Below are 226,798 nucleotides of genomic sequence, written 5' to 3'. Positions count from 1 at the left end.
TGGACCGAGCACGGCGACGTGCCGCACCTGCTCGCGTTCGGGCTGATCGTGCACGTCTACGGCATCGCCCTGATCGCCTGCGGCGGCATGGTGCAAGCCATGATCGCCGGCGTGGACTACGCGGCGCCGGTGCTGGACATTCAGAAGCAGCTGGCGCGGCTGCGCAAGTTCTATGTGCGTACCGGCATGGTCGTGGGACTGTCCTGGTGGCTGTTCTGGATGCCGTTCATGGCGGCGCTGTTCATGAGCCTGTTCGGCGCCGACATGTACCGCAACGCGCCGTCGGTGTTCGTCATCGGCTCGGCGATCGGCGTGGCCGGCCTGCTGGCGACCTGGTGGTTCCATCGCTGGTCGCGCCACCCCAGCCGGCCGCGCCTGGCCCGGGCGATGGAGGACAGCGTCACCGGGCGCAGCCTGCGCCGCGCCCAGGCCATCGCCGACGAGATCGCGCGCTTCGAGCAGGACTGAAATCGCGAACGGCCGGCGCATGGGCCGGCCGCGTCGCCACGAATTTCGATGCCAACGCGCCGCCTAGGCGGCGCCATTCCCCCAGCGGCCGGCTCAACCGGCCGCTTTTTTCGCGCGCCGCGCCTCGCGCTTGAGCGGACCGCCGACCGGGCAGATCTCGAACGCGAACTGGGTCAGGGTGTTGACCAGGTTGTCGGGCACCAGCTTGTAGACCACGAACTGGCCGCGCCGCTCGCTGGAGATCAGGCCGGCGTTGACCAGCACCGACAGATGCCGCGAAACCGCCGGCGCGCTCATGTTGAAGCGTGCGGCGATGTCGCCGGCCGGCAGCTCCTGCTCGGACAGGTAGGCCAGGATCTGCCGCCGGGGCGTCGACGCCAGCGCTTCGAAAATCTTGTCCTGTTTCATGGCGAGGCTTTCATAACGGGGCGCTCATGGCGCAGCTGGCACGGCTGCGACGGTGACGGCCCGCGGGGGCCGGGACGCGGACGGACCGCGCACGAACATCATAGCCTTCCGCGCCGTGCGGGTATGAGCGTGGGCGTAACCGCCCGCCAGCGACGGCCGCGCGCCGCACACGCGCGAGCCGCGGCGGGTTGCGGGAACCCGTCGCGGCCCGGTTTCGCGGCGTCGCGAGGCGTCGCAAGCGGACCTCAGCCGCGGCCCGGCAGCGGCGGCGGCGCACCGCGCGCGGCGGCCTCGGCGACCCGCTCTTCGTAGCGCAGGTCGTTCATCCAACCCGAGACCACGCGGCCGTAGCGGGAAATCATCATCATGTTGAAGAAGTGCATCGCGCCCAGCATCAGCACCGACACGCCGATCTTGCTGCCGATGTGGGCGATCGGGTTGTTGAGCAGGGCGTCGGCGTTCCAGCCGTCCAGGCGGATCGCGATCACGCCGATGTTGATCAGATAGAAGCCGACCACGAGCAGGTGATTGGTGGACTTGGCCAGGGTCTCGTTCTGGCCGAAGCACATCACCAGGAATACCTCGCCGTTGCGCGACAGGGTGCGCGCCACCCAGATCGTCATCGCGACGGAAATGGCCAGGTAGGCGAGCAGGCCTAGCTGGGTCAGAAGGGCTTCGTCGATCATGGTCGTCTTCCTCTATGGTTTAGTCATTTGCTTATTTAACTAAAATGCTAAATCAATGACGAACGAAGTCAAGCGCCGTTCGTCGGCGCGTGTCGAGAGGCAGGAGGTGAGAGTTGGCCCTGGGCCTTTACGGCGGGGCGGCGCTGGCCGGAGCGATCACGGCGACAACGCGGAAACAGGCGGGGCGCCGCGATCGCGACGCCCCGCCGTCGAAGCGGATCAGGCGCGGGCGCGCTTCGGGAAACCGACCATGCGCTTGAGGTCTTCGTCCCACAGCTTCAACTGCGCGCACTTCAGGCTGGACCACAGGGTCAGCTTGGGCGCCGACTGCAGCAAGGGGCTGGACTCGTAGGCCTCGCGCAGGCGGTAGTTCGGGATGCGGCTGGCGAGATGGTGGATGTGGTGGTAACCGATGTTGCCGGTGAACCAGTGCACCACGCGCGGCAGGTCGTAGAACGAGCTGCCGGCGATCGCGGCCTCATGCGAGTTCCATTCGTCCTTGCGCGTCCAGTAAGCATCCTCGAAGGTGTGCTGGACGTAGAACAGCCACACGCCGATGGCGCCGGCGATCAGCACCACCGGCAAGTGCACCATCAGCACCGTGTGCCAGCCGATCGCGAAGCCCATCGCGACGAAGGCGACGATCAGCATCAGGTTGTTGAGCAGCACGCTGGCCCATTCCTTCTTCCAGGTGAAGGGAAGATCGAACGGGAAACGGTGCTTGAGCACGAACTGGTAGACCGGGCCGATGCCCAGCAGCACCGGCGTGCTGCGGTAGAAGCGGTAGCTCATGCGGCCCAGCCAGGAGCGGGCACGGTACTCGGCGACGGTCAGGGTTTCGATGTCGCCCATTTCGCGGCGATCGAGATTGCCCGAGGTGCCGTGGTGCACGGCGTGGGTCTTCTTCCAATAGCCGTAAGGGAACAGCGTCACCAGACCCAGGCAGCGGCCGACGGTGTCGTTGGCGCGGCTGCTGGCGAAGAAGGAGCCGTGTCCGCAGTCGTGCTGGATGATGAAGATGCGCACGTACAGTCCGGCCGCCGGCAGCGACAGCAGCAGCGTCCAGCCGTAGCCCCATTGCGCGACCACGCTCCAGGCCATGAGGGTCCACAGTGCCGCGAACGGCAACAGGGTGTTGATCAACTGCCACACCGCCCGTCCCAGGTGCGGCTTGGCGAAGCGCGCGCACAATTGGCGCAGGTTGGTTACGGCAGCGTGCGATTCGTCGGCGCTCAAGCGGGTTCTCCTGGGGAAGACCCATTGTCGGCGGCGCCCGATGTCCTAGCAATGACGTTCGTTGGCGTATGGTTGTGATCGCCATTCAGATTCGCGGCGCCGGTCCCCGGACCGCTACCCTGTGCGGCATGTCCGCCTGGCACGTCTACCTCATCGAATGCCGCGACGGCAGCGTCTACACCGGCATCGCCGTGGACGTGCACCGCCGCTACGCCCAGCACGCCGCCGGCAAAGGCGCGCGCTACACCCGCTCGCACCCGCCGTTAAGGCTGCTGGCGAGCTTCGCATACCCCGACCGCTCGGCCGCCCTGCGCGCCGAATACGCGATCAAACAACTTCCGCCCGACCGCAAGCGAGCGCTAGTGGCAGGCGGTCAGACGCCACCCGGCTGAACGACTCCCGTGCCGTTGCCGTTGCCCCTGAGTTTGCTCCGGCATTCAAGTCCATAGAACCGAAGCCACAAGAACAACCGTAGACCCGAAGGGCGGCGCGCAGGACGCGCGCCGTTTTTCGATAGGACAGGGATGTCCTATCGAAAAATCCCCGCGCCAGAACCGAAGCCACACGGGAGCTCCTGGCTCAGACCCTTCTCTTTGGTTACTTTCTCTTGGGCTAGCAAGAGAAAGTGACCCGCATGCGCAGCAGGCGGAAGCCTTTGACCTTCGGTCAGAAACAGCGAAGACAACAGCGAGAGCAAATCCTCCCCAACCCTCCTTTTCCAAAGGAGGGAGCTAAAAGCGCAACGCCGGGATCTGGAGGCCATCGGAACCGAATAGGCTCGATAGCCGGGATTCGCGATCGCGGCTCACGCCGCTCCTACAGAGAGCGCCGGCAAGAGAAAGTGACCCGCATGCGCAGCAGGCGGAAGCCTTTGACCTTCGGTCAGAAGAAGCAGCGCAAGAACAAAAGCAAATCCTCCCCAACCCTCCTTTGTCAAAGGAGGGAGCTAAAAGCACAGCATCGGTTTCTGGAGGCAATCAGAACCGCAGAGACGCGACAATCGGGATTCGCGGTCGCGGCTTACGACCGAAGGAAATCCCTGTGGGACACCGCTCCTACAGGGAAACATCGGAGACGAGCGAGTTATGCATGCAGCCGACAGCTAAACCAGAAAGCAGCAACCGCTACCCGCCCCCATTCGGCACCAACACGATCTTCCCCGCCCGCTCCCCCGCCGACGCCGCCGCCACCGCCTGCTTGATCTCGTCGATCCCGTACGTCGCCTGCACCCGCGCCCGCAACTTGCCCTGCCCAATCAACCCCGCCAACTCCCCGAACAAGGCCACCCGCCGCTCCGGCGGCGCCGCGCGGAACCAACGCGCCAACCAGAACCCGCGCAGGGCCACATCGCGGAATACCAGCGACGCCGGCGACACCGCACAGGGCTCGCCGCTCATCGCACCGTAGTTGACCAGCACCCCGCCCTCGCACAGCGACTGCGCCAGGCGCTCGGTCGCCAAACCGCCGACCGCGTCCACGCCCAACCGGATCTTGGCGCCGCCGGTCGCCTCGCGCACACGCTTGCCCAGATCGTCGCCATCCACCAGCACCACGTCGGCCCCCAGCGCCAGCACATCGTCGCGCGCCGACTCGCGCCGCACCACGTTGACCGTCTTCAACCCGCGCAAGGCCGCCAACTGCACCAGATAACCGCCGACCGCGGAGTTGGCCGCGTTCTGAATCACCCACTCGCCCGGCTGCAAATCGACGAATTCCGACAGCAGCAGCCGCGCGGTCGGCGGATTGACCGTGATCATCGACAACTGCACCGGATCGGCGTCGTCCGGCAGCGGCAGCAGCGTGCGCGCGTCGGCGATCAGATGGGTGGACCAGGTGCCGCCGCTGATCGGCAACAGCACCGTGCGGCCGAGCGCGGGCGCCGATACGCCTTCGGCCAGCGCCAGCACGCGTCCCACGCCCTCGTTGCCGCCCACCGCGGGCAGCGGCGGCAGCAGGCCGTACTGACCGGTCAAGGTGAGCAGGTCGGACGGATTGATCGGCGCGGCCAGCACTTCTACCAACACCTGGCCCGGGCCGAGCGCGGGCAGCTCGCACTCCACCGTCTCGATCACGTCCTGCGGCACCGGACCGCGCGTGGCGTACCTGGCCTGCTTCATGGCTTGCTCCCGGCGATCGCCCGTTGCCGGGCCTGGACGCACACGTTACCGCGTAGGCGCGCAGGGGTGCGGCTTGCGCCCAGGCGCCGGCGCTGCGACGCTGCGCATCGTTCTCCCGCCGCCATTGCCATGTCCCCCATCGAATTCGAACTCGACCGCGACCACGTCGAACTCAACCAGCTGCTGAAACTGGTCGGCCTGGCCCACAGCGGCGGCACCGGCAAGGCCATCGTCGCCAGCGGCGCGGTCACGGTCGACGGCCAGGTCGAGCTGCGCAAGACCTGCAAGATCCACGCCGGCCAGGTGGTACGCGCGCAGGGCGTCGAGATCCGGGTGGTCGCGCCACGCTGAGCGTGCCAGGCGGCACCCTACAGGCCCAGCTTTCTGCGCAGCGACGCACGATGCGGGTATCCGCTTAAACCATTCCATGCTTCGCGACATCCGACTTCACTCGATCAAAATCGTTGAGGGGCGGGGTGATGAGGCTAGGTATTGTTGGCGTGATGAAGGGCATGGGGGCGTGCTTGACTCTGGCCACCGGTGCTGCGTGGGCTGAGGGGCCCGAGCAATCGGCTGCGCAGCTGGTCGAGTTCGAATGCGGCGCGATCAAGTCGACCTACTACGACCCGAAAGCGGGCGAGCGCTTATGCAAGGTGCTCCAGTCATCGTTACGCTCGGGAGAGCTTGCGGCTCTGCCGGAGCGCGACAGGCTGAAGCGCGTCACCGCGTTGTTGCGCGAAAAGACCGGGGATCGCCATTTCTACATCGGCTTGCTGACCGCCGAAGGCAAGCCTGCCGCGACCAGGCCGGAAGGCAAACCGGAATTCAAACCTAACTGGAACGGTGGTTTCACCCAGATCCGCGTGCTGGAAGGAAACATCGGCTATATCAAGTGGGATCGCAGCCTGGCCGACGACGGAGATTTGGAGAAGATCGTCAATGGCTTGAAATTCGTGCATGGCGTGGACGCGCTGATCTTCGACATCACCGAAAACCCCGGCGGCGATGGTAGGAGCAGCGGCTTCGTGAACCGGCACCTGTTCGAAAGCGACGACTACCAGAACCTGCTGGTGAAAAGGTGCAGGGGCGAGACGCAGTGGAAGCAGAGCGAGGTGCCGTACAACCACGCGCCCGGTGCGAAGTTCCATGACACGCCGGTATACGTGATGGTTTCGGGCAAGACGGGCTCGGCGGCGGAGTATTTCGCCCTGATCCTGCAGCAGATGAAGCGAGCGACCATTTTGGGAAAGACCACGGCCGGCGCAGGCAACCCGGTCGTCCAGGTCAAGACCGACAAATACTTCGCCTACATTCCGATCTGCCAGATCACGACCAAAGATGGTGTGTCGATCGAAGGCAAAGGCGTGGTGCCGGACGTGCCGTTGCAGTCGGACGATTGGCTCGAGGAAACGCGACGCTACATTCTGGATCGACGCAAGACCGAATGAGGCGCGCCGCGCTCAGGCGATCGGCAAGTCCTCGTCGGCGCGGCACAGCGCATCGTGCAGCTGGCGCAGCCCATCGGCCTTGGGGTCGGCCACGCCGGAGCCGAAGGTCGCCACATAGCGGCAGGACGCATAGCCCAACGCGGCGCGGGCGTACTCGGACAGCCAGACCTGGCGCTGCGGCAACTGCGCGTGTTCCGGCGACCACGCCGCCACCGGCGGCACGATCTTGCGCTTCACGCCGACCCGCCAGGGCTTGGGGCTCACGCGAGCGCGGAAGCAGTTCTGCACCGCGCACATGGTCGCGTACAGCGGATCGGCGCCGAGCGCGCGGAAGCTTTCCTGCACCTCCGGTTCGCGCGGGCCGAAACGCCGATGCAGGGCCAGCAGGCGGAAGCCCGCCGGCGTGCGGTACAGGCGCAGCAGCCATTCCGGCCGCGCGGCCACGAAGGCGTCTATGCGCAGCCGCGCGCGCGCCTCGGGCCCGCCGTTGGCCGCGTGCTGGCGCTTGCGCAGCCAGCCGAGCACGACGATCGCCACGATGAAGCCGGCGAACAGCGCGCCGATGCCGACGCCGACCGAACGTTGCCACAGACCCAATGCGATCGCGGCGACGAACACCGCGGCGACGGCGCCTCGCGACAGGCCTTCTTTGGACACCTCGTCGAAATCGACGTCGGCGAACCACACGTCCGGGGTATTGAGGCAGAGCGCGCCATAGCTGTTGCGCGTGATCACCGCATCGTCGTGGCGCTCGACGATCTCCTCGCGGATCGGCAGGCCGTGGGCGCCGCCGTAGCCGACCTTGCGCTCCTGCCGCGGCAGGTGCTCGCCGGCCACGATGCGGTCGAAGGCTTCGCGCACGCGCGCGTCGGCATGCGCCTGCGCGTCGGCCGGGCTGAGGTCGGACCAGCCGAAACGGCGCACCGTGATCTGGCCGCGGTGCTTACGTTGCTGCAGGCGCGCTTCGGCCCAATAGGCTGGAACGATCATCGGTAGTCGTTGTCCCCCGGTTCGGTCGCCGATTCTAGCCGCGGCCCGGGCGGGACGTGGGCGCGGGTGCCGGGCCGGGCCTTGGACGGCACTTGCCGTCCATACCCAGCCCGCTTCCGACGTGCCGACCCGGCCGAATCGGCGTCCGGCCCGCACTTCGCGGCCTGAATCCGACGCCGGTCACGTTATTATCCGCAACGAGTCGCCAGCGCCGACGGTCCGCCGTCGCCGCTATTCGCTTGGGGACCGACCGCCGCACGATGGCCCGCCATCGCACCGGCGGCCGGACAGGACGAACCGACTCCACCGGGTGCCGGCACCGTTGCCGGCTTTTTCGTTAGTCGTTGAAGGAATAACCGCACAATGAAGACCGCACACAGGGGAATCTCGCTCGGCGGCGTATCGCTGCTGGCTTGCGCGCTGGGCCTGGGCCTGGCGCTGACCGCCACCCCCGCATCGGCGCAGCGCAAGAGCGCGCAGGAACAGCGCGCAGAAAAGACCGCGCAGATTCCGACCTGCAGCAAGAGCCTGGGCACGATCTCGGTCATCGAACCCGAGGATTCGGTCAACTGGTGGAGCGGCCAGCAGTTGCCCGCGCCCAGCAAGCTGATCAAGGTGTTCGTGAACAAGTCGCGCTGCTTCACCCTGGTCGATCGCGGCGCCGGCATGGACATGGCCATGCGCGAACGCGAACTGGCCTCCAGCGGCCAACTGCGCAACCGCTCCAACATCGGCAAGGGCCAGATCAAGGCCGCCGACTATGTGCTGGTGCCGGACCTGATCGCGCAGAACAACGACGCCGGCGGCAACGCCATCGGCGGCCTGCTCGGCGGACTGATCGGCGGCAAGGCCGGCGCGGTCGCGGGCAACCTGAACTTCCGCAAGAAGACCGCCGACGTGGTCCTGACCCTGACCGACGTGCGCTCGTCCGAGCAGGTCGCGATGGCCGAAGGCCACGCCAAGAAGACCGACATCGGCTTCGGCGCCAGCGGCGCGCTGTTCGGCAGCAGCGGCCTGGGCGGCGCCGGCGTGTCCGGCTACGCCAACACCGAACTGGGCCAGGTCATCACCCTGGCGTATCTGCAGGCCTACACCGATCTGGTCGGCGAACTCGGCGGCGTGTCCGGCAATGCCTCGGCGTCCAACGCCCAGCAGGCCGTGACCGTGATCAAGCCCGGCCGCCTGTACACCGACGCCAGCGGCAAGGGCAAGGTGGTGCGCTCGCTGGACGTCGGCATGATGCTCTACCCCACCGGCAACAAGCAGGGCGCCATGTGGGAAGTCGAGGACGAGATGGGCAACAAGGGCTGGGTGACTTCGCTGGCGCTGGAGCTGTCGAAGTAAGCCATCGCACCGTTGCGATGCCGCATCACGAAAGGCCGCCGCAAGGCGGCCTTTCGCTTTTGCGCCGTCTCCCAACCCGTCATTCCGGCGAACGCCGGAATGACGGGAATGGATCAATTCGGCTATCGCACTCAACGCTCCGGCCAATACCACGCCGGCGCATCCAGCAATCCCTGGCCCACCAAGGTGCTGCGGCTCATCGATTTCTCCAGCCGCAGCGTATTGCAGTCCGGCACCTGCTCCAGCGCCGCGATCAGCCGCGTCGCGTGCGAGACCACCCAGACCTGGGTGCGGCGCGCCGCGTGCGCGATCAGGCGCGCCAACGCCGGCAGCAGGTCCGGATGCAAGCTGGTCTCGGGCTCGTTGAGCACCATCAGCGGCGGCGGCCGCGGCGTGTGCAGGGCCGCGATCCACAGCAGGTAGCGCAGCGTGCCGTCGGACAGCTCCGCCGCCGACAGCGGCCGCAGCAGTCCGTGCTGGCTGAACTGCAGACTGAAACGTCCGCCGTCGTTGATCACGTCGACGCGCGCGCCCGGAAACGCATCGGCCACCGCCGCGTCCAGCGCCTGCGGGTCGCCGATTTCGACGATGGTCTGCCAGGCCGCGGCCAGGTCGCGGCCGTCGTGGCTGAGCACGGGCGTGCGCGTGCCCAACTGCGGCCATCGCGCCGGCGACTCGCCGTCGGCGCGGAAGTGATCGTAGAAGCGCCAGCCGCGAATGGTCTCGCGCAGGTTCAGCACCTCCGGCGCGCCGACCGGGTCGGCGATCTGCGCGTACATGCTTTCGTAAGCGTTGAGACGGTCGGACACCACCCGCCAGCCGCGGCCGTCGCGCACCCGCACCATCGCGCCGCGGCGGTCGACCAGCAGGTTCGACGGCCGCAGGAAGGGGCCGCTCCAGATCGCTTCGCGCTTGATTTCCGGATCCAGCGCGAACGCCGACAGCGACGGCACCGGCAGCCCCAGATCGATCGCATAGCCGAAGGCCTCGCCGGCGAAGCCCAGGCGCAGCGACACCGCGCCCTGGCGCGGTCCGCCCTGCACCGGCACCTCGCCGCGCTGCATGCGCGCGGACAACTGCTCCGGCCCGGCCCACAGCGTCGATCCCAGCCCGCCCTCGCGCGCCAGCGCCGGCACCACCCCGCCCTGCGCGGTTTCGGCCATCAGGCGCAGCGCGCGATACAGATTGGACTTGCCGCTGCCGTTGGCACCGGTGACCAGGTTCAAGCGCCCCATCGGCACGACCAGTTCGTGCAGGGAACGGTAATGGGCGATCGCGAGCGTGGTCAGCATGGGCCTGGGGTACCGAGTCGGGGGGCAGCCCGCCCATTGCAAACGATGCGCATCCCACCACCTGAGACGGCCCTTGCGGCGAGGTTTCATGCGGCTTTGCACCGGCCCGGGGCATGCTCGGCGGACCGGCCGCCGCGGCGGCGCCCCCGCAGACACGGAGGATCTATGAGCTACGTCGATGGTTTCGTCCTGGCGGTACCGCGCAAGAACTTGGCCGCCTACCGTCGCATGGCGCGTAAGTCCGGTCAGGTCTGGCGCGACCACGGCGCGCTGGCCTACGTCGAATGCGTGGGCGACGACGTCAAACCCGGCAAGGTCACCTCCTTCCCGCAGGCCGTGAAGCTAAAGGCCGACGAAGTCGTGGTGTTCTCCTGGGCGGTCTACAAATCGCGCGCGCACCGCGACAAGGTGCTGGAGAAGGTCATGAAAGACCCGCGCCTGGGCGACACGATGGACCCGAAGAAGCTGCCCTTCGACGGCATGCGCATGTTCTGGGGCGGCTTCAAACCGATCGTGGAGCTGTAGGCGCCGCGCCATCGTCGGCGCGCCCTCGCCGCTTTACCCTGCCCGGCCGGACTGAAACAATCCGGCGCATCCGCTATGCCGTCGGGGAGGACGGATGCGCTCGAATTCCAGTCTGTTGCTGGCGCTGCTGCTGGCGCCCGGCCTGTCGTCCTGCGGCGAGCCCGCCGCGCCCACCGCGTCCGGCGACGACGCCGGCGCGCGCGTGGCGTTCGCCGACCCCTCCGCCACCCGCGTCAGCGTGGAACGCGGCCCGCTGCCGCCGCGCTACACCGGCGGCCTGCCGACCTCGGCCGCCGACATGAAGGGCTGGTGGGAGGACAACCGCCGCTTCCCGCCGATCATGCATGCGCTGGACGGCATCGTCAGCGGCGATGCCGGCTGGATGGCGCGGTTGCGGCGCAGCGCTGAGCAGGTGCCCGCCGCCGAGGCCGCGGCGTGGGTCGGGGCCTGGCAGGACCGCCTGGCCTACCGCACGGTGACGCCCGCCTTCTGCCAGTCCGTGCGCGCGATCGCCGCCGAGCCCGATTCCACCCTGCGGCGCGCGCTGATGCCGGTCTTCGCCAAGGACTGCGCCGAAGCCGCCGATGCCGCGGCCGTGCTGCGTGCCGACACGCCCGATGCCGCGGTGCTGGCCTATTACTCCGAGCGCGAGTCGCGCCCAGGCCCGCGCCCCGCGTTCGACCCGCGCCTGGAACGCGTCGCGCGTGCGGCGATGCTGGGCGACGACGAGGGCGATGCGCGCGCGGCCGCGTTCGTGCTGGCCGAACTGCGCCAGCCCGAAGCCACCGCCGCGCTGGAACGCCTGCATGCGCAGATCCGCGACCCGGCGCGCGCCGACGAGGTCGCGATGGCGTTCGCGCATTCCGACAGCCGTACCGGGATGACCCAGCTCAATCTGGCCTGCGCGCGCCGCACCGACGATCCGATCTGCACCTCGCTGCGCAAACCGCGCGCCGCGGTCGAGGCGGACGATTCGGACCAGACGAAGCCGGACGCCGCCAAGGTGCGCGCACGCATCGAACAACTGCAGACCATGGGCTTCAGCCGCGTCGGCGAGGTCGATCCCAGCCAGGTCGAACGTCTCGACGCGGAGGCGGTGCTGATGTCGGCCGGCTACGCGCATTGGTTCGATGTCGAGACCGGCCAGTTCCCGAACGCGCACGACAGCCTGCTGCGCGAATTGGCCGCGCTGGTACGGCCGTCGCTGAACGGCGTGGTGTTCGAGGAAGTCGCGCCCGAGGACGATGAAGGCCCGTACCAGTTGGTCGCTTACGCCGACGGCATGATCTACCGCACGCGCGCCGAGAATCAGGGCGACTGGTACGACGTCGATGCGGTGCTGCGCCTGCTCGACGCGCTGCTGCAGGCGCGCAAGTCGCAGGACCGTTTCCTGGCGCTGGAGACCGGCGACCAGACCCTGATCGTGGTCGGCGGCCCGCGCGACGCGATCGACGCGGCGCTGGCGCAGAAGCTGCTGACGCCGGGCGACCCCGCCGAAGCCGAACGCGCGGGCAAGGCGTTCGAAGCGCAGGTGCTGGAGACGCTGAAGGCGAAGGTGCCGTAGCGCGCGCGACGCGGGCGCCACCCAGGGCGAAGCGGCAAAACGAAACGGCCCGCATCCGCAGGCCGTTTCGCATTCCTCATCGCAACCGAATCGGGCGCGACCGACTCAGACCTGCACCGTCTTCCAACGCCCGCGCTTGAACAGCCACAGGGTGAACAGGCCCACCGAGGTTTCGGACACGAACACCGCCCAGAACACGCCGGTGTGCTGCCAGCCCAGGCCGATCGCCAGCGCGTACGACAGCGGAATCTGGATCAGCCAGAAGAACACCACGTTGATCTTGGTCGGGGTCATGGTGTCGCCGGCGCCGTTGAAGGCCTGCACGGTGACCATCCACCAGCCGTAGATGAAGAACGAGTACGACAGGATGCGCAGCCATTGCGCGCCGACCTCGATGACCTTGGCATCCTCGGTGAAGAAGCCGATCAGCTGGTTCGGGAAGGCGAAGAACAGCACCGACACCACCACCAGATAGGCCATGTTGTACCAGCCGATCTGCCACACCGAGGCCTCGGCGCGCTCGGGCTGCTGCGCGCCCAGGTTCTGGCCCACCAGGGTGGCGGCGGCGTTGGACATGCCCCAGGCCGGCATCATGGTGAACATCATGATGCGGATCGCGATGGTGGCGCCCGCCACCGCCTCGCTGCCGATGCTGGCCAGGATGCGCATCAGGAAGATCCACGAGGTCATCGCCACGATCATCTGTCCGACCCCGCCCAGCGAGGTGCGCACGATATGCCACAGCACCGCGCCCTGCCAGCGCAGCTGCGCGGCGGCCACGTGGATGTGCTTGCCGCCGCGGAACAGCACCCACAGCTGGAACAGCACGCCCACGCCGCGGCCGATGTTGGTGGCGATGGCCGCGCCCTCGATGCCCAGCGCCGGCACCGGCCCCAGGCCGAAGATCAGCAACGGGCACAGCAGGATGTTCAGGCCGTTGGACAGCCACAGCACGCGCATCGCGATGGCGGCGTCGCCGGCGCCGCGGAAGATCGCGTTGATCACGAACAGCAGCATGATCACCGCGTTGCCGCCCAGCATCCATTGGGTGTAGCGGTAGCCGTGCTCGATGCTCCAGGCGTCGGCGCCCATCAGCCGCAACAGATCCTGGGCGTAGACGATGCCGACGATCGCCGGCAGCACCGACACCAGCAGGGCGATGAAGATCGCCTGCGCCGCGCTCACCGCCGCCTCCTCGCGCCGGCCCTCGCCGATGCGCCGCGCGATCACCGCGGTGACCGCCATCGCCAGGCCCATCGCCACGGCGTACAGCAGGAACAGATAGCTTTCGGTCAGGCCCACCGTCGCCACCGCGGACGGACCGAGCTTGGCGACGAAGAAGATGTCGACCACCGCGAAGGTGGATTCCAGCACCAGCTCCAGCACCATCGGCACCGCCAGCAGGAACACGGCGCGGCGCAGCGGGATCTTGGTGTAGTCGGCGTTGGTGCCGCGTACGGCCTCGCGGATCTCGCTCCACAGCGAGCCGCTCGGGACATGGGGGGCGACGTCGCTGCCGGCGTCGGGGGAACTCGGGGTTTGTTGGCTCATCAGGACCTATCCGTGCGCGGGTGGATGCGGGGCACGACGGTGGCCGTCGTACCCGATTCATAGGGTCGACGAACCAGAAACGCCGAAATCGACACGCCCCGAACAATCCGGTGCTTATGGTGCGCTGGCCACCGGACGCGTCCGCGCACCCTGCCATGATTCCGTCTCAAGGCCTGGGACAGTGTTGAATCTCATTAACCGATGATCCGGCTTCAAGCGCTGCCCGCTATCGCAACCGGTGGTGAACCCCGCGACCGGGCGTGTCGATCCGGTCCGCGCCGGTTCGTCGCACCCATGAGGACTGTCCCTCTACCCAGGAGATCAGCATGACCGGCACCGTCCGTTTGCACCGCGTTTTCACCGCCCCGGCCGAGCGCGTGTACCGCGCGTTCCTAGACGCCGCGGCCCTCTCCAAATGGCTGCCGCCCGACGGCTTCACCTGCACCGTGCACGAGCTGGACGCACGCGTGGGCGGCCGCTACCGCATGAGCTTCGCCAACTTCTCCAGCGACCAGAGCCACGCCTTCGGCGGCACCTACCTGGAGCTGGTCCCCGGCGAGCGCATCGTCCACGACGACCGCTTCGACGACCCCAACCTGCCGGGCACCATGATCACCACCATCACCCTGCGCACCGTGTCCTGCGGCACCGAGCTGCAGGTGGTGCAGGAAGGCATTCCCGATGCGATCCCGCCCGAGCAGTGCTACCTGGGCTGGCAGGAATCGCTGACCCTGCTGGAGCGTCTGGTCGAACCGACCATACCGGGCTGATCGCACGGCAATCCGAAAAAACGAACGGCGGCCCGGAACACCGGGCCGCCGTCGGGCGTCGCGCGATCTCGCGGCCGCTCAGAGCATCGGCAGCTTCAGCCCCTGCTCCTTCGCGCACTGCTGGGCGATCTCGTAACCGGCGTCGGCATGGCGCATCACGCCGGTGCCGGGATCGTTCCACAGCACGCGCGCGATGCGCTTGTCCGCTTCCTCGCTGCCGTCGCAGACGATGACCACGCCGGAGTGCTGCGAATAGCTCATGCCCACGCCGCCGCCGTGGTGCAGCGAAACCCAGGTCGCGCCGCCGGCCACATTGAGCATGGCGTTGAGCAGGGGCCAGTCGCTGACCGCGTCGCTGCCGTCGCGCATGGCTTCGGTCTCGCGATTGGGCGAGGCCACCGAGCCGCTGTCGAGGTGGTCGCGGCCGATCACCACCGGCGCCTTGAGCTCCCCGTTGCGCACCATTTCGTTGAACGCCAGGCCCAGCTTGTGGCGCAGGCCCAGGCCGACCCAGCAGATGCGCGCCGGCAGGCCCTGGAAGCTGATGCGCTCCTTGGCCATGTCCAGCCAGCGGTGCAGGTGGGCGTCGTCGGCGATGATTTCCTTGACCTTGGCGTCGGTCTTGTAGATGTCCTCCGGATCGCCGCTGAGCGCGACCCAGCGGAACGGGCCGACGCCGCGGCAGAACAGCGGACGCACGTAGGCCGGCACGAAACCCGGGAAATCGAAGGCGTTTTCGCAGCCCACGTCCTGCGCCATCTGACGGATGTTGTTGCCGTAGTCGAAGGTCGGGATGCCCTGCCGCTGGAACGCCAGCATGGCCTCCACGTGCACGCGCATCGAGCGCTTGGCGGCGTCGCGCACGCCTTCGGGATCGGTCTTCTGCGCCGCCAGCCACTGCTCGACGCTCCAGCCGATCGGCAGATAGCCGTGGACCGGATCGTGGGCGCTGGTCTGGTCGGTGACCGCGTCCGGACGCACGCCGCGGCGCACCAGTTCCGGCAGCACTTCGGCGGCGTTGCCCAGCAGCGCGATCGAACGCGCCTCGCCGGCGGCCGTGTACTTGGCGATGCGCGCCAGCGCGTCGTCCAGGTCGCTGGCCTGCTCGTCTACGTAACGGGTGCGCAGGCGCATGTCGATGCTGCTCTGCTTGCATTCGATGTTCAGCGAGCAGGCGCCGGCCAACGACGCGGCCAACGGCTGCGCGCCGCCCATGCCGCCCAGGCCGGCGGTCAGGATCCATCGCCCTGTCAGGCTACCGCCGTAGTGCTGGCGGCCCATCTCGACGAAGGTTTCGTAGGTGCCCTGGACGATGCCCTGCGAGCCGATGTAGATCCAGCTGCCGGCGGTCATCTGGCCGTACATCATCAAGCCCTTCTTATCGAGCTCGTTGAAGTGTTCCCAGGTCGCCCAATGCGGGACCAGGTTGGAATTGGCCAGTAGCACGCGCGGCGCGTCGGCATGGGTGGGGAACACGCCGACCGGCTTGCCCGACTGGATCAGCAGGGTCTCGTTGTCTTCCAGTTCGCGCAGCGACTTGAGGATCGCGTCGAACGACGGCCAGTCGCGTGCGGCGCGGCCGATGCCGCCGTAGACCACCAGTTCGGCCGGGTTCTCGGCGACTTCAGGGTCCAGGTTGTTCTGGATCATGCGGTAGGCGGCTTCGCTCAGCCACGATTTGCAGGTCTTGTCGCTGCCGCGCGGGGCGCGGATGACGCGGTCGGGATCGTGGCGGCTGGCTGCGGACATGGCGGTTTCCGGCGTTCGTGGAAGGGGATGGGTTCGAACTGAAATTATCGCGCCCGGTTCCGAGGGGCCGCCAGCGCGAGCGCGCCATCGTGGGGCCTCGCGAGCGCGGTTTTCGATGGAATTGGCGCTGCCCAGGGCAAAATGTATACGCTGTACACATGAACCCGCCCGCCACCGCCGAACGCATCCTGCGCGCCGCACGCGTCTTGTTCGAACGCGAGGGCGTGGCCGCGGTCAGCATGCGTCGCGTGGCCGAGGCGGTGGGCATCACCCCGATGGCGATCTACCGCCACTTCCCCAATCGCGACGCGCTGCTCAAGCGCATCAGCGACGACAGTTTCCAGGAGATCGCCCATCACTGGAGCGCGCGCAAGGACGGCGGCGACGTGATCGCGCGCCTGCTGGCGATACAACGCATTTACCTGGACTACGCGCTCGCCCATCCGCACCTGTTCGATCATGCCTTTTCGATCCGGCGCGAGGACGCACGGCGCTATCCCGAGGACTTCCGCGCACGCCGCTCGCCGACCTTGAACGTGGCCGCCGACGTGGTGCTGGAAGCGCAACAGGCCGGGCTGTTGCGCGCGGGCGATCCCTGGGATCTCGCGATGACGCTGTGGGCGCAATCGCATGGCCTGATTTCCTTGTATCGCGCGGGTCGCTTCAGTTACGACGAGCGCGAGTTCCGCGCCTTCTACGAGGCGTCGTTGGCGCGAGTGTTGGACGGGTTGCGGGTTTGAACGTCGTCGTGGGCGGTACGCTGCGAGCCGCTTGGCGTCGCGGCGCGGAGATCACGGTCGCGGCTTGCGCCGCTCCTAATCAAGGTCTGCCGTTGCCGCAGCGCTCGCGGCTTACTGTGGGAGCGGCGTGAGCCGCGACCACGTCGACTTGAACCACAGCGACGACCAAGCCGACGGCGCACCAACGAAAACGCCCGGCCAAAGCCGGGCGTTCGGAGCTGCATCGCACTAACGACCTCAGCGTATCGACGGATCCAGCCGACGCAGCGCCTCGCCGATATCGGTCTGCCCGGTGCGCTCGATGTCGTCGCGGCTGTAGACGCGGCCGTTGCCGGCCACACAGCCCTTGCGGCCCGACTTGTCGGTCGTGGAGCGGTCGCGGATATGCGTACCGGTGTGGCGCACGCAATTGCGCTGCGAATCGGCATTAGCCTGCGCATCGGCCTGCGCCTGCGGCGTGGCGGCGGTTTCGCTACGCGCCTGCGCCGACACGTCGGCCTGTGCGGACACGGCCGTCTGCGCCGAGGCCGCGAACGCGCTGACCGCGAGCAGGCTGGCGAGCAATACACGTTTCATGGGAACACCTCGGAATGAGTAGGGAATCGACGGATCGCGATCCGCCGTCCATCCACGATACGCCTCCCCGCCGCGCCGGCACGTCGCCGCGCGGTCCGCGTTTAGGGATTCGTCAGCCTGAATTCCGGGCAACGCGTGGGCCGGGCCGCGCGGAACGCCATGGCCTCGGCCTCGGTCGCCGGCTTGGGCTCGACGCCGTCGTCGAACAGCACCCGCCAGACCCCGTCGCGGTCGCGGTGCCAGACCGAATGGAAGGCGCCGATCCTGTAGCGCTGCTTGGCGTCCGGGGCCGGATCCTCGAATAGCGAAGGCCCGCTGGACCAGGCCACGTCGGCGACGCCGCCGATGGTGACGCGGGTCGGATACCACTCCAGCCGCACGACCTTGCCCTCGATAATGCGGGTCCAAGCCTTGGCGATGGCCTCGCGACCGCGCGTAGGCAATGCGCGGCTGGCGCCGAACGCGGCGCCGGGCTGCAGATGCGAGGCGAACGCGGCCGCATCGTGATCGGCGACCGATCGCGCGAAGCTGAGTTCGCGCGCCCACACCTGGCATTCCTTAGCGGTCAGCGGTGGCGGCGGCGCGATCGGAGGCGGCGGCGGCGACTCCTGGGTCGCGGCCCAGGCCGGCGCCAGGATCGCGATGGACAGCGCCGCGGCGGCGCAGCGGGCGGCGGTACGGCGCATGGCGACTCTCCGGGCAAAGGGCGCGAACACTATCGGCACAGGCCCGGCGCGCCGCCAGCGACGGAAGTCATGGCGACGTCTGGACGTAATCCGCTGCCGCTATGATCCGGCCATGCGCTCCTATTTTTCGGCGGCCGCGACCGCCCTGCTCGCCCTCGTCCTCACCGCCTGCGCCATCCGCGCGCCCAAACCCGCCGCCCCCGCAGAACCGGCGCCGGTGCTGCTGATCTCGATCGACGGCTACCGCAACGATTACTTCGAGCGCGGCACCTCGCCCAATCTCGCGCGCATCGCGCGCGACGGCGTGCGCGCGGCGTGGATGAATCCGTCCTACCCGTCGCTGACCTTCCCCAATCACTACAGCATCGTCACCGGCCTGCGCCCGGACCACCACGGCATCGTCCACAACAGCATGTGGGAGGACGGGCTGGGCGACTTCCGCGTCGCCGACCGCAAGGCCGTCGGCGACATGCGCTGGTGGGGCGGCGAGCCGATCTGGGTCGGCGCAGAGAAGGCGGGACTGCGCAGCGCCACCTTGTTCTGGCCCGGCAGCGAGGCGCCGGTGCAGGGCCTGCGGCCGACGCGCTGGCGCTTGTTCGACGAGAAAGTCCCGGCCGACGCGCGCGTGGACGAAGTGCTGGGCTGGCTGGGCGAGCCCGCAGCGACGCGACCGCGCGTGATCACCCTGTACTTCGACGCGCTGGACAAGGCCGGCCACGAGCACGGACCGGACTCGGCCGAGGCCGCGCAGGCCATCGCCGGCATCGACGCCGCGATCGGCCGCCTGCTCGACGGCCTGGCCGCGCGCGATCAACTGGAACGTGTGAACCTGATCGTGGTGTCCGACCACGGCATGGCCACCGTGGCCCCGGGACACGCGATCGCGGTCGAGGACATGGTGTCGATGGAGGAAGCCACCGTGGTCTCGATCGGCCAGTCGATCGGCATCGCGCCCAAGCCCGGCTTCGAGGCGGCGGTCGAGAAAAAGCTGTTGGGCCGTCATGCGCAATACGACTGCTGGCGCAAGGGCGAGCTGCCGCAGCGCTGGCATTACGGCCGCCATCCGCGCGTACCGCCGATCGTGTGCCAGATGCACGAGGGTTGGGACGCGATCCAGCGCTCGTCGCTGGCCAAGCGTCCGAACGCGGACCGCGGCTCGCACGGCTACGATCCGGCGCTGCCGTCGATGCGCGCGATCTTCTTCGCGCGCGGCCCCGCGTTCCGGCGCGGCGCCCGCATCGATGCGTTCGACAACGTCGACGTGTACCCGCTACTGGCGCGTCTGGTCGGTATCGAGCCGGCGCGCAACGACGGCGACATCGCGCCGCTGCTGCCGGCGCTGCGCGACGCCGGCCCGCGGCGTTAACGGACCTCGATCTTCCAGGACACGCTGCGCACCGGCGGCACGTCCTTCTCCCAGGCGCGCCGGTAGTCCATGCGCAATTCGCCCTGGCCCGCGGCGACGGCGCGGAAACGCCAGGTCTGGGTGCCGCCGCCACCGACCGCGCCGGGATGGGACAAGGCCATCGAGGGTTCGCCGGCTTGTTCTATCGTGCCGGCCGCGGCGGCCGTGTCGACGATCCAGCCGTAACCGGTGCTGGGGTTCGCTTCCACGTTCACCACCAGCACGTCGCCGACGCTCGCCATCACCGGCGCGGCGCTGTCGGCGGCGGTCAGCACGCGTTCGGCGGAAGCGGCCGGCGCGCCCGCGCTGGTGCAGGCGGCCAGGCTCGATGCGAGCATGCAGCCCGCAAACCAATGACGAAGATTCATGACGCGGCTCCCTGCGAGGTCGGTGGCGGAGAGTATGCGCCGCGGCCGCCGCGTGCGGCGCGGCCTGGGCCACGTCCATGTCCGAATCCGGCGAGTCCGCGGCCGGCGTCGGTGCTAGCCTGGGTTCCATGCCGACCTTCCCCGCTCCCGTGGCCCAAGACAGCCTGCCGCACTGGCGGGTCTGCGAGCAGGCGCGCCTGAGCCGCGACCCGCGCTTCGACGGCCTGTTCTTCACTGCCGTCACCAGCACCCGCATCTATTGCCGCCCGGTCTGTCCCGCGCCCGCGGCCAAGCGCGAGAACGTCCTGTATTACGGCAACGCCGCGGCCGCCGAAGCGGCCGGCTTCCGCCCCTGCCTGCGCTGCCGCCCGGAGCTGTCGCCCAGCGACGGCGCCTGGCGGCGCGGCGACGCCGCGGTGGCGCGTGCGCTCAAGCTGATCGACCAGGGCCTGCTCGCCGAACACCCGTTATCGGCGCTGGCCGAGCGCGTCGGTCTGGGCGAACGCCAGCTGCGCCGCTTGTTCGTGGAGCGGCTGGGCGCGGCGCCGATCGGCGTGCACGGCACGCGCCGCTTGCTGTTCGCCAAGCAGTTGCTGACCGAGACCGCGTTGCCGATCACCGAGGTGGCGATGGCCGCCGGTTTCGGCAGCCTGCGCCGCTTCAACACCACCTTCCGCGAGGCTTACCGCATGGCGCCGCGCGACCTGCGCCGGCGCCCGAACGAAAACGCGAACGGCGGCGACCAGACCCTGACCCTGCGCCTGGGTTACCGGCCGCCGTACGACTTCGCCACCATGCTGGACTTCCTGCGCGGACGCGCCCTGCCCGGCGTGGAAAGCGTCGACGCGCACAGCTACGCACGCGTGATCGGCCCGATCGAACGCCCGGGCTGGCTGCGCGTGAGCGCCTGGCCGGGCGGCGAGCACGCGCTGAAGCTGGAACTGCACGGGCCGGCGCCGTCGCGCTTGCTGGAGATCATCAACCGCCTGCGCCGCATGTTCGATCTCGACGCCGATCCCAACGCGATCGCCGACGCGCTGTCGGTGGACCCGCGCCTGCGCCCCTTGCTGAAGCAGCGCCCCGGCCTGCGCCTGCCCAGCGGCTGGGACGGTTTCGAAATCGCGGTGCGCGCGATCCTGGGCCAACAGGTCAGCGTGGCCGCCGCGCGCACCCTGGCCGCGCGTCTGGCGCAGCGCTTCGGCCAAGCCCTGCCGCATCCGTTCGCGCCGGGGCTGGAACATCTGTTCCCGACGCCGGATGCGCTGGTCGATGCCGACCTCAGCCAGATCGGCCTCACCCGCGCGCGCGCCGACACCGTACGCACGGTCGCGCGCGCCCTGCTCGACGGCCGCGTCGACAGCGGCGTGGGCTTCGGCGCCGAACGCACGCTGGACGATTTCGCCGCGCGCTGGGTGGCCCTGCCCGGCATCGGCCCGTGGACCGCCAACTACATCGCCATGCGCGCGCTGGGCCATCCCGATGCGTTCCCGGCCGACGATCTGGTGCTGCAGAAAGCCGTGCCCACCGACGGCAGCCGCATGACCGCCAAGGCCCTGACCGCGCGCGCCGAGGCCTGGCGCCCGTGGCGCGCGTATGCGGTGATCCATCTGTGGCGCGATTCGATGGGCGCGGCCAAGCCCGCGGCCGCGGCGGCCACGACCAAGCCGCGTGTGCGCACTACCCCGCGTGTGCGCACCAGCGAGCTGCGCAGCGACGCGGAATGAACCGCAACGGATTCGCAGTCGCACGGCATCACGGCAATACCGGTCGGCAAGAACAGGAACTGCGCATGAGCCAACACATCCGACTCAAGGACGGCGCCATCACCTACCAACGCATCGACAGCCCGGTGGGCAGTCTGCTGTTGGCCAGCGGCGACGACGGCTTGCGACTGATCGAATTCGAAGCGCCCTGGCACCCGGTCGTGGTCGACCGCCACTGGCGCGAAGGCGACGACGCGGTGCTGTCGAGCACGCGTACGCAACTACAGGAATATTTCGCCGGCGCCCGACGCGAGTTCGACCTGCCGCTGGCGCCGCACGGCACCGCGTTCCAGATGCAGTGCTGGCGCACCCTGGCGTTGATTCCCTGGGGCCAGACCTGGAGCTACGGCCAGATGGCGCGGCACATGGGCCAGGCCAGCGCGATGCGCGCGGTCGGCGCCGCCAACGGCCGCAATCCGCTGCCGATCGTGCTGCCCTGCCACCGCGTGATCGGTGCCGACGGCAGCCTGACCGGCTTCGGCGGTGGCCTGCCGACCAAGCGTTTTCTGTTGGAACTGGAAGGCGCGCTGGCCCCGGCGAACGATTTGTTCGGCTGACCAAAGCAACCACCCCGCTTTTACCTCCCCCTTTGAAAAAGGGGGATTGAGGGGGATTTGCTTTTAGAGCCTCTGGAGCAAAAGCGCCCCCCCTAGCCTCCCTTTTTCAAAGGGAGAACTGCACCGCCGCGATCGCAGCGCTCAGGCGCTTTCCATCAGCTGGCGCATCGCGCTGCGATACGCCGCCGCGACCGCATCGCGATCGCGATGACGCCCATCGGCGACGACGCGGCGGCCGCCGACCCAGGTTTCGCGCACCGCCGGCCGATTGCCCGCGAACATCCAGCGGTCCAGCGCATCCTCGTCGCGCACGCCGGCGAACACCGGCGCGTCCTCGTCCAGCACCAGCGCGTCGGCGTATTCGCCGACCGCGAGCGTGCCGATCGCATGCCCGGTGGAATCCGCCGCGCTGGCGGCGACGCCGCGCATCAGCGTGTCGCCGACGCTGGGCAGCTCGGTGCTCACGGCGATGTTGCGCCGGCGCGTGATCAGGCGCTGGCCGTATTCCAGCCAGCGCAGCTCCTCGATCGGCGACACCGAGATATGCGAATCCGAACCCACGCCCCAGCGCCCGCCCGCATCCAGGTACTCGCGCAGCGGGAACAGGCCGTCGCCGAGATTGGCCTCGGTGGTGGTGCAGATCGCGACCGTCGCACCGCTGCGCGCGATCGCGCGGACTTCTTCGTCGTCCAGGTGCGTGGCGTGGACCAGGGTCCAGCGTTCGTCGACCTGGGCGTGGTCGTACAGCCAGCGCACCGGCCGCGCCTTGCGAATCGCCAGGCAATCCTCGACCTCGGCGGTCTGCTCGGCGATGTGGATGTGCACGCGGCTGTCGGCCGGCAACGCGGCCAGCGTCTGCGCCATCGCCTGCGGCGGCACCGCGCGCAGACTGTGCAGCGAGCAACCGATGCGCAGGCCGTGGCCGGCGTCGCCGCGCAGACGCTGCAACAGGTCCAGATAGTCTTCGACCTCGTGCCCGAAGCGGCGCTGGCGCTCGCTCAAGGGGCGCTCGTCGAAACCACCGGTCATGTACAGCACCGGCAGCAAGGTCATGCGGATGCCGGTGTCGCTAGCGGCCGCGATCAGCGCGCGCGACATCGCGGCCGGATCGTCGTAACGGCGGCCGCCGGGCGCGTGGTGCAGATAATGGAATTCGCAGACCGTGGTGTAGCCGGCTTCCAGCATCTCCACATACAGCTGCGAGGCCACCGCGTACAAGGTCTCCGGCGTAAAACCGGCGGCGAAGCGGTACATGGTCTCGCGCCAGGTCCAGAAGCTGTCGCGCGGATCGGTCTGGCGCTCGGCCATGCCCGCCATCGCGCGCTGGAACGCGTGCGAATGCAGGTTGGCGATGCCGGGCACCAGGCGCTGCGCGCTGCCGCTGGGTGGGGCGCCGTCGATAGCCAGGATGCGGCCGTCGCCGTCGATGCGCAGTCCGCTGTCGTGGCGCCAGCCGGCGGGGGTCCAAAGCGTGGTCGCGTCGAGGGTTTCCATGCTTCGGATTCTACAGGCCCGCTCCGCGCGCGCACCCGCGTACGCAGGCGTCTGGCGCATGCGCGCCGCATCGGCGCAGTCGCACCGGCCCGCGCGTTCGCGCACACGCCGGCCTCGCCGCGCCTCCGCTAGAATCGCGACATGAGCCACTCCACCCCCACCGCCGCGCCCGGCGACGCCCTGCAGCCGCAGGATCTGCCGCTGGACGGCCTGATCGTCGGCGTCAGTCTGGCGACGCTGGATGCGGACAACGGCTACGGCGAGATCCTCGATGCGGCGCTGGGTTGGCGCGACGGCGTGCTGCGCTATGTCGGCCCGCGCGCGGACCTGCCCGGCGACCCGGCCGCGCTGGCGGCGCAGGTGATCGTCGCCGACGGCTGGATCACCCCGGGCCTGGTCGATTGCCACACCCACCTGGTGTTCGCCGGCGATCGCGCGCGCGAGTTCGAACTGCGCCTGCAGGGCGCCAGCTACGAAGAGATCGCGCGCAACGGCGGCGGCATCGTCTCCACCGTGCGCGCCACCCGCGCCGCCGACGAGGACGAACTGCTGCGGCTGTCGCTGCCGCGCGCGCAGGCGCTGATCGCCGACGGCGCGACCACGCTGGAGATCAAATCCGGCTACGGCCTGGACCACGACAACGAGCGCAAGATGCTGCGCGTCGCGCGCCGCATCGGCGAGGTGCTGGGCGTGGGCGTGCGCACCACGTATCTGGGCGCGCACGCCTTGCCGCCGGAATACGCCGGCCGCGCCGACGACTACATCGCCGCAGTCTGCGGCTGGATGCGTCCGCTGCACGAGGAAGGCCTGATCGACGCGGTCGACGCGTTCTGCGAGGGCATCGGTTTCAGCGCGGCCCAGACCCGCCGCGTATTCGAAACCGCGCGCGCGCTGGGGCTGCCGGTCAAGCTGCATGCCGACCAGCTCAGCGACCTGGGCGGCGCCGCGCTGGCAGCCGAGTTTTCCGGCCTGTCCGCCGACCATGTCGAGTACACCTCACAGGCCAGCGTGGCGGCGATGGCCGAGCACGGCACGGTCGCGGTGCTGCTGCCGGGCGCATTCCATGTACTGCGCGAAACCCGCCTGCCGCCGCTGGACGCGTTCCGCGAACACGGCGTGGCGATGGCCGTGGCCACCGACTGCAACCCCGGCACCTCGCCGTTGCAGTCGCTGCGCCAGGCCATGCAGCTGGCCTGCACGCACTTCCGCCTGACACCGCTGGAAGCGCTGCGCGGCGCGACCGTGCACGCCGCGCGCGCGCTGGGCTGCGACGACCGCGGCGTGCTGCGCGTGGGCATGCGCGCCGACTTCGTGCGCTGGCGCATCGGCCACCCGTCGGAGCTGTGCTACTGGCTGGGCGGCGCGCTCGCGGGCGACGTCTATGCCGGCGGACGGCGCCTGGCCGGCGGTACCGCCTGAAGGATCGCATCCATTCTTCCACCGTCCGAGGTTTCCGCATGCGCTCATTGCTCGCCGCCGCCTGTACCCTGGCCCTGTTCGCAAGCGCGGCGCACGCCGACGAACCGCTGAGCGCGTCGCAGAAGCTCGCGCGCGCGGCGACCATCGTCGACACCCACATCGACGCGCCGACCGAACTGCTCAAGCATTGGAACGACCTGGGCCTGGACTCGCCCAAGGTCGAGTTCGATTACCCGCGCGCACGCCAGGGCGGCCTGGACGTGGCTTTCATGTCGATCTACACCTCGCCCGAACAGGACGCGGCCAACACCGCCTGGCAGGTCGCGAGCATGCAGATCGATGCGGTCGAGGCGCTGGTGGGACGGCATCCGGACAAGTTCGCGATCCTGCGTTCGCCCGACGACTACGCGCGCCTGATCGACGGCGGCCGCGTGCTGCTGGCGATCGGCATGGAGAACGGCGCGCCGATCGGCGACGACCTCGCGCGCCTCAAGCAATTCCATACCCGCGGCGTGCGCTACATCACCCTCGCCCACAGCCACAGCAACCGCATCGCCGACGGCTCCTACAGCCTGGAGCGGCCGTGGAAGGGCGTGAGCCCGTTCGGGCTGAAGGTGATCGCCGAAATGAACCGCCTGGGCATCATGGTCGATGTCTCGCACCTCAGCGACGACGCCACCCGCGCCGCGCTCGCGGCCAGCCGCGCCCCGGTGATCGCCAGCCATTCCGGCCTGCGCCATTTCACCCCCGACTTCGAACGCAACCTCAGCGACGAACTGGCGCTGGCGATCGCCAAGAAGGGCGGCGTGGTCCAGATCACCTTCGGCAACGGTTTCGTCGATCCGGCGACCGCGGCCGACACCACGGCCTACTTCCGCGCCCGTCCCGAATTCGACCGCGCCCAGGCCGCGGCCGCCGCGCGCGGCGAGAAGCCCAAGACCGCCGAGGACTTCGACAAGGAATGGGAGCGCACGCATCCGCCGCGCGCGGTCAAGATCGACGCGGTGCTGGATCAGATCGACTACGCGGTGAAGCTGATCGGCGTCGACCACGTCGGCATCGGCTCCGACTTCGACGGCGTCGGCGGCGCCCTGCCCGCGGGCCTGCGCAACGTCGGGGACTACCCGAACCTGATCGCGGGCCTGCAGGCGCGCGGCCACAGCGACGCGGATATCCGCAAGATCCTGGGCGAGAACCTGCTGCGGGTGTGGCGCGAGGTGGAGCAGGTGGCGGCAGCGAAGTAGCGCGGCGGGCGGCCCTCACCCCAACCCTCTCCCGCAAGCGGGAGAGGGAGCGCATACGCAAGAGCTCGATTGGCGTGGGCAGGCACAGATTCGCTAACCCTTGCCCTTGCCCTTGCCCTTGCCCTTGCCCTTGCCCTTGCCCTTGCCCTTGCCCTTGCCCTTGCCGTTGCCGTTGCCGTTGCCGTTGCCGTTGCCGTTGCCGTTGCCGTTGAGTTTGCTCCGGCATTGAAGTCCATTGATCCGAAGCCACACGACCATCCCCAGACCCGAAGGGCGGCGCGCAGGACGCGCGCCGTTTTTCGATAAGACAGGGATGTCTTATCGAAAAATCCCGGCGCAAGAACCGAAACCACACGGGAGCTCTGGGCTCAGACCCTTCTCTTTGGTTACTTTCTCTTGGGTCAGCAAGAGAAAGTGACCCGCATGCGCAGCAGGCGGAAGCCTTTGACCTTCGGTCAGAAGCAGCAGAGCAACAGCAAAAGCAAATCCTCCCCAACCCGCCCGGCCAACAGGCACAGCCTGTTGTCGTTCACCCGTGCACGAACCTGCGGTTCGTAAACGCACGGCCTCACCCTTTGTTAAAGGAGGGAGCTAAAGGCGCGACGCCGGAGCTTGAGCGCCATCGGAGCCGGATAGGCGCAATAGCCGGGATTCGCGGTCGCGGCTCACGCCGCTCCTACAGGGGCTGCCCAGGACCCCCGGTCCTCGCACCATCGCGCCTTCTCCAAAAACAAAAAACCCCGCCGAAGCGGGGTTTTTCGTACAGCGTCGCGAGCGACGCTTACTCCTTGGCGGCAGCCTTCTTGGCCACGACCTTCTTGGCGACCGGCGCCTTCGCAGCCGGCGCCTTCGCGGTCTTCTTCGCGGCCGGCGCGGCGGCGGTGCCGGCGGCCTTGGTCACGGCCTTGCGGGCGTTGCCGTAGCTGGAGTTGTAGCGCTTGCCCTTGGCGGTCTTGCGGTCGCCTTTACCCATGGTCGTGCTCCTGAATTAGCGTTAATGCGGTATGCGGTCGCGCGCCGGACGGGCGCGGTCGACGTAACGATCGGGCCCGCGCGTCGCGCGCGAGGCTGCGAAGCCTAGCACAAGCGGCTATCGGGAGCCCGGCCGGGCGCTCAGTGCGCGCAGCTGGCGTCGTGGACGTGGCCGTGATTGAGCCGCAGGTTGGCCAGATGGGCCAGTCCGACCAGGGTGCCGCCCAGGGTCATCACGATCGCGTGCGGCACCACCGAATGGTGCAGGGGCGCGTACAGCACGCCCAGCCACAGCACCAGCAGGCCCGGCGCCAACAGCGACAGCGCGCGCACGGCGTGGTGGCGGCGGTAGCCCCAGATCACGCTGAACAAGCCCAGCAGGGTCGCGAAGGCCACGAAGATCAGCTCGAAGCTGTCGTCGAACCAGACCGTCACGCCCAGCGCCGGCAGGGTCGCGATCAGCAGCGGCAGTAGCGCGCAATGGACGGCGCACAGCAGCGAGCCGGTGGCGCCGATGCGGTCGAGAAGGCTGCGCTTTTGTAGGGGAGGCATGAATCGGGTCTGTGACTTTTGGGGGTACCGCGATCTGTTTTGAAATACTATAACATTTCCAACATCCCGTCCAATGCCACTTTATCTCATGACCCACTCCTACCGCGCCCTGCTCCGCCGCCTCCCCCTAGCGCTGGCGCTCGCCGCCGCCTTGCCGTTGACCGCCCGGGCGCAGGTCGCCAGCCCCCACGACGACCACAAGCCCACCGACCTGGCCGCGGTCGAAGTCCAGGCCACGCCGCTGGCCGGCACCGCCGAGGACTTGGCGCGCCCGGTCGACGTGCTGGCCGGCGACAAGCTGGACGAGGTCAAGGCCAACTCGCTGGGCGAGACCGTGGGCAAGCTGCCCGGCGTGCAGTCGTCCTACTTCGGTCCCGGCGTCGGCCGGCCGATCGTGCGCGGCTTCGACGGCGCGCGCGTGCAGGTGCTCAGCGACGGCCTGGGTTCGGGCGACGTCTCCACCGTCAGCGTCGACCACGCGGTCAGCATCGAGCCGTTCCTGGCCGATCAGATCGAAGTGCTGAAGGGCCCGGCAACCTTGCTGTACGGCAGCGGCGCGATCGGCGGCGCGGTCAACGTGGTCGACGGCCGCATCCCCGAGCGCGCCACGCAGGAGCCGTTGCAAGGCCGCGCCGAGCTGCGCGGCAACACCGTCAACGACGAGAAGACCGGCATGTTCCGCCTCGACGGCACCTCGGCGTCGGGCAACTTCGTGTTCCATATCGACGGACTGCATCGCGAGACCGGCGATTACGACATTCCCGGCTACGCCGAGAGCGCCGCGCACATGGCCGAGGAAGGCGAAACGCCGGATCCGGCCGACAAGGGCGTGCTGCGCAACAGCTTCGTGCGCACCGACAGCGGCGCGCTCGGCCTGACCTGGGTCGGCGAGCGCGGTTTCCTCGGCGTCGGCGCCAGCCTGTTCGACACCCGCTACGGCGTGCCGGGCCACGAGCACGAGCATGAGCACGAAGGCGAGCCACCGGTCGCGGGCGAGGAAGAAGGCGGCGTCAGCATCGGCATGGACCAACGCCGCTACGAACTGCGCGGCGGCCTGGACGGGCTTGGCCCGTTCAAGTCGCTGCGGGTGAAGCTGGCGCGCACCGAATACACCCACACCGAGTACGAGGGCCAGGAAGTCGGCACGGTGTTCGACAACGACAGCACCGAGGGCCGCGTCGAACTGGTGCATCAGCCTTGGGGCGGCTGGGACGGCGCGTTCGGCCTGCAATGGGGCCAGCGCGAGTTCATCGCCGTCGGCGAGGAAGCCTTCGTGCCCGGTTCCAAGTCGCGCGACGTCGGCCTGTTCTGGCTCGGCGAGCGCAGCTTCGGTCCGGTCAAGTTCGAGGTCGGCGCGCGCCACGACCGCAACAAGATCGATGTCGACAACGCCATCGTCGAGGCCACCGGCAGCGCGCGCCCGGACCGCGATTTCAGCACCAGCAGCGTCTCGGCGGCGCTGCGCTGGAACATCAGCGACGACTTCCATCTGTCCTTCGGCCTGGACCGCGCGCAGCGCTCGCCCACCGCCGAGGAGCTGTATTCCAGCGGCCTGCATGTGGCCACCGGCAGCGTCGAACTTGGCGACACCGGCCTGGACTCGGAAACCGCCAACCGCGCCGAGCTCGGCCTGCACTGGCACAACGGACCGTTCAAGCTGAGCGCGTCGCTGTACCACGTGCGCTACAGCGACTTCATCTACCTGGCCGACACCGGCATCGACGAACACGACGGCCCGGTGCGCCTGTGGACCCAGGACGACGCGCGCTTCAGCGGCGCCGAGGCCGAGTTCGACTGGGCCTTCGCCGACAACGCCAGCGGCCTGTGGAACCTGCGCGTGTTCGGCGACGTGGTGCGCGGCAAGCTCACCGGCAGCGGCAGCCGCGAGGTCTCGTTCGCGGTGCCGCACGGCGACCACAGCCACGACTACACCGTCGACCTCCAGCGCGGCGGCGACCTGCCGCGCATCGCGCCCTCGCGCGTGGGCGGCGAAGTGCGCTGGGAACGCGACGCCCTGCGCGCCTCGCTGGGCGCGGTGCGCTATGCGCGCCAGGACCGTGTCGCCGAATTCGAAAGCGAAACCCCGGGTTACACCCTGGTCGACGCGCACCTGGCCTGGCATATCGACCGCGCCAGCGGCAATGCCTGGGAAGTGTTCCTGGACGGCAGCAACCTGCTGGACGAGGAAGCGCGCGTGCATACCTCCTTCCTCAAGGACGTGGCGCCGCTGCCGGGCCGCGGCGTGGCCTTCGGCGTGCGCATGTTCTTCTGAGTCCGTCGGCGGTTGTCGCATCCGTCGGTCGGATGCGATCGCCGCCCTGCGGCCGCCGCAGCGCCGTCCCTGTTCGGACGGCCGCTGCAGCGGCGCGGCAGTCACTGGCGCGTGACTTTCTTGGGTTTGGCCGCGGGCTTCTTCGGCGCAGCGGCCTTGCCGCCGCCGGCCACCGGCCGCTTCACCGGCTTGCCCGCCGATACCGGCTGAGCGCGCAGCGTCTGCAACTGCGCGGCCGAGGCCTCCAGCGCCTTGCCGATCTGTTCGACGATCACCGCTTCGGCGGCGCGCAGGCTTTCGGCGATACCGTCGATGGCCAGGCCGTCGTGGTCGCGCATGATCGAGGCCAGCTTCTGCTCGTCCTCCGGCAGCTTCGACGCCAACAGATTGACGAACGTGCCCAGCACCGCGCGCCGCATGTCCTGCAGCGGCAGCAGCGACAGCGGGGCCTCGCCCTCCTTGCGTTCGGTCTGCGCCTGCGCGGTATCGAGCAAGCGGGCCAGGCCCGAGCCGCGTCCGGCGGTGGCGAGCATGCCGTCGACCACGTCGGCCAGCGCGCCCTGGCCGAGACGGCCCAGCAACACTTCCTCCACCGCCCGGCCGATCTTCAGCAGCGGATCCCAGGGGCAGGGATGCGGCAGCGGCAGTCGCAGTTCGGCGATCTCGTAGTCGAAACGCACCGCCGCGGCCACCAGGAACGGCCAGCAATAACGGCGGCCGATCGGCGCCAGCCAACGCACCGTGTTGAGGTAGTAGGCGCGAATCTTCAGGTACTCCGGCGTCGGCAGGCCGCCGGCGTAGAGGCCGGTCCTGGGCAGGCCGGTGGTCGGGTCGTTGCCCGCGCCGGAACCGTTGAGGTTGATGTTGACGAAGTGGTGCCAGGTCGCGTCGCAGACGATGCGGCCGGCCGCGGCCGGGTCTCCGTCGTAGGCCGAGATCGCGCCGAAGCTGCGCGGATACACCGGCGGCTTGGTGCCGCTGGCGGTCGGCGCGCCGCTGACGATGAAGCGCCCCGCGGAGATCGACACCGCCACCACCACCGGCGCGATCCGCGGCCCGCCGCCGCTGGGCGCGGGCCACTCCTCGACACCGGCAAAGTTGCCGGCGACCGGCGCCGGCGCCAGGCAGCGGCTCTCGTGCGGATGATCGGGCAGATAGTCGACCGCGCCGGAACTGTGGCGCAGCACCGGATGCACCGCCCAGGTCGCGGCCGCGAAGGGATCGCCACCGTTGGAGAAGAACACCGGGAACATCCGCTGCGGAATCGCATCGGCCTGGTCGTTGAATTGCTTGATGCCGTCCGCGCCGTGTTCGAGCACGGTGTCGTGACGGTCCACGGTCGCCATCGGGATGCTGGACCAGTCGCGCATCGTGCGCACGCGCGGCAGGTTGGCGCCCATGCCCGCGCCGATGGTGTCGTGGTCGCCGGTGGCGAACAGGCCGCCGCCGTCGCGCATGAACTGGGCGATCTTCTGTTGCTCCGCCGGCTGCAGCGCCGTGGTGCTGAACGCGAACAGCCAGATCTGATCGTAGTTGGCCACGGTGACCGCGGTGGCGGCGGTGGCGAAGTTGTAGTTGCCGGCGATGCTCAGACTGGCGGGGCCGCTGCCCGAGCGATGCGCGGTGGTCACGGTGTGGCCGGCATTGCGCACGATCTGCACGAACTCGGACAGGCCGAAGCCGCCGGTGCCGAAGTCCAGGGAACCGTCGGCGACCATCAGCACGCGCTGCGGGCAGGGAAACTTGTAGAGGACTTCGATGAACGGGTTGCCGTTGATGAAGATGTCGCCAGGCATGTGCGTCTCCTTGTCGTGTCGACTGTCGGCGCGCTGTGCGCGTCGCCGGTATGCGGCCGGGGCGGCCGTGCTACTCCATGAATCCAGATAAACGCAGCGTCCCGACCGAATCGGACAAGCACGGCCGCTGACCGGCACGACCTGCGCGCCGCGTTTGGGGCTGCCGCCGGCGGCGCTTGCTTTGCCGCGTTCGATATGTGTATATGCACGCTAATTCGATGCATATGCACGTAACCACGCCCATGCCGCAGCCCAAGCCCCCTGCCCGCTCCGTGGCCTCCGTACAGACGGTCGCGGCCGCCAAACCTCTGTGCACCTGCTTCCGGGTGCGCAAGCTGACCCGGTTGATGAGCCAGCGCTACGACCAGGCCTTGGCGCCGGCGGCGCTCAACCTCAATCAGTACTCGATCCTGCGCCGCGTCGGCGCGACGCCGCGCAGCATCGGCGAGTTCGCGCGCGACTTGGGCATGGACCGCAGCACCCTCAGCCGCGACCTCAAGCCGCTGCTGGCCGCGGGCTGGGTCGCGACCGCGACCGGCGAGGACGCGCGCCAGCGCCGGGTCCACATCACCGCCGCCGGCAAACGCGCGATCGCGCGTGCGATACCGCTGTGGCAGGCCGCGCAGGACGGCATCGAACGCGAACTCGGCCACGGCGGCCTGCTCGCGCTGCACGAACAACTCGATCTCGCGATCGCCCAACTGCAAGGATCCCGCGCATGAGCGCCGACGCCCACTCGGTCCCGAACGTCGCCGCGCCGACGCTGCGCTACTGGCCGCTGGTGCTGGCCGCCACCGCGATGCTGATGATCACCATGGGCGTGCGCCAGTCGCTGGGCCTGTTCGTGAAGCCGATCGGCGCCAGCACCGGGCTGGGCATCGCCCAGATCAGTTTCGCGCTGGCGATCGGCCAGTTCGTGTGGGGCGCGGTGCAGCCGGTGTTCGGCGCCATCGCCGACCAGCGCGGCCCCGGCCGGGTGCTGGTGTTCGGCAGCGTGCTGCTGGTGGCGGGCATGGCGCTGACGCCGATGTTCGCGTCCGAGTGGGGCCTGTTGCTGACCCTGGGCGTGCTGGCCGCGGCCGGCGCGGGCGCCGGCAGTTTCTCGATCCTGATCGGCGCCACCGCCGCGCGCGTGCCGGCGCAGAACCGCTCGATGGCCGCGGGCGTGATCAATGCCGGCGGCTCCTTCGGCCAGTTCCTGTTCGCGCCGTTCGCGCAGGCGGTGATCAGCGCCGCCGGCTGGGCGGCGGGCATGTGGGCGCTGGCGGTGGCGGCCCTGGCGACACTGCCGCTGGCCTGGCCGCTGCGTCGGCGCGCGGCGCCGGCCGCGGCAAACACCACGGCGACGGCCGCCGCACCGGGCCTCGGCTTGCGCGAGCAGGTCGGCATCGCGCTGCGCGACCGCAGCTACTGGTGCCTGCACATCGGCTTCTTCACCTGCGGCTTCCACATCGCGTTCCTGGTCACCCATCTGCCCAGCGAGATCGCGCTGTGCGGTCTGCCCGACAGCGTGTCGGCTGTGTCGCTGGCGCTGATCGGCTTGTTCAACGTCGCCGGCAGCCTGGCCGCCGGCGCACTGGGCCAGCGCTACCGCATGAAGTACCTGCTGGCGGCCATGTACGCCAGCCGCGCGGCGATGGTCGGCATCTACCTGGTGTCGCCGCCGACGCCGACCACCTTCTTCATCTTCGCCGCCGGCCTGGGCCTGACCTGGCTGGCGACGGTGCCGCCGACCGCCGGCCTGGTCGGCAAGCTGTTCGGCCCGCGCTACCTGGGCACGCTGTTCGGCCTGACCTTGCTGTCGCACCAGATCGGCGGCTTCTTCGGCGCCTGGTTCGGCGGCCTGGCGATGGCCAAGTTCGGCGACTACAGCTGGATGTGGTACGCCGACATCGTGCTGGCGCTGCTGGCCGCCGCGGCCAACCTGCCGATCCGCGAGGCGCGCGTGCAGCGCACGGTGGCGACGGCCTAAGTCCCAAGGCAGTTCCCCCCTTCGAAAAAGGGGGTTAGGGGATTTGCTTTTGCTGTTCGTCTTCGCACGAGCACGGAGCAAATCCCCCGCGCCAGCCGAATCAATAAGACTTCGAGCAACGCAGGGCGCAGCCCCCTTTTCAAAGGGGGCGAATTTTCGGGGCTAGTGTGTGCGGCGCTTTAGCGCAGGCGCGCCGGCGCGCGTCAGGCTTTCGCCGCGATGCAATCGGCGCACAGGCCGTGCACTTCCAGGGTCTGCGCCTGCGGCGCGAAGCCCAGCGCGCGGGCGCGCGATTCCAGCAGGTCGACGATGCGCTCGTCTTCCAGTTCGGTCGCCGACTGGCAGTTGTCGCAGATCAGGAACGGCACCGCGTGCTGGGCGCCGCCGGGATGATGGCAGCCGACGAAGGCGTTGATCGAGGCCAGCTTGTGGATGAAGCCGTGCTCGAGCAGGAAATCCAGCGCGCGATACACCGTCGGCGGCGCGGCCGAATCGTGGGTGGCCTTCATGCGGTCGAGCAGATCGTAGGCCTTCATCGGCTTGCCGGCGTCGGCGATCAGGCGCAACGCATGCGCGCGGATCGGCGTCAGGCGCAGCCCGCGCTGCTCGCACGCCCGCTCGACCTCGTGCACGAAGGCGTCGCCGTCGTGGACGTGGTGCTTGGGGTCGGTGCAGGCGGTGTGGCTGCTCATGGCGGGCTCCGTGGCGCGGACGCGTCCTAGGCTGGGATCTTAATGAGGGCGGCGTCGATGCGCTGCAAGGCCTGGGCCTGGCCGGCCAGATAGACCGTATGCGAAATGTCCGGGCTGACCTGGGTGCCGGTGATGGCCACGCGCAGCGGCTGGGCGACCTTGCCCATGCCGATGCCCAGGGCCTCGGCGCTGGCATGCAGGGCCGCGGCCACGGCCTCGGCGGTCCACTCCGGCAGCGCGGCCAGGCGCGTGCGGGCCTCGTTCAGCGGCGCCTGCGCGGCGGCGTTGAGGTGCTTGGCCACCGCGGCCTCGTCGTACTCCTGCAGCGGGCGGTACCAGACCCCGGCGCGCTCGGCCATGTCCTTGAGCGTCTGCACGCGGTCGCGCAGCGCGATCACCACGTCGGCCGGCGCCGGGCCGGCGTCCAGGTCGTAGCCGTGCTGCTGCAGGTGCCACAGCAGGTGCCGGCCGACCTCGGCCGGGTCGTCGCTCTTGAGGTACTGCTGGTTGAGCCAGCCCAGCTTGGCCGCGTCCAGGCGCGAGGCCTTGGAGTTGACGTCCTCCAGCTTGAACAGCCGCGTCATTTCCTCGATCGAGAAGATCTCCTGATCGCCGTGCGACCAGCCCAGACGGACCAGGTAGTTCAGCAGCGCGTGCGGCAGGTAGCCCTCGTCGCGGTACTGCATCACGTCGGCCGCGCCGGTGCGCTTGGACAGCTTGTTGCCGTCCTCGTCCAGGATCATCGGCAGGTGCGAGAAATGCGGCACGGCCGCGCCGAGCGCCCGGTAGATGTTGATCTGGCGCGGGGTGTTGTTGACGTGGTCGTCGCCGCGCACCACGTCGGTGATGGCCATGTCCAGGTCGTCGACCACCACCGCGAAGTTGTAGGTCGGATAGCCGTCGGCGCGGAAAATCACCAGATCGTCGAGTTCGCTGTTGGCGATCTCGATGGTGCCCTTGACCTTGTCCTCGAACGCGACCGTGCCTTCCAACGGGTTCTTGAAGCGGATCACGCGGTTGGGATCGTCGCGGTAGGGCTCGTTGCGGTCGCGGTAGGCGCCGTTGTAGCGCGGCTTTTCCTTGGCGGCCATCGCCGCGTCGCGCGCGGCGGCGAGCTCCTCGCGGGTCTCGTAGGCGTAGTAGGCGGTGCCGGCGGCGACCATCTGCTCGGCGACTTCGCGGTAGCGCGCCAGGCGCTGAGTCTGGTAGATCGGGCCTTCGTCGTAGCCCAGGCCCAGCCAGTCCATCGCCTCCAGGATCGCGTCGATCGCGGCCTGGGTGCTGCGCTCCTGGTCGGTGTCCTCGATGCGCAGGATGAACTGGCCGCCCGCGCGGCGCGCTTCCAGCCAGCAGTACAGCGCGGTGCGCGCGCCGCCGATGTGCAGGTAGCCGGTGGGACTGGGGGCGAAGCGGGTGCGGCAGGTCATGCGGGACTCGGATGGATCGGGGAATCGGCCATTTTAACGGAGTGGCGTGGGCGCTGCCGGCGCCCGCTGGAACGGCCGGTTCCGGCGGCACGATCGCGCGCGCGAACCCGGCGGACCGGCGCCGGCCGCCCGCTCACCCGGTCCCCGGACCGCGGTGCCCTAAACTAGCGCCATGACCACCCTCTTCATTTCCGATCTGCACTTGGACGCCGAGCGTCCGCAGACCACCGCCCTGTTCGGCCAGTTCCTGCGCTCCGAGGCCCGCGGCGCGGACGCGCTGTACATCCTCGGCGACCTGTTCGAGGCCTGGGTCGGCGACGACGACCCGTCCGAGACCGGCGCGTTCGTGGCCGCCGAGCTGCGCGCGCTGGCCGACAGCGGCGTGCCGGTGTCGTTCATCCGCGGCAACCGCGACTTTTTGCTGGGCGAGGACTATGCGCGCCGCGCCGGCATGCGCATCCTGCCCGACCCGGCGGTGGTGGTGCTGTACGGCCAGCCCACCCTGATCCAGCACGGCGATCTGCTGTGCACCGACGATCTGGCGTATCAGCAGTTCCGCGCCCAGACCCGCGATCCGGCCTGGCAGGCGCAGTTCCTGTCGCAGCCACTGGCCGCGCGACTGGCGTTCGCACAACAGGCGCGCGCCGCCAGCAAGGCGCACCAGTCGGGCCTGCGCGACGCCGGCACCATGGAAACCATCACCGACGTGTCGCCGGCCACGGTCGACAGCGTGTTCGTGCGTTACGGCCTGACCCGCATGATCCACGGCCACACGCATCGGCCCGCCGTGCACGAGCTGGAAGCCGGCGGCATCGCGCGCCAGCGCGTGGTGCTGGGCGACTGGTACGACCAGGGCTCGGTGTTGCGGGTGAATGCGGACGGTTTGCTACTGCAAGCGCTGAGCTGATCGCCTCTGCCGGAGCCCCCCGCATGAAACGCTTCCGCACGCCGCAAGAGAAAAAGTCCCTGAGCTACGCGCACGACTGCCGCAATGTCGTCGCGGAGAGCCATTGGGGCGCGCGCGACGCGATCGCCAAGCGCAAGCAGTGGGTCAATCAGTCGTACCGCAAAGCGGTGCAGCAACGCTTGGCTCGCCTGTCCGGCGCCCTGCCGGCGGATGGCGAGCAGGTCGAATCCGCGGTGGCGGCGACGCAACGGCACGGCTGGCGCAAAACACCGGACCTGCCGCTGGGGCTGGCCTTGCTGGTGCGCAGGTCTCGGCAAACCCAGGACGGCGCATCCTGAGCCATCGCCCGGTCGAGCCGCGCAGGGCTCGACCGGGATTGGCATGCTTGCAGCGGCCCCGCAGGGCGCCGCGCGCAGCCTTAGAACTTCACTTCCGCGGTCAGGAACATCTGCCGCGGCGCACCCGATTGCAGCGTGTAGTTCAGACCGTTCGGGTCCGAGGTCACGAAGCCGTTGGTGCCGATGCTGCCGAAGTACTCTTCGTCGAACAGGTTGGTGACGTTGAACTGCAGCTTGAACGCATCCGCCCAGCTCAGCTCGCTCCACTCGTAGGACACCGCGGCGTCGGCGACCCAGAACGAGCCGACCTTGGAGTCGTTGAGGTAGGTCAGGTAGCGCTTGTCGGTGTACTTGGCGCCGATCTGGGCCGAGAAGCCGTCGCGGCTCCAGCGCAACTCGGTCGCGTACAGGCGCTTGGGCGCGTCGACCACGTCCTTGCCCTTGGCATGGATCAGGGTGGTGCCGTCGAGGTAGTCCGAGGCGTACTCGGATTTGTTCCAGGCCAGCGAGTTGTACCAGCTCAGGCCCTCGATCGGCGTCCACAGCACGGTCAGTTCGGCGCCGCGCGTCTGGACGTCGCCGACGTTGGCGAAGCTGGACGCGCAACCGACGATGCCGGCGCAGCGCGCGATCGCCAGCAGGCGGTTCTCGAAATCGACGCGGTACAGCGCCAGCGACGCCTGCAGGCTGTCGCGGCTGGTGCGCAGGCCGGCCTCGATGGTGCGCGAGGTTTCCGGCTCCAGGCCGGCCACGGCGGCGTCGAACGCGGCCTGCGAAGTCGAGTGCGGGCCGTTCACGCCGGTGCGGAACGCGGCCATGTTCTCGCTGTAGGAACCGAAGATTTCCTCGTGCTCGCTGAACTGCCAGCGCGCGCCGACCTGCGGCAGGAAGTTGTCCTCGGCCTCCAGCTTGCCGCCGGCGCGGCTGCCGATCAGGTTCTTGCCGTCGGTCTCCACGCGCGTGCCCTTGAAGCCGGCGTCGATGGCCAGGCGGCCGTCGGCGAACTCCATGTGGTCGGTGATGTAGTACTGGCGCGTGTCGGTGTCGAAGCGCTGGCGGAACACGCGCGCGTCGGGATCGCGCAGGAAGTAGATGCCGTTGGGCGGCGTGTCGCGGCGCAGGTTGTAGAAGTTGCGCTGCACACCATGCGCGTTGCGTTCCAGCCACAGGCCGGCCTGCAGGCGGTGGTTGCCGATCTGCCAGGTCAGGCTGGGGGTGATGCCGGTGCGCTCGATGTCGTACTCGGTGGTGCGCATCGCGATCGGCACGTCGGGCGATGACGCGTACGGCGTGGCCCAGTGGCCCTGGCCTTCGTTGCGATGGTAATAGGCGGTGGCGGCGAAGCTCAGGTCCGGGCTGGCCGACCAGTCGGCCGAGACGTACAGCAGGTCGTCGTCGCGCAGGCCGCGGGCGATGTAGTAGGCGTCGTCCAGGCTGTTGACGCCGCCACGGAACACGCCGCCGGCGGCGTCGATCGCGCGCTGCCAGTCGCCGGCGTAGTTGTCCCAGTCCATGCCCAGGCGACGCGCGGAATCCAGCGAGAGGTCGGCGTAGTCGGTCTCGCGACGGCGCGAGGTCGCGGCGTAGCCGGTCAGCTTCAGATCTTCGGTGGCGTAGACCAGCTTGCCGTTGAACTGGGCGTTGCGCTGCGGGCCCTCGCCCTTCCACTTGTCGGTGGTGTGGAACGCGCCGCTGAGGTAGGCGCTGAAACCGTTGTGGTCGCCGGTGTCGACGCGCGCGTAGCTGCGGCGGGTGGCGTCGCTGCCGAAGGTCTGGGCCAGGCGCACGCCGTAATCGGCGGACGGGTCGCTGCTGAAGAAGCGCAGGGTGCCGCCGAGGTTGCCGCTGGAGGCGGTGTCGATCGCGCCGCTGCCCTGCGACAGCTCGGCGCCGGACAGGTTCTCGCTGATGATCGCGCGGCTGATGTGCAGGCCGTTGTGGTTGCCGTAGCTCATGTCGCCCAGCGGCACGCCATCGAGGGTGAAGCCCAGCTGCTGCTGCGAGAAGCCGCGGATGCTGAGCTTGCTCGACCACTCGTAATTGCCCCAGGGATCGGAGCCCTGGAAATGCACGCCCGGCAGCTTGGCCATGACCTTGAGCGGGCTGGTGCCGGCGGCTTCGCGCTGCAGGTCGGCGCGGCCCAGCGACTGGACCTGACGGGTCTGGCCGGTACCCACCACCGAAACCGCGTCCAGCGTGGTGGCGTCGTCCATGGCCGCGGCGGACGCGGCGTCGGCATCGGGCTGCGCGGCGGGCGTCTCGGCGCGTGCGGCGGCGGTGTACAGGCACAGCAGAATCGAGGCGGCGAGGATCGTCGTCTTCGTCGTCATGTCGGGATTTCCATCGGAAAGGCCGCCGTGCGTTGGCACGTATCACTCCGGGCGGCATGCAGAGCGAAGCCGCGGAAGTCTGTCGATATCGTGTGAACGCGAGGTTGCAGTCTGAAGGCAGTTCGTCCGACAACGTTGCACAGCGCACGTTCCCCAGTTCGATTCGCGCGAGTTCGTGTCAGATATCGGCTGCCCGCTTTCCGTGGGAGCGGCGTGAGCCGCGATCGGCTACCGGCGTGCTACCAGCTCGCGTCGCAAGCGGATTCCATCGCGGCTCACGCCGCTCCCACAGAAAGCGGGGCGCGCGCCGAAGCGGCCCCGCCCTACCTGATTTCGGCGATTGCCGCGCCCGCCCGCGCGCGAAACCATCGCAGCATCAACCCCGCCTCCGGAGCCCGTCATGCCTAATGCCTCACGCACCGTCGTCGGCGACTGGATGCGCTACATCGATGGCAGCCGCTATCTGTCCGAACTCAGCATCCCCGGCACCCACGACAGCGTCACCGCGCTGTTTCACAGCGCCGTCGGCATGAAGGAGGGCTGGACGCGATGTCAGGACCTGGACATCGAGGTCCAATTGCAGCGCGGCATCCGCTTCCTCGATATCCGCATGCGCTACGACCGTTCCGTATCGCCGGCGGTGTTGCGCCTGTGCCATGGCAGTTCGGACATGGAGCGCGATTTCGGCTATGTGCTGGGCATCTGCCAGCGCTTCCTGACGACGCACAACTTCGAATGCATCGTAATGTCGGTCAAGAACGAGTCGGGCGAGGACGAAGCGGCCTTTGCCGAGCTGTTCGAGACCAGTATCGCCAAGCCTGCCAATCGCGAGTTCTGGCACACCGGCACGACCGTGCCCACGCTGGGCGAAGTGCGCCGCAAGATCGTGCTCCTACGCCGCTACAACGTGGGCGGATTGACCAACGGCGCGAGGGCCCCAGGCATCGACGCTACATATTGGCCGCGCAATTGCCCGTTCCGGCATCGCAACGGCGACAAGGTGGACTTCGACGTGCAGGACGAGTTCGAGGTCTACAGCCACTTCAATCGCAGCCGCAAGTTCGATGGCTACGTCAGGCAGACCCTGCTAGATGCCGTGCGCGACCCGGACCGGCGCAAGTTGTTCATCAACTTCGCCAGCGGTACCGGCTCGGTCTGGCCCGCCACCTTGGCCGAGACCACCAATCCCAAGCTCTACGATTTTTTCCGCAATGCTGCGCCGGGCCGTTACGGCATCGTGCCGATGGACTATCCGGAGCAGTACACCGGCGGCATGCACCACGACCTGATCGCGGCCATCGTCAGCACCAATCCCAGCGACAGCCTGCGCGACGACGCCAACTACGAACTACGCCCGCGTCTGGCCTTGGACAGTCGCCTCACGGTGTTGGCTGGCGGCCGCGACGTCGGCATCTCCCAAGGCCTGCTCGACCTACCCTGGTCGCTGCCGGGCATGCCGCTACTGCCCACCGAAGCCTGGCAGCGGTGGCGTTTGTACAACGCCGGCGGCGGCTATTACCGCCTGCATGCCCTGCACGACCTGGACAAGGCGCTGACGGTGGTCGGCGGCGCCAGCGCCGACGGCAGCGCCATCGCGCTGGAGCCTGTGAACGGCAGGCCGGACCAGTTGTGGAAGTTCGAGCGCCTGCCCGACGGCCTGCTCCGGATCAGTCCCAAGCACGCGCCGCAGTCGGTGTTGGACGTCTACGGCGCGCACACCCAGAACGGCAGCCCGGTCAAGCTGTTTCACTACTACGCAAGCAGCGAGAAGAACAACGCCCACGCGCAGCGCTGGGTGATGGTGCGCGTGGGCTGACACACGCGCGGGGCCGATCCCACGGGCTAGGCGGGTGGCTTGAGCGGATAGTGGGCCGGAGGCTTGGCGCCCATCAGATGTTCGACGAAGTAATCCCACATGCGCCGGGTGTAGTAAGCGTCGTTGCGGAACAGCTCGTGGTTCTGGTTCGGCAGGTAGAGCAGGTCGAAATCGCGATTGGCGCGGATCAGCGCGGCCGACAACTGTGCGGTCAGGGCCGGCGGCGCGTTCTCGTCGAGGTCGCCGTAGACCAGCAGGAGCTTGCCGCGCAGGCGCGACGCCAGCGGCGCGTTGTCCAGGTCGCGGTAGTTCAGCGCGATCGCGTCCGGCGTCGGCCGCAGCCGGGCACCGTTGCCGTAGTCGGCAGGTCCGGCGAACAGGCGCTCCATGCTGCCGAAGTGGGCGTAGAGCCCTTGGAAGTTGTGGCTGCCCGCCGAGGACACCGCGACTTTGAAGAAGTCCGGATAGCGCAGCAGCGCGCGCGCGGAGGTGTAACCGCCGTAGGAATGGCCGTAGACGCCGACGCGCTGCAGATCCAGGCCCGGATAGCGCCCGGCCAATTCCTTGATGGCGGCGACGTGATCGTCGATCTGCGGATCCGCGCCCGCGCCGAAGCTGAGGTCGTGGAAGTACCGCGACCGTCCGGGCGTACCGCGGCCATCGATGGTGAGCACCACAAAACCCAGCGCGGCCAGGCTCGAGCGCGAGATCGGATTCATCGCCACCATCGCCTCGCGCATGCCGACCGGCGCGTTGGTGACGTGCGGGCCGCCGTAGAACCCGTCGATGATCGGGTACTGCCCCGGCTTGGCGGACGCGGCCGAATAGCCCGGCGGGAAGTACACCGTCGCCCACAGATCGGTGCGTCCGTCGGCGGCCTTGAGCCTGACTCGCTGAGGCGCGCGCCAGCCGGCCGCGATGACATCGCTGGGGTCCGCGCGTTCGAGCTCCAGCGCCACCGTGCCGTCGCGGGTCGAGCGCAGCACGGTGCGCGGCGGCGACTCCAGGGTGGAGTAAGTGTCGAGCACGTAGTTGGCATCGGGCGAAAGCAAGGCGATCGCCGTGCCGCCGGAGAACGCGCCGACTCCGACCTCCACTGCGTGATCGGCATCCTCCGGCGTCAACAGCGCGATCTCGCCGCTGTCCAGTGCGACCCGATACAGGCGTCGCAGATAGGGATCGCCGGGCTCGCGTCCGCCGGCGGTGAAGTAGGCCAGGCGCCGCGCTTCGTCGACGCCGACGAGGTCGCGCACCGGCCATTCGCCCGAGGTCAGTCGGCGGATCAGCCGACCATCGCGCAGGTCGTACAGATACAGATGGCCCCAGCCGTCGCGTTCGGAGAACCACACGACCTGATCTGCGCCAGCCAGCACGCGCACCGCCGCGCGGTTGTAGAAGAAACCGTTGAGCTGCGCGCGCGTCTTGGATTGCTCTTCCAGAACTTCGCGTACACGGCCGCTGTCCAGGTCCAGCTCGACCAGACGCAAGCGGGCGGAACGCTCGTAGCGGCCGATCGCGGCATAGACGCGGCGACGGTCGGTCGACCAGCCGAAGGTGTCGGCCTCGACGAACGGGGCCCAGCCCTCGGGGGCCACGATGCGTCGCGGTTGAGCCGCGTCGCCCGCGCCGTCGACGTCGATCGCGTACCACTCCACCCGCACCTGCTCGGCATCGCCCGGCAGTCCCATGCGGATGGCGTAGGCCACCGGCCGATGGCCGCCCTCGGGCGCCATCGCCAGCATCGGATAAGACTGGACGCGGCGCTCGTCGAAGCGCGTGCCGAACAAACGCCGGCCGTCCGGCGACCACTGCAGCAGATACGGCGGCCGCTGCCAGCGCCCCTGCTGCTTGGGCACCGCGCGCAGCGACAGATCGGGCACCACGCCGTAGCCGTAGTAGGCCTCGCCGTCCCGAGTCAGGGCGCGCTCGCGGCCGCTGTCGAGTTCACGCAGCCACAGGTTGTGATCGCGCACGAACACGGCACGGCGGCCGTCGGGCGATGGCAGCCACAGCGGGTCGGGTGTGCCGAGGGCGACGCTGCGACAGCGGTGTTCGACCACGTCGCAGGACAGCTGGCGGTTCGCATCGCCTGCGAAGCGTACGCGCAATGCGCCGTCCTCGATCGCGACGGCCAGCGGCTCGGGCTCGCGCTTGGCCGCGGCCGGCAGCACCTCGCGGATCGCCTCGCGCATGCGCGCGCTGTCGAACAAGGGCGCGCGGTTGCGCGCGACCGGGTCGACCTGCATGTACTCGGTCGCGTGCTCGCCGTCGCGGCGATACCAGAAGCGGCCATCGGGCAGCCAGCGCGGCACGATCTGCGCGTTCTTGAGCCGGCCCTTGAGGTGGTAGTCCAGCACTCGCTCGGCGCGCGCGTAATCTTCGACGCTCAGCGTCGGCGTCTGCGCCCGCAGCGGTCCGATCGCGGCGCATAGCAGCACCGCGGCCCATAGCCCATTGCGCTTCATGCCATCCCCCGCCCCTGATGGAGCACCGACGATTGCACAGCCCAGGAGGCGCGACTTTGCGGAATGTGGCGACCCGACCGGACGCAGACCCGAGCCGGCTCAGCGCTGGACGAAGGTTTCCAGCATGCGCAGTTCCTCGTCGTCGAACCCCGCCGCGCTGCGCGCTTCGAAATTGAACGGACCGTAGAGCACGGCGCGCGCGTACTCGGCCAGCAGTTCGCGAAAGCGCGGGCCCGGTTCGATGCCGTCGCGTTCGCAGTACCAGCGGAACCAGTGCGAGCCTGCGGCGACGTGCGCGACTTCCTCGCGCAGGATGGTTTCCAGGATCGCGACCGTGGCGGTGTCGCCCAGCGAACGCAGCTTGAGGATCATGCCCGGGGTCACGTCCAGCCCGCGCGCTTCCAGCACGCGCGGCACCAGGGCCATGCGCGCCAGGCCGTCGTGGGCGGTCTTCTCGGCCATTTCCCACAGCCCGTTATGGGCGTCGAAATCGCCGTAGTCGTAACCCAGCTCGCGCAGGCGCGCGCGCAGCAACTCGAAATGACGCGCCTCGTCGTTGGCCACGCTCACCCAGTCGGCGTAGAAGCTCGCCGGCAGTCCGCGAAAGCGGTAGACCGCGTCCCAGGCCAGGTCGATGGCGTTGAATTCGATATGCGCGATCGCATGCACGAACGCGGCGCGCCCTTCCTGCGTGCCGAAGCCGCGCTTGGGCAGGTCGCGCGGATGCACCAGCGAGGGCCGCTCGGGGCGGCCCGGCATGCGGATCGGCTCCGCTGCCGGCGCGTCGTCGGGCGTGCTCAGTTCGCCGCGTGCGTGGGCAGCGACGGCGGCGAAGGTCGCGGCGACCTTGTCCTCGGGCGTGGCGGCGTCCAGACAGGCGCGCGCGGCGTCGAACAGGCTGGGCATGGGTCAGCCGGTAGTGAATGAGACGCGGGCAGAAGCAAATCTCCCCTGCCCCCCTTTTGCGAAGGGGGGAAAAGCCGGGGCGAAACGTTCGGGGTTCAACTCACGAGACCCGGCGGGTCTTCTTGGCGTCGTCGGAGCGCAGCTGCTGCAGACGCTCGAAATAGCCCGCCTCGATGCCGGTCACGTACTCGCCGTTGAAGCAGGACGAGTCGAAATGGTCGATGCGATGCTTCGGGCCCGACACCGCCTGTTCCAGCGCGTCCAGGTCCTGATAGATCAGCCAGTCGCAGCCCAGCAGCGTCTGCACCTCGTCGTCGGTACGGCCGTGCGCGACCAGTTCCTCGGCCGAGGGCATGTCGATGCCGTAGATGTTGGGATAGCGCACCGCGGGCGCGGCCGAGGCCAGGTAGACCTTGCGCGCGCCGGCGTCGCGCGCCATCTGCACGATCTGCTTGGAGGTGGTGCCGCGCACGATCGAATCGTCGACCAGCAGCACCACCCGGTTGCGGAACTCCAGCGGGATCGGATTGAGCTTGCGGCGCACCGACTTCGCGCGCTCGCCCTGCCCCGGCATGATGAAGGTGCGGCCGACGTAGCGGTTCTTGATGAAGCCCTCGCGGTACTTCACGCCCAGCACGTTGGAGATTTCCAGCGCGGCGTCGCGCGAGGTGTCGGGGATCGGAATCACCACGTCGATGTCGTGGTCCGGACGCAGGCGCAGGATCTTCTCGCCCAGGGTCTGGCCCATGCGCATGCGCGCCTTGTGCACCGAGACGTCGTCCATCATCGAATCCGGACGCGCGAAGTAGACGAACTCGAAAATGCACGGCGCATGCTGGCGCGGCTCGGCGCACATCTGGCTGTGCAGTTCGCCGCGCGGCGTGACCACGATGCCCTCGCCCGGGCGCACGTCGCGCACGCGCTCGAAACCCAGCAGGTCCAGTGCCACCGATTCGGACGCGATCGCGTACTCGTCCTGACCGCCGCTGCGGCGCTTGCCCAGCACCAGCGGACGGATGCCGTTGGGATCGCGGAACGCGACCAGGCCCAGGCCCAGCACGGTCGCGACCACGGCGTAGCCGCCGACGCAGCGGCGGTGCACGCCCTCGATGGCCTTGAACGCGGCCTCCGGGGTCAGCGCGCGCTGCATGTCCAGCTCGTGCGCGAACACGTTGAGCAGCACTTCCGAATCCGACTCGGTATTGACGTTGCGGCGGTCCTGCTCGAACACCTCGCGGCGCAGCGCGTCGGTGTTGATGAGGTTGCCGTTGTGCGCCAGCGCGATGCCGAACGGCGAGTTCACGTAGAACGGCTGGGCCTCGTCGGAGCCTTCGCTGCCGGCGGTGGGATAGCGGCAATGGCCGATGCCGACCCGGCCCTCGAGCAGGCCCATGGCCTTCTCGTCGAACACGTCGCTGACCAGGCCGTTGCCCTTGTGCACGCGCAGCTTGGCGCCGTCGGCGGTGGCGATGCCCGCCGCGTCCTGGCCGCGGTGCTGGAGCACGGTAAGGCCGTCGTAAAGCTGGGCCGCGACGTCGTTATGGCCGACGATGCCGAGTATGCCGCACATGATTTCGAGTCCTGCTGTCTGTTGCGTGGAGTTACATCACGAACGCTTCGTCCTGCTCGACGGGCATCGGCAGGGCGTCGTCGCGCTTCGGATCGGAACCGATCTGCGCCGGATCGCCGTGCGGCGCGTCCTGCGCGGGCGTGCCGCCCGGTAGCGGATTCTTCAGGCCTGCGCCCTTGAGCAGGGGCAGCACGCCGTCGTTGAGGATAGGCAGCACGTCCTGGCCGAAGGGCTGGCCGTTGCCGCCGCCCAGTCCGGGCATGCCTTGCATGCCCGACAGGCCTTGCATGTTCAGGTCGATCTTGGGCAGCGACGGCATCCAGGCCGGCGCGCCGCCGCTGAAATCCATGGCCCGACCGGCCCAGTCCGGCATCCAGCCGCGCACCATGTGCGCGCCCGGCAGGAACAGCGGCACCAGCGCCGCCGAGCGCCATTCGCGCCGATGCGCGAGCGGCGTGAAACCGACCAGCATCACCAGCATGCTGGCGATCAGCGCGCCGCGCGCCACGCCGACCACGAAGCCCATGGCGCGATCGACGCCGGACAGGCCGGATTCGTGGATCATGCGCTTGGCGACGTAGCCGACGATCCAGACCGTGATCAGCACGCCCAGGAAGCACAGCGCGTAGCCGCCGAACATCTCGCCCAGGCCCGGCGAACGGTCGCCGGACATCATCATCGCGGCGCTGCCGCCGAAGCCGAACGCGGCCCAGCCGGCCAGGATCCAGGCCGCCAGCGAGGCGACCACGCCGACGAAACCGCGCAACAGGCCCAACAGGGCCGATATCGCGACTACCGCCAGCAGAATCAAGTCGGCGGCGCCCATCGCGGTCTCCGATCAGGGATGCGGACGGACGAGGCCGTCGACGCCGATCTTGGCCGCCGCCTGGCTTTTCAGCTTGTCGGCGTCGGCGCGGTTGGCGACCGGACCGATGCGCACGCGGCTGAGCGTGCCCTTGTCGGTGCGGACCTGTTCGACGAAGGCGCTGAAGCCGGCCGCACGCGCGCGATCGCGCAGCTTGTTGGCCTCCTCGGCGCTGCCGAACGCGCCCAGCTGCACCGCGAAACCGGTGTTGCTGGCAGCCGGCTTGGTCGGCGCCGGCACCGCCGCGGCGGGCTTGGTCGGTTCGGCGGCGGGCTTGACAGCCGGCTTGGCCGGCTCAGTCGCGGGCTTGGCGGTCGCCACCGCGGGCTTGGCCGGCGCGACGGCGGGTTTGGCGGCCGGCTCCGGCGGCAACGCGGCCGGCTTGCTGGCGGTGCGGCTGTCGCCCAGCGGCACGGCGGCCGACACGGTCGGCTGCGCCGCGGCGACCGGCTGCGAGGCCGAGGCGCTGGCGGCGGGCGTCGCGTCGGCGTCCAGGGTCACGACCTTGGCGCTGTTGTCGTTGCGCACCTTGGTCGAGGCCAGGCGTGCGGTTTCGGCGTCGGCGCGCGAGCCGTACGGCCCGATGCGCACGCGGTAGAGGGTGCGGCCGTTGCCCGGCACCGCTTCCTGGTAGCCCGGCAGCTGCGCGCCGGCCAGGGCGGCGACGATGCGGTCAGCGTCGGCGCGGGTGGCATAGCTGCCGAAGCTCACGGCGTAGTCTCCGCCGGCCGCGGCCGCGGGCAGTGCGCCGCTGGCGGCGGCCTTGGCCGCTTCGGCGGCGGTGTCCACGGTCGGCAGGGTTTCGCCGGCGGGGCCCTGCGCGGCCGGCGACATGCCCAGCGCACCGCCGTTGGGCGCGTCGCCCGGCGTCACCAGCGGCAGTTCGCGGGTTTCGAACTGGCCGTCGGGCTGTTCGGGAAGATTGAGCGGGACGTCGGAGGCGCTGCTTTCGGGCGCCGGTCCCTTGATCAGCATGGGCAGGAAAATCACCGCCAGCGCGACCAACACCGCCGCGCCGATCAGTCGCTGTTTCAGGGCAGGTTCCATCGCTACTCGATCGCTCGCAGGGCCGGGTGCCGGCGCGAATTATAGCGCCGCTTGGCAGCCGAGCCGGTGTCGGCGGCGTGTACGGCATTCAGGTAGCCGCATCGGCCGGTCGCGCGCCGCGCCGATTTCGCGATCGGCGCGGGCGCACAGCCCGTCACGACGGGCTCGCAGCGGATTCGACGGGAACGATCGCCGCTACGCGGATTCCTGCGCGGCGGCGACATCGGTTGGCGACGGGCGGCCGCTCAGCTGACCACGCCGCCGCCGTCGCCGTCCTTCTTGCCGCGGCGGAAGAAGCTCAGGATCTTGCCGAAGAAGGCGCCGATCACCAGCACCAGCGGGATCAGCAGCTTCTTCAGGCCCAGCAGCAGCGCGCCGATCTTGCCGAACAGGCCGGCCTTGGCGGCGACACCGCCGCCGACCAGGGCCGCCAGACCGTAGGCCGCGGCCTTGTCGGTGCTGGCGTCGTAGTCGGCGTAACGCGCGCCCTGGTCGAACTCGACCGCGGGCAACAGCTGCTGCATGCCGGTGCGCACCTGCCCCATCTCGCCCATGCCGGCGACGGCGTTGAGGCTGAGATAACCGCTGCGCCCGAGCACGCGGATGTCGTAGTTGAGGGTGTGCGCTTCGTTGCCCTCGAACGCCAGTTCCTTGGCCCAGTACAGCTTCTTGGCCGCGGCGTCGTAATGCGGCGGTTCGGCCCAGCCGACCAGTTCGATGCCGCCGTAACCGGCTTCGCGGCGTTCCTTACTGCCTTCCTTGGCCTCGTCCTTGAGGTCTTGCAACATTTGCGCGTAATCGATCTTGGCCGCGTCCTCGTCGGACACATAGCCCTCATCGTCGTAGGTCACCACCACCGCCCAGCCCTGATCGCCGAGCAGGTCGCCGTCGCGCGGCACCACCATGCCCAGCACGTCGGCGTCGGGCGGGTTGCCCCACAGCTGCTCCAGCACCTTGCGCGCGTCGGCCGAGTCCAGATAGCGGAACTCCTTGCCCAGGTTCAGATGCGCCTTGGCCTTGACCACCGCGATCTGGCCGTCCTGGTAGCGCAGCGACTTGACGACTTGTTCGATGCGCTGCTCGGCGGCCTTGCGCTCGGCTTCGCTCATTTCCTGGGCATGCACGCCCGCCGAGACGGCCAGCAGGCCGACCAGCATCCACTTCCACATTCGAATTCCCCTGAGCGGGCGTCCCCACGCCCTCGCCGATAGTGTCGCCCGTGTGCGCGCGCAGCGACAAGGCGTCGCGCACCGGTTCGGCGCATGGGCGTTGCGGCAGGCGGATGCCGGGCGGTTATCGGCTCAGCAACGCCAGCGCGGCCGCTGCGGTGTGGAACGAGCCGAACACCAGGATGCGATCGCCGGGCTGCGCGCGTGCGAGCGCGGCTTGAAGCGCGGCGGCGACGTCGTCGTGGCGATCGCCCTTGGCCGCGGCGCTGCCCTGCAGGCGCAGCGCGAACGCGTGCACGTCGACGCCGCGCGGACCGCTGTCGGCCAGGCCGGCCAGGTGCCATTCGTCGATGCGTGGCGCCAGCGCGGCGACCACGCCGGCGGCATCCTTGTCGGCCAGCGCGGCGAACACCGCGCGCACCCGTCCCGCCGCCGGCGTCGCCGCCAGCCAGGCGGACAATTCGCGCGCCGCCTGCGGGTTGTGGCCGACGTCGACCAACACCTCGATGCCGTCGCGTTCGAAACGCTGCAAACGGCCGGGCACATGCGCGCGCGCGACGCCTTCGGCGATCTGGGCCTTGGTCGGCGCGCCACCCAGCGCGCGCAGCGCGGCGATCGCGACCGCGGCGTTGCGCAACTGCGCGGGCGCGGCCAGCTGCGGCATCGGCAGCTCGGCGCGATAGCCGACCTCGCGCCAGCGCCACTGCGGCGCGGCGTCGAGCTGCGCCGGCAGGGCTTCGAAGAAGAAGTCGCAGTTCGCGCGCAGCGCCGAGGCGCCGATCGCATAGGCATGGCGCAGCACGCTGGACGGCGGATCGTCGTCGCCCAGCACCAGCGGCTTCCAGCCGCGCGCGATGCCGGCCTTCTCGAAGCCGATGCTCTCGCGGTCGTCGCCCAGGTAGTCCTGGTGATCCAGGTCGACGGTGGTGATCACCGCGACGTCGGGATCGACGATATTGGTCGCGTCCAGGCGCCCGCCAAGGCCGACTTCGAGGATCGCCAGGTCCAGTTGCGCGCGCTCGAACAGCCACAGCGCGGCCAGGGTGCCGTACTCGAAATAGGTCAGCGCGATCTCGCCGTCGCGCAGGCGCGCGGCCTCGATGGCCTCGAAGGCCTCGACCAGCGCCGCGTCGTCGGCGTCGCGGCCGTCGATGCGCACGCGCTCGTTGTAGGCCAGCAGGTGCGGCGAGGTGTAGGCGCCGACACGCTTGCCGGCCGCGCGCGCGATCGCCTCGACGAAGGCCACGGTCGAGCCCTTGCCGTTGGTGCCGCCGACGGTGATCACCTTCTTGCCCGGACGCTTCAGCCCCAGGCGCGCGGCGACCGCGCGGATGCGCTCCAGGCCCATGTCGATGGACTTGGGGTGGATGCGTTCGATATGGGACAGCCAGTCGGCGAGCGTGCGTTGCATGCCGCCATTGTCGCCGATCCGCCGTGGCGCAGACAGGCTTGCGCGTCGCTACGGCAGGTCCTCGATCAGCTCGAAGCGCACCGGCCTGCGCACCCGCTGCGGCACCGCCACGCCGTCCTGATAGGCCGGGGCCAGGCGCCAGCCCTGCGCGGCCTCGACCGCGGCCTGGTCGAACTCGGCGTAGCCCGAACTGCGTTCCACGCGCACCTGCGCGACCGCGCCGCACGGGTCGACCTCCAGCATCAGCAGGGTCACGCCGGACAGGCCCTGCTCGGCCAGCGCCATCGGATAGACCGGCGGGCGTGTGGATGGCGCGAGCGCGGGGCATTCGGTGGGAGCGGCCGCGGGGTCTTCGGGCGCCGGGGCCGGCGGTGGCATCGGCGGCGAGATGGTAGGCGGGTCGGCAACCGTCGCCTTCGTTGGGGTCGGCGCCGGCGATTGCGCTGTCGCGCCAAGGGCCCAAAGCAGCAGAGTAGCGGCCAGCATCGTTCGCAACTTCATGGTATTCCTCAGTCGCGGCATGGAACGTCGGCTCAGTCGCGCCGTGGCTTCGACGGACAGGACTAGGAACGGGCGACCCTGATCGGTCGCCGACGAATCCGAACGCGAAGTGCGTCCCCCATCCATAGAACGAAGCTTGGCACGGGCCGGCCAGGACGGCGAGCGCCAGGGCGCAAGTAGGGAGCTGAAATGAACGATAGCGAAAAATACGAGGCGTTCGCAAAGACGTTTTGCGAGGCCTTGGTGGAAATGGCGTTGGAGGCGAAGCGCCTCAAGGAAGAGAGTCCAGCGAGCGATGCCGAAGCCTTCCATACCGGCTATCTGAGCGGATTCCATCGCGTCTTCACTTTGCTCGCGCAACAAGCGGAAATATTCGAGCTACCAGCAAGTGAGTTGGGACTGGATCGGATAGACGCATCCAACCTGATCTAGCACGGCTTCGAAAACCGCCGCGCACCGACGGACCCGCGGCAGCCCCGCGGGTCCAGGCCTTCGAATGGCGATGCGCGTCATTGGCGGATCGGCCGCTACCGCCGGTAGCGGCGGAAATCCGGCTGCGCCAGCAACGCGCTGTGCCCCGCCGGGCGGCGCATCGGACGGGATGCTTACAACGCCCGATGCACCGCCTCGCCGAACAGCAGGGTGTGGTGGCTGCAGTCGTTGAGCCGGACCACGTCCAGGTGATCGACGTCGGCGCCTTCCAACAGGTTCAGCGTGGTCGGCGCCTGGCGGAAGGTCCACAGCCGGGCCAGCGGAATGCCGAGCACCCGGCACAGCAGCACGCGGTTGACCGCGTCGTGGGCCACGACCAGCAGGGTGTCGTGCTCGCCCAGGCCTTCGGCTGCGCGTGCGAACGCCGGCCAGGCGCGGTCGAACACGTGCTGGATCGATTCGCCGCCCGGCATCAGCACTTCGTGCGGCGTATCGCGCCAGGCCTGCAGGCGTTCGCCGTCGCGTTCGCGGATCTCGCTGGCGAGCAGGCCTTCCCAGGTGCCGTGGGCGATTTCCATCAGCCCCGGATCGAGTTGCAGGCTGGCGGCGCGCTGCGGCCCCAGCGCGAGCTCGGCGGTGCGACGCGCGCGCACCAGCGGCGAGGCCACCGCCCGCGTGATCGTCACCTCGCGCAAGCGTTCGCCCAGCGCGGCCGCCTGCGCCTCGCCGATCGGCGACAGCGGGATGTCTTCCTGGCCCTGGTAACGGCCTTCGGCGTTCCAGGGCGTTTCGCCATGACGTGCTAGCAGAATGCGCATGGTTCAGACCTGCGCCAGCGACAGGATGCCCGGCGTCGCGCGCAGGGTCGCCAGTTGCTCGTCGGTGACCGGCTTGTCGACCGTGATCGCCGCGCGCGCCTGGCCGTCGCCGGCCGCGCCTAGCGCGAAGTTGACGATGTTGACGCCGGCCGCGCCGAGCTGGCTGCCGACCAGGCCGATCATGCCGGGGCGGTCCTCGTTGCGCAGCAGCAGCACGTGCGCCTGCGGGTCGAATTCGATTTCGACGCCGTCCAGGCGGACCACGCGCGGGCCGCGGTGCAAGGTGGCCTCGATCTCGCGGGTGCGGTGCTCGCCGATCACGCGCAGCTTGAGCAGGCGGTCGAAACCGTCGCCGTCGCCGCCCAGGGTTTCGGCCACGGTCAGGCCGCGCGCGGCGGCTTCCTGCAGCGCGTTGACCGGCGTCACGCGGCCCGAAGCGGTGCCCAGCAGGGCCGCCACCAGCAGGCGCGACAGCGGGCGCGTGTCCAGCGCCTCGGTGCGGCCGGCGTAGGTGATTTCCAGGCGCGTCGGCGCCGGCACCAGGCGCGCGGCGAGGCGGCCCAGCGAGGACATCAGCGGCATCCACGGGCCGACTTCGCGCGCGGCCTCGGCGGTCAGCGGCGGCAGGTTGACGCAGCCGGCGACCGCGCCGGTGGCGACGAAGTCGATGATCTGACGCGCCAGGATGGTGCTGACCGCCTGCTGCGCTTCGCTGGTGGACGCGCCCAGGTGCGGGGTCAGGATCAGCTTGGCGTTGGCGCGCAGCGGCGAGTCGGCCTGCAGCGGTTCGGTGGCGAAGGTGTCGAGCGCGGCGCCGGCGATGTGCCCCTCGTCCAGCAGGGTCAGCAGCGCGCTTTCGTCGACCAGGCCGCCGCGCGCGGCGTTGATCAGGTAAGCGCCCTTCTTCATCGCGCGCATGCGCGCTTCCGACAGCAGGTTGGTGGTTTCCTTGGTGCGCGGGATGTGCAGGGTGATCACGTCGGCCCAGGCCAGCAGTTCGTCCAGGGTCTTCAGCGGCACGCTGCCCTTGCCGGCCGCGGAGGCGGGCAGGAAGGGATCGAACGCGGCCACTTCCATGCCGATGCCCTGCGCCTTGCGCGCGACCGTGCCGCCGATGCGGCCCAGGCCGATCACGCCCAGTTTCTTGCCTTCCAGCTCGAAGCCGGTCAGGCCGGCCTTGGGCCACTCGCCGGCCTTCATGCCGGCGTCGGCGCGCGGGATGTGGCGGGCCAGCGCGAACAGCAGCGAGATCGCGTGCTCGGCCGCGGCCAGGGTGTTGCCGTCGGGCGCGTTCATCACCGCGATGCCGCGCGCGGTGGCGGCATCGACGTCGATGGTGTCCACGCCGGCGCCGGCACGGCCGATCACGCGCAGCTGCTTGGCCTCGCGCAGCGCCTGCGCCGGCACCGCGGTGGCCGAACGCACCAGCACGGCGTCGACGTCGGCCAGCGCCAGGGCCAGCACGTCGGGATCCTTGATCGGGGCGGGGGCGACGACCACGTCCCAGCCCGCATCGCGGAACAGGGCCAGACCGTCTTCGTGGATGCCATCGCAGGCCAGTACTTTCATCGCAAGCTCCATACGTGAGAATGGGAGCGCGGAAAGCCTATGAGCCGGCACTGCGGGAACAGGGGGCGGTTACCTGAGGGCCCTGAACGGCACGGACCTACGGATAACGCGGCCGCGGTGAGGCGGCATCTGACACGGGTCGGGAGACGGGGCCGGCTGGCATGGGAATCCGCGACTGAGGCCGCAGAGTAGCAAAGTCGGGCGCGGTTGCAAGCGCGGCACCGGCGTCACCCTGCCGATGTGCCTGGCTAATCATTTCGCGACATGCGTGCGGACCGCGGTCACAAAGTCACGAAATCTTAGTTTCCGCCTCACTCCGCGCCAACAAATTCCGCCCTACGGTCGCAACGCCGGCAACGACGCCGGCGCATTCGACGACAGGGAGTGGAAGATGCGAAAGAAGACCGCCTGGACCCTCGGCTTGCTGGCCGCGGCGACCATGGGCGCGGCGATCGCCGCGGTGGGCCCGACCGGCCCGGGCCAGTTCTATTACTACTACGACGCCAACGGCGCGGTGGTCGGCTATCAGGCCATCGACTGCTACGGCACCCACACGTCCTGGGGCAAGTTCACCAAGAATTACGCGGACGGCTATTTCCTTTGCGACCCCGATCCGCGCTGATCCCATCGCGATCCGCGCACGTCGCCTAGCGCGTGCGCCCAGCCCACCACCACAGCCATTACGGCGCCGGCCGCGCAGCATGCCGGCGGCGCCGCAGCCAAGGAGAGTTCTTCATGCGCAAGCGCATCGTCATCGGCCTGGGCCTGGCCCTGGCCGTCTACGCCACCGCCGCCCTCGCCCGCCCGCCCATCGCCGACGAAATCGGCGAGTTCTACGTCTACTTCGATGCCAGCGGCAACGTCGTCGGCGAGTCGTCGATGGACTGCGACGGCACCTACTACCAGTCCGGCGTGCTGACCTCGCGGTACAGCTCGGGGCATGCGTTCTGCCCGGGCGATTGATCGGCTATCGCATCGCGATGCAGGAGAGGCCGGGCGATGCCCGGCCTCTTCGTTTGCGGCGTCGCGGGATTCGCGATCGCGGCTCACGCCGCTCCCACAGAAAGCATCCCGCTAAACCAGCACGAAAAAACGAAGGCCGGTCATCGACCGGCCTTCGTTCTGTTGCTTGCCGTGTCGCGCCTTACTTCGGCGCGACGTTCAACTCCTGCAGCAACTGCGGCGCCGGGTAGACCTCCTGCATGATCCAGCGCATGTAGCGCTGATCGACCGCGATCATGCGGGTCATGGTCGGGTCGAACACCCAGTTGGAGCTCACCGATTCCCAGTTGCCGTCGAAGGCCAGGCCGACCAGCTTGCCGCTGCCGTCCAGCACGGGCGAGCCGGAATTGCCGCCGGTGATGTCCAGGTTGGACAGGAAGTTCACCGGCACCGTGCCCAGGCGCTTGTCGGTCAGGCCGCCGTAGCGCTTGGCGGCGATCGCGTCGAGCAGGCTCTTGGGCGCGTCGAAGGGATCGGCGCCGGTGGCCTTGGCCGCGACTTCCTCCAGCTTGGTGAACGGCACCTGCTTGCTGCCGTCAGTCTTGGTGTAGCCCATGACGTTGCCGAAGGTGATGCGCAGCGAGGAGTTGGCGTCCGGGTACACGAACTGGCCCTTGCTCTTCTTGTAGTCGGCCACCGCCTGCAGGTAGATCGGGCGCGCGACCAGGGTATCGCCGGCGCGGGTCTTGCCCTCCTCCTCCAGCTTGAGCACGGTCGGCATGATCGCCACCGCCAACTGGATCGCCGGATCCTTGCTCTTGTCGAACGCGGCGCGGTCGGCCTGCATCAGGCTCATGCGCTGTTCGGTGCTGCCCAGCTTGGTCTTGGCCAGCTTGTCCAGCGCGCGCTTGACCGCCTTGTCGTCGGAACCGCCCAGCCACTTGTCCAGCGCGGCGATGCGCTGCGCGGCCGGCAGCTTGAGGTATTCGCCCAGCCAGTAGGCCTGCAGCTGGCGATCCATCTTCGGATCGTAGCGGCGCTCCATCTGCTTCATCGCGCCCTCGAACGAAGGCAGGTCGCGCTGCTGGTAACCCTGCTCGCGCGCGGGATCGGGCTTGGCGCGCTCGATCGACAGGCGGTACAGCTGCAAGGCGGCGCCGATCGCGCCGGTGTTGCGCAACTGACTGAAGACCAGGTCGCGCTCGCGGTTGGCGCGGGCCTGATCGCCGATCTGCACCAGGGTTTCGTGCGCGGCCAGCGCGGCCTCGCCCTTGGCGCCCTGCTTGCGCAGCCAGTCGAGTACCGCGGTGTCCTCGGCGTGCTTTTTCTCGCTGGCGCCGATGCGCTGGAAGCCGTCGAGCTGGCCGTCGTAGTTCTTCATCGCGTTCTGCCAGCCGCGCACGGTGCTGGCGTACTTAACCGCGATGTCGGGGTTCTTGGCGCCCTCGGCCTGGACCATCGCGACCAGTTTCTTGTAGTGGCCGCCGACGGTGGGATAGGTCCACTGCGCGGTGTTGTCGAAGTCCTCGGCCAGCGCGTAGCGGCTGGTCGAACCGGGGTAGCCGGCGACCATGACGAAGTCGCCCGCGCCCAGCGGCGCGGTGGCCATCTTCAGCCAATGCTTGGGCTGGTAGGGCACATTGTCGGCGGCGTAGGCGGCGGGCTTGCCGTCCTTGCCGACGTAGGCGCGGTAGAACGAGAAGTCGCCGGTGTGGCGCGGCCACATCCAGTTGTCGACTTCGCCGCCGTAGTTGCCGACGCTGCCGGGCGGCGCGTAGACCAGGCGCACGTCCTTGATTTCGAGGTTGCGGAACAGGCGGTAGACGTTGCCGCCGGAGAAGCTGTAGAGGCGGCAGCGGAAGCCGGCGTCGGCCTCGCAAGCGGCGACCAGGCGCTTTTCGACGTCTTCCAATGCGCGCGTGCGCGCCAGCGCGTCGGGCGCGGCGGCAATCGCGGCTTTCACTTCGGCGGTCACGTCCTGGATCGAGTCCAGCGCATAGATGCGCGCGTTCGGGCCGGCGGAGACTTCCTGGCCCGGCGTGGCGGCGTTGAAGCCGTCGCGCATCAGGTTCTTCTCGGGCGTGGAGTTGAGCTGGATCGCGCCGTAAGCGCAATGGTGATTGGTCACCACCAGCCCCTTGGGCGAAACGAAGCTGGCGGTGCAGCCGCCCAGCGAGACCACCGCGCCCATCGGGTCGCCGGTGAGGTCGGCCAGCTGCTTGGCGTTCAACTTCAAACCGGCCTTCTTCAGCGGGCCGGCGATCTCCGGCAACTGCTGCGGCACCCACATGCCCTCGCCCGCGTGCGCGAGGCCAGCCCCGATCGCGAACGTCCCCGTCATCGCCATGGCCGCAGCCAACGCCGTGTAACGCATGCAACTCTCCTTACGGTAATCGACCGGCGAGTCTAGCCCGCCGGGGTGGAAGCCTGGGTATGACGAAAGTCCTGGCCGGGCTGTTCAGGTGGGGCTGGGGAGTGGGGATTCGGGCGCATCGGCGCATGGCGCTGAAGTCACTGGATTCCCGCCTTCGCGGGAATGACGGTTTGGCGAGGACGTCCCCTCTCCTCCCGTCGCCGCTCCGGGCGCTTATTCCGCCGGCAAACTCATCTCCTTCAGCAGATGCGGCGCCGGATACACCTTCGCCAGCAGCCAGCGCAGGTAGCGCATGTCGACGTGGATGGCGCGCTTGTAGCGCGGGTCGAACATCCAGCTGGCGCTGACCGCTTCCCAGTTGCTGTCGAAGTTCAGGCCGATCAACTTGCCGTGCGCGTCCAGCACCGGCGAGCCGGAATTTCCGCCGGTGGTGTCCAGATTGGTCAGGAAATCGACGGTCTGGGTCTTGAGTTCGGGATCGGCGGTGCTGCCGAAATCGCCCTTGGCGATCGCCTCGCGCAAGGTCTTGGGCGCGTCGAACGGCGCCGTGCCGGTGTGCTTCTCGACGATGCCCTGCACGGTGGTCAGCGGGCGGTAACGCACGCCGTCGCGCGGGTCCATGGCGCTGACCTTGCCGTAGCTCACGCGCAGGGTCGAGTTGGCGTCCGGATACACCGCGCGGCCTTGCGACTTGCGATAGCCGATCAGGGCGCGCATGTAGGCCGGACGCAGGCGCAGCAGTTCGCCTTCGCGGGTCTTGCTGTCCTGCTCCAGGCGCAGCAGCGCCGGCATCAGCGCGGCGGCGGCCTTGAGCAGGCTGTCGTTGGAAGCCTGCAGTTCGGCGGCCGGCGCGTTCATCAGGCGCAGGCGCTCGGCTTCGTCGCCCAGCTTGGTACCCGCGTACAACGTGTCGAGCCCGGCCTGCAGCCCGTCCGGGTCGCTACCCGGGAACACCGCGTCGAACTCGGCGATGCGCTCATCCTTGGGCAGGCCCTTGTACTGGATCAGCAGGTCGCGCAGCAGGCGCTTTTCGACTTCCGGGGCGTAGCGGCGCTGGACCTGCTTGAGTTGGCCGGCGATCAAGGTTTCGTCGCGCTGCTGGTAGCCCGACTCGCGCTGCGCGTCGGGCTTGGCGCGCTCGGCCGCCAGTCGCTGCAAAGTGATCGCGGCGCGCAGCAGCTGACTCTGGCTGCGGATCGCGGCCAGCAACTGGTCGCGCTCGGCGGTCTTGGCGGCCTCGTCGAGCACACGCTGGGCCGCGTCGATGTCGGCGCGGATCGCCTTGGCGTCGCGCTGCTTATCGAGCCAGGCCAGCATGGCGGCCTCGTCCTGGGCGCGCACGCGCACCGCGTCGCTGCGGCGCAGGCCGTCGAGCTCGCCCTGGGCGCGCTTGAGGGTGTTCTTGGCGCTCGCGACCTGCGCCGCGTACAGCACCTTGGCCGCCGCGTCGTTCTCGGTGGTGCGTTCGACCACACCGATCAGGCGGTCGAACAGCGCCACCCGCGACGGCAGCTGCCATTCGACCTGCTGCTTGAACTCCGAGGCCATGCGGTGGCGGAAGGTCACGCCCGGATAGCCGGCGAGCATGGCGTAATCGCCCTCGCGCAGCGCGTCGGTGCCGATCTGCAGATGGCCCGGCGGCTGGTAAGGCACGTTGTCGGGCGAATAGTCGGCCGGGTTGCCGTCCTTGCCCACGTAGGCGCGCAGCAGGGTGAAGTCGCCGCTGTGGCGCGGCCACATGAAGTTGTCGACTTCGTCGCCGTAATTGCCGATCGCGTCCGGCGGCGCGTAGACCAGGCGGATGTCGCGCAGCTCGAGCTGGCGGATCAGATAAAAGTCGGTGCCGTAATACATGTTGGCGACGCTGCAGCGGTAGCCGGGCTCGCGCTCGCACTCGGCCACCGCCGTCTTGGTGGCGGCGTCGACGGCGTCGTAGTAGGCGCGGCCGCGCTTGCCGCGCGCGCCGCCCAGGATGCGGTCGGTGATCTTGTCGAAGCCGGTGGTGACCAGCACGCGGTAATCGGGATTGGCCGGCAGTTCGGCGGCGCGGTCGGCGGCGATGTAGCCGTTGCCGATCAGGTCGCGGTCGGGCTTGGAGTTGTACTGGATCACGCCGAAGGCGACGTGGTGGTTGGTCAGCACCAGGCCGTCGGGCGAGACGAAGGCGCCGGTGGCGCCGCCGACCTTGACCACCGCGTTCATCGGCGGCTTGGCCAGCTCGGCCAGATCGCCGGGCTGGCCCTGGAAACCGGCCGCGCGCAGCTGGCCGGCGATGTCCGGCAGCTGCGAGGGCATCCACATGCCTTCGTCGGAGTGGGCGGTCGTGGCGCACAGGGCCAGGGACAGGGCTAACAGACGGGGGCGCATGGTCGGTCCGGATCGCAGGGAAGCGGCGACGATAGGCGAAGCGGACCGGACCGGGCAAACCCGGCGGGCGCCCGGCGCGGGTCCGGGGCGTATAATTTCGCTCTCTTTCCCGCGCCTATCGCGCGGCACTCGAAGGCAAGCACCCCATGACGCAAACGATGAAGGCATTGGTCAAGCGCGAGACTGGCAAGGGCATCTGGATGGAACAGGTGCCGGTGCCCGCGCCGGGTCCCAACGAGGTCCTGATCAAGCTCGAGAAGACCGCGATCTGCGGCACCGACCTGCACATCTACCTGTGGGACGAGTGGAGCCAGCGCACCATCAAGCCGGGCCTGGTGATCGGCCATGAGTTCGTCGGCCGCGTGGTCGAGCTGGGCGCCGGCGTCACCGGCTACAGCATCGGTCAGCGCGTCTCCGCCGAAGGCCACATCGTCTGCGGCCACTGCCGCAACTGCCGCGCCGGCCGCCAGCACCTGTGCCCCAACACCACCGGCATCGGCGTGAACCGCAACGGCGCCTTCGCCGAGTACATCGTGATGCCGGCCAGCAACCTGTGGCCGATCCCGGACCAGATCCCCAGCGAGCTGGCCGCGTTCTTCGACCCCTACGGCAACGCCGCGCACTGCGCGCTGGAATTCGACGTGGTCGGCGAGGACGTGCTGATCACCGGCGCCGGCCCGATCGGCATCATCGCCGCGGGCATCTGCAAGCACATCGGCGCGCGCAACGTGGTGGTCACCGACGTCAACGATTTCCGCCTCAAGCTGGCCGCCGACATGGGCGCCACGCGCGTGGTCAACGTGGCCAACCAGTCGCTGAAGGACGTGATGGCCGACCTGCACATGGAGGGCTTCGACGTGGGCCTGGAAATGAGCGGCAACCCGCGCGCGTTCAACGACATGCTCGACTGCATGTACCACGGCGGCAAGATCGCGATGCTCGGCATCATGCCCAAGGGCGCCGGCGCCGACTGGGACAAGATCATCTTCAAGGGCCTGACCCTGCACGGCATCTACGGCCGCAAGATGTACGAGACCTGGTACAAGATGACGCAGCTGGTGCTGTCAGGTTTCCCGCTGGGCAAGGTGCTCACCCACCAGCTGCCGATCGACGATTTCCAGAAGGGCTTCGACCTGATGGAAGCCGGCAAGGCGGGCAAGGTCGTCCTGAGCTGGAATTGAAGGCAGACGTGAGGGGCGATGAGTGAGTAGCGAGCGTAAGCCTCGCTTCCGCTTTCAGCTCGCCCCTCGCTGCTCTGCGCTCACTCCTTGCCCACGCCCTTACCTCAACGACGAGCCTCCCCCATGTCCCTGACCCAACGCTACGCCGACACCCTCGACGAGATCCGCGCCGCCGGGCTGTTCAAGTCCGAGCGCGTGATCACCAGCCCGCAATCGGCCGAGATCACGCTGGAAGACGGCCGCACGGTGCTGAACTTCTGCGCCAACAACTACCTGGGGCTGGCCGACCATCCGGACGTGATCCAGGCCGCCAAGGACGCGCTGGACACGCACGGCTTCGGCATGGCCTCGGTGCGCTTCATCTGCGGCACGCAGGACCTGCACAAGCAGCTGGAACAGACCATCGCCGATTTCTTCGGCACGCAGGACACCATCCTGTACGCAGCCTGCTTCGACGCCAACGGCGGTTTGTTCGAGCCGCTGCTGGACGAGCACGACGCGATCATCTCCGACGCGCTCAACCACGCCTCGATCATCGACGGCGTGCGCCTGTGCAAGGCCAAGCGCTTCCGCTACGCCAACTGCGACATGGCCGACCTGGAAAAGCAGTTGCAGGCCGCCGACGCAGCCGGCTGCAAGACCAAGCTGATCACCAGCGATGGCGTGTTCTCGATGGACGGCTTCATCGCCCCGCTCGACGAGATCGTCGCGCTGGCGCGCAAGTACAACGCGTTGGTCCACATCGACGAATGCCACGCCACCGGCTTCCTCGGCGCCAGCGGCCGCGGCTCGGCCGAGGTCAAGGGCGCGATGGACGGCATCGACATCTACACCGGCACCCTGGGCAAGGCCATGGGCGGTGCGCTGGGCGGCTTCACCACCGCGCGCAAGGAAGTGATCGAACTGCTGCGCCAGCGTTCGCGTCCCTACCTGTTCTCCAACTCGCTGCCGCCGCACGTGGTCGCGGCCGGCATCAAGGCCTTCCAGATGCTGTCGGCGGCCGGCGAGCTGCGCGAGCGCCTGGCCGAGAACACCGCCTACTTCCGCGAGCAGATGACCCAGGCCGGTTTCGACATCAAGCCGGGCGTGCATCCGATCGCGCCGGTGATGCTGTACGACGCGCCGCTGGCGCAGAAGTTCGCCGCGCGGCTGCTCGAAGAGGGCATCTACGCGATCGGCTTCTTCTTCCCGGTGGTGCCGCAGGGGCAGGCGCGCATCCGCACCCAGATGTCGGCCGCGCACACGCGCGAACACCTGGACCGCGCGATCGCCGCGTTCGTGAAGATCGGCCGCGAGTTGGGCGTGATCGCGGCCTGACACGACGCCGCACGACGTTCGAACGCGTAACGACGGGCCGCCACCGCGGCGGCCCGTCCGATCCGGCGCTTACTGCTGCGCCGCGATCATTTCCTGCTCGACCCGCAACATGCTCTGGGTCAGCATCAGCAGATCGACTTGCGCACGCGACAGATAGACCTGCGAGGTCGGCTGCTGCTGCAGCACGGTGTAGTCGATGTTCAACTGTTGCGAGTTCAGGCTGGCCAGTTCGGCCTGCATCACCGCGCGCTGCTGGGCCGGGCCGTTGGTGTACTGGCCGTTGTTGTAGCTGAGCTGGTTTTCCTGTTTCAGCTGGATCAGCGAAATCGTCAGCATCTGCGCGTTGACGTTGGCCACCGCGAACGCCTGGCGCGCTTCGGCGACGCGGCCGGCGCTGGCGTGCATCTGGCCGATCTGGTGCTGCAACTGGACCTGGGCGAAGTTCAACTTGGCCATCTGCAGGCGCTGGTTGGCGACGGCCGGATCGGCCGAGGCCAGCGGGGCCAATGCCAACATCAGCAGCATCAACAGGGTTTGCAGGGCGGACTTGGGGGTATGACGCATGAAGGCTCTCCATGAGATTGGGGGAAGCGCGCAACCGTGCGCGCGGTGAGACGCCGGCGCCGAATGTCCGGGGCCGGGTGTCGCATGAGTCGTCGATGCCGGCCAGATACGGATCGAACGATCCGGGCCGAAGGCCACCTCCTTGTGCGGATAGCGCGCCCCTCATGGACGCGGCCGGCGCGGCGGCGCGAGGACGCGACCGGTGCGGCGATGGCAGCCTAGCTCAAGCGCGAGGCGCGCGACCAGTGTCCAACGGCGCGAACGCAGGCGCGATCGCGCATGCGGCGATGCGTTGCGGACCGCCTCGCCGCGCTTTCGAAAGCGCAGCGAGGCCCGCTTCAGCCACGCGTGCAGACACGGTGCGCAGGCACACGCGTCGAAGACCCGCACCGGCGTGCGCGCCTGATCGGCGCTCTAGCGCGCTGCGCGGGCTTCGAACTCCGCGCGATCGTCAACGCTCGCGCGCGATGCGACGGCGCTGGTCTTCCTTGCGCACCGGCGCCGGCGCGCCCTTGGCCACGCGCACGCCCTTGGCCTTCATCCAGGCGTCGAACTCGTCGGCGGTCATGCGCTTGCCGTTCTGCTCCATGTTGAAGCGCCACGGCGTGTTGTCGTAACGCGTCTTGGGCTGGTACGCGGCGGCGGCACCGCCCTTGCGCGAGCGCTGGCCACGACGCGCGCTGAGCTGCGTGCACGCGCCCAAGGGCGAGGCCAGCGACGGCGACAGCGTTTCGGCGTTGTCGGATGCGTGAGCGAATGCGCCGGCGAAGGCATCGCGCGCAGCGCCGGCGGGACGCCGTGCCAAGCGTGGCGAGGACGCGGCCGGCTCCAGCAGCAATGCAACTTCGGCCTGCATGGCCGGCGTCTCGGCGCCGCCGCAGAGGGGCTCCTGCGCGCTCAGCGGCCCCGTGCACAGCAGCAGCGCGATAGCGGTCGCGATCGTACGCATAGCGGTCTCTCCCCAGGCTGATACTCGAAAGTCCGGGAGTCTAAGTGCGCGGATCGCAACTCAAAGATGCCAAAAAGTGCCGACCGGCACAATCTTGCATCCGCGCGGCCGGCGATGTCGCGAACGCGGCGCGCGCGCACGCGGCGATGTCGCCGGCGCGCACGCTTTTTTCGGGCAGTGGACGCGTCGGTTAAGCCTGCGCGGCACGGCGCTACCGCGATCGCGGCGATTTGCGCGTCAGCGTCTCAGCGCGCAAGCCGCGCGACTTCGGTTTCGCTGAGCATCCGCCATTGGCCTTTGCCCAGTTCGCCCAGCGCGAGTTCGCCGATCGCGACCCGCAGCAGGCGCAGCACGCCGATGTCGAACGCGCCCAGCAGACGGCGGATCTGACGGTTGCGGCCCTCGTCCAGCACGATCTCCAGCCAGGCGTTCTTCTCGCCGTGGCGCAGCAGGCGCGCGGACTTGGCGCGCAGGCGCTCGCCGTCCTCCAGCGCGCCCTCGACCAGCGCCGTCAGCGTGGCCGCATCGGGAATGCGGTCGATCTGCACGTGATAGGTCTTGTCCGGGCCGTGCTCGGGATCGGTGATGCGCGCCGCCCATTCGGGGTCGTTGCAGAACAGCAGCAAGCCTTCGCTGGCCTGGTCCAGGCGCCCCACCGGCGCCAGCCAGGGCAGCGGCGCGTCCTGCCAGCGGGCGCCGTCGAAGCAGCGGTAGACGGTGTCGCGGCCACGCTCGTCGCTCGCGGTGGTGACCAGGCCGCGCGGCTTGTTGAGCATCAGGTACAGGCGCGGCGCCTGGTCGATGTCGCGGCCGTCCACCGCGATGCGCTGGCGTCCTCGCGCGATCGGGAACTCGGGGTCGCGCACCACCCGGCCGTCGACGGCGACGCGGCCGGCGGCGATCCAGCGCGCGGCCTCGCTGCGCGAGCACAGTCCCTGCTTGGACAGCACGCGGGCGAGGCCATGGCGGGGAGTGGCGGTCATGAACGGGGCCGCGCGCGGGGCGCGGCCTGAGCGGAAGCGGGTTGGGGCAAAAGCGGGCCGCGCGAACGCGGGCTTACTTCTTCTTGCCCTTCTTCTCGTCCTTGGGCGCTTCGACCACCGGCGCCGGGGCCGGCGCAGGCGCGGCCGCGCCGGGTGCGCCCTTGGCCACGCGCACGCCCTTGGCCTTCATCCAGGCGCTGAACTCGTCGGCGGTCATGCGCTTGCCGCCCTGGCTCATGTCGAAGCGCCAGGGCGTGTTGTCGAACTGGGTCTTGGGCTTGTAGGCGGCCGGATCGTTGGAGGTCGGCATGCCGCCCGCGGCGGGCTTGGCGTTGGCGAGGTTGCAGCCGTCGATGCGCATGCGCAGCAGCACGCGGTCCACCGACAGGGATTCGTCCAGGGCCTGCGACAGCACGCCGGACGACGAGCCGAGTTGGTAGCTGGGCGCCACCAGTTCCGGCGCGATCGGCGCGATCACGGTCGGTTGCACCGGCAGCGCGGGCACGGTGAGCGAACCGCAGTTGCCGACTTCGGCTTGGGCGATCGTTGCGATCAACAGCAGCGGCGCTGCAGCTAGGACACGAAGCATGGCGAATCTCCTCCCGGTCTGGCCGTCGCGATGCCCCGACTGAGTCCGGACACGACCCGGGCAGTGTAGGCGCGGGGGGCGGATCGGACAACCGCGCAGCCGTGCGCGAGCGGCCGTTTCGCCGTTGCGATCACACTCCGCGCGGCCGACCCAAAAAAACGAAGCCCGGCACAGGGCCGGGCTTCGTGGTCTTGCGGGTTCCGAGGAACCGGCGGGCGTCCCTTAGTTCTGGGAGTTCAGCTCGGTGCGACGGTTGGTCTCGCTCTTGCAGCCCGGGAACGCCTGGCCCTTGTCTTCCAGCGGACGGCTCTCGCCGTAGCCGTTCGGACCGCCCAGACGCGACGTTTCCACGCCGTTGCTGGTCAGGTAGTCGTACACGGTCTGAGCGCGACGCTCGGACAGCTTCTGGTTGTAGGCGTCCTTACCGCACTGGTCGGTGTGACCGGCGACTTCGACGCGCAGCGACGGGTTGCGCTTCAGGATCTCGACGGCCTCGTTGAGGATGGCGGTCGAATCCGGACGCAGCGTGGCCTTGTCGAAGTCGAAGTTCACGCCCTTCAGGTCGATCGAGACCGGCACCGGGCAGCCGTCCGGACCGATGGTCTGGCCAGCCTGCGAACCGGGGCACTTGTCGTCGCAGTTGTTCACGCCGTCGCCGTCGTCGTCCTTGTCGGCGCAGTTCGGCGCGACTTCCGGAGCCGGCGGCGGCGGAGCGACGGTGGCTTCCGGACCCAGCGGGACGATGATGCCGACCGAAGCCAGCACGTCGCCGAACCAATCTTCGTCCGGCGCCGAGACGCTGGTGTCGTCGAAGTCGGCGCGGTACGCCAGCTCGGTGCGGATGCCGACGCGGCCCAGGTCGCCCTGGATACCCAGGCCCACCTTGGCGGCCAGGTTGCCGTCTTCACGGCGGCCCGGCGAGTTCGGCGACGGGAAGGCGTTGAACTCTTCCTCCGAACGCTGGTAGCCGATGCCCAGCAGGGCGTACGGGTTCCAGTTGCGGCCTTCGGTGATGAAGTGGCGACGGAAGTCCAGCGAAACGCCGTACTGGCTCCACGACAGGTCCTGATCGGCATCGATCTTCGGGTGCTGATAGTTCAGCTCGCCGTCGACCGACCAGGTCGGGCTGATGAACTTGCCGACGCCCAGGCCGAGGAACGGCGCATTACGGGTGCCGCGGTCGTTGTCCTGGACATTCATGCCGGCGGTGCCGGTGAGGTACCAGCGGTCGTCGAAATCCTGCGCGCTGGCCGCCTGGGCAAACGCCAAGCCCGCCAACAGTGCGGTGCTCAACAAACGGATCTTCATCTCTAACTCCTTCAGATCAGTAGGAACGGTTTGGTTCACGGCGGAGACGCGTGACAGGACTCGGTCCTGCGCGGACGGGGCCGGCAGGCGGTCTCTGGCGGGGCAGATCATACACTGTCAAGACGATTGTTAATACCACTTAACGTTATTTCTTAACAGCGGCACATAAATGCACGAAGCCCGGCACTAGGCCGGGCTTCGTGGTGTTGCGGGTTCCGAGGAACCGGCTGCGTCCTTAGTTCTGGACGTTCAGCTCGGTGCGACGGTTCTTCTCGCTCTTACAAGCCGGGAAGGCCTGACCCAGGTCTTCCAGCGGACGGCTCTCGCCGTAGCCGTTCGGACCCGACAGACGCGCGGCGTCGACGCCGTTGCTGGTCAGGTAGTCGTACGCGGCGCGGGCGCGACGCTCGGACAGGTTCTGGTTGTAAGCGTCCTTACCGCACTGGTCGGTGTGACCGGCGACTTCGACCTTCAGCTCCGGATAGCGCTTCAGGATCTCGGCGGCTTCGTTCAGGATCGTCACCGCGTCAGGACGCAGCGTGGCCTTGTCGAAGTCGAAGTTCACGCCCTTCAGGTCGATCGAGACCGGCACCGGGCAGCCGTCCGGACCGATGGTCTGGCCAGCCTGCGAACCGGGGCACTTGTCGTCGCAATTGTTCACGCCGTCGCCGTCGTCGTCCTGGTCGGCGCAGTTCGGCGCAACGACCGGAGCCGGAGCGACCGGAGCGGTGGCTTCCGGGCCCAGCGGGACGATGATGCCGACCGAAGCCAGCACGTCGCCGAACCAATCTTCGTCCGGCGCCGAGACGCTGGTGTCGTCGAAGTCGGCGCGGTACGCCAGCTCGGTGCGGATGCCGACGCGGCCCAGGTCGCCCTGGATACCCAGGCCCACCTTGGCGGCCAGGTTGCCGTCTTCACGACGGCCCGGCGAGTTCGGCGACGGGAAGGCGTTGAACTCTTCCTCCGAACGCTGGTAGCCGATGCCCAGCAGGGCGTACGGGTTCCAGTTGCGGCCTTCGGTGATGAAGTGACGACGGAAGTCCAGCGAAACGCCGTACTGGCTCCAGGACAGGTCCTGGTTGGCGTCGTTCTTCGGGTGCTGATAGTTCAGCTCGCCGTCGACCGACCAGGTCGGGCTGATGAACTTGCCGACGCCCAGGCCGAGGAACGGCGCGTTACGCGTGCCGCGATCGTTGTCCTGGACGTTCATGCCGGCCGAGCCGGTGAGGTACCAGCGGTCGTCGAAATCCTGCGCGCTGGCCGCCTGGGCCATGCTCAGGCCACCCAGCAGGGCGGCGCAGAGGAGTTTCTTATTCATTTGTTATAGCTCCTTGGTTCAGAAATATTGGAAACCGCGTCTGCGAGGTTCCTACCGTTCAGGACGGCCGCCTTCCGACGCCATCCCGCGCAGGTTAGGTTTGCCTATGTGAAAGCCATGTTAACAGGCATCTAACATTCACGACGGCTTCCGTGGTAAACGCCGACGCCGCCGCGCCCGTGAATCAGGGGCGCAACAGATCCAACAGCCGCGGGACCGGTAGAGCGTCCAATCGCGCCGGGTCCGTGGCCAGCGCGCACAGTGTATCGGCCTGCGCCGACGGCAAGCGGGCGCGGATCGCAGTCTCGAATTTGGCCATCAACAAAGGCAGTGCCTCGGCGCGGCGCAGACGGTGGCCTACAGGCACGTCGATGGAAACGCGCTCGCTGGCGCTGCCGTCGTCGTAATGCAGTTGCACCGAGTTGCCGATGTAGCGCTTGTCCGGATCGAGGTAGTCGCGGGTGTAGCGCGGATCCTCGGCCACGGTGGTCTTGTCGCGCAGCGCATCGATGCGCGGATCGGCGGCCACGGCGTCGCCGTAGTCCTCGGCGCGCAGGCGGCCGAAGATCAGCGGCACCGCGACCATGTATTGCAGGCAGTGATCGCGATCGGCGTAGTTGGCCAGCGGGCCGGTCTTGTCGATGATGCGGCGCCCCGCTTCCTGGGTATGCAGCTCGACGCGCGCGATGCGCTGCAGGCGGTCGCGCGCCTGCGGGTGCAGGCGCAGCGCGCACTCCACCGCGGTCTGGGCGTGGAACTCGGCCGGGTAGCTGATCTTGAACAGCACGTTCTCCATCACGTAGCTGCCCAGCGGGCGCTCGAACTCGAATGCGCGCCCACGCATGGCGACGTCGTAGAACCCCCAGGTCGGCGCCGACAGCGCGCTGGGGCAGCCGACCTCGCCCCTGACCGCGTTGAGCGCGTGCGTCACCGCGCGCCGGCAGGCGTCGCCGGCGGCCCAGCTCTTGCGCGGGCCGGTGTTGGGCGCGTGGCGGTAAGCGCGCAGCGCGCCGTTGTCGAGCCAGGCGTGGGAGATCGCGCTGAGGACGGCTTCGCGCGAACCGCCGAACAGCTGCGTGGCCAGCGCGGTCGAGGCCAGGCGCACCAGGATCACGTGGTCCAGGCCGACGCGGTTGAAGGCGTTGCGCAGCGCGTAGCAGCCCTGGATTTCGTGGGCCTTGATCGCGTGGCCCAACAGCGTGCGCACGTCGATGGCGCGGCCGCCGGCGGCTTCGTCGCGGCGCCCCAGGTAATCGGCCACCGCCAGCAGGGTGCCGAGGTTGTCGGAAGGATGGCCCCACTCCGCCGCCAGCCAGGTGTCGTTGAAATCCAGCCAGCGGATCTGGCTGCCGATGTTGTAGGCGGCTTGGGCCGGATCGAGTTCGTACGCGGTGAACGGCACGCGCGCGCCGCCGCGCAGCTCGGCGCCGGGCACCAGCGGGCCCAGGTGCTCGACGCAGGCCGGGTGCGCCATCGCCAGCGCGGCGCAGGCCAGCGAATCCAGCAGCATCCAGCGCGCGGTGGCGTAGGCCGCTTCGGAGTCGATGCGGTGGTCCAGCACGTAGTCGGCGATCTCGCGCATCGGCGCGTCGTAGTCGGGGCGCGCGGCGGAACGGGGGTCGGTCATCGGCGGCGGATCGCGGCATCGGGCGGTGGCGCCAGTGTGCGGCCGCCGCCGTGGGCGCCGCGCGAAACGCGGCGCGGCGTCCAGCGCCACCGGCGGAACGCTGCGGGCGGCGCGGCGCGCTGGCGTTTGCGCGCCGGCGGGATCAGGCTGCGGGCATGGACATCCCGACCCGCCTGCCCACCCTGTTCCTGTCCCACGGCTCGCCGATGCTGGCGGTCGAGGATTCCGCCGCCGGCCGCTTCCTCGACGGCCTGGGCGCGCAGCTGCCGTGGCCGAAGGCGATCGTGGTCGCGTCGGCGCATTTCATGACCGACCGGCCGATGCTGGGCGGACATCCGCAGCCGCATACCGTGCACGACTTCGGCGGTTTCCCGGCGCCGTTGTATGAGCTGCGCTATCCGGCGCCGGGCCAGCCCGCGCTGGCCGAAGCGATCCGCGCGCGCCTGCACGATGCCGGGTTGAATCCCAAGGTGCGCGAGGCGCACGGGCTGGATCACGGCGTGTGGGTGCCGCTGCGGCGCATGTATCCGCAGGCCGGGATTCCGGTGGTGCCGCTGTCGGTGATGCCGCACGGCGACGCCGCACAGCACTACGCCGTGGGCCGCGCGCTGGCGCCGCTGCGCGAGGAAGGCGTGCTGGTGATCGGTTCGGGCGGCTTCGTGCACAACCTGGGCGATCTGAACTGGCAGCAGCGCGACGCGCCGCTGGCGCCGTGGGCGCGCGAGTTCGGCGAGTGGATGCACGCGCGCCTGGACGCGCACGATCACGACGCGCTGATGGACTGGCAGGCGCAGGCGCCGCATGCGCGGCATGCGCATCCGACCGTCGAGCATCTGATGCCGCTGTTCGTGGCGTTGGGCGCGGCCGGAGAGCAGGCCTCGGTGCGCAGCCTGCACCGCTCGCACGAAATGGGATCGCTGGCGCTGGATGCGTTCGCGTTCGATTGAGCGCGCCGACGGCTTTGGGGTAGGCGCGGCGTGAGCCGCGACCGCGACAACCTCGATCGCGACGCATCCCCCACATGTGCGGTTCACGGTCGCGGCTGACGCCGCTCCTACCCCAAAGCCTGCGGCGCCAGGCTGTCTGTGGGAGCGGCGTGAGCCGCGATGCGCGCCGAACTCGCGGGTTCTTCCCCGACTGGAGCAATCGCGGCTTACGCCGCTCCCACAGGGATCCTACCGTCGCTCGCACGGGCTGGCGTCGACGCTGTCCTGCGCATCAACACCAAACACCGCCCTGTACGCGCCGGCGCACGCCACGACCGCATCACCGCCTACGGCACCGACACCTCGTACCGCTCCCACGGCGGATGCTCGCCGAAGCGCGCGGCGAGGAAGTCGGTGAACGCGCGCACACGCGGCGGGATCAGGCGGCGTTGCGGCATCACCGCGTAGATGCCGGATTCGGCAACGCTGTAATCGGGCATCACCGGGATCAGCCGTTTCGCGCGCAGGTCTTCGTTGACGTGCCAGGTCGAATGCACGGCGATGCCCAGGCCGGCGACCACGGCGTCGCGCAGCAGTTCGCCCAGGTTGCTTTCGAACCGGCCCGACACGCGCACCGCGAACTCGCGCCCCTGGCGGTCGTGCAGTCGCCACAGATCCTGCCGCCCCTGGCTGCCGACCAGCAGCAGGCACTCGTGGCGCGCGAGCTCCTCCGGCGAATTGGGCATGCCGTGGCGGCGCACGTACTCGGGCGAGGCGCAGATCACGCGCCGGTTCGGCGCGAGCTTGCGCGCGACCAGGCTGGAATCCTCGAGCGCGCCGATGCGGATCGCCAGGTCGAAGCCCGAACTCACCAGATCCAGCAGCTGATCGTTGAGATTCACGCTGACCTTGACCCGCGGGTACAGGGCCAGGAACTCCGGCAACAGCGGCGACAGGTACTGGCGCCCGAACGAGGCCGACGCGGTCAGGCGCAGGGTGCCGGCGACGTCGGTGGCGGCCTGGCGCAGGCCGCCGGTCAGCGCCTCCAGGTCCTCGACCAGCGCCCGCCCCTGCTCGGCCAGCGCGGCGCCTTCGGGGGTGGCGTGCAGCTGGCGCGTGGTCCGGTGCAGCAGGCGCACGCCCAGGTCGCGTTCCAGGCGCTTGAGGCGCTGGCTGGCCACCGCGACCGACAGGTCCAGGCTGCGCGCGGCGGCGCTGATCGAGCCCAGGTCGAGCACACGCAGGAACAGGGCGAGGTCGCCGACGCGGTCCATGGCCGTTTATCAACCAAATATTGAAACTGATTAGTCATCTTGGTGGTTTTTGCTGAAGATGCAAGCTTCCAGACTGCCGGCCTCCCCAGTGGATGCCCGACATGGAATCCCCCGCCCTCCCCGCCGCCAAGCAGCGCATGCCCCTGGCCCTGTATGCCCTCACCGCCGGCGCCTTCGGCATCGGCACCACCGAATTCGTGATCATGGGCCTGCTGATGCAGGTCGCCGCCGACCTGCAGGTGAGCATCGCCGCGGCCGGCCTGCTGATCTCCGGTTACGCGTTGGGCGTGTTCGTCGGCGCGCCGCTGCTGACCACCGCCACCCGGCGCCTGCCGCGCAAGACCGTGCTGGTCGCGCTGATGGTGATCTTCACCCTGGGCAACATCGCCTGCGCGCTGGCGCCCAACTACACCACGCTGATGATCGCGCGCGTGATCACCTCGCTGGCCCACGGCACCTTCTTCGGCGTCGGCGCGGTGGTCGCGACCGGCCTGGTGTCGGAAGACCGCAAGGCCTCGGCGATCTCGATCATGTTCGTCGGCCTGACCGTGGCCACCCTGCTGGGCGTGCCGGCCGGCGCCTGGCTGGGCCTGCACCTGGGCTGGCGCTCGACCTTCTGGGCGGTGGCCGCGATCGGCGTGATCGCGACGGTCGTGATCGCGGCGCTGGTGCCGCGCGACCGCGGCCAGGCGGAGCACGTGGCGCTGCGCGCGGAGATCAAGGCCGTGACGCATCCGCAGGTGCTGTTGGGGCTGGCGATGACCGTGCTCGGCTTCGCCGGCGTGTTCACCGTGTTCACCTACATCCAGCCGATCCTGATGCAGGTCACCGGCTTCGCCGAAAGCGCGGTATCGCCGATCCTGCTGGTGTTCGGCGTCGGCCTGATCGCCGGCAACCTCATTGGCGGCCGCCTGGCCGACCGTCGCCTGGCGCCTGCGCTGATCGGCACCCTGGTCGCGCTGGCGCTGGTGCTGGGCCTGATGACCTTCGCCCTGCACAGCAAGATGGCGGCGGTGATCTTCGTCGCCCTGCTCGGCATCGCCGCGTTCGCCACGGTGTCGCCGATCCAGCTGTGGGTGCTGCAGAAGACCGACGACGCCGGCCGCAATCTCGCCTCCAGCCTCAACATCGGCGCCTTCAATCTCGGCAACGCGCTGGGCGCGTGGCTGGGCGGCGCGGTCATCAACCTCGGCCTGGGCCTGGGCGCGGTGACCTGGGTGGCGGCGCTGGTGACGGTATCGGGCATCGCATTGGCGGTGTGGGCGGCGCGTCTGGATGCGCCGCGCAAAGCGGCCGTGGCGCCGGGCGTGGCCTGCCCGGCCGCCTGACCGACACGCAACGATTTCAACGCGCGGCAACGCGCCGTACGCAACCACTCTCCAAGGAACCCTCATGGACACCCGCTTTCTCGGCAACTCCGGCTTCAAGGTGCCGGCCCTGGGCTTCGGCGCCGGCACCTTCGGCGGCAAGGGCCCGCTGTTCAGCGCCTGGGGCAATACCGACGTCGCGCAAGCGCGGCGCCTGATCGAGATCTGCCTGGACGCCGGCGTCAACCTGTTCGACACCGCCGACGTGTATTCCGACGGCGCCTCCGAATCCATCCTCGGCGCCGCCATCCAGGGCCGCCGCGACCAGGTCATCCTGTCGACCAAGCTCAGCCTGCGCGCCGGCGAAGGCGCCAACGACGTCGGCGCCTCGCGCCACCACCTGATCCGCGGCGTAGACCGCGCCCTGCAGCGCCTGGGCACCGACTACATCGACCTGCTGCAGCTGCACCACTTCGATGCGCAGACGCCGGTCGAGCAGGTCATGTCCACGCTGGACGACCTGGTGCGCGCCGGCAAGCTGCGCTACCTGGGCGTGTCCAACTACTCCGGCTGGCAGCTGATGAAGTCGCAGGCCGTCGCCGACCGTTACGGCTACTCGCGCTTCGTCGCCAACCAGACCTACTACTCGCTGGTCGGCCGCGACTACGAATGGGAGCTGATGCCGCTGGCCCAGGACCAGGGCGTGGGCGCGGTGGTGTGGAGCCCGCTGGGCTGGGGCCGCCTGACCGGCAAGATCCGCCGCGGCCAGCCGCTGCCCGAGGGCAGCCGTCTGCACGACACCGCCGGCTTTGCGCCGCCGGTGGACGAGGCGCGTCTGTACGACATCGTCGATGCGCTGGACGAAGTCGCCGCGGAAACCGGCAAGACCGTGCCGCAGATCGCGCTGAACTGGCTGCTGCAGCGCCCGACCGTGTCGAGCGTGCTGATCGGCGCGCGCAACGAGGAACAGCTGCGGCAGAACCTGGGCGCGGTGGGCTGGAACCTCAGCGCCGAGCAGGTCGCCAAGCTCGACGCCGCCAGCCGCGTCACGCCGCCTTATCCCTATTACCCGTATTGGAACGGCATGTTCGCCGAGCGCACGCCGGCGCCGGTCTAACCCTCCCCTCTACCGAACACGAGAGCATCCCCATGAACACCGCATCCCTGTCCGATTGGACCGCCGTGGTCACCGGTTCCACCGCCGGCATCGGCTACGCCATCGCCGAGGAACTCGCGCGCGCCGGCGCGCAGGTCGTGGTCAACGGCCGCAGCCAGGCCCGCGTCGACGCCGCTCTGGACTCGCTGCGCGCGGCCGTGCCGCACGCGCAGCTGCGCGGCGTCGCCGCCGACCTCGCCAGCGCGCAGGGCGCGGCCGACTTCATCGCCGCCGTGCCGCAGACCGACATCCTGATCAACAACCTCGGCATCTTCGTGCCCACCGATTTCGCCGACATCGGCGACGACGAGTGGCAGCGCCTGTGGGACGCCAACGTGATGAGCGGCGTGCGCCTGTCGCGACACTACTTCGGCGGCATGCTGGAACGCGACCGCGGCCGCGTGGTGTTCCTGTCCAGCGAATCGGGCCTGCAGATTCCGGCCGAGATGATCCACTACGGCGTGACCAAGGCCGCGCAGATCGCGCTGGCGCGCGGCATGGCCCAGCTCACCACCGGTACCGCGGTCACGGTCAATTCGGTGCTAGCCGGCCCCACCCGCTCGGAAGGCGTGGGCGTGTTCGTCGAGCAGCTGGCCCAGCAGCAGGGCGTGAGCACGGCCGACTTCGAGAAACAGTTCTTCGACACCGCGCGCCCCACCTCGCTGCTGCGCCGCTTCGCCGAACCGGCCGAGATCGCGCGCGTGGTCGCCTTCGTCGCCAGCCCGGCGGCCTCGGTGGTCAACGGCGCAGCGATTCGCGCCGAGGGCGGCCTGGTGCTGTCCGCGTTCTGATTCCCTTCCCACTTCGCACCGTTCCGGAGCCTCCATGAAAGCCGTCGCCCTCACCCGCTACCTGCCTATCGACGATCCCGAGTCGCTGTTCGACGTCGACCTGCCCGACCCCGTCGCGCCGCAGGGCCACGACCTGCTGGTGCGGGTCGAGGCGATTTCGGTCAACCCCGTCGACACCAAGGTGCGCGCGCCCAAGCCGAACGTGGAAGCGCAGCCGCGCGTGCTCGGCTACGACGCCGCCGGCACCGTCGCCGCGGTCGGCGACGCGGTCACCCGCTTCAAGGTCGGCGACCGCGTCTACTACGCCGGCGACATCACCCGCCCGGGCAGCAATGCGCAGCTGCAACTGGTCGACGAACGCGTGACCGGCCATGCGCCGCAGTCGCTGGACGCCGCGCAGGCCGCGGCGCTGCCGCTGACTGCGATCACCGCCTGGGAGCTGCTGTTCCAGCGCATGCCCTTCGATGCCGACAAGGGCGGCGTCGGTAAGACCGTGTTGGTGATCGCCGGCGCCGGCGGCGTCGGCTCGATCGCGATCCAGCTCGCGCGCCGCGCCGGCTTCAACGTGATCGCTACCGCCTCGCGCGCCGAAACCATCGACTGGTGCCGCGCGATGGGCGCGCACGAGGTCATCGACCATCGCCAGCCGCTGCTGCCGCAGTTGCAGGCGCTGGGGCATGCGCACGTCGAAGCGGTGCTCAACCTGGCCGACACCGACCGCTACTGGGATGCGATCGGCGAACTGCTGGCGCCGCAGGGCCATGTCGGTCTGATCGTCGAGCCCAGCGGCGCGCTCAGGATAGGCGATCCCTACAAGGCCAAGTGCATCGGCATCCATTGGGAAATGATGTTCGCCCGTCCGCGCTTCCAGACCGCCGACATGGTCGAGCAAGCGCGCATCCTCGATCGCGTGGCCAAGCTCATCGACGGCGGCGAGTTGCGCGGCACCCACACCGAAACCCTGGGCCGCATCGACGCCGCCCACCTGCGCGAGGCGCACCGCCGCCTGGAATCGGGCAGCACCATCGGCAAGCTGACCCTGGCGGGCTGGTAGCGTATGAGCGCCGCGTCCTGGGGGCTGTTCTGCACGCTGGCGTTGCTGACCGCGTTCAGTCCGGGACCGGCAGTGTTGCTGGCGGTGTCCAACACCGCCGCGCACGGCGCGCGCCGCGCAATGCTGGGCTCGGTCGGCAATGCCTTGGGCGTGTTCCTGGTGTCGGCGACCGCGATGCTGGGCCTGGGCGCGCTGCTCAAGACCTCGGCCTGGTTGTTCGCCGCGCTCAAGCTGGCCGGCGCGGCCTACCTGATCTGGCTGGGCCTGCGGCAATGGCGCGCACGCGACGACCTGTTCGCGCGCGCGCCCTCGCCGGTTCGCGCAGGCGCACCGCAGCGCCTGTTCTGGCAAGGCCTGCTGGTCGCGACCACCAACCCCAAGAGCATCCTGTTCTTCACCGCACTGCTGCCGCAGTTCATGCGCACCGACGCGCCGCTGCTGCCGCAGTTCTTCGCCCTCACCCTGAGCTTCGCCGCCTGCACGGTGCTGTCGCACCTGTGCTACGTGATGTTGGCCGGCGCCTTGCGCAGTTGGCTAGCGCAACCGGCGCGCGCACGCTGGTTCAATCGCGTACTAGGTACCGGCTATGCGGCGATGGGATTCAGCCTGCTGCGCTTGCGCCCTGCAGCCGTGTGACAAAGCGCCACAACTATGGCCGCATTGGGCTAGCGACTTACCCAAATCTCCAGTGAACGCGGCGCGATATCTGTACTCGGCTGCGGCCGGTTCATCGGAGCGAACAAACCGGTGGCATCGATATCGGCCGTCAGCTGTATCGCCGCCGGCAGATCCTCAGAGTTGCCGTAGCGAACTTCGCGCCGCTTGTCCGCCTCCGGGGTTCGTTCGCCACCATCCAGCGCGCCAGGCGCATTGGGCCACTGGCTCTGTATGCGCCGTCCGAAATCCTTCATCTCGTCGCGCCGAATCGCTCCCGCAAACTGAATCCAGACTTGATAGTCGCCCCTCGCCAACGCCCCGGCCGGCGGCCTCACCGGATCCTTGAGCATCCCCGCTTTCTTCAATTCGGCAATCAAATCCTTCTTGTCTTGCGACAATTGCTTTATCTCTTCTCGTTGCGCTTCGATCTTACGATCCTTGGCGCCCTCGTTGGTGACCTTCTCTGCAGCCACTTTCTCCGCGAGCAAGGACATTTGAAGCACCAGGAAGATCGGCGTGAACACGACAAGAAAAATCGCATACAGCGCGTACGTCGCCCAATCGCCAAGATCGAGCACGAACGCTCCGCGCTTGGCGGCATCCTCTGCCACCTGTTCCAGCTTGGCCGCCGACGCCTGCGGCGCGTCCGGGCGCGCGTCGCCGGTTTCGAACTGGCATTTGCGCAGCGCCTGCAGCCCCGTACCGAACCCATGCGCGACCAGCATGTCCGCCAGCATCGGCGTAAACCTGTCTAGGTCGGTTCTGACCTTGTTGAGCCTGCCCTGCGTGTCTTCAGACAGATACGCGTCATCCACCGACTGACCTATACGAACATCGACCACCTCCATCCCGACCGAAGCGATCCGGTGATCGGTACTGTCCGCTGAGCGTCGCATCATGATGTCCGACGCACGCACGTTGCGAGACACGACACCCCAGAGCCAGGCACCTTGGTCGGTGCGGAAAGAAGCGCCCGCGTTGCTTAGGACGACTGTACTTGCGCGACTGGCACCTCTACTCCTGTCGTAGATGAGTTTTTCTGCGCCCAGATTGTCGTAAACACCACCATCGGACAGATCCGTGATGCCTTGCAGCGCCGGATCGTCCACATTGGACAGCATGCGATCGGTCAACCGCAGCGGCGGGAACAGCGGCGGGAACGCGCTCGATGCCGCGACCGCGAATGCGACGGGAATCCGACCCGCGGTGGTTCTGATCAGCTTCGCCTCTCGAGCGCCACGCGCCACCTGGCTTACCTCGAAATGCCTGGCCGAAAAACTGCACATGTCTCCCGTCCTGAAGCTGGTGGAAAGGAGATGCAACACGGGCCGGGGCCGCCCTTCGCGACCACGCAGTTCTTCCAGGCATGCCTTGGAATAGAGCGATTCGTACTCCTGTCTCAGCCAGTACGTCCGCGGGCCGCGCTTCATAAGCCTCGGCACGATGAGCAGGCATGAACTGAGCCATCGACGCAGGACACGATTGCGAATGTCGCGATAGGCCAGCGCACGAATCTGCCTTGCCATTTCCTGAAATTCGTCTTCCGAGCCGCAGTACTTCTCCCAGTTCAACACCAGATGCGCGGCCAGAATGCTGCCACCGGACACCGAGTAGATTTCGCCGACGCTTTCCAGCGCGGAGCGGCCGCCGCGGCGTGCCGCGCGCAGCGCCTGCAGCACGCCCAGATGGAACAAGGTGGCTCTCAGGCCACCGCCGGACAGGCACAGCGCCAGCGGCGCTTCATCGGCCAGCGCGGACATCGGCTCGGACATGGCATAGCTTCCCTGACAGTGCGACGCGAGCCACATTCCCTGTAGCGGCGGCTCCCCTGGCGGGAGCATACGACGAGAGGAGCGGGGCCGCACGGCGCCCTCTTTGTGGTTGGCAACTTCCGGCAGCGGCAGCGCAACGGGACCGCGCCGGCCCGACAACGACGCATGCGTCGCTCCTAATCGCTGCATCGAAGCGACGGGGCTTCTGTGGGAGCGGCGTAAGCCGCGGCTACCCCAACAGGGGAAGACCTCGCGAGTTCGCGGCGAATCGCGGCTTACGCCGCTCCCACAGAAAGCGACGTGCATTGCTTGCTTGATCGCTGGCTCAAAGAAGGAGGGCCGGCAATGCCGGCCCTCCGTCGTGTTGCCAGCTGATGCAGACTTAACCGTCTCGCGCGACCTCGTAGCCGTCGAACACCAGCGAGGCCGACGCCCGCCCCTGGGTCAGCGAACGCAGCGCGGTGGTGTAGCCCGACAGCTGCGCCAGCGGCGCGCGCGCGGAGACGTCGGCGCGCGTGCCGCGGTCGTCGATCGCCAGCACCCGCCCGGAGCGACGCTGCAGGTCGCCGACCACGTCGCCGACGTTGCCGGCGGGCGTGTCCACGACCAGCGTCATCACCGGCTCCAGTACCGTGGTGCCGCTGAGCGCCAGCGCCGCCTTCAGCGCCTCGGCCGCCGCGCGTTGGAACGCGAGTTCGGACGAATCCACCGCATGCGTCTGTCCGTCGACCAGGCTCACCGTGAGCCCGACCACCGGATAGCCGCGCGGCCCTTCCGGCAACGCGCCGCGCAAACCCTTTTCGGTCGCGTTGACGAAGTTGCGCGGCACCACGCCGCCGGTCGTGCGGTCGACGAATTCGAAGCCGCCGTCCTCGCGCGGCTCGACGTCGATCACCACGCGCGCGAACTGCCCGCTGCCGCCGTTCTGCTTGGACAGCTTGCCTTCCACGCCCGTCACCGCACGGCTTGGCGTTTCCTGGTAAGCCACGCGCGGCGAACCGGTGCGCACCTCGACCTTCCACTCCTGCCGCAGGCGTTCGACCATCACTTCCAGGTGCAGCTCGCCCATGCCCCAGATCAGGGTCTCGCCGGTGTCCTCGTCGCTGCCGACGTGGAACGACGGATCCTCCTGGGCCAGGCTGGCCAGTCCCTGGCCGAGCCGGATCAGGTCGCCGGCATTGGCCGCGCTCAGGCGCCACGACAGCACCGCCGGTTGAGCCTGGATCGCGTCCAGGACCAGGCGCCGGTCGCCCGCACTCAGGGTTTCGCCGCTGACCGCGTCCTTCCAGCCCTGCACCGCGACGATTTCGCCCGCGTACGCGGCCTCGACATCGCGACCGCGATCGGCCTGCACCACGACCAGACGCCCGACCCGCAACGCGCGTTCGCGACGCGAGGCCCAAACGGTGTCGCCGACCCGCAGCGTGCCCGAGTACAGGCGCACGAACGACAGCGCGCCGTGCTCCTTGTGCACGATCTTGAACACCAGGCCCGCCAGCGGACCGGACGCGTCCGGCGCCAATGCGACGTCGCCGTGTTCGCTGTCGGCGCGCACCCACGGCCGGTCCAGCGGCGACGGCAGGTAGTCGACGATCGCGTCCAGCAGCGTCTCCACGCCCTTGTTCTTGAACGCGGAACCGGCCAGCACCGGCGTGCCCGCGCCCTTGAGCGTGGCGCGGCGCAGCGCCGCCTTCAGCAGATCGGCGTCGATCGCGCGCGCTTCCAGGTAGGCCTGGGCGAGCGCGTCGTCGTGATCGGCGACGGCCTCGATCAGGCGCTGGCGCGAGGGCTCGTGGGCGGCGAATTCCTCGCCGCGCCAGGGGCGGCGCGCGATCGCGTCGTGCTCGTCCCACAGCACGATTTCGCGCGTCACGTAGTCGACCCAGCCGCGCAGCTCGTGTTCGCTGCCGATGCTCTCGCCCAGCGCCCAGGGTTGCGCGTCCAGCTTGTCGCGCATCTGCGCGAGCACGAGGTCCAGCGAGGCGCCGACGCGGTCCATCTTGTTGACGAACGCGATCAGCGGCACGCCGTGCCGGCGCGCCTGGCGCCACACGGTTTCCGATTGCGGCTGCACGCCGTCGACCGCGCTGAACACGGCGACCGCGCCGTCGAGCACGCGCAGCGAGCGTTCGACCTCGATGGCGAAGTCGATGTGGCCGGGCGTGTCGATGACGGTCAGGCGGTGTTCGGCCTGGCCCTGCGGCGTCCAGTGCGTCTGCACCGCCGCGGCGCCGATGGTGATGCCGCGGTCCTTTTCGATCGGACTGAAGTCGGTGGTGGCGGCGCCGTCGTGGACTTCGCCGGTGCGATGGATCGCGCCGGTCTTCCACAACAGGCGTTCGGTGAGCGTGGTTTTGCCCGCGTCGACGTGGGCGATGATGCCGAGGTTGCGCCAGCGGGAGACGGTGGTGGTGTTCATAAGGGTTTCGCTTTCTTGATTGCCAACTCGGGAGGCCGCGCGCCCCTGTTGGCGACAAGGCGCGCGGCTAGGCTTGGGTGTCTTCCGTGGTATTCACGACACGTGCTCCTTGGGTTTCCGGTACGGCGGTTGAGGGGGTGACGGCGATGAAACGCGGGCAATAAAAAAGCACCCTTGCGGGTGCTCTGTATCGGTGTGGCCGCGGCCGGTCGAATCAGTTCGACGCGGCTCCGCGTATCACAGGAGGCAGGCGCACCCGGCCCACGCTCGCGCGTAGGGCATGCAGCGATATCAGGAGCGGGAACTGCTTCATGGGCGGCGGGGCCGGTGTGTGGTGCGCATATCGTAGGGGCGGCCGCATCGGAGTCAATGGCCGCGCGGCGTTGCGGCGCGGGATGCAGCGTTGCGTGGCGGATACGACGCCGCGGCCCGGGGCAGCGGACGGGCGGTGGTTGTATCGCGGCCGGTTTCCCGGCATCGTGCGCGCTCCATACGCCAGCGTATTCCAGCATGACGGCCGCCAGCTCCCCGCCCGCACACCCCGCCGCCCCGCACCCGCTGTACCCCAAGCTGTTCGAGCCGCTGGACCTGGGTTTCTGCACCCTGCCCAACCGCGTGCTGATGGGGTCCATGCACACCGGGCTGGAGGACAAGGCCGCCGACTTCCCCAAGCTGGCGGCCTATTTCGGCGAGCGCGCGGCCGGCGGCGTCGGCCTGATCGTGACCGGCGGCTTCGCCCCCAACATCGTCGGCTGGCTCAAGCCCTTCGGCGGCAAGCTGAGCTGGCGCTGGGAGGTCGGCAAGCACCGCCAGGTGACCCGGGCCGTGCACGAACACGGCGGCCGCATCTGCCTGCAGATCCTGCACGCCGGCCGCTACGGCTATCACCCGCTGCAGGTGGCGCCGTCCAAGCTCAAGGCGCCGATCAATCCGTTCACGCCGCGCGCGCTGTCCGGCTTCGGCGTGCGCGCGCAGATCCGCGCCTTCGTCAACAGCGCCCGACTCGCGCGCGAAGCCGGCTACGACGGCGTCGAAGTGATGGGCTCGGAAGGCTATCTGCTCAACCAGTTCACCGTGCCGCGCACCAACAAGCGCGACGACGAATGGGGCGGCGACGCCGCGCGCCGGATCGCGTTCGTGACCCGCATCGTGCGCGGCATCCGCGAAGCCTGCGGCCCGGATTTCATCATCGTCTACCGGCTGTCGATGATCGACCTGGTCGACGGCGGCTCGACCTGGGAGGACGTGATCGCGCAGGCCAAGGCGGTCGAGGCCGCGGGCGCGACCCTGATCAACACCGGCATCGGCTGGCACGAGGCGCGCATTCCCACCATCGCCACCTCGGTGCCGCGCGCGGCCTTCACCGGCATCACCGCGCGGCTCAAGCCGCACGTGGGCGTGCCGCTGATCACCACCAACCGCATCAACATGCCCGACGTCGCCGAGCGCATCCTGCGTGAGGGCGAGGCCGACATGGTGTCGATGGCGCGGCCGCTGCTGGCGGATCCGGCCTGGGTGGCGAAAGCGCGCGAGCGCCGCAGCGACGAGATCAACACCTGCATCGCCTGCAACCAGGCCTGCCTGGACCACGTGTTCGAGAACAAGCACGCCAGTTGCCTGGTCAACCCGCGCGCCTGCGCCGAGACCGAACTCAACTACACCCCGACCGCGGCGCCCAAGCGCGTGGCCGTGGTCGGCGCGGGCCCGGCCGGTCTGGCCTGCGCGACGGTCGCGGCCGAACGCGGCCACCGCGTGACCCTGTTCGACGCCGCGCACGAGATCGGCGGCCAGTTCAATCTGGCCAAGCAGATCCCCGGCAAGGAAGAGTTCCACGAAACCCTGCGCTACTTCGCGCGCAAGCTCGAAACCAGCGGCGTCGAGCTGCGCCTGAACACACGCGCCGACGCCGCCGCGCTGGCCGGCTACGACGCCGTGGTGCTGGCCACCGGCATCGCCCCGCGTGCGGTCGATTTCCCCGGCGCCGACCATCCCAAGGTGCTGAGCTACCTGGATGTATTGCGCGACGGCGTGGTGCCCGGCGCCAAGGTCGCGATCATCGGCGCCGGCGGCATCGGTTTCGACGTCGCCGAGTACCTGGTGCATCCGGCCGGCCACGCCAGCTCCAGCCTCGACGCCGCACGCTGGCGCGCCGAATGGGGCGTGGACCTGGGCTATGGCGAGAACCGCGGCGGCCTGACCGAGGCGCAGCCGGAGCCGCCCGCGCGCCAGGTCTGGCTGCTGCAGCGCAGCCCGGGCAAGCCCGGCGCGCGCCTGGGCAAGACCACCGGCTGGATCCATCGCGCGACGCTGAAGGCCAAGCAGGTGCGCATGCTGGGCGGGGTCGAATACCTGGGCGTGGACGACGAAGGCCTGCGCATCCGCGTCGACGGCAGCGAGCAACTGCTGGCGGTCGATCACGTGGTGGTCTGCGCCGGCCAGGAGCCGTTCAAGCCGCTGGCCGCGCAGTTGGGCGGCACCGGCCGCCCCGTGCACGTGATCGGCGGCGCCGACGTGGCCGCCGAGCTGGACGCCAAACGCGCCATCGCCCAGGGCAGCCGGGTCGCGGCGGCGCTGTAAAGCGTTTTCAGGCCCGCTGAACAGGGGCGCGCGTCACGCTCGCGGGGCCGTCTCGCGCCCGCGAGATACCCTTCACTGGCAAGGCCTTAGCGCCTATTCAGAGTAAAAACTTGAGTTTTTTCGCGCACTTAGACATTCGGATTCAGCGAGCGTTTAGTTAGTCGCGGCTACCTTGCGCCAACTTTCACGCCGCCGCTTCAGGTGGCAACCCTCGCCGCCCGCGTCGTCCACGCGGTCCACGGCACGGGGCAAAAGCGCGCCGCAGAGCCGCTGCCCTCCCCAGTACGCCATGCCGGTCCACACCGTGTCGTCCGTCCCCGCTAGGAGGGAACGGAAGCCCCAGTGCGGTCCGGCGCAACGGAGCAAGGAGTCCCAATGAAACTCGCCTGGATCCTGTGGCTGGCCTCTGTGCTTCCGCCGCAGCCCGCCGACTCGCTGTGTTTGAGCACCACCGTCTACCTGGAAGCCCGCGACCAGTCCATCCGCGGCCAGAAGGCCGTGGCCGAAGTCGCCCTGCGTCGCCGCGACAGCGGCCTGTGGGGAGACTCCGTCTGCGAGGTGGTCACCGCCCGCAAGCAGTTCGCCCCGACCCTGGTGTCGCCGGGCACGCGTCTGAGCAACACCGAGGCCTGGGCCGAGTCGGTGCAGATCGCCCTGGAAGCCGAGCGCAACTGGGCCCTGCCGGCCGGTCAGCGCAAGGAGATCGTGCCGGGCGCCAGCCACTTCGCCGCCCACGCGATCGCCAGCCCGAGCTGGCGCAACGCCTATCAGGTCGCGACCATCGGCGATCACACCTTCTATCAGGTGCAGAAGCTCAAGCCGCGCAAGTCCTGAGCGGTCGCAACGCAAGAACGAAGCCGTGAGGAACGGGTGAATGCGCCCGTTCCTTTTTCTTTGCCGGTGCGTACGCGTGCGCACCGTTGAAGTGGCGCTTTGGCGAACCCATGCAGTGATGAGAACGCAGCGCTACGCTGCATCCGTTCATCGCTCACCAGGACCTCGCCCATGAAGCTCTACACCAAACCCGGCGCGTGCTCGACCGCCGACCACATCGCGCTGCAGTGGACCGGACAACCCTTCGACGTGCAGGTGATGACGCGCGAGGCGATGAAGGCGCCCGCGTTCCTCGCGATCAATCCGGCCGGCGCCGTGCCCGCGATCGAGGACGGCGATTTCGTGCTGACGCAGAACGCCGCGATCATGGGCTACATCGCCGACACGTATCCGGCCGCGCAACTGGCCGGCGATGGCAGTCCGCAGCAGCGCGCCACGGCGGCGCGCTGGCTGGCGTTCGTGAATTCCGATCTGCATCCCGCGTTCCTGCCGCTGTTCGCGCCGGCGCGCTTCTCGGAAGACGCCAGCGATCAACCCGCGCTCAAGGAGGCCGCGCACAAGCGCCTGCGCGCGCTGTTCGAAAGCGCCGATCGCCAGTTGGCCGGCAAACAGTGGCTGGCCGGTTTCCGCAGCTACGCCGATCCGTATCTGTACATCACCCTGCGTTGGGCCGATGGGCAGAAGATCGACCTGAGCGGCCTGGAGCATCTGGCGGCGTTCAAGCAGCGCATGGAAGCCGACGCGGGCGTGCGCGCGGCGTTGCAGGCGGAAGGGTTGGCTTAAACATCGCAGGGCGCGGTGACAACCGCACCATCGCGGCATCGGGCCCCGAGGCGAGGCGATTCGCCTTAGGCTCACCGTATCCTGCGGTCGGGGCCATGATGTCGGCGTTGCAACTTCGCTCTAAAGTCACTGGATCCCCGCTTTCGCGGGGATGACGGCAAAAGAAGCGAGTGCCGTTGCCGTTGCCGTTGCCGTTGCCGTTGCCGTTGCTGTTGAGTTTGCTCCGGCATTGAAGTCGATTGATCCGAAGCCACACGACCATCCCCAGACCCGGAGGGCGGCGCGCAGGACGCGCGCCGTTTTTCGATAGGACAGGGATGTCCTATCGAAAAATCCCCGCGCCAGAACCGAAGCCACACGGGAGCTTCTGGCTCAGACCCTTCTCTTTGGTTACTTTCTCTTGGGTCAGCAAGAGAAAGTGACCCGCATGCGCAGCAGGCGGAAGCCGTTGACCTTCGGTCAGAAGAAGCAAAACAACACCAAAAGCAAATCCCCCCAACCCGGCCGGCCAACAGGCACAGCCTGTTGTCGTTCACCCGTGCACGAACCTGCGGTTCGTAAACGCACGGCTTCACCCTTTGTTAAAGGAGGGAGCTAAGAGCAAAGGAAGGAGCTAGGAGCAAAGGAGGGAGTCGAAAGCGCGGAGCGGGCGTATGGCCTACCTACACCCTACAATTGCGCCGCCATGCGCAAGCGCCGATCAAGCTCATCCGCCAACGCCGCGTCGCGCGCCTTGGCCACAGCCGCGCGCAGGTCCGGCAGCAGTTGCGCCAATTCGGCCAGGTCGGCCGAGCGCTCGATCTTGAGTTGCAGGAAATAGCCGCGCAGGCCCAGCTGTTCGCGCACCGCGTCCGACATCAGCGCGTACAGCACGCCGTACCGGCTGGAGGTGTCGGTGCCGCCGTTGGCCGGCGTCGTGCTCGTGGTGGGCGCCGTGGCCGCAGCGGCGGACGCCGCCGCCAAGGCCGCGCGCACCGGCGCGGACGCCTGCCCACCGATGCCGATCAAGCCCATCGCGACCAACTGTTCCAGCGCGTCCTGCGGCCCGTGCAGCCCCGCTGCGACCGCGCGCAACTGGCCGACGTCGCGCTGCCCGTCGACCACCAGCAGCAGCGAGCGCAGCACGGTCGGCAGCTTGCGCGTGCGGCGCTCGATCTCGTCGCGGCCCGCCTCGGTCTTGCTCAGGATGTCCTGGTCGCGCATGGCCCCCCTCCGGCACGCATCGGCATGGCCGGCAAACGGCCGGCCGCAGTCCGACGCTACGCCTATCGGCGCGCTCGCGATGCGATGCGGTTCGCGCTTTGCCAGCACGCCGGCCGACTATGCCACGCGGCGGACGCGCCGCCGCCGCTGTTAGACCAAAGGACGAGGCCCAAAACGGAACAGGCCGCGCACGAGCGCGGCCTGTCCGGGTACTGCCGATGCGGCGCGACGGCCGCGCCGTTCAGCGCTGGTCGATCGCCACGTAGGCGCGGTCTTCCGGGCCGGTGTAGTTGGCGCTGGGGCGGATGATCTTGCCGTCCTCGCGCTGCTCGATCACGTGCGCGGCCCAACCGGTGGTGCGCGCGATCACGAACAGCGGCGTGAACATCGGCGTCGGGATGCCCATCATGTGATAGGCCGAGGCCGAGTACCAATCCAGGTTCGGGAACATCTTCTTCAGATCCCACATCAGCGTCTCGATACGCTCGCTGACGTCGAACAAGGTCTGGTTGCCGCCGTCCTTGCACAGCGCGCGCGACAGCTCCTTGATGATCGGGTTGCGCGGATCGCCGATGGTGTAGACCGGATGGCCGAAGCCGATCACGATCTCCTTGCGCTCCACGCGGGCGCGGATGTCGGCCTCGGCTTCGTCGGCGCTGTTGTAGCGCGAGATGATGTCCATCGCGACTTCGTTGGCGCCGCCGTGCTTGGGCCCGCGCAGCGCGCCGATCGCGCCGGTGATGCACGAATGCAGGTCCGAACCGGTGCCGGCGATCACGCGCGCGGTGAAGGTCGAGGCGTTGAACTCGTGCTCGGCGTAGAGGATCAGCGATTTGTCCAGCGAGTCGGCGTGCAACGCGCTGGGTTCCTCGCCGTGCAGCAGGTGCAGGAAGTGCGCGGCCACGCTGTCGTCGTCGGTCTCGCAGTCGATGCGGCGGCCGTTGCGGGTGAAGTGCCACCAGTACAGCAGCATCGAGCCGAAGCTGGCGATCAGGCGGTCGGCGATGTCGCGCGCCTCGCTGGCCGGATGGCCCTCGCGCTCGGGCAGCACCGTGCCCAGCACCGAGCAGCCGGTGCGCATCACGTCCATCGGATGGGCGTTGGCCGGCACCAGTTCCAGCGCGTCGGTGACGATCGCCGGCAGGCCGCGCAAGCGCTTGAGCTTGAGCTTGTAGGCCTTGAGCTGCGAGGCGGTCGGCAGCACGCCGTGCACCAGCAGGTGCGCGACCTCCTCGAACGTGGACTTGGTCGCCAGGTCGTGGATGTCGTAGCCGCGGTAATGCAGGTCGTTGCCGCTGCGGCCGACCGTGCACAGCGCGGTGTTGCCGGCGGCGGTGCCGCTGAGGGCGACGGACTTCTTGGCCTTGGGCAGTACTTGGGTGGCGTTGTCGCTCATCGGTGGTCCTTATTTGTCCTGCGCGAAGAGCTGGTCGAGCTTGTCTTCGTAGGCGTGATAGTTGAGGAAGTCGTACAGCTGCGCGCGGGTCTGCAGGGTGTCGACGATGTTCTTCTGCGTGCCTTCGCGGCGCACGGTCTCGTAGAAATTCAGCGCGGCCTTGTTCATGGCGCGGTAGGCGCCGCAGCAGTACAGGGCGATGTCGACGCCGGCCTCGCGCAGCTCGTCGGTGGTGAAGAACGGGGTCGATCCGAATTCGGTCAGGTTGGCCAGGATCGGCACTTTCACCGCGGCCTTGAAGCGGCGGTAGTCGTCCAGGGTGTTCATGGCCTCGGGGAAGATCATGTCGGCGCCGGCCTCGACGTAGGCCACCGCGCGCTCGATCGCCGAGTCGATGCCCTCGACCGCGGCGGCGTCGGTGCGCGCCATGATCACGAAGCTGTCGTCGGTGCGCGCGTCGACCGCGGCCTTCACCCGGTCGACCATTTCCTGCTTGCTCACCACTTCCTTGCCCGGGCGGTGGCCGCAGCGCTTCTGGCCGACCTGGTCTTCCATGTGCACGGCGGCCACGCCGACGTTGATGAAGGAACGGATGGTGCGGCCGATGTTGAAGGCGCCGCCCCAACCGGTGTCGATGTCGACCAGCAGCGGCAGGCCGGTGGCGTCGACGATGCGGCGCGCGTCGGTGAGCACGTCCTCCATGGTGCTGATGCCCAGGTCGGGCACGCCCAGCGAGTTGGCGGCGACGCCGCCGCCGGACAGGTACAGGGCCTTGTAGCCGGTGCGCTTGGCCATCAGGCCGGCGTAGGCGGTGATGGCGCCCATCACCTGCAAGGGCGATTCGGCGGAGAGTGCGGCGCGGAACTGCGCGCCGGCGGAGGTGTGGCTCATGCGGGCTCCATTGTGATCGGCCCCGGCAAACAGGGGCGATCCGGACATTTTACCCCAGCCGCCCGGGCCGGCCCTTTCCGCGTCCGGGCGGGACCGCGAGCGGCGTGCCCTGGGGGCTCAGCCTATGGTCTGGACCACGCGGCCGTCGGCGTCCTTGATCTGGGTCTTGCGCACCAGCAGGGACAGGGTGTCGAAGCTGCGCAGCGGGTACTGGCCCTCGCGCGCCTGCAGGGTCGAGATCAGCTCGCGCAGGGTCTCGGCGGTCAGGCTCAGGCGCAGGTCGTCGCCGACCGCCTCGGCGGCGTTGCGGCGCGCGCTGGCGAACTGCACCTGGGCCTCTCCGCCGATCAGCGAGAACGGCTTGTCGAACGGCAGCCGCAGCGGCAACAGGGCCAGCAGCTCGCCGACCTGGCGCGCGCCCAGCACCACCGTGGTCAGCGGCTTGCGCCAGCGCCGCGCCTGCTGCTCCCAGGACAGTTGGTCGACGAACACGAAACCGGTGGTGGAACCCTCGGCGGCGGTGCCGGCGGAGATCTCGGCCGCGATCTCCGACTCCTGCATCAGCGAAACGCGCTCCAGGTCGGTCACCCACAGCGGCATGTGCGGCTCGAACACCTGCAGCACCTTCAGCGTGGACCAGCGCTTGAGCGCGAGCTCCTCCTCGTTGGTCAGGCCGACCACCTGCAGGAACTCGACCTTGCCGTGCGGGCTGTCGATCGGCGCCAGCTCCGGATCGCGCACGAACGCCACCGAACGGATCGCGCTGTCGCTGTCGGCGGCGATCGGACCGTTGGCGTTGAGATAGTGGCCGTTGCTGAAGGCATTGCCGCTGTCGAACACGTAGCGCGCCAGGTTCTGCAAGAACGCCAGCGCCCACATCGGCGGCTCGGTGGCGTCGCTGTCGTCGCGCAGGCGGAAAGTCAGCTCGAAACCCCAGCCGCTGTGTTCGGCGTCGTCGGATTCCTTGGCGTACAGCTCGGACAGGCCGTAGGTGACGAAATGCCAATGCGGCACCGGCTCGCTGCGCTTGTAGGCGCTGATGCCGTCCAGCGGATCGGGCCCGCCCAGCGAGCGCCGCAGCAGGGTGCCGTAGTGACGCGGTTCCTGGTCGCCGTACAGCGGCGCCAGCGCGCGATCGATCGCCTCCCAACCGGGCGACGGGTCTTCGTGCTGCGCCTCGTCCTGTTCCATCGTGGGCCGCGTTCCGTGCCAGAGAGGGGTTTATGGTAGCGGAGCGCGCAGCAAGGCGGTGTCAAACGCCGGCCTGCGGCGCGCGATCCGCCCGCTTCGCTCAAGTCCGGCGATCCCCGCGCGCCTCAGGCGTCCGCGCCGCGTGCCAGTGCGCGTTGCACCTCGTCCAGCGCGCCGGGGTCGTCCAGGGTCGACAGGTCGCCGGGGTCGCGGCTTTCCGCCAGCGCCTGGATCGAGCGCCGCAGCAGCTTGCCCGAGCGCGTCTTAGGCAAGGCGGCGACCACGTACACCCGCGCCGGCCGCGCCACCGCGCCCAACTGGTCGACCACGCACTGGCGCATGCCGGCGGCAGCGCGCGCGGGATCGGCATCGGCGGCCTGCTTGAGGGTGGCGAACACCACCGGCACCTGACCCTTGAGTTCGTCGTGCACGCCGATCACCGCCGCTTCGGCCACCGCCGGGTGCGAGGCCACCGACTCCTCGATTTCGCGCGTGCCCAGGCGATGGCCGGCGACGTTGATCACGTCGTCGGTGCGGCCGAGGATGAAGGTGTAACCGTCCTCGTCGCGGATCGCCCAGTCCAACGAGCTGTACAACAGCTCTTTGAAGTGGCCAAAGTAGCTGGACAGGAAACGCGCGTCGTCGTTCCAGATCGTGCTCATGCAGCCCGGCGGCAGCGGCGGCTCGATCACCAGCACGCCCTTCTCGTTCGCGCCCACGTCGGCGCCGCTGGCTTCGTCGATCACGCGCAGGCGGTAGCCCGGCGTGGGCAGGCCGGGCGAGCCGAACTTGACCGGCCGCAGTTCCAGCCCCGGCATCAGCGCCAGCACCGGCCAGCCGGTTTCGGTCTGCCAGTAATTGTCGATGACGGGCTTGCCGATGCCATCGGTGATCCAGTGCGCGGTCGGTTCGTCCAGCGGTTCGCCGGCCAGGAACAGCCAGCGCAGCTGCGACAGGTCGTGCGCCTTCAGCCAGGCCGCGTCCTGCTTCTTGAGCACGCGGATGCCGGTGGGCGAGGAGAACATGGTGCGCACGCCGTAGCGTTCGCAGATGCGCCACCAGATGCCCGGGTCCGGATGCGTGGGCAGGCCTTCGTACAGCACCGAGGTCGCGCCGGCGATCAGCGGCCCGTAGACGTTGTAGGAATGCCCCACCGCCCAGCCCACGTCGGAGGTGGAGAACATCGTCTGGCCCGCACGCACGTCGTAGATCGCCCACATCGACAGCGCCAGCGCGACCGCGTAGCCGCCGACGTCGCGCTGCACGCCCTTGGGCTTGCCGGTGGTGCCGGAGGTGTAAAGCAAGTAGCTCGGCTCGTTGGACTCCAGCCATTGCACCTCGACGTCGGCGTCGGCGTGGAGGGCGCGCAGCGGCGCGTAGTCGAGATCGCGGCCGGCTTGCAGGTGCAAATCGGGGTCCAGTCCGCGGTTGACCACCAGCACCCGCGGCGGCGGCGATTGCGCCTGCGCGCAGGCGGCGTCGACCAGCGGCTTGTAGGCGATCACCTTGCCGCCGCGCATGCCGGCATCGGCGCAGATCAGCAGCTTGGGCGTGGCGTCGTCGATGCGCAACGCCAGGTTGTGCGCGGCGAAACCGCCGAACACCACCGAGTGCACGGCGCCGATGCGCGCGCAGGCCAGCATCGCGAACACCGCCTCGGCCATGTTGGGCATGTAGATCACCACCCGGTCGCCGCGCCCCACGTCCAGCGATTGCAGCACCGCGGCGAATACGTTCACCTCGCGATGCAGTTCGCGATAGCTGAGCTCGCGGGTCTGCCCGGTTTCGCTGGAGATCGCGACCAGGGCCAGCTGATCGCCGCGCTCGTCCAGGTGCCGGTCCAGCGCGTTGTAGCAAAGGTTGGTTTCGCCGCCGGCGAACCAGCGCCGGAACGGCGGCCGCGCGTAGTCGAGGATGCGCTCGGGCGGCGCGTGCCAATGGATCGCGCGCGCCTGCTCGGCCCAGAACGCCTCGGGCTGCTCGATGGAACGGCGGTAGAACTCCTCGTAGCTCATGCGGGCGGCCGGTGGCGGGGCTAAGAGGCAGGCTAGACCAGGAGCGGGGATGGGTGCGTTACGACCTTGGTCTAGGCGGGGGTGGCTGCCTCGCTTTGCAAAGCAAATCCCCCTCAATCCCCCTTTTTCAAAGGGGGAGGCCGATATGCGCTTGCACCGGGTCGGCTCCCTCCTTTGGAAAAGGCGGGTTGGGGAGGATTCGCTTTTCGCCCACTCCGCCCCGCCCCCTAACCCATTCCGGCTAGCCTTAAGGTGCTATTGGCCGCGCGCCCCCCCGCCGTCCACCATCGTCCCAGCGTCGGGATGCGTCCGCCCGTCCCGCCGTCATCGAGTCAGGAGCCTTCCTTGAGCGCCATCCGCCCCGCCGACCAAGCCCTCCCCCAGGCCGCGCCGATGAGCGCGGGGCAGCGTTTGAAGTCGATCTTCAGCGGCTCGATCGGCAACCTGGTCGAGTACTACGACTGGTACGTCTACACCGCCTTCTCGCTGTACTTCGCCAAGACCTTCTTCCCCGCCGGCGACGACCTGCTGCAGACGCTCAATACCGCCGCGATCTTCGCGGTCGGCTTCCTGATGCGTCCACTGGGCGGCTGGGTATTCGGACGCTACGCCGACCGCCACGGGCGCAAGGCGGCGTTGATGCTGTCGGTGCTGATGATGTGCGCCGGCTCGCTGATCATCACCTTCACCCCGGGCTACGCCACCATCGGCGTGGCCGCGCCGGTGCTGCTGGTGCTGGCGCGCCTGTTGCAGGGCCTGAGCGTGGGCGGCGAATACGGCAGCTCGGCGACCTACCTGAGCGAGATGGCCGCGCGCGAGAACCGCGGCTTCTGGTCCAGCTTCCTGTACGTGACCCTGATCATGGGCCAGCTGCTGGCCCTGCTGGTGTTGATCGTGCTGCAGCAGTTCGTGCTGGACGAGGGCCAGCTCAAGGACTGGGGCTGGCGCATTCCGTTCGGCATCGGCGCCCTGGCCGCGGTGATCGCGCTGTACCTGCGCCGCAACATGCAGGAGACCGAATCGTTCACCAAGCGCCAGGCCAACGCCGCCGCAAAGCCGCGCGAAGGCTCGCTGCGCACCCTGATGCAGCACCCGCGCGCGGTGCTGACCGTGGTCGGCCTGACCATGGGCGGCACGCTGGCCTTCTACACCTACACCACCTACATGCTGAAGTACCTCACGCTCAGCGCCGGTTTCGACAAGGAAACCGCGTCGCTGATCAACGCCGCCAGCCTGTTCGTGTACATGCTGATGCAGCCGCTGATCGGCGCGCTGTCCGACCGCATCGGCCGGCGCCCGCTGCTGATCGCCTTCGGCGTGCTGGGCACCGTGCTGACGGTGCCGGTGATGCACCTGATCCAGGACGCGCAATCGCCGCTGCAGGCGTTCTGGCTGATCATGATCCTGCTCAGCGCGGTCAGCGGCTACACCGCGATCAACGCGGTGGTGAAGGCCGAACTGTTCCCGGTCGAAGTGCGCGCACTCGGCGTGGGCCTGCCCTACGCGCTGACCGTGGCCCTGTTCGGCGGCACCGCCGAGCTGATCGCGATCCGCTTCAAGCAGATGGGCATCGAAAGCGGCTTCTTCTGGTACGTCAGCGCCTGCATCGCCTGCTCGCTGCTGGTCTACGTGCTGATGCCCGATACCCGCAAGACCTCGCACATCGACCGCGACTGACCCCACTCACGCCTCGGAACCCTCGCCCATGAAATCCTCCGGCTCGCGTTTCTATCTCTGGGTGCTCGGCGCGATCGTGCTGGGCGGCACCCTCGGCCACTTCTTTCCGGACTTCGGCGTCAAGCTCAAGCCGCTGGGCGACGGTTTCATCAATCTGATCAAGATGCTGATCGCGCCGATCATCTTCCTGACCGTGGTGCTGGGCATCGCCGGCGTGGCCGACGTCAAGAAAGTCGGCCGCGTGGGCGCCAAGGCCATCCTGTATTTCGAAGTGGTCTCGACCTTCGCCCTGGTGATCGGCCTGGTGGTGGTCAACACGCTCAAGCCCGGCGCCGGCTTCAACGCCAACGTCGCCGACCTGGACCCGAAGAAGGTCGCCGAGGCCGTCGGCTACGCGCACAAGGCCGAGCAACAAAGCACCGTCGACTTTTTGCTGCACATCATTCCCAGAACCTTCACCGACGCCTTCACCGGCGAAGGCAGCCTGCTGCAGGTGCTGCTGCTGGCGGTGCTGTTCGGCTTCGCCCTGCTGCACATGGGCAAGGCCGGCGAGAAGGTCATGGACCTGTTCGAAACGCTGTCCAAGGCCTTCTTCGGCATCATGGGCATGGTCATGAAGCTGGCCCCGATCGGCGCCGGCGCGGCGATGGCCTTCACCATCGGCAAGTTCGGCATCGATTCGCTGGGCCCCCTGCTCAAGCTGATGGGCAGCTTCTACCTGACCTGCGCGCTGTTCGTGCTGATCGTGCTGGGCCTGATCGCGCGGCTGACCGGTTTCAGCATCCTGCGCTTCATCCGCTACATCCGCGACGAACTGCTGCTGGTGCTGGGCACCTCGTCCTCGGAGTCGGCGCTGGTGCCGCTGATGCGCAAGCTGGAACGCCTGGGCTGCTCCAAGCCGGTGGTCGGCCTGGTCGTGCCCAGCGGCTATTCCTTCAACCTCGACGGCACCAACATCTACCTGACCATGGCGGCGATCTTCGTCGCCCAGGCGCTCAACGTCGAACTCACCCTGACCCAGGAACTGACCCTGCTGGCGGTGGCGATGCTGACCTCCAAGGGCGCCTCGGGCGTGACCGGCGCCGGCTTCATCACCCTGGCCGCGACCCTGACCGTGGTGCCTTCGGTGCCGGTGGCCGGATTGGCGCTGATCCTGGGCATCGACCGCTTCATGAGCGAGGCGCGCGCGCTGACCAACATCATCGGCAACGGCGTGGCCACCGTGGTGGTCGCGCGCTGGGAAAACGAGCTCGATCGCGAGCGCCTGCAGCGCGAGCTGGCCAACCCGCCCAGCGCCGCCGATCTGGACGCCGACCTGGCGCTGGAGCGCGCGCCGCGCGCCTCGGAAACCAGCGGCTGATGCCCGATCGCTGAGCCGGATCGACCGGCTCACCGACGACCCGCGCGGACCCGCTCCGCGCACGCACCGCCACCCACCGCAAGCCCGGACGCCTCCGCGTCCGTTGGCGGCGCGCGCCCGCGCGTCGCGTACCGGAGACCGACCATGCCCCGTCGCGCCTGCCTGCTCGCCCTCGCCTTGACCGCCACCGCCGCGCACGCCGGCGACGACTGGCCGACCAAGTTCAGCCTCGCCGACGGCACCGAAGTGTCGGGCACGCTCAACTACGCCTGGGACCTCAACGATTTTTCCGGCGACGACGGCTACGGCACCGCCGCGACCGCGCTGGAAGATGCGCATACGAACCGGCGCAAGGAGTTCGGCATCGTGGTCAAGAAGAAGGACGTCTACGACTTCACCGCGGTCATGGATTTCCAGTCCAAGCTCTGGCTGGACGTGGCGCTGCGCGTGGAAACGCGCGCGCTGTTCGACCGCGACTACGGCCGGATCCGCGTCGGCTACTTCAAGACGCCGGTGAGCATGGAGAGCACCGCCGCCTCGCGCGCGTCCAGCATGCTGGAAGCCTCGGCGGCGTCGCAGGCGGTCTACGAAGGCCGCCGCACCGGCGTGGAATGGTCGCTGGAGCGGCCGCGCTACGGCCTCAGTGCAGCCTACTTCTTCGGCCAGGATCTGCAGGGCGACAACCCGGGCACCACCGCGGCCGCGCGCGCGATCTGGACGCCGGTCAGGCGGGCCGACGCCGTGGTGCACCTGGCCGTGTCGGGCTCGGTCGAGAATGCGCATGGGCATCGCGACGGGCGCGGCCTCTGGTCCGGCCCCAGCGCGCGCTTCCGCGCGCGGCCGGAAGCCGGACTGACCGCGGTGCGGCTGGTCGACAGCGGCAATCTAGGCGGCGTCGACCGCATCGAGCGCGGCGGCCTGGAAGCGCTGTGGATCGCCGGCCCGCGCTCGCTGCAGGCCGAATACCTGCACGCGACCGCGCAACGCGAGGACGGCCTGGGCGACTACCGCGCCGACGGCTACTACGTCACCGGCAGCTGGGTGCTGACCGGCGAAACGCGTCCCTACGCCGCCGGCAACGTCGGCAACGTCAAACCCGCGCACCGCTACGGCGCGGTCGAAACGCTGCTGCGCTACGGCGAACTGGACCTCGACCGAGCGGACGGTGCCAGCGGCGGCCACCAGCACGATCTCACCCTGGGACTGAACTGGTACTTGAGCACCCACTTCAAGTTCCAGGCCAACTACGTGCGCGCCAGCGCGCAGCGCGGCGCGCTCAGCGCCGACCCGCGCGTGCTGGAGTTGCGCGCGCAGGTCAATTTTTGAGCGCCGCCGGGCGCCCCACGCGAAAGCCGTTAGTCTTGGCCTAGCGCTCACCGCCCGCCTACGCCGACACCGACCGTGATCCCGCGCCGCCGCCAACTGCACACCGTGCTGTGGATCGCCCTGATCCTGGCCGGCGCGCTGCTGGCCATACTGCTGGCCGGCCGCTACGCCTACCCGCGCGCGCTGCAGGCCCAGGCCGACGAGGCGCGCGCGGTGCTGATACCGCGCGCGCAGGCGCTGGAGCAGCACATCGACCGCTACCGGATCATGCCGGCGGTGCTGTCGCTGGATCCGCAGCTCAAGGCGACCTTGCTGAACCCGCAGGACCAGGTCCAACGCCAGCGCGCCAACGAGCGCCTGGTGCAGCTCAACTTCGCCAACCGCACCAGCACGCTGACCCTGATCGATCGCGACGGCATCGGCATCGCCGCCAGCAACTGGACCCTGCCCAGCAGCAACGTCGGCCATTCCTACGCCTTCCGTCCCTACTTTCAGCAGGCGATGGCGCACGGCAGCGGCGAGTTCTACGCCATCGGCGTCACCACCCAGCGGCCGGGCCACTTCATCGCGCGCGCGATCCGCGACGCCCAGGGCCGCGCGATCGGCGCGGTCGCGGTGAAAGTGGTGCTGGACGACATCCAATCCGATTGGAGCGAGCGCGGCGACCTGATCCTGCTCAGCGACGCCAACGGCATCGTGTTCCTGACCGGGCGCGCGCAGTGGCGCTATCGCGTGCTGGCGCCGCTGACGCCGGCGCAGCTGACGCAGTTGCAGCGCACCCAGCAGTACCGCGGCCAGCCCTTGCGGCCGGTCGCGATCGCGCAGCAGCGCGCGCTGGGCGCCGACGCGCGCGTGGTGCGCGTGCGCGCACCGGGCGACGGCCGCGACCTGGTCTGGCAGTCGCTGCCGCTGGCGCGCGAAGGCTGGACCCTGCACCTGCTGCGCGACACTCGCGCCAGCGTGCGCGCGGCCTGGACCGCGCGCGCGATGGCCGCCGGCGCTTGGCTGCTGCTGGTGTCGCTGGCCCTGCTGCTGTGGCAGCGCCACCGCATCGCGCGCCTGCGCCTGCGCAGCCGGCTGGAACTGGAACAGATGGTCGAACAGCACGCGCAGGCGCTGCGTACCGCGCAGGACGGCGTGGTGCAGGCCGCGCACCGCGCCAGCATCGGCGAGGACCAGAGCCTGGAGCATTTGCCGCAAGGCGTGAGCGTGGTCGATGCGCAGTTGCGCCTGGTGGCCTGGAACCGGCGCTACGCCGAACTATTCCGCTATCCGCCGGAGCTGCTGCAGGTCGGGCGCCCGATCGAGGACCTGATCCGTCACAACGCGCGCCGCGGCCTGCTAGGCGGCGATCCGGAGGACGCGATCCAGCGCCGCCTGGACCATCTGCAACGCGCCCAGCCTTATCTGCACGAGCGCGAGCGCCCCGACGGCACCGTGATCGAAATCCGTGGCAACCCCATGCCCGGCGGCGGCTTCGTCACCAGCTACGCCGACATCACCGCCTACCGTCAGGCCGCGCGCGACCTGCGCACGCTGGCCGACAGCCTGGAACGCCGCATCGAGGAGCGCACCGGCGATCTGCGCGAGGCCAAGGGCGAGGCCGAGCGCGCCAACCGCTCCAAGACCCGCTTCGTCGCCGCCGCCGTGCACGATCTGCTGCAACCGCTCAACGCCGCGCGCATGTATCTGTCCTCGCTGCGCCGGCGCGTGGACGGCGAGAGCGGCGAACTGGTCGAGCACATCGACGCCGCACTGTCGGCGCAGGACGACATCCTGGCCAGCCTGCTGGATATCGCGCGGCTGGAATCCGGCGCGCTGCAGGTGCGGCGCCAGGCCCTGCCCTTGTCGCGCCTGTTCGCGGCCATCGAAGGCCCGTTCCGCATCCTCGCGCAGGCGCGCGGACTGCGCCTGCACGTGATCGCCAGCCGCGCGGTCGTCGACAGCGACGAAGTGCTGCTGCGGCGGATCGTGCAGAACTTCGTGTCCAACGCGCTGCAATTCACGCCGCGCGGCGGCCGTATCGTGCTGGGCGCACGACGCACCGCCGACGGCGTGCGCGTGGAAGTCTGGGACAGCGGCGCCGGCATCCCCGAGCACAAGCTGGAAGCGATCTTCGAGGAGTTCCAGCGCCTGGACAGCGGCACCGAGGCGCCCGCGCGCGGCGCCGGCCTGGGCCTGGCGATCGTGCGCCGCATCGCCGCGCTATTGGAGCATCCGGTGCGCGTGCGTTCCTGGCCGGGGCGCGGCAGCGTGTTCGTCATCGACCTGCCTTACGGCGATGCGGCCGCGGTGGCGGCAGCGTCGGTGCGCACCGCGCCCGCGCCGGACTCGTCGCTGGAGGGGCGCCGGGTCTGGGTGATCGACGACGACGCGGCCTCGCGCGATGCGGCGGCGCGCTTGCTGGCCGACTGGGGCTGCGCGGTGACCGCATCGCACTCGGCCGCCGACGCGGAAACGCAGGCGCGGATCGCGCCGATGCCCGAGCTGCTGTTGCTGGACTACCGGTTGGGCGAGGACAGCGGCATCGATCTAGCGCCGCGCCTGCAGCGCGCGTGGCAGGCCGTGCCGCCGGTGATTCTGATGTCCGGCGATGCGGATCCGCAGCTGCGCGCGCGTGCGGAGGAGCTGGGGTGGAATTTTCTGCCCAAACCTCTGCGGCCGGCGGCGTTGCGGGCGGTGATGATGCGGCTGTTGGGGTAGGACTTAGAGCAAGAGCAAATCCCCCTCAACCCCCCTTTTTCGAAGGGGGAAGACAAGCGGGCATGCGGGGCTTACATGCCTGACGGGCATCTAAGAGCGGGACGAATGCACGATAACGACGCCAGCCAGCCTCCCCCTTTGAAAAAGGGGGATTGAGGGGGATTTGCTGTTAAAAAGCCCTAAGACTCCTCCCCACCCTCGCCCGCCTCCAACGCCAGCGCCTTCACCAGCACCGCCGCCTGCGTGCGCGAGTGGCAGCCGAGTTTGCGCAGCACCGCGGTGACGTGGATCTTGACCGTGTTTTCCGCCAGCGACAGCTCGTGCGCGATCTGCTTGTTGAGCAGGCCGTCGGCCATGCGCATCAGCACGCGCAGTTGCTGCGGCGTGAGCTGGGCCAGGCGCTGCGCCAGCTGCGCGTCGGCCTCGTTGCGCTCGGCCTGCTGCGGCGGAAACCACAAGCCGCCGGCGAGCACCGCGGTCACCGCTTCGCCCAGGCTTTCGGCCGGCGCCGACTTGGGCACGAAACCGGCCGCACCGAACTGCTGCGCACGCCGGATGGTGCGCGGGTGCTCGTCGGACGAGACGATCAGCACCGGCAGTTCCGGACGCTCGCCGCGCAGGTAGACCAGCGACGAAAATCCCATCGCACCGGGCATGTTCAGGTCCAGCATCGCCAGGTCGTAAGGCGTGCCGTCGGCGACCGCGGCCTCCAGCGCGCTGCGGCTGGCGACCTCGCCGATCTGCGCGTCGGGCGCGATCGCGCCCAAGGCGTGCCGCAGCGCCGCCCGGAACATCGGGTGGTCGTCGGCGATCAGCAGGCGCAGGCTGGGGTCCATCGTGGCGTCGTTCCGCGCGCCCTCTCGGCGCAGCCCGATCCTACACGCGCACCGCGTTGCGCACGGCGATGTCGGCCCCAAAAAAAACAGGGCGGCCGTAGCCGCCCTGCGATGACGCTATGGCGAAGGGATCAACCCAGCAGATGGGCGACGCCGGCGCGCTCTTCTTCCAGCTCGGCCAGGGTCTTGTCCATCGCGGCGCGGCTGAACGCGTCCACTTCCAGGCCTTCCACGCGGGTGTACTCGCCGTTGGCGGTGATCACCGGCACGCCGTACATCACGGTCTCCGGGATGCCGTAGCTGCCGTCCGACGGCACGCCCATGGTCACCCACTTGCCGTTGCTGCCCAGCACCCAGTCGCGGATGTGGTCGATGGCGGCATTGGCGGCCGAAGCCGCCGAGGACAGGCCGCGCGCCTCGATGATCGCCGCGCCGCGCTTGCCGACCTGCGGGATGAAGGTGTTGGCGTTCCACTCGGCGTCGCCGATCTTGTCCTTCAGCGACTGGCCGTTGACGGTGGCGAAGCGGTAGTCCGGGTACATGGTCGGGCTGTGGTTGCCCCACACGATCAGGTTCTCGATCTCGCCCACGGCCACGCCGGCCTTGGCGGCGAGCTGGCTGAGCGCGCGGTTGTGGTCCAGGCGCAGCATGGCGGTGAAGTTCTTGGCCGGCAGGTCCGGCGCCGACTTCATGGCGATGTAGGCGTTGGTGTTGGCCGGGTTGCCGACCACCAGCACCTTGACGTTGCGCGAGGCGACCTTGTTCAGCGCCGCGCCTTGGGCGGTGAAGATCTTGGCGTTCTCCAGCAGCAGGTCCTTGCGCTCCATGCCCGGGCCGCGCGGACGCGCGCCGACCAGCAGGGCGATGTCGGCGTCCTTGAACGCGACCTCGGCGTCGTCGGTGCCGACCATGCCGGCCAGCAGCGGGAACGCGCAGTCCTCCAGCTCCATCATCACGCCCTTCAGCGCGGCCTGGGCCTTGTCCAGCGGCAGCTCCAGCAGCTGCAGGATCACGGGCTGGTCCTTGCCCAGCATTTCGCCGGAAGCGATGCGGAACAGCAGCGAGTAGCCGATCTGGCCGGCAGCACCGGTGACGGCAACGCGGACGGGGTTCTTCATGGGGGTGATTCCTTACGCTGGTGTGAGATGCGGGCGGGCCCGCGTCAGTAGAGAGTCAGTAGATCGAGTAACCCAACGGGGTCAGTTTTTCCTTGAGCGCATCGGTCTGGTAACCGTGGATCACGGCCTGGCCGACCACGGTCACCGGTACGCCGCGCGAGCCGAGCGCGCGCGCCGCGCGCTCGCCTTCCGGGGTGTCGACGTCGAGCACGCGATAACGCACCTTCGCCTGCTCGAAGTCCTTCTGCTGCTTGCGGCAGTAGCCGCACCATTCCGCCGCCAGCATCACGATCTTGGTCTCGCCGGTGGTCTGGCGCGGATCGTCCGGATGCAGCGGCTGCGGGCCCAGGCCCAGCATGTCGGCGACGTCGCCGTCCATGGTCTTGTAGCCGACCACGCCCAACGCGAGCGCTCCGGCGATCCACAGTACGGTGACTACGCGCATGGGGTTCCTTCTCCGATCGCCGCTGACGGTTCCGCGCCGGACTCAGACGAGTTCGGCGAAGAACTCCTGGAAGCGCTGCAGGCCCGGCGCCAGCTGCGGCGTCGGACAGGTGTAGCTGATGCGCAGCGCACGCGGTTCGCCGAACGCCGAGCCCGGCACGCAGGCCACGCCCTTGGTTTCCAGCAACGCGTTGCAGAAATCCATGTCGTTGCCGATCTTCAGGCCGCTGGGCGCATGGGTCTTGCCGAACGCGACGCTGATGTCCGGGAACACGTAGAACGCGCCCTGCGGACGCGGGCAGATCACGCCCGGGATCGCGTTCATCACCGCCATGACCTGGTCGCGCTTGCCCTGGAACTCGACGCACTTCATGTTCGGCACGTCTTGCGGGCCGGTCAGCGCGGCGACCGCAGCGGCGGTGACCATTTCCGGAATGTTGGTGATGTGGTTGGAATTCATCGTCGCCAGCGCCTGCGCGACGGATTCCGGACCGGCCATGAAGCCCACGCGCCAACCGGGCATGCCGTAGGTCTTGGACAGCGAGTCCAGGAAGATCACCCGGTCGCGCAGCTCGGGGCGCGCGTGCACGAAGTTGTGATAGCCCAGGCCGTCGAACACCATGCGGTTGTAGATGTCGTCGGTGATGATCCAGGTGTCCGGATACTTCACCAGCACGTCCGCCAGCGCGTCGATCTCGTCCTTGCCGTAGACCATGCCGGTCGGGTTGGACGGATTGTTGAACAGGAACACCTTGGGCTTTTTCGCCAGTGCCGCGTCGAGCTGCGCCGGGGTGAGCTTGTAGTCCTGCTCGGCCGGGCACGGCAGCAGGTCGATCTTGGCGTTGACGATCTCGGCGATGTCGAGATAGCTGGTCCAGTACGGGGTCGGGAAGACGATGGTGTCGCCTTCGTCCAGCAGCGCCTCGGCGAGGTTGTAGATCACGTGCTTGGCGCCGATGCCGGTAGCCACGTTGACGCGGCCGTAGCCGCTCAGGCCGATCTTGCCGATGTGCTCCAGGAACGCGTCCAGCAGCGCGTCGGCGCCGCGGTTGCTGCCGTATTGGCCGCTGTCCTTGCTCAGCGCCTCGCGCACGGCGGCGTAGACGTGGTCGCCGGGCAGGAAGTTGGGGACGCCGATGGAGAAGCTGATGATGTCGCGGCCTTCGGACTTGAGCCGCTTGGCCTTTTCGGCGACTTGCATGATCGCGCTGGGCTTGGCGCGACCGATGCGCCGGGCAAGCTGGGGCATCGTGAAACCTCGTGGGATGGTGTACGACGAATGCGGGGAGGTGTGCGAGCGAAACGCGCTGCGTACGGTGTCCGAATGCGTCCGGAACCACCGGAATCGAGCCCCAAAATGGTAGCACAGCGCGGCGGCGGCGCCGGCCCGCGGAGGCCGGAAAAGCCTGTTCCGGCGCGGACTCGATTGGATACGGCGGCGCATGCCTGAGGTTCAAGGCCTCGTCCGGCGTGGCGCCGCTGCGGAAGGAAAATCGCGGCTCACGCCGCTGCCACAGAAAGCGGGCGACGCCGGAAACGAAAACGCCGCGGCACGGGCCGCGGCGTTTCGGGGTCGAGCCAGGCACCGGGGATCAGGCGGCCAGGATCTTGTTCCACTCGGCGACGCGGTCGGCCTTGGCGGCCAGCGCGGCGGCGGCGTCGCCCTCGATCTTCACCGACTTGATCTTGTCGCCCTGCTTGACCGCATCGACCACGTCCAGGCCTTCCAGGACCTTGCCGAACACGGTGTGCTTGCCGTCCAGCCACGGGCAGGGAATGTGGGTGATGAAGAACTGGCTGCCGTTGGTGCCCGGGCCGGCGTTGGCCATGGACAGCACGCCGCGCTCGTGGGTGAGGCCGTTGCGGGTCTCGTCCTCGAAACGGTAGCCGGGGCCGCCGGTGCCGGTGCCCTGCGGGCAGCCGCCCTGGATCATGAAATCGGCGATCACGCGGTGGAAGTTCAGGCCGTCGTAGAAGCCGCGCTGGGCCAGGTTGACGAAGTTGGCGACGGTCAGCGGCGCCTTGTCGGCGGCAAGCTCGATGCGGATCGGGCCGCGGTCGGTGTCGAAAGTGGCGGTCAGGCTCATAGCCGTCTCCTGGAAGTGGATGGGGGGGTGTCGGGTCCGGAAACCTGCCGCCGACATGGCGGCGGACCGGCCAATTCGCAAGCATACCCCACCCCGTTCAGCTGAATGGGCAGCTTTAGTTATTGCCAGGTATAATGGTCGGCTTCTTCCGGCCCTTTACGCTCTTCACAAAGAGCGCTCTTCGCATGTCCATCCAAAACCTCCGCAATATCGCCATCGTCGCCCACGTCGACCACGGCAAGACCACGCTCGTCGACTGCCTGCTCAAGCAGTCGGGGACCCTGTCGGAACGCACGGTTTTGGCCGAACGCGCGATGGACAGCAACGACCAGGAAAAAGAACGCGGCATCACCATCCTGGCCAAGAACACCGCCATCACCTGGCAGGGCAACCGCATCAACATCGTCGACACCCCGGGACACGCCGACTTCGGCGGCGAGGTCGAGCGCGTGCTGTCGATGGTCGATTCGGTGCTGATCCTGGTCGATGCGATGGACGGCCCGATGCCGCAGACCCGCTTCGTGACCCAGAAGGCCTTCGCGATGGGCTTTAAGCCGATCGTGGTGGTCAACAAGATCGACCGTCCGGGCGCGCGTCCGGACTGGGTGATCGACCAGGTGTTCGACCTGTTCGACAAGCTCGGCGCGACCAACGAGCAGCTCGATTTCCCGATCGTCTACGCCTCGGCCCTGCACGGCTACGCCAGCCTGGACGACAGCGCGCGCGACGGCGACATGACCCCGCTGTACGAAGCGATCATGAAGCACGTGGCACCGCCGCAGGTCGACCTGGACGGCCCGTTCCAGATGCGCATCAGCCAGCTGGACTACAGCAACTTCGTCGGCCTGATCGGCATCGGCCGCATCCAGCGCGGCAAGGTCCGCCGCAACATGCCGGTCAGCGTGGTCGACCGCGAAGGCAAGAAGCGTCAGGGCAAGGTGCTGCAGGTGCTGGGCTTCATGGGCCTGGAGCGCATCGAGGCCGAGGAAGCCGAGGCCGGCGACATCGTCGCCATCTCCGGCGTGGCCGACCTGTCGATCTCCGACACCGTTTGCGCGCTGGACGCCCCCGAGGCCCTGCCGGCGCTGACCGTCGACGAGCCGACGATCAGCATGACCTTCCAGGTGAACAACTCGCCGTTCGCCGGCCACAAGGAACTCAGCGGCGGCAAGTTCCTCACCAGCCGCCAGCTGCGCGAGCGCCTGGAGCGCGAGACGCTGCACAACGTGGCGCTGAAGGTCGAGGAAGGTTCCGACCCGGACAAGTTCCTGGTCTCCGGCCGCGGCGAACTGCACCTGTCGGTGCTGATCGAGAACATGCGCCGCGAAGGCTTCGAGCTGGCGGTGTCGCGCCCTGAAGTGATCATCAAGGAAATCGACGGCCAGCTGATGGAGCCGGTCGAGCAGCTGGTGGTCGACATCGAAGAGCAGCACCAGGGCGGCGTGATGGAGAAGCTGGGCGTGCGCAAGGGCCAGCTCAAGAACATGGAATCCGACGGCAAGGGCCGTGTGCGCCTGGACTACATGATTCCGGCGCGCGGTCTGATCGGCTTCCAGAACGAGTTCCGCACCCTGACCCAGGGCTCGGGCCTGCTGTTCCACGTGTTCGACCATTACGGTCCCAAGGAAACCGGCGCGATCGCCAAGCGCATCAACGGCGTGATGATCGCCAATGCCGCCGGCACCACGCCCGCCTACTCGCTGGGACCGCTGGAAGAGCGCGGCCGCCTGTTCGCCGCCGAGGGCGACCAGGTGTACGAAGGCCAGCTGGTCGGTATCCACTCCAAGGACAACGACCTGACCGTCAACGCGATCAAGCCCAAGCCGCTGACCAACATGCGCGCCTCGGGCAAGGACGACGCGATCAAGCTGACCCCGGCGATCAAGTACTCGCTGGAACAGGCGCTGGACTTCATCGAGGACGACGAGCTGGTCGAGGTCACCCCGAAGGAAATCCGTCTGCGCAAGAAGTTCCTCACCGAAAGCGATCGCAAGCGCGCCTCGCGCGCGGCCTGATCGCGATCCGCGGCCAGGCACGCAGGTAACGCCGGCACCGCACCGCGTGAGCGACGACGCGCATTACGATCCACGACCGCAGGCCCACCCGGGCCTGCACGTGATCGCGCTGGTCGAAGCCGCCAAGGGACTGCTGGGCCTGCTCGCCGCGAGCGGTCTGGAACTGCTGGGTCCGGCGCCGCTGCAGCGCTGGATCCACGAACTGATCGCGCGCTTCCATCTCAATCCCGAGCACGGCGGACTGGCCAAGTTCGCCGATGCGATCAGCCCGCATTCGGTGCACCTGGCCGCCGGCGCGGTGCTCGCCTACGGCGTGCTGCATCTGGTCGAGGCCTGGGGCCTGTGGCGCGCCAAGGCCTGGGCCTCGTGGCTGGGCTGCCTCGGCGCCGCCGCCTACCTGCCCTTCGATCTGTACGCGCTGTTCAAGCACCCGGGCTGGATCGCCGTGGCGGTGCTGGCGATCAACCTGATCGTGGTCTGGGTGCTGGGGCGCGATCTGTTCAAGCGTCGTCACTGAAGGGCGGCCGCGCCGCACAGGCGCTCGTGCATACTCGCCCTGGTCCGATCTGGGGGTGACGCCGATGCACGCCACACCGTTTGCACCGCGCGTTTCCGCGCTGGTCATCGCGCTGTCGCTGGCCGCTTGCGCCAGCGCGCCGCGCGGCCCCGCCGACACGGCCTCCGATAGCGCGACCACCGCTGCGGCGACGGCCGCGCCCGCACTCGACGATCCGCTGGGCATCGCCGAAGCCGACCTCGACGATCTCGGCGCGCGCCTGCGCGACGGCCGCCTCAGCAGCGTCCAGCTCACCCAGGCCTACCTGGACCGCATCGCCGCGCTGGACGACGCCGGGCCCCGGCTCAACGCGGTGATCGAACTCAACCCCGACGCCCTGCTGGAAGCCGACCGCCTGGATGCCGAACGCAAGGCCGGCGCCCCCAGCGGGCCGCTGCACGGCATCCCGGTGCTGATCAAGGACAACATCGACGCCACGCCGATGGCCAACTCGGCCGGCTCGCTGGCCCTGGCCGAGCACCGGCCCAAGGACGACGCGCCGTTGGTGGCGGCGTTGCGCAAGGCCGGCGCGGTGATCCTGGGCAAGACCAACCTCAGCGAGTGGGCCAATTTCCGCTCCAACCATTCGGTGTCCGGCTGGAGCGCGCGCGGCGGACTGACCCGCAATCCTTATGCGCTGGACCGCAGCGCCTGCGGCTCCAGCAGCGGCACGGGGTCGGCGATCGCCGCCAGCCTGGCCGCGGTCGGCGTGGGCACCGAGACCGACGGCAGCATTTTGTGCCCAGCGGCCATGAACGGCCTGGTCGGACTCAAGCCCAGTGTGGGCCTGATCAGCCGCACCGGCATCATTCCGATCTCGGCCAGTCAGGACACACCCGGCCCGATGACGCGCAGCGTCGCCGACGCCGCGCGTCTGCTGAGTGCGCTGGTCGCGGCCGACGCCGGCGACGACCCGGCCGCGCGCGCCGCCGCTTCGCATCGCCTGACGACTATTCCGCCGCGTTGAATCCCGACGCGCTCAAGGGCGCCCGTATCGGTTACCTGCACGAATCCGGCGTCGGCTATCAGCGCGAACTCAACGCCGCGCTGGAGCGCGCGATCGCGACCTTGCGCGCGGCCGGCGCGACCGTGATCGAAGTCGAGATCGCGACCGCCGGGCAATGGGACGAGGCCGAGTACGAAGTGCTGCTGTACGAGTTCAAGGACGGCCTGCAACGCTACCTGCGCGACAGCGGCGCGCCGCTGCGCAGCCTGTCAGCGCGAACTCAACGCCGCGCTGGAGCGCGCGATCGCGACCTTGCGCGCGGCCGGCGCGACCGTGATCGAAGTCGAGATCGCGACCGCCGGGCAATGGGACGAGGCCGAGTACGAAGTGCTGCTGTACGAGTTCAAGGACGGCCTGCAACGCTACCTGCGCGACAGCGGCGCGCCGCTGCGCAGCCTGGACGAGGTGATCGCCTACAACCGCGCGCACGCGCAACAGGAACTGCCCTACTTCGGCCAGGAGCATTTCGAGCGTGCCTCCCAACGCGGCCCGCTCACCGACGCGCGCTACCGCCAAGCCGCCGCCAAGGCGCGCCGCCTGGCCGGCCCGGAAGGCATCGACGCCGTGCTCAAACGCCATCGACTGGACGCGCTGGTCGCGCCCGCCACAGGGCCGGCCTTCCTCGTCGACCCGATCAACGGCGACCACTACTCCGGCTCCGGCTACGGCGCCGCCGCGGTCGCCGGCTACCCCAGCCTGACCGTACCCATGGGCGACGCCCACGGCCTGCCGCTAGGCCTGGCCTTCCTCGGTCCGAAATGGAGCGAAGCCCAGCTGTTGGGCTACGGCTATGCGTTCGAGCAACGAACGCGTGCACGGATCGCGCCGCGTTATCTGCCGAGCTTGCCGGTGCTGATGCGGCCTTAGCGCTTCGGCTTCGATGCTCAGAGGCGAACGTCGTTGCGCTTGGCTTGCAGGCTTTGCGGCCTTTGCTGCTAACCACTGCAGCTAGCTGTTGCCCTGCTCGCTGCCCCTGCTCGTTGCCCTGCTCGTTGCCCTGCTCGTTGCCCTGCTCGTTGCATCTGGCTGTTGCCTCTGCTCGTCATTCCCGCGCAGGCGGGAATCCAGGGACTTCAGAACGCAGTGCAACGCACCCGCGCGACTCCAGTGAAGCCGTCGCATCCAAACGCCGCCATTGAGCGAACTGCGCAGCGAACCCCAGACAACCCGCTAAAGTCTCTGGATTCCCGCGTTCGCGGGAATGACGAGCAAAAAACATCTGCGCCCTGGATTCCCGCCTGCGCGGGAATGACGAGCAAAAGCAGCGGCGCTGCTGAACCGTAGGGTGCGGTGGCAACCGCACCATCGCCATGTCGGCTACAAACACGGCGACGCGAACGATCCGGCTCGCCGCGCGAGCCGCTACCTACTTGACCGCGCGCGCGGACAAGCGCGGCCACTCCTGACGCAGCCCGATCAGATGCATCGCGCCCAGCGCCAGGCAGATCGCCGAACTCCAGTACCAGAACGCCGGGCTGCGATCCGGCAGTTGCGCGACGAAAGGCAAGCCGACCACGCCGCGCAGCAGATACACCGCGGTGATCGCGCACAAGGCGCTGCGCAGCAACGGCAGGCGCCGGATCGCGCCGGCACCGGACAACGCGTACAAGGCCCATACCGTGAGCACCGCCGCGATCGCCGCCGTGACCAGGGCCGGATACGGATCGCCCGCGATCGCCAGTTGCGCCATGCGCTCACCGGCGCCGAAGAACCGATACCAGGGCGCGCCGAACACGATGCAGCCCAGATGCAACACCGCCGCCACGGCGGAGCCGGCGGCGGCGGCGATCAACCAGGGATTGCAACGATCGCGCATGCGTCAACGACCCATGCGCGATCCGCGGGCCGGCCACGACATCGCCGGCCCCGACGCGATCACGCCGGCGCCGCGATCTGCGCCTGCTTGCGCACGATCAGCATCGCCACCTCCAACGCCTGTTCGTAGTTCAGGCGCGGATCGACGGTGGAGTGGTATGCGCGCTCCAGATCGCTCTCGGTGAGCTCGCGCGCACCGCCCAGGCATTCGGTCACGTCCTCGCCGGTCAGCTCCAGATGCACGCCGCCCAGACGGGTGCCGGCCGCGGCGTGCAGCTCGAAGGCCTGCTCGATCTCGCTGCGGATGTTGCGGAAGCGGCGGGTCTTGTAGCCGTTGCTGGTGCTCTCGGTGTTGCCGTGCATGGGATCGCAGACCCACAGCACACGGCGGCCGTCGCGGCGCACCGCATCCAGCAGCGGCGGCAGCTTCTCGGCGATCGTGCCGGCGCCCATGCGATGGATGAAGCTCAGGCGGCCCGGCTCGTCCTCGGGGTTCAGCAGGTCGATCGTGCGCAGCAGCTGATCCGGCGTGACCGAAGGGCCGACCTTGAGCGCGATCGGGTTGCGGATGCCGCGGAAGTACTCCGCGTGCGCGCCGTCGGCGGCGGCGGTGCGCATGCCGATCCACGGGTAATGGGTGCTGAGATTGAACCAGCCCCAATGGCGCGGCACCTGCCGGGTCAGCGATTCCTCGTAGGGCAGCAGCAGCGCTTCGTGCGAGGTGTAGAAGTCGACGCGGTTGAGGTTGTGCACCTCCGAACCCGACAGCGTCTCCATGAAGCGCACCGCGTCGCCGATCGCGTTGACCATGCGCCGGTACTCGTCGGCCAGCGGCGAGTGACCGACCCAGTTGAGGTTCCAGTACTCGGGATGGTGCAGGTCGGCGAAACCGCCGTCGATCAGGGCGCGCACGAAATTCATCGTCATCGCCGAGCGCGCGTGCGCCTTGATCATGCGGCGCGGATCGGGACGGCGCGCGGCCTCGGTGAAGGCCGGCGCGTTGACCATGTCGCCGCGGTAGCTGGGCAGAGTGACGCCGTCGATGGTCTCGCTGTCGGCCGAGCGCGGCTTGGCGTACTGGCCGGCGAAACGCCCGACCCGCACCACCGGCTTGCGCATGCCGTGCACCAGTACCAGGCTCATCTGCAGCAGCACCTTGAGCCGGTTGGAGATCACGTCCGAGGAGCACTGGTCGAAGCTCTCGGCGCAGTCGCCGCCCTGCAGCAGGAAGCGCTTGCCTTCCTGCGCCTCGGCCAGTTGCTGCTTGAGCGCGAGGATCTCCCACGAAGTCACCAGCGGCGGCAGGTTGCGCAGCTCCTGCAGGGCGTCGGCAAGTTCGGCCGCGTCCGGATAGGTCGGCAACTGCAGCGCAGTGCGCTCGCGCCAGGACGTGGGCGTCCAGTTGGCGGGCAGATTGACGGCTCGGAGGTTGCGGTCGGTGGCGCTCATTTCCTTGGATCCAGTGGTTGCGGTACGAGTTGCGAGGGACGCGCGCTAGGCGCGATGGCGATCAGACGGTGACACGCTTGCGGAACGCGGCATAGGCCGCCCAGGCGGCCAGCACGAGGAAACAGATCAGGCTCCAGGCCGGCATCGCCAGGCCCAGGAAGGTCCAGTCGACGGCGGCGCATTCGCCCGAGCCGGTCATCACCTTGCGGATCACGCCGGTGATCGGCATCGCCTCGAGCATGTAGTCCAGGCCCGGGCCGCAGGCCGGCACCTGTTCCGGCGGCAGGTGCTGCAGGCGCACGTGGTTGCCGGCGACCAGAATGCCGCCCAGCGCCGCCAGCAGCGCGAACCAGCCGTAGGTCTTGCGCCCGCGCGCGCCCTTGGGACCGTGGATGGCGCCCAGCAGGAACACCAGGCCCAACGCGAAGAACGCCACGCGCTGGAAGATGCACAGCGGGCACGGCTCCAGGCCGTCGTGCAACTGCAGGTAGAACGCATAGCCCAGCAAACCCGCGCAGGCGAGGAAGCCGAGCAGGAACTGGAGTCGGAACGAGGCTTGGAAGGGGCTGGCAGTCATGGTGATCACCTTACGTCGTGGGCAGCGCCGTGCCTAGCGGCAGCGGCGCCGGTTCGGTTATGACGACAGAAGACTCCGACAGGCGGCAAAAGTTGCCGGTGGTTGCCTGCGAAACCGTTGCCGTCGTAACCGTCGCCAGAACGCAAAAGCCCCGGCCTGGGCCGGGGCTCTTACGCGCCTCGTCGCGGGCGACGGGGCAAGGCGTTCGCGGATCGCTCCGCGCCGTCGATTACTCGGCGGCTTCGGGACGATCGACCAGCTCGACGTAAGCCATCGGCGCATTGTCGCCAGCGCGGAAACCGCACTTGAGGATGCGCAGGTAGCCGCCCGGGCGCGCCTGATAGCGCGGACCCAGGGTCGTGAACAGCGTGCCCACGGCTTCCTTGTCGCGCAGGCGCGAGAAGGCAAGGCGGCGGTTGGCGACGCCGTCGACCTTGGCCAAGGTGATCAGCGGCTCTGCGACGCGGCGCAGTTCCTTGGCCTTGGGCAGGGTGGTGCGGATGAGGCCGTGCTTGATGAGGGACGCAGCCATGTTGGTGAACATCGCATCGCGGTGAGCACTGGTGCGGCTGAACTTACGTCCGGATTTCTGGTGGCGCATGGTCGTGATTCCTAGTGAATGCTGTCGCTATTGGGATTCGCTGTCGCCATCGTGGCGTTGGAACATGGACTGCGGTTGGTCCGAGCCCGTTCGTCCTGATCGGGCATCGCCGCGGGTCTTGGACCCATCGACGTGTGTGTTGCGGTGTTGCCTTGCTTCAGCAGAAACCCGCGCACGCGTGCGCGGGTTTCCCTTGTTACTTGAGCCTGCGTATCAGCCCATCATCCCGTGCTGCGCGATACCGGCCGGCGGCCAGTTCTCGAGCTTCATGCCGAGGGACAGGCCGCGCTGAGCCAGCACTTCCTTGATCTCGGTGAGCGACTTCTTGCCCAGGTTCGGGGTCTTGAGCAGCTCGACTTCGGTCTTCTGGATCAGATCGCCGACGTAGTAGATGCTCTCGGCCTTGAGGCAGTTGGCCGAACGAACGGTGAGCTCGAGGTCGTCGATCGGACGCAGCAGGATCGGGTCGATGCCGCTGGTGGCCGGCTTCGCCGCACCGCGGTCGCGGTGGGTGAAATCGCCGAACACCGACAGCTGGTCGGTGAGGATGTCGGCGGCGGTGCGCACGGCTTCCTCGGCGTCGATCGTGCCGTTGGTTTCGATGTCCAGCACCAGCTTGTCGAGGTCGGTACGCTGTTCGACGCGCGCGGCTTCGACGGCGTAGGCGACGCGACGGACCGGCGAGAAGCTGGCATCCAGCATCAGGCGGCCGATGGTGCGGGTTTCCTCGTCCGGACGACGACGCGCGGCGGCCGGCTGATAGCCGAAACCACGCTCGATCTTCAGACGCATGTTGATCGCCGTGTCCTTGGTCAGGTGGCAGATCACGTGCTCGGTGTTCAGGATCTCGACGTTGTGGTCGGTCTTGATGTCGCCGGCGGTGACGATGCCAGGGCCCTGCTTGGCCAGCGACAGCGTGGACGCGTCGCCGGTGTGCATGCGGATGGCGACGTCCTTGAGGTTCAACAGGACTTCCAGCACGTCCTCTTCCAGACCCTCAACGGTGGTGTACTCGTGGAGCACGCCATCGATTTCGACTTCGGTGATGGCGAAACCCGGGATCGAAGACAGCAGCACGCGGCGCAGCGCATTGCCGAGGGTGTGGCCGTAGCCGCGTTCCAGCGGCTCGATCACGACCTTGGCGCGATTGCCGGCAAGGCGTTCGATCTGGGGACCGCGCGGACGCAGTACCTGGTTGGCGGTAACCGTCATGTTTCGGTGTCTCCTGCGAGGCCCCGGCGAACCGGGGCTTCAAAAGATAATTACTTCGAGTACAGCTCGACGATCAGCGCTTCGTTGATATCGGCCGGCAGATCGGCACGATCCGGCACAGCCTTGAACACACCGCTGAACTTCTTGCTGTCGACCTCGACCCAGGACGGCGAGAGGTCCATCTGCGAAGCGACGGTCAGGGATTCCTGCACGCGCAGCTGCTTCTGGGCCCGCTCGGACAACGCGATCGCGTCGCCGGCCTTGACCTGGTAGGACGGCAGGTTGACGGACTTGCCGTTGACCGTGACGCCGCGGTGCGAGACCAGCTGACGGGCGGCCGGACGGGTGACCGCGAAGCCCATGCGGTAGATCACGTTGTCGAGACGCGTCTCCAGGAGCTGCAGCAGGTTTTCGCCGGTGTTGCCCTTCTTGGTCGAAGCCTTCTTGTAGTAGTTGCGGAACTGACGTTCCAGCAGGCCGTAGATACGCTTGACCTTCTGCTTCTCGCGAAGCTGGGTGGCGTAGTCGGACAGCTTGCCCTTGCGGGCGGTGGGGCCGTGTTGGCCGGGCTTCTGCTCGAGCTTGCACTTCGAATCGAGTGCGCGAGCGGACGACTTCAAGCCGAGGTCGGCGCCTTCGCGACGAGCGAGCTTACAGGTGGGACCGATATAACGAGCCATTTTTCTTCAGCTCCTCAGACGCGACGCTTCTTCGGCGGACGGCACCCGTTGTGCGGGATCGGCGTCACGTCGATGATGTTCATGATCTTGTAACCGACGTTGTTCAGCGAACGAACGGCGGACTCACGGCCCGGACCCGGACCCTTGATGCGCACTTCCAGCGACTTGACGCCGTAGTCGAGCGCAGCACGGCCTGCCTTTTCGGCGGCGACCTGGGCGGCGAACGGGGTCGACTTGCGCGAACCGCGGAAACCCGCGCCGCCCGAAGTCGCCCACGAGAGCGCATTGCCCTGGCGGTCGGTGATCGTGATGATCGTGTTGTTGAAAGAAGCGTGGACGTGGGCGATGCCGTCGGTGACGACGCGCTTGATCTTCTTCTTGGTTTTTGCAGCTGCCGGCTTAGCCATGGTCTACCCCTTACTTCCTGATGGCCTTGCGCGGACCCTTACGGGTACGTGCATTGGTACGCGTACGCTGACCGCGCAGCGGCAGGCCGCGGCGGTGACGCAGGCCGCGGTAGCAGCCCAGGTCCATCAGACGCTTGATAGCGATACCGACCTCGCGACGCAGGTCGCCTTCGACCACGTACTTGCCGATCTCGGCGCGCAGGCGCTCGACTTCCGGCTCGGACAGGTCACGGATCTTGGTCGTCGAGGTCACGCCTGCGGCTTCGCAGACCTTCTTCGAACGAGTACGGCCGATGCCGTAAATGCTTTGCAACCCGACCCAGACATGCTTCTGGGCAGGCAAATTGACGCCCGCAATACGCGCCATAACGCGATCTCCAACTGAGTTTGGCGGCCGAGACGGATTAATCCCGGCGGAGTGAACTGGAAATTTTAACAAGGTCTCGGGTTAATAGGAAGCCCCGCGGCACCAGAGGTGCCACGGAACCACGGCATGGGGAGTGTGCCCATGCTCCGGCGACGATACTGAACTGGCTGAACAGGACGATCCCGCCCTGCTCGCCCCGCGCGCTACTCTGGCGCGCGGAATGGCCCAGTATCACCCGCGCGCGAGACCGCCGCGCGAGCCGCCCTTCAAGTTCGCCTTCTTCAACAGGCTCTCGTACTGATGGGACATCAGATGAGCCTGGATTTGAGCGATGAAATCCATCACCACCACCACCACGATCAGCAACGAAGTGCCGCCGAAGTAGAACGAGGTGCCCAGTTGGGTGCGCATGATCTCCGGGAGGAGACAGACGATCACCAGATAAGCCGCGCCGGCCGCCGTGAGGCGGGTCAGCACGCCGTCGACATAATCGGCCGTCGCCTTGCCCGGGCGGATACCCGGAATCAGCGCGCCCGACTTCTTCAGATTGTCAGCCGTTTCCTGCGAGTTGAACACCAGCGCCGTGTAGAAGAAGGCGAAGCCGATGATCAGGGCCGCGTACAGAATCATGTGCAGCGGCTCGCCGGGGTTCAACCACTGGCTCACGCGCTGCAGCCAGGTGGCCGAGCTGCTCTGGCTGAACCAGGTGGCCGCCGTCGCCGGGAACATCACGATGCTCGAGGCGAAGATGGCCGGGATCACGCCCGACATGTTGAGCTTCAGCGGCAGGAACGACGACTGGTTCATGTAGGCGTTACGGCCGCCCTGACGACGGGCGTAATTGACCGTGATCCGCCGCTGGCCGCGTTCGACGAACACCACCAGATAGGTGAACACCACCACGATGGCCACCACCGCGATCGCGGTCATGGGGTTCATGGTGCCGTCGTTGATCTGGGTGAACATCGTGATCACCGCGGCAGGCAGGCCCGCGACGATGCCGGCGAAGATGATCAACGACACGCCATTGCCGATACCGCGCTCGGTCACCTGCTCGCCGATCCACATCAGGAACATGGTGCCCGCGGTCAACGCGATCACCGCGGTCAGGATGAAGCCCGGACCCGGGTTGTAGACCACCGGAATGCCCTGGCTGGCGCCGCCGGCCTGCAAGGCCGTGGCGATGCCCCAGGCCTGGAACACGGCCAGGGGGATCGCACCCATGCGCGACCACTGGTTGATCTTGCGCCGGCCCGACTCGCCTTCCTTCTGGATGGCCTTCAGGCTGGGCACGATCTGCACCAGCAGCTGCACGATGATCGACGCCGAGATGTACGGCATCACGTTCAGCGCGAACAGGCTGAAGCGGTGAAGAGCGCCGCCCGAGAACATGTTGAACATGTCCACGATCGTGCCCTTCTGCGACTCCATGAGCTTGAGCATCGCCTCGGGATTGACGCCCGGCACCGGGATGTAGCAACCGATGCGGTAGACGATCAATGCGCCGACTACGAACAGCAGACGTTGGCGGAGCTCGGTGAACTTACCGAGACCGCCGCCGAGACCGGCCATCGCGTTGCTGCTCCGCGCCATGTATCGCTTACTCCTCGACCTTGCCGCCAGCCGCTTCGATAGCGGCCTTCGCGCCGGCCGTGGCCAGCACGCCCTTGAGCACGAACGCCTTGCTCAGTTCGCCCTTCTTGACGATCTTCGCCTGCTTGGCCGTGGTCGGAACCAGCTTGGCCGCCAGCAGCTTGGCGAAATCGATCTCGCCGGCTTCCAGCTTGTCCAGCTGGTAGGACAGCACCTCGGCGGTGTCCTTGGCGGTCTTGGAGCGGAAACCGATCTTCGGCAGACGACGCTGCATCGGGGTCTGACCGCCTTCGAAGCCGGCCTTGATCTTGCCCTTGCCCGAACGCGCGAACGAACCCTTGTGGCCGCGGCCCGCGGTCTTGCCCAGGCCCGAACCGATACCGCGACCGACGCGCTTGCGGTCTTCGCGGGCGCCGTCAGCCGGCTTGAGTGTATTGAGACGCATGATGTTCTCCTTAGCCCTCGACCTGAACCAGGTAGTGGACCGTGTTGATCAGGCCACGAACCTGCGGGCTGTCCTTCAGCGTCCGCACGTCGTTGAGCTTGTTCAGGCCCAGCGCCTTCACCGACAGGCGGTGACGCGACTGGCAGCCACGCAGACCCTTGACGAGGCGCACCGTGACGGTGCCGCCTTCGACCGGCTTGTTAGCAGCCTTAGCCATGGTTGAGATCCTCCACCTTCTTGCCGCGCTTGGCCGCGATCTTGGCCGGCGAGTGCATGCCGGTCAGGCCCTTCAGCGTGGCGCGGACCAGGTTGATCGGATTGCGCGAACCGGTGGCCTTGGCCAGCACGTTCTTGACGCCGACCGCTTCGAGCACGGCGCGCATCGCGCCGCCGGCGATCACGCCGGTACCTTCCGACGCCGGCTGCATGAACACATGCGCCGCGCCGTGGCCCGACTTGACGGCGTGCCACAGGGTGCCGTTGTTCAGATCGACGTTGTTCATCGCCTTGCGGGCGTATTCCATCGACTTCTGGATGGCGACCGGCACTTCGCGCGCCTTGCCGTAGCCGAAGCCGACCTTGCCGTTGCCGTCGCCCACCACCGTCAGCGCGGTGAAGGTGAACTGGCGACCGCCCTTGACGGTCTTGCTGACGCGGTTGACCGCGATCAGCTTCTCGATCATGCCGTCGTCGATCTCTTCGCGGTTGCGGTCGCGATCACGACCCCGCGGTGCACGCTGTTCTTCAGCCATTTCGATATCTCGTTGATTAAAGGGATTTGCGGCGTCGCCGCTTATGGTTGTGATGTACATCGGGTGCAGCGACCAGGACGGGAACCCGTCCTGGCGCCCGGCGCAGACCGCGCCGGCAGTTGTCTGCTTCAGGCGTGGGGACGGATCCCCTCGCCTTCAAGGCTTAGAACTTCAGGCCGCCTTCGCGCGCCGCATCGGCCAGAGCCTTGATGCGACCGTGGTAGCGGTAACCCGAACGGTCGAATGCGACCTTCTCGATGCCGGCGGCCTTGGCCTTGGCGGCGATCGCGTGGCCGACCTTGACGGCGGCTTCGGCGTTCTTGCCGCTCTTCAGGCCTTCCTTGACGTCGGCCTGCACGGTCGAGGCGGCAGCCAGGACCTTGGAGCCGTCGGCGGTGAAGACCTGGGCGTACAGGTGCTGGCCGGTGCGCAGCACCGACAGACGCGGCACGCCGAGCTCGCGGATGTGCGCACGGGTGGACTTGGCGCGACGCAGGCGGGAAATGTTCTTGTTCATGTTCTGATCTCCGAAAGCTGAAGGGGGGTCGGCAGGGCCCTATCAGGGCGATGCGTTCCTTAGGCCTTCTTGGCTTCCTTGCGGATGATGACTTCGCCGGCGTACTTCACGCCCTTGCCCTTGTAGGGCTCCGGCGGACGGAAACCGCGAATCTTGGCGGCGACTTCACCGACGCGCTGCTTGTCCGCGCCCTGGACCAGGATCTCGGTCTGGGTCGGGGTGGCGATGGTGATGCCTTCCGGCGCCTTGAACAGCACCGGGTGCGAGAAACCCAGCGCCAGGTTCAGGTCCTGGCCCTGCATCGAGGCGCGGTAGCCGACGCCGACCAGCTCGAGCTTGCGCTCGAAGCCTTCGGAGACGCCCTTGACCATGTTCGCGAGGATCGCGCGCAGGGTGCCCGTGAGCGGGATCAGCGCAGCGTCTTCGGTGGTGAACACGGCTTCGCCGTTTTCGATCTGCAGGTTGATGGCGGCCGGCTTGGCGATCGACAGGGTGCCCTTCGGGCCCTTGGCGCTGACCTGGTCAGCCTGCACGTTCAGTTCGACGCCCTTCGGCAGGGCGATCGGCTTCTTGGCAACTCGGGACATGGTTCGTTTACTCCCTTAGGCCACGAAGCACAGGACTTCACCGCCGACGCCCTGCTGGCGCGCCTGCGCATCGGTCATGATGCCCTTCGAGGTGGAGATGATGGCGATGCCCAGGCCGCCCAGGACCTTCGGCAGCGCTTCCTTGCCGCGGTACTGACGCAGGCCCGAACGGGAGTAGCGCTGCAGGCGCTCGATCACCGGCTTGCCTTCGTAGTACTTCAGCGAAATTTCGAGTTCGGCCTTGCCCGGGGTGGTCTGCACCACGCGCGAGTCCAGGATGTAGCCCTCGTCCTTCAGCACGGCGGCGATGGCCACCTTCACCTTGGACGACGGCATCTTCACCGTCTGCTTCCGAACAGCGGCCGCATTCTTGATGCGGACCAGCATGTCGGCGATGGGATCAGTCATGCTCATTGAATATCACCTATGAGTAGCACCGATATCCGCGGGATTGCGAATTTCAGTAATAGATACAACGGGTTACAACGCTTTCAACAGCGCCGCCGCGACCCGAGGGCCGCGGCGGTACAGCTGGGACAGCCGACTATCTTACCAGCTTGCCTTGCGAAGACCAGGCACGTCGCCGCGCATGGTGGCTTCACGCAGCTTGTTGCGGCCCAGGCCGAACTTCTGGTAGACGCCGCGCGAGCGGCCGGTCAGGGCGCAGCGGTTGCGCTGGCGGCTCGGCGAGGAGTCGCGCGGCAGCTTCTGCAGCTTGACGGCGGCTTCCAGCTTTTCCTCGTAGGAGGCGGTCTCGCTGGAAACGATCTTCTTCAGCGCATCACGCTTGCCGGCGAACTTCTTCACCAGCTTGGTCCGCTTGATGTCGCGGTTGATCATGGAGGACTTAGCCATAGTTCAATCCTGACTCAGTTGCGGAACGGGAAGCGGAAGGCTTCGAGCAGGGCCTTGGCCTCGGCATCGGTCTTCGCGGTCGTGGTGATCGCGATGTCCATGCCGCGCAGCGCGTCGACCTGGTCGAAATCGATTTCCGGGAAGATGATCTGTTCCTTGACGCCCATGTTGTAGTTGCCACGGCCGTCGAACGAACGACCCGAGACACCGCGGAAGTCGCGCACGCGCGGCAGCGAGATGTTGATCAGGCGGTCCATGAACTCGTACATCTTCGCGCGGCGCAGGGTGACCTTGGCGCCGATCGGCCAGCCGTCGCGGATCTTGAACGAAGCCACCGACACGCGGGTCTTCGTCACGATCGGCTTCTGGCCGGAGATCTTGGTCATGTCGGCAACGGCATTTTCCAGGATCTTCTTGTTGGTCGCAGCCTCGCCCACGCCCATGTTCAGCGTGATCTTGCTCAGGCGCGGCACTTCCATCGGGTTCTTGTAACCGAACTTCTCGGTCAGGGCAGGAACCACTTCTTTCTTGTAGAACTCTTCGAGCCGGGTGGTCATTTCAGCATTCCTCAGGCGTCAACCGCCTCACCGCTGGAGCGGAACACACGCAGTTTGCGTCCATCCTCCAGCACCTTGAAACCGATGCGTTCGCCCTTGCCGGTGGCCGGGTTGAACAGCATGACGTTGGAAATGTGAATCGGCGCTTCGCGCTCGATCACGCCGCCCGGCTGGTTGGCCTGCGGATTCGGTTTGGTGTGGCGCTTGACGACGTTGATGTTCGCCACGACGACCTTGTCGCCGAGCACGCGCACGACGTCGCCCTTCTTGCCCTTGTCCTTACCGGCGGTGACGATCACCTGATCGCCCTTCTTGATACGGTTCATGGTCTAGTTCCTCCGCTCAGAGCACTTCAGGCGCGAGCGAGACGATCTTCATGAACTTCTCCGAGCGCAGCTCGCGAGTCACGGGCCCGAAGATACGGGTGCCGATCGGCTCATGCTTGTTGTTGAGCAACACCGCGGCGTTGCCATCGAAGCGGATCAGCGAACCGTCCGGGCGGCGAACGCCCTTGCGGGTGCGGACCACGACGGCGTCGTAGACGTCGCCCTTCTTGACCTTGCCACGCGGAATCGCGTCCTTGACGGTGACCTTGATGATGTCGCCAATGTGCGCGTAACGGCGCTTGGAGCCGCCGAGCACCTTGATGCACATCACTTCTTTAGCACCGGAGTTGTCGGCCACGGCGAGGTAGCTTTGCATCTGGATCATGGTTCAGCCTCCTCTTATTCGGCCACGCGGCTGACGATCTCAACCACGCTCCAGTTCTTGGTCTTCGACATCGGCGCAATTTCCTTCACCCGCACGATGTCGCCTTCTTTGCAGGCGTTCTCGGCGTCGTGGGCATGGAGCTTGGTCGAGCGGCGGATGTACTTGCCGTACAGCGCGTGCTTGACCTGACGCTCGACGAGCACGGTGACGGTCTTGTCCATCTTGTTGCTGACGACCCGGCCTTCAACCGTGCGCAGCGCCTTCTCTGTGTTGTTGTCGGTCATGGCGGGTCCTTACTTCTTCTGACCCAGCAGCATGTTCACGCGAGCGATCTCGCGGCGAACACGGCGGGCCTCATGGGTCTTGGCGAGCTGGCCGGTGGCCTTCTGCATGCGGAGGGCGAAGCTCTCCTTGTGCAGATCGACCAGGTGAGCCTTGAGCTCGTCGGCCGACTTCTCGCGCAGTTGCTTGAGTTCCATTAGCGCACCGTCCGGGTAACGAAAGTGGTGGTCACCGAGAGCTTGGCGGCGGCCAGACGGAACGCTTCGCGCGCGACGTCCTCGGCAACACCCTCGATCTCGTAAATCATGCGACCGGGCTGGATCTGAGCGACCCAGTACTCGACGTTGCCCTTACCGGAGCCCATTCGGACTTCGATCGGCTTCTTGGTGATCGGCTTGTCCGGGAACACGCGGATCCACATCTTGCCGCCGCGCTTGACGTAGCGGCTGATCGAGCGGCGGGCCGCTTCGATCTGACGCGCGGTCAGCTGACCGTGCGCGGTCGCCTTGAGGCCGTATTCGCCGAAGCTGACGGCATTGCCGTTCCAGCTCAGGCCCTCATTGCGGCCCTTGTGTACCTTGCGGTACTTGGTTCGCTTGGGTTGCAACATGGCGGATTACCTCTGTTCGCGGGCAGGACGGCCCGGGCGGTCGTTACGGTCGCCGCGGTCGCCGCGGTCACCACGATCGCTGCGCGGCGAATCGTCCTGCTTTTCCTGGCCGACCTGGGTGAAATCGAAGATTTCGCCGCGGTAGACCCAGACTTTGATGCCGATGATGCCGTACGTCGTCTTGGCTTCAGCGAAGCCGTAGTCGATGTCGGCGCGCAGGGTGTGCAGAGGCACGCGGCCTTCGCGGTACCACTCCGAACGCGCGATCTCGGCGCCGTTGAGACGGCCGGCGACGTTGACCTTGATGCCCAGGGCACCCAGGCGCATCGCGTTGCCGACAGCGCGCTTCATCGCGCGGCGGAACATGATGCGGCGCTCGAGCTGCTGCGCGATCGACTCGGCGACCAGCTGCGCGTCGAGTTCCGGCTTGCGGACCTCGGTCACGTTGATGTGCGCCGGAACGCCCATCAGCGTGCTGACTTCCTTACGCAGCTTCTCGATGTCCTCGCCGCGCTTGCCGATCACCACGCCCGGACGGGCGGTGTGGATCGTGACGCGGGCGTTGTTGGCCGGACGCTCGATGAAGATCTTCGAGATACCGGCCTGCGCGAGCTTCTTGCGAAGCATCTCGCGGACCTTGAGGTCGGCAGCCAGGTACTCGGCGTACTGCTTCTTGCCGGCGAACCACTTGGAGTTCCAGTCCTTGGAGATACCAAGGCGGATACCGGTCGGATGAACTTTATGACCCATTGTCTGACTCCGCCTTACTTGCCCGCGCCCACAACCACAGTGATGTGGCTGGTGCGCTTGAGGATGCGGGTGCCGCGGCCCTTCGCACGCGCCATGAAGCGCTTCAGTGCGGGACCCTCGTCCACCATGATGGTCTTGACCTTGAGCTCGTCGACGTCGGCGCCCTGGTTGTTCTCGGCGTTGGCGATGGCGGACTCCACGACCTTGCGGATCAGTGCAGCTGCCTTCTTATCCGAGAACTTCAGCAGGTTGACGGCGCGTTCGGCGGACAGACCGCGCACCTGGTCGGCGACCAGGCGGGCTTTCTGCGGGGAGATGCGCGCGGTGCGCAGGATGGCTTTCGCTTCCATGGTCATCTCCTTACTTGCCCGACTTCTTGTCGCCGCCGTGACCCTTGAACGTACGGGTCAGGGCGAACTCGCCAAGCTTGTGGCCAACCATATTTTCGTTGACCAACACCGGGATGTGGTTCTTGCCGTTGTGCACGGCGATGGTGAAACCCACCATCTCCGGAAGCACCATCGAGCGACGCGACCAGGTCTTGATCGGCTTCTTGTTGTTGCCCGCGGTCTCCACCTTCTTCGCGAGATGGTGGTCGACGAACGGACCCTTTTTGAGTGAACGTGCCATGGCCGATTAGCTCCTGCGATCGCGAACGATGAACTGCTGCGTACGCTTGTTCTTACGCGTCTTGTAACCCTTGGTCGGCACGCCCCACGGCGTGACCGGATGCGGGTTGCCCTGGCCAGCCTTGGCCTCACCACCGCCGTGCGGATGGTCGACCGGGTTCATGGCCGCGCCGCGGACGGTCGGCTTGATACCGCGCCAGCGCTTGGCGCCGGCCTTGCCGAGCTTCTCGAGGCTGTGTTCGTCGTTGCCGACTTCGCCGATCGTGGCGCCGCATTCGACCGGCACCTTGCGCATTTCGCCGGAGCGAAGACGCAGCGTGGCGTAGCCCTGCTCGCGAGCGACCAGGTAGGCGCTGGCGCCGGCCGCGCGGGCCAGCTGGGCGCCCTTGCCCGGCTTCATCTCGACGCAGCACACGGTGGTGCCGACCGGGATGTTGCTCAGCGGAAGGGTGTTGCCGACGCGGATCGGAGCGTCGCGGCCAGCGATCACCTGATCGCCGTCCTTCAGGCCCTTGGGGGCGATGATGTAACGACGCTCGCCATCGACGTAGCACAGCAGCGCGATGTGCGCGGTGCGGTTGGGATCGTATTCGATCCGCTCGACGCGGGCGGGGATGCCGACCTTGTCGCGCTTGAAGTCGATGATGCGGTAATGCTGCTTGTGGCCACCGCCGATGTGACGGGTGGTGATGCGACCGTGGTGGTTACGGCCGCCGCTCTTGCTCTGCTTCTCGACCAACGCCGCGTGCGGCGCGCCCTTATGCAGGCCCGGCGTCACCACGCGGACCGCGCTGCGGCGGCCGGGGGAAGTGGGCTTGAAAGTCATCAATGCCATGGGTCTTTCCTCAGGGCTTGGCAATCACGTCGATCGACTGGCCAGCGGCCAGCTTCACGTACGCCTTGCGCCAGTCGCCGCGACGGCCCATGCGGAACTTGAAGGCCTTGTTCTTGCCCTTCACGTTGACCACATTCACCGCCTCGACCTTAACGTCGAACAGCTTTTCCACGGCGACCTTGATGTCGGCCTTGGTAGCGTCCGTCGCGACTTCGAAGACGTATTGGTTGGAAACTTCCTGCAGACGCGCGGTCTTCTCGGACACGCGCGGCGCACGGATGATGCTGTAGAGCTTGGCGTCGTTCATGCCAGCCACTCCTCGATCTTCTTGACCGCATCGGTCGTGAACACGATCGAGTCGGCGCCGACGAGGGCGACCGGATCGAGTCCCTGCACGTCGCGGACTTCCACGTAAGGCAGGTTGCGCGCCGAGAGGTACAGATTCTCGGAGGCTTCCTCGGTGACGAGCAGCGGACGACGGCCCATCTCAAGCGACTTGAGCTTGGCGACCATGCCCGAGGTCTTCGGCGAGTCGACGTCCAGCGTCTCCACGACGGTGATGCGGCCCTGACGGTTCAACTCCGACAGGATCGCAGCCATCGCTGCGCGGTACATCTTGCGGTTGACCTTCTGCGCGAAGCTGCGCGGCTTGGCCGCGAAGGTCACGCCGCCGCCGACGAAGATCGGAGCCGTCAGCGCGCCGTGACGCGCACCGCCGCCCTTCTGCTTCTTCGACTTCTTGGTGGTGCCGTTGACTTCCGAACGCGTCTTCTGCGCCTTGGTGCCGGCGCGGCCCGCGTTGCGGTAAGCCACAACGACCTGGTGGACCAGGTCTTCGCTGAATTCGCGATCGAAGATGGCGTCGGAAACCGACAGCTTCTTGTCGCTACCGTTGATGGCAAGTTCCATCGTTATGCTCCCTTGCTCGTCGGACGGACGATCACGTCGCCGCCCGGCGCGCCCGGCACGGCGCCCTTGATGGCGATCAGGCCGCGCTCGGCGTCGACCTTGACCACTTCCAGGCCCTGCGTGCTCTGCTGGACGGCGCCCATGTGACCGGACATCTTCTTGCCCGGGAAAACGCGACCCGGCGTCTGGCGCTGGCCGATCGAACCCGGCGAGCGGTGCGACAGCGAGTTACCGTGCGTCGCGTCGCCCATGCGGAAGTTCCAGCGCTTGATCGTGCCCTGGAAGCCCTTGCCCTTGGTGATGCCCTGGACGTCGACGATCTGGCCTTCGGAGAAGATGTCGGCCTTGATCTCGCCGCCCACTTCGAAAGCGCCGATCTGGTCGGCTTCCACGCGCAGCTCCCACAGGCCGCGACCGGCTTCGACCTTCGCCTTGGCGAGGTGACCGGCTTCCGGCTTGTTGACGAGCGCGGCGCGGCGCACGCCGACCGTCACCTGCACGGCGCTGTAGCCGTCGGTGTCGGTGGTCTTGATCTGGGTGATACGGTTCGGAGTGGCTTCGATCAGCGTCACCGGCACCGACTTACCGTCGGCGAGGAAGACGCGGCTCATGCCGGCCTTACGGCCGACGATGCCCAACGAATATTTCTTCGCGGTCATGGTGGCTTGCCTCAGGTCAGCTTGATCTGCACGTCGACGCCAGCCGCGAGTTCGAGCTTCATCAGCGCGTCCACGGTCTTGTCGTTGGGGTCGACGATGTCGAGCACGCGCTTGTGCGTGCGGGTTTCGTACTGGTCACGCGCGTCCTTATCGACGTGCGGGGAAACCAGAACGGTGTAGCGCTCGATCTTGGTCGGCAGCGGGATCGGGCCGCGCACTTGCGCGCCGGTCCGCTTAGCCGTCTCGACGATCTCGCTGGCCGAGCGGTCGATCAAACGATGATCGTACGCCTTCAGCCGAATCCGGATCTTTTGGTCCGCCATGACGGAATTCCTTGGTTAAAAGAGCGACGGGCCGGCTTCTGGGTGTGCCGAACCCCACGAAAACGCAAACACTCCAGGGCAGCACCCTCGCCCCGGAGCTTCCTTGCCTGGAAAAAACTAAGGCAGACCGGTCACCCGGTCCGCCCAGACTGAGCAGAACGCACGAAGGGCCCCGTGTGCGTTCCTTGGAAGCCCGAAGGGGCCCGGAACGTACGGAGCGCTGCCGTGCGACATATCCCTGTCTGGCGAATACGAGGTGCGTCCTGCTCCTCATTTCGCTGGTCGCGCCGCCCTGGATTTACAAGGCTGGCACGGTGGTCGCGCATTCTAACCGTATTGCCAGGGAGGACGCAAGCGCCCTGCCCGGCTGGCGGTTAATGCCCGGGCCGGCGTCCCGTAGGGGCCGGTCCGGAGGACCCGGAACCGGGGGCGAACCCTGGTTCCTGTGTTGCTTGGAGCGGTGAGACTGGATCTGCCAGAGGCCGGAGGTATGCCGGCACTCTGGATTCCCGCTTTCGCGGGAATGACCCTTTGACAAAGCCGGGCGCGCGGTGCACGCCCGGGTCAAAGGGTCACTTGATGATCTTCGCCACCACGCCGGCGCCGACCGTACGGCCGCCTTCGCGGATCGCGAAGCGCAGGCCATCGTCCATCGCCACCGGGTTGATCAGCGACACGACCATCTTGATGTTGTCGCCCGGCATCACCATCTCGACGCCGTCCGGCAGCGTCACCGCGCCGGTGATGTCGGTCGTGCGGAAGTAGAACTGCGGACGGTAGCCCTTGAAGAACGGGGTGTGACGGCCGCCCTCGTCCTTCGACAGCACGTACACCTCGGCTTCGAACTCGGTGTGCGGGGTGATCGAACCCGGCTTGGCCAGCACCTGGCCGCGCTCGACGTCGTCACGCTTGGTGCCGCGCAGCAGCAGACCGGCGTTGTCGCCCGCCTGACCCTGGTCCAGCAGCTTGCGGAACATTTCCACGCCGGTCACGGTGGTCTTCTGCGTCGGACGGATACCGACGATTTCGATTTCGTCGCCCACCTTGATGATGCCGCGCTCGATACGGCCGGTCACCACGGTGCCGCGGCCCGAGATCGAGAACACGTCTTCCACCGGCATCAGGAACGGCTTGTCGATCGCGCGCTCCGGCTCCGGAATGAACGTGTCCAGCGCGTCCACCAGCTTCAGGATCGCCGGCACGCCGATTTCCGACTGGTCGCCTTCCAGCGCCAGACGCGCCGAACCGTGGATGATCGGGGTGTCGTCGCCCGGGAACTCGTACTTGGTCAGCAGCTCGCGAACTTCCATCTCCACCAGCTCGAGCAGCTCGGCGTCGTCCACCATGTCGGCCTTGTTCAGGAACACGACGATGTACGGCACGCCGACCTGACGCGACAGCAGGATGTGCTCGCGCGTCTGCGGCATCGGGCCGTCAGCGGCCGAGCACACCAGAATCGCGCCGTCCATCTGCGCCGCACCCGTGATCATGTTCTTCACGTAGTCGGCGTGGCCCGGGCAGTCCACGTGCGCGTAGTGGCGGTTCGCCGATTCGTACTCGACGTGCGCCGTCGAAATCGTGATGCCGCGCGCCTTCTCTTCCGGCGCCGCGTCGATCGCGTCGTACGCCTTGAACTCGCCGCCGAAACGCTCAGCGCCCACCTTGGTCAGCGCTGCGGTCAGCGTGGTCTTGCCGTGGTCCACGTGGCCGATGGTGCCCACGTTCACGTGCGGCTTGGTGCGCTCGAATTTACCCTTAGCCATGATGTCTCTCTCAAGTTCTGTGATTCGTGATTCGGGATTTGGGATAGGCGATGAGGGCCGCCCAATCCCGCAATGAAGCTGTGTCCGACCGGCAGGCGGTGCGGGTTTCGGGAGCCGGTGGAATCCGACTGGCGGATTCCCGGCCCGACTCCCTGGCCTTCGCTATCAGCCGCCCTTCTTGATCACGGCTTCGGCGATGTTGTTCGGCGCCTCGGCGTAGTGATCGAATTCCATCGTGAAGGTGGCGCGGCCCTGGGTCAGCGAACGGATGGTGGTCGCGTAACCGAACATTTCGCCCAGCGGCACCATCGCGTTGATGGTCTTGCCCGACGGCGTGTCGTCCTGGCCCTGCAACAGGCCGCGACGGCGGCTCAGGTCGCCCATCACGTCGCCGACGTACTCTTCCGGCGTCACGACTTCGACCTTCATCATCGGTTCCAGCAGGACCGGATCGGCCTTGCGGAAACCTTCCTTGAACGCCATCGACGCGGCCAGCTTGAACGCCATTTCCGAGGAGTCGACGTCGTGGTACGAGCCGAACACCAGCTTGACCTTGACGCCCACCACCGGGAAGCCGGCCAGCGGACCGCTGGTGATGGTTTCGCGCAGGCCCTTCTCGATCGCCGGGATGAATTCCTTCGGAATCACGCCGCCGGTGATGTCGTTGACGAACAGGAAATCGTTCTCGACGTCCTCGTTGGCCTTGTCGGCGTCGTTCATCGGCGACAGCTCGATCACGACGTGACCGTACTGACCCTTACCGCCGGACTGCTTGGCGTGCTTGTAATCCGACTTGACGTCCGACTTGCGGATCGTCTCGCGGTAGGCCACCTGCGGCTTGCCGACGTTGGCTTCGACGTTGAACTCGCGCTTCATGCGGTCGACGAGGATGTCCAGGTGCAGCTCGCCCATGCCGGCGATGATGGTCTGGCCCGATTCTTCGTCGGTGCGCACGCGGAACGAGGGATCTTCCTGCGCCAGACGGCCCAGGGCGATACCCATCTTTTCCTGGTCCGACTTGGTCTTGGGCTCCACCGCCATCGAGATGACGGGCTCCGGGAAGACCATGCGTTCGAGGGTGATGATGTGATCCTGCGCGCACAGCGTGTCGCCGGTGGTCACGTCCTTCAGGCCCACGGCCGCGGCGATGTCGCCGGCGCGGACTTCCTTGATTTCGTCGCGCTGGTTGGCGTGCATCTGCAGGATGCGGCCGACGCGTTCCTTCTTCGACTTGACCGGGTTGTACACCTGGTCGCCCGAATTCAGCACGCCCGAATAGACGCGGAAGAAGGTCAGCGAACCCACGAACGGGTCGGTCATGATCTTGAACGCCAGCGCCGAGAACGGCTCGGTGTCGGACGCCTTGCGGGTGTCTTCCTTCTCGTCCTCGTCGATGCCGGCGACCGGCGGACGGTCGGACGGCGACGGCAGCAGGTTGATCACGCCGTCGAGCATGGCCTGCACGCCCTTGTTCTTGAACGCCGAGCCGCAGAACACCGGCACGATTTCCACGCGCAGGGTGCGCTCGCGCAGACCGGAGATGATTTCTTCCTCGGTCAGCTCGCCCTCGTTGAGGTACTTGTCCATCAGCGCTTCCGAGGCTTCCGCCGCGGCTTCGATCATGAACGCGCGCGCTTCCTCGGCCTTGGACTGCAGGTCGGCCGGGATGTCGCGGTACTCGAACTTGGTGCCCTGCGAGGCGACGTCCCAATGGATCGCCTTCATCTTCAGCAGGTCGACCACGCCCTCGAAGCCGTCTTCGGCGCCGATCGGCACCTGCATCGGCACGGCGTAGGCGCCCAGACGGGCCTTCAGCTGCTCGACGACCTTATCGAAGTTGGCGCCGGTGCGGTCCATCTTGTTGACGAACGCCATGCGCGGCACGGAGTACTTGTTGGCCTGGCGCCACACGGTCTCCGACTGCGGCTGCACGCCACCCACGGCGCACAGCACGAACACGGCGCCGTCGAGCACGCGCAGCGAACGCTCGACTTCGATCGTGAAGTCGACGTGTCCGGGGGTGTCGATGATGTTGAAGCGGTGCTCCGGCAGGGACTTGTCCATGCCCTTCCAGAACGCGGTGGTGGCCGCCGACGTAATGGTGATGCCGCGCTCCTGCTCCTGCTCCATCCAGTCCATCGTCGCGGCACCTTCGTGCACTTCGCCGATCTTGTGGCTGACGCCGGTGTAGAAAAGGATGCGCTCGGACGTGGTGGTCTTACCCGCGTCGATGTGGGCCATGATGCCGAAGTTGCGGTAACGCTCGATGGGAGTGGTGCGAGCCACGGGACCCTCTCGTAAGTTTTCGAATTCCAGATGGCCGGACGCCGCCTCGTGGGCGGCCTCCGGTTCGCTAGGCGGCCATTACGCCGCCGCGGCAGCGCGCGATGCGCTGCTGAGGCCCGGGCACTCAGGTGCCCTGGGGCGCTCGGATCACCAGCGGTAGTGAGCGAACGCCTTGTTCGCTTCCGCCATGCGGTGGGTCTCTTCGCGCTTCTTGATCGCGCCGCCGCGGTTTTCCGAGGCGTCGAGCAGTTCGGCGGCCAGCTTGCGCGGCATGGTGTTCTCGCCGCGCTTGCGCGCCGACTCGATCAGCCAGCGCATCGCCAGAGCCATGCGGCGCGACGAACGCACTTCGACCGGCACCTGGTAGGTGGCGCCGCCGACGCGACGCGACTTCACTTCGACCGCGGGCGAGACGTTGCCGAGGGCCTTTTCGACCAGCTCGAGCGCGTTCGGGTTCTTCTCCCCGATCACGTCCATGGCGCCGTAGACGATCTTCTCGGCGACGGACTTCTTGCCGCTCTGCATGACCATATTGATGAAGCGCGCGATCGTCTCGCTGCCGTGCTTGGGATCGGGCAGGACCGAACGCTGCGGGGTGGAACCTTTACGCGACATGGTGCGTACCTATTCTCGTGATTCTTGACAGACGTGCTTGCGGGCGGCGGCGCCGGAGGGCGCGCGCCTGGGCAGCTACGCGCTTAGGACTTCGGACGCTTCGCGCCGTACTTGGAACGGCTCTGGCGACGCTTGGCGACACCGGCGGCGTCGAGCGAGCCGCGAACGGTGTGGTAGCGCACGCCCGGCAGGTCCTTGACTCGGCCGCCGCGGATCAGCACCACGCTGTGCTCCTGCAGGTTGTGGCCTTCGCCGCCGATGTACGAGATGACCTCGTAACCGTTGGTCAGACGCACCTTGGCCACCTTACGCAGCGCCGAGTTCGGCTTCTTCGGGGTGGTGGTGTACACGCGGGTGCAAACGCCGCGACGCTGCGGGCAGTTCGCGAGCGCCGGCGAGGCGCTCTTGTAGGTGGTCGCCTGCCGCGGCTTGCGGACGAGCTGGTTGATCGTTGCCATCAGGAACTCTTTAGTGAGGGGCTGGTGTAGCCACTACGTTGAGAAGCGAACGGCAAGCCGAATACACCCGGCCCACCGAGACGAAAAAGTATAGCCCGCGTTCGACGTTACCGTCAACGCGAGCTATGGGAACAGCCGCCAGCCGCGGGGTTTCCGCGTGGCACAGCCGTTCTACATCCTGCGATCCCGCCCTGCCTTGGGCCGAACACGAGGCGCTCCCTGCGCCTCATTTCGTGATCTGGGACGCCCCGAAGGGCGATCCGAACTGCGAACTATATACGACTTGGCGCCGGCATGCCAGCGCCCGACCCGCCGCCGCCCTCCCCCGCGAGCGGGAGAGGGCCGGGCGCGGGCCCAGGCCTCAGGAGGCGCTGGACTCGTCGCCGGTCTCGGCCGCGACTTCGGCCTCGACGACCGCGGCCGGAGCCTCGACCGACACCGGGCCGGCCAGGGCCTCCATCTCCGAGTCGGTCAGACCCGAGGCGTTCTTGCGGCGCTGGGTGTGGTACGCCAGGCCGGTACCGGCCGGAATCAGGCGACCCACGATCACGTTTTCCTTCAGACCGCGCAGGCCGTCGCGGGTACCGCGCACGGCGGCCTCGGTCAGCACGCGGGTGGTCTCCTGGAACGACGCGGCCGAGATGAACGACTCGGTCGCCAGCGAGGCCTTGGTGATGCCCAGCAGGACCGGATCGTACTTGGCCGGGATCTCGTTACGGGCCAGCAGACGCGCGTTCTCCTCGACGAAGCGCTGACGCTCGATCTGCTCGCCATGCAGGAACTTGCTGTCGCCCTGGTCGGTGATTTCGACCTTGCGCAGCATCTGGCGAACGATGACTTCGATGTGCTTGTCGTTGATCTTCACGCCCTGCAGGCGGTAGACGTCCTGGATTTCCTTGGTCAGGTACACGGCCAGGGGCTCCACGCCGAGCAGGCGCAGGATGTCCTGCGGGCTCGGCTCGCCGTCCACCACGGTCTCGCCCTTCTCCACGTGCTCGCCTTCGAACACGATGATCTGGCGGTACTTCGGGATCAGCTCTTCGTGCTCGTTGCCGTCGGTTTCCTTGATGATCAGGCGCTGCTTGCCCTTGGTGTCCTTACCGAAGCTCACGATGCCGGAGACCTCGGCCAGCACGGCCGGATCCTTGGGCTTGCGGGCTTCGAACAGGTCGGCGACGCGCGGCAGACCACCGGTGATGTCGCGGGTCTTCGAGGCTTCCTGCGGGATCTTGGCGACCACGTCGCCCACGCCGACCGCGGCGCCGTCCTGCAGGTTGACGATCGAACGCGGCGGCAGCAGGTACTGCGCCGGCAGATCGGTGCCCGGAATCGACAGGTCCTTGCCGTTCTTGTCGACGATGCGCACGACCGGACGCAGGTCCTTGCCCTGCGAGCCGCGACGCTTCGGATCGGTGATCTCGCGCGAGGCCAGGCCGGTCAGTTCGTCGGTCTTCTCGATGACGGTCACGCCGTCGACGAAGTCGACGAAGCGGATGAAGCCCGCCACTTCCGAGACGATCGGGTGGTTATGCGGATCCCAATTCGCGACCTGCTGGCCGGCCTTGATCTCGGCACCGTCCTTGACGCTGATGGTGGCGCCGTACGGCAGCTTGTAGCGCTCGCGCTCGCGGCCGTGCGGGTCGAGGACCGACAGTTCGCCCGAACGCGACACCGCGACCAGGTGGCCGTTGGCGTGCGCGACGTGCTTGAGGTTGTTGAACTTGATCGAACCGGTGGTCTTGACCGTGACGTTGTCGATCGCCGCCGCACGCGAAGCCGCGCCGCCGATGTGGAACGTACGCATGGTCAGCTGCGTGCCGGGCTCGCCGATCGACTGCGCGGCGACGACGCCGACCGCTTCGCCGTGGTTTACCAGGTGGCCGCGGCCGAGGTCGCGACCGTAGCAGTGCGCGCAGACGCCGAAGGCGCTGGTGCAGGTGATGGTCGAACGCACCTTGATCGACTGGACGCTGGCGTCCTCGAGCTTCTGCACCCAGGCTTCGTCGAGCAGGGTGTTGCGGGTGACGATCGGATCCTCGTCGTTGCCCGGCAGGAACACGTCCTCGGCCACGACGCGGCCCAACACGCGATCGCGCAGCGGCTCGACCACGTCGCCGCCTTCGACGATCGGGGTCATCATCAGACCCTCGACGGTGCCGCAGTCGGTTTCGGTGATCACCACGTCCTGCGCCACGTCGACCAGACGGCGGGTCAGGTAACCCGAGTTCGCGGTCTTCAGCGCGGTATCGGCCAGACCCTTACGGGCGCCGTGCGTGGAGTTGAAGTACTCCTGCACGTTCAGGCCTTCGCGGAAGTTCGCCTTGATGGGCGTCTCGATGATCGAGCCGTCGGGACGGGCCATCAGGCCGCGCATGCCGGCCAGCTGACGGATCTGCGCCTGCGAACCGCGGGCGCCGGAGTCGGCCATGATGTACAGCGAGTTCATCGACTTCTGGTCGACGGCCTCGCCCTTGGCGTTGGTGATGTGATCGGTACCGATCGCGTCCATCATCGCCTTGGCCACGCGCTCGTTGGTGCGCGACCAGATATCGACGACCTTGTTGTAGCGCTCGCCGGCGGTGACCAGGCCCGACTGGTACTGCTGCTGGATTTCCAGCACTTCGCCCTCGGCCTCGGCGACGATGCCTTCCTTTTCCTTCGGGATGATCATGTCGTCGATGCCGATCGAGACGCCGGCGCGGGTCGCGTAGGCGAAGCCGGTGTACATCAGCTTGTCGGCGAACACGACCGTGTCCTTCAGGCCCAGCATGCGGTAGCAGCTGTTGATCAGGCGCGAGATGTTCTTCTTGGTCAGCTCGGTGTTGGCCAGCGCGAACGGCAGGCCGTCCGGCAGGATTTCGCGCAGCAGGGCGCGGCCGACGGTGGTGTCGACGATCGAGGTCTTGGGCGTGCGGGTGCCGTCCTCGTTGATCACGGACTCGCTGATGCGGACCTTGACCTTGGCGTGGATCTGCACGACGCGGTTGTCGTAGGCGCGCTTGACCTCGGCGACGTTGGCGAAGGCCATGCCCTCGCCCGCCTTGTTCTCCAGGGCGCGGGTCATGTAGTACAGACCCAGCACGACGTCCTGCGACGGCACGATGATCGGCTCGCCGTTGGCCGGCGACAGGATGTTGTTCGACGCCATCATCAGGGCGCGCGCTTCCAGCTGGGCCTCGAGGCTCAGCGGGACGTGCACGGCCATCTGGTCGCCGTCGAAGTCGGCGTTGAACGCGGTACAGACCAGCGGGTGCAGCTGGATGGCCTTACCTTCGATCAGCACCGGCTCGAACGCCTGGATGCCGAGGCGGTGCAGGGTCGGAGCGCGGTTCAACAGCACCGGATGCTCGCGGATCACCTCTTCGAGGATGTCCCACACCTCGGCCTCTTCGCGCTCGACCAGCTTCTTGGCGGCCTTGATCGTTGTGGCCAGGCCGCGACGCTGCAGCTTGGCGAAGATGAAGGGCTTGAACAGCTCCAGCGCCATCTTCTTCGGCAGGCCGCACTCGTGCAGGCGCAGGGTCGGACCGACCACGATGACCGAACGGCCCGAGTAGTCCACGCGCTTGCCGAGCAGGTTCTGACGGAACCGGCCCTGCTTGCCCTTGATCATGTCGGCCAGCGACTTGAGCGGGCGCTTGTTGGTGCCGGTGATGGCGCGGCCGCGACGGCCGTTGTCCATCAGGGCGTCGACCGACTCCTGCAGCATGCGCTTCTCGTTGCGCACGATGATGTCGGGCGCATTGAGTTCCAGCAGGCGGCGCAGGCGGTTGTTGCGGTTGATGACGCGGCGGTACAGGTCGTTCAGGTCGGAGGTCGCGAAGCGGCCGCCGTCCAGCGGCACCAGCGGACGCAGGTCCGGCGGCAGCACCGGCAGCACGGTCATGACCATCCACTCCGGACGGTTGCCCGACTCGAGGAAGGCTTCGACCAGCTTGATGCGCTTGGTGAGGCGCTTGAGCTTGGTTTCGCTGTTGGTCGAGGCGATCTCTTCCTTCAGCTGGATCATCTCGGCCTGCAGGTCGATGGTGCGCAGCAGGTCGTAGACCGCCTCGGCGCCCATCGCGGCCTCGAAGTCGTCGCCGTGCTCCTGGCGCGCCTGCAGGAACTGCTCTTCGGTCAGCAGGTTGCCGCGCTCCAGCGGGGTCAGGCCCGGCTCGGTGACGACGTAGGCTTCGAAGTACAGGATGCGCTCGATGTCGCGCAGGGTCATGTCCAGCATCAGGCCGATGCGCGACGGCAGCGACTTGAGGAACCAGATGTGGGCGACCGGCGAGGCCAGGTCGATGTGACCCATGCGCTCGCGACGGACCTTGGCCAGGGTGACCTCGGTGCCGCACTTCTCGCAGACCACGCCACGGTGCTTCATGCGCTTGTACTTGCCGCACAGGCACTCGTAGTCCTTGATCGGTCCGAAGATCGCGGCGCAGAACAGGCCGTCGCGCTCGGGCTTGAAGGTACGGTAGTTGATGGTTTCCGGCTTCTTCACTTCGCCGAACGACCACGAACGGATCAGGTCGGGCGAAGCCAGCGCGATCTTGATCGCGTCGAAGTCCAGCGCGGGGCGCTGCTGGTTGAAGAGGTTGAGCAAGTCTTTCATTTGAACTCTCCGGGAATCGGGATAGAGAAAGGGGAACGTCGGTTCTGGAGGTCCGGTCGGGCCAGGGTCGCCTTAGCGCCCTCGCCCGGTCCGGAGTCCGGCTGTCCTCAGTTCTCTTCCAGCTCCATGTTGATCGCGAGCGAGCGGATTTCCTTCACCAGCACGTTGAAGGACTCCGGCATGCCGGCGACCATCTCGTACTCGCCGTCGACGATGTTCTTGTACATCTGGTTGCGGCCCTGCACGTCGTCGGACTTCACCGTCAGCATTTCCTGCAGGGTGTAGGCCGCGCCGTAGGCTTCCAGCGCCCAGACTTCCATTTCGCCGAAACGCTGGCCGCCGAACTGCGCCTTGCCGCCCAGCGGCTGCTGGGTGACGAGCGAGTACGGACCGGTCGAACGCGCGTGCATCTTGTCGTCGACGAGGTGGTTCAGCTTCAGCATGTGCATGTAGCCGATGGTGACCGGACGCTCGAACGCCTCGCCGGTGCGACCGTCGTGCAGGATGGTCTGACCGCTGCTCGGCAGATCCGCCAGCTCGAGCATCTTCTTGATCTCGACCTCGGCCGCGCCGTCGAACACCGGGGTGGCCATCGGCACGCCGTCGGTCAGGTTGTGGGCCAGCGTCAGCAACTCTTCGTCGCTGAACTGCTTCAGGTCCACACGCTGGCCGTGCGCCTTCTGGTCGTGGTTGTAGATCTCGTCGAGGAACTTGCGCAGCTCGGCGATCTTCTGCTGCGCCTCCAGCATGCGCTGGATCTTCTGGCCCAGGCCCTTGGCGGCCCAGCCCAGATGCACCTCGAGGATCTGGCCGATGTTCATACGCGACGGCACGCCCAGCGGGTTCAGCACGATGTCGACGGTCTGACCGTCGGCGGCGTACGGCATGTCCTCGACCGGAACGATGGTCGAGACCACGCCCTTGTTGCCGTGACGGCCGGCCATCTTGTCGCCCGGCTGGATGCGGCGCTTAACGGCCAGGAACACCTTGACCATCTTCAGCACGCCCGGCGCGAGGTCGTCGCCCTGGGTGATCTTCGAACGCTTGTCGGTGAAGCGGCGCTCGAATTCCTTCTCGTGCGTGTCGATCTGCTTCTGGGCGCGCTCGATGGCATCGATCGCCTCGTCGTCCTTCATCCGCAGGGTGAACCACTCGGACTTCTTCAGGCCGGCGAGGAACGCCTCGGTGATGACGTCGCCCTTCTTCAGGCCGGCGCCGCCGTTGGCGACCTTGCCAACCAGCTGCGAACGCAGGCGGGCGTAGATCGCGCTCTCGAGGATGCGGAACTGGTCGTCGAAGTCCTTCTTGACGCGCTTGATCTCGGATTCCTCGATCTGGCGCGCGCGCTTGTCCTTCTCGATGCCGTCGCGGGTGAAGACCTGCACGTCGATGACGGTGCCGTCCATGCCCGGGGGCACGCGCAGCGAGCTGTCCTTAACGTCGGAGGCCTTCTCGCCGAAGATCGCGCGCAGCAGCTTCTCTTCCGGAGTCAGCTGCGACTCGCCCTTGGGCGTGACCTTGCCGACCAGGATGTCGCCGGCGCGGACTTCGGCGCCGATGTAGACCACGCCGGACTCGTCGAGGCGGTTCAGCGCCTGCTCGGAGACGTTCGGGATGTCGGCGGAGATTTCCTCCGGTCCCAGCTTGGTGTCGCGGGCGACGCAGGTCAGCTCTTCGATGTGGATCGTGGTGTAGCGATCCTCCTCGACCACGCGCTCGGAGAGCAGGATCGAGTCTTCGAAGTTGTAGCCGTTCCACGGCATGAAAGCGACCAGCATGTTCTGGCCCAGCGCGAGCTCGCCGATGTCGGTCGAGGGACCGTCGGCCAGCACGTCGCCGCGCGCGATCACGTTGCCCACCTTCACCAGCGGGGTCTGATTGATACAGGTGTTCTGGTTGGAACGCGTGTACTTGATCAGGTTGTAGATGTCGACGCCGGCGTCGGTGACGTCGGTGATCTCGTCCTCGTTGACCTTGACCACGATGCGGCCGGCGTCGATCTGCTCGATCACGCCGCCACGCAGGGCGTTCACGGTCACGCCCGAGTCGCGCGCCACGGCGCGCTCGATGCCGGTGCCAACCAGCGGCTTCTGGCTGCGCAGGGTCGGGACGGCCTGACGCTGCATGTTCGCGCCCATCAGCGCGCGGTTGGCGTCGTCGTGCTCGAGGAACGGAACCAGCGCCGCGGCGACCGACACGGTCTGCATCGGCGAGACGTCCATGTAGTGGATTTCGCTCGGCGGCTTCAGCAGCGACTCGCCCTGGTAGCGGCAGGCCACGAACTGGTCGGTCATCACGCCCTTGTCGTCCTGGGTCGCGTTGGCCTGGGCGATGACGTACTCGTTCTCTTCGATCGCCGACAGGAACTCGATGTCGTCGGTGACCTTGCCGTCCACGACCTTGCGGTACGGCGTCTCGAGGAAGCCGTACTTGTTGGTGCGCGCGAACACGGCCAGCGAGTTGATCAGGCCGATGTTCGGGCCTTCCGGCGTCTCGATGGTGCAGACGCGGCCGTAATGGGTCGGGTGCACGTCGCGCACTTCGAAGCCGGCGCGCTCGCGGGTCAGACCGCCCGGGCCGAGGGCCGACACGCGACGCTTGTGCGTGACTTCCGACAGCGGGTTGTTCTGGTCCATGAACTGCGACAGCTGCGAGGAGCCGAAGAACTCCTTGATCGCGGCGGCCACCGGCTTGGCGTTGATCAGCTCCTGCGGGGTCAGGCCTTCGGACTCGGCCATCGACAGGCGCTCCTTGACCGCGCGCTCGACGCGGACCAGGCCGACGCGGAACACGTTCTCGGCCATTTCGCCGACCGAACGCACGCGACGGTTGCCCAGGTGGTCGATGTCGTCGACGGTGCCGCGGCCGTTGCGGATCTCGGTCAGGACGCGGATCACGTCCAGGATGTCCGAGCTGTCGCCCAGCTCGCCGCGCAGGCGCGCGGACTCTTCGTCCTTACGCTCGGCGAAGTACTTGGCGTCGTACAGCACCGAGGCGCCGGTGGTTTCCTTGCGGCCGATGCGGCGGTTGAACTTCATCCGGCCGACGCCCGACAGGTCGTAGCGCTCGAAGGTGAAGAACAGGTTGTGGAACAGGTTCTGAGCGGCGTCCTTGGTCGGCGGCTCGCCCGGACGCATCATGCGGTAGATCTCGACCAGCGCTTCCAGCTGCGTCTTGGACGGATCGATGCGCAGGGTGTTGGACAGGTACGGGCCGCGGTCCAGGTCGTTGACCCAGATCGTGCCGACGCTGTCGATGCCGGCCTTGCGGAACGCGGCCAGCTGGTCGTCGCTGATCTCGTCGTTGGCCGAAGCCAGCAGTTCGCCGGTCTTGGCGTCGACGACGTCGTGCGACAGGATGCGGCCGACCAGGTACTCGTCGGGCACGGCCAGGGCGGCGACGCCGGCCTGCTCGAGCTGCTTGACGTGGCGCGCGGTGATGCGGCGGCCGGCCTCGACGATGACCTTGTCGCCGTCGGCGAGGTCGAAGTTGAGGGTTTCGCCGCGCAGACGCTCGGGGATCAGCTCGAGCTGCACGCCTTCCTTGGGATCGATGTGGAAGGTGTTGATCTCGAAGAACTGCGCGAGCATCTCTTCGTTGTTGTAGCCCAACGCGCGCAGCAGCACGGTGACCGGCAGCTTGCGGCGGCGGTCGATACGGGTGAACAGCGCGTCCTTCGGGTCGAACTCGAAGTCCAGCCAGGAGCCGCGGTAGGGAATGATGCGGGCGCTGTACAGCAGCTTGCCCGAGCTGTGGGTCTTGCCGCGGTCGTGGTCGAAGAACACGCCCGGCGAACGGTGCAGCTGCGAGACGATGACGCGCTCGGTGCCGTTGACGATGAAGGTGCCGTTGTCGGTCATGAGCGGAATCTCGCCCATGTAGACCTCCTGCTCCTTCACGTACTTGATGGCCTTGGTCGACGACTCGCGGTCGTAGATCACCAGGCGCACGGTCACGCGCAGCGGGGCGCCGTAGCTGAGGCCGCGGTTACGGCACTCGCGCTCGTCGAACGCCGGATCGCCGAGCTTGTAGCCGACGTATTCGAGCGCGGCGTTGCCGCTGTAGCTGGAGATCGGGAACACCGACTTCAGGGCGGCGTGCAGGCCGCGATCGGCGCGCTTGCTAGGCTCGGTGTGCTCCTGCAGGAATTCGCGGTAGGAGTCGACCTGGATGGCCAGCAGGAAGGGCACTTCGAGAATCGACTTGCGCTTGCCGAAGTCCTTGCGGATGCGCTTCTTTTCGGTGAACGAGTACGTCATGGTGAGCTACCGCCTCGGTTTTCTGGTGGGCTTCCGACACGCCGTTGCGGCGTTTCGGGCAGATCGCGCGTCCGCGACCGCAAACCCAGAGGGAACGAAGAACTGACAGTGGGAAGTCGCTGGTATTGCCGGCACCAGCACGCCTTCTCCCGCTACTTCCGACTGCCAACTCGGGACTTTATTTCCGGTACTTCAACAACGGCCAAAGGCCGGGGACTTTCGTCCCCAGCCTTGGGTGGTCGCCAGTGATGAATCCGGCGACGCGATGCAACTTACTTCACTTCGACGGTCGCGCCAGCGGCCTCGAGGTCCTTCTTCATCTTCTCGGACTCTTCCTTCGAAGCGGCTTCCTTCACGGTCTGCGGAGCGCCTTCGACCAGGTCCTTCGCTTCCTTCAGACCCAGGCCGGTGATGGCGCGAACGGCCTTGATGACCTCGACCTTCTTCTCGCCGGCGGCCTTCAGGATGACGTTGAACTCGGTCTGCTCTTCGACCGGGGCGGCAGCGGCGGCCGGGCCGGCAGCGGCGACGACCGGGGCAGCGGCGGAGACGCCGAACTTCTCTTCGATCGCCTTGACCAGCTCCATCACTTCGAGAAGGGTCTTCTCGGCGATGGCGTCGACGATCTGTTCGTTGGACAGGGACATGTGATTAACCTTTTAGGAAATTGATACGAATCGGTTCAGTAGATGTTCGCTGAGCGAACGGCGATTACGCCGTTTCCGCTTCGGCTTCGGCCGGTGCGGCTTCGCCACCGCCCTGCTTGTCGGCCACGGCCTTGACGGCGCGGGCGAACATGCTTGCGGGTTCGGCGAGGACGCGCGCCAGCATGGCCAGAGCCTGCTCGCGGGTCGGCAACGAGGCCAGCACTTCGACGTGGCTGCCCGGGTACAGCTGGCCGCCCATGGCGACCACCTTGGCCTGCAGCTTGTCGTTGCCCTTGGCGAATTCCTTGATCAGACGCCCGGCAGCGCCGGGTTCTTCCGTCGAGAACGCATACAGCAGCGGACCGACGAGGGCGTCTTGGGCGCACTCGTATTCGGTACCGGCCACGGCACGCGAAGCCAGGGTGTTCTTGACGACACGCAAGTACACACCGGTTTCACGAGCCTTCTTGCGCATGGCGGTCATCTGAGCGACCGTCGTGCCAGCGTACTCGGCAGCAACCAAGGAGTGAGCCTTCGCGGCGACTTCTGCCAGCTCGGCGACTACTTCTTGCTTCTGAGACAGATTGAGAGCCATAAACACTCCTCTTGTGAACTCCGCTCACGGCTCCTGCCGCTTGCGGTCCTGAGCGGCACCATCCTGGCGCCGGGAACGCCTGGGGCGTTCCGGGTGGTGGCCTTTCCTGAAAAGGTTTCAGTAGGGCGGCACCATCTGCGCGGGCCCGGCTCCGAAGAGTCCGAATCAAGCGATCCCGCTAGCACCGACGGCGACTCCTTGCCAGACCGAGCTTCCGTGCCCGTCGTCGGTACGCGCTGACCGCGCCTGCGGTCTTTGACGGCTTCGTTCGGGGGTTAGCCCTGGCGATGCCCTCAAAAGTTTGGCTAATGGCGGCTGGAGCCGCCGTTAGCCTTTGTTGCTGTCATTCCCGCGGAGGCGGGAATCCAGTGACTTATTCGTTGCTGCTGCCAGGTGGAGCCCTGGATTCCCGCTTTCGCGGGAATGACGATCTGACAAAGCCACGCGCTGCGCGCGCGGGTCAGATCGTCACTTCAGCGTCAGCGAGGTCTGGTCCACGGTCACGCCGGGGCCCATGGTCGAGCTGATCGAGACCTTCTGCAGGTACTGACCCTTGGCGGTCGCCGGCTTGGCCTTGATCAGGTCCAGCAGCAGCGCCTGCAGGTTGTCCTTCAGCGAGGCGTCTTCGAACGAAGCCTTGCCGATGGTGCAGTGGATGATGCCGGCCTTGTCGGTGCGGTAACGCACCTGGCCGCCCTTGGCGTTCTTGACCGCTTCGGCCGGGTTCGGCGACACGGTGCCGACCTTCGGGTTCGGCATCAGGCCGCGCGGGCCCAGCACCTGGCCGAGCTTACCGACCACGCGCATGGCGTCCGGCGTCGCGATGACGACGTCGTAGTTGAGGTCGCCGGCCTGCATCTTCTCGGCCAGGTCGTCCATACCGACGGCCTCGGCGCCAGCGGCCAGGGCCTCGTCGGCCTTGGCACCCGCGGGGGCGAACACCGCCACGCGCACGGACTTGCCGGTACCGGCCGGCAGCACGGTCGAACCGCGCACCTGCTGGTCGGACTTCTTCGCGTCCACGCCCAGACGGACGGCGACGTCGACGGACTCGACGAACTTGGACTTGGTCGCGGTCTTGACGATCTTGATGGCTTCGTCGAAGGCGTACGCCTTACCCGGAACCACGGCGGCCTTGATTGCTTTTTCGCGCTTGCTGATCGCCATGTCTTAGCCCTCCACCACGAGACCCATGCTGCGGGCCGAACCCGCAATCGTCTTCACCGCCGCGTCCAGGTCGGCCGCCGTCAGGTCGGCTTCCTTCGCCTTGGCGATGTCCTCGAGCTGCTTACGGGTGACCTTGCCGACCTTCTCGGTGTTCGGGCGCTTGGAGCCCGAGCTGATGCCGGCGGCCTTCTTCAGCAGCACCGATGCCGGGGTGCTCTTGGTGATGAAGGTGAAGGTACGGTCGGAGTACGCGGTGATGATCACCGGGGTCGGCAGACCCGGCTCCAGCTTGGAGGTCGCGGCGTTGAACGCCTTGCAGAACTCCATGATGTTCAGGCCGCGCTGACCGAGGGCGGGGCCCACCGGCGGCGACGGATTGGCCTGACCGGCCTTCACCTGCAGCTTGATGTAACCAACTACTTTCTTAGCCATCTTCTTCTCTCCGGGTGCAAGCGCCTGGGTCTCAGGCTCCCCATCGGACCGGGAATATCACGTGTCCCGGCTTCACGTTTTTTCAGACGCCGACAGCCGCCTTGCGGCGGCTGCGGTTTCCTGGTTCGGTGCGCGCCTAGGCTGCGCAGCCGCTAAGTATAACAGGGTTTCCGGGAGCCCGCTCGGGGGCCGCCGGCGCCCCGGTCAGGCCTTCTCGACCTGGCCGAACTCCAGCTCGACCGGGGTCGAACGGCCGAAGATCAGCACCGCCACGCGCAGGCGGCTCTTCTCGTAGTTGATTTCCTCGACCACGCCGTTGAAGTCCACGAACGGGCCGTCGATGACGCGGACCATCTCGCCCGGCTCGAACAGGACCTTGGGCTTGGGCTTCTCGACGCCTTCCTGAACGCGCTGCAGGATCATGTCCGCCTCGCGGTCCTGGATCGGCAGCGGACGGTCGGCGGTGCCGCCGATGAAGCCCATGACCTTCGGGGTTTCCTTGATCAGGTGCCAGCTCTCGCTGTCGATGCGCGGAATACCGGCCTCGTCGTGCGTGGCGATCTGGACCAGGACGTAGCCCGGGAAGAACTTGCGCTCGGAACGGCGCTTCTGGCCGGAGCGCATCTCGACCACTTCCTCGGTCGGCACCAGGACGTCGCCGAAGCGCTCCTGCATTTCGAAACGCACGATGCGATCGCGCAGCGCCTGCGCCACCGACTTCTCGAAGCCGGAGTAGGCGTGAACGACGTACCAGCGCTTATGTACTTCGGTCATTGCCTCAGTGCCCCAAAATTAGCTTGACCGCTTCGGCGATGATCAGATCGAAGCCGGCCAGGATCAGGCTGAGGATCGCGACCGCGATCATCACTACCCAGGTGGTGCGCATGGCTTCCTGACGGGTCGGCCAGACCACCTTGCGCAGTTCGAAGCGCGATTCCGACAGGAACTCGCGGGTCTGGTGGCCCTTGCCGCTGGTCATGAACACGCCCAGACCGGCAACCACGCCGGCGGCGACGATCAGACCGCGCAGCGCGCCGTTCCAGCTCGAGAACCAGTAGAACGCGAACACGCCGCCAGCGATCAGGAGCAGCGCCAGGGCGTACTTGACGAAGTCGCCAGCGGATGCAGAACCGTGTTGTTCGATCTTGCTGTTCATCCGATCCATCGCGGGGGCGCTTGCGCAGCCGCCTTCTTGGTGAAAGTCCGGCCGCGGGGCCGGGCTTGCGCGGAGGGATCCGCATTGCCTGAGTGGCACGCCAGGAGGGACTCGAACCCCCAACCTGCGGTTTTGGAGACCGCTGCTCTGCCAATTGAGCTACTGGCGTATATGAATCTCATGGACCCGAATTCAAGGCCCCGTGGGGCGATCGAACCGGCCGAGCATTGTGTTCGAAAACGCGATGCTTTGAAACAGCAAAGGCGGACCGGGTTGCCGGCCCGCCGTTTGCTTGGACTTGCGTCCAACCCGTTTCTGGGTTGGACCCCTGCTTTCGCGGGGATGACGTTGCTGTACTGGCAGTCTGGATCCCCGTTTTCGCGGGGATGACGAACTGACAGAGCCGGGCGCGCTGGGCGCGCCCGGTCAGTTCGTCACTTGATGATCTTCGCCACCACGCCGGCGCCGACCGTACGGCCGCCTTCGCGGATCGCGAAGCGCAGGCCGTCGTCCATCGCCACCGGGTTGATCAGCGACACGACCATCTTGATGTTGTCGCCCGGCATCACCATCTCGACGCCGTCCGGCAGCGTCACCGCGCCGGTGATGTCGGTCGTGCGGAAGTAGAACTGCGGACGGTAGCCCTTGAAGAACGGGGTGTGACGGCCGCCCTCGTCCTTCGACAGCACGTACACCTCGGCTTCGAACTCGGTGTGCGGGGTGATCGAACCCGGCTTGGCCAGCACCTGGCCGCGCTCGACGTCGTCACGCTTGGTGCCGCGCAGCAGCAGACCGGCGTTGTCGCCCGCCTGACCCTGGTCCAGCAGCTTGCGGAACATTTCCACGCCGGTCACGGTGGTCTTCTGCGTCGGACGGATACCGACGATTTCGATTTCGTCGCCCACCTTGATGATGCCGCGCTCGATACGGCCGGTCACCACGGTGCCGCGGCCCGAGATCGAGAACACGTCTTCCACCGGCATCAGGAACGGCTTGTCGATCGCGCGCTCCGGCTCCGGAATGAACGTGTCCAGCGCGTCCACCAGCTTCAGGATCGCCGGCACGCCGATTTCCGACTGGTCGCCTTCCAGCGCCAGACGCGCCGAACCGTGGATGATCGGGGTGTCGTCGCCCGGGAACTCGTACTTGGTCAGCAGCTCGCGAACTTCCATCTCCACCAGCTCGAGCAGCTCGGCGTCGTCCACCATGTCGGCCTTGTTCAGGAACACGACGATGTACGGCACGCCGACCTGACGCGACAGCAGGATGTGCTCGCGCGTCTGCGGCATCGGGCCGTCAGCGGCCGAGCACACCAGAATCGCGCCGTCCATCTGCGCCGCACCCGTGATCATGTTCTTCACGTAGTCGGCGTGGCCCGGGCAGTCCACGTGCGCGTAGTGGCGGTTCGCCGATTCGTACTCGACGTGCGCCGTCGAAATCGTGATGCCGCGCGCCTTCTCTTCCGGCGCCGCGTCGATCGCGTCGTACGCCTTGAACTCGCCGCCGAAACGCTCAGCGCCCACCTTGGTCAGCGCTGCGGTCAGCGTGGTCTTGCCGTGGTCCACGTGGCCGATGGTGCCCACGTTCACGTGCGGCTTGGTGCGCTCGAATTTACCCTTGGCCATGACTCGCTTCTCGCTTGGTTTCTTTAGGTGGCTTGCTGCGTAGGACGTACTGCTTGGATGGTGCTCACGAAAGGAATCGAACCTTCGACCTCCTCCTTACCAAGGAGGTGCTCTACCGACTGAGCTACGTGAGCGTGAAACTTTTCTACCGCTGTAATGGTGTCGCCTGGAGCAGAATCAATGGAGCGGGAGACGGGGATCGAACCCGCACCATCAGCTTGGAAGGCTGAGGTTCTACCATTGAACTACTCCCGCGCCGAAAACCGCTACAGCGTTGGAACTAACTGGTGGAGGGAGGTGGATTCGAACCACCGAAGGCGTAAGCCAGCAGATTTACAGTCTGCCCCCGTTGGCCGCTTGGGTATCCCTCCAAAAGAGCCCGCAATTCTGGCGCTCGAATCGGAGGAAGTCAACGTGTCCGACCACAAGTTTCGCAGATTTTTTTTCCGGGCGCTCGTTCCGGTCCTCAAACGTTGAAACGGAAGTGCAGCACGTCGCCTTCCTGGACCCGGTATTCCTTGCCTTCCAGGCGCAGGCGGCCGGCGTCGCGGGCGCCGGCTTCGCCCTTGTACTTGATGTAGTCGTCGTAGCCGATGGTCTCGGCGCGGATGAAGCCCTTCTCGAAATCGGTGTGGATCACCGCCGCGGCCTGCGGGGCGGTCGAGCCGGCCTTGACGGTCCAGGCGCGGACCTCCTTCACGCCGGCGGTGAAGTAGGTCTGCAGGCCCAGCAGGGCGTAGCCGGCGCGGATCAGGCGGTTCAGGCCCGGCTCGTCCAGGCCCAGATCGGTCAGGAAGGCGTCGCGGTCGGCGTCGTCGAGCTGGCTGAGCTCCTCCTCGATCGCGGCCGAGATCGGCACCACCTGGGCGCCCTCCCCGACCGCGCGGGCGCGCACGGCGTCCAGGTGCGGGTTGTTCTCGAACCCGTCCTCGAGCACGTTGGCCACGTACATGACCGGCTTGAGGGTCAGCAGGAACAGGTCGCGAACCTGGGCCACGTCGTCCTCGGACAGGCCCAGGGCGCGCGCGGGCTGGCCGGCATCCAGGCCGGCGCGCACGCGGGTCAGCACGTCGACGCGGGCCTTGGCCTCCTTGTCGCCGGTCTTGGCGCTGCGCTCGGCGCGCTGCAGGGCCTTTTCGACCGATTCCAGGTCGGCCAGGGCCAGCTCGGTGTCGATGGTCTCGATGTCGGCGATCGGATCGACCTTGTTGTTGACGTGGATCACGTCCGGGTGCTCGAAGCAGCGCACCACGTGGGTGATCGCGTCGACCTCGCGGATGTGGGCCAGGAACTTGTTGCCCAGGCCCTGGCCGCTGGCCGCGCCGGCGACCAGGCCGGCGATGTCGACGAACTCGACCGCGGTCGGGATCAGCTTCTGCGGCTTGACGATCTCGGCCAGCGCGTTCAGGCGCGGATCCGGCACCGGCACCGCGCCGACGTTGGGCTCGATGGTGCAGAACGGAAAGTTGGCCGCGGCGATACCGGCCTTGGTCAGGGCGTTGAAAAGGGTCGACTTGCCGACGTTCGGCAGGCCGACGATGCCGCATTTGATGCCCATGGCGGGTAATCCGTGATTCGTGATTCGGGATTCGGGACTCGCCATGGGCGTGTCCCGAATCCCCAATCGCCAATCTTCAGGCCTTGGAGGTATGCAGGCGCTTCATCGCCTCGTTGACGTCGCCGCGCACCGCCAGCGGCAGCACGTCGATGGCGTCGTCGATGGACCGCAGGATCGAAGCCTCGTCGTCCTTGCCCGGACGGCCCAGCACCCACGGGGTGACCTTGTCCTTGTGGCCGGGATGGCCGATGCCCACGCGCAGGCGGTGGAACTTGCCGTGGCCGAGCAGCTTGATGGTGTCGCGCAGGCCGTTCTGGCCGCCGTGGCCGCCGTCGAACTTGAGCCGCGCGGTGCCCGGCGCCAGGTCGAGCTCGTCGTGCGCCAACAGCGCTTCCTCGGGCTCGATCTTCCAGTAGCGCAGCGCCGCGGTGACCGACTTGCCGGACAGATTCATGAAGGTGGCCGGCTTCAGCAGCCACACCGGGCGGCCGTCGATCTCGACCTTGGAGGTCTCGCCGAACAGCTTGGATTCCAGGCCGAAGCGGCCGCCGAACTTCTCGTTCAAGGCGTCCACAAACCAGAACCCGGCGTTGTGCCGGGTCCGGGTGTATTCGGCGCCGGGGTTGCCCAGGCCGACGATCAGGCGCAGTCCCGCCATGGATCAGCACAATCCGCGAACGCGAACCGGCGCGCCGGTCAGGGCGCGCCGGCGGGCGATCACTTCTTGTCGTCGTCCTTCTTGGAGACCTTGGCGGCCGGCACTTCGGCCGGAGCCTCGGCCGGAGCCTCGACTTCTTCCTTGCCGTGCTTGGCGATCACGATGGCGACATCGTGTTCCTTGCCCAGCTTCAGCTCGGGGATCTCGACGCCCTTGGGCAGCTTGATCTCGGACAGGTGGACGATATCGCCGACGGCCAGGGCCGACAGGTCGATTTCCAGGAACTCCGGCAGGTCCTTCGGCAAGCAGCTGACTTCGACTTCGTTGAGCTCGTGGGTGACCACGACGTCGGCAGCCTTGCCGGCCGGCGACTTGTCTTCGTTGAGGAAGTGCAGCGGCACGGCCACGCGGATCGCCTGGTTGGCGTCAACGCGCTGGAAGTCCAGGTGCATGATGATCTGCTTGTACGGGTGGCGCTGCATATCGCGCAGCAGCACGCTCTCGGTCTTGCCGTCGACGTCCAGGGTCAGGATCGAGGAGTAGAACCACTCGTTCTGGCTGGCCAGCCAGACCTTCTCGTGCTCGAGCTGGACCGGCTGCGGATCGGCCTTGCCGCCGTAGATGATGGCCGGGATGCTGGCGGCACGACGCAGGCGGCGGCTCGCACCCTTCCCCTCGACGTTGCGGCCAGTGGCCTTGATGATGTGTTCGGACATGTTCGTTTACTCACGTTTACAGCGTTGAACCGCCTCGCGGCGGAAAGAACGCTCACCCGCGACCAGGTGAGCGGTGTGCGTTCGCGGCTTGCGCCGCGAGCGCGGATTTCGTCAATCCACGTACAGCGAACTCACCGACTCGCCGAAGGCGATGCGGCGGATGGTTTCGGCCAGCAGCTCGGCGACGCTGAGCTGACGGATGCGGCCGCAGGCCCGGGCCGCCTCGGTGAGCGGGATGGTGTCGGTCACCACCAGCTCGTCCAGCTGCGAACGGGTCACGTTGTCGATCGCCGCGCCCGACAGCACCGGGTGGGTGCAGTACGCCACCACCTTGGTCGCGCCCTGCGCCTTGAGCGCGGCCGCGGCCGCGCACAGGGTGCCGGCGGTGTCGACGATGTCGTCGACCAGCACGCAGGTCTTGCCGGCCACGTCGCCGATGATGTTCATCACCGTCGACACGTTGGCGCGCGGGCGGCGCTTGTCGATGATCGCCAGATCGGCGTCGTCGAGGCGCTTGGCGATCGCGCGGGCGCGGACCACGCCGCCGACGTCCGGAGACACGACGACCATGTTGTCGGTGCCGTGCGCGCGCCAGATATCGGCCAGCAGCAGCGGCGAGGCGTAGACGTTGTCGACCGGGATGTCGAAGAAGCCCTGGATCTGATCCGCATGCAGATCGACCGTGAGCACCCGGTCGGCGCCGACCGCGCCGAACATCTTGGCCGCGACCTTGGCCGTGATCGGCACGCGCGAGGAGCGCATGCGGCGATCCTGGCGGGCGTAGCCGAAGTACGGCACCACCGCGGTCACGCTGGCCACCGATGCGCGCTTGAGCGCGTCGATCAGCACCAGCAGTTCCATGAAATTCTCGGCCGTGGGCGCGTTCGTCGGCTGAATGACGAACACTTCCTGGCGGCGCACGTTCTCTTCGATCTCGACCTGCACTTCGCCGTCGGAGAACCGACCGACCAGCGCCTTGCCCAGACGGATACCCAGCTCCTTGCACACCGCCTGGGCGAGCGGGCGGTTGGCGTTGCCGCTGAATACCAGCAGGCTGCGATCGTTGTGCACTTTGTCTTCTCCGCTTCGCTCTGACCGTGGCGGGCGACGTCCATGTCCGATTCCGGAGGTCTGGGCCGGATCGGGCCTTTACAAACTAGGGGTGACGCAGGTGTTGCTGGCAGGGGCGGTAGGATTCGAACCTACGAATGCCAGGATCAAAACCTGGTGCCTTGGGCCTCTTGGCGACGCCCCTGCATAAGCTGTGTTTCGAGCGCGGCGCGCAGCGGAGACCGCGCGGCGCCGGCCGCCGTCCAGGCCCGAAGGCCGGAAGGCAGAACCGCCAGCGCCGCCTCGGCGGATTCGCGCGTGGCGAACTCGACGAAACAGCCGCTGCCGGAGCCGGTCAGACGCGGCGCGCCGACTCGCGCCAAGGCAGCGAACGCGGCCTCCACGGCCGGTTCGCGCAGGCGCAAGACCGGCTCGAACGCATTCTCGAGCGGCATACCCGAAACGAAGTCCGCCATTGTCGCGGGCGCAGCATCCCGAGTCAATTCAGTGGATTGGAACAAAGCGGCGGTCGGCGCATGCACGCCGGGGTCCACCAGCAGATACCAGGCCGGCGCCAGCACGACCGGCGCCAGCGCCTCGCCCACGCCTTCGGCCCAGGCGTTGTCGCCGCGTACGAACACCGGCACGTCGGCGCCCAGACGCAGGCCGAGTTCGGCCAGGCGGTCGACGCTCAGATCGGCGCCCCAGAGCGCGTTCAGGGCCACCAGCACGGTCGCAGCGTCGGACGATCCACCGCCGAAGCCGCCGCCGGCCGGGATGCGCTTTTCGATGACGATATCTGCACCTAGCGCGACGTTCGCTTCCTCTTGCAGCAACTTGGCCGCCCGCACCGTCAGATCCTGATCTTCCGATACGCCCGCCACCGAGCCGCCGTGGCGGACGATGCGGCCGTCCGCGCGCGGGCGCAGCCGGATCGAGTCTCCCCAATCCAGGAGACGGAACACGGTTTGCAGCAGGTGGTAGCCATCGGCGCGGCGGCCGGTGATGCGCAGGAACAGGTTCAGCTTGGCCGGGGCGGGCCAAAGGCTCCAGGGGGGCTCGGTGTCGGCGGACATGGCGGACGATGAATCGGAGCGCCGCGCGATCAATCGCGCGCGACGAAGGGTGCGGGCGGATGCGCACGCATCCATTCGGCAAGGGCGCGGTTATAGATCAGCGCATAAGCCTGTGCCTGACTCAGAAGCTGGCCGTACTCGGGACTGAAGATAACGTCACCGGTTCCCGGCAAGATGCGGGATTCGCGCACGTCGCGATCCTCGCTCGTCAATCCTGGCGGCTCGCAGCTGTAGCCGCAAATGCTGATCGCCCGCAGGTCGCCGCGAGCGACGTTGTCGCGCATATCCGCGGCCGGGTCGAACAGGTTCAACACGGCCAGTTCGCTGCGCAAAGGCTCGACCCCCCGCGGATCGACCGCCGCTATGCGCCTGAGCGACCGCTCCGTCACGAACGAGAGCGGCGGAAGCTGCCACTCGTCCACGATCAATTTCACTTTTGCCTCGCCGCGCACCGCATCCACTCGCGACGGCAACGCAAATACGTCTGTCGCCGGCCAGCGGTAATCGATGGTCCAACCGCCCTGCTCGATCCGTGCCGGACGTCCGTCGGCGCCGTAGCGCACGCTCGCCGGCCCCTGCCCCACGGCGCGCAGGCCGCGCACCCAATCGCTCAAGGCCGCGACCGGAATTTCCCAGCCGGTGGCCTCACGCAGCAGCGCTGCGGCGTCGGGGCCGCTGCGGGTGCCGCCTTCCAAGCCTTCCAGACGGGCGCCGGCAATATCGCCGCTCAGGCGCCAGCTCTGCCGGGTCACCGGGGCGCTGAGCGCGACCTCGTAGCGGTCGCCGTCCTGCTGCCATTCGATCCGCCCGGAGCCGCCGTTGCGGCCATTGCTGAGCGCGATGCGACCGCTCAGAGACCAGCCGGTCTGAGCGCGCACCTCGGCCTCGCGCGCGGACTGGCCCGCCTCGGCCACGGCGGGCGCCAGCGGCGGCGCCGCCGGACCGCGCACGCCCTGCCCAGCGCACGCGCTCAGCATTGCGGCCAGGGCCGCCACGGTCAGTGCGCGCAGCGTCATGCGCCGGTCTTTTCCAACGCGCGCTTGAGCGCACGGTTATCGGGATCGAGCTTGCGCGCCTGCTCGAAATACTTGCGCGCCTCGTCCTTCTTGCCGACCGCCCACAGCACCTCGGCCAGGTGCGAGGCGATCTCGGGATCCTTCTGCAGGGTCAGCGCGCGGCGCAGCTCGACCAGCGCCTCTTCGTTGCGGCCCAGGCGATAGAGCACCCAGCCGTAGCTGTCGATGATCGCGGCGTTGTCGGGCTCGGCGGTGCGCGCGCGCTGGATCAGTTCCAGCGCCTCCTGATAGCGCGTGGTGCGGTCGGCCAGCGTGTAACCCAGGGCGTTGAGCGCGGCCACGCTGTCGGGCTCGGCGACCAGGATGCGGCGGAAATCGGCTTCCGCGCGCGGAATGTCGTCGCGGCGCTCGTAGCTCAAAGCGCGCGCGTACAGCACTTCCGGCTCGTCCGGGAACGCGGCCAGGCCGCGCGCGAAGGCGTCGAGTTCGCCGGCTTCGTTCTTGTCCTCGGCGCGCAATGCCGCTTCCAGCAGGTAGGCGTCGCGGCGGGTGTCGTCCTCGGCCGAGGCGTCGGCCTGCAGCGCGCGCAGCGCCGCGTAGGCTTCGTCGCCGCGCTTGAGTTCGTGCAGCACGTTGGCCGCGCGCAGGCGCGCGATCCAGCGCTGCGGGCCGCCGGGCACGCCGCGGTACCAGTCCAGGGCCTCGTCGTTGCGCTCCAGGAATTCGGCGATCTGGCCCAGCAGCAGGCGCCGGCCGGGTTCGGGCTTGGCGGCGTTGCGGCGCAACTCGTCGTAGAGCTGGGTCAGGGTGGGCTTGTCCTCGGCGCGCGCGAGCAAGGAGGCGCGCAGCGCATAGGTCTGGTCGTCCTGCGGGCCGCGGCCGAGGATCGCCGAGGCCGCCGGCAGATCGCCCAGGGCGTCGTATTCCTGCGCGATCAGGCCACGCATCTGCGTGTCGGTGTCGGCCTGGCCGGCGATCGATTCCAGCACCTTGCGCGCTTCGTCGGACTTGCCGTCCTCGCGCAGCTGGCTGGCGCGCAGCAGGCTCACGCGCGGGTTGCCGGGGAAGCGCTGCACCACTTCGCCGACGATGCGCTCGGTCAGCTTGGGCTGATCCAGGCGCTGGGCGTAGAGGCCGAACGCGACCCAGGCCATCAGGTCCGTGGGCATCTGGCTGCCGTCGACCAGTTTCTCCAGCAGGCGCGCGGCCTGGGCCGGATCCTTGGAGCCGGTGGACAGCACGCCCAGCACGCGCCGCCAGCCGGTGTCGTCGGCCAGCATCAGCCGGTCCAGGTCGCGCAGCGCGGCGCGTTCGTCGCCGCCGCGCAGGGCCAGGATCGCCTGCGAGGCCAGCAACGGCGCGCCGTCGCCGCCCAACTGGCGCCACAGCGCCAGCGATTCGGCGGCCAGCTTGTCTTCCTTGGCCACGATCGCGATATCGGTGGCGCGCGCGGCCAGTTCCTTGTCCTTGGCGGCGCGGGCGGCCGCGGCGTAAGCGGTCGCGGCCTCCTTGAGCTTGCCGGCCTGCAGCGCGAACTCGCCGGTCAGCAGCGGCTCCAGGGCCGCGCTGGTGGCGGCCGAGGCGTCGGCAGGCACGGCCAGGGCCGGTTTGGCGGCCGGGGCCGCGGCGGCGGGCGCCAGCAGCACCGTCAGGACGGCGGCGGCCAGCAAACTGAACGCGCGCGACGGCGCGCGGCGGCGTGAGACACGGTGAATTGAATCCATCGAATCCATCGAATTCGTTGAAACCAACGGGGCCGGTAGAATGGCGGCCTTCAGCAGCCCGCAGCTTATCGCAAGCACCTGAACGGATGTCCCTTACCTCGCCCCGCCGACCGTGGTCGGCTCCAGTCCCAGGACGCATCGCGGCCCGATGAGCTTGTTCGTCCTAGGCATCAATCACCAGACCGCGCCGGTCAGCCTGCGTGAGCGGGTCGCGTTCTCGTCCGAGACCGTACCGGCCGCGCTGGCGGCGCTGCGCGCGCTGCCGCAGGTGAGCGAAGTGGCGCTGCTGTCGACCTGCAACCGCACCGAGCTGTACGCGGTGGCGCAGGACGACGGCCAGGCGCTGGCCGACTGGTTGGCGACCCATCCCGACGACGCCGGCGATCTGCACGCGTATCTGTACCGCCACCGCGACGCCGAGGCGGTGCGCCATCTGTTCCGCGTCGCCACCGGCCTGGACTCGCTGGTGCTGGGCGAGCCGCAGATCCTGGGCCAGGTCAAGGACGCCTGGGCCGCCGCGCGCGGCGCCGGCAGCCTGGGCACCCAGCTCGACCGGCTGTTCCAGCAGGCGTTCTCCACCGCCAAGCGCGCACGCACCGACACCCGCATCGGCGCCAATCCGGTGTCGGTGGCGTCCGCGGCGGTGCGCCTGGCGCAGGAATCCTTCGCCCGCCTGGAGGACTCGACCGTGCTGCTGATCGGCGCCGGCGAGACCATCGAACTGGCCGCGCGCCATTTGGTGCAGGCCAAGGCCAAGCGCCTGCTGATCGCCAACCGCACCCTCGGCCACGCACAGGACCTGGCCAGCCGCCACGGCGGCGTGGCCCTGCCCTTGTCCGAACTCGACCGCCACCTGGGCGAGGCCGACATCGTGCTGTCGGCCACCGCCAGCCGCGAGCCGATCCTGCGCCGGGCGCAGGTCGCCGCCGCGCTGGCCACCCGCAAGCACCGGCCGATGCTGCTGCTGGATCTGGCGGTGCCGCGCGACATCGCGCCCGACGTGGCCGAGCTCAAGGACACCTTCCTGTACAGCGTCGACGACCTGGAACGCGCGATCGAGGACAACCGGCGCAGCCGCCGCGAGGCCGCGACCGAGGCCGAGGCCATCGTCGATCTGCAGGTCGCGCGCTTCGTCGAAACCCTGGCCGCGAGCACGCGCACCGCGCCGCTCAAGCGCCTGCGCGCGCACGGCGAGGCCGCGCGCGTGGAAGTGCTGGCCAAGGCCAGGCAGCAACTCGACGCCGGACAGGATCCGGCCGACGTGTTGAACTTCCTCGCCCACACCCTGACCAACCGCCTGCTGCACGCGCCGACCATCGCCTTGCGCGAGGCCGCGCTCAGCGGCAACGCCGACCTCGCGCGCGCGGCCGACAAGCTGTTCCCCGAGCAGCCGGGAGCGGACACAGCGGATTCGGATTCGACCGACGCGCCTTAGCGACGCCAGCGCGCCGCCGTCGTTTCTTCGAATTCCGAACGCCCACTCCCGAATCCCGGCTTCTTATGACCCCCACCCTGCGCCGCAAGCTGGAAGCCCTCGCCGAACGCCGCGAGGAACTCGAGCGCCTGCTCGCCGACCCATCGGTGATCGGCGATGCCGACCGCTTCCGCAAGTGCTCGCGCGAATTCGCCCAGTTGGAGCCGGTGGCCACCGCGCTGGCGCAGGAAGCGCGCGCCAAGGCCGACCTGGCCGCGGCCGAGGCGATGCGCGCCGACCCGGAACTGCGCGAGCTGGCCGAGGAGGAAATCGCCGCCGCGCGCGAACGCCTGCTGGCGCTGGACGCGGAACTGCTGGCGCACCTGATCCCCAAGGATCCGCGCGACGAGGGCGATCTGTATCTGGAAGTGCGCGCCGGCACCGGCGGCGACGAAGCCGCGATCTTCGCCGGCGATCTGTTCCGCATGTACGCGCGCTACGCCGAACGCCAGGGCTGGAAGGTCGAGACCGAATCGGCCAACGCCGGCGAGCACGGCGGCTACAAGGAAATCATCGCCCGCGTCGAAGGCCGCGGCGCGTACTCGCGGCTGAAGTTCGAGTCCGGCACCCACCGCGTGCAGCGCGTGCCGGAAACCGAATCGCAGGGCCGCATCCACACCTCGGCGGCGACGGTGGCGATCATTCCGGTCGAGCCCGAAGGCGAGCCGATCGAGATCAATCCGGCCGACCTGCGCGTCGACACCTTCCGTTCCTCCGGCGCCGGCGGCCAGCACGTCAACAAGACCGACTCGGCGATCCGCATCACCCACGCGCCCAGCGGCATCGTGGTGGAGAGCCAGACCGAACGCAGCCAGCACGCCAACCGCGACAAGGCCATGAAGCGGCTCAAGGCGATGCTGGCCGAAGCGCAGATCGCCAAGGCCGCCGCCGCGCAGGCCGAAACCCGCAAGCTGCAGGTCGGCAGCGGCGACCGCAGCCAGCGCATCCGCACCTACAACTTCCCGCAGGGCCGCATCACCGATCACCGCGTCGAGGGCCTGACCCTGTACGACCTGCCCAACGTGATCGCCGGCGACCTGGACGCGCTGGTCGCACGGCTGATGCAGGAACATCAGGCGGACGAGCTGGCGCGGCTGACCCACGACTGATCGGGGCGTTGTTTCGCGCGGTTGCATGCGCCGCGAAACGCAAATCCCTTACGCCCCTACAAAGGGGAACCGCCCGCTTGTCTTCCGCCTTTGAGGGGGCGACCGAGGCGGATTTGCGCTTACCCGCAGGTAACCGCTACCCGCCCCCACAGCACAGCGCCATAATCGGCCACACCCTCCGCCGGCCCGCCCATGCCCGTCACCACCCGCCGCGCCCACCTCGACGATCTCGACGCCCTGGCGCCGCTGTTCGACCGCTATCGGCATTTCTATACCCAGCGCTACGACGAATCGGTCTCGCGCGCCTTCATCGCCCAGCGTCTGGAGCGCGGCGAATCGGTGGTGTTCCTGGCCGAGCTGGACGGCGCGCCGGCCGGCTTCACCCAGCTGTACCCGACCTTCTCCTCAGTGCGCGCCGCGCGCGTGTGGGTGCTCAACGATCTGTTCGTCGAAGCCGACGCGCGCCGTCGCGGCGTGGCGCAGGCGCTGCTGGACGCGGCGGCCGAGTTCGCGCGCGGCGATGGCGCCGTGCGGCTGGAACTGGAGACCAACCCCGACAACGCCACCGCGCAGGCCCTGTACGACGCCGCCGGCTGGCACCGCTACGACGGCACCTTGCGCTATCACCTGCCCCTGGGCGCGGCGTGATTCGCGGCTCAGCCTGACGGCCCGCCCTTGAACGATCCCCGCGCCGAACTGCGCCTGCGCCTGCAACGCGACCCCGGCGACGCCATCGCCTGGATCGTGCTGTCCGAACACGAACTGGATGCCGGCGATGCCACCGCCGGTGCGAGCGCGGCGCAGCGCGCGCTGAGCCTGCGTCCGGGCCACCCCGAAGCGCTGGCGCGACTGGGCCGAGCGCAGTGGATGCTGGGCCGGCGCGAGGACGCGGTGGCCAGCCTGCGCGAAGCCGCGCGCAACGCGCCGCAGCACCCCGGCATCGCCGTGTGGCTGGGCCACGCGCTGGAAGACACCGGCGAAGCCGAGGCCGCATCGCAGGCGTATGCGCAGGCGCACGCGCTGGCGCCCGACGAACCGCAGCTGGCCGCCTATCTGCTGGCCTGGCGGCGCAAGCTCTGCGATTGGCGCGGGCTGGACACGTTGTCGCGGCAGGTGCGCGACGCGGTCGCGGCCGGGCGCGCGGCGATCGAGCCGTTCGCCTTCCTCAGCGAGGACGCCGACGCCGCCGAGCAACTGCGTTGCGCGCGTCTGCGCGCGGCCGAGATCGCGCGTGCGCTGCGCCCGCTGCCATCGCCCGCGCCGCGCGCCGACGACGGTGCGCCGGTGCGCGTGGGTTTTTTGTCCAACGGTTTCGGCGCCCATCCCACCGGCCTGCTCACCGTCGCGCTGTTCGAGGCGCTGCGCGCACGTGGCGAAGTGCAGACGCAGCTGTTCGCGCTCACGCCCGACGACGGCGGCCCGATCCGGCAGCGCCTGCGCGCGGCCGCACATTGCCTGCACGACGTCTCGCAACGTCCGCACGCGCAGGTCGCGGCGGCGATCCGCGAGGCCGGCATCGAAGTGCTGTTCGACCTGCGCGGCTGGGGCGGCGGCGGCGTGCCGGAAGCGCTGGCGCTGCGGCCCGCGCCGGTGCAGGTGAACTGGCTGGCCTACCCCGGCACCTCGGGCGCGCCCTGGATCGACTACGTACTGGCCGACCGCTACGCCTTGCCGGAGTGGATGGCGCCGCACTACAGCGAAGCCGTGGCCTGGCTGCCGCGCTGCTTCCAGCCGTCCGACACCGCGCGCGCGATTCTGTCGCCGCCGTCGCGCGCCGAATGCGGCCTGCCCGAGCGCGGCACGGTCTACGCCTGCTTCAACAACAGCTACAAGCTCAACCCGCGCAGCGTGGGCCGGGCCTTGGCGGTATTGCGCGAGGTGCCGGACAGCGTGCTGTGGCTGCTGTCGGGCCCCGGCGAGGCCGACGCGCGCCTGCGCGCGCATGCGCAGAGCCAGGGCGTGGCGCCGCAGCGGCTGGTGTTCATGGCCAAGCAGCCGCATGCCGAGTACCTCGCGCGCCTGCAGCACGCCGACCTGTTCCTCGACACCGAACCCTACAACGCCCATACCACCGCCTCCGATGCGCTGTGGGCGGGCTGCCCGGTGCTGACGCGTCCCGGTGCGACTTTCGCCGCGCGCGTGGCCGGCAGCCTCAACCATCACCTGGGCCTGGATGAGCTGAACGTGGCCGACGATGCGGCTTTCATTGCGCGCGCGGTCGCGCTGGGCCGCGATCCGGCCGCCCTGGCCGCGTTGCGCGTGCGCCTGGCGCAGCGGCGCGCCGACAGCGGACTGTTCGATATGGACAGGTTCGCGCGCGATTTCGTGGCGGCGGTGGAGACGATGGCGCGACGACATCGGCGGGGCTTGCCGCCGGCGCAGTTTGCGGCTGGCGGCGGAGACGGCGGAGCAAAAGCAAATCCCCCCTAGCCCCCCTTTTTCAAAGGGGGGAACCAGAACGTTGGCGGGGAACACCGATGATGCTTTTGACCTTGCCGGTCTTCTTCCTTGCCCCCTTTCCAAAGGGGGAACAAGATCTTGGTGGGGGGAACACCGATGATGCTTTTGACCTTGCCGGTCTTCCCCCTTTGAAAAAGGGGGATTGAGGGGGATTTGCTTTTACGCGGAGCCCGTAGTCCTTCGCCCGTCGCAACACAAGCACCCGACCGAATTTGCTTTTTTAGCGCCCCCGGCCCAGGCTGCCCGCCATGACCGCAGAACGCGATTTCATCCCCTTGCGACTGTGCGTGCTGACCGTATCGGACTCGCGCACCCTGGCCGAAGACAGCTCCGGCGACTACCTAATCCAGGCCTTGACCGAGGCCGGCCACGGCCTGGTCGAGCGCAGGCTGCTGCCCGACGACCGTTACCAACTGCGCGCCGCGGTGTCGCAATGGATCGCCGATCGCGGCGTCGACGGCGTGTTGGTGACCGGCGGCACCGGATTCACCGGCCGCGACTCCACGCCTGAGGCGCTGCTGCCGCTGCTGGACAAGGAAATGCCGGGCTTCGGCGAACTGTTCCGCGCGCTCAGCTTCGAAGAAATCGGCACCTCCACCCTGCAGTCCCGCGCCTTCGCCGGCCTGGCCAACGGCACCTTCGTATTCTGCCTGCCGGGCTCGACCTCGGCCTGCCGCACCGCCTGGGACCAGATCATCCGCGCCCAGCTCGACGCGCGCACACGGCCCTGCAACCTGGCCACGCTGCGCCCCCGTTTGCTCGAACCGGCTCACAAGGAGTGATCGCCATGCCGCTAGGTACCACCTTGCGACTGCTCGCCAAGGCCCGCGGCCTGAACGCCGCCGACATCGCCACCGCGATTCCGCGCGCCGGCGTGGCCACCGTCAGCGCCTGGCTGCAGGGCGAGAAGCTGCCGGGCAAGGATCAGCTGGACGCGCTGGCGCGCACTTTCGGCGTCCCCGCAGGCGCGCTGCTGTCGGAATTGGCCAGCACCTTCGACCCGGCGCGCACCCAGGGCGAGCACGACCTGCTCGCAGCCTATCGCGCGCTCAACACCACCCAGCAAGGCGCCCTGCTGGAAGTCGCGACCGCGATGGCGGGCACCAAGCGCAGCCGTCCCGCGCGTGCGCCGGCCAAGAAGAAAGCCCGCCGATGAGCAAGCTCAAGCGCAAGGACTACGAGGCCCAGCTCGAAGCGCTGCAGCTGGAGCTGGCCGAGGTGGCGCGCTGGGTCCAGCACACCGGCCAACGCGTGGTGGTGCTGCTGGAAGGCCGCGACACCGCCGGCAAGGGCGGCGTGATCAATGCCATCGTCGAACACCTCAATCCGCGCCAATGCCACGTGGTCGCGCTGCCCAAGCCCAACGACCGCGAAAGCACGCAGTGGTACTTCCAGCGCTATGTGCCGCACCTGCCCGCGGCCGGTGAAATCGTGCTGTTCGACCGCAGCTGGTACAACCGCGCGGGCGTCGAACAGGTGATGGGTTTCGCCAAGCCGGCCCAGGTCGCCGCGTTCCTGAAGCAGGCGCCGGCGTTCGAGAAGCTGCTCACCGACGACGGCATCGTGCTGTTCAAGTATTGGCTGTGCTGCGACCAGGCCCAGCAGGAGGAGCGCTTCGCCGAGCGTCTGGCCGATCCGCTCAAGCGCTGGAAGCTGTCGCCGATCGACGTCGAGGCGCGCAAGCACTACGACGACTACACCCGCGCGCGCGAGGCCATGCTCGCGGCCACCCACAGCAAGCACGCGCCCTGGACCCTGGTCGATTTCAACGACCAGCGCAGCGGACGGCTGACCCTGATCCGCGACCTGCTGGCGCGCGCGCCGGACCGCAAGGTGCCGGACAGCGCGATCGAGTTCCCGCCGCTGAAGGGCAAGCCGAAGAAGGAACGTTACGGGGCGCTCAAGCCGATCGCGGACAAGAAGGGTTGAAGCAACGCGGCCCCTGGCCGCATCGATCGCGACTTACCTGCGCAGCACGACCCTGACTGCGCTCATTGCGAGCGCCGATACGGATGGAACAGCTGCAGCAGCCACGGCTTCTGCGCCAGCACCAGGCTCACGCCCACGCGCTCCTGCGCGCTCAGCGCCGCGTCGCGCGCCAGTAGCGCGTCGAACTCGCGCGCGACTTCGCCCAGGCGCTGCTTGAGCTGGCGGATACCGGCGATGCTGAGGCTGCCGCTGAGCAACAGCAGCACATCCTGCTCGCCGTCGAAGGGATCGGCGAAGAAATCGCCGAGCAGGTTGAGGCGGAAATAACGCTCCATCGGCCCGTCGGCGCGCCAGCGGAAGTTGCGCGCGGTCAGCGGACGACCGCGGTTGCCCGGCATCAGTTCGATGATGCCGAGCCGGTCCAGCCGCACCAGCAACCGCGTCCATTGCGCGTCGTCGAACACGAAATGGCGCTGCACGTCGGTCTGCTTCCAGCGGTTCAAGGTCAGGAACAGCGCCAGCAGCAGCGCCGGTTCGTCGACCAGGGCCTGCTCCTGCGCTTCGCTGAGCTCGGCCATGGCGGTGCGTCCGCGCGCGGCCTCGGCGCTGAGCTCGGCCAGGCCGATGTCGAGCACGTCGCAGATCTGCTCCAGCCGCTCCAGGCTCATCGCGCGCTTGGAGAACATGCGCTTGACCGCCGCCTCGCTGAGCTTGAGGCGGGCGGCGAGGTCGCGATACGTGAGGTCCTGCGCGCGCAGAAAGCGCTTGAGGGCGTCGACGAGTTCTAGGGACAGGGCCATGGGTATAAAAATACGCTACCCGGTGGCGTAGCGGGAGCCACCTCGCCGATGCCCGTTGCAATGCGTCGCGCCGCTGGCCAGCGTGCAGGCAGGCCCTGACGAGCAAGCGCGATGCCTAGGAAAGTCCCACGCCGGTGTTTCCCCCTCGTCCTGGCCGTTTCGGCCGCCGCTGGCCTGCTGGCAGGGACGCCAGCTTTTGCGGCGGTGCAATCCGACGCCGCCAGCCGCCAGTCGGAGGCCAGCCTGGCCGCCTCGGTCGAAGTGCCCGCGGCGGTGGCGATGGCGCTGTCGGAAGGCGCGAAGTTCTCCGTCACCGGCGTCGCCGCCAGCGCCCAGGGCGTGGCGGTCACGGTGTCGGCGGTCGGCGTCGGCGCTTCCTTCGTGGTCTACCTGTCGGCGGCCGCGGCCAAGGAACTGGGGTTGCGCGTCGGCCAGGCGGTGACGGTCAGCGTGGTCGCCGCCGGCTGGATCCTCAGCGCCGGCGGCCATGCGCTGTGCTTCGTGCCCAACGACGAAGCGCGCGGACTGTTGCACAGCCGGCGTATCGGCTGAGGCGGAGGGACGGCGCATGTTCAAGCTGATCTTCGCCGTCGCCGCGTTCTGCTTCATCCTCGAACGCCTCATTCCGGGTTGGCGGCTGCCGTCGGTGCGGACCTGGCCGCTGCGGGTGGTGCTGATCAACCTGGTCCAGCTGGGCGTGGTGGTGCTGGCCGGCTACACCTGGGAACGCTGGCTGTCGTCGTGGTCGCTGCTGCATTTGTCCGCGCACCTACCGGCCTGGGCCGCGGGCGCCATCGCCTATTTCGTCGCCACCTTCGTCTTCTACTGGTGGCACCGCTGGCGCCACGAGATCGACTGGCTGTGGCTGGGCTTCCACCAGATCCACCACAGCCCGCAGCGCATCGAGGTCATCACCTCGTTCTACAAGCACCCCGGCGAGATGATCGTCAATTCGATCATCGGCAGCCTGCTGGTGTATGCGCTGCTGGGCCTGTCGCCGGCGGCCGGCGCGGTTTACACCGCCTGCACCGCGCTGGGCGAATTCTTCTACCACACGTCCGTGCGCACCCCGCACTGGGTCGGCTACGTGTTCCAGCGCCCGGAGATGCACCGCGTTCATCACCAGCACGGCCGCCACAAGAACAACTACGGCGACATCGTGTGGTGGGACATGCTGTTCGGCACCTACGAGAACCCCAAGGAATTCACCGACCGCTGCGGCTTCGACGACGACAAGGAGCAGCGCCTGCTCGACATGCTGCGCTATCGCGACGTGCATCGGGACACCGCAGCGCAGCCGCAAGGACCCGAATCCCATGCGCCATGATCCCCAACCGATCCTGCGCGGCCTCGCCCTGGCCGCGTTGCTGCTCGCCGCGGTCGCGGGCGCGCCGAGCGCGCAAGCCGGTACGCGCTGCGACACCCAGACCGTATCGGCGGAGAAGGTCGCCGCCGCCGCGGCCACCGCGCTGCGCGTGGCCGCGGCCCTGGACGAGCGCGACGCGCCGGTGGCGCTGGTCGCGCGCGTGGGTACCGATCTGTCGGCGCAGGGCCTGGTCTACAGCCATGTCGGTTTCGTCGTGCGCGATCATGCCAACGGGCGCTGGACCGCGGTGCATCTGCTCAACGAATGCGGCAGCGACCGCTCCCATCTGTATGCGCAGGGCCTGGTCAATTTCTTCAGCGACGATCTGGTCAACCAGGATGCGCGCATCGTCTGGCTGCAGCCGGCGCAGGCGCAACGGCTGGCGGCGCGGCTGCGCGCGCTGCCGCAGCGCAGCCTGCACCAGCCGCATTACAGCCTGATCGCGCGCCCGGGCAGCCGGGAGTATCAGAACTCCACCGCCTGGGTGCTGGAACTGCTGGCCGCGAGCGTGCCGGACGGCGCCGCCATCGATCAGCGGCGCGCGGCCTACGACTGGGCGCGGCAGGACGGCTTCCGTCCCGACCGCATCCATATCCCCTATTCCAAGCGCGTACTGGGCGGGCTGTTCTCGGCCAACGCGGCCTTCACCGACCATCCGGTCGGCACGCGCTTGTCCGGCGATTATCCGGTGGTCACGGTGCGTTCGATCTTCGACTACCTGCAGCGGCGCGGCTACGCGAGCGGACAGCGCGAGTGGCGCAACGGGCGTCTGATGGCGACGCCGGGACCGGCGTGAATCCGCGCATCGCGTCGCGGTGGCTTGCTGTGGGAGCGCCGTGAGCCGCGATCGCCTGCCTGCGCTCGCTCTGCTACTACGCAATCGCGACTTACGTCGCTCCCACAGAAAGCAGGGACGCCCGTCGTTCGGCGCCGCAGCTCAACCGCAGACGAAGCCCTCGCCCGCTTCCGACGCATCGGCGTCCTCGCGCCGCACGTCGTCGACGCGCGCGTTCGCGGGCCCGCGCCGCAGCCAGGTTTCCAACTGCGCCAACGCCGTGGCGTCGCCGACCGCCAGCACTTCGACCCGCCCGTCGGCGAGGTTGCGCGCATAACCGCGCAGCCCCAACGCCAGCGCCTGTTCGCGTGCGCTGGCGCGGAACCACACGCCCTGCACTTTTCCGCTGACGAAGTAGCGCGCCGCGCTCACGACTTGGCCGGCTTGGCCTCGGTGGGCGCGGCCGGCCCGCCGGCCTTGGCGATCGCGCCTTCGATCATGGCCGCGGTCACCGGGCCCAGGAACTTGTCGGCGACCTTGCCGTCCGGTCCGACCAGGTAGGTCATCGGCAGACCGCGCGGCGTGTCGAACGCCTTGGGCGGGTCGTAGGTGTCGACGATCGCGATCGGATAGACCACCGGATGCGTCTTCAGGAACGTGCGCATGTCGGCCGGCTCGATTTCCTCGTAGGCCAGGCCGATCACTTCGATGTGCTCGCGCATCGCGTCCATCGCCGACAGCTCGGGCATTTCCTTCAGGCAGGGCGCGCACCAGGTGGCCCAGAAATTCACCACCACCCACTTGCCGCGATGCGCGGCCAGGTCGAACTCGCCGTTGTCCAGCGTCGCCACTTTCAGATCCGGCAGGTCCGAGGACGCCGGCGCGGCGGCGGGCTCGGCTGGTTTGGCCGCGGGCGTTGCAGGCTTGGGCGCGGGCGCTTCGACCTGGGCCTCGGGCGCCGGCGCCGGCGCCGGCCGGTTGCAGCCCGCAAGCGCGACGGTCAGCAGCGACAGCGCGAGGATCGGGGCAAGGCGGCGTGAGCTCATCGGGTTCATTCCTGGTCGGCGTGGATGGTGGAGACGCGGCGTTTCAGCAGTTCGCGCAAGGGCACGCGCAATTCGTCCATCGCCGCGACCGCGGAGCGGCCCAGCGAATCGTCGCGGCAGGGCAGCCTGGCCTCGGCGATCGGAATGCGCAACCCGCAAGCTTCGTAGAGTTCGCCCATCGACAGTTCGTCCAGGTCGCGCGACAGCAGCCACTCGCCGGTTTCGGCGCGCGCGACCACGTTGATCTGGCACAGCTGCGACAGCATCTGCTGGACCAGGGTGTCGGTGAGCATGGGTTCGAGCTGCTGGATCTCGTCGCTGTGCAGGCCGCGGCCCTCGGCGCGGGCTTCGTTGAAGCGCGCCAGCAGGCGCAGCAGGCCGTACATCTCGAAGCCCAGCGGCAGGCGCATGGACACCGGCTGGTAGCGGAAGGCGGAGATCGACGAGGCCAGCGACGCGCCCAGCAACACCGCGATCCAGCTCAGGTAGATCCACAGCAGGAAGATCGGCACCGCCGCGAACGCGCCATAAATCTTGGAGTACGAACCGAAGCTGCCCAGGTACAGGCCAATGCCCCACTTCACCAGTTCGAACAGCGTCGCCGCCAGCAGCGCGCCGGCGAAGGCGTGGCGCCAGTGGATCGTGCGGTGCGGCACCACGCGGTAAATCGCGGCGAACGCCAGCCACTCGATCGCCACCGGCGCCAGCTGCAGCATCACGCGTTCCAGCAGGCGCCCGGGCTGGGTCGCGAAGACTTCCATCGAAAAGAACTTGGCCGACACCGCCAGGCTGGCCGCGGCCATCAGCGCGCCCAGGGTCAGCACGGTCCAATAGACCAGGAAACGCCCGACCTGCGGCCGCGCCGCCTTGACCCGCCAGATGCGGTTGAAGGTCGATTCCACGCCGTTGAGGGTGATCAGCAGCGACACCACCAACGCGATCACGCCGGCGGCGGTGAGCTGGCCGATGTTGGCCGAGAACTGCTTCAGGCTGGCCTCGACCGAGCGCGCGGCCGAGGGCACGAAGTTGGAGAAGACGTAGTCGCTGAGGCGGTCGCTCCATTCGCCGAACACCGGAAACGCCGACAGCACCCCGAACACCACCATCGATAGCGGCACCAGCGCGAACACCGTGGTGTAGGACAGCGCGCCGGCGGCCTGGAACAGGTTGTCGTCGAGGAAGCGCCGGGCCAGGAAGCGGAAGAAGGTGCCGACGCGCGCGCGGTCGCGCATGCGGTCGCCCCAGCGGTTGATCGTGTTCAGCGGCTCCATCGACCGGAGGGTAACCGATGGGGCGTGCCCGCGGCATGCAGGGATCGGGAGCCCGCTGACCGCCGCCGCGCCCGTCACCGGCTCGCACACGCGGCGACTGAGCCACTATCCTTGACGGCCACAGGAGAATGCGATGCCCGAAGTTCTGGTGCTCTACTACAGCCGCGGCGGATCGGTGGCGCGGCTCGCGCGCCAGATCGCGCGCGGCATCGGCGAGGTCGACGGCGTGCAGGCGCGGCTGCGCACGGTGCCGCCGGTCGCGGCCGTGACCCAGACCGCGGCGCCGCCGGTGCCGGACGACGGCGCGCCCTATGTCGAATCGCGCGACCTGGTCGAATGCGCGGGTCTGGTGCTGGGCAGTCCGACCCGGTTCGGCAACATGGCCGCGCCGGTCAAGCACTGGCTGGACGGGCTGGGCGCGGAATGGGCCAGCGGCACCCTGGTGGGCAAGCCGGCGGCGGTGTTCACCTCCACCGCCACCCAGCACGGCGGCCAGGAATCGACCCTGCTGACGATGATGGTGCCGTTGCTGCATCACGGCTGCGTGATCCTCGGCATTCCCTACACCGAGCCCACGCTCAGCAGCACCCGCACCGGCGGCACGCCCTACGGCGCCAGCCATGTCGCGGGCAGCCAGGACGATCCGCAGCCCAGCGAGGACGAGGCCAAGCTCGCGCGCGCGCTGGGGCGTCGGGTCGCCGAACTGGTGGCCAAGGTGAGCCGGTGAGCCTGGCGCGCAAGATCCTGGCGCTGGCGCTGCTGGCCTTGGTCGCGTTGTACGCGTTCTGGTTCGGCGGCCGCGTGCCGCCGTCCTGGGGCGCGCTGGCGGTGTTCGCGCTGCCGCCGGCCTGGCTGGCGCTGGGCGTGCTGCGCGGCCAAGCGCGCGCGGGCTTCTGGTCGGCGGTGCTGGCGCTGGCCTGGTTCAGCCACGGCGTGATGGTGGCCTACTCGCGCCCGCCCGAACGCCTGCTGGCCTGGACCGAACTGGTGCTGGCGGTGGTGGTGGTGTTCGCGGCCAGCCTGCCGGGGCTGAAATCGCGCTTCGGCGGCAAGCCGGCGGCGTAGTCCGGCGCCGGCACGCTTGGTGGCTGCAGGAGCGATATTGGCTTTCTGTGGGAGCGGTCCAGCCGGCCAGCGCGGCCTATAATTGCGTCGACTCCAGCCACGCGACCCAGCTTCGATGGACCAGCTCTGCATCGTCACCACCGGCGGCACGATCGACAAGATCTACTTCGACGACAAGTCCGACTACCAGATCGGCGAGCCGCAGATCGGCGGCATCCTGCGCGAGCTGGGCGTGACCTTCCAGTTCAACGTGATTCCGATCATCCGCAAGGACTCGCTGCACATCACCCAGGACGACCGCGAGCTGATCCGCGCCGCGATCGCCGCGCAACCTGCCCGGCACGTGCTGATCACCCACGGCACCGACACCATGGTCGAGACCGCCAAGGTACTGGCGACGCTGACCGACAAGACCATCGTGCTGACCGGCGCGCTGAGCCCGGCGCGCTTCCGCGGGTCGGACGCCGAGTTCAATGTCGGCTGCGCGGTCGGCGCGGTGCAGTCGCTGCCGCCGGGCGTGTACATCGCCATGAACGGCCTGATCTGGGATCCGAACAAGGTGCGCAAGAACGTCGCGGCGAATCGTTTCGAGGCGATCTGAGGCGGGCGGCTTCGCAGCGGGCTGCATAACCGCCCCACCCCGTCATTCCGGCGAAAGCCGGAACCCAATTTGATCTTCGCTATTTTGCTCGGTCTCAGCATCGGGCGACGGCCATGCCATGGCCGTTGCGGCGAACGTCAAAATGGGTTCCGGCTTTCGCCGTAGTGACGTTGGGGAGGATGCGCGGCTTCGACCCGTCTCCCACCCGCGATGACCTGCGCGAAAGCGTCCGGCGCGCCGCGCGGGCGCGCCGGACGTCTGACTCAGAACGTGATGCTCCAGCTGTCGATGCGGCCGGTATCGGCGCTGGCGTTGTCGTTCACGCGCAGGTTCCAGGTGCCGTTGAGCGCTTCGCTGCTCAGGTTCTTGATGAAGGTGCCGGTGACGTTGTCGGCACTGCCGCCGGTGCGGTTGTGGATGTTGTAGAGCGTGCCGTCCGGCGCGACCAGATCGACCTTCAGATCGCCCTTGTACGTGTGCAGGATGTTGACGGTGATCGAGGCGTTGGTCGGTGCGTTGCCGCTGCGTCCGCTGACCGCGATCGGGCTGTTGACGGTGGCGTTGTCGTTGATCGCGAAGTCGGTGCCGTTGCTGTAGGTCTGCACGCCGGTGCCGCCGACCGTGACCGAGGCGGTCTTGGCATGGGTGGCGCCGTCGTCGTCGGTGACCGTCAGCGTGACCGTGTAGGTGCCCGCAGTGGCGTAGGTGCGGCTGGGGTTGGTCGCGGTGGAGGTGGTGCCGTCGCCGAAGTTCCAGCTGCGCGAGACGATGCTGCCGTCGCTGTCGCTGGAGCTGTCGGTGAAGCTGGCGGTCAGGCCCGAGACCGAGGACGAGAAGTTCGCCACCGGCGCGTTGTTGCCCGGGCTGGTGCCGCCGGTCTTGGCCGCTTCGCCGAGGAAGGCCAAGCCCAGCTTCGCGAACGGAACGCTATTGGTGGCCGAGTTGCCCATGTTGGCCAGCGTGTCGCCGGAGGTGTGCAGGTTCGGGAACAGACGGCCTTCGTGGTACATCGCCGACGGATAGCCGGCCGCGGTCCAGGAAGCATGATCGGAGCAGCCATAGCCGCAGGCCTCGGTGGCCAGGGTGAGTCCGCTGCTGCCCATGTAGGCGGTGAACAGATCGCGCAGGAACTGCACCATGCTGGCGTTCGAGTAGTCGGTGATGACCTTGACGTGCGGATCGGAGCTGGTGCGGTAGTTGGTCATGTCCAGCTGCAGCGCGGCGACCACGTTGACGCCCTGGCTCTGGTACGCGGTGGCGATGGCCTTGGAACCGCGCAGGCCCACTTCCTCGGCGGCGTAGCCCATGAACTTCACCGTGCGCTTGGGCTTGTAGCCGCTGGCCATGGCGATGCGCAGCACTTCGGTCAGGGTGGCGATGCCGGAGGCATCGTCGTCGGCGCCGGGCGCGTTCATGGCGTTGCCGCTGCCGGAGTTGGAGATCGAGTCCAGATGCGCGCCCAGCACCACGACCTCGTTCGGCAGCTCGGTGCCCTGGATGGTCAGGATCACCGAAGGCTGGGTCGAACAGTTGGTGCAGCCGGTGTAGAGCTCGGCGCTGACGTCGCTGCGGCCGTTGGCCAGGCCCAGCCAGGTGTTGCGGATCCATTCGGCCGAGGTGCGGCCGGTGGTGGACGCGTAATAGCGGTTCGGATACTGCGTCGACAGGTGGCTGATGGTGGAGCGGATGTTGGCCTCGCCGACCTGACCCAGCCAGGGCGTGACCGTGGCCTGGTTGTCGATGGTGTAGGCGGCGAGGAACTTGCCGGCCATGGCCTGCGCGCTGCGGTCGTTGCGCACGAACGCTTCGGCTTCGGCGCGCGTGGCGAAAGCGAAGTAGCCGCCGCAACGGCGTTCCTTCTCGTGCACGTGGCGGGTGATGTCGGTCAGCTGATGGGTCTTCACCTCCGAGATCACCAACGGCGCGCCGGTGACGCCGACGCGGGCGGTGGACTGACGCGCCAGCGTCTTGACGCCGGCGTCGAAGGTTTCGCGCGAGGTGACCACGTAGACCGGCGCGAACGGGTCGTCGCTGGCGTCTGCGGGACGCGCATGCTCGTGCTCGTGCGAGGTTTGCGCGTACGCGGGGACTGCGGTCAGCGCGAGGGCCAACGCGAGCAGCGTCGGCAGCGGGGCGTGTGTGGCGTGCATGGTGCGACTCCTGGTGGTTGCGCCCGGGGTTTGGGGTTGGGGGCGCGACGGAAGGACGGCCGGAACCGGGGGGTTGCCCCGGCCGCACGGGCGACGATGCGGCGTCGCCGCTCCGGCGCCGGCCGGAACGGCGGGCGCGCGCAAGGTCAGAAAGTGATGCTCCAACTGTCGATGCGGCCGGTGTCGGCGCTGGCGTTGTCGTTCACGCGCAGGTTCCAGGTGCCGTTGAGCGTTTCGCTGGACAGGTTGAAGGTGAAGGTGCCGGTGACGTTGTCGGCGCTGCTGCCGGTGCGGTTGTGGATGTTGTAGAGGGTGCCGTCGGGCGCGACCAGATCGACCTTCAGATCGCCCTTGTAGCTGTGCAGGATGTTGACCGTCACCGAGGCGTTGGCCGGCGCGTTGCCGCTGCGCCCGCTTACCGCGATCGGGCTGTTGACGGTGGCGTTGTCGTTGATCGTGTAGTCGGCGTCGTTGCGATAGGTCTGGGTGCCGGACGTGCCGACGGTGACCGACGCGGTCTTGGTGTTGCTGGCGCCATCGTCGTCGGTCACCGTCAGCGTGACGGTGTAGGTGCCGGCCGCGGCGTAGGTCTTGCTGGGGCTGGTCGCGGTCGAGGTGCTGCCGTCGCCGAAGTTCCAGCTGCGCGACACGATGCTGCCGTCGCTGTCGCTGGAACTGTCGCTGAAGTTCACGCTCAGGCCGCTGACGGCGGCGCTGAAGTTCGCCACCGGCGGCGCGTTGCCGCCGCTGCCGGACACGGTGAAGCGCACCGCGTTGGGCGTGCCGGGCTTGCCGGCGGCGTCGGTGGCCTGCACGTAGACGGTGTGCACGCCGGGGCTGAGGCCGGCGGTGGGCAGGCTGACCGTGACCGTTTCGGCGCTGGCGTTGTAGCTGCCGTCGCTGGCGTTCATCGCCACCGGCACCGCGCCGGCGGCCCACGGCGGCGCGTCCAGGTAGGCGCGCGCCGAGGCGATGTTCTGCACCGCTTCGCTGCCGTTGCTCTGGTTGTAGGTGGCGTCGCTGACGCTGGCGGTGATCGTCACCGGCGTGCCCGCCGGCACGGTGGCCGCCGAGGCCGCGACCGACTGCGTGTCGGGTCCGGACGGATACTGGTAGGGCGCGTACAGGTTGCGCGCGGCGTAGCGCAGCGCGCGCAGATTGTTGGGCAGGGTCGAGTTCTGGAAGGTCGAACAGCTTTCGAAGAACGCCACGCCCAGTTCGATCGTGTAGCTGGGCACGCCCAGCAGGCCGTACATGGTGTCGTCGGTGGTGCCGTCGGTGGCGTAGAGCTCGTTGGATTGCTGCGGGCGGTAGTTGTTGAAGTACGCCAAACGCCGGCCCAGCGTCTGCAGAGGCACGCTGTTGGGTGCCGGCGTGGTGGTGTCGCCCCAGGACCACAGCACCAGTTGCGAATAGCTGTGGATGTCGAAGAACAGGCCCTGATAGTCGTCGGGCGCGGCGCTGCTGGTGGCGTCGCCGCGGCGGTCGGGGAAGAGGCCACCGGTGTAGACGCCGCTGGCGTTGCGGGTGCCGGCGACCAGGCGCACCAGGTTCTGGGTTTCCGGTTCGGAGGAACTGGACGGGCCGCGGTAGGTCTCGGCGCAGGCGTTGCCGCTGGAGCCGCCGGCGGCGCTGTTCCAGTGGAACGGGAAGTTGCGGTTGAGATCCACGCCGTAGGACGAGGCGCTGCAGCTGCCGTTGAGGTTGTCGGTGTTCTTGCGCCAGGAGGCGCCGGCCTCGGCCTTCTTGCGCCCGTCGGGATTGGCCTGCAGCACCAGTTGGAAGGCGAAGTTGTCCATCAGCCAGGTCGCTTCGGCGTCCGTGCCGTAGCCGTTGACCAGCCATTCGGCGAAGCGCGTGACCAGTTCGGCCGGTGTGTATTCGCGGGCGTGGATGGAGCCGAACGCCACCATGGTCGGCTTGTTGGGCAGCGCCGCGTCGGTGGCGGTGTTGGTCAGCCGCAGCACCTTCATCTCGTAGCCGCTGGCGGCGTTGCGGCTCTTCTGCCAGCTCGGGCCGATGTTGGCGATGCGCGCCAGGTTGGGCTTGGCCGCGGCCAGGTCGTCCATGGTCGTGTAGGTTTCCTCGACCGTGCGGTAGCAGGCGTAACCGGGAATCGCGGCCGGGCCCAGCAACGGCGCCTTGGCCATCGCCGACTGCATGCGCTGCAGCTGTTCGGTCGCGGCAGCGTCGATCTCCACGCGCAAGCCGGCGCTGCGCAGCGCGGCGATGTCCTCCGGCAGCGCTTCCACACGCACGGTGCGCGCCTCGCGGTCGACGATCAGATGCTGGAAACGTGAGGCGACGCGCTGCAACTGCGCGCGGTCGCGGTAATGGGCGGTGACGAATACCGCCTCGTCCTCGGCGGCGGCCGCGCTGGCGGGCGCGGCGGCGGTGAAGGCGAGCAGCAAGGCGGCGTGAGCGAGGCGCATGGCGATCTCCTGACGTGCGGGCCCGGGCCCGCTGCGAACGTGCCGATCGATCGGCCTGCGCCGATCTATTGGATGGGGTGGATGAGGCTGGCTAAGGGATTGCGGGGCGGAACCTTCCGGGCACGCGGACTCCCGCCCCTACGCCGGTGGCGTTGGAGCGGGAGGACTTACCGGATTCGGGATCGACGCTCGCTCCCGATGGCGTTGCCCCGCCGGCCTGACCGTCAGGGCGTTGTCCACTCCGGCCGAAACCGGAGTGGACGGTGCTGCATCAGAACGTGATGCTCCAGGTGTCGAGCACGCCGGTGTCGGCGTTGGCGTTGTCGTTCACGCGCAGGCGCCAGGTACCGTTCAGCGGTTCGCTGGTGAGGTCCTTGGTGAAGGTGCCGATCACGTTGTCGGCGCTGCCGCCGGTGCGGTTGTGGATGTTGTAGAGCGTGCCGTCCGGCGCGACCAGATCGACCTTCAGATCGCCCTTGTAGCTGTGGGTGATCGTGACCGAGACCGAGGCGTTGTTGGGACCGTTGCCGCTGCGGCCGGACACCGTGATCGGACTGTTGATGGTCGTGTTGTCGTTGATCGCGAAGTCGGTGCCGTTGGTGTAGGTCTGCACGCCGGTGCCGCCGACCGTGACCGTGGCGGTCTTGGTGTTGGTGGCGCCGTCGTCGTCGGTGACCGTCAGCGTGACCGTGTAGGTACCGGCGGTGGCATACGTACGGCTGGGGTTGGTCGCGGTGGAAGTGCCGCCGTCGCCGAAGTTCCAGGCACGCGAGACGATGGTGCCGTCGCTGTCGGTGGAGCTGTCGGTGAAGGTGGCGGTCAGGCCCGAAACCGAAGACGAGAAGTTCGCGGTCGGCGCGGTGTTGCCGCCGCCGGACGAATCCAGGCCGTCGATGAACTGCACGCCGGTGCCGCCGGCATCGAGCCAGTTGCTCAAGCGGGTGGCGTTGGTGCCGCCGCCGGTCCAGGACACCGAGATGCGGCCGTAGTAGTCGGCCTTGGCGTTATCCGCCGCGCCGCACGAGGACGGACCGCCGTGCAACTGGCCGATCACGCGCTTCTCGGGGCTGAACAAGGGCGAGCCCGAGGAACCGCCCTCGGTGACGCCGATGCCCGGGATCCAACGCACGAAGATGTGCGAACCGTCGCCCGGCGAGGGCGGATTGGTGTTGGCGCCGCCGTAGCTGGTGGTGCGCGTGGCGCTGGTGCCGTGGCTGATGCGCTTCTCGGCGACGTTGGGATGGTGGATGCCGGTGGCGCCGCTGAAATCGCCGCTGCGCGCGTCCCAACCGTTCCAGAACAGGTTGTAGGCGGCGGGCGCGGCGTCGTCCAGTTCGACCAGGGTGAAGTCCGAGGCCGCGTTGGACGCGCGATGGAAGGCGCCGGTCAGGGTCTGGGCCAGCGAGCCGTTGCCGTTCTGTCCGCTCTGGGTGCTGCCCGGCGCGCGGCAGGTGGAGTTCTGGTAGTTCCAGTAGGTAACCAGCGAGGCGGCGTTGGAAGCGCTGATGCCGCAGTGGTTCGCGGTCAGGAAGTACATCTTGCGGTCGTTGGCGGCGTTGTTGAGCAGGCTGCCGGAGCAGAACAGGCTGCCGCCGGTGGAGATCGCCGCGACCGAACGGATCTGCGGACGCCAGGCGTCGCCTTCCGGGCAGACCACGTCGACATTGCAGCTGCCCGAGGTGCCCAGCGGGGTCACCATGTCGGATTGCAGCTGCTGGGCCATGCGGGTGAAACCGCGGTAGTCGTGGCCGACCTTGGCCAGGCGCAGCTTGAGCTGGCCGGCCGCGTCGCGCGGCACCACCACTTCGATCACCGCCTCGGCGCCGTTGACGATCGGCGTCCACAGCTGGCCGTGGGCTTCGTTGTCGGCGGCGGTGTACACGCGCACCGCCGACGGATCGGAGGCGGCGGCGCGGCTCAGGTTGGCCGGGTACACCAGCAGGCGGCCGCCGGCGGGCATCTTGTATTCGCTGAAACCGAAGTTCAGCGACAGCGCGCCGCGCGATTGCACGCGCAGACGCCAGACCATGTCGTTGCCGACTTCTTCCCACACGCCCGAGTTGAGCGGGGTCAGGTCCACCGACAGCGATTGCGCGAAGCGCGGCGGCAGATCGTGCGCTTCGCGCTGGCGATCCTCGGCCTGCAATGCCGGCACGTCGACCGCCTGCATCGTGCGCATATCGACGCGGTCGAGCGCGGTGAGGCTGTGGTCGAACGCCGCGGGACGCGCACCGGGCGCCGCCATGGCGGTGCCGAGCGTCGAAAGTCCCAGCAGGACCAGGGAACCGTACATTCGTTTCATGAGTCTCTCTCCATCCGTAGTAGAGGGCATGACCGGCTCGCCGCTCCTAGTCGCCGGCCGTTGCGGCCTGCGATGGCGAGCGCGGATCAATCGTTTGGCATGCGACCGACGGCGTCGGCCGCACCCGGCGAGTTGATACGTGTTGGACACAAGCGATGTGCTTGACACGGGCAATGCCGCAGCGCGCGATGGTCCGGCGATGCGCTCGAACGATGAAACAAGGCGAACCCCTATTCGCCCGTGCTGACGCTAAGCGCAGCTAGCCGGTGGAACAAGCGCGTTTCGACCCGATTCGACACCGCATACGTGATGACTGTCATGCATACGGCCAGTAATCGCTTCCAGTCATTTTTGTATAGACAAGGCTGCTGTATACGCGCGTTCGCGTACGCGAACGCATGGCGCGCGGAAAAAAAAGACCCCGGCCAAGGCCGGGGTCGGAGAGAGCATTCGCAGCGTCCGTGCCGCGAAATATCGTTATCAGAACGTGACGCTCCAGCTGTTGATGTAGCCGACGTCGCCGCCGGCGTTGTCGTTGACGCGCAACTTCCAGGTGCCGTTGAGCGCTTCGCTCGACAGGTTCAGCGTGACGGTCTTGTTGACGTTGTCGGCGCTGCCGCCGGTGCGGTTGTGGATGTTGTAGAGCGAACCGTCCGGAGCCACCAGGTCCACCTTCAGGTCGCCCTGGTAGGTGTGCACGATCGCCACCGTCACCGAGGCGTTGCTCGGCGCGTTGCCGCTACGGCCGGAGACCGTGATCGGGCTGTCGACCGTGGCGTTGTCGCTGATGGTGTAGTCGGTGGCGTTGCTGTAGGTCTGGGTGCCGCCGCCACCGCCGGTGGTGAAGCTGCCGGTCAGGCTGAGGCCCGAGAACGTCGAGTAGCCGCGCACCAGCACGTGGTAGGTGCCGGCCTGGGCCGTGGCGATGTTGCAGGTCTCGGCGTTGGTGCTGCCCTCGGACTTGCAGTCGTAGCTGGACGTGGTCGGCGCGCTGCCGAACTTCACGAACAGGTCGGCGTCGCCGCTGCCGCTGGCGGTCACGAACTTCAGCGCGCTGGCGCCGGCCGGAACCACCAGGGTGTAGCGCAGCTCGGTGCCGGCCGAGCCGGACAGGCCGGTCACCGGCGTGCCGTTGGTCAGCGTGCCGGTCGGCGGCGGCGTGGTGCCGTTGACGGCGTCGACGGCGGCCTTGGCGTTGAGGATGCCCGGGCCGATGCTCTGCGACGGGGTCGACGGGAACGCGGTGACGTTGGCCTTGATGATCGACTCGATCTCGGCCGGCGTCTTGGGCGTGGTCGCCGCGGCCTGCATCAGCGCCACCACGCCGGCGACGTGCGGGGTCGCCATCGAGGTGCCGTTGTAGGAGGCGTAGGTTTCCGAACCCGGCGTGGTCGAACCGCTGTTGAGGGTCGACAGGATGTTCGAGCCCGGCGCGGCGATGTCGATCAGCGAACCGTAGTTGGAGAAGCTCGAACGCGCGCCGGTGCTGGTGATCGACGCCACGGCGATGACGTTGTTGCAGTTCGCCGGCGAGGCGTTGGACACATTGGTGTTGTCGTTGCCGGCGGCGATGACCAGGGTGGTGCCGCGGCTGACCGCCGAGTTGATCGCGTTCTGGGTGGTGGTGCCGCAAGCGCCGGAGCCGCCCAGGCTGAGGTTGATGACCTCGGCCGGATTGGCGTTGGCCGGCACGCCGCTGACGGTACCGCCGGAGGCCCAGATGATGGCGTCGGCGATGTCGGAGTCGTAACCGCCGCAGGTGCCGAGCACGCGCACCGGCACGATCTTGGCGCCGAACGCGACGCCGGCCACGCCCTTGGCGTTGTTGGTCACCGCGGCGATGGTGCCGGCGACGTGGGTGCCGTGCCAGCTGGAACCCTGTGCGGCGTGGCTGCCGCCGCACTGGTTGGCGCTGACCCAGTCGCCCGGATCGCTGGGATCGCTGTCGCGGCCGTTGCCGTCGTTCGACACGGTGGTGTCGATGATGAAGTCGTAACCCGGCAGGATGTTGGCGCTCAGGTCGCTGTGGCTGGTGATGCCGGTGTCGAGCACGGCGACGACCGAACCGGTGCCGGTGGTGACGTCCCACGCCTGGTTGGCCTTGATGCCGTAAGTGCCCGAATAGCCCCACTGTTCGCTGTAGCGGGTGTCGTTCGGGGTCAGGAAGGCATGGTTGAGCTTATCGACCTCGACGTACTCGACGTTCGGGTCAGCGGCGATCTGGCGCATCAGGGCTTCGGCCTCGACGCGGTCGAGCGCGCGGTCGCTGCGCACGACGTCGGCGCCCAGCGCGGTACGGCGCAGCGAGCGGATGCCCAGCGCCTTGCCGGCGCCGGCGGTCGTGGCGGCGCTGCTCAGCGAGCGCTGCATCGTGGTGGCATTGGTGGTCGGTGCGCTGCCGTCGGCGAACTTGACGATGAAGCGCTGAACTTTTTCGGAAGACTGCAGGCCGGCGAGGTTGACGCGGCCGGCGGCGAACGCCGGGGCGGCGATCACGGTCGAAGCCAGTACTGCTGCCGTGGCGGCAGCCAGGGCGTGCACGCGAATGCGACGCGAGGACAGCTGAGACATCTATGGAACCCCCGAAGCTGGAATAAGCCGCTAAGCGCGGCAAAAACCGCAAGAGCCTCTCTCCGAACCGCGGCGCGAACCGCGGCCCTAACTCGAACGGTTGGTGTACGGACCTGACAAAAAACGTCCGTAAAGTGACGCTAAGCGAACACGCAAGGGGGTGACAACGGGTAAATCCACTCATCAAGCAAAGAGATTTGTGACTACTATCACAAATTACTTCGGTAACCGCTTCCACGTGAAATTGACACAAAACTGTGCCGCGCCGCAACATACAGTTGCGGTTTTGGGCGCAGGCAACGTGCGTAACACGTTGTTTTAGCTAGTCAATTTGGCGCCGAATCGGGGCGACGCCGCGGCCAGCCCATGACAATCGCCACCCGCTGCGTGCTGCGCGGCCGGGATAGGGCAAATCGCAGGATCGGCGTTGCCGCGCCCTCCCCTCGGCGCCGCGGGCCGGCCGAGGGTTCGCGACCGCGCCCTCGATTTCCGACGCCGCGCCGGCAGCGCCCCTCAGCGGATGTCGCTGCCCGTCACCGGCATGATTTTCATGATGCCGTCGATCTCGATGTACTCCACGTCGGGATCGGCGCCGAACGCGCGCATCAGCGTTTCGGCCTCGGACTTGCTCAGCGCCCGGTCGGCGCGGAACACCTCGGCGCCCACCGACAAGCGCAGCTGCTTGTTCAACTTCACCGGCGTACCGGCGCTCTTCAGACCGCTGCCGGCCGCGGTGCGGTCCAGGCGCGCCTGCACCGCCGATTCCACGGCCGGCGCGGTGCCGTCCTTGTACTTGACGATGAACTGCTGGAACGGGCCCTCGCCCGTCAACGGCGCCACCTTGGCCGGACCGGAGGCCATGCAGGCGGTCACCACCAGGGACAATAAAGCGGCGGCGGTGCCGAGCAGGAAGCGGCGTGAGGTCTTGGCCATGGTCGTAGCTCCATTGAAGGGATGTTCCGTACTAACGCGCTGACCCGCCGGACGGGGTTGCGAAACACGCTACGCGCGCGCGCCTGAACGCCACAAGACCCCGCCCTCCCGGGACGGGGTCGCGATGATAAGAGTCCGGCGCGCCCGCGGAGGGCATAGGGGTAACGAGCGCGCCGGACAGGGGAACCGCAATCAGAAGGTGATGCTCCAGCTATTGATGAAGCCGGTGTCGACCGAAGCGCGATCGGCCGCACGCAGCTTCCACGCACCGTTGAGCGTCTCGCTGCTCAGGTTGACGACGCGATTGGTGATGATCACGTTGTCGGTGCTGTTGCCCTGGCGGTTCCACAGGTTGTAGACCGTGCCGTCCGGCGCGATCAGGTCCACGATCAGATCCTGCTGGTAAGTGTGCTGGATGTTCACCGACACCTGTGCATTGCCCGGTGCGTTGCCGCTGCGGCCGGTGACGTTGATGGTGCTGGTCGCGCCGGTGGCGTTGTTGTCCGGGATGTTGACGTCGGCGGTGTTGCTATAGGTCTGCGTACCGCCGCCGCTGCTCACCGTGACCGATGCGGTCTTGGTATTCGTGGCGCCGTCGTCATCGGTGACGGTCAGGGTGACCGTATAGGTGCCGGCCGCGCTGTAGGTTTTGCTGGGATTGGCGGCGGTGGCGGTGCTGCCGTCGCCGAAGTTCCAGCTGCGCGAGGCGATGGAACCGTCGCTGTCGGTGGACGTGTCGGTGAAGCTCACCGTCAGGCCGTTGACCGACGAGGTGAAGTTGGCCGCCGGCGCGTTGTTGCCCGGCGCGCCGCCTCCCGCCGCCGCCACTGCCGCCGCTGCGTCGATGATGCCCGCGCCGCAACCGCCGGAGCAGTTGGCGGTGGAGATCGGACGCGCGGTGCTCTGCAGGATCTGCAGCATCTGCGCCGTGGTCCTGGGCGTGGCCGACGCCGACTGCACCAGCGCGGCCACGCCAGCCACGTGCGGCGCCGCCATCGAAGTGCCGGCCATGGGACCGTAGCCGTTGCTGCGCACGGTCGAAATCACGCCCTCGGTGGCGCTTGGGCCGAACGGACCGTTCTCGCCGCCCGGTGCGGTCACGTGGATGGTGGCACCGTAGTTGGAGTAGGAGGCTCGCTTGGCGGCCTTGTTGCTGGCGGCGACCCGGATCACGCCGTTGCAGCTGGCCGGGGTGAAGCCGGAGACGTTGATATTGCTGTTGCCCGCGGCCACGACCACGATGGAGCCGTTGGCCACCGCGGTGTCGATCGCCGCCTGCCAGGCCGGCGTTTCGCTGCACGGCGCGGCACCGCCCAGCGAGAGATTGATGATCTCGGCCGGATTGGCGTTGGCCGGCACACCGGCGACGGTGCCGCCGGAGGCCCAGACCACCGCATCGGCGATGTCGGAGTCGGAACCGAAGCCCTGGTTGCCGAGCGCGCGCAGCGGCACCACCTTGGCGCCGGGGGCCACGCCCGCGCCGCCGGCGCCGTTGTTGGTCACCGCGGCGATGGTGCCGGCCACATGGGTGCCGTGGACGATGTTGGATGAGTCGTTGGGATTCGCATCGCGGCCGTCGCCGTCGTCGGACTTGCCGCAACCGGCGCTGCCGCCTGCCGCTTGGCATTCGGCGGCAGGGAAGCCGGTAGTCGAACTGATGAAGTCGTAGCCCGGCAGGATGTTGGCGTTGAGGTCGGTGTGGGCGAGGATGCCGCTGTCCACCACCGCCACTACCACGCCGTCGCCGATGGCGCTGTTCCACGCGGTCGGCGCGCGGATGCCCGCCGTGCTATCGGCGTAATGCCACTGCTTGCTGAAGTCCGGATCGTTGGGCACCGCCAGCGCGCGGCGCAGGCCGTCGACCTGGACGAATTCGACATTGGGGTCGGCCGCGATCTGACGCATCAACGCCTCAGTCTCGTCGCGATTCAAGCTGCGGTCGGCAGCGACCACGCTGGCGCCCGGCAGCAGCATGCGGCGCACTTGCTTCAGGCCCACGCGCTTGCCCTTGGAGGCGGCCGGCAACACCGTGCGCTCGGCCATGCCGCTCAGCGACGAAGCCGCCGCGATGCTGCTGCGCGCGGGGGCGCTGTTGTCCTTGTACTTGACGATGAAGCGGCTGTAGCCGGCGTCGGAGCGGAGTCCGGCGACGTGGGCCTGGCCGGCGACGGCAGGTGCGGCTACCGCGCCGAGTACGAATACGGTGGCGGCGGCGAGCGCGTGCAGGCGAAGCGGGCTGTGCTGGTTCGACATCGTGACTGATCCCTGTACTTGAAGCCGCAAGAGGCGGCGAGGACGGTTCGGTGGCGGTGCATCGCGATGCCCGCGCCGGACCCCGATCCACGGCCCGAAGTCCGTGGCGGGCCTACGCTACGAAGCGGCGCAAGCTTGTGGAGCGCTGAACACGCACCGAATTGGCGGCGATTTGCGACTGACATCGAATTTTCAAACATTGAAAAATTTCTGACACAACCGTTACACATAGAAAGCGCACCGCGAACGGCAAGTGCGAAAATCACAGCTGAATACTAGGAAATACCGATTTTTCGGCCGCAACGGACCTCACTGCGAAACGAATTTTCCACTTGGGAAACCCCTGAACGAAACAAAAGAAAGCCCCGGCCGAAGCCGGGGCTGGTGGTTGCGAGACCAGAGCCCGCGCGGCATCCAGGAGCGGACGCCGCGCGAGGTCGCCCGACGATCAGAACGTGATGCTCCAGCTGTCGATGCGACCGGTATCCACCTGCGCGCGGTCGACCGCACGCAGTTTCCAGGTGCCGTTGAGCGCTTCGCTGCTCAGATTGATCGACTGATTGCTGATCGTGACGTTATCGCCGCTGTCGTTGCCGGCGCCGTTGAACACGGCATAGACCGAGCCGTCCGGCGCGATCAGGTCCACCTTGAGGTCGCCGCGGTAGGTATGGACGATGCTCACCGAGACCTTGGCGTCGGCCGGCGCGTTGCCCGTACGACCCGCCACCGCGATGCTGCTGCTCACGCCAGTGGTGTTGTTGTCCGGAATGTTGGCGTCGGTGCCGTTGCTGTAGGTCTGCGCCGTCGGGTTCGGCGGTGTGGTGCCGCCACCAGTCAACGCGTCTACCGCCTCGAACGCGCGCACCAGGCCGAAGCCGTAGTCGTTGTCGCGTCCGGCGGTGCCCAGATCCTGGGCGGTCGAGGTCAACGCATTGCGCACTTCTGCCGCGGTGGCGCTGGGCTTGGCGCTGTACAGCAGCGCGGCCACGCCGGCCACATGCGGGCTGGCCATGGAGGTGCCGCTGAGTACGGCATAGCTGTGGGTGCCGTACACCGGGGTCGGGTTGAGGGTGGCGACCTGGCCGACCTTGCCGCGCAGGGCCTGACCGGTGGCCTGGCTGACCGCGATGCCGCTGATCGTGGTGGGGCTGGGCACGCCCGTGCTGTAGGCGAACGGGTCGGCGACGTTGTTGTACAGGACTATGCCCACGGCAGCGGCGCCCTTCACGTTGTCGACTTTCTGCTGGGTGGTGTTCTCGCCGCGTTCGCACAGGACGATCTTGCCGCTCCAGCTGCCAGCGCTGACGCAACGGCCGCCATCGACGATCGCACCGCTGACGGTGACCGAAGCCGAACCGACCATGGGCAGATTGTCGTAGCTGCTGCCGCCGACGGTGAGCGGCGTGCCGCGCTTGGGATAGGTGCTGGCGATGTCCGCGCCCGGCGCGGCGATGTCGACCGCGTCGTTGAACTGCGAGAACGCGGCCTTGACCTTGTTGGCGTCGAGCGCCGCCACCGACAGCACATTGGTGTACGAAGCCGGGTAACTCTTGGTGCTGTTGCCGCTGTTGCCCGCAGCGGCCACCGAGAGCACGCCCTGGTTGTAGAGGTTGGTGAAAATGGTGTCTTCCGAGCTGCTAGGCAGGCCGCCGCCCAGGCTCATGTTGATGACTTTTGCGCCGGCATCGGCGCACTGCTGCGCGGCAGCCGCCACGGTGGAGCTGAACACCGAGCCGCAGGTGGGGCCATCGAATACCTTGATGATGTGCAGCGAAACCTTGCCCGGGCTCACGCCGACCACGCCGGCGCCATTGCTGCCCACGGCGGCGATGGTGCCGGCCACGTGGGTGCCGTGACCGCAGGTGTCCTGATTCCAGGTGCTGCCGCTCTGGCCCACACCGGTCATGGCGATGCCGGCGAAATCCTCATGGTCGGCCTTGATGCCCGAGTCGATCACGCAGACCTTGACGCCCGTGCCGTCGGCACCGGTGGCGACCGTGTCGGGCGACTGCACCAGCGGCACGCCATACGGCAGGAACTCGGCCAAGGGATAGCGCGGTACGTCCTGCTCGATGACCAGGTTCTTGTCCTTGCGCAGTTCGGCCAGCACTTCCGGCGGCAAGGTCATCACCACCGCATTGATGCGGTCGAACTCGTAGTGGGTCTTGCCGCCGGCCACGCTGGCCGCGCTCAGGCCCTTGGCCGAAGCCGCGGCGCGCAGCGCCTGCACCCGGCTGTCGATCTTGGCCTTGAGGCCGGCTTTCTGGCCCGGCTGGAAACGGATCCAGACGCGGTTCTGGCCACCGCCGGCTTGCGGCACGGTGGGCTGCACGGCCGGCGGAGCCGCGTAGGCGGCCACGGCCAGGGTGGTGGCGACGGCGAGCGTGGTGAGGCGCAAAGTGCGGGTGTTTTTCGACATTGGAACCGATCCCCTGAAACTGGTGAGTGGGCCGCGTCCGGCGGCAATGAGGTCCGGCGCTTACAGCCAGGGCGGACCGATCGCGGCGAAATCCGCGACAAGCCGACGCTACCGATGAAGCCGGACCGGCACAGCGCAATACCAGCGCTCGCAGGCCTTAATTTTCTGATCGAACTCACAATTTCGAATATTGAAAAATAATCGGCACATTGGCTGTGCAACAGGGCCATGCAGATCGTGTCCGGCGCCGAGACCTCACCCTGACGCGGCGACTCGGCCGGGTCGGTGGCCGAAGCTTCGCCGCCGCCAGGCGTGTGCCGCCACGAGCTGCCGACAGAAAAAAAGAGCCCCGGCGCGAACCGGGGCTCCATCGATGCAGTTCGGCGCAGGCGCGGGCCCGCACGCTGCGACAAGGCTTAGAACGTGATGCTCCAGCTGTCGATGCGGCCGGTATCCACCTGCGCGCGGTCGACCGCACGCAGCTTCCAGGTGCCGTTGAGCGCTTCGCTGCTCAGATTGACCGACTGATTGCTGATCGTGACGTTATCGCCGCTGTCGTTGCTGACGCCGTTGAACACGGCGTAGACCGAGCCGTCCGGCGCGATCAGGTCCACCTTGAGGTCGCCGCGGTAGGTATGGACGATGCTCAACGAGACCTTGGCATCGGCCGGCGCGTTGCCGGTACGCCCCGCCACCGCGATGCTGCTGCTCACGCCGGTGGTGTTGTTGTCCGGAATGTTGGCGTCGGTGCCGTTGGTGTAGGTCTGCACGCTGGGGTTCGGGTTCGGATTGCCACCGCCGCCCGCGGCCGCAACCGCCGCCGCCGCGTCCATCAGGCCCGGGCCGCAGCCGCCGGGGCAGTTGGCCGCCGAAATCGGACGCGCGGTATCGGCCAGGATCTGCTTGACCTGCGCCACCGTCTTGGGCGTGGACGCTGCCGCCTGGATCAAGGCCACCACACCGGCCACGTGCGGGGTCGCCATCGACGTGCCCTGCAGCCAGCCATAGCCGTTGCCGTTGATGGTCGACAGCACGCCCTGGGCCGGATGGCTGCGGGTGCAATCGCTGCCCGTGGGCTTGCGGTTCAACGGCAGGAACTCGTTGGTCGGCGAACACGTCTCGCCGCCCGGCGCGGTGATGCTGACGGCGCCGTAGGTCGAGTACCACGCACGCTTGCCGCCCTGGTCGCTGGCGGCGACGCTGACCACGTTGCCGCAACTCGCCGGGGTCGAGCCGGCGACGTCGATGTTGCTGTTGCCGGCCGCCGCAACGACGATCGAACCGTTGGCCGTCGCGGTGTTGATCGCGGTCTGATACGCCGGCGTGTCCGAGCACGGGCGGTCGCCGCCCAGCGACATGTTGATCACTTCAGCCGGGTTGGCGTTGGCGGGCACGCCGCTGATCGCGCCGCCGGACGCCCAAACGATCGCGTCGGCGATGTCGGACGTCGAGCCCGTGCCGTGCTTGGCCAGCGCGCGGACCGGCACGATCTTGGCACCGTGGGCCACGCCGGCCACACCGCTGGCGTTGTTGGTGACCGCGCCGATGGTGCCCGCCACGTGGCTGCCGTGGTAGCCGGTGGTGGCGCCGGACACGTCGGTGGGGTCCGCGTCGCGGCCGTTGCCGTCCTCGGACGCGCCGCAATCGGTAGCGCCGCTGCAGCCCAGACCCGTGGTGCTGGTGACGAAGTCGTAACCCGGCAGCACGTTGGCGTTGAGATCGGTGTGCGAGACGATGCCGCTGTCGATCACCGCCACCACCACGCCGCTGCCGCTGGTGGTATTCCACGCGGTCGGCGCGCGGATGCCCACGGCGCTGTCGGCGTAATGCCACTGCTCGCCGAAGCGGGTGTCGTTGGGCACCGCCAGCGCGCGCATGATGTAGTCGGGCTGCACCCACTCCACGTTCGGGTCGGCCGCGATCTGCTGGATCACCGCGCGCGCCTCTTCGCTATTGAGGGCGGTGTTGTTGACCACCACGTCGGCGCCCATCGCCATGCGGCGCAGGTGCCTCAGGCCCAGCTTCTTGCCCTTGGACGCAGCCGGCAACACGGTGCGGGCGCCGGCGTTGCTCAGCGACGACGCCACCGAGGCGCTGCTGGCGGTCGGCGCGCTGCCGTTCTTGTACTTGACGATGAATTGGTTGTAGGTCTCGCCGGACTTCAAACCGGAGACGACGGCTTGACCGGCGAACGCCGGTGCTGCCGCAGCAGCCAGCGCCAACGCGGTGGCGGCGGTCAGGGTGCGGACGCGCAGCGGATTGTTCGAATTGGACATCGTGTTGAATCCCCTCATTACACGTTAGTGGCCGCGAACGCGGCATCGGAAGTCCGGCGCCGCCTCGGCGAATCGCGCCGCGGGCCGAACGATCGGCCGCTCTTCCGCAGCGGCCTTGGGGGATCAACCTACGGACTCGCACAGGCGGCCAACGCGGGAATCAACGCCGCAATGGGGCAAAAAAACCCACACGCATCACAATTTCAGCAACTGAAATTCTGCTTACACATCAAAGGCATAACTACCGTGTAGAGAGCGCACACCGGCCAGGAAAAGGACGCAACGCAGCGGCGCATCGACCACCCTACTGCTTATAAATCATATATTTGCATAAGCTTATGCGGCATTCCGCCGGAGCGCCCCGCTCGCCCCTAAAGAACATCCTGCCTGTTTTCCAAATCGGCAAGCATCACGGCAACAGGCGCCGCGACTGCGGGTCCGCCCCAAAAAAGAAGCCCCGACCGAAGTCGGGGCTCGGTATCGCAAAAGGCGACGAAACAGCGGGGAGAGCGCTGCGCCGCAAGGACGATCAGAAAGCGATGCTCCAGCTGTTGATGTAGCCGGTATCGATCGAAGCGCGATCGGCCACGCGCAGCTTCCAGGCGCCGTTGAGCGGCTCGCTGCTGAGGTTGACGACGCGATTGACGATGATCACGTTGTTGCTGCTGTTGCCCTGTCGGTTCCACAGGTTGTAGACCGAACCATCCGGCGCGATCAGGTCCACGATCAGGTCCTGCTGGTAGGTGTGCTGGACATCCACCGACACCTGCGCATTGCTGGGCGCGTTGCCGCTGCGGCCGGTGACGTTGATGGTGCTGGTCGCGCCGGTGGCGTTGTTGTCGGGAATGTTGACGTCGGTGGTGTTGCTGTAAGTCTGCACCCCGCCCGTGCCCACCGTGACCGAAGCGGTCTTGGTGTGGCTGGCGCCATCGTCGTCGGTGACCGTCAGCGTGACCGTATAGGTGCCGGCGGTGGCGTAGGTGCGGCTGGGGTTGGTCGCGGTGGAGGTGGTGCCGTCGCCGAAGCTCCAGCTGCGCGAGGCGATGGTGCCGTCGCTGTCGGTGGAGGTGTCGGTGAACTGCACCGTCAGGCCGCTGGCCGAGGAGGTGAAGTTCGCCACCGGCGCGTTGTTGCCCGGGCCGGGGCCGCCGGAAAACAGGCTGTGCAGCAGCAGGTTCGGCGAACCGCGCAGGTTGCCGGTGATCTTGCCGGGGGTGGCGTTGTTGACGATGGCGGTGTGCACTTCGTCCGGCGTGGCCGAGGGGTGCGTGGCCAGGTACAGCGCCGCGACGCCCGCCACGTGCGGGGTGGCCATCGAGGTGCCGCTGTTCGGCGCCGACGCGGTGGCGCTGCTGATGCCGGCCGAGATGATGTCGGTGCCCGGTGCGAACAGGTCCACGCAGGTGCCCCAACCGGATTGCTGGCTGGAGGACCACACCGAGCGCGCGTCGTTGCGGTCGCTGGCGCCAATGGTCAGCGCGCGCGGCACGCGGCGCGGCGATCCCGAACAGGCATCGTCGTTGCTGTTGCCCGCCGCGGCCACCACCACCACGCCGGAGTTGATCAGGTTGTTGACCGAGTCGTCGATGGCCGTCGAGCCCGGGAAGCCGAAGCTCATGTTGGCCACGGCCGGCTTGATATGGTTGGCCGCGACCCAGTCGATGGCCGCAATGGCTTCCGAGGCCTGGCCATTGCCGTTGCAATCGAAGGTGCGCACCGGATGCACGATGGCCTTCTTGGCCACGCCCCAGGTGGTGCCGGCGACGGTACCGGCCACGTGGGTGCCGTGACCGTGGCAGTCGGCAGTGCTGGAATCCCCCGGCCTCACCGAGAATCCATTGCCGACGCGTCCGGTGAACTGGGTGTGGTCAGCACGCAGGCCGGTGTCCAGGACATAGGTGTGCACCCCAGCGGCGTCGGTGTCGTAGGTGTAGGTGGTGCTCAGCGGCAGGTTGCGCTGGTCGGTGCGGTCGATGCCCCAGGTCGCGTTGTTCTGGGTCGCGTAGATCGAACCCTGGCTGTCCTCTTCCACGTAAGCCACGGACGGATCGCGCAACAGCTGCGCCAGCGCGCCATCGTCGGCGTCGACCACGAAACCGCGCAGCACGTGCTGGTAACTGCGCAGCAGCTTGGCGCGGTGCTTGCTCGACAGATTGCGCGCCACGGTGGGCACGTCCGACACGCCACGCACGCTCTCGGCCGACAGGCGCGCGGTTTGGTTCTTGAGCACGACGATGTAGCGCCCTTCGACCGGGCGTTCCACCGTACGCAGTTCGGCGCTCAGACCTGGAAGCGCGACCGACAACAGCGAGGCACCGATGGCTACCGACAAAATCCGACGATTCATGCTTTCTCTCCTTGAGTGTGAAGGGATGCAGCCGCACGGCGGATAGCGGGCGGAGCGTGCGCCGGCGTCCCGCCGCACGTGGACGGCACGCCGCGCTCGCGCAGCCACCGTCTTCGGACCGACCACAGCGCGCACGCGCGGACCGCGCTCTGTCCTAGGCGCGGCGCCGCAGGCGCCTCCACTGCACTGACCGTTTGTTGCTGCCCCGCAGGGCATGGAGCGTGGCCGCTGCTCGCGGCGGATACCGTCCTGGCTTGCGCGTCGTAGTGCTTGTGAAGCTCGCAAACCGAACGGTGCATACGGCCGCCCCAGCAGCCGCAAGAGCTAACTTAGACAGCTGCGCCAGCGCTCACCACCGGCTGGAAGCGATGCCGGGCGGGTAAATCGTGAACCCGACCTGCATTTTCACAATCGGGCAAAAATGCCATGCGTAGCGCCGCCATACATACGAACGCGTGTGGTGCGAAAGCGCTTGCGCGCATGCGTGCAGCCGCCTATCGCCGAGCGCTGCGGCATCTACAACCAAGTTGCGCCAGGCACCGACACGAACGCGCATAGCCAAAAAGAAAGGCCCCGGCCGAAGCCGGGGCCCAAGTCGCGCCTGCGGCGGCGACGCATCCCGGGGAAAGGATGCGCCGGCGCTGCTGCGCGCGATCAGAAGGTGACGCTCCAGCTGTTGATGTAGCCGGTGTCGATCGAGGCGCGATCGGCCGCGCGCAGCTTCCAGGTGCCGTTGAGCGTTTCGCTGCTCAGGTTGACGACCTTGTCGGTGATGATCACGTTGTTGCTGCTGTTGCCCTGACGGTTCCACAGGTTATAGACCGTGCCGTCCGGCGCGATCAGGTCCACGATCAGGTCCTGCTGATAGGTGTGCTGGATGTTGACCGACACCTTGGCGTTGCTGGGCGCATTGCCCGAACGGCCGGAGACCGCGATGCTGCTGGTGACACCGGTGGCGTTGTTGTCCGGGATGTTGACGTCGGTGGTGCTGCTGTAGGTCTGCACCGTGCTGGGCGAGCTCACCGTGACCGAAGCGGTCTTGGTGTTCGTCGCGCCGTCGTCGTCGGTGACCGTCAACGTGACGGTGTAGGTGCCCGCCGCGCTGTAGGTCTTGCTGGGGCTGGTCGCCGTGGACGTGGTGCCGTCGCCGAAGTTCCAGCTGCGCGAGGCGATGCTGCCGTCGCTGTCGCTGGAACTGTCGGTGAAGCTCACCGTCAGGCCGCTGGCCGAGGAGCTGAAGTTCGCCACCGGCGCGTTGTTGCCCGGCGTGCCGCCGCCCGCCGCGGCCACCGCGGCCGCCGCATCGATCAGGCCGGGGCCGCAGCCGCCGGGGCAGTTGGCCGCCGCGATCGGACGCGCGGTATCGCTCAGGATCTGCTTCACCTGCGCCAGCGTCTTCGGCGTGCCCACCGCCTGGATCAGCGCGACCACGCCGGCCACGTGCGGGGTGGCCATCGAAGTGCCCTGGTTGAACTCGTAGCCGTTGCCCGAGTAGGTCGACAGCACGCCCTTGGCGGCGTGGTTCTGGGTGCACTTGCCCGCGGTGGATTCCCCCAGGGCCAGGAACTCGGTGGCCGGCGAGCAGGTTTCGCCGCCCGGTGCGGTGATGCTGACGGCGCCGTAGGTCGAATACCACGCGCGCTTGCCGCCCTGGTCGCTGGCGGCCACGCTGACCACGCCGTTGCAGCTGGCCGGGGTGGCGCCGCTGACGTCGATGTTGCTGTTGCCCGCGGCCACCACCACGATCGAGCCATTGGCGTTGGCGGTGTCGATGGCGGTCTGGTAGGCCGGCGTCGCGCTGCAGGCCTGGTCGCCGCCCAGCGACATGTTGATCACTTCGGCCGGGTTGGCGTTGGCCGGAACGCCGGCGACGGTGCCGCCCGACGCCCAGACGATGGCGTCGGCGATGTCCGAGGTCACGCCCACGCCCTGATTGCCCAGCGCACGCACCGGCACGATCTTGGCGCCGTAGGCCACGCCGGCCACGCCGGCGCTGTTGTTGGTGACCGCGCCGATGGTGCCGGCCACGTGGGTGCCGTGCTTGATGTTGGACGAGTCGGTGGCGTTGTTGTCGCGGCCGTCGCCGTCGTTGGAGCCGCCGCACTTCGCGCTCAGGCCGGAGATCAGGCACTGGAAGTCGCTGAAGGGCGCGGTCGAGCTGATGAAGTCGTAGCCCGGCAGGATGTTGGCGTCCAGGTCGGTGTGGGCCAGGATGCCGCTGTCGATCACCGCCACCACCACGCCGCTGCCGGTGCTGGTATTCCATGCGGTCGGCGCATTGATGCCCACCGCGCTGTCGGCGTAGTGCCACTGCTCGTTGAAGCGCGTGTCGTTGGGCGTGGCCAGCGCGCGCACCATGTAGTCGGGCTGCACCCACTCCACGTCGCGGTCGGCGGCCATGTCCAGCAGCAGCTGCTTGGCCTGCGCGCTGTCCAGCCCGCGGTCGGCGATGACCACGTCGGCGCCGAACAGGGTCTTACGCTTGTGGCTCAGGCGCAGGGCCTTGCCGTTGAGCTTGAACGCCGGCTGCGCGCCCAGGCGATCGAGCGAAGCCGTCATGGACGTGGCGCTGGCGCGCGGCGCGCTGCCGGTCTTGTACTTGACGATGAAGGCGTTGTAGGTCTCGCCCGAACGCAGGCCGGCGATGTGGGCCTTGCCGGCGAAGGCCGGAGCGGCAGCGGCGGTCAAGGCGACGGCGAGGGCGAGGGCGCTGAGGCGGAGGTGCTTGGACGAAGCGGACATCATGTCTGACTCCCGAGGGGTGGAACGCGTGGACCGCGGCGGCGGTAGTGCGCGAGCAGTCCGTGCTGCGCGGCACCGCTTGGCGGCGTGGCGGTCGGAGCGGCGCCGTCCCGACTTGGGGCACACCTTAGGCAGCGGACGTGGGCGGGCGCAGCGCCTGAAAACGCTTCATCCCAATGAAAAGCGCGCCCCAGGTCACATTTTCAAAAATAGACAGCGGTTGGTTTCTGTAGAAATTTATTGCTGCAAACGCACATTGGCGATGCCGTGATGCGACCGCCTGGGCACCGAGCAAGCGCCAAAACACGACACCCCGGCCGGGGCCGGGGTGGGTCGGTGCGAACAGGTTTCGGCCGGCCGCGGCGCGGCTCAGAACATGCCGGTTTCCAGGCGCGCGGCCTCCGACATCATGTGCCGGCCCCACGGCGGGTCGAACACCAGCTCGACGTCGGCCTCGGCCACGGTCGGGATCATTTCCAGCTTGCTGCGCACGTCGTCGACCAGGATGTCGCCCATGCCGCAGGCCGGCGCGGTCAGGGTCATGCGCACTTCCACCGTGCGCTGGCCGTCGTCGCGCGGCTTGACCTGGGCTTCGTAGACCAGCCCCAGGTCGACCACGTTGATCGGGATTTCCGGATCGAAACAGGTGCGCAGCTGCTTCCACACCAGTTGTTCGACCGCCTCGTCGTCGGCGCCTTCAGGCAGTTCCAGCGGCTCGGGCGGTTCCTTGCCGATGGCGTCGGCGTCCTTGCCCGAGATCCGGAACAGGTTGCCTTCGACGAACACCGTGTAGCTGCCGCCCAGGGCCTGGGTGATGTAACCGACGCTGCCGGCAGGCAGGGTCACCTGCTCGCCCTGCGGCACGAGGACGACGGCGCAATCGCGCTCGAAACGGACGGGTTCGCTGCTGCGGGAATACATGCCGGAAAGATTGGGGTGCCGCGCTCCGGCACAAGGCGCGCAGTTTAACAGGGCGCCGGCCACCGCCCCGCCCCGGGCGTGGATCGCAGCGTCGCCGCGGCGTGGCCAAAGGGTTCGGCCCGGGTCGGCGCCCCACCTCCGGCACTGCCCGCGGCGGTCCGGCCGGCTATGCTGTGCGGCTGGATTCCCCCGTCTGCCGAGCCTTCGATGAGCCTTGCCGCCCCGCCCGCCGCCGCGCCGCCCAAATCGGCGATGTCGTGGACCCTGTCGTGGTCGCTGCTGCTGCTGGGCACGCTGGGCTTCGCCGCGATCTGGCTGCTGCTGAGCCTCTACAGCGGCCGCCAGAACAGCTGGATGGCGGTGATCGGCGCGATCGACCTGGCCTGGATGCTGCGCCTGGGCGGCTGGCCGCGCGGCCTGCGCCGCGCCGCGCTGGGCGTGCTGGGCACCGCGCTGATCATCGTGCTGTACAGCTGGAGCATCGCCTCCAGCCAGATCGGCCTCTCGCTGGGCGTGGGCCTGATCGACTCGCTGGGCAAGCTCGGCGTCCACCATGCCTGGCTGCTGACCCAGCTCGCCAACGGCCCGTTCGACTGGTTGTGCCTGGCCGCCGGTCTGGTCGTCGCGGCGTTCGCCTCGCGCTAGCTTCTACGTACCTCCCCCTTTGGAAAAGAGGGATTGAGGGGGATTTGCTCTTTAGCTGTCAGGCTTGCGCGCCGCCCCGCTCAACCCGGCGCCGTCTCGCGCAAGCACTCCCCGAACAGCTTCGCCGCCTCGCCGATCTCCGCCACCGACATCGCTCCGAAGCCCATCAGCAGACCGGCGCGGTCGGGCGCGTGCAGGTAATACGGCGCGATCGAGTACAGCCCCAGCGCGCGCGTGGCCGCGTGCGCGATCAGCGCCTCGCCCTGGGCCGCGTCGCGGCCGCGCAGCCACACCAGCAAGTGCATGCCGGCGTGCGAGTCCTCGATCTCGATGTGCTCGCCGCAGTGCTTGCGCAGCCCTTCCAGCAGCGCCTCACGACGCTGCTTGAGGGTCTTGCCGGTGCGGCGCAGGTGGCGCTCGAAACTGCCGTCGGCCATGAACTGCGCCAGCGCCGCCTGCTCGATGCCCGGCGAGCCGAAATCGTCCACCCATTTGGCCGCGATGAAATCGTCGCGCAGGCTGGGCGGCACCACGATGTAGCCCAGGCGCAAAGACGGGAACAGCACCTTGGAGAAACTGCCCACGTAAACCACGCGTCCGGACTCGTCCAGCGAGCGCAACGCCGCGTGCGGCTGGGCGTCGTAACGGAACTCGCCGTCGTAGTCGTCCTCGAAGATCCAGCAGTCGTGGCGGTCGGCGTAATCCAGCAAGGCCAGACGGCGCGGCAACGACATCAGCGCGCCGGTCGGGAACTGGTGCGAGGGCGTCACGCAGATCAGCCGCGGCGGCACCGTCGGCAGGTCGTCGGTGCGCAGCCCTTCGCGGTCGATCGCGACCGGCGCCAGCGTCGCGCCATGCGTGTACAGCGCCTCGCGCGAGGCGAAGTATTGCGGCTCCTCGATCACCGCGGTATCGCCCGGGTCCAGCAGCACGCGCGCGGTCAGGCTGATCGCCTGCTGGGTGCCGGCGACGATGATCACGTCCTCGGGCGAGCAGATCACGCCGCGCCGGTGCGCGACGTACTCGCTGGCGGCCGCGCGCAGCGCCGGATTGCCGTGCGCGGTGGGATAGGTCGGCGGCGTGTACAGCGCCGAGTGCGCGAGCGCGCGCGACCAGGCCGAGGTCAGCAAAGGATTGGTGAAGGGCACGCCGTACTGGAAGCTGTAGCGCGCGCCCTCGATGCGGCGGCCGGGCATGCGCGCATGATCGTGGCAGGCGCGCAAGCGGCGCACGTAGTCGGTCTGCGGCTCGCCGGGCTCGGCCGCGCGCGGCGACGGCTTGGCCGGCGTGATCGGCGTGGCGACGTAGCTGCCCGAACCGATCCGGCCCTGCATGAAGCCCTCGGCGCGCAACTGCTCGTAGGCGGCCAGCACGGTGTTGCGCGACACGCCCAGCTGCTGCGCCAGCGCGCGCGTCGGCGGAAAGCGCACGCCCTGCGCGACCCGTCCCGACAGCACCGCGTCTTTGAGCGCGCGCACCAGTTGGGTCTGCAGCGGGCCGCGCCCGTCTAGCTCCAGATGCATCACCGCTCCGATGAGGTCCGCGCCGACGGGCGCCGGATCCGCGGGCGCAAACGCCGCGCCCGCCGTTCAATTTATCGGGCGGAGCGAGGCCGGCACAACATGACCAATGGGAGCGTCAACACAAATCGCCACATCCGCGCAGTTACCGCATCAGTCCGGCATAGCTTTTCAGTCGCGGGCCGCGCAACGCGGATCGTTAAGGATTCGTAATTTCACTGAGCCGGCCAACGCATGGCCTTTACTCAGCGGAGTTACGCAATGCCCTCGCACACCCTCAGTCACGCCATCCGACGAGCCTTGTTCGCCACCGCCGCGGTCTCCACCGCCGCGTTGCCGCTCGCGGCGCAGGCCCAGGCCGCCGAAGAAGCCCAGGCGACCACGCTCGATCGCATCGAGGTGACCGGTTCGCGCATCAAGCGCACCGACATCGAAACTTCGCAGCCGATCTTCTCGCTCAGCCGCGACGAGATCAGCTCGCAGGGCCTGACCTCGGTCGGCGACGTGATCCAGAACATCACCGCCAACGGTTCGGCGCTGAACAGCACCGTCAACAACGGCGGCGACGGCCAGACCCAGGTCAACCTGCGCAACCTGGGCGCCAACCGCACCCTGGTGCTGGTCAACGGCAAGCGCTGGGTCGGCGGCGCCGGCCTGGGCGGCGTGGTCGATCTGAACACCATCCCCACCGCCGCGGTCGAGCGCATCGAGGTCCTCAAGGACGGCGCGTCCACCATCTACGGCTCCGACGCCATCGCCGGCGTGGTCAACGTGATCCTGCGCCAGAACTACGAAGGCGCCGAGGCCAACGCCTACGTCGGCACCTACGACGACGGCGACGGCTTCCGCGAGGCCTTCGACTTCACCGTCGGCGCCGCCTCCGACCGCTGGACGGCGATGTTCGGCATCGCCTACGTCAAGGAAGAGCCGGTGCTGGCCGGCGACCGCAAGATCTCCAAGGAACCGGTCGCCGGCACCGGCAATTTCTTCGGCAGCTCGACCGTGCCCAACGGCCGCTTCGCGCTGTGCAACGGCAGCTTCGATCCGATCTTCGGCACCTGCTCGGTGGCCGAGACGCGCCCGGACGGCAGCACCGGCCAGTTCACCTACAACGACGGCCAGTCCGGCGCCAACTGGCGCAACCGCACCGGGGCCGACGTCTACAACTTCGCTCCCGACAACTACCTGCTGACGCCGCAGGAACGGCGCTCGCTGTTCGCCGCCGGCTCCGTGGACATCAGCGAGAACCTGCGCTTCCGCACCACCCTGACCTACAACAACCGCCGCTCCGAACAGCTGCTGGCGGCGATGCCGATCGTGCTGGGCAGCGGCCCGGGCGCGGGCCTGCAGCCGCGCACCGTGACCATCAGCCCGGACAGCATGTACAACCCGTTCGGCGCCACCGTCTCGCGCATCCAGCGCCGTGCGGTGGAAACCGGCGGGCGTTCGTTCCGCCAGGACATCGACACCTTCGCCGCCAACCTCGGCTTCGAAGGCACGCTGGAATTCGCCGACAAGCCCTACGACTGGGAAGCCGGCTACTTCTACGGCGAGAACAAGCAGAACACCGTCACCGACGGCCTGTTCAATCTGCTGGCGCTGCGCAACGCGCTGGGCCCGTCGATGATCGACACGGTCGCCGGCCGCGCCACCACCGGTCGGCCGATCTGCGTCAGCAATCCCGGCGATCCGACCTCGATCATCCTGGGCTGCGTACCGCTGAACCTGCTCGGCGCGGCCGGCTCGATCACGCCGGAGATGCTGGCCTATTCCAGCTTCGTCGCCCACGACTCGGTCGGCTTCAAGCAGAAGACCTACTACGCCAACATCGGCGGCGACCTGTTCGAACTGCCGGGCGGCCCGCTGGCGTTCTCGTTCGGCCTGGAGCACCGCGCCGAGAGCGGCTACTTCCAGCCCGACGCCCTGATCGCCTCGGGCAACACCACGGGCAACGCGGCCGCGCCGATCTCCGGCGGCTATTCGCTGGACGAGGCCTACCTGGAACTGGCGGTGCCGGTGCTGGCCGACCTGCCGTTCGCCAAGCTGCTGGATTTCTCCATCGCCACGCGTTACTCGGACTACAGCAACGTCGGCGACACGCTCAACAGCAAGTTCGGTTTCCGCTGGAAGCCGTTCGACGAGCTGATGATCCGCGGCAACTGGTCCGAAGGCTTCCGCGCCCCGGCCATCGTCGAACTGTTCGCCGGCGTCGCCGACGCCTTCCCGACCATCACCGACCCCTGCGACGTGTCGCGCTTCCCCAGCCTGTCGGCCGCCGCGCAGGCGCGCTGCATCGGCCAGGGCGTGCCCAACGGCGGCTACGACCAGGGCAATCCGCAGATCCGCATCAACGTCAGCGGCAACCCCAACCTGGAACCGGAAAGCAGCGAATCCACCACCTTGGGCCTGGTCTACAGCCCGAGCTGGCTGGAGGGCTTCGACGTCACCCTGGACTGGTGGAAGATCGACATCGACAACGCCCTGGTCGCGCCGACCGGCCAGTTCATTCTCGACGAATGCGTGGTCGGCAACGTGCAGCGCTTCTGCAACTACACGCGCGCGCCCGGCGGCGCGATCTCCAACCTGCTGTCGCAGCCGGTCAACATCGGCGGTCTGCGCACGGAAGGCTTCGACCTGACCGTCAACTACAAGCTGCCGGAAACCCGCTGGGGCCGTTTCAGCTTCAACTGGGATTCGACCTACGTGGCCAAGGCCGAAGTCGATTTCGACGACGATGGCGTGTTCGGCGAGCGCCTGGAGGGCGTGCCGCGCATCGGCCAGCGCATCGAGGACTGGCCGATCGACGAGGCCGCCAACGAACCGGGCGAATACATCACCGGCAGCAACGGCTGGCGCATCCGTTCCAACCTGATGATGCGCTGGGAGAAGGGCGACTTCGGCGCGACCTGGAACCTGCGCTACTTCTCGCACCAGGACGAGCGTTGCCAGGTGCTGGTCGACAACGACTTCCCCGAACTGTGCAGCGACCCCGACCGCGTGATCGCCATTCCGGTCGATCTCAACAACAACGGCGTCTGGGACGGCACCGCCGGCGGCGATTCGTTCCAGTCGGTGGCCGAGGCCGAAAACAAGATCGGCGCGACCACCTACCACGATGCCAGCGTGTACTGGAACACGCCCTGGAACGCCAAGGTCACCCTGGGCATCAACAACATCTTCGACAAGAACCCGCCGTTCTCGGCACAGGCGTTCGCCAACAGTTTCGATCCGGCCTACGAAGTGCCGGGACGCTTCTACTACCTGCGCTACACGCAGAAGTTCTGATCGACACGCGATTCGACGCAACACCGGCGGCCCCGCGAGGGGCCGCTTTTTTTTCGCGCGTTCGGCACAGCCGAACGACGGCCCGCGACGATCCGGGCGGGCGTCGGCGGAACATTGCGGGCGCCGCGCCGGCGCGACGATGTGCGCCGTCAGCGGTGCTCCATCTCTCTCTCCGAAGCAAGGTCGACGCTAGTCCGGCACGCAGGAAACCACGGCACAGCGCACCCACCGTCCGCAGGCATGCCCGGGATCTTCCCGGGCTCTTTTTCGGACCCGCCGCGGGCCCGATTGGCTCCATCGCATTCGAAACAATTGGTCCTCCAGCCCACGCGCGACGCTGGGTAGGGTGGACACAACGGCGCCGGACGCGCCATCGAATCGCGAGAGTCGCCGTGAACCTGCGCTACCACCCCCTACGCTTCGCCGAGAACCTCGACCTCAGCGCCCACGGCAGCGACGAGCTGCACCTGGTCCGCGCCTGCGCGCGCGGCGCCCAGCTGGAGCTGCCCGCGCAATGGATCTCGTTCTGCCTGCCGCTGTCGGGCCGCCTGCGCTGCGAAGGCCAGGACAGCAGTTGGGAAATCGAAGCCGGCCACGCCCAGATCTGGCGCGAAGGCCCGCTGCGCTGCAGCGCGCGCCAGGCCTGCGGCTGGCTGGCCCTGGTCGGCCCGCAGGCGGCGTGGGCGCGCTATCTGCGCGGCCCGGCCGGCGACGAGCGGGTCGGCGACGGCGGCGCCGATCTGTTTCCGTGGGAAGGCGTCGCCGGTCGCGACCTGCGCCGCCTGACCGTGCGCCTGGCGCGCCGCACGCGCGACGTCGAGGACGACATCGAACCGCTGCTGGAAGCCCTGTGCGCGGCCCTGCTCGACCAGCAGCGCGATCTGCACCAGCGCCTGCAGCGCTGCAGCGGCCGCACCCTGCGCCGCCGCCAGCAGACCCTGCTGCGTCTGTTGCGCGTGCAGCACCTGATCCGCCGCCATCCCGACGCGCGCCTGGACCTGGCGCGGCTGGCGCGCAGCGCGAGCTACTCGCCCTGCCACCTGATCCGCATCTACCGCGACGTGTTCGACGAGACCCCGACCGAGTACGCCGCGCGCCTGCGCTCCGACCGCGCCTGGCGCATGGTCCGCGAGACCCGCATGCCGGTGTGCGAGATCACCGAGGCGCTGGGCTTCGAAAGCCAGAGCGCGTTCTGCCGCGCCTTCAAGCATTCCTTCGGCCTGACCGCGACCGAAGCGCGGCGGATGGAATGCGCGCAGTCGCAGGCCGCCTGATCCGCCACGCCGTCGCCCGTTCACACACCGCCACCGCCGTAACGACGAGGACCACCGCATGCCCCGCTTCGCTCTGCCCTCCCCGCGCACCCTGTTGTGGTACGTCCTCGCCGCCGGCGTGGTCGCCGGCAGCCTGGACATCGTTTACGCGACCAGCTTCTGGGGGCTCAAGGGCGTGCCCGCGCAACGCATCGGCCAGAGCATCGCGGCCGGCCTGCTGGGCAAGGATGCGTTCGCGGGCGGCAACGGCACGGCCGCGCTGGGATTGTTCCTGCATTACCTGATCGCCACGCTCATGGCCGCGGCCTACGCCCTGGTCGCGCGCCGCTGGCAGGCGCTGATCGCGCGGCCGGTGCGCTACGGCCTGCTGTACGGCCTGTTGCTGTACGTGCTGATGACCTACGTGGTGGTGCCGCTGTCGGCGGCGCCGGGCGGCGGCGCGGCCAACACGCTGTGGATCGTCTGCAGCATCGTCGCCCACGCGGTGCTGGTCGGCCTGCCGATCGCACTGATCCTGCGCCGCGGCTTCACCGGCGGCGATCGAGTGCACGGCCATGGGGTCGCCGCCGATGCGCGCTGAAACCCATCGCATTGCCCTCACGGCCGCGCTAGCCTGCCTGGGCGCGCTCGCCTCCGTGCTGGCGATGCGCTCCAGCCACGCCGCGCCCGAGCCCGAGCCCGAGCCCGCGGCCGCCGATCCGACGACGCCGCAAGCGATCGCCTTCCCGCAGGGCTATACGCGCTGGACCCACATCAAGAGCGGCCTGATCCCGGCCGGCCACCCCGCCTTCGCCAGCTACGGCGGCCTGCACCACATCTACGCCAACCAGACCGCGCTGGCCGGCTACGGCAAGGGCGAGTTCGCCGACGGTTCGGTGCTGGCCTACGACCTGTTCGAAACCCGCCTCACCGCCGACGGCAGCATCGACCAGGGCCCGCGCCGCCATGTCGACGTGATGGTCAAGGACGCGCGCCGCTACGCCGCCACCGGCGGTTGGGGCTACGCCGAGTTCGCCGCCGGCCAGCGCAGCGACCGCCTGAGCCAGGCGCAGCGCGGCGGCTGCGCGGCCTGCCACGCGGCCCGCAAGGACCAGGGCTACGTTTTCAGCGAGCTGCAGGGCTAGGCCCGCGCCCGGCCTTCCCCACGGCGGCCAGGGAGGGCTGCCGTCTCTCGCCCCCTGTTCGGCGCCGATTCCGCGCCCGCCGTGCTGCCGCCCGATACGGACGCGCCCGATCCCGTGCGAAGTGCGAAAATCGCTGCTTCGCGGCGCCGGCCAGACCGGCCCGGCTTCGGCAGGACCGACCATGATCACCAACGACGTATTGCGCAGCATCCGCTACATGCTCGATCTCAGCGACAACAAGGTCGTGGAACTGGTGCAGCTGGCCGACCCCGGCTATGCGCTGGACAAGGCGCAGGTCCAGGCCTACCTGAAGAAGGACGAGGACGAGGGCTACGCCGAATGCAACGACGCGGTGCTCGCGCGTTTCCTCGACGGGCTGGTCTATCACTATCGCGGTCGCGACGAGAGCCTGCCGCCGCGCCCGTTCGAGAAGCGGGTCAGCAACAATCTGGTGCTGAAAAAGCTGCGCGTCGCGTTCGAGCTCAAGGACGTGGACATGCACCAGGCCTTCGCCGACGCCGGCTTTCCGGTGTCCAAGCCGGAGCTGAGCGCGCTGTTTCGCCAACCCGACCACAAGAACTACCGCGCCTGCGGCGATCAGCTGCTGCGCAACTTCCTCAAGGGCCTGACGCTGCGGATACGCGGCGGCAACTGAGCGGCGGCTGGACCCGCACGGCGAGCGCGTCCTCGCGCCGCTAGCTCAATCCCACCAATTGAACAGCGCATCGCCCAGTCGCGGCGGCTGCCAGTGCGCCAGATCGTTGGGCGCCCGCTGGGGAAAGTCTGGCGGCACGGCCATCGACAACTCGTAGGAGGACCACAGCGCGATGCCGTGGAAATCCGCCATCGCCGCCGCGATGCCCTCATGATCGAGAAACCGCGGGTAATGCAGGTGGAACCAGCCGTCTTCCGGCTCGCATCGAGGGTCCGCCGGCGCCACCACGGCCCATGCGTCGTAGTCGTCGGAATGCAGCAGATAGACCCGTTGCGTCTCGCCCCAACGCAAGGGCTCGTCCAGCATCACGCCATGAAAGTTCGGCGTGACCCCGGGCCCGATCATCTCGACGATGCGCGCGCCGATGTGCTGGGCCACCGGGTAAGCGATGCGCCGCACGTCGGCCAGCGACAAACGCTGGCCGAATGGGGTGAGCACGATCTCGCGCGCATCCGCCACGCGGCGGCCATCCGTTCGCTAGGACCGGACGGGATCAGTGCCCGCCGTCCAACGCCTTCAATTCCGACACCAGCGCGCTGGCCATCTCGGCGCCGTCGCCGAACAGCATGCGGGTGTTGTCGGCGTAGAACAGCGCGTTTTCGATGCCGGCAAAACCGGTGCCCTTGCCGCGCTTGATCACGACCGTGTTTTTGGAATTGACCACGTCCAGGATCGGCATGCCGTAGATCGGCGAGGCCGGATCGGTCTTGGCGACCGGATTGACCACGTCGTTGGCGCCGATCACCAGCGACACGTCGGTGTTCGGAAACTCGGGGTTGATGTCGTCCATGTCGACGATCATGTCGTAGGGCACGCCGGCCTCGGCCAGCAGCACATTCATGTGGCCCGGCATGCGCCCGGCGACCGGATGGATCGCGAACTTCACCTTGACCCCGCGCTCGGTCAGCTTCTGGGTCAGTTCCCAGATCTTGTGCTGCGCCTGCGCCACCGCCAGACCGTAGCCGGGCACGATCACCACGCGCTCGGCGAACGCCATCATCGCGGCCACGTCGCCGGCCTCGATCGGCTTCTGGCTGCCGCTGATTTCCTGCGCCTGACCGCCGCCGCCGAAGTTGGAGAACAGCACGCCGGTGATCGGCCGGTTCATGGCCTTGGCCATCAGGCGCGTCAGCAGCATGCCGGCCGCACCGACCATGGTGCCGGCGATGATCAAGGCCTCGTTGCCCAGCACATAGCCTTCGAACGCCACCGCCAGACCGGTCAGGGCGTTGTACAGCGAAATCACCACCGGCATGTCGGCGCCGCCGATCGGCAGCGTCATCAGCACGCCCAGCGCCAGGGCGACGACGAAGAAGGCGATGATCGCCGGCACGTTCAAGGTCAGCACCACGACCGCGCCCAGCGCCACCAGCGCCAGCGCCACCGCGGCGTTGAAGATCTGCTGGCCGGGGAACACCACGCGCCGGTCCAGGCGCCCGTCGAGCTTGGCCCAGGCGATGATCGAACCCGACAGCGACACCGCGCCGATCGCCGCGCCGATCACCGCCAGCACCACCGTCACGGTCGGTTGCTGCATGTCGACGTGGCCGGAGCGCAGCTGCGCCATCAGCGGGTCGCTGGTCAGCAGGCTGGCGAAGCGCAGCAGCTCGACCGCGCCGATCGCCGCCGCCGAACCGCCGCCCATGCCGTTGTACAGCGCGACCATCTGCGGCATGTCGGTGATCGCGACCTTCTTGCCCGAGATCCAGGCCAGGCCGGTGCCGATCGCCAGCGCCAGCACGATCAACACCAGGTTGTGCAGGTCCGGCAGCAGGAAGGTGGCCGCGGTGGCGATGACCATGCCCATGCCGGCCCAGCGGATGCCGCTGCGCGCGGTCACCGGCGAGGCCATGCGCTGCAGGCCGAGCAGGAACAAGGTGGCGGCGACGAAGTAGCTGGCCGACGCCAGCAGCACCTGCGCGCTCATGCCGCGCCTCCGGACTTGCCGTCGGGCTTCTTGCTGGCCTTGAACATCTCCAGCATGCGCTCGGTGACCACGTAGCCGCCGGCCGCGTTGCCCGCGCCCAGCAGCACCGCGACGAAGCCGATGGCTTTTTCCAGGGTGGTGTCGGCATGCCCCAGCACCACCATCGCGCCGATCAGGACGATGCCGTGGATGAAGTTGGAGCCGGACATCAGCGGTGTGTGCAGGATCACCGGCACCCGCGAGATGATCACGTGGCCGGCGATCGCCGCCAGCATGAAGATGTACAGCGCCACGAACCCGTCGCCCATCTTTGCCTTCCCCATGCGATGTCCTGGGCATCATAACGTTCCATGAACCGGGCGCCAGCGCTGTCAACCGTGACGGCGGCCGGGCGTTTGCCTCCTCAACAGGGGTTCGAACGTACCGATGACGAGGAGAGCCACATGAAAACCGCACCCTATCTGGCCGTCCTGGCCTGTCTGGTCGCCGGCCTGGGCCTGGCCGGCAACGCCATGGCCCGCGACCACGGCGACCGGGTCGAGCACCGCATGGAGCGCCACGGTGAGCGCATCGACCGCCGCCTGGACCACCGCGGCGACCGCATCGAAGCCCGCAGCGACCGTCGCGCGGACGCCCTGGCCGCGCACGGCCACGCGCGCGCCGCCGCCCGCGTCGACCGCCACGGCGAGCGCGTCGAGGCGCGCCTGGACCGTCGTGGCGACCTGGCGCAAGCGCGCTGGGAACGCCGCGGGGAGCGCTACGACCGCCGCTGGGACCGCCGGCATTAAGCCTTGACCCGTATGCTGCACATCGTGTCCGCCGAAGCCGACGATCTGGCTCTGGTCGCGTCCGTCAGCGACGCGACCGAGCGCAGCCCCGCGACGCTGGAGGAATTCCTCGCCGGCATCGGCACGCGCGCGTTCCGTTTCGCCGAACTCGGCCTGCGCCAGCGCGACGACGCGCTGGACGCGGTGCAGGACGCGATGGTGAAGATGCTGGGCTACCGCGAGCGGCCGGCCGCGGAGTGGACACCGCTGTTCTGGAGCATCCTGCGCAGCCGCATCGTCGACCTGCAGCGCCGGCGCACGTTCCGGCTGCGCTGGCTGATGCCGGCCGCGCGCGAGGACGAAACGCCGCTGGACTGGGCCGACGACGGTCCCGACCCGGCGCGCGCCCACGACGGCCGCGAGGCCTACGCAAAACTCGCCGACGCGCTGGGCACCCTGCCGCGCCGGCAGCGCGAGGCGTTCAGCCTGCGCGTACTGGAAGAACTCGACGTCGCCACGACCGCGCGGGCGATGGGCTGCAGCGAAGGCGCGGTAAAGACGCATCTGTCGCGCGCGCGCGAGGCGCTGCAGCGACAACTGGAGGACTGGCGATGAACCCCAACGACCCGCGCTACGGCGCCGACCCGGACATGAGCGAGGACGAGCGCCGCTTCGACGCCGCCGCGCGCGCGCTGCACACGCAGGCGCTGGACGCCGTCTCCCCGTCCACCCGCGCGCGCCTGCGCATCGCCCGGCACGCCGCCGGCGAACAGGCGCGCGCGCCGCGCCGTGGCCTGGGCTGGGTGCTGGCCAGCGGCTGCGCGGCGGTGTTCGCGCTGGCGATCGGCGTGCAGTTGCAGCGCGCGCCGCCGGCCGCCGCCCCGCCGTCGGCGGCGCCCACCATGGCCGCCATGCTGCCCGCGCCCGAGGCCGCCGCCTACGACAGCGGCACGGCATTGGCGTCCCTGGACGAGAATCCCGATTTCTACCTGTGGCTGGCGTCCGCCGACGACCTGCCCGCAACGGAGTAAGCCGCATGTTCCGCCTTTCGTTCCGCCCCGCCCTGGCCGCCCTGCTCGGCCTGACCCTGTTGGCCGCGGCCCCCGCGTTCGCCGGCGGTCCGCAGGCGCCCGCGGCCAACGGCCCGCCGCCGCCGGCCTGGGAGCAGCTCAGCCCGCAGCAGCGCGAACAGTTGATCGCGCCGGTGCGCGACCGTTGGAACGCCGAACCCGGCGAGCGCCAGCGCATGCTCGATCACGCCCGCCGCTGGCAGCAGATGAGCCCGGACGAACGCAAGCGCGCACGCCACGGCATGCGCCGCTGGGAGGGCATGAGCCCCGAGCAGCGCGAGGAAGCCCGCGCCCTGTTCGGCCGCATGCGCAACCTCAGCGACGCCGAGCGCCAGGCCCTGCGCGAACGCTGGCGCGCGATGACGCCGGAGCAACGCCGCGAGTGGATGCAGAACAACACACCCAAGCGCGACGACCGCGACCGCCGCGGCCCGAAGGACGCGCCGCGACCGGAGCGTTGAACGCACGCGAGCGGCCTTCGCTTCCGCCCTTTCGCCCCGCCTGTTCGCCCCCTGCAATCAGTCCCCCCTTTGAAAAGGGGGGGCTAGGGGGGATTTGCTCTTGCTCCACTGGCGCTAAAAGCAAATCCCCCTCAATCACCCTTTTCAAAGGGGGAGGCGAAAGCCCTAGCGCTTCTGCGCACGCTCACTCCGCCTCGATATCCACCCGCGGCGCATCCGGCCGCTGCCGGTCCAGCGACTCCCGATAGCGCACGCAGCCACGCAGGAAGGCCGGCCATTCCGGCACCGCGATATCCGGCGCGATGCGTTCCGGCAGCAGATCCCACAACTGCGGATGGTGCCAGCACAAGGCGTGCAGACTGCTGTCGCGGTGCGCGCGGATGCCGGCGCGCAGGCGGCGGGCTTCCTCGCGCAGTCGCTCGATGCTCATCGTGTCGAGGTCATCGTCCATCGCCAGAGCTCCGCTAGAGGACGCCGGCAGGATGCCTGGCCGCAGGTTAAGCGTGCGCAGGCAAGTGCTGAACAGCGACTCGCCGCTGCGCGCGATCAAGCGCCCCGAACGTTAACGCCGTGCGCGCGCGCCAGCGACAGGATTGGCTGCAACGCATTGTGCTGCTGCAATTGCCGAGCGGGCAGGCAATGCGCGCAGCGGCTCGAGAAAAACAGCAGCAAGAACCCGCCCTGACGCTTCACCAGGGTGATCGCCTTCCACGATTGCGTCCATTCCTCGGTGTCGCTGTGGGCGCGCAACCCGAAGTCGCCGAAGTCGTATTGGTAGGTCCGCCGCTTGTGCGCGCCGAAGCAATGCACCGCGATCGCGGAGATGACCTGTACCAACACCGGAAAGCACACCGCAGCGGCGATCACGGCCACGAATGGCGCATCGATCGGCAGGCCCCGGTACTCATGGAGCCATAGCTGCCCCAATCCAGCCAGCGGAACCGCCAGGAAAACCAGGGCGCTCCAGGGCGTCTGGAACGCCATCACCAGGCCGCAGCGGACCCGGTCCCAGAAGCTGTAGCGGAATCGAACCTCCAACGCGACCGGATCCGTCGCGGCGGAACTCATACCGCCGCGCGCTCCGGCCACACCGTCTTGGCCAGCAGCTCGTCGTTCCAGTCGAACTTGAGCTCGCCGTTGTCGACGAACAGGCTGACGAAGTTGAACACGTTGCGCGCGTACATCTCGCTGGCGTGGACCGCGCCGCTGCTGGCCAGGTTGAGCGGGCCGGCGATGGTCACGCCGTCGACGTCGACCGTTTCGCCAGGGCGGGTCAGCTCGCAGTTGCCGCCGGTCTCGGCGGCCAGGTCGACCAGCACGCTGCCGGGCTTCATGCCGGCGATCATCGCCGCGCTGACGATCTTCGGCGCCGGACGGCCGGGCACGGCCGCGGTGCAGACGATGACGTCGATGTTCTTCAGATGCTCGCCGAGGCGGCGCTGCTGCTCGGCGCGCTCCTCGTCGGTGAGCTGGCGCGCGTAGCCGCCCTCGCCCGCGGCGCTCACGCCCAGGTCGAGGAACTTGCCGCCCAGCGATTCGATCTGCTCGCGCGTTTCCGGGCGCACGTCGAAGCCCTCGACCTGCGCGCCCAGGCGCTTGGCGGTGGCGACGGCCTGCAAACCCGCGACGCCGGCGCCGACGATCAGCACCTTGGACGGGCGGATGGTGCCGGCCGCGGTGGTCAGCATCGGGAAGAAGCGCGGCGCCAGTTGCGCGGCGATGAGCACCGCCTTGTAACCGGCCATGCCGGCCTGCGAACTGAGCACGTCCATGGCCTGCGCGCGCGTGGTGCGCGGCAGGCGTTCCAGCGGAAACGCCACCAACCCGCGCGCCTGGATCGCCTCGCCGCGCGCGGCGTCGGCCTGCGGCGCGAGCGAGCCGACCAGCACCGCGCCCTCGCGCAGGCGCGCCAGCGCGGCCGCATCCGGCGGCTGCACGCACAGCACCACGTCGGCCTGCGCGAGCGCGGCGTCGGCATCGTCGGCGAGTTCGGCGCCGGCCTGCGCATAGGCCTCGTCGCCGAAGCTGGCGGCACGACCGGCGCCGCGCTGCACGCGCACGCGCGCGCCGCGCGCGACGAGCTTCTTGCAGGTTTCCGGGGTCAGCGCGACGCGCCGTTCGCCCGCCGCGGTTTCGCTCGCAACGCCTATGGTGATGCCCGCCATGCTTCGCTCCGGTCCCGGTGATGGTGTCTCGCCGCATCGTAGCGGAATGCGGCGGCGCGCGAGCAAGCGCCGCGCGGCGGACGCAAACGAAGACGCCCCGTCTGGGACGGGGCGCCGGGTTCGGTGCGCAACGGGTCTGGCGCTTAGCGGTGGCCGACCGCGCGATCCAGATGGCGGCGGACCTGGCGCATCGCTTCGTCGAACGCGTTGCGCTCGGCGCCGATGCTCAAGCGCCCTTCGCCGGCCAGGATCGCCAGTTCCTCGGCGGACGCGGCGAACACGCGCAGGCCGCGGCGGTTGACCAGCAGGTAGCGCGAGGTCAGCGGACTGACCCAGGCGATCTTGGCGGCGATCTGCTCGCCCTGCAGGTCGGTCAGGCGCAGCCAGTCGCCCGGATCCAGGCCGCGCATGCGCTCGGCCAGCACCGGATCGTGCTGGGCCACGTCCTTGCCCGGCGGCAGGTAACGACGGGTTTCCTCGATGGCTTCGTCCTCGGCCGCGGGCAGCGGCGAGGCCGGGCGCGTGCGGCGCGCCGAGTCCGGCGTCGCCAGCGCGCGCACCAGACCGGCCATGCCGTGCTGGGCGGCGCTGTCGTCCAGGCCGGAGCTGGCCAGGCACTGCACGATCAGCGGCTGCAGGGCGATCAGGCGGTCGGCCAGTTCGCGGCCGCGCTGCTCGGCGGCCAGGCGATCGGCTTCGATCAGCGCATCGCCCAGCGACAGCGCTTCGTCGCGGCGCGCTTCGCCGCCTTCGCGCAGCAGGGTCTGGACCAGGTGATGGCGCCAGGGCATGGCCAGGAAATCGGCCACGGCCTGGGTCAGCGGCGGTTCGGCCAGGCGCTCGCGCAGGGCGTGATCGGCCTGGTTGCGCGCCGCGCCGAGACGCTCGCGGCCGTAGGTGGCCTTGGCCGCGCGCTGCTCCTGCAGCTCGACCCGGCGCCGCTGCTGCGACAGTAGCGCGTCGAGTTCGGCGTGGGCCATTTCGAACACGGCCACGTCTTCGTTGTAGTCGGCGACCACGCGCTGCGAAATCTCGGTGGCGCGGTCGAGCAGTTCGCGGTCCTGCGGGGTCTCGCCGTCGTTGCCTTCGCAGGCCTCGGTGATCGCGTCGAGCAGGCGCCGCGCCGGGTGTTCGCGCTTCACGAACACTTCGTTGTCGGTCAGCGCGACCTTGACGTAAGGCAGCACCAGGCGCGCGTACAGACGGCGCGCGCGGTCCTGCAGGGCATGGTTGCGGAACAGCGAGTCGAACAGCAGCGCGACCAGATCGATCGCGTCGTCTTCTTCGGCGCTGAAGCAGGTCTGGTCGGGGTTGAGACCGAGCCGGCGCGCACCGTCGTGCAGGTGGTCGCGGATGCTCTCGCCCAGGCGGCCGGACACGGCCAGGGCGCGCGCGAACGCGTCCGGCGGTTCGGGCTGCAGCAGCGAGGCGACGCTGACCACTTCGTCGATGCGCAACTCGCGCCGCGGCGCCATCGTGCGCTGCGGAGCGTGGGCGTTGGGAACGGCGTCGGACCGCATCAGTCCTTCGCGCCAGGCATGCAATTGACTGCGCAAGTCGGCGAGCTCGCTGGCCATGGCCGCGATGTCGCTGGGCGACATCGGCGGGCGGTGGGGATCGTGGGCGGGCATGCCGCCGTTTGGCGCAGGCGCGCCGCCATATGCGCCGTAACCGCCGGCGCCCGGCGCAGGCCCCCCGAAGCCCGCGCCTTGATTGGAATCGAATTCGTTGTAACCGCGCTCGCGCGCCGGCTCGCGCTGCGGCACTTTCGGGCCCAGGCCTGCGCCCAGACCGACGCCGTAGCCGTTGCTGGACAACAAGGTGTTGACGCGGCCGTACAGGTCGCCGAGCAGGCGCGCCAGCTCGTGTTCGTACTGGCGGAACAGGCGCGCCCGCAGCGCCTCGGGCAGCTGCGCGTCGACGAAGGTCTCCACGAACGCCGTGACCAGACGCTGCGGACCGATCGGATTCGGACCCGGGGCCAGGTTCAGGGCCTCGGACACGGCCGCCAAGCGGCTCTGCACCATGTCCAGGGGGCGCGCGTAGCGGCCGCACAGGGACTCGGTCAGGCGCTCGCCGGCCAGGTCGAACTCGAGCTGGTTCTCGTCCACCAGCCGCATCGGCACTTCGCCGCCGCTGCGGATGCGCAGGGCGCGGAATTCGTCGAAACCCTTGGCCACCTGCTGGCGGAACGCCATCACATGGGTAGCCTGATGCTGCCGCAGGACCCACAATGCGGCTTGTTCCTCGTACTGATGGTTCTTGCCGTCGCCCTTGAGCGAGTCCACCTTCATGGTGTCCTCGATCGGGCCGTACAGGGTGCCGGGCAGGCCGCCCAGGTGCTCCAACGCCAGGCGCTTGATCTCCTCGAGCATGCGCAAGGGATCGGTACGCGTGGCTTGAGCGACGCCGTGCAGATGGCCGGACACTGCGTTTTCCCCTGTTCCCGTGTAGGGAAGATCGTGTGGACTAAACGTGCCGTTTTTAGGCAGTTCGCAACAGCATAGTGGCAAGATACGACAGCGAATGCACACACAAAATAGGCTTTTGTGACTGATGTCCCGAATCGATACCGACTTGCCTCCTGAATCCGAAAAAGCGTTAGCGGCTCTAGACATTCGCCGCTCGGTGCCGGCCAAACAGCTCACCGAACCGGGCCCGGACCCGCGCCAGCTGGAGCGCATGCTGCGCTCGGCGGTGCGCGTGCCGGACCACGGCAAGCGCGTGCCGTTCCGCTTTCTCAGCATCCGCGGCGACGCCCGCCACCGCCTCGGCGAGCGTCTGGCCGCACGCGGCCTGGAGCGCGACCCCGACGCCGGCGAGGCCGCGGTGGAGAAGGACCGCGGCCGCTTCTCGCACGCACCTTTAATAGTGGTGGTGGTCGCGCGCCTGGGGCCGGACGAGAAGATCCCCGAACAGGAGCGCCTGCTGACCGCCGGCAGCGTCTGCTTCGCCCTGCTGCAGGCCGCGCAGGCGCTGGGCTTCGGCGCGGTGTGGCTGACCGGCTGGCCGGCCTACGACCCGCAGGTGCTGGGCTGGCTGGGCCTGGGCGAGGACGAGCGCGTGGCCGGCTTCATCCACATCGGCACGCCCAAGCTGGAAGCGCCCGAGCGCGAGCGCCCGGACCCGCTGGCCCTGCTGAGCGAATGGACGCCGCGATGAGCGTCCAGCCGCCGCTGTACCTGGTCGACGCCAGCCTGTACGTGTTTCGCGCCTGGCACTCGATGCCCAACGAGTTCGAGGACGCGCAGGGCTGGCCGACCAACGCGGTGCACGGCTTCGCCCGCTTCCTGGTCGAGCTGATCGAACGCGAGCGCCCGCGCCACATCGCGGTCGCCTTCGACGAAGCCCTGGATTCGTGCTTCCGCAACGCCTTCTATCCGGCCTACAAGGCCAACCGCGAGCCGGCGCCGCAGGAACTCAAGCGCCAGTTCGTGCATTGCAAGGCGCTGTGCCATGCGCTGGGCCTGCCGGTGCTGGCGCACAGCGAGTACGAGGCCGACGACCTGATCGGCAGCGCCCTGGCTTTGATGCGCGCGCAGGGCTACCGCGGCGTGATCGTCTCGGCCGACAAGGACCTGTCGCAGCTGCTGGACGGCGCCGACGAGCAATGGGACTACGCGCGCGGCCAACGCTGGCGCGCCGACGGCGTGCCGGCGCGGCATGGCGTGGAAGCGCGCCAGATCGCCGACTACCTGGCGCTGTGCGGCGATGCGGTCGACAACATCCCCGGCGTGCCCGGCATCGGCGCCAAGACCGCGGCCGCCCTGCTCGCCCACTTCGGCAGCCTGGACGCGGTGCTGGCGCGGGTGGAGGAAGTGCCCTTCCTGCGACTGCGCGGCGCGGCCAGCACCGCCGCGCGCCTGCGCGAACACCGCGAACAGGCGCTGCTGTGCCGGCGCCTGACCACCATCGCGCTGGATGCGCCGCTCGACGCCGCCGCCGCCCCGTTCCTGCGCGGCCCCGGCCTGGCGCCCGAGCTGTCGGGCCTGTGCGAGTCCCTGCGTTTCGGCCCGATGACCCGGCGCCGTCTGCACGAAGCCGCCGGCCTGGACTTCGCGACGTCATCGCTTCCGTCGTAGCATCGGGGCGAACGCATGCCCGGACGCACCATGACCGATACCGCCGCCACCGACACCGCAACCGACGACGCCGTCGAGACCCTGTACGACGGCCACTGGTTGCGGATGATGCGCCGCGGCCGCTGGGAGTACGCCGAGCGCACCCACGGCAACGGCATGGCGGTGATCATCGTCGCGGTCACGCCCGAGGATAAGGTGCTGTTCGTCGAACAGTTCCGCGTGCCCTTGAACGCACGCACCATCGAAATGCCGGCCGGCCTGGTCGGCGACGACCACGACACCGACACCCTGGAAAGCGCCGCCCGCCGCGAACTGATCGAGGAGACCGGCTGGCAGGCCGACCGCGTCGAGGTGCTGCTGACCGGCCCGACCTCCTCGGGCATGAGCAGCGAGCGCATCGCCTTCGTGCGCGCGCGCCAGCTGCGCCGCGTCGGCGAAGGCGGCGGCGTCGACGGCGAGGACATCGTGGTCCACGAAGTCGCGCGCGCCGACGCGCCGGCCTGGCTGATGCGCAAGCACGCCGAAGGCTACGAGCTGGATCTGAAGCTGTGGGCGGGGCTGTGGATGATCGACCGCAATCCGGATGGGTCGGAAGCGGACTGAGCGACGCTGCTAGCCGTAACCGTCCGGGTTGGCCTGTTGCCAGCGCCAACTGTCGGCGCACATCTCGCCCAGGTCGCGGCGTGCGCGCCAGGCGAACAGATCGCGCGCCCGCGCCACTTCGGCCCAGCATTGGGCGATATCGCCGGGCCTGCGCTGGACCACCTGAAACGGAATGGGGATGCCACTGGCGCGCTCGTACTCGCGCAGGATCTCCAGCACCGACACGCCCTGCCCGGTGCCCAGGTTGACGGCGACCCAACCGGGCGCGCGCTCCAGATGCCGCAGCGCCGCCACATGGCCTTCCGCGACGTCCAGCACGTGCACGTAGTCGCGCACGCCGGTGCCGTCGGCGGTGCCGTAATCGCCGCCGAACACGCTCAGGCGCTCGCGCCGCCCCACCGCGACCTGGGCGATGTAGGGCACCAGGTTGTTGGGAATGCCACGCGGGCTCTCGCCGATCAGCGCGCTGGGATGGGCGCCGACCGGATTGAAGTAGCGCAGGCAGGCGATCGCCCACTCCGGCTCGGCGGCCTGCAAGTCGCGCAGCATATGCTCCACGAACAGCTTGCTGCGCCCGTAGGGATTGCTGGCGCCCAGCGCCGCGTCCTCGCGCAGCGGCATCGCGTTGTCGGCCGCATAGACCGTGGCTGAGGACGAGAAGATCAGCCTGCGCACCGCTTGCGCGCGCATGGCCTCCAGCAAGGCCAGGGTGCCGGCGACGTTGTTGCGGTAGTAGTCCAAGGGCAATGCCACCGACTCGCCCACGGCCTTGCTGCCGGCGAAATGCATCACCGCGCCGACGCGATGCTCGCGCAGCACGCGCGCCATCCGCGCGCCGTCGCCGATGTCGGCCTCGACGAAGTCCGGGCGCCAGCCGACGATGCGCTGCAAGCGGTCCAGCACCCGCGGCGAGCTGTTGGCCAGATTGTCGACGATCACGAAACGGCGCCCGGCCTCGGCCAGCGCGACGCAGGCGTGCGAGCCGATATAGCCCAGGCCGCCGGTCACCAACACGGTGTCGCCGCTCGAGCCGTTCGCGCCGCTCGCCATCCGACCCGACCCTCAGGTGATGTCCGCGTACCGCGGATAGTCCCAGCGGTGCTGCCAGCCGGGCTGAGGGGTACGCCAACTCGCGCCGTAAACCAGCTCCAGATAACGCTCGGCTTGCGCCGGCACCGCCAGAGTCACGCCGTACAACTCGCCGTCCCTGGCGGGAAACAGCGCTTCCCAAGGAATGACGCCGCGAGGCCCGGGAATGGAGGCCAGGTGACCGCGCTCGTTCAAGCCGACGAACACGTCGATGTCGCTGCGCATCTGCGGCCGCCGCACCTTGATGAAGGCCGGCCAGCGCCCCACCACGTCGTAACCGGCTCCGGACAGGAACGCGGACACAAGCTCGACGCCCGCACCGAACGTCGGAGCGGCCTGCATGTCCAGGCCCACCAATACGTCCAGGTCGTCGTCGTGCGGCGAAAGATCGCCGCTGCGCTCATACGACAAGACCGCGCCATACGCCAGGCACGCGTGCCCGAACTCACCGCGCAGCAGCGCGATCAGCTCTGCGGTTTGCCGCAGGTAGGCCGTCTTCTCGTCCAACGACCAGAACCGGAACGAACGCAACAGCCCATGGCTGGTGATCTCCAAGCCCGCCGGGATCACATAGGCCTCGTTGATTTCGGCCAGCACCGAACGCACCGCGGCATTGGACATGCCCATGTCGCAGGCTTCGCCCAGGCGCTTGCTCAGATCGACGGCGCCCTCATCGAGCAACTGCCTCATCAAGGCATGGAACAGGCGAACGCGGGGCTCCGGCGCGATCGCCTCGCCGGCCGCCAGGGCTTCGATCGCCGCGGCCAGGCGTGCGGCCGCATCGCGATCGATCCTCAGCTTGACCGTGCCGGCCGGCGCTGCCTCGAACGCCGCGCCAGCGGCGCCCGCAGCCGCCCGCACCTCGGAGAAGAAGGACTCGACGGAGTCCGCCGTCTCGTTCACGCGGCGCTCCGGCTGCACAGGATCCTGGCGACATGCGCGTCGTCGCTCTTGTACTTGGCGTAGCCGAAGCCCTCGACGAAGTAGCGGACCTGGAAACCGCGCGCCGCCAGCCTCGAAATCAGGCCGGAGGGTTCGATGTAACGACGGTAGTGCCCGGGCGTCTCCTTGCGCAGCTGGCTATCGCGGTGCGTGCGGAACTCGATGGCCAGCAGCGAGCGCTCGCAAACCACCTCGTCGGCCAGGTCGATGAAAGCGCGCTCGGCCTCGTCGTCGATGGCATGCAGAAAGAACCGCGCGTACACCACCTTGGGCGCGTCGCCGCTGTCGCGCACCGCGCGCGCCAGGCCGGGCGACTGGATGCCCTCGCACACGAACCTGGCCCGCTCCGACAAACCCAGTTCGTCGCGCCTGCGTTCGCAGAAGTCGATCGCCACTTGCGACGCATCCACGCCCACCACGTTCAATCCCTGCTGGGCGAAGAACAAGGTGTCGCGACCGGTGCCGCAGCCCAGGTCGACCACCATGCTGCCCGGCGCCAACTCTCCCATCAGAAAGGCGGCGAACTGCGAGGGCGCGATCGCCGACATGCCGCCGGCATGGCCGTAGTAGGAATTCCAATAGCTATCAGTTGCTGTCATAACGCCTCGCTGGTTCGGCCTGGGCCATACGATTGGGAAACGGCCGCGCTCAGCGGCGGCACGCGACTTCGAGCAACTCGTCCGCGCCGGTATCGAAGCTGCAATCGCGCAGCATCGCGGCCACCTTGTTGACGCTGTCGAAGCCGTTGCGGCCTTCGTGCAGGCCGAAGTGCAGGTAGTGATCGGCGCCGCGCTGCATCTGACCCGCGCCGATCGCACGCGCGACGTCGTCGTGCATGGCCACGTAGGCCGCCTCGTCCTCGTTCACGATGTCGCGCAACGCGCTCACCGGCACCCGGCCGGCGGCGTACTCCAGCGCTACCAGCAGCACGCGCGCCTCGGCCAATTGCGCACGCGGGACGCGCTTCGCGGCCAGGGCGTCCAACAGGCTCAGGTAGCGTTCGCGGTGCTGGTGCCGATCGGTGTGCTTAAGCACTTCGCGCGCGACCGCGTAGAACTCCGCATGGGTACTGGCGGCGTCGCGCGCGTAAGCGGCCAGGCCTTCCAGCGCATGCTCCCCGCGACCCAACGCGGCATCGAAACGAATTCCGGCCAGGCGCGCGTCGTAGAGCCGCCGCGCGGGCGCGGCGTCGCGCGGGGCGCCCACCTCCAGCGCGACCAGCGTCTGGTCGACGCCATCGGCCGGGCGCGAGGCGCCGGCGTGCAGATCCTCGGCCAAGGCCAGAGTCATGCGCAGCTGTCCCTCGGCCTGAGCCAGACGTATCAGCTTGGTCAGCGTGTCCTCGCGCGAGAGGCCCGGCGCCATCAACTGGTGGCGCAACTCGGCGTTGGGCTGCAGCGAGTACAGCCACCACTGCCGGTTATGCGCGTCCACCGCGACTTTCTTGCCCAGGGTCAGCGAAAGCAGATCGCGCGCGGCGTCGGCGTCGTCGGCCAGTGCGCTGGCATCGAAGCAGCGACGGAAGTTGCGCACCATGCTGGTGCGCGACAGCATGCTGGGCCGGCCGACCTCGTAGAAGTACAGCGGACGCGGAACGATCTCGATGCGCTTGCCGGCCTGCAGCATGCGCAGGAACAGTTCGTAGTCCTCGTGCCCCACGCCCTTGAGTTCGGTGTAGCCGCCGAGCGCGCGCAGCGTGTCGGTCCGGATCAGCGCGGTCGCGGCGCCGAGGACGTTCTCGGTGACCGCGACCGACAAGGGACCGCCGATCGGCACGTAGGCGACCTTGCGCTCGACCTGGCCCAGGCGGGCGATGATCTCCGAACGATGCGACTCGGGCATGAAGCAGTTGAAGCAGTTGACCACGTCCGCGCCGGTGGCCTGGGCCGCCTGCAACAGGGTCTCGATCAGTTGCGGAAACGCGTAGTCGTCGTCGTCGAGAAAGCAGATGTACTCGGCGTCGGTCGCCGCCAGCGCGGTGTTGCGCGCCGCGCCCAGGTAGCCGTTCTCGCGCCGGATCAGGCGCGCGCCCATGCGCGCAAGGAAGGATTCGAGCTGCTCCAGCGCCTCCAGCGTTTCCGGCGTGCGCGAGCCGTCGTCGACGACAATGAGCTCCAGATTCGGATACGACTGGCGCGCGGCGGAGATGACCGCTTCGACCAGCTTGGCCGGGCGCTCGTGATGGGTGATGGCCAAGGCCACTTTCGGCCGGGCCGACGACGGCGGCGGCGTTTCCGGCCTGGGCTCGCGATGGAACGCCAGCCAGGCGTTCTCGATCTGCGCCAACGACTGCGCCGCGCGCGGCGCGGACAAGCCCTGCTCGACGCTTTCGCGGATCTTGGCGGCCAGGGACGGCGCATCGATCTCGCACAGCCCCGGATAGTCGGGCTCCAGCAGTTCGCGGCCGCCGCCGGCGTTGGACGACACCAGCGGCAGGCCCAGCGCCACCGTCTCCAGCACCGTGTACGGACTGTTCTCGAACGGCGACGGCACCACCGCCAGCGGCGAGGCCAGCCCGCCGAAGTAGGCGGCCGCCGCGGTGCGGTCGTAGCCGCTGCGGATGCGGTAGTTGAACGACCAGGCCTTGCTGCGGTCCAACAGGTACACGCCCGAGGGCTGCGAATCCACCAGGCCCAGCTTGCCCATGAAGGTCACGGCGATGTTGCGCCTGACCAGGAACTCGTCCAAGCGGTCCAGCGCATCGCAGAACACCGCGAACCCCTTGCGGTCCTCGTGGCGGGCGAACAGCACCAGGTCGGTGACCGGGCCCGCGTCCGCATCGCGCGGCGCGCGCGCCAGCTCGGTTTCGCGCACGATCTCCGAGCAGACGTTCTTGAGCACGCGCACCCGCTGCGCCGGCGGCAAGGCATAACCGGCCTCGCGCAGCCAGTCCACCAGGTAGGCGCTGGGACTGACCACATAGTCGGCGCCCGCGATCGCGCCGCGTTCGAGGCGATCGATCTTGAGCTGGTCCTCGTGGGTGAAGAACCCCCGGTTGGCCTCGATGGTCCAGCGCGTGGGACCGTGCAACTGCACCACCAGCACGGAGTCGCGCAGGGCCAGCCCCTGGCGCTTGGCATCGACCGCGAAGCAGCCCAGCCCCTTGTAGTCGTGGAAATGGATGTAGTCGTAGCGGCCGCTCGCCTGCTCCAGGTGGCGCAGCACGGCATAGGCGCGCTTCTCGTAGGAGGCCGACCCCTCGATCCAGGCGCGCTCGTCCAGGAAGTCCAGCTTGATCGCCTTCTCGGCGAACTTCGCCTGCAGGCGTTCGGTCTCGCCCTCGGGTAAGGGCGCGACCGGGCAGTACAACACGTCGACATACGCCCCACGCGCGGCCAGCAACAGGGCCAGTTCGTAGAACGCGGCGCCGATGCCGCCGGACCCGCCGACGCCGGACAGCTCTTCGGTGACCAGGCAGATGCGCGGCCGTTGCGCCAGCAGACTTTCGGTATTCGCAGTTCCCGCGTTCATCGTTGTTCCCGCCCCTGTCGTGACCCCATAGCGCCGCGTTCGCTCTGTGCGCGCGGCGCGCAGGCTCCGGTACTCATGCCGCCTCCACCACGCCGCCGGGCGCCATACCCAGCGGCAGGCTCAACTGCCCGACGTTGCGCCCCGCCGATACCCGCAAACGCGCCGCGATGCCGCCTGCGTCGATCGCGTGCTCGTGATCGACGGTGAAGCGGAATCCGAAGCGACCGGCACGCTTGCCCATCGCGCGCAGCACGTCGTCCCTGCCGACGCGATCGAAGCGCTCCAGCACCTGGCTCAGGCCGTCCAGTTCGACGCGCAGCACCTCGACCTCGCGGCCGTGTTCGCCGATGGCCCAGCCCTCGACCTCCACCGTGCGGCCCCGGACGCTGATGCGCTCGATCAGGCCGCGGGTGTCGCCGAACAGCAGCGGATCCTGCGCGACGGCTTGCGCGCGCAGTTCCGCGCTGGCGCCCGCGACGATCTCGCGGTAGATCGCCATGCCCTGGTCGATATCGCCGAAATGGCGCATGCGCCCCTGGTCCAGCACCAGGGCCTTGTTGCACAGGCGCTTTTGCAGGTCGGTGCCGTGGCTGGCCAGGACCACGATGCGGCTGTTGTGGAAACGCCCCAGCATGCGATCGCGCGCGCGCTCGATGAAGGCGGCGTCGCCGGTGCCTATCCACTCGTCCATCAACAGGATGTCGGGCTGGACCGCGGTGGAAATGGCAAAGCCCAGGCGCGTGCGCTGGCCGGCGGACAAGGTGTGCAGGCGGTAGCTGGCGCGGTCGCGCAGGCCGGCGAATTCCAGGATGTCGCTGGCCACGGCTTCCAACTGACGCCGGCGCAAACCCATCGCCGTGCCGCGCAGCAGGATGTTCTCGGCCACCGACGCGTACTCGGAAAACCCCAGCATCGAGTTCAGCAGCGATTGCACGCTGCCGTGGCGCTCGACGCTGCCGCGGCTGGGCGGGAAGGCGCCGTTGAGCACGCGCAGCAAGGTGGTCTTGCCGGCGCCGTTGAGCCCCATCACCGCGATGCGGTCGCCCTCGTGGGCGGCGAAGTCGATCTGCGACAGCACGCGGGCGTAGCGGCGCACGCTGCCGCCCAGCGCCGATTTGAAGCCGGCGCCGTCGGCGCCGGCGCGCTGCAGGTCCAGCGGCAGGTCCAGGGAGATATCGTGAGCACGCAGGAATACGGTCATGGCGCGCTCCTCACAGCCACAGCGGAACGCGGCGCGCCGCGACCCGGTACACGCAGGCCGCGGCGATCAGGCCCAACACCGTCATGACGCCGAGGTAGGCCCAGGTCACCGGCTCTATGGCTTCGCCCAGCACCGGCGCACGCGCCGCCGCCAGCAGGTGGTGGAACGGATTGGCGCGCATCAACGCGCCCTGCACGGTGCCCTCGGGCGCGGCCTCCGGATACCAGACGATCGGCGTGATCAGGAACACCGCCATCATGGCGCTGCCCATCAGCTCGCTCAGATCGGGCAAACGCGCGCCGAGGATGCCCAGCAAGGTGCCGTAGAGGAACAGGTTGACCAGCACCAGCAGCAGGCCCAGCAGGGATGCCGGCGCGCCCGCGATCGAGAACGTCGGCGACGCCACCGCGACCACCGCCACGATCGGCAGCGACAGCAGGAAGTAGTAGAACGATCGCGCCAGCATCCGCAACACGAAGTCGGTCAGACGCAACTGGCCGTCGTAGATGTAGGACTGATAGCTGGCAAACACCGACGTCGCATCGGTGAGCACCGCCGAAATCATCCGGAACAGCAGGAAACCCACGCCCACATGCGCCAGATAGCGCTTGGGATCGATGCCCGGTTGCAGCGTCGCCATGAAGCCGCCGACGCCCCAGACGTAGACCGAGATCGGCACCAGCATCCACACCGCGCCCAAGCGCGTCTTGCGATACTTCACCAGGGTGTCGACCCAGCTGCCGTAGATCCAGTGATCGGGACGGCGCAGGCTTTGCGCGAGATGAGCGAACAGCAGGGTCATGAGGTTACCGGTTGGGGAAGCGGACGCGCGCGCGCCACCCGGCTGGCCCGGGTGCGCGGCGGGAAGGCCAGTTCGAAGTGATGGCTGTCCAGCGACAGGTTGGGGTTGTAGGCGGGGTCGTCGAACAGCAGTTCGCCCCAGCGCCGGCGCATCGCCTCGCACTCGGCCTGGAAGCGCACACGTTTCTCCGGCGTGATGTCGTGGCCGCGGCTGGCGGACTCGTGGTGGTAGAGCTCGGCGAACGGCGTCCAGACGTTGCGATAGCCCAGCGCATCGATGCGCAGGCACAGGTCGATGTCGTTGAAGGCCACCGCCAGGCTTTCGTCCATGCCGCCGACCTGGTCGAACACATTGCGCCGCACCGCCAGACAGGCGCCGGTGACCGCGCTGAGGTTGTGGACGACGCCGGCGCGGCCGAGATAGCCGTTGCTGCCGCGGTAGAGGTTGAGATGGACGTGTCCGGCGACGCCGCCCACGCCCAGGATCACGCCGGCATGCTGAATGGTGTCGGTGGGGTAATACAGCATGCAACCGACGGCGCCGACTTCCTCGCGCACGGCGTGGGACGCCAGCTCGTTCAACCAATCGGCGGCGAACACCTCGGTGTCGTTGTTCAACAGGCACAGCAGTTCGCCGGTGCCTTGGCGCACGCCGTGGTTGACGATGGCCGAGAAGTTGAACGGCATCGGGCAGTCGACGACGCGCACGCGCTCGCGCCCGCGCAGCAGTTCCAGGTAGGCCAGGGTTTCGGCTTCGGCGCTGCCGTTGTCGATCACCATCAGCTCGAAGTCCGGGTAATCGGTCCGTTCGAGCACGCTTTCGACGCAGGTGCGCAGCAGGTCGACGCGGTCGCGCGTGGGCACGATCACCGTCACCCGCGGCGCGGCCGCGCCCAGCGTACGCATCGCGCGGTAGTAGCCGTGGCCGGTCACCACCACTTCGGAGCGGCGCCCGATCCGCGCCAGATGCTCCTCGACCGCGCGCCGGCCCGCTTCGAGTGCGTAGGGTTTATGATCGCTGCCGCGCGCGGTCGAGCCGGCGGTGGCGCGCCAGTGGTACAGCACCTTGGGAATGTGCGCGATTTCGTCGTCGCGCAGGCCTTCGACGCAGCGCAGCGCCAGGTCGTGGTCCTGCGCGCCCTCGTAGCCCGGGCGCAGGCCGCCGACCGCGCGCACCAGGTCGGCGCGTATCACGGTGAAGTGGCAGAAGTAGTTCTGCGCCCGCAGCAGGTCCGGGTTCCACGCCGGTTTGAAATGCGGGTCGTAGCGGCGGCCCGATTCGTCGATCTTGTCCTCGTCCGAGTACAGCAGGCGCGCGCCGGGATGGGCCTCGATCGCCTGCGCGACTTCGTGCAACGCGTCCGGGCTGAGTTCGTCGTCGTGATCGAGGAAGCCCAGCCAATCGCCCTGGGCCAGATCGATCGCGTCGTTGCTGGCATGGCAGATGTGGCCATGCCGTTCCCGGAACTGCACGCAGATACGGCGGTCGCGGCGGGCGTAGTCGCGCAGCAGGCTGCGAACTTCCGACGAAGACGAAGCATCGTCGACCACGCACAGCTGCCAACGTTGATGGCTCTGCGCCAGCACGCTGTCCAGGCACCGGCGCAGCCAGCGCAGCGGCGGATCGCGCACCGGCAGCACCACCGAGATCAGCGGCGCGTCGGCGCGCCGACTCGCGCGCGGCGCAGCGGCGCGGGTGCGGCGGTCGAACAGGGCGATCCACTGCCGATAGGACTGCGCCTGCCGCCTCAGGGCCTGCTGGTAGCGCTGCTTCAAGGCGTCCGCGCCGGCACTCGCGCGCCGGTTCCAGCAGGACGTCAGGAACTCCATCGCGGCGGCGAATGCGTCGCCCCCCAGCCATTCGCGACGGCCGCGCCGAATGCCGATCAGCATTTCCATCACCGCGCGCGGTCGCGAAATCCGCCGCAGGCGGAAACCGCTCAGGCGGAACGTGGCCGCGCACTGGGTCGGATCGAAGCGCAGCGCGCTCAGCGGCCGCTGGATCAGCACCACCGTGCGCAGCCGTTCGCCCGCCCGCGTGGGCTCCGCGAGTTCGATCCGCGTGGCCTCGCTCTGGCCCTGGCCGTAATCCGGGTACAGGCAGGGCGCGACGATGTCGCCTTCGCCGACCTCGAAGCGCAGGTCCAACAGGTGCCAGCCAGGGGACGGCAGCGTCGCGCCGGCCTGCGGATGCAGGCCGAACTGCGGGTCTTCATGTTCGGCCACGCAATTCAGCGCACGGCCGACGCGCTCCACCCGCAGCCCCTTCAGCGGCGCCAGGTCCAACCCTGCCCCGTGGCCCGGCAGACGCCGGGCGATGGCCGCAAGCAAACGACCGAAAGTCAAAACGGGCCTCTCATTGGTGCGAACCCCCTTCTCCGCGCCGGCCCGCCCAAGGCCTACCGCGGTCACTGCCAAATCCGGGCGCGACGCAACGCAATTGCACGCCCGAAGCCCTACCCCTACGCGGCGAATACTTGCACCGGAACCGGCATGAATCAACCTAATCAGGACATATATTTCTGAATAACATAATTCACGGATGGCGCTGGCACACATAACCAGTGCCTTTGTCGACGCATTTGCGACGTTACGCGCATTTGGCGACGCAGTTCTTGCGACCTAATTGGAAAATCGCGAACAGGCCGCCGACGAGGACATCGGCGTATGCGAGCGGTCGGGCCACGCCGCTGGCACCGTGAGCCGCGGCGCACCTAGCGGGGCGGAGTGCGTTGTGGCGGCCTCGTAGCGCTTGCACGGCCGCCCGACGGGCCCGCAAACGAAAACGGCCGGCGGATCGCTCCGCCGGCCGTGCCGGTTCACGTGATGGGGCGGCCCCTGGCGGGCGCGCCCGGCGGCTCAGGCCGCGGCGTAGCGATCCGTCGCGCGCACCAGGGCGTCGACGTTCTCGGCCTCGAAGGCCGAGTGGCCGGAGGCCGGGGTGATGGTCAGCTCGGCGCCGGGCCAGGCCTGCTTGAGGTCCCAGGCGTTCTGCACCGGGCAGACCACGTCGTAGCGGCCGTGAACGATGGTGCCGGGGATGCCGGCCAGGCGGTGGGCGTCGCGCAGCAGTTGGTCCTCGACCTCGAAGAAGCCGCCGTTGACGAAGTAGTGGTTTTCGATGCGCGCGAACGCGAGCGCGAACGCGGCGTCCTCATGGCCGCTGACGAAATCCTCGTCCACGTGCAGGAAGCTGGTGGCGCCTTCCCACACGCTCCAGGCGCGCGCTGCAGCCAGGCGCTGGGCCTCGTCGTCGCTGGTCAGGCGGCGGTGGTAGGCGCTGATCAGGTCGTGGCGCTCCACCGGCGGAATCGCCGACAGATAGTGCTGCCAGGCGTCCGGGAACAGGCGCGAGGCGCCTTCCTGGTAGAACCATTCCAGTTCCCAGCGGCGCAGCATGAAGATGCCGCGCAGGACCAGTTCGGTGACCTGCTGCGGATGGGTTTCGGCGTAGGCCAGCGCCAGGGTCGAACCCCAGGAGCCGCCGAACACCTGCCAGCGCGCGATGCCCAGGCGTTCGCGCAGACGCTCGATGTCGGCGACCAGATCCCAGGTGCCGTTGTCGACCAGGTCGGCGTGCGGCGTGGAACGTCCGCTGCCGCGCTGGTCGAACAGCACGATGCGGTATTTGGCCGGGTCGTGGAAACGGCGCATTTTCGGACTGCAGCCCGCGCCCGGCCCGCCGTGCAGCAGCACCACCGGCTTGCCGTTGGGGTTGCCGCACTGCTCGTAATACAGGGTATGGCGATCGTCGACCTGGAGGGTGCCGACGTCGTAGGGTTCGAGCTCGGGATAAAGCGTGCGCATCGTGCGAATCTCGCTGACGGAATGGGTCGAGTCTACCCAGCCGCGGCGCGCGGGCGATACCGTATGCGAGCGCCGCCGTAGCGCGGCTTCAATCGGCCGGTGCGCGCCCGAGGGTGACGCGGTCGCGGCCTTCCAGGTCGCGCTCGGTGGCCACTTCGACCAGTCCGGCGTCGCGCAGCAGGCCGCGCACCGCCATGCCCTGCTCCCAGCCGTGTTCGATCAGCAGCCAGCCGCCGCGCTGCAGATGCGCGAGCGCACCGGACGCCAACGCGCGGATCGCATCCAGGCCGTCGGCACCCGAGGCCAGCGCGGTGCGCGGTTCGTGGCGCAGGTCGCCTTGTTCCAGATGGGCGTCGTCTTCGGAAATGTAGGGCGGGTTGCTGGCGATCAGGTCGCAGCGTTCGCCGTCCAGGGGCGCGTACCAGTCGCCGTTGCGGAACTCGACGTTGCCCAGCGCCAACGCGCGCGCATTGTCGGCGGCCACGCCCAGGGCTTCGTCGCTGGCGTCGGTGGCGATCACGCGCGCGGCCGGGCGTTCGCGCGCCAGCGCCAGCGCGATCGCGCCGCTGCCGGTGCCCAGATCGGCGATGCGCGCGATGCGTCCGGCGGGCAGGCGCGCCAGCGCCAGCTCCACCAGCAATTCGGTTTCAGCGCGCGGGATCAGCGTGGCCGGCGTGACGCGCAGGTCGAAGCTCCAGAAGCCGCGCTGGCCGAGCAGATAGGCCACCGGTTCGCCGTCGGCGCGGCGCGCGACCAGAGCGCGGTAGCGGCGCGCGAGTTCTTCGGCGATCAAGTCGTCGCCGTGCGCGAACAACCAGCTGCGCGGCTTGCCCAGTGCGTGGGCCAGCAACAGCTCGGCCTCGGCGCCGTCGTCCAGACGCGTCCTGGCTTCGCGCAGCAGCAGATCGATGCGGTTCATCGGCGGTGTCCTTCCCGGGCGGTTGCGAGCCGGTGCGCTCCGCGCCCGGCGAATCCAGCCGCACATGCTACGCGAGCGGGGCCGTCCGACCGCGCTGCGGCGCGCAAAAAACAACGACCGCCGGCACGGACCGGCGGTCGTCGGGCGAGACGAGCTCGCATCCGGACGGGGGCGTACGCGCCTGGGATCAGGCCGCGTGCTGCTCCAGGGTCACGGCAACAGCGTGCACTACGGCACCAATTTTCAGCGCACTTTGCACGCCTTGCGCGCTGATATCGTGCTTGCGCAGCACCTTCTCGTGCGAGTCCATGCAGGCGCCGCAGCCGTTGATCGCCGACACCGCCAGCGAGGCCAGCTCGAAGGTCATCTTGTCGATGCCCGGGTTGGCCATGACGTTCATGCGCAGGCCGGCGCGCAGCTGGCCGTACTCCTCGTTCTGGATCAGGTGGGTGGCGCGGTAGTAGATGTTGTTCATCGCCATGATCGCGGCGGCGGCCTTGGCGCCGGCGATTTCCTCGGCCGACAGCTGCTCGGCGGCGAAGGCTTCGATCGCGGCGGTCAGCGGCTGGTAGCGCGAAGCGATCGCGCAGGCCAGCGCGATGGCGCGGATGCGCTTGCCGTCCAGGCCCTGCGAACCGGCGTCGCTGAGCACGCTGTCGAGGTTGAGCTTGAGGTCCTTGGCGTAGTCGGGCAGCGCGTTGCGAAGATCGGAAAGGCTCATCGGATGACTCCTGGCTGTGCGTATCGGGGGAAGGCCGGCCCGCGGCGTCGGCGTTGGCTGGCGTGCGGCGCTGGGCCTGCGGCTGGCGGACGACGGGCGCGTTCGCGCGACGCGGCGCAGTGCGCGGCGCGGAGGCGACGGGGCCTTGCGATAAAAACAGCCGGGGCGAACCCCGGCTGTGGGCATCCCGCATGGGAGGGAGGGGAGAGCCGGGGGTGAAACCGGCCCGCATGCGGGTGGTGCCTGAAGAGATCTGCGCCGAACGCCTAGGCGGGCGGCGCAGGTGAAACCGGACGGTGGCGCCGAGGTCGGAGCCGGCCGCGACCCACGGAGATCCGCGGCCTGGCTCGCCGATCCGACTGACGGATCAGGCGACCTTCAGCGTGTTGTCGCCCGAGTTCCAGTTGCAGGGGCACAGCTCGTCGGTCTGCAGGGCGTCCAGCACGCGCAGGACTTCCTGCGGGTTGCGGCCGACCGAACCGTCGGTGACGTAGACGAAGCGGATGATGCCTTCCGGATCGACCAGGAAGGTCGCGCGCTGGGCCACGCCGTCTTCGCTGAGGATGCCCAGCGCCGAGGTCAGGTCCTTCTTGATGTCGGCCAGCATGGGGAACGGCAGGTCGCGCAGGTCCTTGTGGTCCTTGCGCCAGGCCAGGTGCACGAACTCGCTGTCGGTGGACGCGGCCAGGACCTGGCAATCGCGGTCCAGGAACTGCTGGTTCAGGTCGCCGAAGCCCTTGATCTCGGTCGGGCACACGAAGGTGAAGTCCTTCGGGTAGAAGAACACCAGCAGCCACTTGCCCTTGTAGGTGTCGTTGTCGATGTCGGCGAAGGCGCTGTCGAGGCTTTCGATGCCGACGGTCGCCTTGACCTTGAATTTCGGGAACTTTTCGCCGATGGAAAGCATGCGGAGAACTCCTTGATTAACGGATGGAAGGGGTAAGCGTAGGGGGTTGGATGCCGCGGACCGCATCCGATGAGGCTATGTTGCAGGACAGCATTTGATTACTGAAATGAATTGTTCCTATTATGGCAATAGCCTACATCAATGAACATTCTTTCCGTAGCCTGAGCCGCCCGCATGAACCTGCGTGACCTCAAATATCTGGTCGCCCTGGCCGATCACAAGCACTTCGGCCGCGCCGCCGCCGCCAGTTTCGTGAGCCAGCCCACGCTCTCGACGCAGATCAAGAAGCTCGAGGACGAACTGGGCGTGTCGCTGGTGGAGCGCGCGCCGCGACGGGTGATGCTGACGCCGGTCGGGCGCGACATCGCCGAGCGCGCGCGCAAGGTGATCGCCGACGTCGAACAGATGAGCGAGATCGCGCGCCGCAGCCAGGATCCGGAGGCCGGCACCGTGCGTCTGGGCCTGTTCCCCACCTTGGGGCCCTACCTGCTGCCGCATGTGGTGCCCGGCCTGCGCAAGCGCTTCCCGCGCCTGGAACTGCTGCTGGTCGAGGAGAAGACCGACCAGATCCTCGCCCGCCTGCGCGACGGCCGCCTCGATGCCGGCCTGCTCGCGCTGCCGGTGCACGACGATCAACTGCATATCGAGCCTTTGTTCGACGAGCCCTTCCTGCTGGCCGTGCCGCAGCAACATCCGATGGCCGCGCAGGACTCGCTGTCGCTGCACGACCTGGACGATCAGCACCTGCTGCTGCTGGAGGAAGGCCACTGCCTGCGCGACCAGGCCCTGGACGTGTGCCGGCTGGCCGGCGCCGACGAACGCGACGGCTTCCGCGCGACCAGCCTGGAAACGCTGCGGCAGATGGTCGCGGCCGGCGTCGGCATCACCCTGTTGCCGATGCTGGCGGTGCAACCGCCGGTGCCGGCCTCGCCGGATATCCAACTGCTGCGCTTTCGCGGCGAGGCGCCGCACCGGCAGATCGCGATGCTGTGGCGGCGCAGTTCGGCAATGGCGGGGTTTCTGAGCGAACTGGCCGCCGAGCTGCGCAAGCTGCCGCAGGCGCTTCTGCAGCCGCCCAAGCCGTCCAAGCCGTCCAAGCCGTCCAAGCCGGTACGCCGCGCGGGGGCGCGAAGCTAAGATCCAGGAGGCAGCGGCAACCGCATCGTCGCCATGCGGGACAGCGCGTAGTGTGCGGTTCGCCTGCGGCTCAGCGCACCGGACGTCGCTCGACCCCGCTTCAGGCGCCCACGCCGATCGGGCAGCTCACGCCGGTGCCCCCCAGGCCGCAGTAGCCGGTCGGGTTCTTGGCCAGGTACTGCTGGTGCTCGTCTTCGGCGTAATAGAACGTCGGCGCCGGAAACACGATCTCGGTGGTGATGTCGCCGTAACCGGCAGCGCGCAGCCGTTGCTGGAAGGCCTCGCGGCTGGCCAGCGCGGCGCGGTACTGGGCCTCGTCGCTGCAATAGATCGCCGAACGGTACTGGGTGCCGGTGTCGTTACCCTGGCGCATGCCCTGGGTCGGGTCGTGGCTTTCCCAGAACGTCTGCAACAAGGACTCGAACGAAACCTGCGCCGGTGCGTACACCACCAGCACCGCCTCGGTGTGGCCGGTCTGGCCGCTGCAGACTTCGCGGTAGGTGGGATTGGGCGTGTAGCCGCCGGAATAACCGACCGCGGTAGTGACCACCCCCGGCAGCGACCAGAACTTGCGCTCGGCGCCCCAGAAGCAGCCCATGCCGAACTGCACCTGCGCCAGGCCGGCGAACGCATCCGGACCGCCGCGCAGGGGACGGCCGTGCACGTAATGGGCATCGTGCAGCGGCAGGGCGTGTTCGCGCCCGGGCAGCGCGTCTTGCGGCTGCGGCAAACGCTGTTTGTAGGCGCCGATACCCAACATCTGCGACTCCTGCTCTGCCACGGGGATTCCGTAGCAATCAGATGCGGGTGGCCGGGCGGGTTTCAAGGTGGATCGCGGGGGCGCGGCCCTCACCCCACCCCCTCTGCCGTTTACGGAAGAGGGTTGGGGCGAGGGATGAGCGCGAAGCGCGAACGCGCTCGACTCATGCGCACCGCGCAGGTCAGTACCGCAACAGCGAACGCAGCGGCGCCTCGCCCTGCCAGCGCGCGCGGCCGCCCAGGCCTTCCAGCTCGATCAGCACCGACGCCCCCACCAACTGCGCGCCCAGTTGCTCCACCAAGGACCGCGCCGCGGCCAGCGTGCCGCCGGTCGCCAGCACGTCGTCGACGATCAGGGTGCGCTCGCCCGGACGCAGCGCATCGCTGCGCGCCTGCAGGCGGTCGCTGCCGTACTCGAGCTGGTAGTCCACCGACACCAGCGGCGGCGGCAGCTTGCCCGGCTTGCGCAGCGGCACGAAGCCGGCGTGCAGCTTCTGCGCCAGCGCCGCGCCGAAGATGAAGCCGCGCGACTCGATCCCGCATACCGCCTGCACCTGGCTGCCCTGCCAGGGCTCGGCCAGCGCGTCGATGCAGCGCGCGAAGCCGCCGGCGTCGGCGAGCAGCGGCGTGACGTCGCGGAACACGATGCCGGGCTTGGGGAAGTCGGCGACGTCGCGGATCAGGGCTTGGATGGAGTGCATGCGGGTCCTGCGGGTGGGGAACGATTAAAAGTCCGGCATCGGGCCGGCCGGGGCGTAGAGCGAAGATCAACAGGGGTTCCGGCGTTCGCCGGAATGACGGGATATCGGGGCGGCGCGAGAAACGGGGACGACGGGAGTCGGGATTTCCGACTGAAGACAACGCGCATCACGCACGCGCCCCATCCACGCCCAGCGTCGCGCTATCGCTCAGGCCGGCAACCAGCCGGCCGCGCCGGGATCGGGCTCGTCGTCCTGAACGGCGTCGGCTTGCGGCGCCTCGCCCAGCGACAGGCGCTCGACGATATCGCGCGCCTGCGGCCAGGCCGCCTCCGGCACGCAGACCTGAACCATGCCGAACAGCGGCAATTCGCCCACGCCGCCCAGCAGGGCTTCGCCCTTGAGAAACACCGGGATGTCCTGCGCTTCCAGTGCATGCCGCACCAGATGGGCGTCGATCAGATTGGCGGCTTCGTAGACGACCTGCATCGTCCGATCCTTCGGCCTCCGGGGCCATTCGGGTCCGCGGTCAGCATACGCCGCCCGCACGCAGCGGCGCTGGCGCGCGACGCACCCGGCCAGGCGCGGGACAGGAACGGCGCGTGCCGCGTCGGCGCCGCGATCGTCAAAATCGTCCGGCTGCGCGGCCGTTCCACCGCACGCCGCGGCGTGCGGAGCCGGCAAGGACCGCCGCCAGCGGCTAAACTGGGCGTTCTCCCCTGCCTGTAGCTGCCGCATGTCCGTTGAGCCCGCACCCGCCCACGAAGTCGCCGCCGACCCCTCCGCCGCACCGGTCAAGAACGACTTCATCCGGCAAATCGTT

At 68.3% G+C, this 226,798-nt stretch carries 205 protein-coding genes, 5 tRNA genes and 4 pseudogenes (2 of these 214 cut by a window edge); 70 read left to right on the top strand and 144 right to left on the bottom strand.

From position 1 onward, the window contains the following. Positions 1-468: the 3' portion of a serine/threonine protein kinase gene (locus LVB77_RS07290; RefSeq protein ID WP_232909488.1), read on the top strand. The gene continues 207 nt to the left of window position 1, outside the view; only the last 468 of its 675 coding nucleotides appear in the window; its start codon lies off the left edge, out of view; the stop codon is at positions 466-468. Between the two features lie 93 nt (positions 469-561). Here the strand turns inward: LVB77_RS07290 and LVB77_RS07285 are convergent, their stop codons facing one another. The 3 genes from LVB77_RS07285 to LVB77_RS07275 form a co-directional block, all read right to left on the bottom strand. Then, on the bottom strand, positions 562-876 hold the full coding sequence (locus LVB77_RS07285) for a metalloregulator ArsR/SmtB family transcription factor (protein WP_232909487.1): 315 nt from the start codon (positions 874-876) through the stop codon (positions 562-564). A gap of 245 nt (positions 877-1,121) precedes the next feature. After that, positions 1,122-1,562 (bottom strand): hypothetical protein, encoded by a 441-nt coding sequence (locus tag LVB77_RS07280; RefSeq protein WP_232909486.1) that lies wholly within the window; start codon positions 1,560-1,562, stop codon positions 1,122-1,124. 219 nt (positions 1,563-1,781) lie between these two features. Then, complete coding sequence (locus LVB77_RS07275) at positions 1,782-2,798, bottom strand: fatty acid desaturase (protein WP_232909485.1); 1,017 nt, start codon at positions 2,796-2,798, stop codon at positions 1,782-1,784. Between the two features lie 128 nt (positions 2,799-2,926). Between LVB77_RS07275 and LVB77_RS07270 the strand changes: the two genes are divergently transcribed. Then, entirely contained in the window at positions 2,927-3,190 is a 264-nt protein-coding gene (locus tag LVB77_RS07270) for a GIY-YIG nuclease family protein (RefSeq protein ID WP_232909484.1), read from the top strand. A gap of 732 nt (positions 3,191-3,922) precedes the next feature. Here LVB77_RS07270 and LVB77_RS07265 read toward each other — a convergent pair. After that, entirely contained in the window at positions 3,923-4,915 is a 993-nt protein-coding gene (locus tag LVB77_RS07265) for a zinc-dependent alcohol dehydrogenase family protein (protein WP_232909483.1), read from the bottom strand. Positions 4,916-5,044: 129 nt separating this feature from the next. Here LVB77_RS07265 and LVB77_RS07260 point away from each other — a divergent pair, with 129 nt between their 5' ends. Together LVB77_RS07260 and LVB77_RS07255 are read left to right on the top strand one after the other, a co-directional pair. Then, positions 5,045-5,266: an RNA-binding S4 domain-containing protein gene (locus LVB77_RS07260; RefSeq protein ID WP_232909482.1), complete on the top strand. Its 222-nt coding sequence runs from the start codon at positions 5,045-5,047 to the stop codon at positions 5,264-5,266. A gap of 173 nt (positions 5,267-5,439) precedes the next feature. Continuing rightward, positions 5,440-6,363, top strand: a complete 924-nt coding sequence (locus tag LVB77_RS07255) for a S41 family peptidase (RefSeq protein ID WP_232909481.1) — start codon at positions 5,440-5,442, stop codon at positions 6,361-6,363. Between the two features lie 12 nt (positions 6,364-6,375). Here LVB77_RS07255 and LVB77_RS07250 read toward each other — a convergent pair whose 3' ends face one another. Beyond that, positions 6,376-7,353 (bottom strand): hypothetical protein, encoded by a 978-nt coding sequence (locus tag LVB77_RS07250; protein WP_232909480.1) that lies wholly within the window; start codon positions 7,351-7,353, stop codon positions 6,376-6,378. A 363-nt stretch (positions 7,354-7,716) separates the two neighbouring features. Here LVB77_RS07250 and LVB77_RS07245 point away from each other — a divergent pair, with 363 nt between their 5' ends. Further along, positions 7,717-8,697 carry a CsgG/HfaB family protein gene (locus tag LVB77_RS07245; protein ID WP_232909479.1) on the top strand — a complete coding sequence of 327 codons (981 nt, stop codon included), beginning with the start codon at positions 7,717-7,719 and terminating at the stop codon, positions 8,695-8,697. A gap of 131 nt (positions 8,698-8,828) precedes the next feature. Here LVB77_RS07245 and LVB77_RS07240 read toward each other — a convergent pair whose 3' ends face one another. Beyond that, positions 8,829-9,989 carry an AAA family ATPase gene (locus tag LVB77_RS07240; RefSeq protein WP_232909478.1) on the bottom strand — a complete coding sequence of 387 codons (1,161 nt, stop codon included), beginning with the start codon at positions 9,987-9,989 and terminating at the stop codon, positions 8,829-8,831. Between the two features lie 165 nt (positions 9,990-10,154). On the opposite strand from LVB77_RS07240, the gene LVB77_RS07235 reads away from it, so the two are divergent. Together LVB77_RS07235 and LVB77_RS07230 are read left to right on the top strand one after the other, a co-directional pair. Further along, entirely contained in the window at positions 10,155-10,514 is a 360-nt protein-coding gene (locus LVB77_RS07235) for a DUF1428 domain-containing protein (RefSeq protein WP_232909477.1), read from the top strand. A gap of 94 nt (positions 10,515-10,608) precedes the next feature. Further along, a complete protein-coding gene (locus tag LVB77_RS07230; protein WP_232909476.1) occupies positions 10,609-12,078 on the top strand; it encodes a hypothetical protein in 1,470 nt (489 codons plus the stop codon). A gap of 105 nt (positions 12,079-12,183) precedes the next feature. Here the strand turns inward: LVB77_RS07230 and LVB77_RS07225 are convergent, their stop codons facing one another. Next, positions 12,184-13,629 (bottom strand): MATE family efflux transporter, encoded by a 1,446-nt coding sequence (locus tag LVB77_RS07225; protein WP_232909475.1) that lies wholly within the window; start codon positions 13,627-13,629, stop codon positions 12,184-12,186. A gap of 326 nt (positions 13,630-13,955) precedes the next feature. On the opposite strand from LVB77_RS07225, the gene LVB77_RS07220 reads away from it, so the two are divergent. Continuing rightward, positions 13,956-14,399 (top strand): SRPBCC family protein, encoded by a 444-nt coding sequence (locus tag LVB77_RS07220; RefSeq protein ID WP_232909474.1) that lies wholly within the window; start codon positions 13,956-13,958, stop codon positions 14,397-14,399. Between the two features lie 78 nt (positions 14,400-14,477). Here LVB77_RS07220 and hutU read toward each other — a convergent pair whose 3' ends face one another. Beyond that, positions 14,478-16,148, bottom strand: coding sequence for a urocanate hydratase (hutU, locus tag LVB77_RS07215; RefSeq protein ID WP_232909473.1), 1,671 nt, complete (start codon positions 16,146-16,148; stop codon positions 14,478-14,480). A 158-nt stretch (positions 16,149-16,306) separates the two neighbouring features. Between hutU and LVB77_RS07210 the strand changes: the two genes are divergently transcribed. Next, positions 16,307-16,888 carry a TetR/AcrR family transcriptional regulator gene (locus LVB77_RS07210; protein ID WP_232909472.1) on the top strand — a complete coding sequence of 194 codons (582 nt, stop codon included), beginning with the start codon at positions 16,307-16,309 and terminating at the stop codon, positions 16,886-16,888. 237 nt (positions 16,889-17,125) lie between these two features. Here the strand turns inward: LVB77_RS07210 and LVB77_RS07205 are convergent, their stop codons facing one another. Beyond that, positions 17,126-17,464, bottom strand: coding sequence for a hypothetical protein (locus LVB77_RS07205; protein WP_232909471.1), 339 nt, complete (start codon positions 17,462-17,464; stop codon positions 17,126-17,128). A 101-nt stretch (positions 17,465-17,565) separates the two neighbouring features. Then, positions 17,566-18,150 (bottom strand): DUF4440 domain-containing protein, encoded by a 585-nt coding sequence (locus tag LVB77_RS07200; RefSeq protein WP_232909470.1) that lies wholly within the window; start codon positions 18,148-18,150, stop codon positions 17,566-17,568. A gap of 112 nt (positions 18,151-18,262) precedes the next feature. On the opposite strand from LVB77_RS07200, the gene LVB77_RS07195 reads away from it, so the two are divergent. Further along, the gene (locus LVB77_RS07195) at positions 18,263-19,516 is read left to right on the top strand and encodes an ectonucleotide pyrophosphatase/phosphodiesterase (protein WP_232909469.1); all 1,254 of its coding nucleotides are present in this window, start codon (positions 18,263-18,265) and stop codon (positions 19,514-19,516) included. Here LVB77_RS07195 and LVB77_RS07190 read toward each other — a convergent pair. Beyond that, complete coding sequence (locus LVB77_RS07190) at positions 19,513-19,923, bottom strand: protease inhibitor I42 family protein (RefSeq protein ID WP_232909468.1); 411 nt, start codon at positions 19,921-19,923, stop codon at positions 19,513-19,515. The two genes, LVB77_RS07195 and LVB77_RS07190, sit on opposite strands and share 4 nt — an antisense overlap. A gap of 128 nt (positions 19,924-20,051) precedes the next feature. Between LVB77_RS07190 and LVB77_RS07185 the strand changes: the two genes are divergently transcribed. Beyond that, positions 20,052-21,647 carry a DNA-3-methyladenine glycosylase 2 gene (locus LVB77_RS07185; RefSeq protein ID WP_232910196.1) on the top strand — a complete coding sequence of 532 codons (1,596 nt, stop codon included), beginning with the start codon at positions 20,052-20,054 and terminating at the stop codon, positions 21,645-21,647. Positions 21,648-21,712: 65 nt separating this feature from the next. Next, positions 21,713-22,243, top strand: a complete 531-nt coding sequence (locus tag LVB77_RS07180) for a methylated-DNA--[protein]-cysteine S-methyltransferase (RefSeq protein ID WP_232909467.1) — start codon at positions 21,713-21,715, stop codon at positions 22,241-22,243. A 141-nt stretch (positions 22,244-22,384) separates the two neighbouring features. Here LVB77_RS07180 and LVB77_RS07175 read toward each other — a convergent pair whose 3' ends face one another. Continuing rightward, positions 22,385-23,737 carry a formimidoylglutamate deiminase gene (locus LVB77_RS07175; RefSeq protein ID WP_232909466.1) on the bottom strand — a complete coding sequence of 451 codons (1,353 nt, stop codon included), beginning with the start codon at positions 23,735-23,737 and terminating at the stop codon, positions 22,385-22,387. 141 nt (positions 23,738-23,878) lie between these two features. Here LVB77_RS07175 and hutI point away from each other — a divergent pair, with 141 nt between their 5' ends. Further along, positions 23,879-25,156, top strand: a complete 1,278-nt coding sequence (gene hutI / locus LVB77_RS07170) for an imidazolonepropionase (protein ID WP_232909465.1) — start codon at positions 23,879-23,881, stop codon at positions 25,154-25,156. A gap of 38 nt (positions 25,157-25,194) precedes the next feature. Further along, positions 25,195-26,400, top strand: a complete 1,206-nt coding sequence (locus LVB77_RS07165; protein WP_232909464.1) for a dipeptidase — start codon at positions 25,195-25,197, stop codon at positions 26,398-26,400. 93 nt (positions 26,401-26,493) lie between these two features. Here the strand turns inward: LVB77_RS07165 and LVB77_RS07160 are convergent, their stop codons facing one another. The 3 genes from LVB77_RS07160 to LVB77_RS07150 form a co-directional block, all read right to left on the bottom strand. Continuing rightward, positions 26,494-26,658, bottom strand: a complete 165-nt coding sequence (locus tag LVB77_RS07160) for a hypothetical protein (RefSeq protein WP_232909463.1) — start codon at positions 26,656-26,658, stop codon at positions 26,494-26,496. A gap of 523 nt (positions 26,659-27,181) precedes the next feature. Continuing rightward, the gene (locus LVB77_RS07155; RefSeq protein WP_056172544.1) at positions 27,182-27,373 is read right to left on the bottom strand and encodes a 30S ribosomal protein THX; all 192 of its coding nucleotides are present in this window, start codon (positions 27,371-27,373) and stop codon (positions 27,182-27,184) included. A 140-nt stretch (positions 27,374-27,513) separates the two neighbouring features. Further along, positions 27,514-27,924, bottom strand: coding sequence for a MerC domain-containing protein (locus tag LVB77_RS07150; protein ID WP_232909462.1), 411 nt, complete (start codon positions 27,922-27,924; stop codon positions 27,514-27,516). 88 nt (positions 27,925-28,012) lie between these two features. Between LVB77_RS07150 and LVB77_RS07145 the strand changes: the two genes are divergently transcribed. Beyond that, positions 28,013-30,196 (top strand): TonB-dependent receptor, encoded by a 2,184-nt coding sequence (locus tag LVB77_RS07145; protein WP_232909461.1) that lies wholly within the window; start codon positions 28,013-28,015, stop codon positions 30,194-30,196. Between the two features lie 101 nt (positions 30,197-30,297). On the opposite strand, the gene LVB77_RS07140 is transcribed toward LVB77_RS07145, so the two are convergent. Then, complete coding sequence (locus LVB77_RS07140; RefSeq protein ID WP_232909460.1) at positions 30,298-31,992, bottom strand: hypothetical protein; 1,695 nt, start codon at positions 31,990-31,992, stop codon at positions 30,298-30,300. A gap of 272 nt (positions 31,993-32,264) precedes the next feature. Here LVB77_RS07140 and LVB77_RS07135 point away from each other — a divergent pair, with 272 nt between their 5' ends. Both LVB77_RS07135 and LVB77_RS07130 read left to right on the top strand, forming a co-directional pair. Then, a complete protein-coding gene (locus LVB77_RS07135) occupies positions 32,265-32,714 on the top strand; it encodes a MarR family winged helix-turn-helix transcriptional regulator (RefSeq protein WP_232909459.1) in 450 nt (149 codons plus the stop codon). Then, a complete protein-coding gene (locus LVB77_RS07130) occupies positions 32,711-33,964 on the top strand; it encodes an MFS transporter (protein ID WP_232909458.1) in 1,254 nt (417 codons plus the stop codon). Before LVB77_RS07135 ends, LVB77_RS07130 begins: the two co-directional genes overlap by 4 nt. A gap of 203 nt (positions 33,965-34,167) precedes the next feature. Here LVB77_RS07130 and LVB77_RS07125 read toward each other — a convergent pair whose 3' ends face one another. After that, a complete protein-coding gene (locus LVB77_RS07125) occupies positions 34,168-34,656 on the bottom strand; it encodes a transcriptional repressor (RefSeq protein ID WP_232909457.1) in 489 nt (162 codons plus the stop codon). Between the two features lie 26 nt (positions 34,657-34,682). Next, complete coding sequence (gltX, locus tag LVB77_RS07120) at positions 34,683-36,083, bottom strand: glutamate--tRNA ligase (RefSeq protein WP_232909456.1); 1,401 nt, start codon at positions 36,081-36,083, stop codon at positions 34,683-34,685. 172 nt (positions 36,084-36,255) lie between these two features. On the opposite strand from gltX, the gene lpxH reads away from it, so the two are divergent. Further along, positions 36,256-36,990, top strand: coding sequence for a UDP-2,3-diacylglucosamine diphosphatase (gene lpxH, locus LVB77_RS07115; RefSeq protein ID WP_232909455.1), 735 nt, complete (start codon positions 36,256-36,258; stop codon positions 36,988-36,990). A 23-nt stretch (positions 36,991-37,013) separates the two neighbouring features. After that, entirely contained in the window at positions 37,014-37,328 is a 315-nt protein-coding gene (locus LVB77_RS07110; RefSeq protein WP_232909454.1) for a hypothetical protein, read from the top strand. Between the two features lie 80 nt (positions 37,329-37,408). Here LVB77_RS07110 and LVB77_RS07105 read toward each other — a convergent pair whose 3' ends face one another. After that, positions 37,409-39,658, bottom strand: a complete 2,250-nt coding sequence (locus tag LVB77_RS07105; RefSeq protein ID WP_232909453.1) for a TonB-dependent receptor — start codon at positions 39,656-39,658, stop codon at positions 37,409-37,411. A 400-nt stretch (positions 39,659-40,058) separates the two neighbouring features. Here LVB77_RS07105 and LVB77_RS07100 point away from each other — a divergent pair, with 400 nt between their 5' ends. Further along, complete coding sequence (locus LVB77_RS07100) at positions 40,059-41,474, top strand: phosphatidylinositol-specific phospholipase C domain-containing protein (protein WP_232909452.1); 1,416 nt, start codon at positions 40,059-40,061, stop codon at positions 41,472-41,474. Between the two features lie 26 nt (positions 41,475-41,500). On the opposite strand, the gene LVB77_RS07095 is transcribed toward LVB77_RS07100, so the two are convergent. From LVB77_RS07095 to LVB77_RS07060, 8 genes are all read right to left on the bottom strand, one after another. Next, a complete protein-coding gene (locus tag LVB77_RS07095) occupies positions 41,501-43,939 on the bottom strand; it encodes a DPP IV N-terminal domain-containing protein (RefSeq protein WP_232909451.1) in 2,439 nt (812 codons plus the stop codon). Between the two features lie 99 nt (positions 43,940-44,038). Continuing rightward, positions 44,039-44,845: a ferritin-like domain-containing protein gene (locus tag LVB77_RS07090; protein WP_232909450.1), complete on the bottom strand. Its 807-nt coding sequence runs from the start codon at positions 44,843-44,845 to the stop codon at positions 44,039-44,041. A 100-nt stretch (positions 44,846-44,945) separates the two neighbouring features. Further along, positions 44,946-46,415 carry an amidophosphoribosyltransferase gene (gene purF / locus LVB77_RS07085; protein WP_232909449.1) on the bottom strand — a complete coding sequence of 490 codons (1,470 nt, stop codon included), beginning with the start codon at positions 46,413-46,415 and terminating at the stop codon, positions 44,946-44,948. A 31-nt stretch (positions 46,416-46,446) separates the two neighbouring features. Then, on the bottom strand, positions 46,447-47,241 hold the full coding sequence (locus tag LVB77_RS07080) for a CvpA family protein (protein ID WP_232909448.1): 795 nt from the start codon (positions 47,239-47,241) through the stop codon (positions 46,447-46,449). A gap of 12 nt (positions 47,242-47,253) precedes the next feature. Continuing rightward, positions 47,254-48,327 carry an SPOR domain-containing protein gene (locus LVB77_RS07075; RefSeq protein ID WP_232909447.1) on the bottom strand — a complete coding sequence of 358 codons (1,074 nt, stop codon included), beginning with the start codon at positions 48,325-48,327 and terminating at the stop codon, positions 47,254-47,256. Positions 48,328-48,572: 245 nt separating this feature from the next. Continuing rightward, positions 48,573-49,436, bottom strand: a complete 864-nt coding sequence (locus LVB77_RS07070; protein ID WP_232910194.1) for a DUF2167 domain-containing protein — start codon at positions 49,434-49,436, stop codon at positions 48,573-48,575. Between the two features lie 184 nt (positions 49,437-49,620). Further along, complete coding sequence (folC, locus tag LVB77_RS07065; RefSeq protein WP_232909446.1) at positions 49,621-50,907, bottom strand: bifunctional tetrahydrofolate synthase/dihydrofolate synthase; 1,287 nt, start codon at positions 50,905-50,907, stop codon at positions 49,621-49,623. Between the two features lie 48 nt (positions 50,908-50,955). After that, entirely contained in the window at positions 50,956-51,192 is a 237-nt protein-coding gene (locus tag LVB77_RS07060; RefSeq protein WP_232909445.1) for an energy transducer TonB, read from the bottom strand. 405 nt (positions 51,193-51,597) lie between these two features. Here LVB77_RS07060 and LVB77_RS07055 point away from each other — a divergent pair, with 405 nt between their 5' ends. Continuing rightward, complete coding sequence (locus LVB77_RS07055; RefSeq protein WP_232909444.1) at positions 51,598-51,840, top strand: hypothetical protein; 243 nt, start codon at positions 51,598-51,600, stop codon at positions 51,838-51,840. A 173-nt stretch (positions 51,841-52,013) separates the two neighbouring features. On the opposite strand, the gene LVB77_RS07050 is transcribed toward LVB77_RS07055, so the two are convergent. Then, complete coding sequence (locus LVB77_RS07050) at positions 52,014-52,658, bottom strand: histidine phosphatase family protein (RefSeq protein WP_232909443.1); 645 nt, start codon at positions 52,656-52,658, stop codon at positions 52,014-52,016. A gap of 3 nt (positions 52,659-52,661) precedes the next feature. After that, the gene (gene serA / locus LVB77_RS07045; protein WP_232909442.1) at positions 52,662-54,227 is read right to left on the bottom strand and encodes a phosphoglycerate dehydrogenase; all 1,566 of its coding nucleotides are present in this window, start codon (positions 54,225-54,227) and stop codon (positions 52,662-52,664) included. Between the two features lie 391 nt (positions 54,228-54,618). Here serA and LVB77_RS07040 point away from each other — a divergent pair, with 391 nt between their 5' ends. Beyond that, a complete protein-coding gene (locus LVB77_RS07040) occupies positions 54,619-54,849 on the top strand; it encodes a DUF6289 family protein (RefSeq protein WP_232909441.1) in 231 nt (76 codons plus the stop codon). A gap of 113 nt (positions 54,850-54,962) precedes the next feature. After that, positions 54,963-55,190, top strand: coding sequence for a DUF6289 family protein (locus tag LVB77_RS07035; protein ID WP_232909440.1), 228 nt, complete (start codon positions 54,963-54,965; stop codon positions 55,188-55,190). 181 nt (positions 55,191-55,371) lie between these two features. Here the strand turns inward: LVB77_RS07035 and LVB77_RS07030 are convergent, their stop codons facing one another. Both LVB77_RS07030 and LVB77_RS07025 read right to left on the bottom strand, forming a co-directional pair. Beyond that, on the bottom strand, positions 55,372-57,516 hold the full coding sequence (locus tag LVB77_RS07030) for a S46 family peptidase (protein ID WP_232910193.1): 2,145 nt from the start codon (positions 57,514-57,516) through the stop codon (positions 55,372-55,374). A 240-nt stretch (positions 57,517-57,756) separates the two neighbouring features. Then, positions 57,757-59,910 (bottom strand): S46 family peptidase, encoded by a 2,154-nt coding sequence (locus LVB77_RS07025; RefSeq protein WP_232909439.1) that lies wholly within the window; start codon positions 59,908-59,910, stop codon positions 57,757-57,759. Positions 59,911-60,056: 146 nt separating this feature from the next. On the opposite strand from LVB77_RS07025, the gene tdh reads away from it, so the two are divergent. Then, positions 60,057-61,091, top strand: a complete 1,035-nt coding sequence (gene tdh, locus LVB77_RS07020) for an L-threonine 3-dehydrogenase (protein ID WP_232909438.1) — start codon at positions 60,057-60,059, stop codon at positions 61,089-61,091. Between the two features lie 123 nt (positions 61,092-61,214). Continuing rightward, on the top strand, positions 61,215-62,408 hold the full coding sequence (gene kbl, locus LVB77_RS07015; RefSeq protein ID WP_232909437.1) for a glycine C-acetyltransferase: 1,194 nt from the start codon (positions 61,215-61,217) through the stop codon (positions 62,406-62,408). A gap of 69 nt (positions 62,409-62,477) precedes the next feature. On the opposite strand, the gene LVB77_RS07010 is transcribed toward kbl, so the two are convergent. The 7 genes from LVB77_RS07010 to LVB77_RS06980 all read right to left on the bottom strand — a co-directional run bounded on the left by LVB77_RS07010 (position 62,478) and on the right by LVB77_RS06980 (position 69,746). After that, positions 62,478-62,972 carry a hypothetical protein gene (locus tag LVB77_RS07010; RefSeq protein ID WP_232909436.1) on the bottom strand — a complete coding sequence of 165 codons (495 nt, stop codon included), beginning with the start codon at positions 62,970-62,972 and terminating at the stop codon, positions 62,478-62,480. 451 nt (positions 62,973-63,423) lie between these two features. After that, entirely contained in the window at positions 63,424-63,921 is a 498-nt protein-coding gene (locus LVB77_RS21335) for a hypothetical protein (RefSeq protein ID WP_343226243.1), read from the bottom strand. 245 nt (positions 63,922-64,166) lie between these two features. Beyond that, complete coding sequence (locus LVB77_RS07000) at positions 64,167-64,904, bottom strand: pseudouridine synthase (RefSeq protein WP_232909435.1); 738 nt, start codon at positions 64,902-64,904, stop codon at positions 64,167-64,169. A 73-nt stretch (positions 64,905-64,977) separates the two neighbouring features. Next, complete coding sequence (locus LVB77_RS06995) at positions 64,978-65,493, bottom strand: hypothetical protein (RefSeq protein ID WP_232909434.1); 516 nt, start codon at positions 65,491-65,493, stop codon at positions 64,978-64,980. Between the two features lie 222 nt (positions 65,494-65,715). Then, entirely contained in the window at positions 65,716-66,801 is a 1,086-nt protein-coding gene (locus tag LVB77_RS06990) for an OmpA family protein (protein WP_232909433.1), read from the bottom strand. A gap of 235 nt (positions 66,802-67,036) precedes the next feature. After that, positions 67,037-68,119, bottom strand: a complete 1,083-nt coding sequence (locus LVB77_RS06985) for an OmpA family protein (RefSeq protein WP_232909432.1) — start codon at positions 68,117-68,119, stop codon at positions 67,037-67,039. Between the two features lie 184 nt (positions 68,120-68,303). Further along, entirely contained in the window at positions 68,304-69,746 is a 1,443-nt protein-coding gene (locus LVB77_RS06980) for a bifunctional 2-methylcitrate dehydratase/aconitate hydratase (RefSeq protein WP_232909431.1), read from the bottom strand. Between the two features lie 155 nt (positions 69,747-69,901). Here LVB77_RS06980 and LVB77_RS06975 point away from each other — a divergent pair, with 155 nt between their 5' ends. Next, positions 69,902-70,693: a class III extradiol ring-cleavage dioxygenase gene (locus tag LVB77_RS06975; protein WP_232909430.1), complete on the top strand. Its 792-nt coding sequence runs from the start codon at positions 69,902-69,904 to the stop codon at positions 70,691-70,693. Between the two features lie 326 nt (positions 70,694-71,019). Here LVB77_RS06975 and LVB77_RS06970 read toward each other — a convergent pair whose 3' ends face one another. Beyond that, entirely contained in the window at positions 71,020-71,946 is a 927-nt protein-coding gene (locus tag LVB77_RS06970; protein ID WP_232909429.1) for a LysR family transcriptional regulator, read from the bottom strand. 101 nt (positions 71,947-72,047) lie between these two features. Here LVB77_RS06970 and LVB77_RS06965 point away from each other — a divergent pair, with 101 nt between their 5' ends. From LVB77_RS06965 to LVB77_RS06945, 5 genes are all read left to right on the top strand, one after another. Next, complete coding sequence (locus tag LVB77_RS06965; RefSeq protein WP_232909428.1) at positions 72,048-73,274, top strand: MFS transporter; 1,227 nt, start codon at positions 72,048-72,050, stop codon at positions 73,272-73,274. A gap of 64 nt (positions 73,275-73,338) precedes the next feature. After that, positions 73,339-74,370, top strand: a complete 1,032-nt coding sequence (locus LVB77_RS06960) for an aldo/keto reductase (protein ID WP_232909427.1) — start codon at positions 73,339-73,341, stop codon at positions 74,368-74,370. A gap of 32 nt (positions 74,371-74,402) precedes the next feature. After that, positions 74,403-75,200 carry an SDR family oxidoreductase gene (locus LVB77_RS06955; RefSeq protein ID WP_232909426.1) on the top strand — a complete coding sequence of 266 codons (798 nt, stop codon included), beginning with the start codon at positions 74,403-74,405 and terminating at the stop codon, positions 75,198-75,200. A gap of 34 nt (positions 75,201-75,234) precedes the next feature. Then, on the top strand, positions 75,235-76,254 hold the full coding sequence (locus LVB77_RS06950; protein WP_232909425.1) for a zinc-binding alcohol dehydrogenase family protein: 1,020 nt from the start codon (positions 75,235-75,237) through the stop codon (positions 76,252-76,254). A gap of 3 nt (positions 76,255-76,257) precedes the next feature. Next, a complete protein-coding gene (locus tag LVB77_RS06945) occupies positions 76,258-76,890 on the top strand; it encodes a LysE family translocator (RefSeq protein WP_232909424.1) in 633 nt (210 codons plus the stop codon). A gap of 29 nt (positions 76,891-76,919) precedes the next feature. Here the strand turns inward: LVB77_RS06945 and LVB77_RS06940 are convergent, their stop codons facing one another. Both LVB77_RS06940 and fusA (LVB77_RS06935) read right to left on the bottom strand, forming a co-directional pair. Beyond that, entirely contained in the window at positions 76,920-78,683 is a 1,764-nt protein-coding gene (locus LVB77_RS06940; RefSeq protein WP_232909423.1) for a patatin-like phospholipase family protein, read from the bottom strand. A gap of 382 nt (positions 78,684-79,065) precedes the next feature. Continuing rightward, entirely contained in the window at positions 79,066-81,102 is a 2,037-nt protein-coding gene (gene fusA / locus LVB77_RS06935; RefSeq protein ID WP_232909422.1) for an elongation factor G, read from the bottom strand. Positions 81,103-81,612: 510 nt separating this feature from the next. Between fusA (LVB77_RS06935) and LVB77_RS06930 the strand changes: the two genes are divergently transcribed. The 3 genes from LVB77_RS06930 (at position 81,613) to LVB77_RS06920 (ending at position 85,296) form a co-directional block, all read left to right on the top strand. Next, positions 81,613-83,679, top strand: a complete 2,067-nt coding sequence (locus tag LVB77_RS06930; RefSeq protein WP_232909421.1) for an NADPH-dependent 2,4-dienoyl-CoA reductase — start codon at positions 81,613-81,615, stop codon at positions 83,677-83,679. 375 nt (positions 83,680-84,054) lie between these two features. Further along, entirely contained in the window at positions 84,055-84,513 is a 459-nt protein-coding gene (locus tag LVB77_RS06925; RefSeq protein WP_115857136.1) for a cell wall hydrolase, read from the top strand. Positions 84,514-84,684: 171 nt separating this feature from the next. Then, entirely contained in the window at positions 84,685-85,296 is a 612-nt protein-coding gene (locus LVB77_RS06920; RefSeq protein ID WP_232909420.1) for a glutathione S-transferase N-terminal domain-containing protein, read from the top strand. A 669-nt stretch (positions 85,297-85,965) separates the two neighbouring features. Here LVB77_RS06920 and LVB77_RS06915 read toward each other — a convergent pair. The 5 genes from LVB77_RS06915 to prpE all read right to left on the bottom strand — a co-directional run bounded on the left by LVB77_RS06915 (position 85,966) and on the right by prpE (position 91,992). Next, the gene (locus tag LVB77_RS06915; RefSeq protein WP_232909419.1) at positions 85,966-86,499 is read right to left on the bottom strand and encodes a hypothetical protein; all 534 of its coding nucleotides are present in this window, start codon (positions 86,497-86,499) and stop codon (positions 85,966-85,968) included. 241 nt (positions 86,500-86,740) lie between these two features. After that, entirely contained in the window at positions 86,741-87,895 is a 1,155-nt protein-coding gene (gene prpC, locus LVB77_RS06910; protein ID WP_232909418.1) for a 2-methylcitrate synthase, read from the bottom strand. A gap of 9 nt (positions 87,896-87,904) precedes the next feature. Beyond that, complete coding sequence (prpB, locus tag LVB77_RS06905) at positions 87,905-88,786, bottom strand: methylisocitrate lyase (protein ID WP_232909417.1); 882 nt, start codon at positions 88,784-88,786, stop codon at positions 87,905-87,907. 117 nt (positions 88,787-88,903) lie between these two features. Then, positions 88,904-89,977 (bottom strand): suppressor of fused domain protein, encoded by a 1,074-nt coding sequence (locus LVB77_RS06900; RefSeq protein ID WP_232909416.1) that lies wholly within the window; start codon positions 89,975-89,977, stop codon positions 88,904-88,906. Positions 89,978-90,102: 125 nt separating this feature from the next. Then, on the bottom strand, positions 90,103-91,992 hold the full coding sequence (gene prpE, locus LVB77_RS06895; RefSeq protein ID WP_232909415.1) for a propionate--CoA ligase: 1,890 nt from the start codon (positions 91,990-91,992) through the stop codon (positions 90,103-90,105). A 345-nt stretch (positions 91,993-92,337) separates the two neighbouring features. Between prpE and LVB77_RS06890 the strand changes: the two genes are divergently transcribed. From LVB77_RS06890 to LVB77_RS06875, 4 genes are all read left to right on the top strand, one after another. Beyond that, positions 92,338-93,669, top strand: a complete 1,332-nt coding sequence (locus LVB77_RS06890; protein ID WP_232909414.1) for an MFS transporter — start codon at positions 92,338-92,340, stop codon at positions 93,667-93,669. Between the two features lie 28 nt (positions 93,670-93,697). Then, positions 93,698-95,029, top strand: coding sequence for a dicarboxylate/amino acid:cation symporter (locus LVB77_RS06885; protein ID WP_232909413.1), 1,332 nt, complete (start codon positions 93,698-93,700; stop codon positions 95,027-95,029). 144 nt (positions 95,030-95,173) lie between these two features. Beyond that, positions 95,174-96,355: a porin gene (locus tag LVB77_RS06880; RefSeq protein ID WP_232909412.1), complete on the top strand. Its 1,182-nt coding sequence runs from the start codon at positions 95,174-95,176 to the stop codon at positions 96,353-96,355. Positions 96,356-96,430: 75 nt separating this feature from the next. Continuing rightward, complete coding sequence (locus LVB77_RS06875; RefSeq protein WP_232909411.1) at positions 96,431-99,058, top strand: hybrid sensor histidine kinase/response regulator; 2,628 nt, start codon at positions 96,431-96,433, stop codon at positions 99,056-99,058. Positions 99,059-99,237: 179 nt separating this feature from the next. Here the strand turns inward: LVB77_RS06875 and LVB77_RS06870 are convergent, their stop codons facing one another. From LVB77_RS06870 to LVB77_RS06850, 5 genes are all read right to left on the bottom strand, one after another. After that, positions 99,238-99,894 (bottom strand): response regulator transcription factor, encoded by a 657-nt coding sequence (locus LVB77_RS06870; protein WP_232909410.1) that lies wholly within the window; start codon positions 99,892-99,894, stop codon positions 99,238-99,240. 131 nt (positions 99,895-100,025) lie between these two features. Next, positions 100,026-101,012, bottom strand: a complete 987-nt coding sequence (locus tag LVB77_RS06865; protein ID WP_232909409.1) for a malate dehydrogenase — start codon at positions 101,010-101,012, stop codon at positions 100,026-100,028. A gap of 55 nt (positions 101,013-101,067) precedes the next feature. Next, positions 101,068-101,457, bottom strand: a complete 390-nt coding sequence (locus LVB77_RS06860; protein ID WP_232909408.1) for a glutaredoxin domain-containing protein — start codon at positions 101,455-101,457, stop codon at positions 101,068-101,070. A 42-nt stretch (positions 101,458-101,499) separates the two neighbouring features. Next, positions 101,500-102,705 (bottom strand): aminotransferase class I/II-fold pyridoxal phosphate-dependent enzyme, encoded by a 1,206-nt coding sequence (locus LVB77_RS06855; RefSeq protein WP_232909407.1) that lies wholly within the window; start codon positions 102,703-102,705, stop codon positions 101,500-101,502. Between the two features lie 343 nt (positions 102,706-103,048). Then, positions 103,049-103,543, bottom strand: coding sequence for a peptidylprolyl isomerase (locus LVB77_RS06850; RefSeq protein WP_232909406.1), 495 nt, complete (start codon positions 103,541-103,543; stop codon positions 103,049-103,051). A gap of 185 nt (positions 103,544-103,728) precedes the next feature. On the opposite strand from LVB77_RS06850, the gene typA reads away from it, so the two are divergent. The 4 genes and pseudogenes from typA (at position 103,729) to LVB77_RS06830 (ending at position 107,987) form a co-directional block, all read left to right on the top strand. Next, complete coding sequence (gene typA / locus LVB77_RS06845; RefSeq protein WP_232909405.1) at positions 103,729-105,558, top strand: translational GTPase TypA; 1,830 nt, start codon at positions 103,729-103,731, stop codon at positions 105,556-105,558. Positions 105,559-105,604: 46 nt separating this feature from the next. Next, positions 105,605-106,075, top strand: a complete 471-nt coding sequence (locus LVB77_RS06840) for a DUF2127 domain-containing protein (RefSeq protein WP_232909404.1) — start codon at positions 105,605-105,607, stop codon at positions 106,073-106,075. 64 nt (positions 106,076-106,139) lie between these two features. Further along, a pseudogene (locus LVB77_RS06835) lies at positions 106,140-107,329 on the top strand (amidase family protein); the annotation flags it as partial. A 43-nt stretch (positions 107,330-107,372) separates the two neighbouring features. Further along, entirely contained in the window at positions 107,373-107,987 is a 615-nt protein-coding gene (locus tag LVB77_RS06830) for an amidase family protein (RefSeq protein ID WP_343226224.1), read from the top strand. Positions 107,988-108,486: 499 nt separating this feature from the next. Here LVB77_RS06830 and LVB77_RS06825 read toward each other — a convergent pair whose 3' ends face one another. From LVB77_RS06825 to LVB77_RS06555, 55 genes and pseudogenes are all read right to left on the bottom strand, one after another. Next, positions 108,487-108,936, bottom strand: coding sequence for a hypothetical protein (locus LVB77_RS06825; protein ID WP_232909403.1), 450 nt, complete (start codon positions 108,934-108,936; stop codon positions 108,487-108,489). A 59-nt stretch (positions 108,937-108,995) separates the two neighbouring features. Beyond that, on the bottom strand, positions 108,996-110,384 hold the full coding sequence (locus LVB77_RS06820; protein ID WP_232909402.1) for a 3-deoxy-7-phosphoheptulonate synthase class II: 1,389 nt from the start codon (positions 110,382-110,384) through the stop codon (positions 108,996-108,998). Between the two features lie 61 nt (positions 110,385-110,445). Continuing rightward, a complete protein-coding gene (locus LVB77_RS06815; protein ID WP_232909401.1) occupies positions 110,446-110,961 on the bottom strand; it encodes a disulfide bond formation protein B in 516 nt (171 codons plus the stop codon). A gap of 229 nt (positions 110,962-111,190) precedes the next feature. Beyond that, positions 111,191-111,562 carry a 50S ribosomal protein L17 gene (rplQ, locus tag LVB77_RS06810; RefSeq protein ID WP_056172353.1) on the bottom strand — a complete coding sequence of 124 codons (372 nt, stop codon included), beginning with the start codon at positions 111,560-111,562 and terminating at the stop codon, positions 111,191-111,193. Positions 111,563-111,775: 213 nt separating this feature from the next. Then, positions 111,776-112,774: a DNA-directed RNA polymerase subunit alpha gene (gene rpoA, locus LVB77_RS06805; protein WP_055902375.1), complete on the bottom strand. Its 999-nt coding sequence runs from the start codon at positions 112,772-112,774 to the stop codon at positions 111,776-111,778. A 50-nt stretch (positions 112,775-112,824) separates the two neighbouring features. Next, positions 112,825-113,454 carry a 30S ribosomal protein S4 gene (rpsD, locus tag LVB77_RS06800; RefSeq protein ID WP_055902372.1) on the bottom strand — a complete coding sequence of 210 codons (630 nt, stop codon included), beginning with the start codon at positions 113,452-113,454 and terminating at the stop codon, positions 112,825-112,827. A gap of 14 nt (positions 113,455-113,468) precedes the next feature. Beyond that, entirely contained in the window at positions 113,469-113,861 is a 393-nt protein-coding gene (rpsK, locus tag LVB77_RS06795; protein WP_055902370.1) for a 30S ribosomal protein S11, read from the bottom strand. A gap of 10 nt (positions 113,862-113,871) precedes the next feature. Beyond that, positions 113,872-114,228, bottom strand: a complete 357-nt coding sequence (gene rpsM / locus LVB77_RS06790) for a 30S ribosomal protein S13 (protein WP_232909400.1) — start codon at positions 114,226-114,228, stop codon at positions 113,872-113,874. 231 nt (positions 114,229-114,459) lie between these two features. Next, the gene (gene secY / locus LVB77_RS06785) at positions 114,460-115,821 is read right to left on the bottom strand and encodes a preprotein translocase subunit SecY (RefSeq protein WP_056172348.1); all 1,362 of its coding nucleotides are present in this window, start codon (positions 115,819-115,821) and stop codon (positions 114,460-114,462) included. Between the two features lie 7 nt (positions 115,822-115,828). Next, the gene (rplO, locus tag LVB77_RS06780; protein WP_232909399.1) at positions 115,829-116,266 is read right to left on the bottom strand and encodes a 50S ribosomal protein L15; all 438 of its coding nucleotides are present in this window, start codon (positions 116,264-116,266) and stop codon (positions 115,829-115,831) included. Positions 116,267-116,276: 10 nt separating this feature from the next. Continuing rightward, positions 116,277-116,483 carry a 50S ribosomal protein L30 gene (rpmD, locus tag LVB77_RS06775; RefSeq protein ID WP_036111762.1) on the bottom strand — a complete coding sequence of 69 codons (207 nt, stop codon included), beginning with the start codon at positions 116,481-116,483 and terminating at the stop codon, positions 116,277-116,279. Further along, positions 116,476-117,018, bottom strand: coding sequence for a 30S ribosomal protein S5 (gene rpsE / locus LVB77_RS06770; protein WP_055902361.1), 543 nt, complete (start codon positions 117,016-117,018; stop codon positions 116,476-116,478). The genes rpmD and rpsE overlap by 8 nt, the downstream gene beginning before the upstream one ends. Positions 117,019-117,181: 163 nt before the next feature. Next, on the bottom strand, positions 117,182-117,535 hold the full coding sequence (gene rplR / locus LVB77_RS06765) for a 50S ribosomal protein L18 (protein WP_232909398.1): 354 nt from the start codon (positions 117,533-117,535) through the stop codon (positions 117,182-117,184). Positions 117,536-117,594: 59 nt separating this feature from the next. Beyond that, a complete protein-coding gene (rplF, locus tag LVB77_RS06760; protein ID WP_232909397.1) occupies positions 117,595-118,122 on the bottom strand; it encodes a 50S ribosomal protein L6 in 528 nt (175 codons plus the stop codon). Positions 118,123-118,137: 15 nt separating this feature from the next. Continuing rightward, positions 118,138-118,536, bottom strand: coding sequence for a 30S ribosomal protein S8 (rpsH, locus tag LVB77_RS06755; RefSeq protein ID WP_091636277.1), 399 nt, complete (start codon positions 118,534-118,536; stop codon positions 118,138-118,140). 135 nt (positions 118,537-118,671) lie between these two features. Continuing rightward, positions 118,672-118,977, bottom strand: coding sequence for a 30S ribosomal protein S14 (rpsN, locus tag LVB77_RS06750; protein WP_232909396.1), 306 nt, complete (start codon positions 118,975-118,977; stop codon positions 118,672-118,674). 14 nt (positions 118,978-118,991) lie between these two features. Continuing rightward, positions 118,992-119,534 (bottom strand): 50S ribosomal protein L5, encoded by a 543-nt coding sequence (rplE, locus tag LVB77_RS06745; protein WP_232909395.1) that lies wholly within the window; start codon positions 119,532-119,534, stop codon positions 118,992-118,994. An 11-nt stretch (positions 119,535-119,545) separates the two neighbouring features. Beyond that, positions 119,546-119,860 carry a 50S ribosomal protein L24 gene (gene rplX, locus LVB77_RS06740; RefSeq protein WP_115857107.1) on the bottom strand — a complete coding sequence of 105 codons (315 nt, stop codon included), beginning with the start codon at positions 119,858-119,860 and terminating at the stop codon, positions 119,546-119,548. A gap of 16 nt (positions 119,861-119,876) precedes the next feature. Beyond that, complete coding sequence (rplN, locus tag LVB77_RS06735; RefSeq protein ID WP_056172322.1) at positions 119,877-120,245, bottom strand: 50S ribosomal protein L14; 369 nt, start codon at positions 120,243-120,245, stop codon at positions 119,877-119,879. 14 nt (positions 120,246-120,259) lie between these two features. Then, on the bottom strand, positions 120,260-120,529 hold the full coding sequence (rpsQ, locus tag LVB77_RS06730) for a 30S ribosomal protein S17 (RefSeq protein ID WP_055902341.1): 270 nt from the start codon (positions 120,527-120,529) through the stop codon (positions 120,260-120,262). Positions 120,530-120,538: 9 nt separating this feature from the next. After that, positions 120,539-120,724: a 50S ribosomal protein L29 gene (gene rpmC, locus LVB77_RS06725; RefSeq protein ID WP_056172318.1), complete on the bottom strand. Its 186-nt coding sequence runs from the start codon at positions 120,722-120,724 to the stop codon at positions 120,539-120,541. Then, complete coding sequence (gene rplP / locus LVB77_RS06720; protein WP_055902334.1) at positions 120,724-121,137, bottom strand: 50S ribosomal protein L16; 414 nt, start codon at positions 121,135-121,137, stop codon at positions 120,724-120,726. The genes rpmC and rplP overlap by 1 nt, the downstream gene beginning before the upstream one ends. Before the next feature lie 6 nt (positions 121,138-121,143). Next, the gene (rpsC, locus tag LVB77_RS06715) at positions 121,144-121,887 is read right to left on the bottom strand and encodes a 30S ribosomal protein S3 (protein WP_232909394.1); all 744 of its coding nucleotides are present in this window, start codon (positions 121,885-121,887) and stop codon (positions 121,144-121,146) included. A 14-nt stretch (positions 121,888-121,901) separates the two neighbouring features. Next, positions 121,902-122,237, bottom strand: coding sequence for a 50S ribosomal protein L22 (rplV, locus tag LVB77_RS06710; RefSeq protein ID WP_056176302.1), 336 nt, complete (start codon positions 122,235-122,237; stop codon positions 121,902-121,904). A gap of 10 nt (positions 122,238-122,247) precedes the next feature. Then, complete coding sequence (rpsS, locus tag LVB77_RS06705) at positions 122,248-122,517, bottom strand: 30S ribosomal protein S19 (protein WP_056172311.1); 270 nt, start codon at positions 122,515-122,517, stop codon at positions 122,248-122,250. A gap of 6 nt (positions 122,518-122,523) precedes the next feature. Further along, positions 122,524-123,351, bottom strand: coding sequence for a 50S ribosomal protein L2 (rplB, locus tag LVB77_RS06700; protein WP_091636282.1), 828 nt, complete (start codon positions 123,349-123,351; stop codon positions 122,524-122,526). A gap of 10 nt (positions 123,352-123,361) precedes the next feature. Beyond that, positions 123,362-123,658: a 50S ribosomal protein L23 gene (gene rplW / locus LVB77_RS06695; RefSeq protein WP_232909393.1), complete on the bottom strand. Its 297-nt coding sequence runs from the start codon at positions 123,656-123,658 to the stop codon at positions 123,362-123,364. After that, positions 123,655-124,260: a 50S ribosomal protein L4 gene (gene rplD, locus LVB77_RS06690; RefSeq protein ID WP_232909392.1), complete on the bottom strand. Its 606-nt coding sequence runs from the start codon at positions 124,258-124,260 to the stop codon at positions 123,655-123,657. Before rplD ends, rplW begins: the two co-directional genes overlap by 4 nt. Before the next feature lie 2 nt (positions 124,261-124,262). Beyond that, positions 124,263-124,919 carry a 50S ribosomal protein L3 gene (rplC, locus tag LVB77_RS06685; RefSeq protein WP_056172304.1) on the bottom strand — a complete coding sequence of 219 codons (657 nt, stop codon included), beginning with the start codon at positions 124,917-124,919 and terminating at the stop codon, positions 124,263-124,265. A gap of 11 nt (positions 124,920-124,930) precedes the next feature. Then, positions 124,931-125,242, bottom strand: a complete 312-nt coding sequence (rpsJ, locus tag LVB77_RS06680) for a 30S ribosomal protein S10 (protein WP_022968186.1) — start codon at positions 125,240-125,242, stop codon at positions 124,931-124,933. A 572-nt stretch (positions 125,243-125,814) separates the two neighbouring features. Further along, positions 125,815-127,005 (bottom strand): elongation factor Tu, encoded by a 1,191-nt coding sequence (tuf, locus tag LVB77_RS06675; RefSeq protein ID WP_232909385.1) that lies wholly within the window; start codon positions 127,003-127,005, stop codon positions 125,815-125,817. A gap of 165 nt (positions 127,006-127,170) precedes the next feature. Then, on the bottom strand, positions 127,171-129,291 hold the full coding sequence (gene fusA, locus LVB77_RS06670; protein ID WP_232909391.1) for an elongation factor G: 2,121 nt from the start codon (positions 129,289-129,291) through the stop codon (positions 127,171-127,173). A gap of 147 nt (positions 129,292-129,438) precedes the next feature. After that, positions 129,439-129,906: a 30S ribosomal protein S7 gene (gene rpsG / locus LVB77_RS06665; RefSeq protein ID WP_055902462.1), complete on the bottom strand. Its 468-nt coding sequence runs from the start codon at positions 129,904-129,906 to the stop codon at positions 129,439-129,441. An 83-nt stretch (positions 129,907-129,989) separates the two neighbouring features. Then, entirely contained in the window at positions 129,990-130,364 is a 375-nt protein-coding gene (gene rpsL, locus LVB77_RS06660) for a 30S ribosomal protein S12 (protein WP_036115437.1), read from the bottom strand. A 361-nt stretch (positions 130,365-130,725) separates the two neighbouring features. Next, positions 130,726-134,964 carry a DNA-directed RNA polymerase subunit beta' gene (gene rpoC, locus LVB77_RS06655; protein ID WP_232909390.1) on the bottom strand — a complete coding sequence of 1,413 codons (4,239 nt, stop codon included), beginning with the start codon at positions 134,962-134,964 and terminating at the stop codon, positions 130,726-130,728. 107 nt (positions 134,965-135,071) lie between these two features. Beyond that, complete coding sequence (rpoB, locus tag LVB77_RS06650; protein ID WP_232909389.1) at positions 135,072-139,223, bottom strand: DNA-directed RNA polymerase subunit beta; 4,152 nt, start codon at positions 139,221-139,223, stop codon at positions 135,072-135,074. A gap of 272 nt (positions 139,224-139,495) precedes the next feature. Further along, positions 139,496-139,870 (bottom strand): 50S ribosomal protein L7/L12, encoded by a 375-nt coding sequence (gene rplL / locus LVB77_RS06645; protein ID WP_055902456.1) that lies wholly within the window; start codon positions 139,868-139,870, stop codon positions 139,496-139,498. Between the two features lie 64 nt (positions 139,871-139,934). After that, a complete protein-coding gene (gene rplJ / locus LVB77_RS06640; protein ID WP_057160015.1) occupies positions 139,935-140,465 on the bottom strand; it encodes a 50S ribosomal protein L10 in 531 nt (176 codons plus the stop codon). A 468-nt stretch (positions 140,466-140,933) separates the two neighbouring features. After that, a complete protein-coding gene (gene rplA, locus LVB77_RS06635; protein ID WP_232909388.1) occupies positions 140,934-141,632 on the bottom strand; it encodes a 50S ribosomal protein L1 in 699 nt (232 codons plus the stop codon). A 3-nt stretch (positions 141,633-141,635) separates the two neighbouring features. Next, positions 141,636-142,064 carry a 50S ribosomal protein L11 gene (rplK, locus tag LVB77_RS06630; RefSeq protein WP_091638452.1) on the bottom strand — a complete coding sequence of 143 codons (429 nt, stop codon included), beginning with the start codon at positions 142,062-142,064 and terminating at the stop codon, positions 141,636-141,638. A 204-nt stretch (positions 142,065-142,268) separates the two neighbouring features. Further along, positions 142,269-142,838: a transcription termination/antitermination protein NusG gene (gene nusG / locus LVB77_RS06625; RefSeq protein ID WP_232909387.1), complete on the bottom strand. Its 570-nt coding sequence runs from the start codon at positions 142,836-142,838 to the stop codon at positions 142,269-142,271. A gap of 4 nt (positions 142,839-142,842) precedes the next feature. Then, on the bottom strand, positions 142,843-143,220 hold the full coding sequence (gene secE, locus LVB77_RS06620; RefSeq protein WP_232909386.1) for a preprotein translocase subunit SecE: 378 nt from the start codon (positions 143,218-143,220) through the stop codon (positions 142,843-142,845). Between the two features lie 93 nt (positions 143,221-143,313). Beyond that, positions 143,314-143,389, bottom strand: a tRNA-Trp gene (locus tag LVB77_RS06615). Between the two features lie 265 nt (positions 143,390-143,654). After that, complete coding sequence (gene tuf / locus LVB77_RS06610; RefSeq protein WP_232909385.1) at positions 143,655-144,845, bottom strand: elongation factor Tu; 1,191 nt, start codon at positions 144,843-144,845, stop codon at positions 143,655-143,657. Between the two features lie 58 nt (positions 144,846-144,903). Next, positions 144,904-144,979: transfer RNA gene (locus LVB77_RS06605), tRNA-Thr, on the bottom strand. Between the two features lie 47 nt (positions 144,980-145,026). After that, positions 145,027-145,100, bottom strand: a tRNA-Gly gene (locus LVB77_RS06600). A gap of 30 nt (positions 145,101-145,130) precedes the next feature. Continuing rightward, a tRNA-Tyr gene (locus tag LVB77_RS06595) sits at positions 145,131-145,216 on the bottom strand. Positions 145,217-145,311: 95 nt separating this feature from the next. Further along, complete coding sequence (gene ychF / locus LVB77_RS06590) at positions 145,312-146,403, bottom strand: redox-regulated ATPase YchF (RefSeq protein WP_232909384.1); 1,092 nt, start codon at positions 146,401-146,403, stop codon at positions 145,312-145,314. 76 nt (positions 146,404-146,479) lie between these two features. Then, entirely contained in the window at positions 146,480-147,061 is a 582-nt protein-coding gene (pth, locus tag LVB77_RS06585; RefSeq protein ID WP_232909383.1) for an aminoacyl-tRNA hydrolase, read from the bottom strand. 59 nt (positions 147,062-147,120) lie between these two features. Further along, positions 147,121-147,777 (bottom strand): 50S ribosomal protein L25/general stress protein Ctc, encoded by a 657-nt coding sequence (locus LVB77_RS06580; protein WP_232909382.1) that lies wholly within the window; start codon positions 147,775-147,777, stop codon positions 147,121-147,123. 111 nt (positions 147,778-147,888) lie between these two features. Then, positions 147,889-148,848: a ribose-phosphate diphosphokinase gene (locus LVB77_RS06575; RefSeq protein ID WP_232909381.1), complete on the bottom strand. Its 960-nt coding sequence runs from the start codon at positions 148,846-148,848 to the stop codon at positions 147,889-147,891. 107 nt (positions 148,849-148,955) lie between these two features. Then, positions 148,956-149,032 (bottom strand) — tRNA-Gln (locus LVB77_RS06570). Further along, positions 148,995-149,903 (bottom strand): 4-(cytidine 5'-diphospho)-2-C-methyl-D-erythritol kinase, encoded by a 909-nt coding sequence (gene ispE / locus LVB77_RS06565; RefSeq protein ID WP_232909380.1) that lies wholly within the window; start codon positions 149,901-149,903, stop codon positions 148,995-148,997. The genes LVB77_RS06570 and ispE overlap by 38 nt, the downstream gene beginning before the upstream one ends. A 398-nt stretch (positions 149,904-150,301) precedes the next feature. Continuing rightward, positions 150,302-150,919 (bottom strand): annotated as a pseudogene (gene lolB / locus LVB77_RS21330) (lipoprotein insertase outer membrane protein LolB); the annotation flags it as partial. Further along, on the bottom strand, positions 150,916-152,652 hold the full coding sequence (locus LVB77_RS06555; protein WP_232909378.1) for a tetratricopeptide repeat protein: 1,737 nt from the start codon (positions 152,650-152,652) through the stop codon (positions 150,916-150,918). The pseudogene lolB and the gene LVB77_RS06555, both read right to left, overlap by 4 nt. A gap of 139 nt (positions 152,653-152,791) precedes the next feature. Between LVB77_RS06555 and hemA the strand changes: the two genes are divergently transcribed. From hemA to ppk2, 7 genes are all read left to right on the top strand, one after another. After that, positions 152,792-154,078: a glutamyl-tRNA reductase gene (gene hemA / locus LVB77_RS06550; RefSeq protein WP_232909377.1), complete on the top strand. Its 1,287-nt coding sequence runs from the start codon at positions 152,792-152,794 to the stop codon at positions 154,076-154,078. A gap of 65 nt (positions 154,079-154,143) precedes the next feature. After that, on the top strand, positions 154,144-155,226 hold the full coding sequence (gene prfA / locus LVB77_RS06545; protein ID WP_232909376.1) for a peptide chain release factor 1: 1,083 nt from the start codon (positions 154,144-154,146) through the stop codon (positions 155,224-155,226). A 192-nt stretch (positions 155,227-155,418) separates the two neighbouring features. Continuing rightward, complete coding sequence (locus LVB77_RS06540) at positions 155,419-155,874, top strand: GNAT family N-acetyltransferase (protein ID WP_232909375.1); 456 nt, start codon at positions 155,419-155,421, stop codon at positions 155,872-155,874. Positions 155,875-155,901: 27 nt separating this feature from the next. Then, the gene (locus tag LVB77_RS06535; RefSeq protein ID WP_232909374.1) at positions 155,902-157,656 is read left to right on the top strand and encodes a tetratricopeptide repeat protein; all 1,755 of its coding nucleotides are present in this window, start codon (positions 155,902-155,904) and stop codon (positions 157,654-157,656) included. A gap of 278 nt (positions 157,657-157,934) precedes the next feature. Then, the gene (gene moaB / locus LVB77_RS06530) at positions 157,935-158,468 is read left to right on the top strand and encodes a molybdenum cofactor biosynthesis protein B (RefSeq protein WP_232909373.1); all 534 of its coding nucleotides are present in this window, start codon (positions 157,935-157,937) and stop codon (positions 158,466-158,468) included. Between the two features lie 5 nt (positions 158,469-158,473). Then, the gene (locus tag LVB77_RS06525; RefSeq protein ID WP_232909372.1) at positions 158,474-158,842 is read left to right on the top strand and encodes a helix-turn-helix domain-containing protein; all 369 of its coding nucleotides are present in this window, start codon (positions 158,474-158,476) and stop codon (positions 158,840-158,842) included. Next, the gene (gene ppk2, locus LVB77_RS06520; protein ID WP_232909371.1) at positions 158,839-159,615 is read left to right on the top strand and encodes a polyphosphate kinase 2; all 777 of its coding nucleotides are present in this window, start codon (positions 158,839-158,841) and stop codon (positions 159,613-159,615) included. Before LVB77_RS06525 ends, ppk2 begins: the two co-directional genes overlap by 4 nt. A gap of 62 nt (positions 159,616-159,677) precedes the next feature. On the opposite strand, the gene LVB77_RS06515 is transcribed toward ppk2, so the two are convergent. After that, entirely contained in the window at positions 159,678-160,415 is a 738-nt protein-coding gene (locus LVB77_RS06515) for a helix-turn-helix transcriptional regulator (protein WP_232909370.1), read from the bottom strand. Positions 160,416-160,619: 204 nt separating this feature from the next. On the opposite strand from LVB77_RS06515, the gene LVB77_RS06510 reads away from it, so the two are divergent. The 3 genes from LVB77_RS06510 to LVB77_RS06500 are packed head-to-tail and all read left to right on the top strand — an operon-like array spanning position 160,620 to position 162,577. After that, the gene (locus LVB77_RS06510) at positions 160,620-160,967 is read left to right on the top strand and encodes a DUF1905 domain-containing protein (protein ID WP_232909369.1); all 348 of its coding nucleotides are present in this window, start codon (positions 160,620-160,622) and stop codon (positions 160,965-160,967) included. Between the two features lie 16 nt (positions 160,968-160,983). Beyond that, complete coding sequence (locus tag LVB77_RS06505) at positions 160,984-161,742, top strand: sterol desaturase family protein (RefSeq protein ID WP_232909368.1); 759 nt, start codon at positions 160,984-160,986, stop codon at positions 161,740-161,742. Continuing rightward, entirely contained in the window at positions 161,732-162,577 is an 846-nt protein-coding gene (locus LVB77_RS06500) for a DUF2145 domain-containing protein (RefSeq protein WP_232909367.1), read from the top strand. Before LVB77_RS06505 ends, LVB77_RS06500 begins: the two co-directional genes overlap by 11 nt. Before the next feature lie 141 nt (positions 162,578-162,718). Here the strand turns inward: LVB77_RS06500 and LVB77_RS06495 are convergent, their stop codons facing one another. From LVB77_RS06495 to LVB77_RS06485, 3 genes are read right to left on the bottom strand one after another with little or no spacing between them, the layout of a single operon-like run. After that, positions 162,719-162,988 (bottom strand): acylphosphatase, encoded by a 270-nt coding sequence (locus LVB77_RS06495; RefSeq protein ID WP_232909366.1) that lies wholly within the window; start codon positions 162,986-162,988, stop codon positions 162,719-162,721. Continuing rightward, positions 162,985-163,602, bottom strand: coding sequence for a TlpA disulfide reductase family protein (locus LVB77_RS06490; RefSeq protein WP_232909365.1), 618 nt, complete (start codon positions 163,600-163,602; stop codon positions 162,985-162,987). Before LVB77_RS06490 ends, LVB77_RS06495 begins: the two co-directional genes overlap by 4 nt. 5 nt (positions 163,603-163,607) lie before the next feature. Beyond that, complete coding sequence (locus LVB77_RS06485; protein WP_232909364.1) at positions 163,608-164,873, bottom strand: YihY family inner membrane protein; 1,266 nt, start codon at positions 164,871-164,873, stop codon at positions 163,608-163,610. 133 nt (positions 164,874-165,006) lie between these two features. On the opposite strand from LVB77_RS06485, the gene wrbA reads away from it, so the two are divergent. The 3 genes from wrbA (at position 165,007) to LVB77_RS06470 (ending at position 166,539) form a co-directional block, all read left to right on the top strand. Next, a complete protein-coding gene (gene wrbA, locus LVB77_RS06480) occupies positions 165,007-165,600 on the top strand; it encodes an NAD(P)H:quinone oxidoreductase (RefSeq protein ID WP_232909363.1) in 594 nt (197 codons plus the stop codon). Continuing rightward, positions 165,597-165,938, top strand: a complete 342-nt coding sequence (locus LVB77_RS06475; RefSeq protein ID WP_232909362.1) for a DUF2069 domain-containing protein — start codon at positions 165,597-165,599, stop codon at positions 165,936-165,938. Before wrbA ends, LVB77_RS06475 begins: the two co-directional genes overlap by 4 nt. 115 nt (positions 165,939-166,053) lie before the next feature. Then, on the top strand, positions 166,054-166,539 hold the full coding sequence (locus LVB77_RS06470; RefSeq protein WP_232909361.1) for an asparaginase domain-containing protein: 486 nt from the start codon (positions 166,054-166,056) through the stop codon (positions 166,537-166,539). Positions 166,540-166,802: 263 nt separating this feature from the next. Here the strand turns inward: LVB77_RS06470 and LVB77_RS21295 are convergent, their stop codons facing one another. The 12 genes and pseudogenes from LVB77_RS21295 to sufT form a co-directional block, all read right to left on the bottom strand. Then, positions 166,803-168,689, bottom strand: coding sequence for a M20/M25/M40 family metallo-hydrolase (locus tag LVB77_RS21295; RefSeq protein ID WP_305068928.1), 1,887 nt, complete (start codon positions 168,687-168,689; stop codon positions 166,803-166,805). Positions 168,690-168,835: 146 nt separating this feature from the next. Continuing rightward, the gene (locus LVB77_RS06450; RefSeq protein WP_232909360.1) at positions 168,836-171,121 is read right to left on the bottom strand and encodes a M14 family zinc carboxypeptidase; all 2,286 of its coding nucleotides are present in this window, start codon (positions 171,119-171,121) and stop codon (positions 168,836-168,838) included. Positions 171,122-171,392: 271 nt separating this feature from the next. Further along, positions 171,393-173,423: a proprotein convertase P-domain-containing protein gene (locus tag LVB77_RS06445; protein ID WP_232909359.1), complete on the bottom strand. Its 2,031-nt coding sequence runs from the start codon at positions 173,421-173,423 to the stop codon at positions 171,393-171,395. 480 nt (positions 173,424-173,903) lie between these two features. Beyond that, positions 173,904-174,086, bottom strand: a pseudogene (locus tag LVB77_RS06440) (proprotein convertase P-domain-containing protein); the annotation flags it as partial. Between the two features lie 180 nt (positions 174,087-174,266). Beyond that, positions 174,267-175,994, bottom strand: a pseudogene (locus tag LVB77_RS06435) (S8 family peptidase); the annotation flags it as partial. Positions 175,995-176,507: 513 nt separating this feature from the next. After that, positions 176,508-176,927 (bottom strand): hypothetical protein, encoded by a 420-nt coding sequence (locus LVB77_RS06430; protein WP_232909358.1) that lies wholly within the window; start codon positions 176,925-176,927, stop codon positions 176,508-176,510. Between the two features lie 192 nt (positions 176,928-177,119). Then, on the bottom strand, positions 177,120-179,180 hold the full coding sequence (locus LVB77_RS06425) for a S8 family serine peptidase (protein ID WP_232909357.1): 2,061 nt from the start codon (positions 179,178-179,180) through the stop codon (positions 177,120-177,122). Positions 179,181-179,628: 448 nt separating this feature from the next. Beyond that, entirely contained in the window at positions 179,629-181,599 is a 1,971-nt protein-coding gene (locus LVB77_RS06420) for a S8 family serine peptidase (RefSeq protein ID WP_232909356.1), read from the bottom strand. A gap of 416 nt (positions 181,600-182,015) precedes the next feature. Further along, on the bottom strand, positions 182,016-183,875 hold the full coding sequence (locus LVB77_RS06415; protein ID WP_232909355.1) for a S8 family serine peptidase: 1,860 nt from the start codon (positions 183,873-183,875) through the stop codon (positions 182,016-182,018). 529 nt (positions 183,876-184,404) lie between these two features. Then, positions 184,405-186,222, bottom strand: coding sequence for a S8 family serine peptidase (locus LVB77_RS06410; protein ID WP_232909354.1), 1,818 nt, complete (start codon positions 186,220-186,222; stop codon positions 184,405-184,407). A 654-nt stretch (positions 186,223-186,876) separates the two neighbouring features. Next, positions 186,877-188,967: a S8 family serine peptidase gene (locus LVB77_RS06405; protein WP_232909353.1), complete on the bottom strand. Its 2,091-nt coding sequence runs from the start codon at positions 188,965-188,967 to the stop codon at positions 186,877-186,879. 366 nt (positions 188,968-189,333) lie between these two features. Next, positions 189,334-189,885: a putative Fe-S cluster assembly protein SufT gene (gene sufT, locus LVB77_RS06400; RefSeq protein ID WP_232909352.1), complete on the bottom strand. Its 552-nt coding sequence runs from the start codon at positions 189,883-189,885 to the stop codon at positions 189,334-189,336. A gap of 207 nt (positions 189,886-190,092) precedes the next feature. On the opposite strand from sufT, the gene LVB77_RS06395 reads away from it, so the two are divergent. Next, entirely contained in the window at positions 190,093-190,530 is a 438-nt protein-coding gene (locus LVB77_RS06395) for a hypothetical protein (RefSeq protein WP_232909351.1), read from the top strand. An 80-nt stretch (positions 190,531-190,610) separates the two neighbouring features. Here LVB77_RS06395 and LVB77_RS06390 read toward each other — a convergent pair whose 3' ends face one another. After that, on the bottom strand, positions 190,611-192,053 hold the full coding sequence (locus LVB77_RS06390) for a PLP-dependent aminotransferase family protein (RefSeq protein ID WP_232909350.1): 1,443 nt from the start codon (positions 192,051-192,053) through the stop codon (positions 190,611-190,613). 258 nt (positions 192,054-192,311) lie between these two features. Here LVB77_RS06390 and LVB77_RS06385 point away from each other — a divergent pair, with 258 nt between their 5' ends. The 5 genes from LVB77_RS06385 (at position 192,312) to LVB77_RS06365 (ending at position 198,388) form a co-directional block, all read left to right on the top strand. After that, the gene (locus LVB77_RS06385) at positions 192,312-195,335 is read left to right on the top strand and encodes a TonB-dependent receptor (RefSeq protein ID WP_232909349.1); all 3,024 of its coding nucleotides are present in this window, start codon (positions 192,312-192,314) and stop codon (positions 195,333-195,335) included. Positions 195,336-195,727: 392 nt separating this feature from the next. Further along, positions 195,728-196,609, top strand: a complete 882-nt coding sequence (locus LVB77_RS06380; protein WP_232909348.1) for an AraC family transcriptional regulator — start codon at positions 195,728-195,730, stop codon at positions 196,607-196,609. Positions 196,610-196,667: 58 nt separating this feature from the next. Then, the gene (locus LVB77_RS06375) at positions 196,668-197,189 is read left to right on the top strand and encodes a hypothetical protein (RefSeq protein WP_232909347.1); all 522 of its coding nucleotides are present in this window, start codon (positions 196,668-196,670) and stop codon (positions 197,187-197,189) included. Further along, positions 197,179-197,733 carry a cytochrome P460 family protein gene (locus tag LVB77_RS06370; RefSeq protein ID WP_232909346.1) on the top strand — a complete coding sequence of 185 codons (555 nt, stop codon included), beginning with the start codon at positions 197,179-197,181 and terminating at the stop codon, positions 197,731-197,733. Before LVB77_RS06375 ends, LVB77_RS06370 begins: the two co-directional genes overlap by 11 nt. A gap of 181 nt (positions 197,734-197,914) precedes the next feature. After that, positions 197,915-198,388, top strand: a complete 474-nt coding sequence (locus LVB77_RS06365; protein WP_232909345.1) for a DUF1456 family protein — start codon at positions 197,915-197,917, stop codon at positions 198,386-198,388. Positions 198,389-198,433: 45 nt separating this feature from the next. Here the strand turns inward: LVB77_RS06365 and LVB77_RS06360 are convergent, their stop codons facing one another. The 3 genes from LVB77_RS06360 to LVB77_RS06350 are packed head-to-tail and all read right to left on the bottom strand — an operon-like array spanning position 198,434 to position 200,683. Continuing rightward, complete coding sequence (locus LVB77_RS06360; RefSeq protein ID WP_232909344.1) at positions 198,434-198,907, bottom strand: hypothetical protein; 474 nt, start codon at positions 198,905-198,907, stop codon at positions 198,434-198,436. Positions 198,908-198,941: 34 nt separating this feature from the next. Beyond that, the gene (locus LVB77_RS06355) at positions 198,942-200,375 is read right to left on the bottom strand and encodes an NAD(P)(+) transhydrogenase (Re/Si-specific) subunit beta (protein WP_232909343.1); all 1,434 of its coding nucleotides are present in this window, start codon (positions 200,373-200,375) and stop codon (positions 198,942-198,944) included. Further along, positions 200,372-200,683, bottom strand: coding sequence for an NAD(P) transhydrogenase subunit alpha (locus tag LVB77_RS06350; protein ID WP_232910189.1), 312 nt, complete (start codon positions 200,681-200,683; stop codon positions 200,372-200,374). The genes LVB77_RS06355 and LVB77_RS06350 overlap by 4 nt, the downstream gene beginning before the upstream one ends. A gap of 135 nt (positions 200,684-200,818) precedes the next feature. Here LVB77_RS06350 and LVB77_RS06345 point away from each other — a divergent pair, with 135 nt between their 5' ends. Genes LVB77_RS06345 through LVB77_RS06330 form a run of 4 tightly spaced genes read left to right on the top strand, consistent with a single transcriptional unit; the run spans position 200,819 to position 202,673 of the window. Further along, positions 200,819-201,163: a hypothetical protein gene (locus LVB77_RS06345; protein WP_232909342.1), complete on the top strand. Its 345-nt coding sequence runs from the start codon at positions 200,819-200,821 to the stop codon at positions 201,161-201,163. Positions 201,164-201,175: 12 nt separating this feature from the next. Then, a complete protein-coding gene (locus LVB77_RS06340) occupies positions 201,176-201,757 on the top strand; it encodes an RNA polymerase sigma factor (RefSeq protein ID WP_232910188.1) in 582 nt (193 codons plus the stop codon). Beyond that, positions 201,754-202,173 carry a hypothetical protein gene (locus LVB77_RS06335; protein WP_232909341.1) on the top strand — a complete coding sequence of 140 codons (420 nt, stop codon included), beginning with the start codon at positions 201,754-201,756 and terminating at the stop codon, positions 202,171-202,173. The genes LVB77_RS06340 and LVB77_RS06335 overlap by 4 nt, the downstream gene beginning before the upstream one ends. Before the next feature lie 5 nt (positions 202,174-202,178). Beyond that, entirely contained in the window at positions 202,179-202,673 is a 495-nt protein-coding gene (locus LVB77_RS06330; protein ID WP_232909340.1) for a DUF3106 domain-containing protein, read from the top strand. A gap of 184 nt (positions 202,674-202,857) precedes the next feature. Here LVB77_RS06330 and LVB77_RS06325 read toward each other — a convergent pair whose 3' ends face one another. From LVB77_RS06325 to LVB77_RS06310, 4 genes are all read right to left on the bottom strand, one after another. Then, on the bottom strand, positions 202,858-203,124 hold the full coding sequence (locus LVB77_RS06325; RefSeq protein WP_232909339.1) for a hypothetical protein: 267 nt from the start codon (positions 203,122-203,124) through the stop codon (positions 202,858-202,860). 95 nt (positions 203,125-203,219) lie between these two features. Further along, the gene (locus tag LVB77_RS06320) at positions 203,220-203,741 is read right to left on the bottom strand and encodes a YcxB family protein (RefSeq protein ID WP_232909338.1); all 522 of its coding nucleotides are present in this window, start codon (positions 203,739-203,741) and stop codon (positions 203,220-203,222) included. After that, entirely contained in the window at positions 203,738-204,838 is a 1,101-nt protein-coding gene (locus LVB77_RS06315; RefSeq protein WP_232909337.1) for an NAD(P) transhydrogenase subunit alpha, read from the bottom strand. Before LVB77_RS06315 ends, LVB77_RS06320 begins: the two co-directional genes overlap by 4 nt. Before the next feature lie 143 nt (positions 204,839-204,981). After that, complete coding sequence (locus LVB77_RS06310; protein ID WP_232909336.1) at positions 204,982-207,267, bottom strand: DUF1631 family protein; 2,286 nt, start codon at positions 207,265-207,267, stop codon at positions 204,982-204,984. 127 nt (positions 207,268-207,394) lie between these two features. Here LVB77_RS06310 and LVB77_RS06305 point away from each other — a divergent pair, with 127 nt between their 5' ends. The 3 genes from LVB77_RS06305 to LVB77_RS06295 are packed head-to-tail and all read left to right on the top strand — an operon-like array spanning position 207,395 to position 209,523. Continuing rightward, entirely contained in the window at positions 207,395-208,000 is a 606-nt protein-coding gene (locus LVB77_RS06305) for a nitroreductase (RefSeq protein WP_232909335.1), read from the top strand. Beyond that, positions 207,985-208,920: a 5'-3' exonuclease H3TH domain-containing protein gene (locus tag LVB77_RS06300; protein ID WP_232909334.1), complete on the top strand. Its 936-nt coding sequence runs from the start codon at positions 207,985-207,987 to the stop codon at positions 208,918-208,920. The genes LVB77_RS06305 and LVB77_RS06300 overlap by 16 nt, the downstream gene beginning before the upstream one ends. A 30-nt stretch (positions 208,921-208,950) precedes the next feature. Next, a complete protein-coding gene (locus LVB77_RS06295) occupies positions 208,951-209,523 on the top strand; it encodes an NUDIX hydrolase (protein WP_232909333.1) in 573 nt (190 codons plus the stop codon). A gap of 9 nt (positions 209,524-209,532) precedes the next feature. Here the strand turns inward: LVB77_RS06295 and galE are convergent, their stop codons facing one another. The 11 genes from galE to LVB77_RS06240 all read right to left on the bottom strand — a co-directional run bounded on the left by galE (position 209,533) and on the right by LVB77_RS06240 (position 223,381). Then, positions 209,533-210,573: a UDP-glucose 4-epimerase GalE gene (gene galE, locus LVB77_RS06290; RefSeq protein WP_232909332.1), complete on the bottom strand. Its 1,041-nt coding sequence runs from the start codon at positions 210,571-210,573 to the stop codon at positions 209,533-209,535. Between the two features lie 12 nt (positions 210,574-210,585). Then, a complete protein-coding gene (locus tag LVB77_RS06285; protein WP_232909331.1) occupies positions 210,586-211,515 on the bottom strand; it encodes a hypothetical protein in 930 nt (309 codons plus the stop codon). Further along, complete coding sequence (locus LVB77_RS06280; protein WP_232909330.1) at positions 211,512-212,153, bottom strand: class I SAM-dependent methyltransferase; 642 nt, start codon at positions 212,151-212,153, stop codon at positions 211,512-211,514. The genes LVB77_RS06285 and LVB77_RS06280 overlap by 4 nt, the downstream gene beginning before the upstream one ends. A gap of 49 nt (positions 212,154-212,202) precedes the next feature. Continuing rightward, positions 212,203-215,025 carry a glycosyltransferase gene (locus LVB77_RS06275; RefSeq protein ID WP_232909329.1) on the bottom strand — a complete coding sequence of 941 codons (2,823 nt, stop codon included), beginning with the start codon at positions 215,023-215,025 and terminating at the stop codon, positions 212,203-212,205. Positions 215,026-215,098: 73 nt separating this feature from the next. Further along, entirely contained in the window at positions 215,099-216,226 is a 1,128-nt protein-coding gene (locus LVB77_RS06270) for an ATP-binding cassette domain-containing protein (RefSeq protein ID WP_232909328.1), read from the bottom strand. A gap of 10 nt (positions 216,227-216,236) precedes the next feature. Then, entirely contained in the window at positions 216,237-217,028 is a 792-nt protein-coding gene (locus LVB77_RS06265) for a hypothetical protein (protein ID WP_232909327.1), read from the bottom strand. Beyond that, entirely contained in the window at positions 217,025-219,373 is a 2,349-nt protein-coding gene (locus tag LVB77_RS06260) for a glycosyltransferase family 2 protein (protein ID WP_232909326.1), read from the bottom strand. The genes LVB77_RS06265 and LVB77_RS06260 overlap by 4 nt, the downstream gene beginning before the upstream one ends. 513 nt (positions 219,374-219,886) lie before the next feature. Then, complete coding sequence (gene pip / locus LVB77_RS06255) at positions 219,887-220,834, bottom strand: prolyl aminopeptidase (protein WP_232909325.1); 948 nt, start codon at positions 220,832-220,834, stop codon at positions 219,887-219,889. A gap of 88 nt (positions 220,835-220,922) precedes the next feature. Then, entirely contained in the window at positions 220,923-221,753 is an 831-nt protein-coding gene (gene prmC, locus LVB77_RS06250) for a peptide chain release factor N(5)-glutamine methyltransferase (RefSeq protein ID WP_232909324.1), read from the bottom strand. 187 nt (positions 221,754-221,940) lie between these two features. Then, on the bottom strand, positions 221,941-222,474 hold the full coding sequence (locus LVB77_RS06245; RefSeq protein ID WP_232909323.1) for a carboxymuconolactone decarboxylase family protein: 534 nt from the start codon (positions 222,472-222,474) through the stop codon (positions 221,941-221,943). A gap of 367 nt (positions 222,475-222,841) precedes the next feature. Further along, complete coding sequence (locus tag LVB77_RS06240) at positions 222,842-223,381, bottom strand: peroxiredoxin (RefSeq protein WP_055900689.1); 540 nt, start codon at positions 223,379-223,381, stop codon at positions 222,842-222,844. 174 nt (positions 223,382-223,555) lie between these two features. Between LVB77_RS06240 and LVB77_RS06235 the strand changes: the two genes are divergently transcribed. Beyond that, positions 223,556-224,518 (top strand): LysR substrate-binding domain-containing protein, encoded by a 963-nt coding sequence (locus LVB77_RS06235; RefSeq protein ID WP_232909322.1) that lies wholly within the window; start codon positions 223,556-223,558, stop codon positions 224,516-224,518. A 100-nt stretch (positions 224,519-224,618) separates the two neighbouring features. Here LVB77_RS06235 and msrA read toward each other — a convergent pair whose 3' ends face one another. The 3 genes from msrA to LVB77_RS06220 all read right to left on the bottom strand — a co-directional run bounded on the left by msrA (position 224,619) and on the right by LVB77_RS06220 (position 226,464). Then, positions 224,619-225,278, bottom strand: a complete 660-nt coding sequence (gene msrA, locus LVB77_RS06230) for a peptide-methionine (S)-S-oxide reductase MsrA (RefSeq protein ID WP_232909321.1) — start codon at positions 225,276-225,278, stop codon at positions 224,619-224,621. Between the two features lie 181 nt (positions 225,279-225,459). Beyond that, a complete protein-coding gene (locus tag LVB77_RS06225) occupies positions 225,460-225,978 on the bottom strand; it encodes an adenine phosphoribosyltransferase (RefSeq protein WP_232909320.1) in 519 nt (172 codons plus the stop codon). 207 nt (positions 225,979-226,185) lie between these two features. After that, entirely contained in the window at positions 226,186-226,464 is a 279-nt protein-coding gene (locus tag LVB77_RS06220) for a DUF2007 domain-containing protein (protein ID WP_232909319.1), read from the bottom strand. Between the two features lie 247 nt (positions 226,465-226,711). Between LVB77_RS06220 and LVB77_RS06215 the strand changes: the two genes are divergently transcribed. Continuing rightward, positions 226,712-226,798 carry the start of a glutamine--tRNA ligase/YqeY domain fusion protein gene (locus LVB77_RS06215; RefSeq protein ID WP_232909318.1) on the top strand. 1,677 nt of this gene lie beyond the right edge of the window, so the window shows 87 of its 1,764 coding nt (coding positions 1-87); it begins with the start codon at positions 226,712-226,714; its stop codon lies off the right edge, out of view.

Source organism: Lysobacter sp. 5GHs7-4 (genome assembly GCF_021284765.1).
Taxonomy (GTDB): domain Bacteria; phylum Pseudomonadota; class Gammaproteobacteria; order Xanthomonadales; family Xanthomonadaceae; genus Lysobacter.
Note: the sequence above shows the minus strand (reverse complement) of the source record. Positions and strands in the feature narration are given on the sequence as shown.

Coding starts and splice junctions, on each gene's coding strand:
- LVB77_RS07285 (WP_232909487.1), bottom strand. CDS start 876: ATGAAACAGGACAAGATTTTCGAAGCGCTGGCGTCGACGCCCCGGCGG.
- LVB77_RS07280 (WP_232909486.1), bottom strand. CDS start 1,562: ATGATCGACGAAGCCCTTCTGACCCAGCTAGGCCTGCTCGCCTACCTG.
- LVB77_RS07270 (WP_232909484.1), top strand. CDS start 2,927: ATGTCCGCCTGGCACGTCTACCTCATCGAATGCCGCGACGGCAGCGTC.
- LVB77_RS07265 (WP_232909483.1), bottom strand. CDS start 4,915: ATGAAGCAGGCCAGGTACGCCACGCGCGGTCCGGTGCCGCAGGACGTG.
- LVB77_RS07260 (WP_232909482.1), top strand. CDS start 5,045: ATGTCCCCCATCGAATTCGAACTCGACCGCGACCACGTCGAACTCAAC.
- LVB77_RS07250 (WP_232909480.1), bottom strand. CDS start 7,353: ATGATCGTTCCAGCCTATTGGGCCGAAGCGCGCCTGCAGCAACGTAAG.
- LVB77_RS07245 (WP_232909479.1), top strand. CDS start 7,717: ATGAAGACCGCACACAGGGGAATCTCGCTCGGCGGCGTATCGCTGCTG.
- LVB77_RS07240 (WP_232909478.1), bottom strand. CDS start 9,989: ATGCTGACCACGCTCGCGATCGCCCATTACCGTTCCCTGCACGAACTG.
- LVB77_RS07235 (WP_232909477.1), top strand. CDS start 10,155: ATGAGCTACGTCGATGGTTTCGTCCTGGCGGTACCGCGCAAGAACTTG.
- LVB77_RS07230 (WP_232909476.1), top strand. CDS start 10,609: ATGCGCTCGAATTCCAGTCTGTTGCTGGCGCTGCTGCTGGCGCCCGGC.
- LVB77_RS07225 (WP_232909475.1), bottom strand. CDS start 13,629: ATGAGCCAACAAACCCCGAGTTCCCCCGACGCCGGCAGCGACGTCGCC.
- LVB77_RS07220 (WP_232909474.1), top strand. CDS start 13,956: ATGACCGGCACCGTCCGTTTGCACCGCGTTTTCACCGCCCCGGCCGAG.
- hutU (WP_232909473.1), bottom strand. CDS start 16,148: ATGTCCGCAGCCAGCCGCCACGATCCCGACCGCGTCATCCGCGCCCCG.
- LVB77_RS07210 (WP_232909472.1), top strand. CDS start 16,307: ATGAACCCGCCCGCCACCGCCGAACGCATCCTGCGCGCCGCACGCGTC.
- LVB77_RS07205 (WP_232909471.1), bottom strand. CDS start 17,464: ATGAAACGTGTATTGCTCGCCAGCCTGCTCGCGGTCAGCGCGTTCGCG.
- LVB77_RS07200 (WP_232909470.1), bottom strand. CDS start 18,150: ATGCGCCGTACCGCCGCCCGCTGCGCCGCCGCGGCGCTGTCCATCGCG.
- LVB77_RS07195 (WP_232909469.1), top strand. CDS start 18,263: ATGCGCTCCTATTTTTCGGCGGCCGCGACCGCCCTGCTCGCCCTCGTC.
- LVB77_RS07190 (WP_232909468.1), bottom strand. CDS start 19,923: ATGAATCTTCGTCATTGGTTTGCGGGCTGCATGCTCGCATCGAGCCTG.
- LVB77_RS07185 (WP_232910196.1), top strand. CDS start 20,052: ATGCCGACCTTCCCCGCTCCCGTGGCCCAAGACAGCCTGCCGCACTGG.
- LVB77_RS07180 (WP_232909467.1), top strand. CDS start 21,713: ATGAGCCAACACATCCGACTCAAGGACGGCGCCATCACCTACCAACGC.
- LVB77_RS07175 (WP_232909466.1), bottom strand. CDS start 23,737: ATGGAAACCCTCGACGCGACCACGCTTTGGACCCCCGCCGGCTGGCGC.
- hutI (WP_232909465.1), top strand. CDS start 23,879: ATGAGCCACTCCACCCCCACCGCCGCGCCCGGCGACGCCCTGCAGCCG.
- LVB77_RS07165 (WP_232909464.1), top strand. CDS start 25,195: ATGCGCTCATTGCTCGCCGCCGCCTGTACCCTGGCCCTGTTCGCAAGC.
- LVB77_RS07160 (WP_232909463.1), bottom strand. CDS start 26,658: ATGGTCGTGTGGCTTCGGATCAATGGACTTCAATGCCGGAGCAAACTC.
- LVB77_RS07155 (WP_056172544.1), bottom strand. CDS start 27,373: ATGGGTAAAGGCGACCGCAAGACCGCCAAGGGCAAGCGCTACAACTCC.
- LVB77_RS07150 (WP_232909462.1), bottom strand. CDS start 27,924: ATGCCTCCCCTACAAAAGCGCAGCCTTCTCGACCGCATCGGCGCCACC.
- LVB77_RS07145 (WP_232909461.1), top strand. CDS start 28,013: ATGACCCACTCCTACCGCGCCCTGCTCCGCCGCCTCCCCCTAGCGCTG.
- LVB77_RS07140 (WP_232909460.1), bottom strand. CDS start 31,992: ATGCCTGGCGACATCTTCATCAACGGCAACCCGTTCATCGAAGTCCTC.
- LVB77_RS07130 (WP_232909458.1), top strand. CDS start 32,711: ATGAGCGCCGACGCCCACTCGGTCCCGAACGTCGCCGCGCCGACGCTG.
- LVB77_RS07125 (WP_232909457.1), bottom strand. CDS start 34,656: ATGAGCAGCCACACCGCCTGCACCGACCCCAAGCACCACGTCCACGAC.
- gltX (WP_232909456.1), bottom strand. CDS start 36,083: ATGACCTGCCGCACCCGCTTCGCCCCCAGTCCCACCGGCTACCTGCAC.
- lpxH (WP_232909455.1), top strand. CDS start 36,256: ATGACCACCCTCTTCATTTCCGATCTGCACTTGGACGCCGAGCGTCCG.
- LVB77_RS07110 (WP_232909454.1), top strand. CDS start 37,014: ATGAAACGCTTCCGCACGCCGCAAGAGAAAAAGTCCCTGAGCTACGCG.
- LVB77_RS07105 (WP_232909453.1), bottom strand. CDS start 39,658: ATGACGACGAAGACGACGATCCTCGCCGCCTCGATTCTGCTGTGCCTG.
- LVB77_RS07100 (WP_232909452.1), top strand. CDS start 40,059: ATGCCTAATGCCTCACGCACCGTCGTCGGCGACTGGATGCGCTACATC.
- LVB77_RS07095 (WP_232909451.1), bottom strand. CDS start 43,939: ATGAAGCGCAATGGGCTATGGGCCGCGGTGCTGCTATGCGCCGCGATC.
- LVB77_RS07090 (WP_232909450.1), bottom strand. CDS start 44,845: ATGCCCAGCCTGTTCGACGCCGCGCGCGCCTGTCTGGACGCCGCCACG.
- purF (WP_232909449.1), bottom strand. CDS start 46,415: ATGTGCGGCATACTCGGCATCGTCGGCCATAACGACGTCGCGGCCCAG.
- LVB77_RS07080 (WP_232909448.1), bottom strand. CDS start 47,241: ATGGGCGCCGCCGACTTGATTCTGCTGGCGGTAGTCGCGATATCGGCC.
- LVB77_RS07075 (WP_232909447.1), bottom strand. CDS start 48,327: ATGGAACCTGCCCTGAAACAGCGACTGATCGGCGCGGCGGTGTTGGTC.
- LVB77_RS07070 (WP_232910194.1), bottom strand. CDS start 49,436: ATGAGCGAAGCCGAGCGCAAGGCCGCCGAGCAGCGCATCGAACAAGTC.
- folC (WP_232909446.1), bottom strand. CDS start 50,907: ATGCAACGCACGCTCGCCGACTGGCTGTCCCATATCGAACGCATCCAC.
- LVB77_RS07060 (WP_232909445.1), bottom strand. CDS start 51,192: ATGGCGCTGGCCGAGCAGGGCCTGTCCGGCGTGACCCTGCTGATGCTG.
- LVB77_RS07055 (WP_232909444.1), top strand. CDS start 51,598: ATGAACGATAGCGAAAAATACGAGGCGTTCGCAAAGACGTTTTGCGAG.
- LVB77_RS07050 (WP_232909443.1), bottom strand. CDS start 52,658: ATGCGCATTCTGCTAGCACGTCATGGCGAAACGCCCTGGAACGCCGAA.
- serA (WP_232909442.1), bottom strand. CDS start 54,227: ATGAAAGTACTGGCCTGCGATGGCATCCACGAAGACGGTCTGGCCCTG.
- LVB77_RS07040 (WP_232909441.1), top strand. CDS start 54,619: ATGCGAAAGAAGACCGCCTGGACCCTCGGCTTGCTGGCCGCGGCGACC.
- LVB77_RS07035 (WP_232909440.1), top strand. CDS start 54,963: ATGCGCAAGCGCATCGTCATCGGCCTGGGCCTGGCCCTGGCCGTCTAC.
- LVB77_RS07030 (WP_232910193.1), bottom strand. CDS start 57,516: ATGGCGATGACGGGGACGTTCGCGATCGGGGCTGGCCTCGCGCACGCG.
- LVB77_RS07025 (WP_232909439.1), bottom strand. CDS start 59,910: ATGCGCCCCCGTCTGTTAGCCCTGTCCCTGGCCCTGTGCGCCACGACC.
- tdh (WP_232909438.1), top strand. CDS start 60,057: ATGACGCAAACGATGAAGGCATTGGTCAAGCGCGAGACTGGCAAGGGC.
- kbl (WP_232909437.1), top strand. CDS start 61,215: ATGTCCCTGACCCAACGCTACGCCGACACCCTCGACGAGATCCGCGCC.
- LVB77_RS07010 (WP_232909436.1), bottom strand. CDS start 62,972: ATGCGTCATACCCCCAAGTCCGCCCTGCAAACCCTGTTGATGCTGCTG.
- LVB77_RS21335 (WP_343226243.1), bottom strand. CDS start 63,921: ATGCGTACGATCGCGACCGCTATCGCGCTGCTGCTGTGCACGGGGCCG.
- LVB77_RS07000 (WP_232909435.1), bottom strand. CDS start 64,904: ATGACCGCCACTCCCCGCCATGGCCTCGCCCGCGTGCTGTCCAAGCAG.
- LVB77_RS06995 (WP_232909434.1), bottom strand. CDS start 65,493: ATGCTTCGTGTCCTAGCTGCAGCGCCGCTGCTGTTGATCGCAACGATC.
- LVB77_RS06990 (WP_232909433.1), bottom strand. CDS start 66,801: ATGAAGATCCGTTTGTTGAGCACCGCACTGTTGGCGGGCTTGGCGTTT.
- LVB77_RS06985 (WP_232909432.1), bottom strand. CDS start 68,119: ATGAATAAGAAACTCCTCTGCGCCGCCCTGCTGGGTGGCCTGAGCATG.
- LVB77_RS06980 (WP_232909431.1), bottom strand. CDS start 69,746: ATGACCGACCCCCGTTCCGCCGCGCGCCCCGACTACGACGCGCCGATG.
- LVB77_RS06975 (WP_232909430.1), top strand. CDS start 69,902: ATGGACATCCCGACCCGCCTGCCCACCCTGTTCCTGTCCCACGGCTCG.
- LVB77_RS06970 (WP_232909429.1), bottom strand. CDS start 71,946: ATGGACCGCGTCGGCGACCTCGCCCTGTTCCTGCGTGTGCTCGACCTG.
- LVB77_RS06965 (WP_232909428.1), top strand. CDS start 72,048: ATGGAATCCCCCGCCCTCCCCGCCGCCAAGCAGCGCATGCCCCTGGCC.
- LVB77_RS06960 (WP_232909427.1), top strand. CDS start 73,339: ATGGACACCCGCTTTCTCGGCAACTCCGGCTTCAAGGTGCCGGCCCTG.
- LVB77_RS06955 (WP_232909426.1), top strand. CDS start 74,403: ATGAACACCGCATCCCTGTCCGATTGGACCGCCGTGGTCACCGGTTCC.
- LVB77_RS06950 (WP_232909425.1), top strand. CDS start 75,235: ATGAAAGCCGTCGCCCTCACCCGCTACCTGCCTATCGACGATCCCGAG.
- LVB77_RS06945 (WP_232909424.1), top strand. CDS start 76,258: ATGAGCGCCGCGTCCTGGGGGCTGTTCTGCACGCTGGCGTTGCTGACC.
- LVB77_RS06940 (WP_232909423.1), bottom strand. CDS start 78,683: ATGTCCGAGCCGATGTCCGCGCTGGCCGATGAAGCGCCGCTGGCGCTG.
- fusA (WP_232909422.1), bottom strand. CDS start 81,102: ATGAACACCACCACCGTCTCCCGCTGGCGCAACCTCGGCATCATCGCC.
- LVB77_RS06930 (WP_232909421.1), top strand. CDS start 81,613: ATGACGGCCGCCAGCTCCCCGCCCGCACACCCCGCCGCCCCGCACCCG.
- LVB77_RS06925 (WP_115857136.1), top strand. CDS start 84,055: ATGAAACTCGCCTGGATCCTGTGGCTGGCCTCTGTGCTTCCGCCGCAG.
- LVB77_RS06920 (WP_232909420.1), top strand. CDS start 84,685: ATGAAGCTCTACACCAAACCCGGCGCGTGCTCGACCGCCGACCACATC.
- LVB77_RS06915 (WP_232909419.1), bottom strand. CDS start 86,499: ATGCGCGACCAGGACATCCTGAGCAAGACCGAGGCGGGCCGCGACGAG.
- prpC (WP_232909418.1), bottom strand. CDS start 87,895: ATGAGCGACAACGCCACCCAAGTACTGCCCAAGGCCAAGAAGTCCGTC.
- prpB (WP_232909417.1), bottom strand. CDS start 88,786: ATGAGCCACACCTCCGCCGGCGCGCAGTTCCGCGCCGCACTCTCCGCC.
- LVB77_RS06900 (WP_232909416.1), bottom strand. CDS start 89,977: ATGGAACAGGACGAGGCGCAGCACGAAGACCCGTCGCCCGGTTGGGAG.
- prpE (WP_232909415.1), bottom strand. CDS start 91,992: ATGAGCTACGAGGAGTTCTACCGCCGTTCCATCGAGCAGCCCGAGGCG.
- LVB77_RS06885 (WP_232909413.1), top strand. CDS start 93,698: ATGAAATCCTCCGGCTCGCGTTTCTATCTCTGGGTGCTCGGCGCGATC.
- LVB77_RS06880 (WP_232909412.1), top strand. CDS start 95,174: ATGCCCCGTCGCGCCTGCCTGCTCGCCCTCGCCTTGACCGCCACCGCC.
- LVB77_RS06870 (WP_232909410.1), bottom strand. CDS start 99,894: ATGGACCCCAGCCTGCGCCTGCTGATCGCCGACGACCACCCGATGTTC.
- LVB77_RS06865 (WP_232909409.1), bottom strand. CDS start 101,012: ATGAAGAACCCCGTCCGCGTTGCCGTCACCGGTGCTGCCGGCCAGATC.
- LVB77_RS06860 (WP_232909408.1), bottom strand. CDS start 101,457: ATGCGCGTAGTCACCGTACTGTGGATCGCCGGAGCGCTCGCGTTGGGC.
- LVB77_RS06855 (WP_232909407.1), bottom strand. CDS start 102,705: ATGCCCCAGCTTGCCCGGCGCATCGGTCGCGCCAAGCCCAGCGCGATC.
- LVB77_RS06850 (WP_232909406.1), bottom strand. CDS start 103,543: ATGAGCCTGACCGCCACTTTCGACACCGACCGCGGCCCGATCCGCATC.
- typA (WP_232909405.1), top strand. CDS start 103,729: ATGTCCATCCAAAACCTCCGCAATATCGCCATCGTCGCCCACGTCGAC.
- LVB77_RS06825 (WP_232909403.1), bottom strand. CDS start 108,936: ATGCGCGATCGTTGCAATCCCTGGTTGATCGCCGCCGCCGCCGGCTCC.
- LVB77_RS06820 (WP_232909402.1), bottom strand. CDS start 110,384: ATGAGCGCCACCGACCGCAACCTCCGAGCCGTCAATCTGCCCGCCAAC.
- LVB77_RS06815 (WP_232909401.1), bottom strand. CDS start 110,961: ATGACTGCCAGCCCCTTCCAAGCCTCGTTCCGACTCCAGTTCCTGCTC.
- rplQ (WP_056172353.1), bottom strand. CDS start 111,562: ATGCGCCACCAGAAATCCGGACGTAAGTTCAGCCGCACCAGTGCTCAC.
- rpoA (WP_055902375.1), bottom strand. CDS start 112,774: ATGACGGTTACCGCCAACCAGGTACTGCGTCCGCGCGGTCCCCAGATC.
- rpsD (WP_055902372.1), bottom strand. CDS start 113,454: ATGGCTCGTTATATCGGTCCCACCTGTAAGCTCGCTCGTCGCGAAGGC.
- rpsK (WP_055902370.1), bottom strand. CDS start 113,861: ATGGCTAAGCCGGCAGCTGCAAAAACCAAGAAGAAGATCAAGCGCGTC.
- rpsM (WP_232909400.1), bottom strand. CDS start 114,228: ATGGCGCGTATTGCGGGCGTCAATTTGCCTGCCCAGAAGCATGTCTGG.
- secY (WP_056172348.1), bottom strand. CDS start 115,821: ATGGCGCGGAGCAGCAACGCGATGGCCGGTCTCGGCGGCGGTCTCGGT.
- rplO (WP_232909399.1), bottom strand. CDS start 116,266: ATGCGTCTCAATACACTCAAGCCGGCTGACGGCGCCCGCGAAGACCGC.
- rpmD (WP_036111762.1), bottom strand. CDS start 116,483: ATGGCTAAGGCTGCTAACAAGCCGGTCGAAGGCGGCACCGTCACGGTG.
- rpsE (WP_055902361.1), bottom strand. CDS start 117,018: ATGGCTGAAGAACAGCGTGCACCGCGGGGTCGTGATCGCGACCGCAAC.
- rplR (WP_232909398.1), bottom strand. CDS start 117,535: ATGAACAAGAACATTTCCCGCCTGCGTCGCGCCAAGTCCACCCGTGCG.
- rplF (WP_232909397.1), bottom strand. CDS start 118,122: ATGTCCCGAGTTGCCAAGAAGCCGATCGCCCTGCCGAAGGGCGTCGAA.
- rpsH (WP_091636277.1), bottom strand. CDS start 118,536: ATGAGCATGACTGATCCCATCGCCGACATGCTGGTCCGCATCAAGAAT.
- rpsN (WP_232909396.1), bottom strand. CDS start 118,977: ATGGCTAAGTCCTCCATGATCAACCGCGACATCAAGCGGACCAAGCTG.
- rplE (WP_232909395.1), bottom strand. CDS start 119,534: ATGACCACCCGGCTCGAAGAGTTCTACAAGAAAGAAGTGGTTCCTGCC.
- rplX (WP_115857107.1), bottom strand. CDS start 119,860: ATGAACCGTATCAAGAAGGGCGATCAGGTGATCGTCACCGCCGGTAAG.
- rplN (WP_056172322.1), bottom strand. CDS start 120,245: ATGATCCAGATGCAAAGCTACCTCGCCGTGGCCGACAACTCCGGTGCT.
- rpsQ (WP_055902341.1), bottom strand. CDS start 120,529: ATGACCGACAACAACACAGAGAAGGCGCTGCGCACGGTTGAAGGCCGG.
- rpmC (WP_056172318.1), bottom strand. CDS start 120,724: ATGGAACTCAAGCAACTGCGCGAGAAGTCGGCCGACGAGCTCAAGGCT.
- rplP (WP_055902334.1), bottom strand. CDS start 121,137: ATGTTGCAACCCAAGCGAACCAAGTACCGCAAGGTACACAAGGGCCGC.
- rpsC (WP_232909394.1), bottom strand. CDS start 121,887: ATGGGTCATAAAGTTCATCCGACCGGTATCCGCCTTGGTATCTCCAAG.
- rplV (WP_056176302.1), bottom strand. CDS start 122,237: ATGGAAGCGAAAGCCATCCTGCGCACCGCGCGCATCTCCCCGCAGAAA.
- rpsS (WP_056172311.1), bottom strand. CDS start 122,517: ATGGCACGTTCACTCAAAAAGGGTCCGTTCGTCGACCACCATCTCGCG.
- rplB (WP_091636282.1), bottom strand. CDS start 123,351: ATGGCATTGATGACTTTCAAGCCCACTTCCCCCGGCCGCCGCAGCGCG.
- rplW (WP_232909393.1), bottom strand. CDS start 123,658: ATGAACGACGCCAAGCTCTACAGCATCATCCGTGCGCCGCGCGTGTCC.
- rplD (WP_232909392.1), bottom strand. CDS start 124,260: ATGGAACTTGCCATCAACGGTAGCGACAAGAAGCTGTCGGTTTCCGAC.
- rplC (WP_056172304.1), bottom strand. CDS start 124,919: ATGACCGCGAAGAAATATTCGTTGGGCATCGTCGGCCGTAAGGCCGGC.
- rpsJ (WP_022968186.1), bottom strand. CDS start 125,242: ATGGCGGACCAAAAGATCCGGATTCGGCTGAAGGCGTACGATCATCGT.
- tuf (WP_232909385.1), bottom strand. CDS start 127,005: ATGGCTAAGGGTAAATTCGAGCGCACCAAGCCGCACGTGAACGTGGGC.
- rpsG (WP_055902462.1), bottom strand. CDS start 129,906: ATGTCGCGTAAAGGTTCCACCCCGCAGCGTTCGGTCCTGCCCGATCCC.
- rpsL (WP_036115437.1), bottom strand. CDS start 130,364: ATGGCAACGATCAACCAGCTCGTCCGCAAGCCGCGGCAGGCGACCACC.
- rpoC (WP_232909390.1), bottom strand. CDS start 134,964: ATGAAAGACTTGCTCAACCTCTTCAACCAGCAGCGCCCCGCGCTGGAC.
- rpoB (WP_232909389.1), bottom strand. CDS start 139,223: ATGACGTACTCGTTCACCGAAAAGAAGCGCATCCGCAAGGACTTCGGC.
- rplL (WP_055902456.1), bottom strand. CDS start 139,870: ATGTCCCTGTCCAACGAACAGATCGTCGACGCCATCGCCGAGAAGACC.
- rplJ (WP_057160015.1), bottom strand. CDS start 140,465: ATGGCTCTCAATCTGTCTCAGAAGCAAGAAGTAGTCGCCGAGCTGGCA.
- rplA (WP_232909388.1), bottom strand. CDS start 141,632: ATGGCGATCAGCAAGCGCGAAAAAGCAATCAAGGCCGCCGTGGTTCCG.
- rplK (WP_091638452.1), bottom strand. CDS start 142,064: ATGGCTAAGAAAGTAGTTGGTTACATCAAGCTGCAGGTGAAGGCCGGT.
- nusG (WP_232909387.1), bottom strand. CDS start 142,838: ATGACCGAAGTACATAAGCGCTGGTACGTCGTTCACGCCTACTCCGGC.
- secE (WP_232909386.1), bottom strand. CDS start 143,220: ATGAACAGCAAGATCGAACAACACGGTTCTGCATCCGCTGGCGACTTC.
- tuf (WP_232909385.1), bottom strand. CDS start 144,845: ATGGCCAAGGGTAAATTCGAGCGCACCAAGCCGCACGTGAACGTGGGC.
- ychF (WP_232909384.1), bottom strand. CDS start 146,403: ATGGGCATCAAATGCGGCATCGTCGGCCTGCCGAACGTCGGCAAGTCG.
- pth (WP_232909383.1), bottom strand. CDS start 147,061: ATGGCGGGACTGCGCCTGATCGTCGGCCTGGGCAACCCCGGCGCCGAA.
- LVB77_RS06580 (WP_232909382.1), bottom strand. CDS start 147,777: ATGTCCGAACACATCATCAAGGCCACTGGCCGCAACGTCGAGGGGAAG.
- ispE (WP_232909380.1), bottom strand. CDS start 149,903: ATGTCCGCCGACACCGAGCCCCCCTGGAGCCTTTGGCCCGCCCCGGCC.
- LVB77_RS06555 (WP_232909378.1), bottom strand. CDS start 152,652: ATGGATTCGATGGATTCAATTCACCGTGTCTCACGCCGCCGCGCGCCG.
- hemA (WP_232909377.1), top strand. CDS start 152,792: ATGAGCTTGTTCGTCCTAGGCATCAATCACCAGACCGCGCCGGTCAGC.
- prfA (WP_232909376.1), top strand. CDS start 154,144: ATGACCCCCACCCTGCGCCGCAAGCTGGAAGCCCTCGCCGAACGCCGC.
- LVB77_RS06540 (WP_232909375.1), top strand. CDS start 155,419: ATGCCCGTCACCACCCGCCGCGCCCACCTCGACGATCTCGACGCCCTG.
- moaB (WP_232909373.1), top strand. CDS start 157,935: ATGACCGCAGAACGCGATTTCATCCCCTTGCGACTGTGCGTGCTGACC.
- LVB77_RS06525 (WP_232909372.1), top strand. CDS start 158,474: ATGCCGCTAGGTACCACCTTGCGACTGCTCGCCAAGGCCCGCGGCCTG.
- ppk2 (WP_232909371.1), top strand. CDS start 158,839: ATGAGCAAGCTCAAGCGCAAGGACTACGAGGCCCAGCTCGAAGCGCTG.
- LVB77_RS06515 (WP_232909370.1), bottom strand. CDS start 160,415: ATGGCCCTGTCCCTAGAACTCGTCGACGCCCTCAAGCGCTTTCTGCGC.
- LVB77_RS06505 (WP_232909368.1), top strand. CDS start 160,984: ATGTTCAAGCTGATCTTCGCCGTCGCCGCGTTCTGCTTCATCCTCGAA.
- LVB77_RS06500 (WP_232909367.1), top strand. CDS start 161,732: ATGCGCCATGATCCCCAACCGATCCTGCGCGGCCTCGCCCTGGCCGCG.
- LVB77_RS06490 (WP_232909365.1), bottom strand. CDS start 163,602: ATGAGCTCACGCCGCCTTGCCCCGATCCTCGCGCTGTCGCTGCTGACC.
- LVB77_RS06485 (WP_232909364.1), bottom strand. CDS start 164,873: ATGGAGCCGCTGAACACGATCAACCGCTGGGGCGACCGCATGCGCGAC.
- wrbA (WP_232909363.1), top strand. CDS start 165,007: ATGCCCGAAGTTCTGGTGCTCTACTACAGCCGCGGCGGATCGGTGGCG.
- LVB77_RS06470 (WP_232909361.1), top strand. CDS start 166,054: ATGGACCAGCTCTGCATCGTCACCACCGGCGGCACGATCGACAAGATC.
- LVB77_RS21295 (WP_305068928.1), bottom strand. CDS start 168,689: ATGCACGCCACACACGCCCCGCTGCCGACGCTGCTCGCGTTGGCCCTC.
- LVB77_RS06450 (WP_232909360.1), bottom strand. CDS start 171,121: ATGCGCCTCGCTCACGCCGCCTTGCTGCTCGCCTTCACCGCCGCCGCG.
- LVB77_RS06445 (WP_232909359.1), bottom strand. CDS start 173,423: ATGAAACGAATGTACGGTTCCCTGGTCCTGCTGGGACTTTCGACGCTC.
- LVB77_RS06430 (WP_232909358.1), bottom strand. CDS start 176,927: ATGGCCAAGACCTCACGCCGCTTCCTGCTCGGCACCGCCGCCGCTTTA.
- LVB77_RS06425 (WP_232909357.1), bottom strand. CDS start 179,180: ATGTCGAACCAGCACAGCCCGCTTCGCCTGCACGCGCTCGCCGCCGCC.
- LVB77_RS06420 (WP_232909356.1), bottom strand. CDS start 181,599: ATGTCGAAAAACACCCGCACTTTGCGCCTCACCACGCTCGCCGTCGCC.
- LVB77_RS06415 (WP_232909355.1), bottom strand. CDS start 183,875: ATGTCCAATTCGAACAATCCGCTGCGCGTCCGCACCCTGACCGCCGCC.
- LVB77_RS06410 (WP_232909354.1), bottom strand. CDS start 186,222: ATGAATCGTCGGATTTTGTCGGTAGCCATCGGTGCCTCGCTGTTGTCG.
- LVB77_RS06405 (WP_232909353.1), bottom strand. CDS start 188,967: ATGATGTCCGCTTCGTCCAAGCACCTCCGCCTCAGCGCCCTCGCCCTC.
- sufT (WP_232909352.1), bottom strand. CDS start 189,885: ATGTATTCCCGCAGCAGCGAACCCGTCCGTTTCGAGCGCGATTGCGCC.
- LVB77_RS06395 (WP_232909351.1), top strand. CDS start 190,093: ATGAGCCTTGCCGCCCCGCCCGCCGCCGCGCCGCCCAAATCGGCGATG.
- LVB77_RS06390 (WP_232909350.1), bottom strand. CDS start 192,053: ATGCATCTGGAGCTAGACGGGCGCGGCCCGCTGCAGACCCAACTGGTG.
- LVB77_RS06385 (WP_232909349.1), top strand. CDS start 192,312: ATGCCCTCGCACACCCTCAGTCACGCCATCCGACGAGCCTTGTTCGCC.
- LVB77_RS06375 (WP_232909347.1), top strand. CDS start 196,668: ATGCCCCGCTTCGCTCTGCCCTCCCCGCGCACCCTGTTGTGGTACGTC.
- LVB77_RS06370 (WP_232909346.1), top strand. CDS start 197,179: ATGCGCGCTGAAACCCATCGCATTGCCCTCACGGCCGCGCTAGCCTGC.
- LVB77_RS06365 (WP_232909345.1), top strand. CDS start 197,915: ATGATCACCAACGACGTATTGCGCAGCATCCGCTACATGCTCGATCTC.
- LVB77_RS06355 (WP_232909343.1), bottom strand. CDS start 200,375: ATGAGCGCGCAGGTGCTGCTGGCGTCGGCCAGCTACTTCGTCGCCGCC.
- LVB77_RS06350 (WP_232910189.1), bottom strand. CDS start 200,683: ATGGGCGACGGGTTCGTGGCGCTGTACATCTTCATGCTGGCGGCGATC.
- LVB77_RS06345 (WP_232909342.1), top strand. CDS start 200,819: ATGAAAACCGCACCCTATCTGGCCGTCCTGGCCTGTCTGGTCGCCGGC.
- LVB77_RS06340 (WP_232910188.1), top strand. CDS start 201,176: ATGCTGCACATCGTGTCCGCCGAAGCCGACGATCTGGCTCTGGTCGCG.
- LVB77_RS06335 (WP_232909341.1), top strand. CDS start 201,754: ATGAACCCCAACGACCCGCGCTACGGCGCCGACCCGGACATGAGCGAG.
- LVB77_RS06330 (WP_232909340.1), top strand. CDS start 202,179: ATGTTCCGCCTTTCGTTCCGCCCCGCCCTGGCCGCCCTGCTCGGCCTG.
- LVB77_RS06325 (WP_232909339.1), bottom strand. CDS start 203,124: ATGGACGATGACCTCGACACGATGAGCATCGAGCGACTGCGCGAGGAA.
- LVB77_RS06320 (WP_232909338.1), bottom strand. CDS start 203,741: ATGAGTTCCGCCGCGACGGATCCGGTCGCGTTGGAGGTTCGATTCCGC.
- LVB77_RS06315 (WP_232909337.1), bottom strand. CDS start 204,838: ATGGCGGGCATCACCATAGGCGTTGCGAGCGAAACCGCGGCGGGCGAA.
- LVB77_RS06305 (WP_232909335.1), top strand. CDS start 207,395: ATGTCCCGAATCGATACCGACTTGCCTCCTGAATCCGAAAAAGCGTTA.
- LVB77_RS06300 (WP_232909334.1), top strand. CDS start 207,985: ATGGACGCCGCGATGAGCGTCCAGCCGCCGCTGTACCTGGTCGACGCC.
- LVB77_RS06295 (WP_232909333.1), top strand. CDS start 208,951: ATGACCGATACCGCCGCCACCGACACCGCAACCGACGACGCCGTCGAG.
- galE (WP_232909332.1), bottom strand. CDS start 210,573: ATGGCGAGCGGCGCGAACGGCTCGAGCGGCGACACCGTGTTGGTGACC.
- LVB77_RS06280 (WP_232909330.1), bottom strand. CDS start 212,153: ATGACAGCAACTGATAGCTATTGGAATTCCTACTACGGCCATGCCGGC.
- LVB77_RS06275 (WP_232909329.1), bottom strand. CDS start 215,025: ATGAACGCGGGAACTGCGAATACCGAAAGTCTGCTGGCGCAACGGCCG.
- LVB77_RS06270 (WP_232909328.1), bottom strand. CDS start 216,226: ATGACCGTATTCCTGCGTGCTCACGATATCTCCCTGGACCTGCCGCTG.
- LVB77_RS06265 (WP_232909327.1), bottom strand. CDS start 217,028: ATGACCCTGCTGTTCGCTCATCTCGCGCAAAGCCTGCGCCGTCCCGAT.
- pip (WP_232909325.1), bottom strand. CDS start 220,834: ATGCGCACGCTTTATCCCGAGCTCGAACCCTACGACGTCGGCACCCTC.
- prmC (WP_232909324.1), bottom strand. CDS start 221,753: ATGAACCGCATCGATCTGCTGCTGCGCGAAGCCAGGACGCGTCTGGAC.
- LVB77_RS06245 (WP_232909323.1), bottom strand. CDS start 222,474: ATGAGCCTTTCCGATCTTCGCAACGCGCTGCCCGACTACGCCAAGGAC.
- LVB77_RS06240 (WP_055900689.1), bottom strand. CDS start 223,381: ATGCTTTCCATCGGCGAAAAGTTCCCGAAATTCAAGGTCAAGGCGACC.
- LVB77_RS06235 (WP_232909322.1), top strand. CDS start 223,556: ATGAACCTGCGTGACCTCAAATATCTGGTCGCCCTGGCCGATCACAAG.
- msrA (WP_232909321.1), bottom strand. CDS start 225,278: ATGTTGGGTATCGGCGCCTACAAACAGCGTTTGCCGCAGCCGCAAGAC.
- LVB77_RS06225 (WP_232909320.1), bottom strand. CDS start 225,978: ATGCACTCCATCCAAGCCCTGATCCGCGACGTCGCCGACTTCCCCAAG.
- LVB77_RS06220 (WP_232909319.1), bottom strand. CDS start 226,464: ATGCAGGTCGTCTACGAAGCCGCCAATCTGATCGACGCCCATCTGGTG.